This is a genomic window from Prevotella sp. HCN-7019 (assembly GCF_037890215.1).
GTDB lineage: Bacteria > Bacteroidota > Bacteroidia > Bacteroidales > Bacteroidaceae > Prevotella.
In genome coordinates this window covers 1-230,686 of sequence record NZ_JBBKBO010000002.1, presented here as the reverse complement: position 1 = coordinate 230,686, position 230,686 = coordinate 1, and the positions used below count along the sequence as shown (strand labels likewise).

Annotated in this window: 199 protein-coding genes, 2 tRNA genes and 6 pseudogenes; 117 read left to right on the top strand and 90 right to left on the bottom strand. The window is 45.1% G+C overall.

All coding sequences use genetic code 11. From position 1 onward, the window contains the following. Nucleotides 1-34: 34 nt before the first annotated feature. Nucleotides 35-844: a hypothetical protein gene (locus WKT13_RS03975; RefSeq protein WP_340322925.1), complete on the top strand. Its 810-nt coding sequence runs from the start codon at nucleotides 35-37 to the stop codon at nucleotides 842-844. A 245-nt stretch (nucleotides 845-1,089) separates the two neighbouring features. Continuing rightward, on the top strand, nucleotides 1,090-4,233 hold the full coding sequence (locus WKT13_RS03970; RefSeq protein WP_340322924.1) for a DUF3427 domain-containing protein: 3,144 nt from the start codon (nucleotides 1,090-1,092) through the stop codon (nucleotides 4,231-4,233). A 169-nt stretch (nucleotides 4,234-4,402) separates the two neighbouring features. Here the strand turns inward: WKT13_RS03970 and WKT13_RS03965 are convergent, their stop codons facing one another. From WKT13_RS03965 to WKT13_RS03950, 4 genes are all read right to left on the bottom strand, one after another. Continuing rightward, complete coding sequence (locus WKT13_RS03965; protein ID WP_340322923.1) at nucleotides 4,403-5,998, bottom strand: hypothetical protein; 1,596 nt, start codon at nucleotides 5,996-5,998, stop codon at nucleotides 4,403-4,405. A gap of 5 nt (nucleotides 5,999-6,003) precedes the next feature. Beyond that, nucleotides 6,004-7,038, bottom strand: coding sequence for an HlyD family secretion protein (locus WKT13_RS03960; RefSeq protein WP_340322922.1), 1,035 nt, complete (start codon nucleotides 7,036-7,038; stop codon nucleotides 6,004-6,006). 7 nt (nucleotides 7,039-7,045) lie between these two features. Continuing rightward, complete coding sequence (locus WKT13_RS03955) at nucleotides 7,046-8,377, bottom strand: TolC family protein (protein WP_340322921.1); 1,332 nt, start codon at nucleotides 8,375-8,377, stop codon at nucleotides 7,046-7,048. A gap of 62 nt (nucleotides 8,378-8,439) precedes the next feature. Beyond that, nucleotides 8,440-8,871, bottom strand: coding sequence for a MarR family winged helix-turn-helix transcriptional regulator (locus WKT13_RS03950; protein WP_298618760.1), 432 nt, complete (start codon nucleotides 8,869-8,871; stop codon nucleotides 8,440-8,442). A 753-nt stretch (nucleotides 8,872-9,624) separates the two neighbouring features. Between WKT13_RS03950 and WKT13_RS03945 the strand changes: the two genes are divergently transcribed. Continuing rightward, entirely contained in the window at nucleotides 9,625-11,424 is a 1,800-nt protein-coding gene (locus WKT13_RS03945) for a hypothetical protein (protein WP_340322920.1), read from the top strand. Between the two features lie 1,123 nt (nucleotides 11,425-12,547). Here the strand turns inward: WKT13_RS03945 and WKT13_RS03940 are convergent. From WKT13_RS03940 to WKT13_RS03915, 6 genes are all read right to left on the bottom strand, one after another. Continuing rightward, nucleotides 12,548-17,440, bottom strand: a complete 4,893-nt coding sequence (locus WKT13_RS03940; protein ID WP_340322919.1) for an NACHT domain-containing protein — start codon at nucleotides 17,438-17,440, stop codon at nucleotides 12,548-12,550. Then, nucleotides 17,415-18,380 (bottom strand): ComEC/Rec2 family competence protein, encoded by a 966-nt coding sequence (locus WKT13_RS03935; protein WP_340322918.1) that lies wholly within the window; start codon nucleotides 18,378-18,380, stop codon nucleotides 17,415-17,417. Before WKT13_RS03935 ends, WKT13_RS03940 begins: the two co-directional genes overlap by 26 nt. A gap of 279 nt (nucleotides 18,381-18,659) precedes the next feature. Then, a complete protein-coding gene (locus tag WKT13_RS03930; RefSeq protein ID WP_340322917.1) occupies nucleotides 18,660-19,772 on the bottom strand; it encodes a HigA family addiction module antitoxin in 1,113 nt (370 codons plus the stop codon). Continuing rightward, nucleotides 19,756-20,085 (bottom strand): hypothetical protein, encoded by a 330-nt coding sequence (locus tag WKT13_RS03925; RefSeq protein ID WP_307759607.1) that lies wholly within the window; start codon nucleotides 20,083-20,085, stop codon nucleotides 19,756-19,758. The genes WKT13_RS03930 and WKT13_RS03925 overlap by 17 nt, the downstream gene beginning before the upstream one ends. 795 nt (nucleotides 20,086-20,880) lie before the next feature. Then, complete coding sequence (locus WKT13_RS03920) at nucleotides 20,881-21,819, bottom strand: hypothetical protein (RefSeq protein ID WP_307759606.1); 939 nt, start codon at nucleotides 21,817-21,819, stop codon at nucleotides 20,881-20,883. 29 nt (nucleotides 21,820-21,848) lie between these two features. Next, entirely contained in the window at nucleotides 21,849-21,986 is a 138-nt protein-coding gene (locus WKT13_RS03915) for a hypothetical protein (RefSeq protein WP_340322916.1), read from the bottom strand. 1,413 nt (nucleotides 21,987-23,399) lie between these two features. On the opposite strand from WKT13_RS03915, the gene WKT13_RS03910 reads away from it, so the two are divergent. Together WKT13_RS03910 and WKT13_RS03905 are read left to right on the top strand one after the other, a co-directional pair. Next, nucleotides 23,400-23,633 (top strand): hypothetical protein, encoded by a 234-nt coding sequence (locus tag WKT13_RS03910; RefSeq protein WP_307759605.1) that lies wholly within the window; start codon nucleotides 23,400-23,402, stop codon nucleotides 23,631-23,633. Further along, on the top strand, nucleotides 23,630-24,046 hold the full coding sequence (locus tag WKT13_RS03905; RefSeq protein ID WP_340323109.1) for an AAA family ATPase: 417 nt from the start codon (nucleotides 23,630-23,632) through the stop codon (nucleotides 24,044-24,046). Before WKT13_RS03910 ends, WKT13_RS03905 begins: the two co-directional genes overlap by 4 nt. 720 nt (nucleotides 24,047-24,766) lie before the next feature. On the opposite strand, the gene dnaK is transcribed toward WKT13_RS03905, so the two are convergent. Then, nucleotides 24,767-26,668 carry a molecular chaperone DnaK gene (gene dnaK / locus WKT13_RS03900; RefSeq protein WP_340322915.1) on the bottom strand — a complete coding sequence of 634 codons (1,902 nt, stop codon included), beginning with the start codon at nucleotides 26,666-26,668 and terminating at the stop codon, nucleotides 24,767-24,769. Between the two features lie 573 nt (nucleotides 26,669-27,241). Here dnaK and WKT13_RS03895 point away from each other — a divergent pair. The 3 genes from WKT13_RS03895 to WKT13_RS03885 are packed head-to-tail and all read left to right on the top strand — an operon-like array spanning nucleotide 27,242 to nucleotide 29,431. Then, nucleotides 27,242-27,754, top strand: a complete 513-nt coding sequence (locus WKT13_RS03895) for an RNA polymerase sigma factor (protein WP_298618723.1) — start codon at nucleotides 27,242-27,244, stop codon at nucleotides 27,752-27,754. After that, nucleotides 27,751-28,437: a hypothetical protein gene (locus WKT13_RS03890; protein WP_340322914.1), complete on the top strand. Its 687-nt coding sequence runs from the start codon at nucleotides 27,751-27,753 to the stop codon at nucleotides 28,435-28,437. Before WKT13_RS03895 ends, WKT13_RS03890 begins: the two co-directional genes overlap by 4 nt. A gap of 52 nt (nucleotides 28,438-28,489) precedes the next feature. Next, on the top strand, nucleotides 28,490-29,431 hold the full coding sequence (locus WKT13_RS03885; RefSeq protein ID WP_298618719.1) for a hypothetical protein: 942 nt from the start codon (nucleotides 28,490-28,492) through the stop codon (nucleotides 29,429-29,431). Between the two features lie 1,050 nt (nucleotides 29,432-30,481). Here the strand turns inward: WKT13_RS03885 and WKT13_RS03880 are convergent. Together WKT13_RS03880 and WKT13_RS03875 are read right to left on the bottom strand one after the other, a co-directional pair. Continuing rightward, nucleotides 30,482-31,360: a BACON domain-containing protein gene (locus WKT13_RS03880; RefSeq protein ID WP_340322913.1), complete on the bottom strand. Its 879-nt coding sequence runs from the start codon at nucleotides 31,358-31,360 to the stop codon at nucleotides 30,482-30,484. A 24-nt stretch (nucleotides 31,361-31,384) separates the two neighbouring features. Beyond that, nucleotides 31,385-32,548, bottom strand: coding sequence for a PrsW family glutamic-type intramembrane protease (locus tag WKT13_RS03875; RefSeq protein ID WP_340322912.1), 1,164 nt, complete (start codon nucleotides 32,546-32,548; stop codon nucleotides 31,385-31,387). A 615-nt stretch (nucleotides 32,549-33,163) separates the two neighbouring features. Here WKT13_RS03875 and WKT13_RS03870 point away from each other — a divergent pair. From WKT13_RS03870 to recA, 3 genes are all read left to right on the top strand, one after another. Continuing rightward, a complete protein-coding gene (locus WKT13_RS03870) occupies nucleotides 33,164-33,763 on the top strand; it encodes a DUF6621 family protein (RefSeq protein ID WP_445323566.1) in 600 nt (199 codons plus the stop codon). 105 nt (nucleotides 33,764-33,868) lie between these two features. Beyond that, entirely contained in the window at nucleotides 33,869-35,062 is a 1,194-nt protein-coding gene (locus tag WKT13_RS03865) for a saccharopine dehydrogenase family protein (protein WP_298618711.1), read from the top strand. Between the two features lie 129 nt (nucleotides 35,063-35,191). Further along, nucleotides 35,192-36,220, top strand: a complete 1,029-nt coding sequence (recA, locus tag WKT13_RS03860) for a recombinase RecA (RefSeq protein ID WP_298618709.1) — start codon at nucleotides 35,192-35,194, stop codon at nucleotides 36,218-36,220. Nucleotides 36,221-36,394: 174 nt separating this feature from the next. On the opposite strand, the gene WKT13_RS03855 is transcribed toward recA, so the two are convergent. Continuing rightward, nucleotides 36,395-37,918 (bottom strand): hypothetical protein, encoded by a 1,524-nt coding sequence (locus WKT13_RS03855; protein ID WP_340322911.1) that lies wholly within the window; start codon nucleotides 37,916-37,918, stop codon nucleotides 36,395-36,397. Between the two features lie 82 nt (nucleotides 37,919-38,000). Beyond that, nucleotides 38,001-40,805: a TonB-dependent receptor gene (locus WKT13_RS03850; RefSeq protein ID WP_340322910.1), complete on the bottom strand. Its 2,805-nt coding sequence runs from the start codon at nucleotides 40,803-40,805 to the stop codon at nucleotides 38,001-38,003. 1,032 nt (nucleotides 40,806-41,837) lie between these two features. On the opposite strand from WKT13_RS03850, the gene WKT13_RS03845 reads away from it, so the two are divergent. From WKT13_RS03845 to WKT13_RS03835, 3 genes are all read left to right on the top strand, one after another. Further along, on the top strand, nucleotides 41,838-42,284 hold the full coding sequence (locus WKT13_RS03845; RefSeq protein ID WP_340322909.1) for a hypothetical protein: 447 nt from the start codon (nucleotides 41,838-41,840) through the stop codon (nucleotides 42,282-42,284). Between the two features lie 225 nt (nucleotides 42,285-42,509). Then, nucleotides 42,510-43,853, top strand: a complete 1,344-nt coding sequence (gene nhaD / locus WKT13_RS03840) for a sodium:proton antiporter NhaD (RefSeq protein WP_340322908.1) — start codon at nucleotides 42,510-42,512, stop codon at nucleotides 43,851-43,853. Nucleotides 43,854-43,882: 29 nt separating this feature from the next. Next, complete coding sequence (locus WKT13_RS03835) at nucleotides 43,883-46,444, top strand: hypothetical protein (protein WP_340322907.1); 2,562 nt, start codon at nucleotides 43,883-43,885, stop codon at nucleotides 46,442-46,444. Here WKT13_RS03835 and WKT13_RS03830 read toward each other — a convergent pair. Further along, a complete protein-coding gene (locus WKT13_RS03830; RefSeq protein ID WP_298618697.1) occupies nucleotides 46,429-47,001 on the bottom strand; it encodes a GNAT family N-acetyltransferase in 573 nt (190 codons plus the stop codon). The genes WKT13_RS03835 and WKT13_RS03830 overlap by 16 nt on opposite strands. Nucleotides 47,002-47,080: 79 nt before the next feature. On the opposite strand from WKT13_RS03830, the gene WKT13_RS03825 reads away from it, so the two are divergent. Together WKT13_RS03825 and WKT13_RS03820 are read left to right on the top strand one after the other, a co-directional pair. Next, nucleotides 47,081-47,377, top strand: coding sequence for a hypothetical protein (locus tag WKT13_RS03825; RefSeq protein WP_340322906.1), 297 nt, complete (start codon nucleotides 47,081-47,083; stop codon nucleotides 47,375-47,377). Between the two features lie 85 nt (nucleotides 47,378-47,462). Continuing rightward, nucleotides 47,463-48,863, top strand: a complete 1,401-nt coding sequence (locus WKT13_RS03820; RefSeq protein WP_340322905.1) for a TIGR00341 family protein — start codon at nucleotides 47,463-47,465, stop codon at nucleotides 48,861-48,863. Nucleotides 48,864-49,005: 142 nt separating this feature from the next. On the opposite strand, the gene WKT13_RS03815 is transcribed toward WKT13_RS03820, so the two are convergent. The 4 genes from WKT13_RS03815 to WKT13_RS03800 form a co-directional block, all read right to left on the bottom strand. Beyond that, entirely contained in the window at nucleotides 49,006-50,436 is a 1,431-nt protein-coding gene (locus WKT13_RS03815) for a sensor histidine kinase (protein WP_298618691.1), read from the bottom strand. Between the two features lie 19 nt (nucleotides 50,437-50,455). Then, nucleotides 50,456-51,145: a response regulator transcription factor gene (locus WKT13_RS03810; protein WP_298618689.1), complete on the bottom strand. Its 690-nt coding sequence runs from the start codon at nucleotides 51,143-51,145 to the stop codon at nucleotides 50,456-50,458. Nucleotides 51,146-51,275: 130 nt separating this feature from the next. Next, the gene (locus WKT13_RS03805) at nucleotides 51,276-51,677 is read right to left on the bottom strand and encodes an FMN-binding protein (RefSeq protein WP_340322904.1); all 402 of its coding nucleotides are present in this window, start codon (nucleotides 51,675-51,677) and stop codon (nucleotides 51,276-51,278) included. A 137-nt stretch (nucleotides 51,678-51,814) separates the two neighbouring features. Further along, nucleotides 51,815-52,714 carry a diaminopimelate dehydrogenase gene (locus WKT13_RS03800; protein WP_340322903.1) on the bottom strand — a complete coding sequence of 300 codons (900 nt, stop codon included), beginning with the start codon at nucleotides 52,712-52,714 and terminating at the stop codon, nucleotides 51,815-51,817. A 719-nt stretch (nucleotides 52,715-53,433) separates the two neighbouring features. Between WKT13_RS03800 and WKT13_RS03795 the strand changes: the two genes are divergently transcribed. From WKT13_RS03795 to sov, 3 genes are all read left to right on the top strand, one after another. Next, a complete protein-coding gene (locus WKT13_RS03795; RefSeq protein WP_340322902.1) occupies nucleotides 53,434-55,866 on the top strand; it encodes an FAD-dependent oxidoreductase in 2,433 nt (810 codons plus the stop codon). Nucleotides 55,867-56,819: 953 nt separating this feature from the next. Continuing rightward, complete coding sequence (ruvA, locus tag WKT13_RS03790; protein WP_298618681.1) at nucleotides 56,820-57,431, top strand: Holliday junction branch migration protein RuvA; 612 nt, start codon at nucleotides 56,820-56,822, stop codon at nucleotides 57,429-57,431. Nucleotides 57,432-57,601: 170 nt separating this feature from the next. Then, nucleotides 57,602-65,035 (top strand): T9SS outer membrane translocon Sov/SprA, encoded by a 7,434-nt coding sequence (gene sov, locus WKT13_RS03785; protein WP_445323578.1) that lies wholly within the window; start codon nucleotides 57,602-57,604, stop codon nucleotides 65,033-65,035. Between the two features lie 151 nt (nucleotides 65,036-65,186). On the opposite strand, the gene nadB is transcribed toward sov, so the two are convergent. Further along, complete coding sequence (gene nadB, locus WKT13_RS03780; RefSeq protein ID WP_298618677.1) at nucleotides 65,187-66,776, bottom strand: L-aspartate oxidase; 1,590 nt, start codon at nucleotides 66,774-66,776, stop codon at nucleotides 65,187-65,189. Nucleotides 66,777-67,692: 916 nt separating this feature from the next. On the opposite strand from nadB, the gene WKT13_RS03775 reads away from it, so the two are divergent. From WKT13_RS03775 to WKT13_RS03765, 3 genes are all read left to right on the top strand, one after another. After that, entirely contained in the window at nucleotides 67,693-68,121 is a 429-nt protein-coding gene (locus WKT13_RS03775; protein ID WP_340322900.1) for a PH domain-containing protein, read from the top strand. A gap of 90 nt (nucleotides 68,122-68,211) precedes the next feature. Then, nucleotides 68,212-69,468: a D-alanyl-D-alanine carboxypeptidase/D-alanyl-D-alanine endopeptidase gene (dacB, locus tag WKT13_RS03770; RefSeq protein ID WP_298618673.1), complete on the top strand. Its 1,257-nt coding sequence runs from the start codon at nucleotides 68,212-68,214 to the stop codon at nucleotides 69,466-69,468. A gap of 24 nt (nucleotides 69,469-69,492) precedes the next feature. Beyond that, complete coding sequence (locus WKT13_RS03765) at nucleotides 69,493-70,650, top strand: mechanosensitive ion channel family protein (protein WP_340322899.1); 1,158 nt, start codon at nucleotides 69,493-69,495, stop codon at nucleotides 70,648-70,650. Between the two features lie 904 nt (nucleotides 70,651-71,554). Here the strand turns inward: WKT13_RS03765 and WKT13_RS03760 are convergent. Together WKT13_RS03760 and WKT13_RS03755 are read right to left on the bottom strand one after the other, a co-directional pair. Continuing rightward, entirely contained in the window at nucleotides 71,555-72,142 is a 588-nt protein-coding gene (locus tag WKT13_RS03760; protein WP_340322898.1) for a hypothetical protein, read from the bottom strand. A gap of 12 nt (nucleotides 72,143-72,154) precedes the next feature. After that, the gene (locus WKT13_RS03755) at nucleotides 72,155-72,634 is read right to left on the bottom strand and encodes an RNA polymerase sigma factor (RefSeq protein WP_340322897.1); all 480 of its coding nucleotides are present in this window, start codon (nucleotides 72,632-72,634) and stop codon (nucleotides 72,155-72,157) included. Between the two features lie 249 nt (nucleotides 72,635-72,883). On the opposite strand from WKT13_RS03755, the gene WKT13_RS03750 reads away from it, so the two are divergent. Next, nucleotides 72,884-74,278 (top strand): NAD(P)/FAD-dependent oxidoreductase, encoded by a 1,395-nt coding sequence (locus WKT13_RS03750; RefSeq protein WP_298618665.1) that lies wholly within the window; start codon nucleotides 72,884-72,886, stop codon nucleotides 74,276-74,278. A 298-nt stretch (nucleotides 74,279-74,576) separates the two neighbouring features. On the opposite strand, the gene WKT13_RS03745 is transcribed toward WKT13_RS03750, so the two are convergent. From WKT13_RS03745 to WKT13_RS03735, 3 genes are all read right to left on the bottom strand, one after another. Beyond that, a complete protein-coding gene (locus WKT13_RS03745; RefSeq protein WP_298618663.1) occupies nucleotides 74,577-76,310 on the bottom strand; it encodes an acyl-CoA dehydrogenase family protein in 1,734 nt (577 codons plus the stop codon). Nucleotides 76,311-76,315: 5 nt separating this feature from the next. Beyond that, a complete protein-coding gene (locus WKT13_RS03740; protein WP_340322896.1) occupies nucleotides 76,316-77,356 on the bottom strand; it encodes an electron transfer flavoprotein subunit alpha/FixB family protein in 1,041 nt (346 codons plus the stop codon). 92 nt (nucleotides 77,357-77,448) lie between these two features. Next, the gene (locus WKT13_RS03735) at nucleotides 77,449-78,318 is read right to left on the bottom strand and encodes an electron transfer flavoprotein subunit beta/FixA family protein (RefSeq protein WP_340322895.1); all 870 of its coding nucleotides are present in this window, start codon (nucleotides 78,316-78,318) and stop codon (nucleotides 77,449-77,451) included. A 457-nt stretch (nucleotides 78,319-78,775) separates the two neighbouring features. Between WKT13_RS03735 and WKT13_RS03730 the strand changes: the two genes are divergently transcribed. The 4 genes from WKT13_RS03730 to WKT13_RS03715 all read left to right on the top strand — a co-directional run bounded on the left by WKT13_RS03730 (nucleotide 78,776) and on the right by WKT13_RS03715 (nucleotide 83,320). Beyond that, nucleotides 78,776-80,638 (top strand): glycosyltransferase family 2 protein, encoded by a 1,863-nt coding sequence (locus WKT13_RS03730; protein WP_340322894.1) that lies wholly within the window; start codon nucleotides 78,776-78,778, stop codon nucleotides 80,636-80,638. Between the two features lies 1 nt (nucleotide 80,639). Beyond that, the gene (locus tag WKT13_RS03725) at nucleotides 80,640-81,608 is read left to right on the top strand and encodes a hypothetical protein (RefSeq protein WP_340322893.1); all 969 of its coding nucleotides are present in this window, start codon (nucleotides 80,640-80,642) and stop codon (nucleotides 81,606-81,608) included. A 69-nt stretch (nucleotides 81,609-81,677) separates the two neighbouring features. Further along, on the top strand, nucleotides 81,678-82,649 hold the full coding sequence (locus tag WKT13_RS03720; RefSeq protein WP_340322892.1) for a hypothetical protein: 972 nt from the start codon (nucleotides 81,678-81,680) through the stop codon (nucleotides 82,647-82,649). Further along, on the top strand, nucleotides 82,646-83,320 hold the full coding sequence (locus WKT13_RS03715; RefSeq protein ID WP_340322891.1) for a hypothetical protein: 675 nt from the start codon (nucleotides 82,646-82,648) through the stop codon (nucleotides 83,318-83,320). Before WKT13_RS03720 ends, WKT13_RS03715 begins: the two co-directional genes overlap by 4 nt. A gap of 178 nt (nucleotides 83,321-83,498) precedes the next feature. Here WKT13_RS03715 and WKT13_RS03710 read toward each other — a convergent pair whose 3' ends face one another. From WKT13_RS03710 to WKT13_RS03695, 4 genes are all read right to left on the bottom strand, one after another. Further along, nucleotides 83,499-84,146: a SprT-like domain-containing protein gene (locus tag WKT13_RS03710; RefSeq protein WP_340322890.1), complete on the bottom strand. Its 648-nt coding sequence runs from the start codon at nucleotides 84,144-84,146 to the stop codon at nucleotides 83,499-83,501. A 9-nt stretch (nucleotides 84,147-84,155) separates the two neighbouring features. After that, nucleotides 84,156-84,707 (bottom strand): peroxiredoxin family protein, encoded by a 552-nt coding sequence (locus WKT13_RS03705; RefSeq protein ID WP_340322889.1) that lies wholly within the window; start codon nucleotides 84,705-84,707, stop codon nucleotides 84,156-84,158. A gap of 663 nt (nucleotides 84,708-85,370) precedes the next feature. Further along, nucleotides 85,371-86,843, bottom strand: a complete 1,473-nt coding sequence (locus WKT13_RS03700) for an energy transducer TonB (protein WP_340322888.1) — start codon at nucleotides 86,841-86,843, stop codon at nucleotides 85,371-85,373. A 258-nt stretch (nucleotides 86,844-87,101) separates the two neighbouring features. Further along, entirely contained in the window at nucleotides 87,102-87,449 is a 348-nt protein-coding gene (locus WKT13_RS03695) for a MerR family transcriptional regulator (RefSeq protein WP_298618649.1), read from the bottom strand. A 113-nt stretch (nucleotides 87,450-87,562) separates the two neighbouring features. Between WKT13_RS03695 and alaS the strand changes: the two genes are divergently transcribed. The 6 genes from alaS to cls all read left to right on the top strand — a co-directional run bounded on the left by alaS (nucleotide 87,563) and on the right by cls (nucleotide 96,185). Beyond that, on the top strand, nucleotides 87,563-90,184 hold the full coding sequence (alaS, locus tag WKT13_RS03690) for an alanine--tRNA ligase (protein ID WP_340322887.1): 2,622 nt from the start codon (nucleotides 87,563-87,565) through the stop codon (nucleotides 90,182-90,184). A 256-nt stretch (nucleotides 90,185-90,440) separates the two neighbouring features. Then, complete coding sequence (locus tag WKT13_RS03685; protein WP_340322886.1) at nucleotides 90,441-91,685, top strand: MFS transporter; 1,245 nt, start codon at nucleotides 90,441-90,443, stop codon at nucleotides 91,683-91,685. Nucleotides 91,686-91,857: 172 nt separating this feature from the next. Next, nucleotides 91,858-93,828 (top strand): DNA primase, encoded by a 1,971-nt coding sequence (gene dnaG, locus WKT13_RS03680; RefSeq protein WP_340322885.1) that lies wholly within the window; start codon nucleotides 91,858-91,860, stop codon nucleotides 93,826-93,828. 36 nt (nucleotides 93,829-93,864) lie between these two features. Then, complete coding sequence (locus WKT13_RS03675; RefSeq protein WP_298618640.1) at nucleotides 93,865-94,197, top strand: 6-carboxytetrahydropterin synthase; 333 nt, start codon at nucleotides 93,865-93,867, stop codon at nucleotides 94,195-94,197. Nucleotides 94,198-94,200: 3 nt separating this feature from the next. Then, entirely contained in the window at nucleotides 94,201-94,761 is a 561-nt protein-coding gene (locus tag WKT13_RS03670; protein ID WP_340322884.1) for a 7-carboxy-7-deazaguanine synthase QueE, read from the top strand. Then, a complete protein-coding gene (cls, locus tag WKT13_RS03665) occupies nucleotides 94,758-96,185 on the top strand; it encodes a cardiolipin synthase (RefSeq protein ID WP_340322883.1) in 1,428 nt (475 codons plus the stop codon). The genes WKT13_RS03670 and cls overlap by 4 nt, the downstream gene beginning before the upstream one ends. A 186-nt stretch (nucleotides 96,186-96,371) precedes the next feature. Here the strand turns inward: cls and rsmD are convergent, their stop codons facing one another. Genes rsmD through WKT13_RS03650 form a run of 3 tightly spaced genes read right to left on the bottom strand, consistent with a single transcriptional unit; the run spans nucleotide 96,372 to nucleotide 98,180 of the window. Further along, nucleotides 96,372-96,902 (bottom strand): 16S rRNA (guanine(966)-N(2))-methyltransferase RsmD, encoded by a 531-nt coding sequence (gene rsmD, locus WKT13_RS03660; RefSeq protein WP_298618634.1) that lies wholly within the window; start codon nucleotides 96,900-96,902, stop codon nucleotides 96,372-96,374. Continuing rightward, on the bottom strand, nucleotides 96,899-97,687 hold the full coding sequence (locus WKT13_RS03655; RefSeq protein WP_340322882.1) for a DUF3822 family protein: 789 nt from the start codon (nucleotides 97,685-97,687) through the stop codon (nucleotides 96,899-96,901). The genes rsmD and WKT13_RS03655 overlap by 4 nt, the downstream gene beginning before the upstream one ends. Nucleotides 97,688-97,694: 7 nt before the next feature. Continuing rightward, nucleotides 97,695-98,180, bottom strand: coding sequence for a hypothetical protein (locus tag WKT13_RS03650; protein ID WP_340322881.1), 486 nt, complete (start codon nucleotides 98,178-98,180; stop codon nucleotides 97,695-97,697). A gap of 249 nt (nucleotides 98,181-98,429) precedes the next feature. On the opposite strand from WKT13_RS03650, the gene WKT13_RS03645 reads away from it, so the two are divergent. Continuing rightward, nucleotides 98,430-99,926 (top strand): ATP-dependent DNA helicase, encoded by a 1,497-nt coding sequence (locus tag WKT13_RS03645; protein WP_340323107.1) that lies wholly within the window; start codon nucleotides 98,430-98,432, stop codon nucleotides 99,924-99,926. 828 nt (nucleotides 99,927-100,754) lie between these two features. On the opposite strand, the gene WKT13_RS03640 is transcribed toward WKT13_RS03645, so the two are convergent. The 15 genes from WKT13_RS03640 to WKT13_RS03570 form a co-directional block, all read right to left on the bottom strand. Next, entirely contained in the window at nucleotides 100,755-101,045 is a 291-nt protein-coding gene (locus WKT13_RS03640) for a RyR domain-containing protein (protein ID WP_340322880.1), read from the bottom strand. Between the two features lie 75 nt (nucleotides 101,046-101,120). Then, nucleotides 101,121-101,834 (bottom strand): PrsW family intramembrane metalloprotease, encoded by a 714-nt coding sequence (locus tag WKT13_RS03635; RefSeq protein WP_340322879.1) that lies wholly within the window; start codon nucleotides 101,832-101,834, stop codon nucleotides 101,121-101,123. 5 nt (nucleotides 101,835-101,839) lie between these two features. Then, nucleotides 101,840-102,997, bottom strand: a complete 1,158-nt coding sequence (locus WKT13_RS03630; protein ID WP_340322878.1) for a toll/interleukin-1 receptor domain-containing protein — start codon at nucleotides 102,995-102,997, stop codon at nucleotides 101,840-101,842. Beyond that, nucleotides 102,987-105,587, bottom strand: coding sequence for a DUF2225 domain-containing protein (locus WKT13_RS03625; RefSeq protein WP_340322877.1), 2,601 nt, complete (start codon nucleotides 105,585-105,587; stop codon nucleotides 102,987-102,989). The genes WKT13_RS03630 and WKT13_RS03625 overlap by 11 nt, the downstream gene beginning before the upstream one ends. Before the next feature lie 100 nt (nucleotides 105,588-105,687). Next, entirely contained in the window at nucleotides 105,688-106,833 is a 1,146-nt protein-coding gene (locus tag WKT13_RS03620; RefSeq protein ID WP_340322876.1) for a toll/interleukin-1 receptor domain-containing protein, read from the bottom strand. Nucleotides 106,834-106,889: 56 nt separating this feature from the next. After that, on the bottom strand, nucleotides 106,890-107,981 hold the full coding sequence (locus WKT13_RS03615; protein WP_340322875.1) for a macro domain-containing protein: 1,092 nt from the start codon (nucleotides 107,979-107,981) through the stop codon (nucleotides 106,890-106,892). 24 nt (nucleotides 107,982-108,005) lie between these two features. Further along, nucleotides 108,006-108,956 carry a RyR domain-containing protein gene (locus WKT13_RS03610; RefSeq protein ID WP_340322874.1) on the bottom strand — a complete coding sequence of 317 codons (951 nt, stop codon included), beginning with the start codon at nucleotides 108,954-108,956 and terminating at the stop codon, nucleotides 108,006-108,008. Next, nucleotides 108,946-109,497, bottom strand: coding sequence for a DUF1492 domain-containing protein (locus tag WKT13_RS03605; protein ID WP_340322873.1), 552 nt, complete (start codon nucleotides 109,495-109,497; stop codon nucleotides 108,946-108,948). Before WKT13_RS03605 ends, WKT13_RS03610 begins: the two co-directional genes overlap by 11 nt. Further along, on the bottom strand, nucleotides 109,490-111,478 hold the full coding sequence (locus tag WKT13_RS03600; RefSeq protein WP_340322872.1) for a hypothetical protein: 1,989 nt from the start codon (nucleotides 111,476-111,478) through the stop codon (nucleotides 109,490-109,492). Before WKT13_RS03600 ends, WKT13_RS03605 begins: the two co-directional genes overlap by 8 nt. Nucleotides 111,479-111,739: 261 nt before the next feature. After that, nucleotides 111,740-111,868: a zinc-ribbon domain-containing protein gene (locus WKT13_RS03595; protein WP_340323106.1), complete on the bottom strand. Its 129-nt coding sequence runs from the start codon at nucleotides 111,866-111,868 to the stop codon at nucleotides 111,740-111,742. Nucleotides 111,869-111,876: 8 nt separating this feature from the next. Continuing rightward, nucleotides 111,877-112,245, bottom strand: coding sequence for a zinc ribbon domain-containing protein (locus WKT13_RS03590; protein WP_340322871.1), 369 nt, complete (start codon nucleotides 112,243-112,245; stop codon nucleotides 111,877-111,879). Between the two features lie 2 nt (nucleotides 112,246-112,247). Continuing rightward, complete coding sequence (locus WKT13_RS03585) at nucleotides 112,248-112,511, bottom strand: hypothetical protein (RefSeq protein ID WP_340322870.1); 264 nt, start codon at nucleotides 112,509-112,511, stop codon at nucleotides 112,248-112,250. Between the two features lie 20 nt (nucleotides 112,512-112,531). After that, entirely contained in the window at nucleotides 112,532-113,170 is a 639-nt protein-coding gene (locus tag WKT13_RS03580) for a M48 family metallopeptidase (protein ID WP_340322869.1), read from the bottom strand. Further along, nucleotides 113,136-113,432, bottom strand: a complete 297-nt coding sequence (locus WKT13_RS03575; protein WP_340322868.1) for a hypothetical protein — start codon at nucleotides 113,430-113,432, stop codon at nucleotides 113,136-113,138. The genes WKT13_RS03580 and WKT13_RS03575 overlap by 35 nt, the downstream gene beginning before the upstream one ends. Nucleotides 113,433-113,457: 25 nt before the next feature. Further along, a complete protein-coding gene (locus tag WKT13_RS03570; protein ID WP_340322867.1) occupies nucleotides 113,458-116,085 on the bottom strand; it encodes a hypothetical protein in 2,628 nt (875 codons plus the stop codon). A 1,017-nt stretch (nucleotides 116,086-117,102) separates the two neighbouring features. Here WKT13_RS03570 and WKT13_RS03565 point away from each other — a divergent pair. The 3 genes from WKT13_RS03565 (at nucleotide 117,103) to WKT13_RS03555 (ending at nucleotide 119,697) form a co-directional block, all read left to right on the top strand. Then, on the top strand, nucleotides 117,103-118,014 hold the full coding sequence (locus WKT13_RS03565; protein ID WP_340322866.1) for a hypothetical protein: 912 nt from the start codon (nucleotides 117,103-117,105) through the stop codon (nucleotides 118,012-118,014). A gap of 183 nt (nucleotides 118,015-118,197) precedes the next feature. Further along, a complete protein-coding gene (locus tag WKT13_RS03560; RefSeq protein WP_340322865.1) occupies nucleotides 118,198-118,923 on the top strand; it encodes a hypothetical protein in 726 nt (241 codons plus the stop codon). A 36-nt stretch (nucleotides 118,924-118,959) separates the two neighbouring features. Beyond that, on the top strand, nucleotides 118,960-119,697 hold the full coding sequence (locus tag WKT13_RS03555) for a hypothetical protein (RefSeq protein WP_340322864.1): 738 nt from the start codon (nucleotides 118,960-118,962) through the stop codon (nucleotides 119,695-119,697). Nucleotides 119,698-119,830: 133 nt separating this feature from the next. Here WKT13_RS03555 and WKT13_RS03550 read toward each other — a convergent pair whose 3' ends face one another. The 5 genes from WKT13_RS03550 to WKT13_RS03530 form a co-directional block, all read right to left on the bottom strand. After that, a complete protein-coding gene (locus WKT13_RS03550; protein WP_298618623.1) occupies nucleotides 119,831-122,089 on the bottom strand; it encodes a RelA/SpoT family protein in 2,259 nt (752 codons plus the stop codon). Nucleotides 122,090-122,124: 35 nt separating this feature from the next. After that, nucleotides 122,125-123,426: a lytic transglycosylase domain-containing protein gene (locus tag WKT13_RS03545; protein WP_340322863.1), complete on the bottom strand. Its 1,302-nt coding sequence runs from the start codon at nucleotides 123,424-123,426 to the stop codon at nucleotides 122,125-122,127. 65 nt (nucleotides 123,427-123,491) lie between these two features. Further along, nucleotides 123,492-124,238 (bottom strand): DUF5683 domain-containing protein, encoded by a 747-nt coding sequence (locus tag WKT13_RS03540; RefSeq protein ID WP_340322862.1) that lies wholly within the window; start codon nucleotides 124,236-124,238, stop codon nucleotides 123,492-123,494. Nucleotides 124,239-124,240: 2 nt separating this feature from the next. Beyond that, nucleotides 124,241-125,167, bottom strand: a complete 927-nt coding sequence (locus tag WKT13_RS03535) for a ParB/RepB/Spo0J family partition protein (RefSeq protein ID WP_340322861.1) — start codon at nucleotides 125,165-125,167, stop codon at nucleotides 124,241-124,243. A 139-nt stretch (nucleotides 125,168-125,306) separates the two neighbouring features. Beyond that, complete coding sequence (locus WKT13_RS03530) at nucleotides 125,307-126,071, bottom strand: ParA family protein (protein WP_021993192.1); 765 nt, start codon at nucleotides 126,069-126,071, stop codon at nucleotides 125,307-125,309. Between the two features lie 172 nt (nucleotides 126,072-126,243). On the opposite strand from WKT13_RS03530, the gene surE reads away from it, so the two are divergent. Next, complete coding sequence (surE, locus tag WKT13_RS03525) at nucleotides 126,244-127,014, top strand: 5'/3'-nucleotidase SurE (RefSeq protein ID WP_340322860.1); 771 nt, start codon at nucleotides 126,244-126,246, stop codon at nucleotides 127,012-127,014. A gap of 14 nt (nucleotides 127,015-127,028) precedes the next feature. Further along, complete coding sequence (gene lpxB / locus WKT13_RS03520; RefSeq protein ID WP_340322859.1) at nucleotides 127,029-128,198, top strand: lipid-A-disaccharide synthase; 1,170 nt, start codon at nucleotides 127,029-127,031, stop codon at nucleotides 128,196-128,198. Between the two features lie 309 nt (nucleotides 128,199-128,507). Here the strand turns inward: lpxB and WKT13_RS03515 are convergent, their stop codons facing one another. The 4 genes from WKT13_RS03515 to rsfS all read right to left on the bottom strand — a co-directional run bounded on the left by WKT13_RS03515 (nucleotide 128,508) and on the right by rsfS (nucleotide 133,418). Next, nucleotides 128,508-129,869: a Gfo/Idh/MocA family protein gene (locus tag WKT13_RS03515; RefSeq protein ID WP_340323105.1), complete on the bottom strand. Its 1,362-nt coding sequence runs from the start codon at nucleotides 129,867-129,869 to the stop codon at nucleotides 128,508-128,510. A 146-nt stretch (nucleotides 129,870-130,015) separates the two neighbouring features. After that, entirely contained in the window at nucleotides 130,016-130,885 is an 870-nt protein-coding gene (locus tag WKT13_RS03510) for a phosphatidate cytidylyltransferase (RefSeq protein ID WP_298618612.1), read from the bottom strand. A gap of 20 nt (nucleotides 130,886-130,905) precedes the next feature. After that, nucleotides 130,906-132,987: an ATP-dependent zinc metalloprotease FtsH gene (gene ftsH / locus WKT13_RS03505; RefSeq protein ID WP_298618610.1), complete on the bottom strand. Its 2,082-nt coding sequence runs from the start codon at nucleotides 132,985-132,987 to the stop codon at nucleotides 130,906-130,908. A 71-nt stretch (nucleotides 132,988-133,058) separates the two neighbouring features. Continuing rightward, entirely contained in the window at nucleotides 133,059-133,418 is a 360-nt protein-coding gene (rsfS, locus tag WKT13_RS03500) for a ribosome silencing factor (protein WP_340322858.1), read from the bottom strand. A gap of 261 nt (nucleotides 133,419-133,679) precedes the next feature. Between rsfS and WKT13_RS03495 the strand changes: the two genes are divergently transcribed. The 4 genes from WKT13_RS03495 (at nucleotide 133,680) to rsmA (ending at nucleotide 138,894) form a co-directional block, all read left to right on the top strand. Continuing rightward, nucleotides 133,680-133,750: transfer RNA gene (locus WKT13_RS03495), tRNA-Gln, on the top strand. Nucleotides 133,751-135,306: 1,556 nt separating this feature from the next. Beyond that, nucleotides 135,307-136,350, top strand: coding sequence for a lysylphosphatidylglycerol synthase transmembrane domain-containing protein (locus WKT13_RS03490; protein WP_340322857.1), 1,044 nt, complete (start codon nucleotides 135,307-135,309; stop codon nucleotides 136,348-136,350). Nucleotides 136,351-136,357: 7 nt separating this feature from the next. After that, complete coding sequence (locus WKT13_RS03485) at nucleotides 136,358-137,815, top strand: aminoacyl-histidine dipeptidase (protein ID WP_340322856.1); 1,458 nt, start codon at nucleotides 136,358-136,360, stop codon at nucleotides 137,813-137,815. 278 nt (nucleotides 137,816-138,093) lie between these two features. Then, on the top strand, nucleotides 138,094-138,894 hold the full coding sequence (rsmA, locus tag WKT13_RS03480; protein ID WP_340322855.1) for a 16S rRNA (adenine(1518)-N(6)/adenine(1519)-N(6))-dimethyltransferase RsmA: 801 nt from the start codon (nucleotides 138,094-138,096) through the stop codon (nucleotides 138,892-138,894). Nucleotides 138,895-138,910: 16 nt separating this feature from the next. Here the strand turns inward: rsmA and WKT13_RS03475 are convergent, their stop codons facing one another. The 8 genes from WKT13_RS03475 to aroB all read right to left on the bottom strand — a co-directional run bounded on the left by WKT13_RS03475 (nucleotide 138,911) and on the right by aroB (nucleotide 148,118). Beyond that, on the bottom strand, nucleotides 138,911-139,891 hold the full coding sequence (locus tag WKT13_RS03475) for an AMP-binding protein (protein ID WP_340322854.1): 981 nt from the start codon (nucleotides 139,889-139,891) through the stop codon (nucleotides 138,911-138,913). Nucleotides 139,892-140,194: 303 nt separating this feature from the next. Further along, on the bottom strand, nucleotides 140,195-141,223 hold the full coding sequence (locus tag WKT13_RS03470; protein ID WP_340322853.1) for an o-succinylbenzoate synthase: 1,029 nt from the start codon (nucleotides 141,221-141,223) through the stop codon (nucleotides 140,195-140,197). 63 nt (nucleotides 141,224-141,286) lie between these two features. Then, on the bottom strand, nucleotides 141,287-142,114 hold the full coding sequence (menB, locus tag WKT13_RS03465) for a 1,4-dihydroxy-2-naphthoyl-CoA synthase (RefSeq protein WP_298618599.1): 828 nt from the start codon (nucleotides 142,112-142,114) through the stop codon (nucleotides 141,287-141,289). Nucleotides 142,115-142,395: 281 nt separating this feature from the next. Next, nucleotides 142,396-143,586 (bottom strand): hypothetical protein, encoded by a 1,191-nt coding sequence (locus tag WKT13_RS03460; protein ID WP_340322852.1) that lies wholly within the window; start codon nucleotides 143,584-143,586, stop codon nucleotides 142,396-142,398. 266 nt (nucleotides 143,587-143,852) lie between these two features. Beyond that, nucleotides 143,853-145,556, bottom strand: a complete 1,704-nt coding sequence (menD, locus tag WKT13_RS03455; protein ID WP_340322850.1) for a 2-succinyl-5-enolpyruvyl-6-hydroxy-3-cyclohexene-1-carboxylic-acid synthase — start codon at nucleotides 145,554-145,556, stop codon at nucleotides 143,853-143,855. Nucleotide 145,557: 1 nt separating this feature from the next. Beyond that, nucleotides 145,558-146,628: an isochorismate synthase gene (locus tag WKT13_RS03450; protein WP_340322849.1), complete on the bottom strand. Its 1,071-nt coding sequence runs from the start codon at nucleotides 146,626-146,628 to the stop codon at nucleotides 145,558-145,560. Further along, on the bottom strand, nucleotides 146,625-147,041 hold the full coding sequence (locus tag WKT13_RS03445) for a PaaI family thioesterase (RefSeq protein WP_298618590.1): 417 nt from the start codon (nucleotides 147,039-147,041) through the stop codon (nucleotides 146,625-146,627). Before WKT13_RS03445 ends, WKT13_RS03450 begins: the two co-directional genes overlap by 4 nt. Nucleotides 147,042-147,065: 24 nt before the next feature. Then, nucleotides 147,066-148,118 carry a 3-dehydroquinate synthase gene (gene aroB, locus WKT13_RS03440; RefSeq protein ID WP_340322848.1) on the bottom strand — a complete coding sequence of 351 codons (1,053 nt, stop codon included), beginning with the start codon at nucleotides 148,116-148,118 and terminating at the stop codon, nucleotides 147,066-147,068. Between the two features lie 778 nt (nucleotides 148,119-148,896). On the opposite strand from aroB, the gene WKT13_RS03435 reads away from it, so the two are divergent. Together WKT13_RS03435 and WKT13_RS03430 are read left to right on the top strand one after the other, a co-directional pair. Then, nucleotides 148,897-151,863, top strand: a complete 2,967-nt coding sequence (locus WKT13_RS03435) for a TonB-dependent receptor (RefSeq protein WP_340322847.1) — start codon at nucleotides 148,897-148,899, stop codon at nucleotides 151,861-151,863. Nucleotides 151,864-151,974: 111 nt separating this feature from the next. Further along, a complete protein-coding gene (locus WKT13_RS03430; RefSeq protein ID WP_340322846.1) occupies nucleotides 151,975-154,806 on the top strand; it encodes an outer membrane beta-barrel protein in 2,832 nt (943 codons plus the stop codon). Nucleotides 154,807-154,812: 6 nt separating this feature from the next. Here the strand turns inward: WKT13_RS03430 and purN are convergent, their stop codons facing one another. From purN to WKT13_RS03410, 4 genes are all read right to left on the bottom strand, one after another. Continuing rightward, entirely contained in the window at nucleotides 154,813-155,382 is a 570-nt protein-coding gene (gene purN, locus WKT13_RS03425) for a phosphoribosylglycinamide formyltransferase (RefSeq protein ID WP_340322845.1), read from the bottom strand. A 13-nt stretch (nucleotides 155,383-155,395) separates the two neighbouring features. After that, a complete protein-coding gene (locus WKT13_RS03420) occupies nucleotides 155,396-155,815 on the bottom strand; it encodes an RNA-binding S4 domain-containing protein (RefSeq protein ID WP_340322844.1) in 420 nt (139 codons plus the stop codon). After that, nucleotides 155,815-156,387, bottom strand: coding sequence for an aminoacyl-tRNA hydrolase (gene pth, locus WKT13_RS03415; RefSeq protein ID WP_340322843.1), 573 nt, complete (start codon nucleotides 156,385-156,387; stop codon nucleotides 155,815-155,817). Before pth ends, WKT13_RS03420 begins: the two co-directional genes overlap by 1 nt. Nucleotides 156,388-156,479: 92 nt before the next feature. Continuing rightward, nucleotides 156,480-157,076, bottom strand: coding sequence for a 50S ribosomal protein L25/general stress protein Ctc (locus WKT13_RS03410; RefSeq protein ID WP_298618575.1), 597 nt, complete (start codon nucleotides 157,074-157,076; stop codon nucleotides 156,480-156,482). Between the two features lie 227 nt (nucleotides 157,077-157,303). Between WKT13_RS03410 and nusB the strand changes: the two genes are divergently transcribed. The 8 genes from nusB to WKT13_RS03370 all read left to right on the top strand — a co-directional run bounded on the left by nusB (nucleotide 157,304) and on the right by WKT13_RS03370 (nucleotide 163,655). Then, entirely contained in the window at nucleotides 157,304-158,323 is a 1,020-nt protein-coding gene (nusB, locus tag WKT13_RS03405) for a transcription antitermination factor NusB (protein WP_340322842.1), read from the top strand. 41 nt (nucleotides 158,324-158,364) lie between these two features. Further along, nucleotides 158,365-158,688, top strand: coding sequence for a preprotein translocase subunit YajC (yajC, locus tag WKT13_RS03400; RefSeq protein WP_298618573.1), 324 nt, complete (start codon nucleotides 158,365-158,367; stop codon nucleotides 158,686-158,688). Nucleotides 158,689-158,733: 45 nt separating this feature from the next. Then, nucleotides 158,734-159,714, top strand: coding sequence for a YbbR-like domain-containing protein (locus tag WKT13_RS03395; protein ID WP_340322841.1), 981 nt, complete (start codon nucleotides 158,734-158,736; stop codon nucleotides 159,712-159,714). 117 nt (nucleotides 159,715-159,831) lie between these two features. Beyond that, entirely contained in the window at nucleotides 159,832-160,401 is a 570-nt protein-coding gene (coaE, locus tag WKT13_RS03390) for a dephospho-CoA kinase (RefSeq protein WP_298618570.1), read from the top strand. Nucleotides 160,402-160,403: 2 nt separating this feature from the next. Continuing rightward, nucleotides 160,404-160,844 carry a DUF5606 family protein gene (locus tag WKT13_RS03385; RefSeq protein ID WP_298618569.1) on the top strand — a complete coding sequence of 147 codons (441 nt, stop codon included), beginning with the start codon at nucleotides 160,404-160,406 and terminating at the stop codon, nucleotides 160,842-160,844. 233 nt (nucleotides 160,845-161,077) lie between these two features. Then, nucleotides 161,078-162,145, top strand: coding sequence for a glycerate kinase (locus tag WKT13_RS03380; protein WP_340322840.1), 1,068 nt, complete (start codon nucleotides 161,078-161,080; stop codon nucleotides 162,143-162,145). Continuing rightward, nucleotides 162,142-163,092 carry an alpha/beta hydrolase gene (locus WKT13_RS03375; RefSeq protein ID WP_340322839.1) on the top strand — a complete coding sequence of 317 codons (951 nt, stop codon included), beginning with the start codon at nucleotides 162,142-162,144 and terminating at the stop codon, nucleotides 163,090-163,092. The genes WKT13_RS03380 and WKT13_RS03375 overlap by 4 nt, the downstream gene beginning before the upstream one ends. Before the next feature lie 146 nt (nucleotides 163,093-163,238). Next, nucleotides 163,239-163,655, top strand: coding sequence for an Hsp20/alpha crystallin family protein (locus WKT13_RS03370; protein ID WP_298618565.1), 417 nt, complete (start codon nucleotides 163,239-163,241; stop codon nucleotides 163,653-163,655). Between the two features lie 788 nt (nucleotides 163,656-164,443). Here the strand turns inward: WKT13_RS03370 and WKT13_RS03365 are convergent. After that, a complete protein-coding gene (locus WKT13_RS03365) occupies nucleotides 164,444-165,571 on the bottom strand; it encodes a TlpA disulfide reductase family protein (RefSeq protein ID WP_340322838.1) in 1,128 nt (375 codons plus the stop codon). A gap of 259 nt (nucleotides 165,572-165,830) precedes the next feature. Next, nucleotides 165,831-166,940, bottom strand: coding sequence for a TlpA disulfide reductase family protein (locus tag WKT13_RS03360; RefSeq protein WP_340322837.1), 1,110 nt, complete (start codon nucleotides 166,938-166,940; stop codon nucleotides 165,831-165,833). Nucleotides 166,941-167,089: 149 nt separating this feature from the next. Here WKT13_RS03360 and WKT13_RS03355 point away from each other — a divergent pair, with 149 nt between their 5' ends. The 6 genes from WKT13_RS03355 to WKT13_RS03330 all read left to right on the top strand — a co-directional run bounded on the left by WKT13_RS03355 (nucleotide 167,090) and on the right by WKT13_RS03330 (nucleotide 175,744). Further along, entirely contained in the window at nucleotides 167,090-167,779 is a 690-nt protein-coding gene (locus WKT13_RS03355) for a queuosine precursor transporter (protein ID WP_340322836.1), read from the top strand. Next, nucleotides 167,776-168,255: a preQ(1) synthase gene (gene queF, locus WKT13_RS03350; protein WP_340322835.1), complete on the top strand. Its 480-nt coding sequence runs from the start codon at nucleotides 167,776-167,778 to the stop codon at nucleotides 168,253-168,255. Before WKT13_RS03355 ends, queF begins: the two co-directional genes overlap by 4 nt. Nucleotides 168,256-168,302: 47 nt before the next feature. Next, nucleotides 168,303-170,354 carry a patatin-like phospholipase family protein gene (locus WKT13_RS03345; protein WP_340322834.1) on the top strand — a complete coding sequence of 684 codons (2,052 nt, stop codon included), beginning with the start codon at nucleotides 168,303-168,305 and terminating at the stop codon, nucleotides 170,352-170,354. Nucleotides 170,355-170,527: 173 nt separating this feature from the next. Then, nucleotides 170,528-172,303, top strand: coding sequence for an oxaloacetate decarboxylase (locus WKT13_RS03340; RefSeq protein ID WP_298618555.1), 1,776 nt, complete (start codon nucleotides 170,528-170,530; stop codon nucleotides 172,301-172,303). Nucleotides 172,304-172,313: 10 nt separating this feature from the next. Then, entirely contained in the window at nucleotides 172,314-172,850 is a 537-nt protein-coding gene (locus tag WKT13_RS03335; protein WP_340322833.1) for an HDIG domain-containing metalloprotein, read from the top strand. Between the two features lie 59 nt (nucleotides 172,851-172,909). After that, the gene (locus WKT13_RS03330; protein ID WP_340322832.1) at nucleotides 172,910-175,744 is read left to right on the top strand and encodes a putative LPS assembly protein LptD; all 2,835 of its coding nucleotides are present in this window, start codon (nucleotides 172,910-172,912) and stop codon (nucleotides 175,742-175,744) included. Nucleotides 175,745-176,881: 1,137 nt separating this feature from the next. Here the strand turns inward: WKT13_RS03330 and WKT13_RS03325 are convergent. The 4 genes from WKT13_RS03325 to WKT13_RS03310 all read right to left on the bottom strand — a co-directional run bounded on the left by WKT13_RS03325 (nucleotide 176,882) and on the right by WKT13_RS03310 (nucleotide 183,938). Next, nucleotides 176,882-178,348 carry a potassium/proton antiporter gene (locus tag WKT13_RS03325; RefSeq protein ID WP_340322831.1) on the bottom strand — a complete coding sequence of 489 codons (1,467 nt, stop codon included), beginning with the start codon at nucleotides 178,346-178,348 and terminating at the stop codon, nucleotides 176,882-176,884. Nucleotides 178,349-178,727: 379 nt separating this feature from the next. Then, a complete protein-coding gene (locus WKT13_RS03320) occupies nucleotides 178,728-180,989 on the bottom strand; it encodes a cation:proton antiporter (protein ID WP_340322830.1) in 2,262 nt (753 codons plus the stop codon). Between the two features lie 201 nt (nucleotides 180,990-181,190). Further along, nucleotides 181,191-182,414, bottom strand: coding sequence for a peptidase T (pepT, locus tag WKT13_RS03315; RefSeq protein WP_340322829.1), 1,224 nt, complete (start codon nucleotides 182,412-182,414; stop codon nucleotides 181,191-181,193). A gap of 738 nt (nucleotides 182,415-183,152) precedes the next feature. Continuing rightward, a complete protein-coding gene (locus tag WKT13_RS03310; RefSeq protein WP_340322828.1) occupies nucleotides 183,153-183,938 on the bottom strand; it encodes a Cof-type HAD-IIB family hydrolase in 786 nt (261 codons plus the stop codon). A 157-nt stretch (nucleotides 183,939-184,095) separates the two neighbouring features. Between WKT13_RS03310 and WKT13_RS03305 the strand changes: the two genes are divergently transcribed. Continuing rightward, complete coding sequence (locus WKT13_RS03305) at nucleotides 184,096-186,309, top strand: HRDC domain-containing protein (RefSeq protein WP_340322827.1); 2,214 nt, start codon at nucleotides 184,096-184,098, stop codon at nucleotides 186,307-186,309. A gap of 72 nt (nucleotides 186,310-186,381) precedes the next feature. On the opposite strand, the gene WKT13_RS03300 is transcribed toward WKT13_RS03305, so the two are convergent. From WKT13_RS03300 to WKT13_RS03280, 5 genes are all read right to left on the bottom strand, one after another. Beyond that, entirely contained in the window at nucleotides 186,382-186,717 is a 336-nt protein-coding gene (locus WKT13_RS03300; protein WP_340322826.1) for a hypothetical protein, read from the bottom strand. 246 nt (nucleotides 186,718-186,963) lie between these two features. Beyond that, nucleotides 186,964-188,202 (bottom strand): J domain-containing protein, encoded by a 1,239-nt coding sequence (locus tag WKT13_RS03295; RefSeq protein WP_340322825.1) that lies wholly within the window; start codon nucleotides 188,200-188,202, stop codon nucleotides 186,964-186,966. Nucleotides 188,203-188,483: 281 nt separating this feature from the next. Beyond that, the gene (locus WKT13_RS03290) at nucleotides 188,484-188,921 is read right to left on the bottom strand and encodes a hypothetical protein (protein ID WP_340322824.1); all 438 of its coding nucleotides are present in this window, start codon (nucleotides 188,919-188,921) and stop codon (nucleotides 188,484-188,486) included. Nucleotides 188,922-189,214: 293 nt separating this feature from the next. Beyond that, nucleotides 189,215-189,562 carry a hypothetical protein gene (locus WKT13_RS03285; RefSeq protein WP_340322823.1) on the bottom strand — a complete coding sequence of 116 codons (348 nt, stop codon included), beginning with the start codon at nucleotides 189,560-189,562 and terminating at the stop codon, nucleotides 189,215-189,217. Nucleotides 189,563-189,582: 20 nt separating this feature from the next. Continuing rightward, nucleotides 189,583-190,239 carry a LexA family transcriptional regulator gene (locus tag WKT13_RS03280; protein WP_340322822.1) on the bottom strand — a complete coding sequence of 219 codons (657 nt, stop codon included), beginning with the start codon at nucleotides 190,237-190,239 and terminating at the stop codon, nucleotides 189,583-189,585. Between the two features lie 193 nt (nucleotides 190,240-190,432). Between WKT13_RS03280 and WKT13_RS03275 the strand changes: the two genes are divergently transcribed. From WKT13_RS03275 to WKT13_RS03205, 15 genes are all read left to right on the top strand, one after another. Then, nucleotides 190,433-190,567 carry a hypothetical protein gene (locus tag WKT13_RS03275; RefSeq protein ID WP_340322821.1) on the top strand — a complete coding sequence of 45 codons (135 nt, stop codon included), beginning with the start codon at nucleotides 190,433-190,435 and terminating at the stop codon, nucleotides 190,565-190,567. A gap of 22 nt (nucleotides 190,568-190,589) precedes the next feature. Further along, nucleotides 190,590-190,916, top strand: coding sequence for an SH3 beta-barrel fold-containing protein (locus WKT13_RS03270; protein ID WP_340322820.1), 327 nt, complete (start codon nucleotides 190,590-190,592; stop codon nucleotides 190,914-190,916). Nucleotides 190,917-190,934: 18 nt separating this feature from the next. After that, nucleotides 190,935-191,237: a hypothetical protein gene (locus WKT13_RS03265; RefSeq protein WP_340322819.1), complete on the top strand. Its 303-nt coding sequence runs from the start codon at nucleotides 190,935-190,937 to the stop codon at nucleotides 191,235-191,237. 425 nt (nucleotides 191,238-191,662) lie between these two features. After that, on the top strand, nucleotides 191,663-191,815 hold the full coding sequence (locus tag WKT13_RS03260; protein ID WP_340322818.1) for a hypothetical protein: 153 nt from the start codon (nucleotides 191,663-191,665) through the stop codon (nucleotides 191,813-191,815). Then, complete coding sequence (locus tag WKT13_RS03255; RefSeq protein ID WP_340322817.1) at nucleotides 191,812-192,114, top strand: hypothetical protein; 303 nt, start codon at nucleotides 191,812-191,814, stop codon at nucleotides 192,112-192,114. The genes WKT13_RS03260 and WKT13_RS03255 overlap by 4 nt, the downstream gene beginning before the upstream one ends. An 11-nt stretch (nucleotides 192,115-192,125) precedes the next feature. Further along, the gene (locus WKT13_RS03250; RefSeq protein WP_340322816.1) at nucleotides 192,126-193,037 is read left to right on the top strand and encodes an AAA family ATPase; all 912 of its coding nucleotides are present in this window, start codon (nucleotides 192,126-192,128) and stop codon (nucleotides 193,035-193,037) included. A 13-nt stretch (nucleotides 193,038-193,050) separates the two neighbouring features. Then, nucleotides 193,051-193,767 carry a PD-(D/E)XK nuclease family protein gene (locus WKT13_RS03245; protein ID WP_340322815.1) on the top strand — a complete coding sequence of 239 codons (717 nt, stop codon included), beginning with the start codon at nucleotides 193,051-193,053 and terminating at the stop codon, nucleotides 193,765-193,767. 2 nt (nucleotides 193,768-193,769) lie between these two features. Continuing rightward, on the top strand, nucleotides 193,770-194,213 hold the full coding sequence (locus WKT13_RS03240; protein ID WP_340322814.1) for a DUF3127 domain-containing protein: 444 nt from the start codon (nucleotides 193,770-193,772) through the stop codon (nucleotides 194,211-194,213). Nucleotides 194,214-194,215: 2 nt separating this feature from the next. Further along, the gene (locus WKT13_RS03235; protein WP_340322813.1) at nucleotides 194,216-194,656 is read left to right on the top strand and encodes a hypothetical protein; all 441 of its coding nucleotides are present in this window, start codon (nucleotides 194,216-194,218) and stop codon (nucleotides 194,654-194,656) included. Between the two features lie 2 nt (nucleotides 194,657-194,658). Next, on the top strand, nucleotides 194,659-195,090 hold the full coding sequence (locus tag WKT13_RS03230; RefSeq protein ID WP_340322812.1) for a hypothetical protein: 432 nt from the start codon (nucleotides 194,659-194,661) through the stop codon (nucleotides 195,088-195,090). 2 nt (nucleotides 195,091-195,092) lie between these two features. After that, complete coding sequence (locus WKT13_RS03225) at nucleotides 195,093-195,830, top strand: hypothetical protein (RefSeq protein WP_340322811.1); 738 nt, start codon at nucleotides 195,093-195,095, stop codon at nucleotides 195,828-195,830. Nucleotides 195,831-196,013: 183 nt separating this feature from the next. After that, nucleotides 196,014-196,472 (top strand): hypothetical protein, encoded by a 459-nt coding sequence (locus WKT13_RS03220; protein WP_340322810.1) that lies wholly within the window; start codon nucleotides 196,014-196,016, stop codon nucleotides 196,470-196,472. Continuing rightward, complete coding sequence (locus WKT13_RS03215; protein WP_340322809.1) at nucleotides 196,472-196,948, top strand: recombination protein NinG; 477 nt, start codon at nucleotides 196,472-196,474, stop codon at nucleotides 196,946-196,948. The genes WKT13_RS03220 and WKT13_RS03215 overlap by 1 nt, the downstream gene beginning before the upstream one ends. 156 nt (nucleotides 196,949-197,104) lie before the next feature. Continuing rightward, nucleotides 197,105-197,584: a Panacea domain-containing protein gene (locus WKT13_RS03210; RefSeq protein ID WP_340322808.1), complete on the top strand. Its 480-nt coding sequence runs from the start codon at nucleotides 197,105-197,107 to the stop codon at nucleotides 197,582-197,584. Further along, on the top strand, nucleotides 197,560-198,102 hold the full coding sequence (locus WKT13_RS03205) for a hypothetical protein (RefSeq protein WP_340322807.1): 543 nt from the start codon (nucleotides 197,560-197,562) through the stop codon (nucleotides 198,100-198,102). Before WKT13_RS03210 ends, WKT13_RS03205 begins: the two co-directional genes overlap by 25 nt. Nucleotides 198,103-198,314: 212 nt before the next feature. Here the strand turns inward: WKT13_RS03205 and WKT13_RS03200 are convergent, their stop codons facing one another. Next, complete coding sequence (locus tag WKT13_RS03200; RefSeq protein ID WP_340322806.1) at nucleotides 198,315-198,572, bottom strand: helix-turn-helix domain-containing protein; 258 nt, start codon at nucleotides 198,570-198,572, stop codon at nucleotides 198,315-198,317. A 182-nt stretch (nucleotides 198,573-198,754) separates the two neighbouring features. On the opposite strand from WKT13_RS03200, the gene WKT13_RS03195 reads away from it, so the two are divergent. The 13 genes and pseudogenes from WKT13_RS03195 (at nucleotide 198,755) to WKT13_RS03135 (ending at nucleotide 206,707) form a co-directional block, all read left to right on the top strand. Then, entirely contained in the window at nucleotides 198,755-199,081 is a 327-nt protein-coding gene (locus WKT13_RS03195) for an SH3 beta-barrel fold-containing protein (protein ID WP_340322805.1), read from the top strand. Nucleotides 199,082-199,083: 2 nt separating this feature from the next. Beyond that, nucleotides 199,084-199,329 carry a hypothetical protein gene (locus WKT13_RS03190; protein WP_340322804.1) on the top strand — a complete coding sequence of 82 codons (246 nt, stop codon included), beginning with the start codon at nucleotides 199,084-199,086 and terminating at the stop codon, nucleotides 199,327-199,329. 67 nt (nucleotides 199,330-199,396) lie between these two features. Next, complete coding sequence (locus tag WKT13_RS03185; RefSeq protein ID WP_340322803.1) at nucleotides 199,397-199,957, top strand: NUMOD4 domain-containing protein; 561 nt, start codon at nucleotides 199,397-199,399, stop codon at nucleotides 199,955-199,957. Nucleotides 199,958-199,964: 7 nt separating this feature from the next. Then, nucleotides 199,965-200,090: pseudogene (locus tag WKT13_RS03180) on the top strand (DEAD/DEAH box helicase); the annotation flags it as partial. 4 nt (nucleotides 200,091-200,094) lie between these two features. Next, complete coding sequence (locus WKT13_RS03175; protein ID WP_340322802.1) at nucleotides 200,095-200,940, top strand: hypothetical protein; 846 nt, start codon at nucleotides 200,095-200,097, stop codon at nucleotides 200,938-200,940. 1 nt (nucleotide 200,941) lies between these two features. Beyond that, nucleotides 200,942-201,526, top strand: a complete 585-nt coding sequence (locus tag WKT13_RS03170; protein ID WP_340322801.1) for an nSTAND3 domain-containing NTPase — start codon at nucleotides 200,942-200,944, stop codon at nucleotides 201,524-201,526. Between the two features lie 282 nt (nucleotides 201,527-201,808). Then, nucleotides 201,809-202,264: a PcfK-like family protein gene (locus WKT13_RS03165; RefSeq protein WP_340322800.1), complete on the top strand. Its 456-nt coding sequence runs from the start codon at nucleotides 201,809-201,811 to the stop codon at nucleotides 202,262-202,264. A gap of 4 nt (nucleotides 202,265-202,268) precedes the next feature. Beyond that, nucleotides 202,269-203,540 carry a PcfJ domain-containing protein gene (locus tag WKT13_RS03160; RefSeq protein ID WP_340322799.1) on the top strand — a complete coding sequence of 424 codons (1,272 nt, stop codon included), beginning with the start codon at nucleotides 202,269-202,271 and terminating at the stop codon, nucleotides 203,538-203,540. 5 nt (nucleotides 203,541-203,545) lie between these two features. Further along, nucleotides 203,546-203,752: a hypothetical protein gene (locus tag WKT13_RS03155; RefSeq protein WP_340322798.1), complete on the top strand. Its 207-nt coding sequence runs from the start codon at nucleotides 203,546-203,548 to the stop codon at nucleotides 203,750-203,752. Between the two features lie 124 nt (nucleotides 203,753-203,876). Beyond that, nucleotides 203,877-204,590, top strand: a complete 714-nt coding sequence (locus WKT13_RS03150; protein WP_340322797.1) for a hypothetical protein — start codon at nucleotides 203,877-203,879, stop codon at nucleotides 204,588-204,590. A gap of 103 nt (nucleotides 204,591-204,693) precedes the next feature. Further along, on the top strand, nucleotides 204,694-204,930 hold the full coding sequence (locus tag WKT13_RS03145) for a hypothetical protein (protein WP_340322796.1): 237 nt from the start codon (nucleotides 204,694-204,696) through the stop codon (nucleotides 204,928-204,930). Nucleotides 204,931-205,124: 194 nt separating this feature from the next. Continuing rightward, on the top strand, nucleotides 205,125-206,048 hold the full coding sequence (locus WKT13_RS03140; RefSeq protein ID WP_340322795.1) for a hypothetical protein: 924 nt from the start codon (nucleotides 205,125-205,127) through the stop codon (nucleotides 206,046-206,048). 107 nt (nucleotides 206,049-206,155) lie between these two features. Further along, the gene (locus WKT13_RS03135) at nucleotides 206,156-206,707 is read left to right on the top strand and encodes a hypothetical protein (protein ID WP_445323556.1); all 552 of its coding nucleotides are present in this window, start codon (nucleotides 206,156-206,158) and stop codon (nucleotides 206,705-206,707) included. Between the two features lie 31 nt (nucleotides 206,708-206,738). Here WKT13_RS03135 and WKT13_RS03130 read toward each other — a convergent pair whose 3' ends face one another. Continuing rightward, nucleotides 206,739-206,939, bottom strand: coding sequence for a hypothetical protein (locus WKT13_RS03130; protein ID WP_340322793.1), 201 nt, complete (start codon nucleotides 206,937-206,939; stop codon nucleotides 206,739-206,741). Between the two features lie 153 nt (nucleotides 206,940-207,092). Between WKT13_RS03130 and WKT13_RS03125 the strand changes: the two genes are divergently transcribed. The 4 genes and pseudogenes from WKT13_RS03125 to WKT13_RS03110 form a co-directional block, all read left to right on the top strand. Then, entirely contained in the window at nucleotides 207,093-207,530 is a 438-nt protein-coding gene (locus WKT13_RS03125; protein ID WP_340323104.1) for a hypothetical protein, read from the top strand. A gap of 166 nt (nucleotides 207,531-207,696) precedes the next feature. Continuing rightward, a pseudogene (locus WKT13_RS03120) lies at nucleotides 207,697-208,055 on the top strand (antirestriction protein ArdA). A gap of 282 nt (nucleotides 208,056-208,337) precedes the next feature. Beyond that, nucleotides 208,338-208,558, top strand: a pseudogene (locus WKT13_RS03115) (DUF3873 family protein). Between the two features lie 10 nt (nucleotides 208,559-208,568). After that, nucleotides 208,569-208,853 (top strand): annotated as a pseudogene (locus WKT13_RS03110) (DUF7258 domain-containing protein); the annotation flags it as partial. A 140-nt stretch (nucleotides 208,854-208,993) separates the two neighbouring features. Here the strand turns inward: WKT13_RS03110 and WKT13_RS03105 are convergent. The 8 genes and pseudogenes from WKT13_RS03105 to WKT13_RS03070 form a co-directional block, all read right to left on the bottom strand. Beyond that, nucleotides 208,994-209,977: a response regulator gene (locus tag WKT13_RS03105; RefSeq protein WP_340322792.1), complete on the bottom strand. Its 984-nt coding sequence runs from the start codon at nucleotides 209,975-209,977 to the stop codon at nucleotides 208,994-208,996. Continuing rightward, nucleotides 209,974-211,383 (bottom strand): GHKL domain-containing protein, encoded by a 1,410-nt coding sequence (locus WKT13_RS03100; protein ID WP_340322791.1) that lies wholly within the window; start codon nucleotides 211,381-211,383, stop codon nucleotides 209,974-209,976. Before WKT13_RS03100 ends, WKT13_RS03105 begins: the two co-directional genes overlap by 4 nt. Nucleotides 211,384-211,511: 128 nt before the next feature. Next, nucleotides 211,512-211,750 (bottom strand): annotated as a pseudogene (locus WKT13_RS03095) (TraQ conjugal transfer family protein); the annotation flags it as partial. A 159-nt stretch (nucleotides 211,751-211,909) separates the two neighbouring features. Continuing rightward, complete coding sequence (locus tag WKT13_RS03090) at nucleotides 211,910-212,347, bottom strand: hypothetical protein (protein ID WP_340322790.1); 438 nt, start codon at nucleotides 212,345-212,347, stop codon at nucleotides 211,910-211,912. Between the two features lie 195 nt (nucleotides 212,348-212,542). Further along, nucleotides 212,543-214,684 (bottom strand): putative phage abortive infection protein, encoded by a 2,142-nt coding sequence (locus WKT13_RS03085; RefSeq protein ID WP_340322789.1) that lies wholly within the window; start codon nucleotides 214,682-214,684, stop codon nucleotides 212,543-212,545. Between the two features lie 31 nt (nucleotides 214,685-214,715). Continuing rightward, nucleotides 214,716-215,084 carry a hypothetical protein gene (locus WKT13_RS03080; protein WP_340322788.1) on the bottom strand — a complete coding sequence of 123 codons (369 nt, stop codon included), beginning with the start codon at nucleotides 215,082-215,084 and terminating at the stop codon, nucleotides 214,716-214,718. Between the two features lie 38 nt (nucleotides 215,085-215,122). Next, nucleotides 215,123-215,863 carry a TRADD-N-associated membrane domain-containing protein gene (locus tag WKT13_RS03075; protein ID WP_340322787.1) on the bottom strand — a complete coding sequence of 247 codons (741 nt, stop codon included), beginning with the start codon at nucleotides 215,861-215,863 and terminating at the stop codon, nucleotides 215,123-215,125. Between the two features lie 16 nt (nucleotides 215,864-215,879). Next, on the bottom strand, nucleotides 215,880-216,185 hold the full coding sequence (locus WKT13_RS03070) for a helix-turn-helix domain-containing protein (RefSeq protein ID WP_340322786.1): 306 nt from the start codon (nucleotides 216,183-216,185) through the stop codon (nucleotides 215,880-215,882). A 174-nt stretch (nucleotides 216,186-216,359) separates the two neighbouring features. On the opposite strand from WKT13_RS03070, the gene WKT13_RS03065 reads away from it, so the two are divergent. From WKT13_RS03065 to WKT13_RS13350, 25 genes and pseudogenes are all read left to right on the top strand, one after another. Next, a complete protein-coding gene (locus tag WKT13_RS03065; RefSeq protein WP_340322785.1) occupies nucleotides 216,360-216,647 on the top strand; it encodes a hypothetical protein in 288 nt (95 codons plus the stop codon). A 33-nt stretch (nucleotides 216,648-216,680) separates the two neighbouring features. Then, nucleotides 216,681-217,547, top strand: a complete 867-nt coding sequence (locus WKT13_RS03060) for an amidoligase family protein (protein WP_340322784.1) — start codon at nucleotides 216,681-216,683, stop codon at nucleotides 217,545-217,547. Nucleotides 217,548-217,640: 93 nt separating this feature from the next. Beyond that, a complete protein-coding gene (locus WKT13_RS03055) occupies nucleotides 217,641-218,078 on the top strand; it encodes a class II glutamine amidotransferase (protein ID WP_340322783.1) in 438 nt (145 codons plus the stop codon). Beyond that, a complete protein-coding gene (locus tag WKT13_RS03050; RefSeq protein WP_340322782.1) occupies nucleotides 218,075-218,233 on the top strand; it encodes a hypothetical protein in 159 nt (52 codons plus the stop codon). The genes WKT13_RS03055 and WKT13_RS03050 overlap by 4 nt, the downstream gene beginning before the upstream one ends. 110 nt (nucleotides 218,234-218,343) lie before the next feature. Next, a tRNA-Val gene (locus tag WKT13_RS03045) sits at nucleotides 218,344-218,416 on the top strand. 20 nt (nucleotides 218,417-218,436) lie between these two features. Beyond that, nucleotides 218,437-218,796: an ASCH domain-containing protein gene (locus WKT13_RS03040; RefSeq protein WP_340322781.1), complete on the top strand. Its 360-nt coding sequence runs from the start codon at nucleotides 218,437-218,439 to the stop codon at nucleotides 218,794-218,796. 176 nt (nucleotides 218,797-218,972) lie between these two features. Then, nucleotides 218,973-219,644: a phosphoadenosine phosphosulfate reductase domain-containing protein gene (locus WKT13_RS03035; protein ID WP_340322780.1), complete on the top strand. Its 672-nt coding sequence runs from the start codon at nucleotides 218,973-218,975 to the stop codon at nucleotides 219,642-219,644. Nucleotides 219,645-219,646: 2 nt separating this feature from the next. Continuing rightward, a pseudogene (locus WKT13_RS03030) lies at nucleotides 219,647-220,024 on the top strand (HNH endonuclease signature motif containing protein); the annotation flags it as partial. A 214-nt stretch (nucleotides 220,025-220,238) separates the two neighbouring features. Next, nucleotides 220,239-220,976: a ParB/RepB/Spo0J family partition protein gene (locus WKT13_RS03025; RefSeq protein ID WP_340322779.1), complete on the top strand. Its 738-nt coding sequence runs from the start codon at nucleotides 220,239-220,241 to the stop codon at nucleotides 220,974-220,976. Between the two features lie 2 nt (nucleotides 220,977-220,978). Beyond that, the gene (locus tag WKT13_RS03020) at nucleotides 220,979-221,491 is read left to right on the top strand and encodes a hypothetical protein (protein WP_340322778.1); all 513 of its coding nucleotides are present in this window, start codon (nucleotides 220,979-220,981) and stop codon (nucleotides 221,489-221,491) included. Continuing rightward, complete coding sequence (locus WKT13_RS03015; protein ID WP_340322777.1) at nucleotides 221,488-222,753, top strand: PBSX family phage terminase large subunit; 1,266 nt, start codon at nucleotides 221,488-221,490, stop codon at nucleotides 222,751-222,753. Before WKT13_RS03020 ends, WKT13_RS03015 begins: the two co-directional genes overlap by 4 nt. A gap of 10 nt (nucleotides 222,754-222,763) precedes the next feature. Beyond that, entirely contained in the window at nucleotides 222,764-224,239 is a 1,476-nt protein-coding gene (locus WKT13_RS03010; protein ID WP_340322776.1) for a phage portal protein, read from the top strand. A 128-nt stretch (nucleotides 224,240-224,367) separates the two neighbouring features. Further along, complete coding sequence (locus WKT13_RS03005; RefSeq protein WP_340322775.1) at nucleotides 224,368-224,649, top strand: hypothetical protein; 282 nt, start codon at nucleotides 224,368-224,370, stop codon at nucleotides 224,647-224,649. Nucleotides 224,650-224,729: 80 nt separating this feature from the next. Further along, on the top strand, nucleotides 224,730-224,918 hold the full coding sequence (locus WKT13_RS03000; RefSeq protein WP_340322774.1) for a type II toxin-antitoxin system HicA family toxin: 189 nt from the start codon (nucleotides 224,730-224,732) through the stop codon (nucleotides 224,916-224,918). Nucleotides 224,919-224,956: 38 nt separating this feature from the next. Then, nucleotides 224,957-225,361 (top strand): antitoxin HicB, encoded by a 405-nt coding sequence (locus WKT13_RS02995; protein WP_340322773.1) that lies wholly within the window; start codon nucleotides 224,957-224,959, stop codon nucleotides 225,359-225,361. 2 nt (nucleotides 225,362-225,363) lie between these two features. Continuing rightward, entirely contained in the window at nucleotides 225,364-225,813 is a 450-nt protein-coding gene (locus WKT13_RS02990; protein WP_340322772.1) for a hypothetical protein, read from the top strand. A 154-nt stretch (nucleotides 225,814-225,967) separates the two neighbouring features. Then, a complete protein-coding gene (locus tag WKT13_RS02985; protein ID WP_340322771.1) occupies nucleotides 225,968-226,612 on the top strand; it encodes a hypothetical protein in 645 nt (214 codons plus the stop codon). Between the two features lie 3 nt (nucleotides 226,613-226,615). Further along, nucleotides 226,616-227,473 carry a head fiber protein gene (locus WKT13_RS02980; RefSeq protein WP_340322770.1) on the top strand — a complete coding sequence of 286 codons (858 nt, stop codon included), beginning with the start codon at nucleotides 226,616-226,618 and terminating at the stop codon, nucleotides 227,471-227,473. A gap of 18 nt (nucleotides 227,474-227,491) precedes the next feature. After that, entirely contained in the window at nucleotides 227,492-228,574 is a 1,083-nt protein-coding gene (locus tag WKT13_RS02975; RefSeq protein WP_340322769.1) for a hypothetical protein, read from the top strand. After that, on the top strand, nucleotides 228,571-228,885 hold the full coding sequence (locus tag WKT13_RS02970) for a DUF6706 family protein (protein ID WP_340322768.1): 315 nt from the start codon (nucleotides 228,571-228,573) through the stop codon (nucleotides 228,883-228,885). Before WKT13_RS02975 ends, WKT13_RS02970 begins: the two co-directional genes overlap by 4 nt. After that, nucleotides 228,882-229,205 carry a hypothetical protein gene (locus WKT13_RS02965; RefSeq protein WP_340322767.1) on the top strand — a complete coding sequence of 108 codons (324 nt, stop codon included), beginning with the start codon at nucleotides 228,882-228,884 and terminating at the stop codon, nucleotides 229,203-229,205. Before WKT13_RS02970 ends, WKT13_RS02965 begins: the two co-directional genes overlap by 4 nt. Continuing rightward, nucleotides 229,196-229,492 (top strand): hypothetical protein, encoded by a 297-nt coding sequence (locus WKT13_RS02960; protein ID WP_340322766.1) that lies wholly within the window; start codon nucleotides 229,196-229,198, stop codon nucleotides 229,490-229,492. The genes WKT13_RS02965 and WKT13_RS02960 overlap by 10 nt, the downstream gene beginning before the upstream one ends. Beyond that, on the top strand, nucleotides 229,489-229,881 hold the full coding sequence (locus tag WKT13_RS02955) for a hypothetical protein (RefSeq protein ID WP_340322765.1): 393 nt from the start codon (nucleotides 229,489-229,491) through the stop codon (nucleotides 229,879-229,881). Before WKT13_RS02960 ends, WKT13_RS02955 begins: the two co-directional genes overlap by 4 nt. 1 nt (nucleotide 229,882) lies before the next feature. Continuing rightward, complete coding sequence (locus WKT13_RS02950; protein ID WP_340322764.1) at nucleotides 229,883-230,431, top strand: hypothetical protein; 549 nt, start codon at nucleotides 229,883-229,885, stop codon at nucleotides 230,429-230,431. A 15-nt stretch (nucleotides 230,432-230,446) separates the two neighbouring features. Beyond that, nucleotides 230,447-230,647: a hypothetical protein gene (locus tag WKT13_RS13350; RefSeq protein ID WP_445323577.1), complete on the top strand. Its 201-nt coding sequence runs from the start codon at nucleotides 230,447-230,449 to the stop codon at nucleotides 230,645-230,647. Nucleotides 230,648-230,686 lie beyond the last annotated feature (39 nt).

Sequence of the window (230,686 nt, the reverse complement as noted above, 5' to 3'; positions counted from 1 at the left end):
ATAATTGAACTGTTTTTAGTTATTAAGGATTGTTATGAGAGAATTATCATCAGTAGATAAACAAATAATTGGTCGTATTATAAAAGCATCGGAAAGTTATGATTTGAAAGAACTTCAGGTTGCAAAATTATTACGAGAAGAACTTCGTGTTTTTGCTTTAGAGTGGGACGCATCTTTAAATAAGATATCTATTTATGCACCAAGAATAGAAGATAAACCGGACTTTGAATATATTAATAAAAATTATTTTGATATTTCATATTTTCTTTATTTGATAGAAGCTTTGGAAGAAGAGGGATATATAAAACTTCAATCGATTTTATCAGACTCAAAAGATATTCATCAAAGAAATTTATATGATAGAGAAAATTATAGAAAACAAGGAAATAATTATATAGAAATATCAGGGAAAGGTATTTTATATTATATTGCAGTAGATTATAGTGAATTCAATTTAGATATTGTAAAATTGCTTGACAAATATGCTGATAAAATTATTTTTCCACTTCCAAATCTAAAAGAATACGTAGATAGAGGATATATCACAGAAGATCAGAAGTTTAGAAGAGATGAGATAGAATCATTAGTAAATTCTGTAAATTATGCAAAAAAGGCAGTTTGGATAACTGCAATCAGTGCATTCTTTACTGCAATATCTACTGTAAAATCATGTTTTGATAAAGATGAATTGAATATAAAAAAATCAGATATAGATAGAATCGAAAAAATTATTACTACTCCAAATCGTATTATTATAGATGGAGTTGATTCATTAAATAGCAGAACACTATATATGAAATTGGTAAAAAATGAAAAAATAAAATTCAAGTCTAAGGAAAAATGAATTATGAATCATAATATTCTAATATTTTTATTATCTATAAATGTGTAAAAAACTATTATTTTAATGGATTCTTCTATTATATTTAATGCATATTTATATTTTTATGATATGACGTTTGGAAGTAAAGATGTTATTAAAAAACATAGTATAAATTAATATAAATAAAAGATAAAAGAGACGCATGAAAATTATGAATACGTTTGTTTTATGATTACTTTTGTAATATTGATGTGACCTAAACAGATATGACAGGTATATACGAACAGATAATAAATCAGCTTTTCAGATATAAGCTGGACAGTTATGACAGGAAAATCTATCATATAGGAACGAAGGAGATAGGCAAAGAAGAAGCTATAGCCTATTTGTCTCATTATCTGTATGTGATTATCCAGAAGCTCGTGACAGACCTTGTCGATACTGAGGATGGGGTGGAAAGAAGCATCCGGCTTGTCAATGTAATTATAAAAAAGCTGGGTATGGAATTTCAGATGGAGCATTATGAGGACGACCTGATTGATGCGAGTCATTCCATATTGACCTGCATAATAGACAAGACGGCATGTGACTATCCGGACCTTCAGAAATACATCAAACAGATAACTCCTATCACAACACTCACGCAAAGTTCGCTTTTCACGGGTTCAAACTATTCGGTAAATATGATGAGCGAACTTAAGAAGGAAATTCTGTCGTCCAGCGAAGTGAGGATCCTCGTCTCGTTTATCCGTCAAAGCGGAGTGAATCTGCTGTTGCCTGAACTGAGAAAGCTCACTGAAACGGGTCGGAAACTGAAGATAATCACTTCTACTTATATGGCAGCCACCGAGTACAGAGCCATAAGGACTCTTGCGGAGTTGCCGAATACGGAAATAAAGATATCTTACAGCGGTGATGTTGACCGCCTTCATGCAAAGGCGTATATATTTTTGCGCGATACAAAATTTCACACGGCATATATCGGTTCGTCGAATATCTCGAAAGCAGCATTGACCGACGGACTTGAATGGAATATCAAGGTGACGCAGGTGGAGCTTCCGCACATAATGTCGATGGTGAACAATACGTTTGAGACTTATTGGGAAAACTCAGCCTTTGAGACATTCTGTCCGGGACGTGACGACGAGAAACTGAAAACGGCATTGGGGATGTCGGAGAATCAGGGTGAGGGAATAGACTATTCGGTGCTCGACCTGATGCAGGCAAAAGAATATCAGAACGATGTCTTGGACAAGCTGGAGAAGGAGAGAATGTATAACAACAACTGGAGCAATCTGGTTGTGGCTGCTACCGGAACAGGTAAAACCGTGATAGCGGCGTTCGACTATAAGCGGTTCAGGGAGAAGAACAAGCGTGCAAACTTCCTGTTTGTGGTGCATAGGGAGGAAATCATCCGACAGGCGTGTGCTACTTTCAGGACTGTTCTGAACGATCCTAACTTTGGCGATATGTGGTATGGCGGGCATGAGGCTGCGTCTTACAGTCATCTGTTCGCATCGAAAGATTTGTTGAACAATCGCATAGACCAGTTGTCGCTTCCCGAAGATTACTACGACTATATTGTGTTTGATGAGGCTCATCATATTGTGGCTGACAGTTATCAGAAGATTCTACGGAAATTCAAGCCAAAGGTTCTTCTTGGACTTACGGCCACTCCTGAACGAATGGACGCAAGGGATATCACTGTGTATTTCGGCCGACATATATCGGCGGAAATACGTCTCGATACAGCGTTGAACAACAGATTGCTGTCGCCATTCCATTATTATGGCATTACCGATGCGGTGGATTTGTCGGAAGTGCGTTGGGAACGTGGACATTATGTTCCGGCAGAACTGTCAAAGGTATATACGGCGAACGATCAGCGCACTGGTGTTATCTTCAGAAAGATAGAAGAATATCTGCCTAATTATCGCGACGTGCGCGCTCTGTGTTTCTGCGTTGACCGTGAGCATGCCAAGTACATGAACGCTAAGTTTACGCTTGCCGGATTGAAGTCGGATTATCTTGTTACGGATAACGCGCAGGACAGACATGTCAAGGTGAAGAGCCTTGTGCAGAAGAAAATCAATTATCTTTTTGTAGTCGATATGTTTAATGAAGGTGTCGATATACCGGAGATAGACACAATTTTGTTTCTTCGTCCTACAGAAAGTTTGACTATATTCCTGCAACAGTTCGGTCGTGGACTGCGTAAAGTCAAGGGTAAGACACATCTTACTGTGCTTGATTTTGTAGGCCACTCCAGGGCTGAGTTTAATTATGCCGACCGTTTCAGGGCGTTGACCGGCCGCACGTCGATGAGTATCAGGGAAGAAGTGGAACGTGATTTTCCTCATCTTCCGTTGAACTGTCACATACAGTTGGAGGAGAAAGCCAAGGCTTATGTTCTGGAAAATATAAAAGGATATATCAATGGTTTCCGTAAGAATCGCATAATAAGTACGATACAGCATTTTTCGAAAGACTATAGCGAGCCATTGTCTTTGTCTTCTTTTCTCCGCCTGACGCATGTTCCCATAGAGAAACTGTATAATGGTACGACGTGGAATGAGTTGCTTTACCTTGCCGGAGTGGAAAAATCAATGTCCGGGATGAACGTGGAGCTGTCACGTGCGGTGAATAAGAAATGGCTGTCAACGGATTCTCATTCCTATTTTTCGTTCATACACAGGCTTGCATCCTGTAAGTTCCGCATACGCGAATCTATGCTTACGGATAAGGAAAAGAAAATGGCGCTGATGCTGTATTATGATTTGTATGATGTAGCCGGTGTGTATGGCAGTCTGCAAGATATGTTTGACAGACTGTCGGAGGATAGAATGTTTGTAGATGAAGTGTGTGAGGTCACTGCATATCTGATGGATCATTGCGATGCGCTTGAGAAGGATGACAATTCCTCATTAAGCGCTGTACTACCATTGAAACTGCACGGAGTATATACAAAATCGCAGATACAAGTGGCAATAGGCACCTCAACCATAACAAAGAAATCATCAAACCGAGAAGGATGTGAGCGCAATGTGTTGAACGGTAGACCGCTGGAAGCAATGTTCGTGGACATCATAAAAGACCGCGAAATCGGTTCAAACACCAATTATAACGACTTTGCACAAAGCAGCGGAAAATTCCATTGGGAGACGCAAAACAAGGTGAGTCCGGAATCTCCTACAGGTAAGAAATACATAAGACAGACACAAACGATGCTCCTCTTTGTCCGTAAACAGGCTAGGGCTGCTGATAATCCTGCCAGAACAATGGGATATGTGTATCTGGGAGAAGTGAAGTTGGAAAGTTATAGTGGCAGCCGGCCAATGCAGATAGTCTGGCGGTTGAAAGACCCAATGCCTGGAGAGGTTTATGAATATGCAGTGAAGTATGTAGTGTAAAGGTTTGTTCCGGGTAAAATATTTTTAAGACATTATTTTCATCATCAAAAAACTGCTGTAACAACAACGTGTTGCAGCAGTTTCTACGCGTATGAGAAAATTACTTTTATGTAGTTATTATATTAAAAAAGAGAGATGACTGTATGTGTATGGGCGTGTATGTCTGTTGTTATCTGGCTTTGCTGTGCACATGTTTCCATATCTGTGACAGGCGGAGCATCTGACTGGCTCTTGCGCCCAGGTGGTATCTGTAGTCGGATAGCAGTATGGCGATCAGAATGATTATGGCGATGATAACGGCCCATCCATATACCTCTTTTATACTTACCATCAGTACTTGCCGTTGGAATTCGCTGTATAGTGTCTGGAATGAGCCGGCATAGTGGTACATTGGGTCGATGTAACTGCCGAGGTCGGCTGTGTTTGCCTGTCTGACGTTGTTGAATATACGTGTCATGATGGCTGAGCTGAGCGGACCGCCGAAGCTTGTTCGTATGAAACCAATGACGCACATGGCTTCGAAGTAATATTCGAACGTGACGCAGCCGGCGAGGGCGTAGGTGAGCGAAGTGTACACAATGCTCACACCGGCACCCTTGAGAAGCATCGGCAGATAGAACATGTATTTCTCGGCGGAGGCGTCGATGAGAAAATAGAGCATGACCTGATAGAGCAGGAAGGATACAAAGCCGGTGAGAACGATGTCCTTGATGCGCCATTTCCATCTGGTGAGGGCAAGGAAGAATATGCCCGTACCGACAGCAATGCCGGCGGTAATGCCCCAGTTGAGGTCGGCGTTGTGGCGGGCGTCGTAGCCGAGGATGGAACTTGTGAAGATGTTCTGTGTCGATGTGACTGTGGCCGACATAAGGGTCATGCATCCGAAGAGAAGGAAGATGTAGAGCATGTTGTGCTGCGAGAAGGTCTTTATGTTGATGTAGGGATGCCTTATGGTGGCGGCACGCTGCAGACACATGGCGAGCAGTATGACGGCAAAGACGATGGCGGTGCGTATCTGTTCGCCGTCGAGCCAGTCGTAGTGTTCGCCGTAAACGCAGATGAAGATGATGCAGAACAGCCAGAGCGTCCAGAGTATGCCGCCGAGATAGTCGATGCCTTTGAAGGGAATGTACGGACCCTGGCGGAAGTTGTGGCGCATGCAGAAATATACAAGGCCGAATATGAGGATGAACGCTCCTATGGTGATGCGGTGCATTGCCTGCCAGTCGAAGGCGTATATGCTGTAGCCGGTGGCTATGTTGACGAGTTGCACGCTACCGAGAACAAACGTGAAGAGGAACGGGAAAAACACTGCAAAATCTCTTTTGGGTGTTATCTTGAGCTGAATGTTGCTCCAGCATACGAATGTTCCGACAATCTTGAAGAAGCCGCTGGCAAAGGAGAGTAGCACGACGAGTGGCAGGAAGTCGCACACCATGCAGATGTAGTCGCACACGATGAACAGGCCTGCCGAGAACAGGAGCAGTTCGCGTGTGGGGAAGCGGAACAGGATTCTGAAAAGCAACGGGAATGCCATTGTAAGGCCGGTCATTGATGCGTATCCGGCCATCATGACATCTTCGTTTATCCACGCCCACGTTCCGGTCATCTCGGCGACGGCTGACATATACACGCCGCCTGAGAACATGTAGACGACAATGATGAGAATGATAAGCGGAAAGCGCAGTGGCTGGGGGACGAAATCCTTCCATACCATTATGCGTCTTGCGGCTGCTACTTCTTCGGGTGATGGTGTTGCTGGCATAGGCTTCAGTATTTTATCTCGCACTCCACGTTCATTCCTGAACGCAGGCGGTTGATGTCCTTCTTGTTGTTCTTATCCGTGAATATTATTTTTACAGGTACGCGCTGTTCTATCTTCACGAAGTTTCCGGCGGAGTTGTCCTGTGGTATGACGGAGTATTGTGCTCCGGTGGCATGGGACAGTTTGTCCACCCTGCCGTGGTATTCAACTCCCGGCACAGCATCCACCGTTATGCTGACGGGCATTCCTTCGCGTATGTTGGCGGTCTGTGTCTCCTTGTAGTTGGCCATTATCCACACGTTGTCGTATTCGACAAGCGAGAGCAGAGTCTGTCCGGGCTGTATGAACTGTCCTTCCTGCAGTGCTTTTCTTGAGGTCACGCCGTCGCACGGAGCAACAATGACTGTATATGAGAGATTGAGCTCGGCAAGATTCTTTGCGGCTTTGGCTACGTCGATGTTTGTCTGGTTCTGCTCGAGACGCTGTGTCTGTTCGTCTTTTACAAGAGAGGTGCTGCGTTTCTGTCTTACGAGCATGTCGTACTTGGCTTTTGTGGCTTCATAGTCGGCCTTGGCATTGTCGTACTGTTGACGGGTCACTGCTTTCTGTGTGTACAGCTGACTGTAGCGGTGAAAGTCGGTCTCGGCCTGTTTCATTCGTATCGCCAGTTCTTCTATGTTGGCGTCGGACACGCTGAGGTTGTTGGCCGTTGTGGATATGACGGTCTGCATGGCAGTGTTCTCCATAAGGGCTTTCTGGTAGCCGGCCTTGGCTTGCTCTACTTTCAGTTTGTATTCTGAATTTTCTATGATTACGAGTGTGTCGCCTTTGTGTACGTACTGGAAGTCGTCGAAGCAGACTTTCTGTATGAATCCCTGCACTCTGGAGTTTATTGGGATGATGTTACGTCTTATCTGTGCGTTGTCGGTATATTCCACACTGCCGAAGTGCAGGAACTTGGAGCAGACCCAGAGAAGACCGCTCAGAATGATTGCGATGACGATAATGTTGCGCAATATCTTTTTGTTTTTCTTGTTCATATCTGTATCAGTTGTTTGTCGTATTCAGATTTCCTGTTGTGTATATAAGTTTATAATAGTTGTATATAATGTTTATGCGTGCGTTGACGTATTGCACTTCGGCAGACAGCCTGAGGTTGTCTGCATCGACAAGGTCGGTTACGAGCACAAGGTCATTGGCGTAGCGGTTGGCTATGACATCGTAGTTTTCGCATGCAAGTTGCAGGCTTTTCTCTTGTGTCTTGAGCAGTTCGAAGGAATCGAGATAGCGTATGTAGGCCGACCTGACGTTGAGTGTTACGTTCTCCTGTGAGGTGGTAAGGGCCGATTGTGACTGTGCTATGGAACTTTTCAGACGTGATATTTTTTTTGGTGTCTTGTACAGATTCCCCAGATTGTATTTCAGGCCCACGCCTACATACCATACGTTTATGTTGTTGTCGATGACAGGAATTTCGTATGTTATCGGGCCGTTGAGGTTGTCACCTGCAATGATGCTTATCTGTGGCATGTATCCGGCTGTTGTTACTTTCTTCTGTCTGTCGAGCATGTCGAGGGTAAGTCTGTTCTTGTTGAGGAGCGGTGAACTGTTGAAAGCCATGTTCTGGAATACGCTTTCATTTGGTTTCGGCATCTTGTCTGAAAGTAGAGTTGTATCTGGATATATTTCCGTATCGGTCGGAAGATTGAGCATGGTCACAAGTTTGTTGTTGTATATTTCGATTGAACTGAGAAGTTCGGTACGTTTATATTGCAGGTTCTGGTATTGCACCTCATAACGTGTTATATCGTTGTTCAGAGCCACACCGGCCTTCTCTCTTGCATGCATGTCTTTTATCACTTGCTTGGTTTGTTCCATGTTTCTGTCGTATACGGTCAGGAGATTTCTGTACTTGTATAAGTCGAGATAATATCCGGTTAGGAGAAAGTAAACGTCCTGACGGTGTTCGGTAAGGTCCCATTCTGCTATTTTCTTCTTTATTTCGAGTGCTTTGATGTTGTTATGTATCGCTCCACCGGCAAAAACCACCTGCGATGCTTCCAGAGAGAAGCTGTTGCCGAAATGTGGCGACGTGTAAGTCTGACCATTGGAGAAGTCACGGTCGGACACCCATGCGTTACCGTTGTATGTGGCAGATGCCGAAAACTCGATGTTGGGGAGTAGGGCCGTCTTTGCGACAGATATGTCTTTGTCGGCTCCTGTTACTGCCGATTCATAGATTTTGATGCTTTTGCTTTGTGAGTCAGCAAGCGTAAAAAGTTCGTTCAGAGTCATTGTGCGGTCTGACGACTGAGCTGATGCGGATATGGCACAAAGCAGAAGACAGTACACAAAAATACTTCTTGTGATATGTTTCATATATTATAATTAGTTTGATACATAGATAGTTTACAATAGCAACTATTGTTTTAAAAAAAGGATCATAAAGAGTTGGTCCTTTTTGAAATGAGGTCAATCACCTCGAAGAATGTATTCACTTTCTCTTCCGGGATTCCTTCCAGAAGTTCGTATGAAAGTTTCTTTTCTATATCATGATATTGAGCCACAACATTGTTGCCTTTGTCTGTGATGCTCAGAAGGTTTTCACGGCGGTCTTCTGGATTTACCGTGCGTTTTACCAGTTCCTTGTTTTCCAGCGAGTCTATCATTCTCATCACTACAGATTTGTTCTTGCCTGTTGCGATTGCGATGTTCTGTAGTATTTGATCGGTCTTCGCTTTTATCATGGTGAGGAGTATGAATTCCTCAACTGTCATTTTGATGTCAGCTTCAGAAGCATATCTCTGCTTCATGAGTCTGTGAAGTTTATTGCGCAGTTTGCCGACGGTAGTTCCTAAAAGTTCTTTTGTCATGTCGATTAAATTTTCCGCAAAGATAATATTATATTTTGAAATAGTTGCTAATGCATACTATTTTATTATGTTAAATAATGGTTTTCTATAATAGAATGGGATATTATATAGTAATTCACAGACATACTGTACTGCATATTATGAACCTGATAATAGAGCGCAGAAATATCGTTTGTGTATGATGAAAGAAATGTATACTTTCAATTAAAGTCAGATGTCTGTTTTTATTGATGTGTGCGAAATAACATGAAATATAAAAGAAATGGAGGAATGTGACATGTTTCTTTTGTTTAATGATTATCTTTGTATATCTCTACCTAGACAATGAATGAAATCATGCATCTAATTTGTTGACAGACTTTCTTTATGGATATGTGTGGAAAATATGATTACAAATATTAATCATTATAGTATGATGATATATGTTTCATAGACTGCGATATAAATGAGTGTGTGATGAATTCCGGTGTGGAGATATATAATATTAATTGTATAATACGTGTTATCATTATGAGATTTCTTTTTTCTTGCATTTTGTCTTTGATGTTTCTTTGTGCTTATCCTTCTCAGATGACATTGGGAGAGGGAAACAGACCTTGTTTCGGAATAAACGGAAAAAATCTTGTGTATGCTCCGCAATAAGGTTTATGGTCGGTTGCTACAGGTTGGGCGAACGACTGGCCATGTTCGTGGAAACACGCAAATCCTCAGTCTGTAACTGAAAGTGGTGATTGGAAAATTCTTTCGGGTGAAATGGTTTTTCCGGAAGGTAAACTGCTTTTGCGCGACAGTTACAGGACACTTGACAATGGATTGATACAATGTAAGAGACGTTATGAATGGCAGGGTAAGGAGACTTTGTATCATGTTACGTTGGCAATCCGTCTGCAGGTATGCGGTCATGAGTTGTATCCTTTCCTGCCTGGCATATTGTATTACGGCAACCAGATGGGTGCTCGGATCAATCCTGATATCATACCGGTATATGATGTGAAGAAAGAGAATGAGTTTGCCGTATTCGAAGAACACCGTTATCCAATGCCGTTCGCCATGTTGGAGGATACGGAGAACATGTGTGGAATAGCGTTGCATTCTACTCCAAGTCCGGTCCGTGGTGCGGTATTGCAGGACCAGTGGTGGTCTTTAGGAGTAGAAAACATAAACAAGGACACGACAGAACTTGTAATGTATTCGGGCCCGATAGGATATAACAGACTGCATGGCGTTGCGAAAGCCCGTCAGTTTCAACCGATGAAATATACTGATACGTATTTGAATCTGGAACCGGGACGCATTATTGAAAAGGAGTTTTTCATCGATATGTATGGCATTTCGGAGCATGGAACAGCCTTCCAGCATCCTATTTACACCTCATTGGATTTGCACAGACCTTACAATGCAGATCTCTTTCCTACGATGAAATCCATAATCAAGGACAAGTATGAATTTGCCAAGAAACGTTGGATAGAGAATGAGCATGCATGTGGTTTCGACATGTATGAGAAGAATTATTCTGAAGACATTGTGATGGGATGGGCCGGACAGTCTGACGCGCCGGGCTACGCATTGCAGGTGCTCGAACCGATACTTGACGATCCGGACGTAAAGTCTATGGTACAGCGTTCCATGGATTTTCTATCGTCAACACATATAGACTCAGTGACAGGCATTTTTCCAGTAGGTTACAGTTTCAAGGAAAACAAGTATTATGGTGGCGATCATGTATCGTGTGGTCAGGCCATGTACTGTTTTGCCAAGGCGATAGGGCAGGCACAGAAAAATCATGACTATAAGTATAAGAAGTGGAAAGAATTTCTGCGCAAGGCATGTGATGCTCAGACAAGAAGAATCCTGAGTAAGGAATGGGTGTCAAAGTCCACATCTGAGTGTTTTTATATTGCACCTCTGGCACTGGCATCAAAATTATTCAAGGAGAAATCGTACGCAAAAGCTGCTGAGAAGATAGCGGAGGACTGCTATCAGAAGTATTACGATCTTACAAAGGGATGTTACTGGGGAGGAACCCTCGACGCTACATGTGAGGACAAGGAAGGTGCATGGGCTGCTTTTCAAGGATATCTCTCATTGTATGAACTTACGCGAAAACCTGATTATTTGCAAAGAGCCAAGCATGCGATGGACGTATGTCTTTCTTATGTTGTGGTGTGGCGTATTCCGCTTCCGGCCGGTAGACTGGCCGATTTCAACTTCAAGACAGAAGGTTGGACTGTGGTTTCGCCACAGAATCAGCATCTGGATGTCTACGGTGTGGTGTTTGCCCCGGAAATATTCAAGATGGGAGTTTACTTGAAGGACGAACGTCTTAAGAAGCTTTCAGAAGTCATGTTCCGTTCATGCTACCAGTTGGTGGACGAATATGGCAGTCAGGGCGAACAGGTTACTCATACAAATTTTGCCCAGCATGGTGATATGAGTAATGTATTCAAGCTTCGTGGTGGCTATTCAGAGCGATGGACAGTGTTCTGGATAACAGCCCATTTCCTCACTGGTGCAGCGAAGTTTGCTGAGATGAATGTGAATTTCATGCAGTGAGCTGTTGCTTTCTCAGACTTTACGTCGTTATGTCTGTGGTAATCTGATTTAATAATAAAGGCGTAATTGACTGCCTGCCGCGGTTTTATACAAAAACCGCGGCAGGTAGGTTCATTTTTGATGTGATATCTGTTTTGCGTTACACAGCTTGTCATATTATGCATCCTGATTACTTTTCTGTGCGTATAGTAATTCCATAACTGTTCATTATACCATCTGGATATAAGTATTTAGACATACTGTACCTTGTATTAACACAAAAAAGCGTGCCGAGCATTTTGCCGGCACGCTTTCTATTTTATATCTTATTCTGATTTTATTTTACTTCCTCTAAAACAACTTCAACTGATTATCAGAAGGTTACAAACATCATGGTACAAATATGGTAATTTTATACCGTAAATATTCATATAAACAAAATTGGGAAATATTGATTTGTAAATAGCTGATTATTAGATATTAAGTGGATTATAAACTATTGTATTCTTTGTACTGATAATACAGATTATAACAATCCTGCTGACATCAGTTATCTCCATTGAGAAGTGTGAGGTGTTGTACATAAATCAGCTTGCCCTTCCATTGATTTTGGAAATCATGTATATATTGTTTTCACTGCATTGGTGTTAAATTGAATACTCTTATGGGAATAAAAATAAACGCATCCGATTTGAGCATTGTTGAGAGGCTTGGGAGTTCCGATGTCGCAAAAGTACATCAACTTTTCTATTCCGCCAAACTGCTGTGGATGTTTCTGCAGCAAGGTTTATCGTCATCAGTTTACGCAGGGGGCGGCTAATTCTCGCAACAATCTTATTTAGCAAATAAGAGTTACCATCAAACGGAAAAATAATATTTTACTCTTATACATTACCGACCGGGTAAGTCTTTATAGTAAAAAATAACTCCATGTGCGACCCTATATATTAATCAGTTTAATTTAGTATCTATATATAAAGGAAATAAACCAAACTAAACTGTTTTTAAGTTGCTAGAAAAGCGAAAACAAGATCTTGTCTCATTTATTAGATATACAGATATGCAAGTTTATTATTGATGTATTTTACTCTTTGCTGACACAGTTAAATTACATCCTCATATAGCAATTAATCTTAAGTTGTTGTCATTGTACAATCACAATCAACTTCCTATCTCTATTCAACACAATATCATGTCCATATTCATCAAGATGCTGATATTGATGTTCTCTCCAATCCTTTAGTTCTACCGATTTTACACCTGCTGATGAAAGAATTGAGTAGAAGCCTACTCTGATTCTTGGATCTTCAGTCTGCAGTAGTTCTTCATATAGTTTATCAGCCGTTGCTTTATCCCGTTGCAGCCTCACGGACAATGGTGCAACAATCATTCGATAAACAAAAGTATCTTGAAGTTGAGTCAAGTAGTATTTCAGTTTCTCCACAACTTTGTTTTTATCCATCATTGAGAATATGAAGTTGTATGAAGCATAATAGTAGGTTAATTCATATTTGTTATCCCTTGCTTCGTTATAAATCTCTTTTAACCTTTCTACGTTAGTGTTGAGTGAACAATTAATAGATATTCTATTAAAGGAATCATAATTCCATTTCCAGTCTTCCAACTTCAGAAGTTGCTTTATTTCTTCATCATTATTAAATTCAGTGACAATGATTTGAGCTAATGTCGCAGACATTTCGCTATTCTTAGTGTCTATATTGGCTATAGCCAATTCTTTTAATAATTGTTTTTGGTTTCCCACTTTCATTAAGAAAAGTAGAATATTTGCATCGTCAATTTTATCTTTATTTTCATTAAGATACTTCACTATGATTCGGGCAGCATCTGATGTAGGATTGATATATTTTGAGAAGAAAACAATATACAAATAGATACGCTTGTCTTCCTTGACAATTTTCTTTAAATTAGCCATATCATCAGCAAGTAAATAATCGGCTTCATCCACAATCGTTTTCTCAATATATGGACTATCATTGTAGAAAATATGCGTCTGGGCAAATTCATACTCCTTACTGCCAGTACTCAAATTTAACTGCACATATTCATCAAGTTTATGATACATTAGGTATATACAGAATCGTATTTTGTATGTGCATTCTGTTGTCAACTGAGCCGTATTGAATACTTCCTCAGCAACCTTGAATGCGTCAGAATCTCTCCCTGTCCTTTTCAAGTGACCAACTAGACATAAGACCATATCACAAAGAACATAAGCATTTCCTTCCTGTTTGAATAAGTGTAACACCCCTTCTAAATACTCGTCTATACTTGGCAGGTTAGAAATCTTATGTATCATCATGAGTCTTAAGCGTGTATCCATATGAAACCACTTCCTAAGCATTCGAGAGGCTAATTCTGAACTGTGATATTTTGCTATAATAAGCCCAGCAAATTTGTAGTCTTCAGAATAATAATTATTAAGAAACTCTTTAACGTCCTGACGTTCTGAATAGTTCTGTATGATGGCTTCCAGTATGCCCCATTTTGAACCGAGGATATGGTCACTCATTGGAATTTCACCGTTGAGTATCCTTGGTATGTATTTTTCTTCAAATTCCTCTTTGTAATGTTCTATATACACAGACACTGCAAGGTTTTTCATTATACCTTTATCTGCATCATTTATACATTTATCTAAATATGCCTTAATTCGTTCATCATTGCCTTGGTATATTTCATAAGTATATCCTGATATCCATGAAGATTGGTTTAACGGCATCTCATCTAGACATCGCTGAAGCTTTTCGATAACATCAGCATCTTGTATCCAGTTTTTGATGAGAGGATGGACAACAATATGCTGATAACTTTTCATTTCCTCTAATGCTTCAAGAAGTTTTGCTTTGATTCGGGAATCGTTAACAATAGTATTTATAATAAGAGACTCAGCGTCCCACTTAAAATGATCTTTGTCCCTATTGACAGCCCATTCTGTTATCGTTTGAAGCAAATCTGGAGATATTTTTTGTCTTTGAATAATTTTCCACAAATCATATTTATTTCCAATACTAAAAGGATATTTGTTATTAAGTTCTATCTTGATGGCCTTGATAACATTGGGATGATTTATCCAACATGTCAATAGGTATTTCCATGCAATATCCTTGCTGATACTGCTTCGTTCTCTGTATGGTGCGCTAACTGAGATTAAAGCCTTTTGCATGACTACATCGTCATCTGGAAAATATTGCTGTAATAATCTGTTAGCCTCCTCTTGAATTGAAAATGGGAGTTCTGAAACTAATTCAAGGATTTCATCTGGTGAAACAGACTCACCTTTAAATAAAGAAAACTCAATTTGATAAAAGTGAGTATAGATGTCACCTGTCACAACTTTTCGTACTAATTCGTTTTCTTTATCTACATCTATCCCATCAACAATCACACTTCTGATAAAGAAGGCTATCACTTCTGGCAATGTTGATGATGTTAAATATGAATTAATTATCTCCAGCAATTTTTCATCGTTAGTGATATGCTTCCTAATTACTTCAGATGCAAGTATTTTGTTATTAACATCACCATTTATAACAGTTAAAACAATAAACTGGCGTTCCTCTTCCGTCAAGTCAGTCACTTGCATCAAACCAGATAGTCTGGTGTCATGGTATATGTGAGCTGAAGGGATATATCTGGAAAGAAAGTTTTCAATACGATTCCGTAATAAGCTATTATACAAACCATCAAGCAGAATTTCCAGTAATTGGTGTTTGGTGTCATAATCGGAATCCCATTCAATCTTGTGTATGTATTCTTCTACTTCTTCTAGTAAGAAATATTTAGGTGCTTTCACAGATCTTACAAGAATCTCTAATTTTAATTTATACAAATAATAATCTCTATAATCGTTTGCTTTTATAGGTTTTAAGATATTATACAAACCTACAAAAGTTGATGCTGGTATCATTTCGAAAAGGAAGAGAATAACTTGGTGTAATCCGATATTCGAAACATTATCTTGAATGAATGCTTTTGCCCTATCTATATCTACCGAAAGGTATTTTGCAGCCATAAATTCCTGCAGTTGTCTATTGATGAAAGAAATGCGAGAACCTATTCTTTCCTCAATAATGCCAAGTTGATGAGTATCATGCCTGAATAAGTCATCAACAATATGAGCATTTTTCAATTCCTGTCCAGATGTCTGACTATTTAGATATTGGTTAAGCAGTATTTCTGCTTGGGTCTTATCCATGCAACCATCATTGTAGTAATCAAACATTTCTTTTGACAGAACTCCAAGCATCATTTTGTTGCTTGTGTAGTCAAATGACCCAGAATAGTCGTAAGCCTGATACTTGCGTGACTGCTGATGCTTGATAAACAATTGCTCCATTATGCAGTCCATAGCCGCAATATTGTTGTGAGGAAGTTCGTTACCTTGTAGATATTGTCCAATAAGGATGGTTAGCAACATGGGGTTTTCTTTCATACGATCAACGTCATGTAACAACCTCAACTTAGCAGATAGGAACTCTGCTGTCCTCTTTGTATTGCGAACCAGACCATTATAATGATTCACGCATTTCTTCACAAGTTCATCTTGCTGTAGTGCAGACAATGGTGCGATTGTATATGTGTCGCTTGTACTGAAGGGAGAATTGATATTCGCAATGCCATATTCCCTACTTGAAAAAATGGCTAGTAAATTACCAGCTTCTGTTTCCGCCTTAACTTTACGAATAATTCTATCTGCTTGTAAGGACTCATCACCCCATTCATCTATTCCATCAGCTATTAATAGTATCTTTTGTTGCTCAAATGCATATTCCACGTAATAGCTGTTTTTCTCCCATAACTTACTTTCCTGAAACCAATTCCGAATAATGCTCTTTATATCACTATCGCAATTCCTTGCCATATATGAAAATGGCATCCATACAGGTAAGTAGCCGTCATAGATATCCATTTTTCCTTTTAGCAGTTGTAAGGTAAGATACTTTAGTAAAGAAGACTTGCCTGAGCCGGGACCTCCTACAATGAGTAATATACTCCTGCTAGGATTCAATATAGTTGATGCAGAGATTCTAATTTCTCTATTGCTCGTTTTATTCAGTTGGCTATAGAATTCTTTAAGATATTGCTCACTATATTCTTGAATATCACTATATTTTTTATATATATTTGTAGGGTCATGCAGAATAGGCTTCTCCTCTGGTTTTATTTGATCATCAGAATATAAGTTTTGTACTTCATCAATAAAGTCAGGCATTACAAATCTTGCCTCAAGAGGGAACCTCGTATTATTACGGTTAACTAATATTGAATCATTGACATCACGGAACAAGCTATCGTAAACAACATTCATTGCTTGTTTACACTGTGTTATATTGATGAAATTAAGTGATTTCCATTTTCGATGCGTTAACTGTGATTTTATCTTTTCTTCTAATGTCTGTGTAATCTTTACATTGTGAAACTCACCCTCCGTCGCAGCATATTTCCATAGTACACCATACATCAATGGTTGGTTCTGGGCAAAGACACCACCACCAGACATTCCATGTAAACTGTCCATATTGTCAACATGCGAAGTGATATTAACCAAATCTACTTTGCTATCTACACATTTACAGTCCAGTCTGGTAATTATATCTTGTGCCTCACCTGAAACTCCGTACAGTTGCATGGATTTTTCTTCAATGAGGTCATCCGCCAACAAGAAAGGGGTAAAATACTTTTTGCTCTTATCAATCTTAATGATAAGAAAATCTTCACCAATAGGAAGCAAAGAATTTGAGATCGTGTCTTTTGTAATGGTTTTATAGGTTACAAAACGACCATCCTCAAATACTTCAATTTCGATTGATCCTATCTTATCAAGAACATCGTTTAACTTTTTCCTCCGAGTATCTTTAAAAATATGTTGAGCTGTGAAGATATAATCGTACTCTTCATCTCCACCTAATGGATATAGGACTCCACTTCCTCGAAACTGGAGTCCTCTTCCTTTGATGTCTGCCTTTATTTTAACACAATTGCTGCGAATATCAAATCCTGAATCCATTACAAACATTGAGATTAATATTATTTTTTTTCAATTCATCAGCTGTTATTCCAAGTATATCAAGAGATTCTTGATAGTTAAAATACACGTTGATTGCTTTATCTGCACTTTCTCTGTAACGAATAAGCTTGGCTATAGTCTCCTTATTGGGGAAATAATATTTATTATTCTTCTTAGTTGAAATAATGAAGTTTGAGCATTTTATCTCGTCAATGATGTTTTTAGTAACATTTCGCGTACTCCCATGATGGGGAAGTTTCATTAAATCCAATTCAAGAGGTGTACCGTTCGTCTTATTATAATACTGAAGCGCATCACATAGTACCTTAGGAGTACTATCACCTGGTAACAATATTTTTTTTCCTTCACATTCTGCTAGAATTATAATTGACTGGCTATTTGCACCACCTTCATCAAGATCGTCATCATCAACATTATCAATCAAGGTTCTTAAATCAATGTGCCAATCATCTGAACAAGCTCCAAGCTCATCAGGTTCTTTCGGTTTATATTCATATGCCACATCATGATCAGGTGCTAATACATGTAGTTTTATGTCGCCAACCTCTGTCGTAGAACCAAGTAACTCAGAAGTATTATTATTCCAACACAATCTGTCTATTTCAAGAAGAAGAGACGTTAACTCATTTCCTTCGGGCACAGAGTACTCATTTATATCTTCTTTCTTGGGGAAGTTAAACCAAATATGTTTCAACCTATGTGTTTCCCCTTTTTTTTTCATGTGTTTAATCAATGCTATGATACCAGCTATGTGATCTGAGTCAATATGAGTCACTACAAGGAGGTCAATAATCTCATCCTGTGGCATTTGGTCATACCGAGTCCTAATTGCAGTTGTAGATTTTCCGCCATCAATCACAATGTTTTTCTTATTGTGGCTAACCCAAATGCTATCGCCAGTACCTGCTTGAAGAATTTCTATGAACATCTTGTAATATATATAGACATGATTATAACAATAAGTCCTCCCGTTTTAATTTAATTCCGGATGAATTTTCTGAATCCGCTGCATTATATATTCGATAGTGTCCTGTTTGGATGCAATTATTAAAATCACAGATAAAATATGTAACTACTTCTCTACGATATATGAATCCATTTAATGACATCAAACCTTTACCTTTTTGATACTAGAAGCAGCAGTCCTTCCACTCGTGTAAATGAAACTACCAACTGTTTCGTACGAGTGGAAGAGACATTATGAATGTTAATCAAATATCTTAGGAGAACGATAAGCTGAGGTCTTGTACCAGTTGGTATCATGCTTATATCTTGAAACAGCAATAGATGGACTAATACCATATCGTTCAGCTTCAGTCGCTATAGTTTTTACAATTTTATGAGGAGAAAGACTATTACAACCCACTTTTAAGATTTCATTCCATATGGCTTCAGGGATGAGAGTATTTTTAGCAAATTCGTTCGCTTCTTTTTCTCTTGGATCTGAGGAATATTCGACCCCTTCAATCGCAATGAATGCCTTTTGGATATCAGATAAGTGTCGATCTATATGACATAATTCATGTAGAATATCAAAAGCTAACTTATCCATATCGTTATAACGGTAGGTCACAGTTATGATTGGATGTCCATTTACTATCGTAGAATAAGCATCAATCGGAGCCTTGTCTAATTTTTGAACCTCAGCCAAAGATATTCCATAGTTTTGTAAACATTTTTTAACATTATTCACGCTCATTTTTCTTTGATTTGCCATTGAAGCAATTTCTTCAGCAGCTTTAAGAGCATTACCTTGTTCATAGCTGTTTAAGTTTGAAATATGCGAAATCGTCAACCAATTAAGGACAAGCCATGTGAACATATTCTTCTCATCAATTTGTACTTTTTCACTATGTTTATAGAAACCAGCCACTTGCATCTTTTGTTCCTGTATAGTTAGCAGGTCAAATGGGAATAAGTCTTTTATCCATCTTACTTTATCAACGACAGATGTAAAAGGGCAATGAAGACATTTGTATAGATGTTTTAAATTTAGTATTTTAGAACATTCTTCCTCAAACGCAAAGGCTTCCTGTTCTTCAATACTACGTTTCTCTATGGCTATACAGTCATATGTATAACTGTTTTGGAGATTCATCCATACCTTAAAAGGTATGCCTAAATGCTGCTCCAGCTTCATTGCCAAATCTTCATTTAAGTTACGTTTGCCCTTAATAAATGCATTTAAGTGCGTGGGTTGCACACTTATTTGTTGGGCAAAATCTTTTTGCTTTATACCTCGTTCCTGCAATTCTTCACGCAAGATTTCTCCTGGGTGTATTGCTCTAACGGGAATTGGATTGTTACTTTTTGTTGCCATAATGTGTGCTATCTATTTCAATTAGTTCAACTTCAATACCGTCGTCAGTTTCCGTAAACAGGAGGCGTTCTACCATGCCATTGACAATCCGAACAGAGCTTCGTTGCTCTACTTGGTGCTTCAGTTTTTCATAATGCAAAAAACTAAATAGTTTTAACTCAGCAGTAGACTCTACATCATGCATCGTTTTCACTGCGCGTATATATCCATCTATAAATTTCTTGTTTTTGCAAAAGTTCTTGTACCTTTTATCTCTTGTCTTACCTGTTTCATACAATTCTAACAAAACTTCATCTTTGAATATTACTTTCATGCGGTGAAATGCTATTTGTTACAGCAAAGATATGCATAAATTACCAAATATGGTAATTTTTCAATAGGTATTTTTATTTATACTAGAATAAAGTTCCCAATACTACATCAAACGATATACTTTCTCCATCCATGACGAAAGTCTTACAAATTAATCAAGAATTTCCACAGATGGTAGAACTGTTATCTAAATACTTAGTTTATAAATGTGAAGATAAAACCAGATATTAAAGAGATATGTATATTATACATAGAAAGCATTGAATGATGGACAAATCTACCAGATGGATTAAGTGCTTTGGATGTATTTTTTGAAAGTTTTTTCTTAGGTAATATAAGAGAACTCAAAAATGGTTCAAGAATGTGGACTATAACCTATATAAATGAAGATAGTGAAGTTGAAGCATATTAAAATTATGGATTACTCTGTATCAAATTGTATGCTAAGACTATGATGATCAAGTAATCATAAATTCACCAGTTTAATCTATAGAATAATTTAACTTTATTTCGGCAATTCTTTGATGAGTAAATATAAAAAGCTTATAACTTACTGCTGCTTAGTAATTTACATAATTATTTATTTCGTGTTATCCACCAAATTTGTTGCGGAACAAGTAAGCCATAAAAAACAATAAACAAAGAAAGAAGACGCCAAATATAAAAAGCATAAAAGGTGTGAAAATCGCCTGATTTCCGCACCTTTCCTTATGGATTTTTATCGCCACTTACTTGACTTTTAGAAAATATAGAAAATCAAGGGACTGAAAAACATTACATTCATTCTCTAAAAAAATTATACATTGGTTTGCAACCATAATTTAAACAGCGGGTCTGTAATGGTATATATACCTCCCCGTTGGGTTTGAGATGTCCTATCTATAATTTTCCGGTCAGCCATCAGTTTGAGATATGGGGATATCTTCCCGTTATCTTGACCTGTCATCTGACGGATCTCCTGCAGATTGACTCCATTTTCAGGCCTTGCAATAGCCGATAAAATTCTTTGAATCTGCACTACATAACTATCATACTTTGCCTGATAATAGAAAGAGAAATAGTCTAAAAGAAGCATTATATCCATTTCGGGACTTGCAGAATCTTCAATAATCTTTGCGGCAATCTGCACAGAACGGGGTGTCTTAGGCAAGTAAGACATCAGGTTTTCCAAACGTGTCATATCCGCCTCACACCCTACGAACATACTATAATCAGTGACGACAAGAGGCCGTATATAAGAGATCTTAAATCCTTCGAAGAAAGCAGACTCATAACGGGTGAATGCCGGCAGCACCTTGTCGGCTGTCGCTATAAGAATAGGTGCACCGGCTTTATTGAGCTTTCCCCTCAAATTATACTGCTCAGTATTATCAGTCCTCTCGAAATAGTACTGGACATTGTCAATCAACAAGACAGTCCTGCAAGAATCATCCTGCAATGAATGAAACTTCCATATATCATCAGTTGAGAAAAGGCTTTTTCCATCTATGAATATCGGCTTAAGCCATTTGGCACTGTTCTCTATACTGAAATACATCCTTTTGAGCAATGAGGTCTTTCCACTCCCTTTTTCACCAATAATCAAATTGGACTGTGCGACCTTATCCCTGTCCTCCTTTAACAAATAGTTGAAGATGGACGTAAAAATATCATTGTTTATGACAACAGCCTCTTCCTTTATCCCATTGCCAAGAGATAAAGGAGGCTGATGTAATATGCTGGTACTTGTATTCATCTATTTAATCACTAAACAAACCTGACAAATCAATAATCTCTCAAAAGCGGTGAGCGGAACATACGCAAAGAGTCTTTCTTCATAATGTATTCAAGAACCTTGCTTAAAGTATAATCAACAGCCTCAATCTTTGAAGCATCCTGACCTGTCATCAAATTGTTGAGCATACCATTCCGTAGAATGGCAAGTAGTTTCAGAATCTACCGGGCAGGAAGCTCGTATTCACCATATTCGACTAGTCTCTCAGACCTGGTACTCAAATAATTCTCTGAATATAACTTACGATAAACTGTGTCTATATCTTCCCAAGTCATCTTATCCTCATAGTCTTCTACCTATTTTGAGAAATAGAATAAGGGATCTTCCAATACAACTTGTTCAGCAAATACTCAACAAACTTATCGCTCATTTCAATATATTCAGACCTACAAAACCGCAGAACAGTCAACAGACTTTCGTTTTGCTAATCCGTAGCAGGCTTCTAAGCCAGTTGAGGATAAAGTCCACTTTTTCAGTTCTGTCTTCACCCATGCTGAGAATCACCAGGAAAAGAGTCTATTCATCAACGACAATAAATGTGTCTTCATCGTGCATGATTAGCTCCTTCAAGAAATCTTCCAGATCTTCTTTTTCCCAAAAATCAAATTAAACAGGACTGAGAGAAATCTTCTCTATTCTTTCCTGTACTGAAGCCAACCCTTTTTGGACATTCCTTAGCTACCTGTTTCCAAATATCATTTTTGCAGAAGGTTTCAATTACAAGGTTAAGAAAACCATCTTCTGTGATTGTTTCATCCTGGTCGATATAAACACATTTCCACCTCTGATTCTTTTTCTTTTCTATCAGATATTTCGCCAATATAGAGTTGCTAATGCGGCGGGGTACAGACAGTCAAAAGAATGGCTACTATCAAGCAGTCTGTTTACCTTGCGGATTTCCTTTTCTCTTCCGAAGAAGTCACCATATTCTGCCAATGGACCAATCTTATCTGATCTATACATAGTTTTTCAGATTTATCTGCAAAGATACATATCTAATTAATAAAAAAACATTTTTATAGAAGATTATTTTTATAAGTTTATAGCCATGTCCGTTCATTTGTCCGGACGTATTCATAAAATATGAACACAGGTGAAATGATGAAACTATAAGTATAGTCATAAAAAGTGAAAAGGAATTGGGCGGATACAAAGAATTTCTTAAGTTTACAAATTGTATCCCACAAGGATTAATCTGCAGTAATCATGATTAAAAGTTTATATCTAAATAGCTTTACATGCTTTTAAGAATGCAATCTTGCTTTCTGTAAAGGTATCAATGTCTTTATTGGCCGCAACGGCACAGGGAAAACCCATATAATGAAATTCTTGCAGCCTCGATGAAAGCTAACTCGCTTTTTGCACGGTCAATCTCCAAGACAAAGGATAAATTTGGAGATTTGTTCACGGAAAAACTGCTTTGATATTTTAAGCCGGACACACTATGTCATCTAGTATACAAATATGGATCTGGATCCGCATCCGTTAAAATAGCACTGGAATCAGGTGAACTTGCCTGTACTTTCGGTGAAAAGGCATCGTTGGCAAAATCTGACAACAATACTTATATAGATCAGCCGCATTTCATTTACATTCCTCCAAGAGAAATGTTTTCGCTATTTGAGGGTTTCATTAGCTTATATGAAAAAAGAGAAATTTCGTTCGATGAAACCTATCTTGATCTTGCAAAAGCTATGGATGTAGCACCTTTAAAGAATGATGCTCTAAAAGAAGTACAGGACATACTTGCACCAGTACTAAAAAGTGTAATATAAGTATAATAAGAAAGGGAAATCGCTTTTATATAATTGATGATGGCAAGGAATACGAAGCACATCTGGTGGCAGAAGGGCTACAAAAGATGGCTACCATATTGTATCTATGTATCAATGGAGAGTTTAAGCCGGAAAGTATCTTGTTTTGGGATGAACCAGAATCAAACATGAATCCTACCTTGATTTCAATCATTGTAGATCTCATTGTGGAACTCGCCAAAAAATATAAAGTGCAGGTATTTGTATCCACACATGATTATCTGTTGTCACACAAGCTATCAATGATTGCAGAATATACTCCTGAGGAAAGTCCTGAAATGCGATTCTTCAGCCTTTACAAAAATGGCCATAAAGTTGAAACAGAGGTAGCAGACAAGTTAATTGATGTAAATTATAACCCGATATTGGAATAATACTCTGCTTTTCTTGATTTGGAAAACAAATATATGAACAAACACAATAATGAAAGAAAACAGATTTCGGATTACTCATAATACTATAATGTTACTTCTATACTATTTCATATAAAAAGATTATAATTCCGCTGCGTAAAAATACTTAGTGCACTGCGTAAAATGCAAAGATATACAATAACTTATTGAATATTAAATCATTACAGATAAAAATCAAGAAACAACAAAGACTGATCAGATGCATATATGAAGCTATTAAGCAAAAAAATGAGTAATATTTGATTATAATTTAGAGAACAATCTGATTTTATTTCAGCAATTCTTTGAAGAGAAAATATGAAAACTTATAACTTGCTGTTATTTATGTATTTATATATTCATTTGTTGCACATTATCTACTAATTTGTTGCGGTACAAATATGGTACAAATAAGTGAATTACATATATTTTAGGAACAATGAATCAAAAATGTATCCCAATATTCGTTTTCAATATTGATAAAGGAAAAACCACTTGTGTATATTCTTGATTTTCAGACTATATATTTTTTTAAGTGTCACATTATCTACCATTAAGTTACGGTACAAATATGGTACATTTATACCATAAAAAACAATAAACATAGATAGAAAAACACCAAATATAAAAACAAAAAAAGGTGTGGAATCGTCTGATTTCCACACCTTTTCTTATGGATGTTTATTGTTTATTTATCGTTACTTACTTGACTTCCTCAAAATCGGCGTCCTGGATATTGTCGTCAGCCTTTGCGCCGTTGTTCTGAGCCTGCTGGCCTGCCTGTGCGTCAGCACCCGGCTGTGCGCCTTGATACATCTGTGCGCTTGCGCCCTGCATTACGGTGTTCAGATTGTTGATGGCGTTGTCGATTGCTGCCACGTCGCCGCTCTTGTGAGCGTCCTTCAGCTGCTGGAGTGCAGACTCGATTGCCGGTTTCTTGTCTGCCGGAATCTTGTCGCCGTTGTCCTTCAGGAAGTTCTCTGTGGTGAATATCATAGAGTCTGCCTGGTTCATCTTGTCCACGCGCTCACGCTCTTTCTTGTCGGCCTCGGCGTTCTGCTCAGCCTCTGCCTTCATGCGGTCGATTTCTTCCTTGCTCAGACCAGATGAAGCCTCGATGCGGATTGCCTGCTCCTTGCCTGTAGCCTTATCCTTGGCGCTTACGTTCAGGATACCGTTGGCGTCGATATCGAATGTCACCTCAATCTGCGGAACACCGCGGCGTGCCGGAGCTATGCCTTCAAGGTTGAACTGACCGATGCTCTTGTTCTGTGCGGCCATCGGACGCTCACCCTGCAGCACGTGGATAGTTACGGCTGTCTGGTTGTCCACAGCGGTAGAGAATGTCTCGCTCTTCTTGCAAGGTATAGTGGTGTTGGCCTCGATAAGTTTTGTCATAACGCCACCCATTGTCTCGATACCGAGTGTCAGAGGAGTTACGTCGAGCAGCACGATGTCGCCTACGCCGCCTTCCTTGTTGAGGATGGCACCCTGTATTGATGCACCTACTGCTACAACCTCATCCGGGTTAACGCCTTTTGAAGGTTCCTTGCCGAAGTAGTTCTTAACGAGAGTCTGAACGGCCGGTATACGGCTTGAACCACCCACGAGGATTACTTCGTCTATCTGCGATGTAGAGAGTTTAGCGTCTCTCATTGCGTTCTGGCACGGAACGAGGCATGCCTGTATCAGGTCGTGAGCCAACTGTTCGAACTGTGAACGTGTCAGAGTCTTAACGAGGTGCTTTGGCACACCGCCTTCAGCCGAGATGTACGGCAGGTTGATCTCTGTAGATGTTGTGCTTGACAGTTCTATCTTAGCTTTCTCTGCTGCCTCTTTCAGACGCTGCATAGCCATTGGGTCCTTGCTCAGGTCGATGCCTTCGTCAGCCTTGAAGCTGTTTACGAGCCAGTCTATAATAACCTGGTCGAAGTCGTCACCACCTAGGTGAGTGTCACCGTTGGTAGAAAGAACCTCGAACACACCGCCACCGAACTCAAGGATTGAGATATCGAATGTACCTCCACCAAGGTCGAATACGGCAATTTTCATGTCCTTATTGGCTTTGTCAACACCGTAAGCCAGGGCTGCTGCTGTAGGCTCGTTCACGATACGGCGAACGTTGAGGCCTGCAATCTGTCCGGCTTCCTTTGTTGCCTGACGCTGAGAGTCTGAGAAGTATGCCGGCACTGTGATTACGGCGTCCGTAACTTCCTGGCCCAGATAGTCCTCTGCGGTCTTCTTCATTTTCTGAAGCACCATGGCTGAGATTTCCTGCGGAGTGTACTTGCGGCCGTCGATGTCAACACGCGGATAACCGCCTTCGTTCACAACGCTGAACGGAACGCGCTCTGCCTCTTTCTGGCTCTGTGCGTAGGTCTCACCCATGAAACGCTTTATAGAGTAAACGGTGTTCTTCGGATTGGTGATGGCCTGACGTTTTGCAGGGTCGCCCACCTTGCGCTCACCGTCTTTTACGAATCCTACAACTGAAGGAGTGGTGCGCTTGCCTTCGCTGTTTGTGATTACTACCGGTTCGTTGCCTTCAAATACGGCAACGCAAGAGTTTGTAGTACCTAAGTCGATTCCAATAATCTTTCCCATAATGTTTATCTTTTTTTTGTTATTATTCTAATTTAATGTTATCTTTGAACATGCGTTCGCTATCATAATAACAAATGGTATGCCAAACGCAGGGCGGACAGCAGAGGCTGACAGCCTGTGTGACAAAATGGCACGTTCGTGGGCAGAGTCTGACGCATTGCGGCGGGCGTGACATTATATAATATATGCGCGACAGTATGGGTTTTATCGCCGGTATGTGGCGGATGCTCAATTAGCTGAGAATCTTTCTGCACATCTGATGTATTTTAGAGCGTATTCGTTTTCTGTTTCGCGATTTTCTGTTGTCAAGATTCTTACCGTCCGGAGAATTTCCGCAGTTATTCAGAGTGTGTCGTTTTCCGTTTGCAAAGAGTGGGGAAGAGGATGCGGAAGGAGATTAGTGTTAATGTGTGTTAATCGTGTTTAGAAATCGCACCTTCGTTCGTCTGATATAATGAAAGCCTGAGGCAGAAAGCCATTGACCAGTGAGCATGATGCCGCGGCGACTCTTTCCCGGATTGATGATATGATGGGAGGAGAAGAACGAGAAAGAAGAAACATAACCGAATCAGAGTGGAGCAGAACGAGTTTGAAAATATTGCCGTCGGCATAAGGACGAAGGTGCTTGGCGTGGCTCGCCATTACGGGCTTTCGCCCGAGGAAGCCGAAGACACAGCGCAGGACACCATGCTGAAGCTATGGGCCATGCGCGACGAACTCGACCGTTACCGCTCGGTTGACGCTCTGGCAAAGTGCATCGCCGTTCATCTCAGTGTGACTACGCTGCGACGCCGGCGCACAGTTCCGATAGACGTTCGGCCTGCAATGACCGACACCTCTCCGGGCCCCGACACACAGCTTGAGATGATGGAGAACGAACAGTGGCTGAGCCGCAGGCTCGCACGCTTGCCGTCATCAGAATATCAGGTGCTGCACCTGCGTCAGGTGGAACGCAAGACCAACAGCGAGATTGCTGCCATAATGGGAATTGAGACAACGTCTGTGGCTACACTGCTCTCACGGGCACGCCAAAGACTCATGCAGGACATCAGAAAAAGAAAACAACAAAACGAACTACTCTTATGACAAACGAATTTGACGACATAAAAAAGCTCACCCAACGCTTCATGGACGGACTGACCACCATTGAGGAGGAAGACCGTCTGGCCGCTTACTACCGCACACACGACGTGCCGGAGGAATGGCGTGAGTATAAGGAGATGTTCGCTTACTTCGACGCCGGCATGCCGCAGGGTGGGGATGAAGTTGCCGCCCGACCCGTGCGCCGTGTCCGCCGTCTGTGGCTTGGTGTGGCGGCAGCTGCGGCCGTGGCTGTGCTGATGGTCATGGTGTGGCCGCGCGGTGAGGAGCTCGCGCCCTCAGTCCAGCCTCCCACAGCCATGAGTGACGCCAAAACGCAGCCCGACAGTGCCGCATCGGCCGAAGCCGACACCGTGAACTTCCGCCCCGAGCGTCCGGCTCCCAAACCTGTACGCCGCCGCATCGACCGCTATCGCTACAAGCCCGCTCCGCCAAAGGTTTATCTGGCAAAGACTGAAAACATGGAGTGCACCGTGCCGGCAGACTCTATTGCCGCCGCCGATAGGCTTCTGGCTGAGAAGATGCACGAGATAGAGGCTGTGAGCGAGGCGCTGCTCCGTAACATCGAAACCATCAACGAGGTGAAGACACTGGAGTTGGCCGGAATGGATTATGGAGATGAAACGGATGGTAGCGACGGTGCGTCTGAAGACGATCTGATGTACTGATGTTGTTGATAAAATGAATACGATATTGTTGAAAAACAAAAACAATAAATATATGAACACCATATACCGATTATTTACCGCGTTGACGATAATGTCAGTGACGTTGTCTGTATCAGCTCAACGACGCATAGACAAGGCCATAAACGAATTTCTGTTAGACAAGAAAAGCTCCGAGTATGTCATTTCGAATACGAAAGAACAGGAGTTCGTGACAGCAGACGGCAAGAATACTTTGTATAACGAGATTGGTTTCAGAATCAAACATTCAGACGCTGACATTCTTGAGAAATTGCGTAAGGCCTTTCTTTCTGAAAGCGCCAATGCTTATAATATGATGATGAGAAATGCCAACAGTGGTAGTAACGAACAGATGAAAATTGCATACGGGGCTGATCTTAGTAAAACTTTTACCTTCGGAACACGCAGCGATCGCAATTATATTGTGCTTAATATAAAAGAGCCCGGTGACAGCACATGGCGGTGGTGTTACGCTTTGGTGTGGTATGAGAGCAAAGATAGAATCAGCCGTTCGAAAGACACTTATATATCAGGTTCCATTTCCATCATATATAGCCGTGACCCGAAGGTGAAACGCAGTACGAGTGAGAATGTGTCTGTGCGTACCACGATATTGCCGGACGGAACAGTTGTAACTTATAACAGCGACAATGATACGAAAACAGTTGTCTATAAGAACGGAAACGTTGTTGGGAACAGTTCGGCAGAATATAGTGATGTGGATAGTTCGTCGAGATTTCTCGTGATATTTGGCAATCTGCGCTCGGTGTTCCTTGATGCCAAACGCGAAAAGTCCGGACTTGCCATGCAGACTACTATTGCCAATCGCATGCTCGACCTGTGCAAGAACAAAGGCAGTCTGTTGTCGAAGGACGAACGGTCATTGTGTCGCACCACGCTTATTGACATGAGCCAGGGATTGAATGACAAATATGTAATAGGTATTCTGAAAATGGCAGCAGACGCGCTGAAATAATCAATATTTTCATAAGAATGTTTCTTCATTAAAGGAAAGGGGCGGCCGTGAGGTCAGCCCCTTTTGTCGTTATGTGCGGTGTGCCGTGCCACCGCAGGCGGATGTCGTATGTCAGACCGTACATCCTGCACAATACGCTAAGTCTTTCCGTCATGCCGTCCGTGCATATGCTGTTGTATATACGTGCCCGGTGGAAATACTGTGGGGAATGGCTTGAATAAAAAGACTGCTGTTGTCTGTCCAAAATCATCGTTTCCACCTTCGCTTGGACAGGACATCCGAAAAGGTATTCCCGCACCCCTTGCATCCTGCGATTTTCTGTCTGAGTTTTCTGTTCTACCCCGTTTATTTTTCGCGGATTTGCGGGCGGACTCTCCTTCGGCTGCAAATTCGCGAAAAATCAGGACCTTGCGCAAAACGTTGAAAATCAATAATTTATAATTACGACGACTTTTTCGTCATGCAATAAGCACCGTTTTAGAGTCTGATTATGCCCGTTTCAGGGCATGATACGGGCGATATCAGCCCCTGAAACAGAGTTTATCAGCCCCTCAAATGGGCTTAATGAGAGTGACGGACAGAATCTCCGGCGTGACCATACAGGGTAGGGGATGGCAGGCATCGGATGTAAAGAGCCTTGAATGTGGTGTGTTTAACATTGATTAACATCTCTTTTGCGAAAATTTTTTGTCAAAAAAAAGTCAAGAAATCGGGTGAGTCTTTCTCTTGAGTTTTCTGAATCCTCTCCCTGTTTTTCATGAGAAATCCATGCACGGGTGCATGAGTGGAAAAGCTGTATTTAGGTGTGCTGTCTTATGTGGACAACTCACGGTCTATGGCAATGCCTGTCTGTTCTTACATGAATAAATGTGCTGCCACTGTTATGCCGCTCCGTATTGTCAGAGTGTTTATGGACTTTCATCGTGTTTTATGAATTAGAATGAATCCCGGCATTATTTCTACAGAGTCAGAATATATCATGCATCAGACAATTCCATACAGAAAGCGCGGAGTGCATCAGTCTGTGCCGATAACGCCCCGCGCCATTTTCTATTCGTCTCTTTTGCCTGTTCCGTTGCATGTGCTGCACTCCAGTTTTCCTTTTCCGCCGCACCACATACATGTCGTACTGTACCATCCGAACCCTGAGCTGCCCGTTCCCAGACAATAGCTGCATGTCTTATCGCCCTCGCCGTGGCAAACATTGCAGGTTCCTCCCTGCACTACAAATACAGACTGCGACACGTTGTCCTCGCTGAGAACTATTGTTCCTGTGCGGTATTCGTCGTCGTTCTCGTCACATTTTATGCTCAATGTGCCGTCCTTCTCTTCGTCCACGCTTATCCAGTCGGGGCAATCCTTCTGCAGTGCACATCCGTCTGTGTCCAGTTTGAGCTTCTGGCTGCCTCCCGACGATGAGAAGTTCAGACTGTATTCGTCTGTTTTCAGCCTTGTGGCATATCCCAGCTGGCCTATCGCCACCTGCGCCAGCCGTTTGCCGCTCTGCACGGTTATCGTGCCCTGTCGGTCCTGTCCGGTGGTGTTTGGCATGACGGTTATGTTGAAGTATTCGTCCCTCTCGTCTATGTTCACCCAGTCCGGCTTATGGTTTATTGTCCACACGTAGCCATCGTAGTCAACGTCCACCTTACATTCGCCGCCTGCCTTGACAACCTTTATCATGTTAGGTTCCACCCGCAGATAGGTCGCGGCGTTCATTATATAGTTGTAGAAGGCCACAAGAGCTATTATCAGCAAAACCACGCTCACTACTATTTTCTTCAGACATCCGCCCTTCTGCTTAGGTCTTAGGGGCGGATTGTTTTCCGCAACAGTCGCGTTGCCCGGTTTTATAAGCCGGCATCCGTCTTTCGTGCAGAAACTCATTGTGTCATCATACTGTGTATGACACTTCGGACATTCTTTCATTTCTTCCTTTTATTTTTTGTTATACTATCTTCTTCTGCTCACTTCCGCCAGTCCCATGTTTATCAGAATCATCACGACAACCCATACTACGACAATCAGGGCTATATATCCTCCGAACGGGAAAATTTCGTTTATCCACATGGCCAGAGGCGAATCCCACAGGCAATGCAGCACAACCGGTATGGCAAACAGTTTCAGAAATATCGAGTTGGAGAACACTGACGTGTCGATTACACCCGTGGCTTTGGCCGTGATGACAAACGCCGCGCCTGATATCGCAGCCCATGCCACGTGGCCGCCCGGAGCAAGCACGGCACGCAGGAATATAGTGTTGTTTATGGCGTCCATCATTTCCTGGCCGTCAATGTTCTGTCCGTAAGCGGCCGCATAGCCCGTTATCTGCTGCAACTGTATGAAAGGCTGCAACGCATATCCGGCCGACTCGAATGCCGCGAAGCCCGCTCCTACGGATGCTCCGATGAGAAGGCCCGTGAGAATGGACAGCTTTCCGAGTTTCCTCAGTATGGCGAAGACTATCACGGCCTTGCCTATCTCCTCAATAAGACCAACCATGAACGCACCGAAAAAGTCCATCTCTTCCACCGCATAGAAGGAGAACAGCAGCAGTGTGGCCACCAGCGAGGCGCATCCTCCGATGAAGAATGTTTTCAGTACGGTGTACATGCTGACGTTGCGCCATACGTTTGCCTCCATAAACAGAATCATGGTGGACAGCGGTACGGCAAAAGAGCCTATCACAATCATTCCCGGAAAGGCGTTGAGATTGCCGAAGGCATTCACGCATATCCACAGAAGCACGAAGGTGATGACAAACATCAGCAGCACTCTGCTGTACAGCCACGGACGTGGCCATCCCTTAGATATGCTGGCGGCATCAGGAGTCGTTATCTTCGTACCGCAGATGAATATCTCCTCGGCCTCCTCTGTCGTGTGCGGTTTGAACACGTCTGAGAAAAGCACTTTCCAGTTAATGTCGGCCGGTCTGTCGTTTCCCACATAGTCGTTTATGGAATCTATCCATGAACTGCCGCTCCCGCTGTGCGTCTTTTTCTGCGAATTGTTGTTTGAGTAATTGTTCGCTGTATTAGTGTTTAACGGTTTTCCGCAATGCCCGCAAAACCTGTCGCCCTCATGGTTAGGGCAACCGCAATAGTTACAATATATCATAATAAAGTGAGTTTGCTATAAGGAAAGATTTCAGATTCAGTAATCTTGTAGTTGGTTTGTTTTTTTCCATAGTTGTAAATCAGCTATTTGCAAATAATAATAGCGGTGAATTAACGAAACAAAATTACTGCTTTTTTTCAATATAACAGATGTGTTTGGTGGAAATTTTTATGCCAGGTGCTGTGAGAACTGCCATTTCTTAGACCGTCACCCCGTAAAGGCGTTATGTTAATGGGAATGACATGCTTTATTGTGTTGGCGGTAGTGGCTTGTTTGTATGCACGGTTTCCGTACTTTTTCTTCGCTGCATACAACTTCGTCCGAAGGGTAGGGGCGCTTTATGATTGCAGTTCCCACATTATATGATATGATTTTCTGTCGGACGGAAACATCAGAACGAATATTTGTTCAGCCCTCGATTTGCATTATCTCTTGATAGGATAAGCTTTATCCCGGCACGAAAAATAAATAAAACTATTTCTTTTATTTATTTTGTTCTGCTCTCGATTTGCATTATCTTTTAATAAGATAAGCTTCATCTCGGCATAAAAAATAAATAAAACTATTTCTTTTATTTATTTTGTTCTGCTCTCGATTTGCATTATCTTTGCATATATGAACGATATGACAGACAAAAGCGTGAAGTGGAGCGAGAATGTGATTATAGCCGACGCAGGATATATAGACCGCGTGGCTTTCAATCTCATAGTGAACTTCGAACGCATGATAGGCCGCCGCATACCTAAGGCCGACATGGCGCGGTGGATAGACTGTGTGGCTCTCGACGGCGGAGTGCGCGAGGGAGACAATGATGTGCAGGTGGTGCTTATACACGACCGCGGACGCAGTGAGCTGGAGAACTTTGCGCCGGGCAATCTCGCCGACGAACTCAACGGCAAGGCTTTCAAGGACAATCTTGGAGAGTTCACCATCTCGGCATTGCCGGTTGAGGACATCGTAAGCCGCGACGACTTCTTCGCTGATGTGGTGGAGGCGGCTTGTGCCGGCAAAGAGACAAAGCGCATCATGATTGTACCCGATACCGAGCGCGCCGGACTCTATGACAGTCTGTGCCATATCCTGCGCCGTGTTGACGACGAGAAGCGTGTCACCATGTTTGCCATGCAGCCCATGACCGGCGGCAACTTCCGTCAGGAAATACTCGGCTACTCGCTCATGAGTGCGCTGGGCATAAGGTCGGACGAACTGAAATGACATGCCGCACGGCCTGTTCGCCGTTTCATGTGACGGTTTCGGACGCTGTGGCATACACATACATTATATATAATATACTTGAAAACAACTAATATCTGAGAAAATATGGGAAAAGTGTTAATGATTGGCGCGGGAGGCGTTGCCACCGTCGCTGCGTTCAAGATAGCGCAGAACGCTGATGTGTTTACCGATTTCATGATTGCAAGCCGCACAAAGTCTAAGTGCGACAAGATTGTCGAGGCAATAGGCAATCCTAACATCAAGACAGCCCAGGTGGATGCTGACGACGTCGAACAGCTCAAGGCGCTCATGAATGACTATAAGCCGGAGCTGGTCATAAACCTCGCACTGCCTTATCAGGACCTCACCATCATGGAGGCATGTCTTGCCTGCGGATGCAGCTACCTGGACACCGCGAACTACGAACCGAAGGATGAGGCTCACTTCGAATATTCTTGGCAGTGGGCTTACAAGAAACGTTTTGAGGACGCCGGACTCACAGCCATTCTGGGATGTGGATTTGATCCGGGTGTGACAAGCATCTTTACAGCCTATGCCGCCAAGCATCATTTTGACGAGATACAGTATCTCGACATCGTTGACTGCAACGCCGGTGACCATCACAAGGCTTTCGCTACAAACTTCAATCCTGAGATCAACATACGCGAGATAACCCAGAAAGGTCTTTACTGGGAAGATGGCAAATGGGTGGAGACCGAACCGCTTGAGATACACAAGCCGCTCACATATCCGGAAATCGGACCGAAGGAAAGTTATCTGCTTCATCATGAGGAGATAGAAAGCCTCGTGAAGAACTATCCAACAATACGTCGCGCACGTTTTTGGATGACTTTCGGACAGGAGTATCTCACTCATCTGCGTGTCATTCAGAACATAGGTATGGCAAGCATCGTGCCTATCGACTACGAGGGCAAGAAGATTGTACCGCTCCAGTTCCTCAAGGCTGTGCTGCCTAACCCGCAGGACCTCGGCCAGAACTACGAAGGTCAGACAAGTATAGGATGCCGCATCCGTGGACTGAAAGACGGCAAGGAACTCACCTATTATGTATATAACAACTGCTCACATCAGGCTGCCTTCAACGAGACTGGTATGCAGGGCGTAAGCTATACGACGGGTGTGCCGGCTATGATCGGTGCAATGATGTTCTTCAAAGGCCTGTGGCGCCGTCCCGGTGTGTGGAATGTCGAGGAATTCGATCCGGATCCTTTCATGGAACAACTCAACAAACAGGGACTGCCGTGGCATGAGATCTTCAACGGAGATCTCGAACTCTGATGCCTTTCCGGCAGCATTTCTTATCGCTTAAGACATCACGCGCCTGTCGTGAACAGCCTGTCCTGATATGGAACAGAGGCTGTGTCATGACAGGCGTGACATTCATTCATAATTGAAAACAGAACAGAAATGGCAAAGGAAAAAGAAAATACAGGCGCTGCCGCACTGAACGAAGGCAAGCTGAAAGCACTTCAGGCGGCAATGTCGAAGATAGAGAAAGACTTCGGCAAGGGGTCTATAATGAAACTTGGTGACGAACATATCGAGAATGTCGAGGTAATACCGACCGGCAGTATCGCTCTTGATGCCGCTCTCGGAGTGGGAGGTTATCCGCGCGGACGTATCATAGAGATATACGGTCCGGAGAGTTCGGGTAAGACAACACTCGCCATCCACGCCATAGCCGAGGCGCAGAAGGCAGGCGGTATAGCCGCTTTCATCGATGCGGAACATGCTTTCGACCGCTTCTATGCAGCCAAACTCGGTGTCGATGTGGACAATCTCTGGATTTCACAGCCAGACAACGGTGAGCAGGCTCTCGAAATAGCCGACCAGCTCATACGCTCTTCGGCCATCGACATTATCGTTGTCGACTCTGTTGCTGCCTTGACTCCGAAGAAGGAGATAGAGGGCGACATGGGCGACAACAACGTGGGATTGCAGGCCCGTCTGATGAGTCAGGCGCTGCGAAAACTCACGTCAACCATCAGCAAGACCAACACAACGTGTATCTTCATCAACCAGTTGCGTGAGAAGATCGGTGTGATGTTCGGCAATCCGGAGACAACAACGGGTGGTAACGCGCTGAAGTTCTATGCCAGTGTACGTCTCGACATACGCAAGGTGACGAGTCTTAAGGACGGCGATCAGGTGGTCGGTAACCTCGTGCGTGTGAAGGTTGTGAAGAACAAGGTGGCACCTCCATTCCGTAAGGCAGAGTTTGAGATACTCTTCGGAGAAGGTATCTCGAAGATAGGAGAGATTGTTGATCTCGGCGTTGAGTGCGGTATCATCCAGAAGAGTGGTTCATGGTATTCATACGGAAGTTCCAAACTGGGACAGGGACGCGACGCTACAAAGGCGTTGCTTAAGGACAATCCTGAACTCTGCGAGGAACTCGAGGCTCAGATTATGCAGGTTCTTGCCGACAAACAGTAATCCGGCGGCAGAGCATAAAACATAAAACAAGCGGCAGACAAAGTTCAAACCATAGTGTTGAACGTGTCTGCCGCTTTTATTATATTAGGTTAACAAAGGAAAGAACCGGTACTTACAGAAATTGCTGACTCATGTTCCGGTACCGGTTCTTCAAGTTTTTTTGAGTGTCAGAAATCAATAGTCTGCGTTCTGCGGATCGAAGTTGGTCCATCCGTCAAGCCAGTTGTCGCCGGCTGCGAAAGCTCCGATGTAGTCCACTGCAGTGCATCCGTTGAGCAGAGCGTCTGTGAATGAAGCTGCACCGATGAGCGGACTGCCTGCTGCAGGAATGTATCCTGTTGCGTCGAACCATCCGTTTGCAGATTCGAAATACTTGTTATTGTTGTCAGCCAGTTCGAAGAATGTGTGAGAGAATGAATTCTTCGTTTTGTCAACTGTGCCGGTCTCATAGTCATAAAGTCCGTCTTCGTATATCTTGTTGAAGTCTGTTCCAAGTACGTCCATGTTGGCGAACCAGATGTTTCTGAGTTTCAGTGCGCCTGAAGTTGCGGCACCCTGAGTGTCACCTTTCTCGTTGTCGAGAATCAGACCTACAGGCCATCCCACAGCAACAGAGTTGAAACAGTTGAGGTGAGAGTCGCGGCGTATGTGCATTGCTGCCTGGAAACGTCCCAGACCAGAGCCGTTGTTGGGGAAGTACTCACCACCGGTGATGTAGTCAACATTGTTCTGGAAAGAAGCGTCAACAGCTTTCGGGCCGATGAATGTGATGTTAGAGAATACTGCAGAAGTGTGAGGTTCGCCGTTTGATCCGTTGGCGTTGTTGTCGCTTTCGAAGCTGTTGCTCTGTGACTTGTCTGCAATCTTTGAGTCGCGTACGGCCAGACCGAACTGCACGTTTCCGCTGAATCCGTTGTCTGTATCGAAGTCGTCGTCCCATCCTTTGTATGCAACGAGATACTTGCAGTCAACAGTTCCGCCGAACCACTCGTAAGAGTCGTCGTTAGAATAAGACACCTGTACGTGGTCGATCTTTGTGCCGGAACCTACAGCACCGAGTGTGAGACCGTTGATCTCCTGGTCGGTCTGGAATGGATATCCTGCGAACTCGATGCGCACATACTTCAGAACACCAGAGTTGTCGGCATCGTCGTTGCCACCGAATTTGGTACGCGGACCACCTTCTATCTGCTTCTCACCTTCGTTGGTCACAGCTTTTCCGCAGAGGATGATTCCACCCCAGTCGCCCGGACGGCGGTTGCCTTTAGCCTCTTCAGATGTGAACACGATAGGAGCGTCAGCTCTTCCTTCGGCGATGAGTTTTCCGCCACGTTCTGCTATGAGTGCTGCCTTTGTCTGCTTGTCACCCTTTATCACGGTTCCCGGCTCAATAGTGAGTTCTGCACCGTTTGCTATGTAAACCCAGCCTTTCAGGATGTAGGTGCCTTTCTTCAGTGTCTGCTTTCCTGTGAATACGAATTCCTGGTCACCGTTACCAATCTGTTTTCCTTCGTCGCTTACGTTTTCTTTTCCGTCAGCGGTGAAGAGAATGTGGTTGCAGGCATTCAGTCCGCCATCCAGTGTCCATGTCACGTCAGTAGAACCACCGGGATTTTCATTGTCATCGTTACTGCACGAGCTCAGTGTGAGCGACAGTGCGAGGATGCCCATGCATCCGTAGAATTTGAATTTTTCCATCTTTTTTGTTTTGTTAAACATCCGATTATATCTTAAATAATAACTCTTCATATTTTGAATGATAATTCCTTATGTTCTGTTTTCAGAATTTGTAGGTGGCTGTAAGGCCGAAGTTGCGTCCCGGCTTGAAGGCGCGTGTCACCTGTTCAACCTCCTTGCGGCTTCCGTCGGCATAGTGAACATCGGCAAACTGCTTGTAGTAAACCTTCTGTGCGAGCAGGTCGCGTATGTTGAGTTTCACCTCCCAGTGCTTTCCGAAGCGCTTTGATGCGGAGAGATCTATCACGTCGCGCGGCATCTCATAGCTGTCCGGCACGCGCAGTGATTCGTTTCCGCTTGTGGTGCCTTCGCTGCGTCCCACACCGATGATGCGTTTTCCGATGCGGTTGTAGAGCACTGCCACGTCGAGCTGTATCTTCTCATTGTTGTAGAACAGGCCGGTGTTGATCAGATAAGGTGACTGTCCCTGCATCGGGCGATCCTCTTCCTTGGCACCCTTCTCAAACTTAACCTTACTCTTTATGAGCGCTCCGTTGAACGACCAGCTGAAGTCTTTCAGGCCGAGGAAGGCCAGATTCTTGCGTATGTCGAGTTCGATACCGTAGGTGTTGGCGCACTGTGCGTTCTTGTAAGAGTAGAGAAGGTTGGTTCCTCCTGTCACGATGTATGTCCATTCTATCGGTGAATCGAAGTATTTGTAGAATGCTGCGATAGATATAACCTCACCTTTCGAAGGATAGAACTCGTAGCGCAGATCCACGTTCTGTATGTAGCAAGGTTTCAGGTCGGTGTTTCCCTGTACGCTCGATGCAAGGTCGAAGTCGTAGAATACCGACGGTGACATCTCGCGGAATTCGGGGCGGTTGACTGTCTTGCCGTATGATAGGCGCAGCTGGTGCTCGTCGTTGAACTTATAGGTTGTGTTTATCGAGGGGAAGATGTCGTTGTATTCGTAGTTGTGACTGAACGGACTCTCCTCGTAGTCGCGTGTGTTTGATATGAGTTCCATGTGGTCATACTCGTAGCGCAGACCTGCATACACGTTGAGTCTTCCGAACGGGAGCATTGCTGCAATGTAGCCAGCACCCAGATAGTTGTTACCTTTGTAGTTGTTGCGCATGTGCGGTTCCTCGAGCAGATAGAGGCGGTCGGCTCCGAAGTATTCCTGATTTGAGAGCAGAGTAGGGATGTCCATCTTGCGGAAACCGTCGGGCAGGGTGTTGTCGGCAGCATTCCAGTTGTAGATGAGGTCGCGCGTTGTGTATTTGCGTGTGCGGTACTCGCCGTAGGCTCCGAACTTCAGATAAGGATTCCAGTCGTTGAACTTGAAGTCGTGTTTGTCGTTCACGGCGGCCGAAACTATGTGTTCGTCCAGCTTGGTCCACTCGCGTGAGATGTCGTTTGGAGTTGAGAGCTGCAGCTCGCCTTTCTCCAGTGCGTCGTTGATGAGATAGCGGCGGCGGTCAGGTATGTTGCGGTTGGCGTATGAATAGCTTGCGCTCCAGTCCAGATTGTCGGCTGCGAAGGTATGCTTTCCGGTTATCTGTCCGTTGTATGTTGTGCGGCTGCGGTAGTAATACTCGGCCGAGTGTTCCGTGTCAGACTGCGCGCTCACGCCCTCACGCCATGTGTAACGGTCGTTGCCCAGCTGGTTGAAGATGTTCTTGAACTGATATTTGCTGTTGCCGTCGGCCGAGAGAAGGGTGAAGTTTGCCATTGCTCCGAGGCGCACGTTGTGGTTGTACTGGTCGTCCACCGAATAGCGCAGATAGTTCGACTTGTCCTTCACTGCGTCGTATACACCGAAGAGGTTGTTGTCCATGTCCTCATACTTGCGATACTCGTTGGTGTAGTTGAGTGCGGCAATCATTCCCACCTGGCGGTCGCCTATCTTCCATCGGCGTCCTATCGAGGCCGAGAACTTAAGGTCGCCGGCAGGATTCATGTTTCTGATGCGCCAGTCGTTGTTGAATCCGTTGCCCATGAGGTCGACGCCGTTGCCGGCTATGCTCTTCAGAGTTCCGTCCATGCCGCACGACAGGCTGCGCATGCCGCTGTCGAATCCGAGGAAGTCGGTGCCGGAGCCTTTGGCATACTTGAAGTTGGAGAAGGCCGTAGCGTCGTTCCAGTTGCCTCCTATCATTATGTCGGCTGTGTTCTCCGACGGTATGTCCTTTGTGTTGATGGTGATGAATCCTCCGCTGTAGTCGGCCGGATATTCGGGCGACGGAGTCTTCACTATCTGCATGTTGTCAATCTGAGAGCTCGGTATGATGTCGAAGGAGAAAGCCCTCGAGTCGGCCTCGCTGCTCGGTACGGCACCGCCGTTTATCCATACATTATTATATCTCTGCGACAGTCCGCGAACCATTACGAACTTGTCCTCTATGATGCTCACGCCCGGCACGCGTCTCACCACCTCTCCGGCGTTGGAGTCCTGTGTGCGTTTTATCTCCTGGGCTGACACGTTGCTCACCACCATCTGGCTGTTGCGTGCCACCTGAAGCATCGCCACGTCGGTGTTCTGTTTCATTATTCCCACCACCGAAACTTCGCCGAGTGTCTGCTGGTCTGTTTCCATTTCTATGGTGATGGTGTTTTCCTCAGCGTCTTTCAGTGCCTCTATGTTGTTGAGGGTTTTGGTCTTGTATGATATGTAGTTTACGGTGATGCTGTACTTTCCTGCCTTCAGTCCGTTTATCTTGAACTTTCCGTCGATATCGGTTATGACCTTTATGTCGGTTCCGGCCACCTGTATCGTCGCTCCGATGAGCGGCTGACGGTCGCTCTTGTCGAGCACAACACCTGTTATTCCTTCTGCGTAGGCTGCGATAGTCGAGATGAGCAGCAATGCCGTGATGGCAACAAATCTTTTCACTTTAATCATTTTGAAATACATTATACCTTATTGTCCGGGTGCAAAATTAAAGGTGTGATGTTGCGCCTGCGTTGCCCGACGGTTATAAATGTTTTACAATGATATTTCGTTGGTGTTTCTTCGAAAACATGACTCCCAATATATAATAATGTGGAACTAAGGCCGCCTGCGGAGGTCATCGTAAATGTGCGGATGCGTTGTCGGCATGATGGCGGAAACACATGATTGCCGTGGTACAAGGATGAGGCTTGATGTGCCTTATGTCATACCACCTGGGCCGCGCAGGTTTTTGCAAATTTTCTTTAACATCTGTTTGCATACGGCACACGCCATTTAACATTTCATTTTTTACATTCCAGAGAAATGTCGCCCCGAAAATGCTTCCCTAAAAGCCTGTTCCGCATGAAGCGCAGACCGGACACATGCCGACGGTCTTGCGAAACGGCCTTTATTGCACCCTGAAATCAACTGTTTTAGGGCGTGATATGGGCTATATGACCGCTCAATATGGCCCATATCAGAGGTCGAAAGAGGCTCTTTTGCAGGCACACAGAGAATATATCGAAACTCAACGGTGTTCAAAACGCTGTGCGTCAGAGGTTTATGTAAATATAGGGATTTCGCGATATTCCGCACAAAAATGTTGTCTGCCGGATATTACGAGAATTTCGCGCTGTTTTCAAGATGAATATTTAACTTATCCGTCTCTGTTTTCTGTTTTTTTATATATTCAGACGTCATGCCAAGCCATACTCTCCTTTGTGTCGTTGCTGCTGCACAGGCCTTTGTACGGACAATCCTTATGGGGCAGTGCAAACAATTATGATAGATGCTGAAAAAAACAAAAAATAAGAACGGCGGGCATGGACCTATGGGCTTATATTCGTACATTTGAGATTGAAAACCGGAAGACTATGAGAGTGGGGCCGGACTGTATGATGTATCGTAGTCGGACGTATGTAGTCGGACGGCACGCACACCGGCCTGATCTGAACAATGTTTACGAAAATGCCTGTAATCCTGTTTATAATCATATTGGTTATGACTGCGTCGCGTTCGATGGCGCAGTCGGGCGGGTTGGTGGCCGACATGTCGTCGCGCAAGCCTCTGCGCGACGCCGTGATAATGACCGACGGCGGAGAGCGCGTCACCACCGACTATCGCGGACAGTTCGTTCTTAGCGGCAAGTTCCGCGGAGCCACCATATTGTGCAAGGGCTACATAAAGCGCAACATGACGGCCGAGGAGATGCAGCGCGACACCATATTCCTCATTCCCAACATCAACACGCTCAAGGGTGTGGAGATTATAGCGCCCAACGACGGTATGGGGGCGCTCAAACGGAGCATGGATTCGGAGGCCAAGGCCATACCCATCAAGCCCAAGACAGGATTCAGTTTCGACTTCTTCAGCCTGTTCGACCGCAGCAAGCGTCGCGTGTCGAAAAAGGAACGCGAGCGTCAGAAACGCATACTCGACAACTACTGATCCGGTTTTTGCCGCATTATTTTAATGTTAAAACATGAGGCCATGGTTGTTTTCCATTTTATTTATTATCTTTGTTCACATCTTAGACCGTACTATTCAGACACAGCGGCCGGTGGCGCATGCCTTTCGACGGTGGCGTTGCGGTGTCGTGCATGCCTTGATAACGGCAATGGCAGAGTGTATTTGAAACAAAAAACATAAACAGTCAATTATTTTTTACAGACAATGACAACATTAACGTTGACGATAGTCCTTATTTTCGTGGCCGGCTATGTGTGCATAGCGGCCGAGAGTTTCACCAAGGTGAACAAGGCAGCCGTGGCGCTGCTCATGTGTGTTTTGTGCTGGACGGTCTATATGATAGACCCCGGCCAGTATGTTTCCGCCGCAGTAGGCGATGCCGCAACAGGCGTGCAGTCGCTGGCTGTGCAGGTGGGTGAGTCGTTGAAGATGCACCTCGGCGACACGGCTGAGACTCTTTTCTTCCTTATGGGAGCCATGACCATTGTCGAGATTGTCGATACTTACGGCGGTTTCAACTTCGTGCGCGACATCATGAAGACCCGCAGCAAGCGCAAACTGCTGTGGCGTATAGCCTTCATGACGTTCTTCCTGTCGGCCATTCTCGATAACCTCACAACGTCCATAGTGATGATAATGGTGCTGCGCAAGCTCATACGCGACAACAAGGAGCGCATGATCTTCGCATCGATTGTGATAATTGCGGCCAACTCGGGAGGCGCTTTCTCGCCCATCGGCGACGTTACTACCATCATGCTTTGGATCAAGGGTATGATAAGCACCGGCGGTGTGCTGGGCGAACTGTTCCTGCCGTCGCTTGTGTCGATGGTTGTGCCTGTGCTCATACTGCAGTTCGGACTGAAGGGTAAGCTCGACTGCGCGCAGAATCTGCCTAAGGACAACGTGAGCACATTCACCCGCCGCCAGCGCCACACGGTGTTCTTCCTTGGTGTGGGCGGACTCATCTTTGTGCCGATTTTCCGCTATATGACCGATCTGCCGCCGTTCATGGGCATTCTGCTTGTGCTCGGTCTGCTCTGGACCGTCACCGAGTTCTTCTACCGTTCAACCTCTGAGGACGACACTATGGCCCGCCGCGTCAGCCAGTTGCTGTCACGCATTGACATGTCCACCATCCTTTTCTTCCTCGGAATACTCATGGCCGTTTCATGTCTGTCGGAGATAGGCGTGCTCACGGCGCTCGGAGCTACGCTCAACGACGTATCGGGCGGCAACCACTATCTTGTCACCGGAGCCATCGGTGTCATCTCGAGCATTGTCGACAATGTGCCGCTCGTGGCAGGATGTATGGGTATGTATCCCATCGCTCCGACCGGCGACATGGCTGTCGACGGACTGTTCTGGCTGCTGCTGGCCTACTGTGCCGGTGTGGGCGGCTCCATGCTCATCATCGGTTCGGCGGCCGGTGTAGTTGTTATGGGACTGGAGAAGATAACCTTCGGCTGGTATCTGAAGCACGTTTCTTGGGTTGCCCTTGTGGGATATCTGGCCGGAATGGTGGCCTACTGGCTTGTACAGATTATTTGAAAAGTTGAAATAAAAGTTTAGTATAGCTTATGAGAAAATGTTTGCTGATGTTTGTCCTGATCGTGGCGTGCCGGCTTGCGGCCTTCGCACAGACGCCTTCGGTCTTCGACACCTATTTCGCCCAGGCGCAGTCGTATGCCCAGGCGTTTCCGAGAGAGAAAGTATATCTGCACTTCGACAACACGAGTTACTATCAGGGAGACACCATTTGGTTTAAGGCCTACGTGCTCACTGCTGCCGACAACATGCCGAGCAAGATAAGCAAACCGCTGTATGTGGAGTTTGTCGACCAGCTCGGCAATGTGATGGACCGCCAGATTGTGAAACTCGAAAACGGCGAGGGGCACGGACAGATATCGCTGGCAAACACTTTCTTCACAGGATATTACGAAGTGAGGGCATACACAAAGTGGATGCTCGCCTTCGGTGACGACCCGCAATATTTCTCGCGCACGCTTCCCATCTACCGCAAGCGCATAAACAACGACGAACAGAGCCGTAGCATCGCTACCTACAATATGGACAAGAGCATGAAGCAAAGGCCGAAGGAAAATCTGAAGGAACTCAACGTGAGATTCTTCCCCGAAGGCGGACAGCTGGTGCAGGGCATGCCTGCAGTGGTTGGATTTGAGACGCTGAGCGAGGACAGCGGATGGGTGAATGTGAGCGGATATCTGTTGTCGGAGAGCGGCGAGAAGATTCTGCCCATTGCCACAATACACGACGGAATGGGCAGCTTCACCTACACTCCGGGCGAGAAACCTGCTTCGGTGGAGCTGATATACAACGGCAAGACACGCAAGTTCAAGCTGCCGGATGCACAGCCTGCGGGCTACGGCATCATGGTGAACGTGCGCGAGGAGTCGCTCGACGTCACGGTGTCGCGTTCTGCCGGAATGGCCGGGGGCGATGTGGCGCTGTTCCTTTTCTCCGGTCTTACGCCGTGCACCTATGTGCCTGTCGATTTCGGCGAGGCCTCCAGCAAGCGTATAAGGATTCTCACTTCCGACCTTCCAGGAGGAGTGGTGCGTCTGTCGCTTGTCAACTCGTCGGGCGCTTCGCTGCTCGATCGTTTCTGTTATGTCTATCCCAAGGATACACTCAGCCTGAGCGCATCGGCCGACAACGACCTTTACGCACCGTTCAAGAAGGCCGTGTGCCGCTTGAAACTCACCGATGCGTCCAACGCTCCTGTGAGCAACGCACGCATATCTGTTGCTGTGAGGGACGGATTAGACATGGACTACATACAGTATGACAACAATATCTTCACAGATCTTCTGCTCACTTCCGAGCTGAAAGGCTATATACGGCAGCCGGGATTCTATTTTGTCGACAGGTCGGTGGCACGCCGCAAGATGCTCGACAACCTTCTGCTCATACGCGGATGGCGCCGTTATGATGTGCAGGAGAGTTTCGGCCTGAAGCAGGTGGAACCGAAATATCTGCCGGAACCCAATCTCAACCTTTACGGACACATCGACTCTTGGTACGGAAAGGCCCAGGCCAACATCGGCATAACGGTCATGGCGCATAATGACTCGGTGGCCATCATGGGCTCTACACGTGCCGACTCGCTCGGCAATTTCACCATTCCACTTGATGATTTCTACGGAAAGATGGAGGCACTCATACAGACCAAGCGCGACGGAAAGAAATACAACCGCAACGCTCTCGTGAGTCTGTTCCGCAACTTTGAGCCCCCGCTCCGTCAGCTCGACTATTCTGAGCTCAATCCGATGTGGAGTACTCCTGTCGATACGACCAGACTGGATGCTGACATCAGCGTTTTCGAGGACTCGCTCGTGGGAGATGAGAAGATACTGAAGCTCGGTGAGGTTGTTGTAAAGGGAAAATACAAGAACAAACGGCTCTTGCAGGACACTGAGACATTTGAGCGCGACATCCTGGGATTCTACAATATAAGACAGTATGTGGACAGACTACGCGACAACGGAAAACTTGTTGTCGACGACATTGGTTATCTGATGCATACTCTCAACGACAGAATAAACCGCGAGGGAACGCTTTATGGAGTGAACGAGATGAAGTATAGTGCCAACGGAAAGGACATTGATCAGGTGCATCTTGTGGGTTGCATCGACATGATAGAGACAGCCATGCTCTATATGGACCATACGGGCATGATGTCATATAAGTTCAACGACAAGGACTTCAGGGTGGATGTGGACGAGCTTCGCGACATTTATACAGGTCAGTTCAAGATGGACACCGTCAGTCAGACCGGTTTACGGCAGATCTTTGTAAGGTGTGCCTTCCAGATGCAGGAGCGTTGGAATGCCGGCAAGAGCTACAAACCGACTCATGGTATAAGAAAGACCGAGATACAGGGATACAGCATTCCGGCCGAGTTCTATTCCCCGCAATACAGTGAAACGATGTTTAATGAAGGAATAGACGACCGTCGCCGCACTCTGTACTGGAACCCGGAGGTTGTCACAGACGAGAACGGCGAGGCGGTGATAGAGTGTTTCAACAGCAGGAACACCACTTATATGAATGTCAGTGCGGAAACCGTTGCCGGCGGAAGGCCGGCTTCGGTCAACTTCAATACTTATTCGGGGCAGTAGCAGCGCATGTGTTTCATCTCATGCCCGCCCCACATTTTATCGTTTACATATCTGAATCCCAGTGCCGTGTACAATCGTTCGGCATTGGGATTCAGCTTGTCTACGAGCAGGCCGGCAGGCAGCCCGTTTTCGTGGGCACGCTTTATGGCTGCGCGTAGCAGTGATGATGCAATGCCCATACGCCTAAATTCAGGATATACGGCAATGCTGTCTATGTAGTATTCGCCGGCTTCCGTCTCGTCGGGAATGTTGTCGAGGTCGCGTGCCAATTGCTCTTTTGCTGCGTGCAGGAATGCCTTGCGCAGAGTGTGGAGGTCCTCGCCGCGGTATGCCACTACGGCTCCTGCCACGCGATTGTCATCGTTCAGTGCGACGAGCGTATTGAGATAACTGTACTGTGAGCATTCTGATGCTGCAAGATCTGTCATTACCTGTTCGAAGTCGGCCAGCGTCTTGCCCGGTCCGACAAGGTTCATGCAGCATTCATCCGACATTGCCTGCATGATGAGCAGTGCTATGTCGTGTGCATGTTCCTTCTTAGCCTGTTCTATTTTCATAATTTCCTTGTTTGTTATATGGGCATTGCCGTGTTGTATTTGTTTTCGTTCTGTTCTTAAGAAATGTAATGGCATGCTTATGGCAAAGATAATACAAATTTGCAAGAAGACAAAATCCGTGTGGACGTACGGTGCAGATTACATCATGACAAGGTTTGTCCACACTGTCGGCGGAGTGTCAGGCGTGACATGGAAAAGCCTGTTCCGCCATGCCGGCGGCATAGTGCATCATGATGAAAACAATGTCGCGAAATTGTTGCGGCGAATTAATAAAATTACTATTTTTGTAGAGTATAGGGCTTGGCTCGACAATATTCAATCACTAAAAACTCCGTTTTTTCTGTTTGTTGTCGTTCTTGGCCTTCGTCATATTTGAACTTGTTGTACGTTAAATCATAAATATCGGTTTCTGTCCTTGATATTCCTGATATTAAAGAGGAAACACATAAAAAACAAACAATATGGAAGAAAAAGATCAGAAGATTGTCGGTGACGGCTTCAAAGGCACAGTCCTGCGCCTGACCGGTTCGTTGAAGAAGTATTTCAACGTATCCACCGACAGAGAGAAAGAGGAAGACACTATTGCCGCTATCCGCAACGGTGTGTCGTTTCATGGTTCAAATCTTTGGATACTTGTGTTCGCGATATTCATCGCTTCGCTTGGTCTGAATGTCAATTCTACGGCTGTCATCATCGGCGCGATGCTTATATCACCGCTCATGGGACCTATCATCGGCATGGGATTGGCCGTGGGCATCAACGACTTCGAACTGTTGAAACGGTCGGTTAAGAACTATCTTATCGCCACACTCATAAGTGTTGTCACAGCGACAATATACTTTTTGCTGACTCCTCTCAACGAAGCGCAGTCGGAACTTCTTGCCCGTACGTCGCCGACGCTCTACGATGTGTTCATCGCTCTATGTGGAGGTGCGGCCGGAATTGTGGCCCTCAGCTGTAAGGGCAAGGGCAACGTATTCCCCGGAGTAGCCATTGCCACGGCACTCATGCCGCCGCTTTGTACTGCCGGATTCGGCATAGCGACAGGCAATATCTACTATTTCTTCGGTGCGTTCTATCTGTTTTTCATCAACACGGTGTTCATCAGCCTTGCCACTTATCTGGGTGTGAGGATGATGAAGTTCAAGGAAAAGCAGTTCCTTGACCAGGGACATTATGCCCGGGTGAAACGTTATATCATAATAGCAGTTGTTGTCACGATGGTGCCGGCGGCATTCATGACCTATGGCATTGTGCGTTCGAGCATATTCAAAACCAACGTCAGCCGTTTCGTGAAGGATCGCTTGGAAAGCAACGGTACGCGTATCATATCATACGATGTAAATAAAGACAGTCTCACCCTGCGTGTTGTGGCTGTGGGACGTGAGATTTCGGACAGCATGATAAAGCGTGCGGAGAACAGTATGTCAGACTACAAGATGGCCCATTACACGCTTCAGGTGATACAGGGTTCGCAGTCTGATTCCGTGATGTTGCTCAATAACCGCCTTTCCAGCGTGCGTACAACGAGCAACAATTATGCTGCCATGTTGCGCGAAGAGGCTCTCAAGGCTTCCGCTTTGCAGAACCGACTGAACGAATATACGCGTTATGACGACCTCGCTCCGGCCGTTGCCGCCGAGTTGAAGACGTTGTTCCCCGGTGTGCGCGACGTAAGTCTGTCGCTTTCGGCCACAGTTCTGGCTGACTCCACATCCGCTGTGCGTCGTCCGGTTGCCATAGTCGGTCTTGGTGCAGGTGCGAGGTTGAGCACTGCCGAGCACGAGAAGATGAAGAAATGGCTTGCCACACGTGTCGGTGCGGACAATATACAGCTCGTCACCCACACATCGGGAAGATGATGTAAGACTTATGAACAGGAAATGCGGGGCAGGACATCTTTAAATGATGTTCTGCCCCGCATCTTTTTATAATCAATCCGTAATGTCGCGGAACGGTGCTTTCGGTTTGCCTAAGTGGTTTCTGGTGTTTTATGGAAGAGATCTATCTGTGTTTCCTTAGTGAAAATTCGAAGCAAAGCCCTCCGCTCAGCAGGTTGTGTGCTCTGACTGTTCCGCCATGCATCAGTATGGCGTTCTTTACAATGGCGAGTCCCAGTCCTGTGCCACCCATTTTTCGACTGCGTCCTTTGTCTACGCGGTAGAAGCGTTCGAAGAGCCGTGGCAGATGCTCGACCGGCACTCCAACACCATTGTCGCTGAACGAGAAAGCCCAACAGTCATCCTTTTCTTCGGCGTTCACTGTTATCGTAGTGTGTTCTCCGGCGTAGGCTATTGCGTTGTCGGTAAGGTTTCTGAAGATGCTGTAAACCAAACTGTAGTTGCCTTCTATTATGATGTCCGGCTTCACGTTGTTCACGAATGTCATGCCTTTTTCCGAAAGCTGCATTGAAGTATCCCTTTCTATGTCGGCTATGATGTTCGACACGTTCACTTCGGAGAAGTCTATCAGCTCCTGTGCATCGTCCATTCTGTTGAGTGTCGAGATGTCGTGCAGCAGCGATGTGAGCCTTCTGCTCTGCGCGTAGCTACGCTCCATGAACTGCTGTTTCACCTTGACGTCCATGTCAGGATTGCTGAGTATTGTCTCCAGATAGCCCTGTATGCTTGCCACTGGTGTCTTCAGTTCGTGTGCTATGTTCTGTGTGAGCTGGCGTTTCAGAATGTTCTGTTCCTCGCGTGTGCTCTGCAGACGTTTGTATATCTTTATTATACGTTCGGCAATCTCGCCCAATTCATCGTCCGGGAAGTCTGCCAGATCCTCCGTGTCGAGCGATTCGTTGTTGTCGGCACGGCTTGCGAATATTTTCAGTTTGGTGATGTTGGCACCCAGTCTGCTTATGAAATGATAGAGAATGAGCGTGAGCAGAACCATGGCCGTAATTGCAAACCAGATGTAATGCTGGTCGGCCTGCAGCGATTTAGACAGATTGTCGTCATAGGGCAGGGCGCTGCGTATGATGATTCCCTTGTCCTTAAAGTATGTGGCAGAGTAGAAGAAGTTGCCCTCCACGGTCTTGCTGCTTCTGTCTATTGTGGAACCGTGTCCTCTTCTCAATGCGTCTATCACCTCTGGGCGGTCGGAATGGTTTATTACGTTGGTGTAACTGCTCAGGTTGCTGTCGTAAACCACCTTACCGTTTTTCTCTATCAGAGTCACTCTGAGGCCTGTGAACCCATGACTCCGGACATAAATGTTGAGGGTGTGTTCGTTGATACTGTCGGTGTAGTTCATCCATTCGTTCATTCGCTCGTTGTAGTCCTGCAGCCTCATGTCTAGCGTTTCTATCTTATACTGATTCTCTCGCACCTGCTGGAATACGATGAACGCAATGGCGAAAAGCAGGAATACGGACAGCACGCTGAAGTAAATCCTGTTGCCAACGCTAATGTTCCTGATACACCGTGATATCATTATGTTCTGGTTTAATGGTCTAAGCATCGAAATAATAGCCGAATCCGAGTCGGGTGACAATACATTTTGAGAATCTGCCTATCTTTTTGCGCAGTCGTGTTATGTTTACATCGACGGTACGGTCGAGCACGAGCACGTCCTTAGGCCATATGCGATCGATAAGTTCCTGGCGTGAGAATACGCGTCCGCGCTCCTCAAGCAGCAGATGCAGCAGTTCGAATTCGGTCTTTGTGAACGGTATCTCCTCTCCGTCGATGCTTACAGTTTTCTTGCCAAGATTCATCTCGATGCCCTGATAGTGTATCACTTGTGGCGCCTGCTGTTCGGAAGGTGAGGCTGTGCGTCTGAGCACGGCACGTACCCGTACGAGCACTTCACGGATGGAGAATGGTTTTGATATGTAGTCGTCAGCACCGAGATTGAATCCCGTGACGGTGTCGTTCTCCGTGTCACGAGCTGTGAGGAAGATTATTGGTATGTGTGCTGTGGCCGGGTCGGTCTTCAGTCTTTTTGCCATTGCGAAGCCCGACATGCCACCCATCATCACGTCGAGCAGCAGCAGGTCGAAGCTGCACACGTTGAGCGTCAGCGCTTCTTCGGCCGAGCATGCGGTAGATACCTCATATCCTTCAGTCTCAAGATTGAATTTCAGAATTTCGAGCAGGTCCTGCTCGTCGTCCACAACAAGAATTCTGTTTTTATGTTCCATTTTGGCTTTTTGTTTTCTGCAAAATTATGCATAAGACTGTTCACATCTGTTGCAATGGCGTTACAATTATGTTACATGTACGGCGTGCTGCCATAGAGGTTGCGGATGCAGAGTGCGTTCCTCTGGCAGTCTATTTGGCTGAATTGTAGTATTCCAGTCCCTTTTTCATATTGCCGATGAGCGCATCCGATGAATATGTGGCTCCACTCACGGCGTCCACCTTCATCTTTGCTGCGGTTTTCGGGTCTTTGCCTATGTATGCCGACAGCAGTTTTTTCGCTCTTGCGAAAAAGCCCGGCGCCTCGTTGTTTGCCAGCGTCTCTATTTTTGTTATCTTGTTGTTGCTGATGTATATTTTCAGCGGTGTTGTTCCGCCGTATCCTTTTACGCTTTTGGCTATGGATGTGGTGTTCACCACGGTGGTGCTGCCCTTCTTGCTTATGGCCCCTTTGTTTTGTGTGGCCGAAGCAAAGGTCAGGGCCATTGCCGTGCAGAGCAGTGTGGCAGCTATTGTGTTTGTTGTCTTCTTCATCTTCTGCTGATGGTATTGTGTTTGCGTATGTTGCCTGCGGATTGTTTGTTAGTATGGTTCCCCAATAAAAAATGAACCGGCAGGCGGCAGCAACATGACTGTCCGCCTGCCGGCTTTCACATCTTAGTTGTGTGGCATTATACAAGATGTGATATGAGTTCTTCGCGGTCGCCTTCGAGCATGTCTATCACCGGAATCTCAATCATGGTGTAGCATCCCGGCTGCTGGCGCATAGAGGCGCGTGCAACGTTCACGAGCACCTGGCCTGTGAGTGCCGGATTGTTGATGCTCATGTTGAATTCCATACGCTGGTTCTGTGTCTTTCCGCTCACACCCTTGCGTACGAGGTTCACGCCGTGGCCCATGTCGCGCACGTCGTCAACTGACGGAACTGCGAACACGTGTGTCTCATCGCTTGCGAAGTATGGGTCTGCCTTTATGACCTTTGTCACTTCCTCGAGGCTTGCACCTTCCTCAAGCTCTACGTACACCATGCGGCGGTGCAGTCCTTCGCCCTTCGGAATGGTCATAGACAGAGCGTTCTTCACGCCCTCCTTACCTCTAACGCATACGCTGTGTCCCATAGACATACCCGGTCCGAAGTTGGTGTAGCTCAGTCCTTTCGGTGCGAGGCTCTGCATCAGAGTGCGCACGATAGAGTCCGAACCCGGATCCCAGCCGGCTGCAATAACAGCCACTGTGCCGTGCTCCTTGCATATAGGCATGAGCGCGTTGCGGTAGTCGAGAATGGAAGTATGTATGTCGAAGCTGTCCACAGTGTTGATACCCATGGCCAGTATTTTCTTTGCGTATTCCTCACAGCTGCGTGTCGGTGTGGCAAGAATGGCCACGTCTACGTCTTTCAGTTCGGTAATGTCCTTCACCACATCGTATGCGGCGAGCTCTGCCGGTTTGTTTTCTGCGCCGTTGCGGCGTACTATTCCTGCTATTTCGAAGTCTGAGGAAGCCTCAAGTGCCTGTACTGTGTAGTGTCCGATGTTGCCGTATCCCACTACGGCTGCTCTGATCTTTTTCATCTTTTCTTGTGTTTATAAATTGTGTTTGTATCCTGTTTCCGCACTTCCTTTGCTGGCATTGCCTGTGTTTCATGCCGCGGACAGTGCATATTTATCTCACGCAAAGTTACAAAAATATTGAAAAAGCCGCATCTGAGAAAATATTTTTTTAGTTTGTTTATGTCTTCTTTATCACATGTCAATTTTTCTGCCATATATTGTGCACGTCCGTAAGACCACGTATATAAGGCACAAAGGCCGGATGCCATGCAGTTGCATAAATATACACATCCTGTGTTCCGCCTCTGCATATTTATGCAACGTCAGCCCCGTGATAATGCGCTTTTTGCGTTGACAGTGGCATGTGACCGCAAATTTGTGAGCTTTGAGGAATGAATGTAATGCGTTGCCACACAATGTTTTTATTGTTTTATCGATTCGTCGGTGCCTTTCTTGCGCTTCGGAAAAGCTTTTTCCGCATTACCGTAAAGCCCTTTTGATGTGTCGGCGGGGCATCAGACGTGTTGTGTAGTTTATTTTTATGCATTCTTACAGGTCTGTGTATGGCATTATGAGACATGTTTGTATATATGTCGCATATACTATAAAAGCTCAGCCGGAATACGATAAGGGGCAGAAATCATGTCGGACAGGCAACTGCCGGGATGTAGAATTTGTGTGGCGGTTTATTGTTTTTATGGAATAATATATTATCTTTACGGCGCTAATTTTTCAAAACTATGAAACATGTAATCATTGGCGGAGTCGCCGGCGGAGCCACCGCGGCGGCACGCATAAGACGAGCTGACGAGAACGCTGAGATAGTTCTCATCGACAAAGGTAAATATATATCGTATGCAAACTGTGGTCTTCCTTATTATATAGGTGGTGTCATAAAGAGCCGCGACAAGTTGTTCGTGCAGACGCCGGAGGCCTTCTCCCGCCGTTTCAACATAGACGTGCGCACGCAGAACGAGGCATTGGCCATCGACACTGCCAGGCATGAGGTGAGCATAAGACGCGCCGACGGCACCACATACACCGAGACCTACGACCGTCTGCTGCTCTCGCCGGGCGCCGATCCTGTGCGTCCGCCACTCGAGGGCATCGACACCGAAGGCATATTCACCCTGCGCAACGTGGATGATACCGACCGCATACATCAGTATCTCACCACTCATCGTGTGAACCACGCCGTAGTTGTAGGCGGTGGTTTCATAGGTCTGGAGATGGCAGAAAACCTTCATCATGCCGGCGCTGCGGTGTCTATAGTCGAGATGGCCGACCAGGTGATGGCTCCTGTCGATTTCTCCATTGCCTCACACGTGCACCGTCATCTCATGGACAAAGGCGTAGGACTGCTGCTGGGGAAGGGTGTTGAGAAGTTCGCGCAGGAAGAAGGCCGCATCAAAGTGTTCCTCAACACTGGCGAGACGCTCACAGCCGACCTCGTGCTGCTGTCCATCGGCGTGCGTCCTTCTACCTCGCTGGCCAAGGAAGCTGGCATAGAGCTGGGAGCGCGCGGCATAAAGGTGAACAAATATCTGCAGACATCATCACCCGACGTTTACGCCGTGGGCGACGCAATAGAGTACGAACATCCCATAGCTGGTGGTCCGTGGCTCAACTATCTGGCCGGTCCTGCCAACCGTCAGGCGCGCATAGCAGCCGACAATATGGTGTTCGGCAACCGCGAGGAGTATGAGGGCGCCATCGGAACGTCCATTGCCAAGGTGTTCGACATAACGGTAGGCGCCACCGGACTGGCTGCCAAGCACCTCAAACGCATGGGTGTACCATATCTGACATCGGTCACCACATCTTCGTCGCATGCCGGTTATTATCCCGGAGCGTTCAATATCACACTGAAACTCACCTTTGCCCCCGACACCGGACGCATCTACGGAGCGCAGTGTGTGGGCGTGGAAGGTGTGGACAAACGCATTGACGAGATAGCCATGCTCATAAAGCAGGGCGGCACCGTGCGCGATCTCGTGAAGACCGAACAGGCCTACGCGCCGCCGTTTGCCTCGGCCAAGGACCCTGTTGCCATTGCCGGCTATGTGGCATGCAATACGTTGGACAAGGTGATGCCCATTATTACATGGCGCGAGCTTGCTGCTGCCGATACATCGGCCGTGCGACTGGTGGACGTGCGTACGCCGGAGGAGTATGCCCTCGGTACGATAGACGGAGCGGTGAACATACCGCTCGACGACCTGCGCGGACGTCTCGGAGAGCTCGGAAAGGAAGACGACATCGTGGTGTTCTGTGCAGTCGGACTGCGTGGATATCTGGCGCAGCAGATTCTTCTCGGCCGCGGCTACAAGCAGGTGAGAAATCTCTCGGGTGGATACAAGACCTATGCGCTTGCCACACAGAAGGTGGAGTCGGTGGCAGAACAGCCGTGCACGTGTGACACAAACCGTCCGGAAAGCTGCGGCAACATGGTTCAGCTCGACGCATGTGGCCTGCAGTGTCCCGGTCCGATAATGCGTCTGAAACAGACAATGGACGGTATGGCTGCCGGACAGATGGTGGAGGTGAAGGCCACCGACCCGGGATTCGCACGCGATGCCGAATCATGGTGCCGCTCTACGGGCAACAGATTCGTTTCGAAAGAGTCGGCCAACGGTTATCATACAGTCGTGATACAGAAGCAGGAGGCATGCTCTGCGCCTGAGACACCGGCACAGGGCGCACGCCGCGACAAGACACTCATCATGTTCAGCGACAATCTCGACCGCGCGCTTGCCACATTCGTGCTGGCCAACGGAGCGGCTGCAACGGGTGGCAAGGTGACGATATTCTTCACCTTCTGGGGCCTGAACGTCATAAAGAAACGCAACAAACCGAGTGTTGCCAAGGACTTCTTCTCGCGTATGTTTGCGTGGATGCTGCCGTCAGACTCAACAAAACTGCATCTCTCCAAACTGAGCATGTTTGGCATGGGCGACCTTCTGATGCGCCACATCATGCGCAAGAAGAACATATCGCAGCTCGAAGAGCTCATGCAGCAGGCCATGGACAACGGTGTGGAACTGATAGCCTGCCAGATGACCATGGACATGATGGGCATCAGCCGTGAGGAACTCATCGACGGAGTGACCGTAGGCGGTGTGGCCACATACATGGACCGTGCCGACAATGCAGGTGTAAATCTCTTTATCTGACAATCAGTTGAAGGTATCGCGCTACGTCTGATGAAAGGTCAGCCGTACGTTGCCGGACCTCATACATTATTATATATCCGTCCCGACTACGATTACGTGTGTCGGGACGGATATGTTTTTGCTGTGTTTTCTTAAGTGAGTCGCTACGTCGTCTTCAGCTCAATAGAAATAATGTGGTAATTGGTTTGAATAAAAAATGCGCCTCCAACCTTGAATCAGCATTGTTTTCTTCTGTTGAGATGATGGTAATATGGGCTACTTACAGATTTTCATTATTCTGCGATTTTTCCGTCCGAGTTTTCAGTTCTACCCCGAAAAATAAGCGAGTATTTGCGGGCTGAAGCTCCTTCGGACGCAAATTCGCGAAAAATAAGAGGCTTATGCAATTTGTTGAGTGTCAGTGGCTTATGTTTGAAGATAATTCTTTCGTCCTGCGATAAGCACCATATTGGCACGTGATACGGTCCATTTCAGGGCCTGATATGCACCATAACACACCCTGAAACAGGTATAACCAGACCCTAAAACGGGCTTAATCGGAATACAAGATGAATCATACGGCATTCCACTACGGGGTATACCATAAGGCGGTACGGCCCGAACCGGCCTTTTTTATACGTGATTTAACATTCCTTTACATCTCTTTTGCGAAAAAATTTTGTCAAGAAAAAGTCAAGAAAAACTGTAAGTCCGCCTGCTGAGTTTTCTTTAAAAGCATGGAGATTTGGTGTGATGATAAACACGGGAAGGGTGTGCTGGCTTTGTGGTGTGCGGCGGACGGCAATATGTTAAAACTGCATTTTATGCACAGCTGTAACAATAAAACGCCGCTGCATACGTTAATATATTTGAATTAATGTGTTTTTCTGTCCGCACCGCGCGGCATTTTCCGCGTACAGGGCACATCACTCCGGATGCCGGACACGAATCAGGCATAACATAAGTAAAAGACAATGATAGAATACATAAAAGGCGAACTGACCGATCTGACACCCGCTCTGGCGGTGGTGGAGGCGGCCGGTGTGGGCTATGCTCTCAACATTTCGCTCAACACATACACAGCCATACAAGGCAAAAAGGAAGTGAAACTCTATGTGCACGAGGCTCTCGTGGCCGGCGGACGCGACGATTCGTTCACGCTCTACGGATTCGTATCGAAGCAGGAACGTGAGGTCTACCGGTTGCTCATCACCGTGTCGGGCGTAGGAGCCAACACCGCGCGCATGATACTTTCCACCATGTCGCCAGCTGAACTGAGCTCGGCCATATCCACAGGCAACGAAAGACTCATCAAAAGCGTGAAGGGCATCGGTCTGAAAACGGCACAGAGAATAATAGTGGACCTTCGCGACAAGATGCTGTCGCTGGGAATTGCGACGGAGGAGAAGTGCGATGCGGCGAGCGCTGTTGTCAACGTAGAGGTGAGAGACGAGGCCGTATCGGCACTCACCATGCTCGGATTCTCGCCCGCACCGTCGGCCAAGGTGGTTGTAGCCATACTGGAGGAAAATCCCGACATGCCTGTTGAACAAGTCGTTAAGTTGGCCTTGAAGCAGATAAAGTGAAAATAAGAAAAATCATATACGGACTGTTTCTTTCATTGTTTGCCGTAAGTCTGGCAAGCTATGCCCTCTCCGTACCTTATTATCAGGACCAGAACCCGCGGAGGAGAAACAACAACCAGCCCGCGCAACAGACCGAGAAGAAGGATACTCTGGCCATAAAGGCACAGCCGATAATAGACAACGAGGATTCCATTCCCGATTCGTTGCTCAACGCCAGATGGAAGATTCAGCGCACATTGCCCATCACCATCGATGACCTTGACCAGAATGCGGCCGACCTGAAACGTCCCGACAATCTGAAACAGGAGGTGGAATACAACGATTCGCTCGATCTTTACGTCATCGGTTCGAAGATGAGCGACTCCTACATCAACACGCCCATATACATGACGCCGGCCGAATATCGCAAGTGGAGCGAGAAAAAGGCCATGCAAAGATATTTCCGCGAGAAGAACGACGAGATATATCAGGCTAAGGGAAAGGAGAAGTTTGATTTCACGGACATGCACTTCGAACTCGGACCGGCCGAAAAGATATTCGGCCCGGGAGGCGTGCGCATCAAGACGCAGGGTACGGCCGAGCTTAAGTTCGGTGCCACGCTGAAGAGCATAGACAACCCTTCGCTGCCTATACGCAACCGTAAGACCACGACCATCGACTTCGATGAGAAGATAAACCTCAACGTGAACGGTAAGGTGGGCGATAAGGTCAACATGAACCTTAACTATAATACCGACGCCACATTCGACTTCGACTCGCAGAACCTCAAGCTCAAATACGACGGCAAGGAAGACGAGATTATAAAACTCGTTGAGGCCGGTAACATATCGTTTCCGTCCAATTCGTCGCTCGTGAAGGGCGCTTCGTCGCTCTTCGGTATACGCACCGACCTGCAGTTCGGCAAACTCAAGCTGCAGCTCGTGGGCTCGCAGAAGAAGTCGTCCACCACAAGTGTGTCGTCGAAGGGCGGCGCGCAGCTCACACCTTTCGAGATAGACGTGGCCAATTATGAGGAAAACCGCCACTTCTTCCTTTCTCAGTATTTCCGCGACAAGTATGATGCCGGCATGCAGACACTGCCTACCGTGGCTACGGGTATCAACATCAACCGTGTGGAAATATGGGTTACCAACAAGACGGGAACCACAACCAACACCCGAAACATCATCGCTTTGACCGACCTCGGTGAGAATGCAAAGATATCCAATCCGCTGTGGGCGCCGATGGGACAGAACGTTCCGTCGAACAATGCCAACTCGGAGTATTCGTCGATGGTCAATCAGTATGCTGCGGCACGCGACATTGATCAGACCTCTACGGTGCTCGACGGTATATCGGGATTTGTAGGTGGCGTCGATTATGAGAAACTCGAGAGTGCAAGACTGCTCAATTCGTCTGAATATACAGTCAATTCCGCACTCGGATACATCTCGCTCAAAACCACCATTCAGACCGACCAGGTGCTCGCCGTGGCCTATGAGTACACTTATGGTGGCGTGACCTATCAGGTGGGTGAGTTTGCGTCGGACATCACCGACGTCAATCAGGCACTCTTCGTGAAGTCGTTGAAGAACACGAGCAACAATCCGCAGCAGGGCAACTGGGATTTGATGATGAAGAACGTTTACTATCTTGCTTCGTCTGTGGAGAAGGACAAGTTCCGTCTCGATGTCAAGTTCCAGAGCGATACTACGGGAGTTTATCTGACTTATATACCCGAACCGCAGGTCAAGGACCAGACCATCATAAAAGTGCTCGGTGCCGACCGCCTCGACAACAACATGAAGACAAACCCTAACGGTTACTTCGACTATGTGGACGGATACACCGTGAGCGACGGCCGCGTGTTCTTCCCGAAGGCCGAACCGTTCGGAAGCTACATGTACAATTATCTTGTCGGCAAGGGCGTGGCAGCTGCACAGGCTTCCAAGTATGCCTTTACCGAACTGTACGACTCGACAAAGACTGTCGCCAAACAGATAGCCGAGAAGAACAAGTACATGCTTATGGGACAGTTCCGCGGTACGCTTGCCAATGTCATATCGCTCGGAGCGGTGAACATTCCGCAGGGGTCTGTCGTCGTGACGGCCGGTGGAGTGGTGCTGACCGAAGGCTCCGACTATACCGTGGATTACAATCTCGGTGAGGTGACCATTCTCAATCAGAGCATTATCGACGCCGGAACATCTGTCAATGTTTCGCTTGAGAGCAACACGGAATATGCACAGCAGCGCAAGACAATGTTCGGTGTGAACTGGGAGTACGACTTTTCAAAGGACTTCCAGATAAGTGGTACGCTCCAGCATCTGTCCGAACAGGCGCTCACAACGAAGGTGGCGATGGGATCGGAACCGCTCAACAACACCATATGGGGACTCAACCTGAACTGGAAAAAGGAAAGTCAGTGGCTGACAAACCTGCTTGACAAGATACCGTTCCTGCAACTCACGCAGCCTTCAAACATATCTTTCACGGGTGAATTTGCGCAACTCATTGCCGGACAAAGCCGTGGTACGCAGGACAACGCGTCCTATCTCGATGACTTCGAGAATACCAAGAGTGCCATAGACGTGAGCACTCCGACATCGTGGCTCATATCGAGTGTGCCGACAATGTTCCCGGAATACAGTGACAAAACAACTCTCCGAAGCGGTTATAACCGTTCGCTTCTGGCATGGTACACCATTGACCCGCTGTTCACTAGGCGCAGTTCGTCGCTCACACCGGGCCATATCAAGGGCGACCTGGAGCAGTTGTCCAACCATTATGTGCGCGAAGTGCCGGTGAGAGAGCTTTATCCAAACCGCGACCAGAGCTCATACAGTGGAGCTACTTCCACACTGAGTATTCTCAACCTGGCATATTATCCTAACGAACGTGGTCCTTACAACTTCAGCACCGACCTTGCCTATGACGGAACATTGAACAATCCGACAAAGCATTGGGGCGGTATGATGCGTAAACTCGATACAAATGACTTCGAGACTGCCAATGTTGAATATATTGAATTCTGGATGCTCGATCCGTTCATTTATACTTCGCGCGACGGTACGGCGTCTGATTATGGCGGCGATTTCTACATCAACCTCGGCGAAGTGAGTGAGGATATCCTCCGCGACGGCAAGAAATTCTACGAAAGCGGAATGCCTGTTGACGGTTCAAACAGCTTCATCACCACTCAGTGGGGAAAGGTTCCGACGCAGGCTACAGTGACTTATGCCTTTGCGACAACTTCGGGTGCACGTGCGCTTCAGGATGTCGGATTCAATGGTCTTAACGATGAGGAGGAGCGCAACTTTGAAGCTTATCAGGAGTTCCTCACTTCTATACAGGGTAAGGTCAATCCTGTTGTGTTCGATTCTATATGGAACGACCCGGCCAATGACAACTACCATTACTTCCGCGGCCGCGATTACGACCAGATGGAAGCATCTATCCTGCGCCGCTACAAATATATAAACAATCCGCAGGGCAACTCTCCCGACAGTGAGTCGCGCGACGAAAGCTACGATACGTCATACAAGACGATGCCTGATGTGGAGGACATCAACCAGGACTATACGCTCAACGAATATGAGAAATACTTCCAGTATCGCGTCTCTATAAGGCCGGAAGATCTTGTTGTCGGCCGTAACTTCATTGTGGACAAGCGCATCGCGTCTCCCAAACTGCGCAACGGCAAGACGGAGGATGTGACGTGGTATCTGTTCCGCATACCTCTGACAGACTATGAGGAGCGTGTCGGTTCGATATCAGATTTCACGAGCATACGTTTCATGCGTATGTTCATGACAGGTTTCAAGCATCCTATTATTCTGCGATTCGGTTCTCTCGACCTTGTGCGTGGCGAATGGAGAGTTTACGACCAGAACCTCGACAACTCGGCATCGCAGCAGGGTAAGATTTCCGTGAGTGCCGTTAACATCGAGGAGAACAATGACAAGACACCGGTGAACTATGTGCTTCCGCCGGGCATAACACGTGGTCAGGACCCGACACAGCCACAGCTTGTGGAAGACAACGAGCAGTCGCTCGCACTCACTGTGACCGATCTGGGCAGTGGCGAATCGAAGGCCGTGTATAAGAATACAACATTGGATCTGCGCCAATACAAGCGTCTGCAGATGTTTGTGCACGCCAATATGATGGAACCCAACGTTACTAACCTTAAGGACGACCAGCTGGCTGTGTTCATTCGCCTCGGAAGCGATTATAAGAGCAATTATTACGAATACGAGATACCGTTGAAACTTACGCCTAACGGCAATAATTACGACAAGTATTCGCGTGCCGATTGCGAAGCCGTATGGCCCGAAGAGAATATGCTTGACATTCCGCTCAACGTGTTCACCGCCTTGAAAAAGGAACGCAATAAGGCCAAGTCGGAAGGACGGGCATCGTACAGTCGTGTGTTCAGTGCATACGATGAGGATAAGCCTGCAAACAAGATCAGCGTCATGGGTAATCCTACTTTGGGTGAGGTTAAGACCATGATAATCGGTGTGCGCAATAATTCCGGCGAGATAAAGAGCGGTGAAATATGGGTCAACGAACTTCGTCTGAGAGAATATAACAACGAAGGCGGATGGGCTGCACAGGGCAATCTGAATGTGCAGTTGTCCGATCTTGGTTCGGTGAACGTTCAGGGACGCTATATCAGTGATGGTTTCGGAGGACTTGAGGACGGTGTGGCACAGCGCTCAACCGATGATTACAAGACCTACAGCATCACTGCTAACATTGAGCTTGGTAAGTTCTTCCCGGAGAAAGCAAAGGTAAGTGCGCCGTTGTATTATTCTATAACGAAAGAGTTTACACGTCCGAGATACAATCCGCTTGATACGGATATGGAACTTGACGATGCGCTTGAAGCACTAAACAAGCACGAGCGCGACTCGGTGGAAAGCATCGCTGTGACAAAGACAACGAGCACCAACTTCTCTCTTTCCAACGTAAGAGTGGGCATACAGAACAAACGTCACCCAATGCCTTACGATCCGGCGAACTTCTCTTTGACCTATAGCCACAGCCACAACTTCTCGAGTGGTGAGACAACGGTTTACGAAAAAGAAGACAACTGGCGCGGAGCCATGAACTATTCGTGGACACCTGTGTACAAGCCTTTCGAACCTTTCAAGAAGATGAAGAACAAGAGCAAGTGGCTGGATATTCTCCGTCGCTTCGGGTTGAACTGGTTGCCGCAGAACGTCGGATTCAATACTGAGATAACGCGCAGCTACTACGAGTTGCAGGAACGCGACATGGAGAGCATGGGCGACTCCGAACTTCCGCTCACGTTCAGCCAGCAATTCCTCTGGAACCGAGACTTCACGCTGCGCTGGGACCTTACGAAGAACCTGCACATGAACTTCCAGAGTGCGACGCACGCCGAGATAGAAGAACCTTATACACCGGTTAACAAGGAATTGTATCCAGACCGTTATTCGGCGTGGAAAGACTCCGTGTGGACGAGTATCAAGAATCTTGGAACACCGTTGGACTACAACCAGTCGTTCGCCTTGTCCTACCAGTTGCCGCTCAACCTCATTCCGGCTTTCGACTGGGTGAATTCTGACGCCAGCTACAACGCGACATACAACTGGGTAAGAGGTACTGAGCTTGAGGACGGAACATCGCTCGGCAACACTATTTCGAACAACAGAACGCTCAATCTCAACGGAACGTTCAATATGGAGAAACTCTACAACCATATACCTTTCCTGAAGAAAGCCAACGAAAGGTTCAATAAGGAACCGGCGCGTACGGCAAACAACACCCGCAACAAGAACAAGAAAAAGGACGACGACAAGTCGAAGAAAGACGCAGACGGCAAGACCGCCGATGGAAAGGACGACAAGGCAGCCCAGCTCAAGAAGCAGTTGCCTAAGAACAAACGCAGTTTCGAGAGTGAGGTGGTGCTGCGTCCCGACAGCGTGATGAAACTCACGCACGGCAAGAAGACCAAGCGCATCATTGTGTCTGCAAAGACAGCCGACGGTAAAGTGTTCGATCTGAAGTACAAACGCATCGACGAGAACAGCATAAAGATAACAAGTAAGGTTGACTCGCTCACCAAAGTGAAAGTCACCGTTACGCCGAAGGAACCGCTTGAGGACAAAGGTTGGTACCGCACCATGCAGAGTGTGGCACGCGTTATGATGATGGTGCGCAGTGTGGGTATATCCTACCGCAACCAGTACTCGATGTCGCTGCCGGGTTTTATGCCTATGATTGGCGACGCGTTCGGCCAGACACGTCGTGTGGGAGCCATGTCTCCGGGTCTCGATTTTGCGTTCGGTGTTATCGACGACTCATACATCGACAAGGCCCGCGACAAAGGATGGCTGCTCATGAACGACTCCGTGGCCACACCAGCCACCACTAACAAGACCGAAGACCTGCAGTTGCGCGCTACGCTCGAACCGATAAAGAATTTGAAGATAGACCTCAATGCCAACCGCACCATGACAACTGCCAAGAGCATACAATATATGTATGAGGGCAATCCGACCACACAGAGCGGAACCTTCTCGATGACAACCCTGTCGCTGGGAAGTGCGTTCGAAGGTTCTGGCAATGCAAACAACGGCTATCATTCTTCCACTTTCGAGAAGTTCTGCAAGTCACTCGACGGTTTCCGTCAGCGGGTTGAGGCACGCTATGCCAACGCCGTTTATCCGGACGGAACACCGCTTGCCGGCCAGAAATTCGATCCGGCGAACGGCGGAGTGAACAAGTATAGCTCCGATGTGATGATTCCTGCCTTCCTCTCGGCATACACCAGCATGGGCGGTTCATCGCTCGACATATTCCCGTCGCTTGCCCGTCTGTTGCCCAACTGGTCGGTACGCTACAGCGGACTAACGCGTCTGCCGTGGTTCCGCGACGTATTCAAGAGCGTCAACATCAACCATGCATACAAGAGTATCTACGCCGTCGGTTCATACAGTTCGTACAGCACCTTCATGGAATATATGAACGGACTGGGCTTCGTGACCGATGCCACCACAGGAAACCCGATTCCGAGCTCTATGTACAACGTGTCAACGGTGAGCATCAACGAGTCGTTCTCACCGCTGCTTGGTATAGATGTTACGTTTGAGAACAATCTTACGGCAAAGCTTGAATACCGTACCACCCGTGTGCTCAGTCTCAGTATGACGAGTGTACAGATAAACGAGGCCACCAGTAACGACTGGGTGCTCGGTATGGGATATACCATCAACAACTTCAATCTATTCGGAGGACGCAACCACCGGCTTGTGAAGAACAAGGGAAAGAAGTCCGACGATGATCAGAAGACAACCACCCAAGCCACCGCCCGTACCACTTCGGGTACCAACAATGACTTGCGTCTGCGTCTCGATCTGAGCTATCGCAAGCAGGCATCCATAAGCCGCGACATCGCATCCATGACCAGTGCGGCAAGCAGTGGTAACAATGCCTTCAAACTGTCGTTCTCTGCCGAGTACACGTTGTCGAAGCTCATATCCATGAGTTTCTACTATGATTGCCAGACAAACACTCCTCTGCTCGCCAGCAGCAGCTATCCTACGACCACACAGGACTTCGGCCTGAGCCTGAAATTCTCGCTCACCCGATAGGTCGTGAACTGATATTTGGTCTGTACGATACGCGCTGAGGCATTTTGTTGGAGGTGTTATCTCCGGCCGGAATATATGAAAAAATAAAACCGGACACGTTTCTGAGAGCGTGTCCGGTTTTCCTTTTTATGTGTGTTAGAGTGTTTCCTGTTTATTTCTTGTCGTAGGCATGGAGCGGATAGTCGGTTGTGAAGTGTAGTCCGCGGCACTCCTTGCGCTCTATGGCCTGGCGTGTTATGAGGTAGCCCACGTTTATCATGTTGCGCAGTTCGCATATGTCGCGGCTCGCTTTCACACGTTTGAACAAAGCCTCAGTCTCTTCGTAGAGCAGGTCCAGACGGTCCCACGCTCTCTTGAGTCGCAGGTCGCTGCGCACGATGCCTACGTAATTGCTCATTATCTCGCCCACTTCCTTCACGCTCTGTGTTATGAGTACCTTCTCCTCGTTGGTCATTGTGCCCTCGTCGTTCCACTCCGGCACCTTGTCGTTGAAGTCATATTCATCCACATGAGCCAGCGAGTGGCGTGCCGCAGCGTCGGCATATACCACGGCTTCTATGAGCGAGTTGCTCGCCAGACGGTTTCCTCCGTGCAGTCCTGTGCACGAACATTCGCCTATGGCATACAGTCTGTCAATGCTCGACTGTCCGTTCAGGTCAACCTTTATGCCTCCGCACATGTAGTGGGCTGCCGGTCGCACGGGTATGTAGTCGGTGGTTATGTCGATGCCTATCGACTTACATTTCATGTAGATGTTTGGGAAGTGACGTTTAGTCTCCTCCGCGTTCTTGTGCGTCACGTCCAGACACACATGGTCCAGACCGTGTATCTTCATCTCCTTGTCGATGGCTCTGGCCACGATATCGCGTGGAGCCAGCGAGAGACGTTTGTCATATTTCTCCATGAACGACGAACCGTCAGGCAGGCGCAATATGCCGCCGTATCCGCGCATGGCCTCGGTTATGAGGAATGCCGGATGCGTTTCGCCCGGATGATAAAGTGCTGTTGGGTGGAACTGTACGAACTCCATGTCCTTCACAGTGCCTTTGGCTCTGTACACCATTGCCTCACCGTCGCCCGTGGCTATTATCGGGTTGGTGGTTGTCTGGTACACAGCGCCGCATCCGCCGGTGCACATCACGGTCACCTTACTCAGATATGTGTCCACCTTCTGTGTGTCGGGGTTAAGCACGTAGGCACCGTAGCAGTTGATGTATGGTGTGCGGCGTGTCACGCGTGCACCCAGATGGTGCTGTGTGATTATCTCTACCGCAAAATGGTTTTCCTTTATCTCTATGTCGGGATTGGCTCTCACTGCGGCCATCAGTCCACGTTGTATCTCGGCTCCTGTGTCGTCGGAGTGGTGCAGTATTCTGAACTCCGAGTGTCCGCCTTCGCGGTGCAGATCGAATGTTCCGTCGTCCCCGCGGTCGAAGTTCACACCCCAGCTCACGAGTTCTTTTATCTGCGCAGGCGCATTTCTCACCACCTGCTCCACAGCCGCGCGGTCGCTTATGTAGTCGCCGGCAATCATTGTGTCCTCTATGTGTTTTTCGAAGTTGTCCACTTCAAGGTTGGTGACAGAGGCCACTCCTCCCTGTGCGAACGAAGTGTTGGCTTCGTCGAGCGTGGTCTTGCATATCATGCACACCTTGCCCTTCTTGGCTCGGGCCACTTTCAGGGCGTAGCTCATACCGGCCACTCCCGAACCGATAATCAGAAAATCGTATTTGAAAACCATGTTCTTTTGTTTTGAATGTTATGCAAAAATACATAAAATAATCGAAGTGTGTCCACTTCGCAGGGCATAAATTGACATATTGTCACTTACAAATTGACACATGTTCAGAGCGCTGTGTCGGAAGCGTCGGGAGACGTGTATGTGACTGTGTTAACAAAGTTTATACTATGCTTCGTCGGGCTTTAACACTTGCGGTATTGTGAGACAGTTTTCCGACGAAGCTCTGCACCGCCCGGAACGGCCCCGGAGCGTCCTCCGTAGTATCGTTTTCCTGCCGATGGACTGCGGTAAAGCCTGTTCCGTATATTGATAAAGCTTATTTCATGCCTCAATAAAGCCTATTCCGTGCCTCGATTATGCCTTTTTCATGTCCTAATAAAGCCTTTTTCGGGGCATGAAACGTACCGTTCCGCAACGCGATATTGGCTGTTTTGCAGACTGACGTGCGGGAGTGTATGAAATGATGTGTGTACAACAGTTTTACAAAAAGTGTTTTTTGGTGATATGTCTGAAACTTCTGAATCTCGAGTAAAATAAAAGAACGGTGTACAAGACTTTAAAAACAGCATCTTATTTCATGACGGTTTTAACATTTTCAATCCGTTTTTCTGCTAATAAAGTATAAAATAACGCCGTCCGTCGGACTCATTTACGTTTTATGGCATTTTGTTGTTGCAGAGGGGCTTGTGGCTTTTCGTCTGTCTGAATAATTATTTATAACTTTGCATCCGGAAAAGTTGTACCCGCGTGTGTGGGGACGGCCGCCGTCTTTCCGTGCGTTTTCCGCAGTGTGCGGTGCGTGCGGTTGTGGTGTTGTGTGCCGGGTGCGCCGTTGCCGTTTCCCCAATCCTATCGTGCCGGGTGAGCTTGCGGCATGTCCGCCCGATGCGGCGTGTCTGTGACTATTGATAATTTTATGGACAGGATATTTCACAAACGTGTCGGTGTCCGCGACTTTGTCGTGGTGGCGGTGTTTGCCATTGTCGGACTCTGGGCGCTCATGCACCGCAATGTTCAGTCGGGCCTTGTAGGTCTGGCTATGATGATGCTGGCCGCGCTCACGGTGGAGCGTGCCGTTCACACCATCTATACGCTCACCTCAGACGGCCGTCTGCTGATAGACTGCGGACGTTTTGCACGCCGCCGCGAGGTGTCTCTGACCGACATACGCAGCGTGTATCGTGTGGAGGGACGTCTGTTGCTCAGGTCGTATGTTGCAGTGGAGTGTGTCTCGGGAAGCGTGATTGCAGTGCAGCCCGGCAATGAAGAAGGATTTGTGAAAGAACTGCGCCGCCGCATGGAATCCGCACGGCAGTCCTCCGTCCAAGATGCCGCTTTGGACTGACTACGCTGCGTGGAAGACGCGATGGACGTAATGCCGGTTGTGCAGGACGTGCCTGTCATGATACATAAAAGACCTTACCTAAAAAAGAAAATGAAACGACTGTTATATCTGCTTCTCATTCCGGTGTTGTTTCTCACACCGGCTCATGCTCAGGAAATAGTAGACGACGATGACGAGTACGCGTCAGGCGCCGCCGACACCATACGCACCGACACCGCGTCGGCCGTCATACCGTCGCTGCCCTGGCCGCAGTCGGTGCAGCAATCGCTGACATCGCTGCTCGACGCACGTATGTTCGAGACCTCTCAGGTGGGCATTATGGTGTATGATCTCGATGACGATTCGGTCATATTCCGTCACAACGAACATCAGCGTCTGCGCCCCGCATCGACCATGAAGCTCATCACTGCCATCACCGCCATCGACAAGCTGGGCGGCAGCTATCAGTTCAAGACCGAGCTGTGCTATACAGGTCAGGTGGCCGACGGTGTGCTGCGCGGCAATGTATATTGTGTGGGCGGATTCGATCCGCGGTTCAATTCCGACGACCTCCGCGCCTTTGTGGAGAGCATCCACAAAATGGGCGTTGACACCATACGCGGCAATCTCTATGCCGACAAGACCATGAAGGACACCGCACGCCTTGGAAAGGGCTGGTGCTGGGACGACGACAATCCCGTGCTCTCGCCGTTACTCATAAGCCGCAAGGACAACTTCATGACGCGTTTTGCCGAGGAACTGCGCGAGTATGGCATCGTGGTGGAGGGCACAGTGTCGGAGGCCATGAAGCCGGGCGACGCTTTCTGCATCTGCCGGCGCTTCCATACAATGGACCAGATACTCATGAACATGATGAAGGAGAGCGACAATCTGTATGCCGAATCGATGTTCTATCAGCTCGCGGCCAGCACCGGCAACCATCCGGCCACGGCCCGCAGTGCACGCATGGTGATAAACAGGCTCATAGAGAAAGTTGGTCTTGACGCCTCGCAGTATTCCATTGCCGACGGCTCGGGGCTGTCGCTCTACAATTATGTGACGGCCGAGCTGGAGATAAAACTGCTGCGCTACGCATTCAAGAACAATAACATATATCTGCACTTGCATCCTTCGCTGCCGCAGGCAGGCGTTGACGGCACGCTCAAGAACCGCATGCACGGACCGTTCACACGTGGCAACGTGTATGCAAAGACCGGTTCTCTGACGGGTGTGAGCAGCCTTGCCGGCTACTGCACGGCGCCCAACGGCCACCGTCTGGCCTTTGCCATAATAAATCAGGGAGTGAGACACAGCCGCGATGCGCGCGCTTTTCAGGACCGTGTGTGCCAGACGTTGTGCCAGCCCTGACGACATAACATCCAGTAAAGAACTATGTACGACATTGTCATTCAGACCGAACATCTTTTCGCACAGACCGGATTGTCCGGCGAGATGCTCACGTTCGTAAGCCGCATGGCCCTGGCCCTGCTTGTGCTTGGAGCCGCGTGTGTCATCTATCTTCTGTGTCACAGATTCATAGTGCCGCTCATGGTGCGCATAGCGGAGAAGACCGTGGTGGAGTGGGACGACATTCTGCTCAACGAAGCAACGCTCCGTGCCGCCTCACATATAATTCCCGGACTGTTCGTGTGGATGTTTCTGCCCGATGTGTTTGCCGTCTACCGTTCCGTGCCGGAGATTCTTTCGCGCGCCACAGCCTTCTATGTGGTGCTCATGTCGATGCGTCTCGGCATAGCCTTCATCGATTCGTTCAAGGGTTTCGAGGGCGAGCGGCGCACAGCCCTGCAACAGTATTTCCATACCTTCTGCGGTGTGCTGAAGATAGGAGTTATCTTCATTTCGGTCATAGTGATGCTGGCCGTGGCTATAGGACGCAGTCCGCTGACGCTCCTTGCCGGTCTCGGTGCCACGTCGGCCATACTCATGCTCGTGTTCAAGGACACCATAACGGGCCTTGTGGCGGGCGTGCGCCTCACGAGCAACGACATGTTGCACAAGGGCGACTGGATAACAGTGCCCAAGACTGAGGTTAACGGCATAGTGGAAGACATAACGCTCACAACGGTGAAGGTGCGCAACTTCGACAACACCATACTCACCGTCTCGCCGCTGACGCTTGTAGACGGTTCGTTCCAGAACTGGATGTCGATGCGCAACGGAGGCGGACGAAGGGTGAAACGCATGGTGTATTTCGACTTCCGCAGCGTACGCCTGGCCGACGACCATATGAAACAGAGGCTGGCGCATAAGTACGGCATGAGGGAGACGGAGATGAAGGGCGAAGTTGTCAACATGACGCTCTTCCGCCGATATGTGGAACGCTGGATAGCCGGGCGCGACGATGTGAACAGCGATATGATGTTCTTCGTGCGCCAGCTCGAGGCCACAAGCACCGGTCTGCCCATGGAGTTCTACTTCTTTCTGAAGCAGAAGGACTGGAAACCTTATGAGCACCATCTCGCCGAAATAATGGAATACATCTACGCCATTGTGGACGATTTCGGCCTGAAGATATATCAGCGCCTCTGAGCCGCGGCTCCAATCACGGACGGGCAGGGGGTCGGCGTAAATTCAACGGAGACAGTTCGCAATAGAAAACAGCGGTATCAATACCTTATAGGCTGTGTTGCCCTCTGTTGAAGGAAAACAATATGGGCCGCTTTCAGATTTTCAGTATCCTGCGGTTTTTCCGTCTGAGTTTTCAGTTCTACCCCAAAAATCCAGCGAGTATTTGCGCGCAGACTTTCCTTCGGACGCAAATACGCGAGAAATGAGAGCCGTGTACAAACTGTTGTATTCCAATGACTTACATTCGGGATTGATTTTTCCGTCACACGAAATGCACCGTTTCAGCATGTGATATGGCCCGTTTCATGGCCTCAAACGCACCATAACACACCCTAAAACAGGCAAAACCAGACCCTGAAACGGGCATAATCGGAATGTCGGATTAATGATTCCGGATTACACTTCAGGATATATGGTAATGCGGTACGGCCTGAACCGGCCTTTATAAGCCGTGATTTAACATTTCTTTACATCTCTTTCGCGAATTTATTTTGTCAAAAAAAAGTCAAGAAAATCTGTAAGTACGCCGCCCGGGTTTTCTTGAAAAATGCCTGCATTATGCGTGAACAGACACGCGGGAGATATGTGCACTTCTTGTGGTGTGTATTTACCGGCGGTGGCAGCGTCTGTTTGTTGTTATCTCAGCAGACGTTCCGCCACTGCTCATAACCCCCTGCGTTGTCCGGAACTTTTGCTTAATTCCGTGTTTATTCATGAATAAAACCGGTCTCAACGGAATTTCAGCAGAATCTGTGATATAGTTCCACGACGTACAGGCTACAATAAAACACCGGCCCGCAGCGACGTTGGTGTAGTGCTGCGGGCCGGTGGTGTCTTGTCTCTTGCTACATTGTGGTAGTTGCTGTCAGTCGAGTTTCTCACCTGTCAGGTCTTCTATCTGCCGAATACATTCCTTCAGCTCGCGCCGTCTTTTCATGTATATGATCGCTGCTATGACTCCTCCAAAGACTGCGCCAAAGCCGCACCCACGATAGAATGGAATGCTGTAGGGTAATTCGGGAGTCACTTCGAGATACATCCATGTAAGAAGTATCACCGAGATAGGGATGCTTATGCGAAGCCATCTGGCTTGAAGGCGTTTCAGACGTATCAGTCTGCGGCCCGTATCCACAAGCCTGTCGGTGCCTACAGTCTTGTTGTTCAGTCCGCGTTCCGCATATAATGTGTATGCCATCGCCGCAATCATATACAGTCCGAAAACAAAAGCGAAGACCATCGACATGCTAAATTCTGTTACGAGCACATATATAAGGAATGGTATGAAAATCAGAGTGAAAACCAATGACAACATACGTTCACGTGTCAGTTTTCTGACAGTCTTCTTTATTATGGAGCGCAGCAGCTTCTCGCTCACTATCTGCTCCTTGTCGAGCTTCTCCTTGAGCAGCGCCACCTGTGCGCGCATCATTTCCAGTTCGTTGTTGTTTTCCATCTTCTTGCAGTTTTAGTTGTTGGACATTTGTTTTAGTTCCTGGCGTATGCGGAACAGTCTCACCGACACATTCTTGGCCGTGATGCCCACTATGTCGCCTATTTCCTCGTAGCTGATATTCTCGAGCCACAGCAGCACTATGGCGCGGTCGAATGGTTTGAGGCGATGGATGCGGTCGCGCAGCATGCGTATCTGCCGCGTGTCGTCGTCGTTGTCCTCATACAGGTTGGCCTCCATTGCCAGCCTCACAGTGGGTTTCCGCTTGCGTTTCCTGTCGTTGCTTATGCACGTGTTCAGGCTCACACGCCATATCCATGTGGACATATCGCTCGACTGTCTGAACTGTCCGAGTCCGTTCCATACGTTCAGCAGCACTTCCTGAAACATGTCGTCGGCGTCTTCGGCGTTGTCGGCGAACATGTAGCACACGGTGTATATGGTGCTTTTGTGCTGCCTGACTATACGTTCGAATTCTTTTTCTGATACTTCCATTTGGTTATATTTGAACATTACTGCAAGTTAGACGCAAAGGTAACACAAAAAACTACATCGATTGAGAATTATTTTCAGTATTGTCGCAAAGTTTCTGTTTCTGACGGCACATTGTCATGTCGCAGGGCCGTTTTTTTGTCGCGGGGCTGGGAGAAACCATATTTTATCCGTATCTTTGCACCATCGAAACATAGAAAATACAGTCCGGCCGTGTGTGTCGGGATGGAAAAACTTTAAACGTCAAGTGTTATGAGTGTCAATATTCAGAGAAACGAGAAAAAACGTATTGTGATTGTCGGAGGAGGATTCGGAGGACTGCGCCTCGCCATGGAGCTGCGCAACTCTGGCCTGCAGGTGGTTCTGGTGGACAGGAACAACTATCATCAGTTCCCGCCACTGATATATCAGGTGGCCTCGGCCGGCATCGAACCCGGACACATATCGTTCCCCTTCAGAAAGATATTCCGCGGTAAGGACGACTTCTATTTCCGTATGGCAGAGGTGCGTGCCGTCTTTCCGGAGAAGAAAATCATCCAGACTTCTATCGGAAAGATGGAGTATGACTATCTTGTATTTGCTGCCGGTACTACAAGCAACTTCTTCGGAAACAGCAATATAGCCGATGAGGCAATGCCTATGAAGACCGTGGCGGAAGCCATGGGACTGCGCAACGCGCTGCTGAGCAATCTGGAGCGTGCGCTGACGTGTGCCACAGAGGAGGAGCGTCAGGAGCTGCTCAATGTGGTGATTGTAGGTGGTGGTGCCACCGGTGTGGAGATTGCGGGTGCTCTCTCGCAGATGAAGCGCTACGTGTTGCCTTACGACTATCCTGACATGGACGCTTCGCTGATGCACATCTATCTCATCGAGGCCGGCGACCGTCTGCTTGCCGGCATGTCGCAGGACTCGTCGCAGAAGGCAAAGGAATTCCTCGAGGGCATGGGCGTGGAGGTTTGTCTTGGCAAGATGGTGACCGACTATCGCGACCGTAAGGTTGTGATGAAAGACGGAATGGAGATTCCTACACGTACGTTCATATGGGTTTCGGGTGTCAGAGCCAACACCGTTACCGGTATAGACGGCGATCATCTCGGACGCGGACAGCGCATCATTGTGGATGAGTACAACCGTGTGAAGGGCATGGACGGTGTGTTTGCCATCGGCGACCAGTGTCTGCAGACAACAGATCCGGCCTATCCCGGCGGTCATCCGCAGCTCGCGCAGGTGGCAATACAGCAGGCAAGAAATCTTGCACGTAACATAAAGAAGATAGCGGCAGGCGAAGAGAATACTCTCGTACCGTTCAGATACAACAACCTCGGATCCATGGCTACAGTGGGACGTAATAAGGCTGTGGCTGAGATAGGTAAGTTCCACTCGCAGGGTTTCTTTGCATGGGTGCTGTGGCTTGTGGTTCATCTGCGTTCCATCCTTGGCATACGCAACAAGCTCATGGTGCTTCTCAACTGGTTGTGGAACTATGTCACCTACGACGAGTCGATAAGAATGATTGTCTATGCCACCAAACCGAAAGAGGTGAGAGAGCGTATGGAGCGTGAGCGCGTGACTCACCTTGGCACGGATATGCTGGCCGAAGCCGAGATGTTGAGAAAACAGAAGGCTGAGGAAGAGAAACAGTCATAAGGCCTGATGATGCCCGGCGTTGTGGCGCGGGCGTCTTTTCATGTAATCATAGTGCGCGTTTGGCTTCACATATTCATGTTATGTGTGAGCCGGTATGCATAAAACAGCCGGACTGCTGCATTAAAGCAGCTGAGCGCTTATATGATAATGATAGAACCGCTATATATAAATGATTGCGCCGGTACGTGAAAACAGCCGGGCAATCATATAAAAATAAGAAAACTGTTATACACAAATAAAATAGCCGCTTTCCTCATTCGGATGGGAAAGCGGCTATTTCTTGTATTGTTGTCCGGGCTTATGCTTCAGCCTCTGCCTCTTTTTCTGCCTGACGATAATATTCTACGTCTTCTACGCGCAGGTTCTTTATGAACGAGTGGTGAGCGTTTACCTCAGCCTCTGCATAGCGTACATACACGTTGGCGCTCTTCTCGAAGAGTTCCGGAGAACGTGTAGCGTCGTCGAGGATGAGCAGCGACATGATGGTGTCGGCTGTCATTTCGTACAGACGGCGTGCCACGAAGTCCTGCAGTTCCTGGCTTCCGGCTTCCTTCACGGCGTTCACTGCGTCTTCCAGTTTCTCAGCCATGAGAGCCACGCGCACCTTGAGTGCCTTCATGCTGTCGGCAACCTCGTGCTCCAGCATATCCTTTATCATGCCCATGTATGTGCCGTTGGTGATGTAGCGTATTGCGGCAACCACCTGGAGCTGTGTTGTTCCTTCATAGATGGAGAAGATGCGTGCGTCGCGGTAAAGACGCTGACACTTGTACTCCATGATGAATCCTGAACCGCCGTGAACCTGTATTGCGTCGTATGCGTTCTGGTTGGCGTACTCGGAGTTCATACCTTTTGCCAGCGGAGTGAAGGCGTCGGCGAGGCGTGCGTACTTCTTCTGCTCCTGACGCTCTTCGGCTGTGAGCTTGCGCTCGCGTGCTATGTCGTCGAGAGCTTTGTATATGTCGACGTATCTTGCTGTCTGATACAGTATGCTGCGACCTGCGTCGAGCTTTGCCTTCATGCGTGAGAGCATGTCGTAAACAGCCGGGAACTTAATGATGGCAGTGTCGAACTGCTTACGGTCCTTAGCGTATGAGAGAGCCTCGTTGTAGGCAGCCTGGCTCACACCTACCGACTGAGCGGCGATGCCCAGACGTGCTCCGTTCATCAGAGCCATCACATATTTGATAAGACCCATACGTGTGCTTCCGCACAATTCTGCCTTTGCGTTTTTGTAAACAAGCTCACATGTCGGTGAACCGTGGATTCCCAGCTTGTGCTCTATGTGGCGTACTGTCACGCCGCCCTGGTTCTTGTCGTAGATAAACATTGAAAGTCCGCGGCCGTCGTGTGTGCCTTCCTCAGAACGTGCGAGCACAAGGTGTATGTCAGAGTCGCCGTTGGTGATGAATCGTTTTACACCGTTGAGCAGCCAGCAGCCGTCTTTCTCGCTGTATGTAGCCTTGAGCATTACGCGCTGCAGGTCGGAACCGGCGTCCGGTTCGGTGAGGTCCATACTCATGGTCTCGCCTGCACAAACGCGCGGAATGTATTTCTGGCGCTGCTCTTCGCTGCCGAACTCATAGAGAGTCTCGATACAATCCTGCAGTGACCAGATGTTTTGGAAACCGGCATCTGCGGCAGAGATAATCTCCGAAGCCATAGAGTAGGGAGTGATCGGCATGTTAAGACCGCCGTAACGGCGCGGCATTGAGATGCCCCACAGTCCTGCCTTGCGTGTGGCGTCGAGGTTCTCGTATGTCTTTGATGCGTAGTGCATGCGTCCGTCCACGAGGTGCGGTCCTTCGAGGTCTACGTCCTCACTGTTGGGTTCGATAATGTTTGCTGCGATGTCGCCTGTTATCTCGAGCACGTTTTTGTAGTTCTCGATGGCGTCGTCGTGGTCAACTGGCGCGTCCTCATACTTGTCCTTGTCTTCGAAGTTGCGCTCCTTGAGCTCGACAACACGCTTCATCTCAGGATGATTGAGATAGAAGTCGAACTCCGGATGATCTGTATAATAATTAGCCATTTTGTTTACTTGCTGTTCTGTTTGTAATATTTGATTAATTTAGGAACGACTTCCTCAACGGTACCATTGATCACGTAGTCGGCAATCTTGTTGATAGGAGCGTCAGGATCGCTGTTGATAGAGATAATGATGCCTGAGTCCTGCATGCCGGCGATGTGCTGAATCTGTCCTGAGATACCGCATGCGATGTACACTTTCGGATGTACTGTCACACCGGTCTGACCGATCTGACGGTCGTGGTCGATCCATCCTGCGTCCACAGCGGCACGGCTTGCGCCAACCTCACCGTGGAGTTCCTTTGCCAGTTTGAAGAGCATGTCGAAGTTCTCTTTGCTTCCTACGCCATAGCCTCCGGCCACAACGATTGGTGCACCTTTGAGGTTGTGCTTTGCTGCTTCCACGTGGCGGTCGAGCACTTTCACTACGAAAGCCTCCGGAGAAACATATTTTGCCACTTCCGGATAAACCACTTCCTCTTTTGCCTTGCCCTCGTAGAGAGCTTTCTGCATCACTCCGCTGCGCACGGTAGCCATCTGTGGGCGGTGGTCAGGGTTGACAATGGTTGCCACGATGTTGCCTCCGAATGCCGGACGGATCTGATAGAGCAGGTTGTCATAGTGCTTGCTTACCATCTCACCGTTCACTTTCACCTTGGCGTCATAGTCGCCTATCTCGAGCTGTGTGCAGTCTGCGGTCAGTCCGCTTGTCAGAGATGAGGAAACTCTCGGGCCGAGGTCGCGGCCTATTACGGTTGCGCCCATGAGCGCTATTTGCGGTTGCTCTTCCTTGAAGAGGTTCACCAGAATGTCTGTATGAGGTGCTGATGTGTACGGGAACAGACCTTCGGCGTCGAAAACAAAGAGTTTGTCAACACCGTAGGGCAGAATCTGCTGCTCCACCTCGCCCTTGATTCCTGTGCCAGCAACTACGGCATGGAGTTCCACACCGAGTTTGTCGGCCAGCTTGCGGCCTTTGGTGAGCAATTCCTGAGATACTTCGGCTACTGTTGTGCCTTCTATCTCGCAATATACAAATACGTTGTTCATATATTCTTGTTTGTCTTTTGAGCTGCGCATCCGGCGTCTTCCGTATTGCCGTATGCCGTGCAGCTTTTATTTTTTACTGCTTCGGATGAATATTATCCTATAATTTTCTCTTCCAGCAGTTCCTTCACCAGTCCTTCGATGTCGGTGTCGCTGCTGCTCAGTGTTTTGCTTTCCTTAGCCTGGAACACAATGTTCTTCACGGCCTTCACCTTTGTAGGCGAGCCGCTGAGTCCACATTGAGCCGGATCACCGTCAACGTCGGCCACCGACCATTGGTTCAGAGTGAGATAAGGCCGCTCCTCATACAGATAGTTGTATTTGTTGTCGGCGGTACGTTCCATCGGCGCTGTGGCGCGCTTGTATTTCATCATCAGTTTTGCGTTGCACGGACGGCACGGGTCTGCGCTTCCCGTTACTGTCACGACGAGAGGCATCGGTGCCTCGACAGTCTCCACGCCTCCGTCGATGTGGCGGCGTATTGTGAGCTTACCGTCTTCGCATTTCAGTATTTCCTCTGCGTATGTTACCTGTGAGAGACCCAGCTTCTGTGCCACCTGCGGACCAACCTGTGCGGTGTCGCCGTCGATAGCCTGGCGGCCTCCGATAACGATGTCAACATCGCCAATTTTCTTTATGGCCGTTGCAAGGGCATAAGATGTGGCGAGTGTGTCAGCTCCGGCAAAAAGACGGTCGGTCAGCAGCCATCCTGTATCAGCTCCGCGATAGAGTCCCTGACGTATGATTTCAGCAGCGCGGGGAGGGCCCATGGTCAGTATTCCTACGGTAGAACCCGGGTTCTGCTCTTTCAGACGCAGAGCCTGCTCAAGTGCATTCAGGTCCTCCGGATTGAAGATTGCAGGCAGCGCCGCACGGTTGACTGTTCCTTCGGCAGTCATGGCATCCTTGCCCACGTTTCTCGTGTCGGGTACTTGTTTGGCAAGTACAACAATTTTCAAGCTCATAATATAGTATTAATAAATTGTTAATTCGATGTGTCGGGAGAGGTTTATGTCACGGCAGCGTGAATGTATTTTTCAGAACATATTATGATAGTCTTGCTGAATAACGATTTGCTGTCGGCAAAACTGATTTAGTCCAAGGTCGTCGTGGTCTAAACTGTCTCTTGACAGGTGTGTATGGTCAGCAGGCGCATAACACCTTCAGGCATCGTAGCGACGCCTCAAACAGCTGCAAAAGTAATAAGTTTTTGATAATCATCAAAATTAAAGGCTTTAAAAAAGTGCAAAACGCCACCGTGGATGCGCATTTATGATGTTTTGTGCAGTTATTTTCTGTCTTTTCCGAATGGGTTAGCATAATGTGTTAAATCCTGTATTTATAAAATTTTATTACACGGCTTTGTGTGTTTTCTTTTTCTTTTTTGTAAATTTGTTGCAGACTTAAACCTTATGATTTTGTATGAAAAGTAAATATAATGATACATATGCGTTTTCTGTAATTATGCCAACCTATAATCAAGCAGCGTTTATACGCAGAGCAATTGCAAGCCTTCTAAAACAGACTTGTAATAGATGGGAATTGATAATTATTAATGATGGTAGTACGGATAATACAGAAGAATTTGTGAAATCATATTTATCTGATGTTAGGATAACGTATATTCATAATAAAATTAATAGAGGATTAGGGTTTGCTTTGAATCAGGGACTAAATGTAGCGAGATATAATTATGTGGCATATTTGCCTTCAGACGATTTTTTTGACGTGGAACATTTAGAGAGTTTAGGAAAAAAACTTTGGACGGACGAGCGGGTTGTGTTGGCTTTTTCTGGTATAAGGTTTGATGCGTCCGCAGAAGCTGGAGTGATTTCATTACGAAGTTGTAAGGGAGCAATACCTGGTTATTGCTTACAATTGGCTCAAGTGGGACATCGAAAAACTGTTGAACGGTGGATTGAACGTGAAGAATGTGTATCTGAAGATTTATTTTATCTGTTTTGGCGAAAACTTATGTGTCGTGGAACATTTATTCCGACAGGCAAGGTTACATGTGAATGGACGAACCATCCATTGCAACATCATAAAATATGCGGTGAGAAGTTTGGAGGAGGATTGAATAAATATAGAGCATATTATAATATTTCAGTACCCTTGCGTTACCGTTCCTCAAATTATAAAATAATAGATGAGGTCTTGGAATATGAGAAATACCGTAAACCTCCAAAAGTATCCCCCGAAGGACTTAAAATACTTATTGTAGGTGAACTTGCTTATAATCCTGAAAGAATAATGGCATTTGAGGAAGCTGGGCATAGATTGTATGGATTGTGGGCGAAACCACGTTTTTGCTACTCTACGGTAGGACCTTTGCCTTTTGGACACATTGAGGATATTCCACGTGATAGATGGTATGAGTGTATTAGTGAAATATGTCCTGATATTATATATGCCCAACTGAGTACATCTGCAATAGAACTTGCGCACGAGGTCCTTATGGCAAAAACAGGAATTCCTTTTATATGGCATTTCAAGGAAGGACCTCACGAGGCGATGAAATCCGGTCTGTGGAGCAAGTTAATAGATCTGTACAATTATGCAGATGGCCGTATTTATATAAATGATGAAATAAGACGATGGTTTGGGTTATTTATGCCTGAACCAAAAGATGAATTCGAGTTGGTCTTGGATGGTGATCTGCCAAAAGCGGAGTGTTTTGAAGGAGTATTATCTTCAAAGTTATCAGAATCTGATGGGGCTATCCATACTGTTGTATCAGGCCGGATTATAGGTTTGTCTCCCAATGATATAAAAATGCTTGCAGCTTCAGATATTCATCTTCATGTATATAGTGAGAATATGGTGTCAGAAAAATATGCGATTGAGCCGTTTCGGTGTGTAGCACCCAATCATTTTCATGTGCATCGGCATTGCCCGCAATCGAAATGGGTTGAAGAATTTTCGCAATATGATGCAGGTTGGTTACATTGTGTGGACAGTTTCAACGGAGGTACTCTACTACGAGCAACTTGGGCTGATTTGAATCTTCCTGCACGCATAAGTACTATGGTTGCAGCTGGGTTGCCAATGATACAGAAACGAAACGAAGGACATATTTTCGCCCAGCGTAGTTACGTGGAACATTATGGAATGGGATTGTTTTATGACACGATAGATGAGTTAATCAGTCTATTAAAGAACAGGCATATTCTTGAAAATATTCATTATAACATCATTCGACACCGTAAGAAATTTACTTTTGATGAACACATTGATGAATTAGAGAACTTTTTTAGAAAAGTGATAGGATATAAACGTAAATGAAATGAAGCATAATGTAATCATGAATAATATAAAAGAAATATTACAGATTATAGCCAATATGTTTGTTGTATACGGATATCACGTGGAAAATAATGGCTTAGTAAATGGTAAGGCAGGGATAATGTTATATTTATATAGATATGCACAATATGCCGAAAACGAGCATTATCAGGATTATGCCAATGATATGCTTGACGGAATGATGCGCATTGCACCTTCTTTACCGTTTGATTTTGAGAATGGACTTGCTGGGGTCGGTTGGATGGTTGGAAGGTTGCTGAATGACGATTTGTTAGAAGGAGAACCTGACGTGGTATTACCAAGTATTGATAAAATAGTTTTTAATCATATGGAATGCAACCCTGCTATTTCATTGTTAGGCTCGTCATTGTATTTTGTTGAGAGATTTAAACATAACAGTCAGTCATCATATATGGTTGATTGTATCAATAAAATTTTTTTATTCATTACAAAAGGAATTGAAAATTATAAAGGAACTTTCTCACTCTATCATATAAATTCAATATTATACTTCCTTGGAATGGTTTGTGGACAGTTTGTTTCACATAAAAATATATGTAGAATTTTACAGCTGATAACCTCTTTGTTGAAGCGTATTTTTGATGAACGGGTATATGATGTTACCGATGTTATCATTTATCATCAAGTTGTTGATGTACTTAAACGAAAAATGTCAGATTATGTGAATCTATTAGATTATTTGCCTATGGAAGACTATCTTGAAACAAAACTTGAGGTTAGTCAGTTTATTCGAATTGCTTGCCAGCAGCTTTTATATTTTGATAAGATTACGATACCTTTCCCCTCGGATTATTCCATTTATAATTTTGTTGATGATAAACAGCAAAATATACAAATGTCAGATTTTGTTATAAATGGCGGATTGGCAGGTCTTGGGTTATCTTTGTTGGAAAAAATGAAATGTGATGAAATAGAAAAAACTCGATAATTGATATAGGTGTGAGGTAGTGTGAAAGGAGAGAATATTAAATATGTCATATTTAAAAACATTAAGATTATGAAAAAGAAATTATCAGAAAAGAGTTTTGCTTCTTTAGATATATTGGAGCAGAATATTGCAAAAGTAAATGATGGAGATTATCTGTCTACTCATGGAGTTGGATATTATTCTTCTGACGGGAATTATTATTGGGTAAGAACCGTTAATAAAACAACCAGTTCAGAATATCAGGAAAACTATTGGGATTCCACGATAAATGTGAGTGAATTCATACAGGAATATAACGCAAATTCAGAAAACGGATATGGTAAGGCTGTTAATCCTATTACGATTGCCGATTACAATCAATTTGTTAAATGGGGAGTATGGCATGGCGGTTATGTAAAGGATTTTGGTTATATAGACGTAGCGGCGTCATCGCTTTATGGTAATTCTATATGGGCAAATTCATGGTATGCTTATGGAACTAAAGAACATCCTGTCTCCGTGGAAGATTTTTATCTTATATCACAAAAAAATCAATGGAAAGGAGGCTATGTGGATGGATGGGATTATGTATCTGACGGTCATAAGATATTAGGCTGTTCGTCTAATATTTCTCCTGTATCGGTAGAAGACGGCATGTGTACAGTAGGCTCTATTGTAAATGCCTCATACATGCTTAATGAAAACAGAAGTGTTGAGAGCGTGTTCAATGACTTGAAAAAGTATTGGTCGCCAGAATTGAAACGTTTTATTTATGATGAAAGTGTTCTGTCGTCTATCTTAAATAAATATTTCAAAGCTACTCAGATTTCAACTTATTTACAGTTGAACAACGCATTGGCGATGCAAAAAGTTGTATTTTGTCATTATCTTAGTCACGAAGATGAACTTTCCGACCAATATCATGATACAATAATAGTAAGTGGTAGTCATGTCAAGAATGGTTATAATACGTTGGAGCCCAGCGGAGGTCTTGGTCTTATAAAGATGGGTGAAGCGTTTAAAAATGGTAAATGTAAATATTTCATATTGGAAAAATTATGAGTAAAAGTGTAGTATTTGCCGTTTTTACCGTATTAATCGGTTTCGGATGTCCTACTGATTGTTTCTGCTCAGGCTCTGGAAGTTCGCAATACGTCAGCAAATACTTGTACAACCTGTATAAGAAAATACCGGTGGTGTGCTGGCATAAGGAGTGGGACGAACGCTTCGAACTGGAGATTGAGGCTTCATTTATCTCGCCGGCTGAGACAATGAATATTTATACCTCAAAAGCAGGAATATCTGGAAATGATACTCTTTTTACGTATGCAGATATCCGTGGAAAGGAATATCCGCTTATACATTATAGTTATGGCTTGGATTATTCGCTGGATAATGCAGCTAAGAGGGATAGTATGAACAGAAGGACCAGTGAAGTGCGGAAGCTGATGCTTAATACCGACAGCATCTTCATTGTAAGGATCATGGACGATGAAGGTATTTACGATACGGTTTATCAGTACTTCGGTGTTAAGCGTAACGGGCATTATGAATATGGACGTACAGATTTCGGGCCTGACACGTGGACGTTTCCCGAGATGATAGAGAAGGCGTTCGGGTCAATGGAGAATTTCAGAAAGCAGTATTTGGAGTATGTGGAGCGGGTGCTGTACGGACGTCCCAAGCCTGTGCCGGAAGTGCCTGATGACGGAAAACTGCATCTTTCGGATTGACGGTAAGTCCGAAGTTGAAGATGTGTTCGTTGTATAGCATAATGTGCAGTCGGAAATAACGTTTTTTATTCCGGCTGCACATTATTGTTTTTGATAGAATATTGGAGCACCGGATTATTATTACACCTGTATGACAATTATGTCATTGATTTGAGAATAAAATAATGATGGCTGCTGTTTATACTGCAATCGCTTTACCGCCTGCTATCTTTTCCTCGAATATGGTGCGCGTTACTCGGCGTGCCCTCAGCGAGCGTACGGTGGTGAAATCGGCGAAGAACGGGTCGGTGCTTACAAACCAGGCGCGCGGTTTTACGTCGATGGCGCGCCCGAGTTGCGCTTTCAGTTTTACGGCATGGCGCGGATTGACCACCGACAGAAAACATTCGCCGCGGCTGTTCTCCAATGCGAGAACGAGTCGCGGACGGTTGTCGTTGCGTGGCACGGTGGTCTGCCGGCCGCGCATGGATGTCGATACTGTGATGTTCCAGCCGTGGCGCGTGTTCAGCTCGTTCATCATACGGAGGAACACACGTCCGTGTGGCGCGTCGTCGCGTATGCCTTTCCACGCTATGTACAGATGTATCATCTCGTGCAGGAGCACAGTCTGCAATTCGCGTTCGGTGCAGTCGTAGTATGTGCTCAGACGTATGGCGAATCCGGTGGTATTCCATCCCAGGAGCGTACGTCTGCGTTTGCACGACATAGAGCCGAGCCTTGTGCGCGAATGTCCAAGCGACAGTCGTGGGCGGGGCAAGCTGTCGGCGAAGTAGTCACGGTTGAACGTGTCGAACCACGTGGTAATCTGTTCTGTTGTAGGCGTCATCCGTTGGCGTTATTCGCATACGGGCGACAACTGTCCGAGCGCCTTCTCTATTTTCTCAGACATCACTGTGCCCAACACCACCTTGCCTTCTTTGTCGATGAGATAGAGTGTCGGTATCCAGTTTATTTTGTAAGCCTTCGACACTTCGGTGGTCTTCCACTTCTTCAGTTCGCTCACCTGTGTGTACTTTATGCCCTGCTTCTTTATCATGGCGGTCCAGTTGTCCTTGTTGTCGTCGAACGATACGCCCAGGAATACAATGCCGCGGTCCTTGTAGGTCTCGTACATACGCTTCATGTTCGGTATGTCCTTTATGCAGTCGGGGCACCATGAAGCCCAGAAGTCGAGCACGACGTAATGGCCGCGGAAGTCGCTCAGGCTCACCGTCTTGCCCTCCGGAGTCTTCAGACTGAATTCGGGCGCCTTGGTGCCTGTCTCGAGCAGTTCGGTGGCATACTTGGCATCGTCGTCCTGAGTGGCGAGGTTCTGTGCGCATGTTGTGCTGAAAGGCATTGCCGCCATAGTTGCGGCGAAGGCCAAAGTTATAAACAGCTTTTTCATTTTTTCTTGTTTTTGTGATTTGATAATCAGTATGCACTATGCGTCCGGCTGTAAGGATAATGCCGACGGAAGCGACTGTGGCCTGTTCTTATCATGCCTGACGCAGCATATCATTTGCAAAGATACGACATAGGATTTATTCTTCAAAGGAATAATATTTAAAAGATATAAAGCCCGTATTGTGTTGCATAAATATTCATTCTCGGTTATATATTTATGCAACGGGCCGAGGCTCAACTCTTCGAGAGTGCCGATGAAATCAATCAAAAGATTTTTTCGTACAAATACGCGAGTTTTGAGGAGGTATGCATAACTTTCTGACAATCTGTAGGTTACGCTGTTTTGTGACGTGGAATGGTGATTTTTGGCTTGCAATAACGGCTGTTTCAGACCCTGAAACAGGCTTTTTCACACTCCGAAATGGTCTTTATCAGGGCATGAAATGAAGCTAACGACAGTGCGAAACAGACCGTTTCGCACTGTCATGAGAATTTTAATGTCAGAAGAAGTGGATATTTATGCAATATAATTTCATTTCTAACGATTTCCGATTTCTATTTTGCAAAAATTTTTTGTCAAAATATTTTACTGTCAGAACCGTATATTTATTCATTTCTACCCATGTATACGGTGTTTCCGTGCAGGCTTCGGCTTGCGGCCATATCAGTAGCCTGTGTCGCTGAACAGCCAGTCGAGCGGATATATGCCGCGCATGGTGTCGCGGTGGTTGTAGAATTCGGATGCCGCGCGCTTGTTCTCCTTGCTGCTGAGCGACGGGTCTTTCAGCGGCGCCATACAGGCTATGCTGTGCACCGTCTTGCGCCTTTCCGCCTCGCTTTCGGGCAACCGTGCCATGTCCGTCATTATTTTTCCGGCCATCCGTTGCAGATGACTGCTGCCTCCGGCAGACAGTTTTGTGAGATAGTCGGTCTGTGCCTGCCGCCCATCGCGCAGACCAATGGCCATGGCTTTCAGCGCGTATAGATTGAGTGTGTCCGACTTGTTGAGCCGCCCCATGGCTATCTCGCGCCTCAGTTCCTTTATTTTGCTGTGTGTGCCCAGCACCCGCGCGCTTATTATCACGCCTTTGGCTATGAGGTAGTCCATGGCTTTGTTCACGTCGTCATACCTCACGGAGTTTCTAAGCGGTTTCCAGTCGTCGTATGAGAGTCGTCTCACCTGTTCCTCGTCTTCTGCCAGTTCCTTCAGCTGACGGTATGTCAGCCGCTTGATAAGTTCCTCTATCTGATATTCCTTATTGGTGCCGATGAGTGGCACGGCTATGTCTTTCGTCCTTATTTTCTCGTCAAGCAGGTCTATCAGTCCCGTGTATGCCGAGCGCGCCATGCCCGGTAGGCCGGCCTCGTCGAAGGCCAGCGCCTTCTGCAGTGCGAGTGCTATCTCGTTCTTTCCGTTATATCCCGGCCGCGCATAGTCATGTTCCGACTTCCGGTCGTCGTGCTTGTACAGGTTCAGTTTTCCGTATTCCGTCAGCGCAGTCTTGGCGAGTATGGTGGCCTGATGATAGTTCTTGTCGGTCAGCCACAGCCGTGTCATTACCAGTGTGCTTGGTGCGTGCAGCGGTGTTATCGACGTTATCTGTTCCATTTCGTCTATGGCTTCGCGCAGTTTGCTCTCTTTCATGCCCGAGGAATATTTCAGGGTGAAGTCGGAATATTCCCTCATCTTGTCGATGAGTGGCACGATGTGGTAGGGCAGATTGAGATAAGGGTCGATGAGTTGCAGGGTATATCTGAACTCGGTGTTGGCCGGCTTGTTGTTCAGATAGGCCGGATACCAGCGTGGCATGTTGAGGATGAGACGCTCAATCTCCTTTGCCAGCAGCGGATGCACGTCCTGTAGTATCTTCACGTTGCTTGTAGTGCCGTCGGCACGTATCACGAAACTCACGGGCACTGACGGCACGAATGCCGTACGCCATGCGGCTGTAGGGTAGTGGAAGTTCTTTGCCACATACTCCGGCAGGGCTTCATCAACGCTTCCCGGGAACACCGGTGCTATGTCCACGTGGCTGTATATGTCGGCCGGTGCCACGTCGTCGGTGCCGCTTTGTGCTGATGCGTATGTGCAGAAGAAAGACATCAGCGTCAGGATGGACAGTATGTGTTTCTTCATATGGCGTTGTTTTTGATTGTCATATTCTGTTGTTCACGTTACGAAATTACGAATATTTGTCTGTATGCGAAAGGGAAAATCCCTATCATCGGTTAGGATTTTCCCTATTTGTTGTGTGTCGCCGCCTTGCGTGTCGCGCATTCGGGGTGTTAAGGCGCGGCGGTGTGGCTCTGTGATGTGATGCGGAGCGGTAAGGTAAAACAAAAAGGCGGCAGAACGTTCTGTCGCCTTTTGAAAAATTGTATATGTTGTTTTGCTTCACACAAGTCCGTCTATCTGTTTCTTCAGTTCCATGAGCTGGTCGCGCACGGAGATGAGTGTGTCGAGCACGTCGGCACTCTTGTCGGCTCCGCTGCGGTTCTGGTTCATCATTTTCCGCGCTGCGGCAATCTTGAATCCACGCACCTTCACGAGGTTGTATATCAGTTTTATCTGCTCTATGTCCTTCTCTGTGTACTGCCTCACTTTCTGTCCTGTGGTCTTGGGTTTGAGATGCGGAAATTCCGTCTCCCAGTAGCGCAGGGTACATTCGCGTACGCCTATCATCTGGGCCACCTCTTTTATTGAATAATACAACTTCAGATTCTTGTTTGGATTTAATACCATGGACAGTGTATTTTTATTAAACAATGATTAATTTATTTGCAAAAATAATCAAAAGGAAGTATCTTTGCAAAACTTTTTGTAAGGAATTGGAAAATTAAAATAAAAAACATAACATGATGACAGCTAACGAAATCCGCGACTCGTACAAAAAGTTTTTCGAGTCGAAAGGACATGCCATCGTGCCGTCGGCACCGATGGTGATAAAAGACGACCCAACGCTGATGTTTACCAACGCCGGAATGAACCAATGGAAGGATATCATTCTCGGTACGCGCGACCCCGAACCGCGCCGCCGCGCCGACTCGCAGAAGTGTCTGCGCGTGAGCGGAAAGCACAACGACCTTGAGGAAGTGGGACACGACACATACCATCACACAATGTTCGAGATGCTCGGCAACTGGAGCTTCGGCGACTACTTCAAGGAAGAAGCCATCGATTACGCGTGGGAATATCTCGTTGATGTGCTGCATCTTGCGCCCGAAGATCTTTACGTGACAGTGTTCGAAGGCTCGCCGGAGGAAGGTATTGCACGCGACGAGGAGGCTGCACGCTTCTGGGCAAAGCACGTGCCGGCCGACCACATTATCAATGGCAATAAGCACGACAACTTCTGGGAGATGGGCGATACGGGTCCTTGCGGTCCGTGCTCCGAAATCCACCTCGACTCGCGTACGCCGGAGGAGAAGGCCAAAGTGCCTGGACGCGAGCTCGTGAACAAGGACGATCCTCAGGTGATTGAGATATGGAATATCGTCTTCATGCAGTTCAACCGCAAGGCCGACGGCTCGCTCGAACCGCTGCCTATGCACGTCATCGATACCGGTATGGGCTTCGAGCGACTCGTGCGCGCACTGCAGGGCAAGCATTCCAACTACGACACTGACGTGTTCCAGCCTATAATAAAAGAGATAGAACACATCACCGGACTGAAATACGGTGAGAAAGAGGAGACCGACGTGGCCATGCGTGTATGTGCCGACCACTTGCGCGCCGTTGCGTTCTCTATAGCCGACGGTCAGCTGCCGAGCAATGCCAAGGCCGGATATGTCATCCGCCGCATCCTGCGCCGTGCCGTTCGCTATGCTTACACGTTCCTCGGACAGAAGGAAGCGTTCCTCTACAAGCTCATGCCTGTATTTATCAACGAGATGGGAGCAGCCTATCCGGAGCTTCCCGCACAGCGTGAGCTCATCGGACGCGTGATGAAGGAGGAGGAAGACTCGTTCCTGCGCACACTTGAGAAAGGTATCAGCATGCTCAACAGTGCCATGGACGAACTGAAGGCTCAGGGCAAGACACAGCTCGATGGAGTTCAGGCTTTCCGCCTGTTCGATACTTACGGATTCCCGCTCGACCTGACAGAGCTCATCTGTCGTGAGAACGGTTACACCGTGGACGAACAGCAGTTTGACGAGGAAATGCAGAAACAAAAGGCCCGCGCCCGCAACGCCGCCGCAGTGGAGAACAGCGACTGGGTTGTGCTTGGCGAAGGCGAACAGCAGTTCGTGGGCTATGACTATACTGAATATGAATGTCACATCCTGCGCTACCGCAAGGTGACACAGAAGAAGAACACCTTCTTCGAACTCGTCTTCGACAACACTCCGTTCTACGGAGAGATGGGTGGACAGGTAGGCGACAAGGGTGTCATCGTGAGCGAAAGCGAAACTGTGGAAATAATCGACACCAAGCGCGAGAACGGACAGAGCATTCACATTGTGAAGGAACTGCCGAAAGATGTCAATGCCGACTTCATGGCATGTGTCGATACAGACAAACGTGCTGCCAGTGCAGCCAACCACACCGCTACACACTTGCTCGACTATGCTCTCAAGCAGGTGCTGGGCGACCACGTGGAGCAGAAGGGTTCGTATGTATCGGACACAACTCTGCGTTTCGACTTCTCTCATTTTCAGAAGGTGACTGATGAGGAACTGCGTCAGGTTGAGCAGATTGTGAACGACATGATACGTCAGGACATTCCGCTCGACGAGCACCGTGACACTCCGTTTGAGGAGGCTAAGAAACTCGGAGCCATCGCTCTGTTCGGCGAAAAATACGGTGACAAGGTGCGCGTGGTGCGTTTCGGACCGAGCTGCGAGTTCTGTGGAGGTATCCATGCTTCATCTACCGGCCGCATAGGTATGTTCAAGATAATAAGCGAGAGCAGCGTGGCTGCCGGCATACGCCGTGTCGAGGCAAAGACGGGAATAGAGTGTGAGAAGCTGATGTACGCTATGGAGGACAGCGTAAGGGCCATCCGTGCGCTGTTCAACAATGCTAAAGATCTGAAGGGTGTCATTGAGAAATACATCGAGGAGCACGATTCCATGAAGAAGGACATAGAACATTTCAGAGCCGAAGCCGTAGAACGCACTAAAGACAAGCTCGTCAGCGATGCACGTCTGATAGGTGGCGTGACAGTCGTAAGCTCTGTATTGCCGATGAAAGCATCTGATGCCAAGGACCTGGTGTTCAAGATCCGTCAGGAAATTCCGCAGAATCTGCTGTGTGTTATCGGTTCTGTTGACGACGGCAAACCTATGCTCAGCGTCATAATGAGCGACGACATGGTGAGCGAGCATAAGCTCAACGCAGGACAGATGGTACGCGAGGCTGCCAAACTCATCAGCGGTGGCGGTGGTGGACAGCCTCATTTCGCTACAGCGGGTGGTAAGAATGCCGATACGCTTTCTGCTGCGGTGGACAAGGTGATAGAACTTGCAAATCTCTGATAAGAAATATTTTAAGGATCTGTAAATCCTGAACTGATATTCCTGCGGGGCGTTTTCATCATGGATGAATGCGCCTCGTATCTTTTCATAATATACCGGTCTTTTTTTCTCCGGTTGTATTTTTTGCTTAACTTTGCATCCTGATAACACACAGGTCCGGCTTCGCACGCATCTGGTCCGCGTGCCTTGTCTTTCTTATGCCGGCGATGTTATATTGTTCATAAGGTTTCGGGCCACGTAAAAAAATGAAAAGATTATGGCAAAAGACAAATTGTTCACACGAAGTTATATTTGTATTCTGGCTGCCAATTTCCTTCTGTTCTTCGGCTTCTGGCTGCTAGTGCCGGTGTTGCCTTTCTATCTCAAAGAGACATACAACTGTCAGGAAATGATTATCGGCGCAGTTCTGAGCTGTTACACAGTAAGCTGTCTTTGTGTCAGGCCGTTCTCCGGATTTCTCATGGACCGCTTTCCGCGTAAGCCCATATACATTCTCTGCTACTTCATATGTGTGCTGATGTTTCCTGCTTACACCGCGGCCACGGCCATATCGTGGTTCATCGCCCTCAGGGCTTTGCACGGAGTGGCGTTTGGCGGAGTGACAGTCGGCGGAAACACTCTGTGTGTCGATATCATGCCGAGCAGTCGTCGTGGTGAAGGTTTGGGCTATTATGGATTGACAAACAACATAGCTATGGCACTCGGACCTATGACCGGACTGTTCATGCACGACCATTTCACTTACGTGCAGATATTTATCAGCGGTATGCTTGTAAGTGTCACCGGACTTGTCTGTGCCATTGCCGTGAAGGCGCGTACGCCGGAGTCGCTCCGTATCCGCCGTCAGATGGAGGCTATGGGAGAGAAACCTGCCGAACCGGCACCACACAAATTGTCGCTCGACCGTTTCATTTTGCTTAAAGGTATTCCCGTAAGCATTTCATTGTTTCTTCTTTCCATACCTTACGGGGCAACAACAAACTTTGTCGCAATGTATGCCCGCGAGATTGATATCACTGCTCCTGCCGGACTGTTTTTCACGTTCATGGCTCTTGGTATGGGCGCATCACGCATCGTGGCGGGCAAGAAGGTCGACCAAGGATATATCACCCAGTGCATACACGTGGGCTATTATCCTGTCATCGCAGCCTTTTTCATGCTCAGTATGTGTCGTTTCGTTGCGCCTGTCAATATGACTGCGGCCACAGCCATGTTCTATCTTGTTCCGCTGCTGCTGGGTGCGGGCTTCGGGGTAATGTTCCCGGCGATGAATTCTCTGTACATCAATCTCGCACCGAACAATCAGCGTGCCACGGCCACAAGCACTTATCTGACAGCCTGGGATGTCGGTATAGGTATTGGAATTGTAAGCAGCGGTGTGATAGCACAGCACTTCACGTTCTATATGGTTTATCTCATCGGCTCGGTGCTTTGCCTTGTTTCGCTGCTGTTCTTCACAATGCGTGTCACTCCTCACTATAACCGCAACAAACTGAGATAATTCTTTTACTTATCTTCCTGCTGCATACATTGTTATGTAAGTTGCGGAAAACAACAGACGGCGCGGCCGTACGGTTTTGCAGAAAGAACCGTACGGCCGTGTGTGCTATGTCTGTTTTTTTATTTGTGGCAATTGTTGGATAATGAAAAAAAATATGTAACTTCGCATCATAATGATAGACAGGGCTACAGTCGAAAGGATTATGGAAGCCGCGAACATTGTGGACGTGGTTTCCGAGTTTGTCACATTGCGCAAGAGCGGAGCCAATTACAAGGGGCTCTGTCCGTTTCATGATGAGAAGACGCCGTCTTTTCACGTCTCTCCAGCACGCGGAATATGCCACTGCTTCGGATGTGGAAAAGGTGGAAATGCGGTTGGCTTTATCATGGAACATGAGCAGATGACCTATCCCGAAGCGCTGAGATGGCTCGCCGCAAAATATCATATCGAGATACAGGAACGCGAGCTCAGCGACGAGGAGAAGAAGGAACAGAGCGAGCGCGAGAGCATGTTCATTGTCAATGAATGGGCTTCCGGCCATTTCGAGGACATTCTTCACAACAATGTGGATGGCGTTGCCATAGGCATGCAGTATTTCCGTAGCCGCGGATTCAGGGACGACATAATAAAAAAGTTCCGCCTTGGCTTTGACCTTACAGACCGTTCTGCCCTTGCGTCGGCGGCAATAGCGAAAGGCTACAATCCGGAATTTCTTCTCAAGACAGGTCTTTGCTACAAGACCGACCGCGGCGATCTGATAGACCGTTTTGCCGGACGTGTTATATTTCCGTGGGTGGGCATAAGTGGAAAGACTGTCGGTTTTGGCGGCCGTCTGCTCGACTCACGTACCAAGGGAGTCAATCAGAAATATGTGAATTCGCCAGATAGCGAGATATATCATAAGGATCGGGAGCTTTATGGCATCTATCAGGCAAAGAAAGCGATAGCAAAGGAAGACCGCGTATATATGGTGGAGGGTTATACTGACGTCATTTCCATGCACCAGTGCGGCATAGAGAACGTCGTGGCAAACTCCGGAACGGCGCTCAGCACGCACCAGATACACATGCTCCACCGATTCACTTCAAACATCACATTGCTCTACGACGGTGATGAGGCCGGTATACACGCCGCGTTGCGTGGTACGGACATGCTCCTTTCAGAGGGCATGAATCTTAAGGTTCTGCTTCTTCCAGACGGTGACGATCCTGACAGTTTCGCACGCAAGCACACCGCTTCAGATTTCAGAAAATATATAGAGGATCATCAGACAGACTTCATCCAGTTTAAGACAAGTCTTATGCTCGACGGTCAGACAGATCCTCTGAAGCGTTCGGAAGCCATCAACTCTGTGGTGAAAAGCATATCGCTCGTGCCCAACCAGATACTCCGCGACACTTATATACACGACTGTTCGGTGAAGCTTGGCATCAACGAGACGACGCTCATCAACACGATGAACAAGTTTATAAGAAGCGGACGCGAGGACAAACCGGCTCTTCTGCGCGATGAAAGCCTGTCGGGTGCGGTGGAGAAACAGCAGAGAGTGAGCATTACAGCACAGCAGGTGTCTGGTGTGGAGCAGTTGCTTATCGGTGCTGTCATACGTCATGGACAAGAGGTTATATACGACAATATTGAGAGTGAGGACGGTTCGGTCATCAGCCTTAATGTTGCCCAGTATGTGGACTACAATCTCAGTGTGGACGGACTCGGCTTCAGCAATCCGCTTTATGCGCGTATTCTTTCTGAGGCGGTGGAACATTCTGGCGACAGTGGTTTCGTTGCCGAACAGTATTTCATACATCACGACGATATTGAAATAAGCAAGATAGCCACGAGTCTGAGCATAGACGAACTGCAGTTTCTTGCCAAGGGAAACACCGACGAAGAACCGAAGTCGGAGAAAGAACTCCAGGTGGAAGAGGAAGAACGCATCGCTCGTCTGCGCGGTCAGGTGGAACACCTGCTCAACGATTTCCGCATGGACTATCTGGACAAGCGTCTGCGACAGTTACAGACCGACATCACGGCTGCCGTAAACGACGCCGACCGCATGCGCGAACTGATGGAAGAATACAAGAATGTACACAAACTGCGCGGTCAGCTTGCCAAGGTTCTCGGCAAGAACATTGTAATGTGACACAGCAAAAATACGAAACTGAAAAAACAGAATATAATGTATTACATAGAAAAATCATTCGAAATATCGGCCAGTCACCATCTTACGCTTTCGTATGAGAGCAAATGCACGGCTACACACGGTCACAACTGGAAGATAACGGTGATGTGCAAGTCGCGCGAACTCAATGCCGACGGTATGGTGGTTGACTTCACCGAAGTGAAAAACAAGATAATGAACCTTCTCGACCATAAGGATCTGAACAGTGTGTTGCCATTCAATCCGACTGCCGAGAACATCGCTTTCTGGATTGTCTCGCAGATACCCACATGCTACAAGGCAGTGGTGCAGGAGAGTGAAGGCAATGTAGCAATATACGAAAAAGACTGACCAATGAAACGAGTCAACGACATTTTCTACTCCATTCAGGGTGAGGGACGCAATGCCGGACGCGCAGCTGTGTTCGTGAGATTCTCCGGATGCAACCTGAAGTGCTCGTTCTGCGATACCGATTTTGCTGATTTCCGCCTCATGAGTGATGAGGATATCATCGCAGAGATAAGTCAATGGCCGGCACGTCTGGTGATTCTTACCGGAGGAGAACCTACGCTTCAGACCGACGCACCGTTTATAGACAAGCTGCACGATGCCGGGTTTGAAGTGGCGATGGAGACAAACGGCACCAACATACCGCCCGACAACATAGACTGGATAACCTGTTCGCCGAAGACGGGAGTGAGACTGCGCCGGTGTAACGAACTGAAATGTCTGTTTGACGAGAACGGCCGCGCTGACGACTTCGGCATAGAGGCTGACTACTATTACGTCCAACCATGCGACACCGGCGACGAAGAGTGCAACCGTCGCATAACCTCTGCCTGCACAGAATACGTGAAAGAACATCCGGAATGGCGCCTTTCGCTCCAGATACATAAACTCGCCGGTTTCAAATGATATACATCCACTGGATTCCGATGTTGCTTTACATCCTCCTGGTTGTGGCAACGATAGTCACTGTTTTACTTGACAACCGTCAGCCGGTGAAGACAGTGACGTGGATTCTCGTGCTTATCTTCATTCCTTTCATAGGCGTCCTGCTTTATTTCTTTTTCGGTCAGAACACGCGCAAGATGCGTTTCATCAGCCAGCGCAGTCTCGACCAGCTCACCAAACGTTCGATGTTCGAGTTTGCCGAGCAGAAAGATCTGCAGCTGCCCGACCGCTACAAGACACTCATACAACTCTTCAAGAACCAGAGCCTTTCGTTTCCGTTCAAGGACAACGAGGTGGAATTCTATACCGACGGCCACAGTTATTTCCTCTCACTGTTGCGCGAGATAGGCCGCGCGCGCAAACATATACACATTGATGTCTATATTATCGACGACGATCCGTTGGGCCGTCTCGTCTCCGACGCACTCATAGATAAAGCCCGTCAGGGCGTAGAGGTGCGTCTGATATACGACGATGTGGGCTGCTGGCACGTGCCAAATACCTTCTTCGAACGTATGCGTGACGCGGGAATAGACGTACATGCGTTTATGCCGGTGAAGTTTCCGGCGTTCACAAGCAAGATAAATTACCGTAACCACCGCAAACTTTGTGTCATCGATGGTGAGGTGGCGTTTCTCGGAGGAATGAATATCGCCCGGCGGTATGTCAGCGGCACCGATGCCGGACAACCATGGCGCGACACCCATCTGCGTGTGCGTGGCGGCGCGGTGTATGCCGTGCAGTGTGCTTTTCTGATAGACTGGTATTTCGTCGACCGCACTCTCATCTCGAACCGTAAGTATTATCCTGCACTGCACAATGCCGTTACGGGCGGCAGTCTGGCGCAGGTGGTGACGAGCAGTCCCATTGCTCCGTGGCCCGACATCATGCAGGGCTACGTGCGTATATTGCTTGAGGCGAAGCATTACGTTTACATGGAGACTCCTTATTTCCTTCCTACAGAACCCATACTGTTCGCTATGCGCACGGCAGCGCTCTCGGGTGTTGACGTGAGACTGATGGTGCCGATGCACGGCGACTCACGTCTGTTGGAGTGGGCGAGCATGACCTATGTGTTCAACACTGTGAAGGCCGGTGTGAAAGTATATCTTTATACTTCAGGCTTCAATCACAGCAAGCTGCTCGTGAGCGACGACTATCTGTGCACCTGCGGCTCCACGAATATTGATTTCCGCAGTTTTGAGAACAATTTCGAAGCCAACATATTTCTCTATGGTGAGGAGACGGCCATGCGCGTGAAGCAGATATTCCTGACCGATCAGGAACAGTGCGTCACCTTCGAGTCGGCCATCAGAAAGAAGAAACGTCCTTTTCTCCGCCGCCTTGGCGAATCGTTGGTGAGACTTCTGTCACCGTTGTTGTGACGTATTTGTTTATTTCCTTATTCTTTGTTTTTCATGTCGGTATGCGCTATTGTTGTGTGCATGCGTGTGTTTTGATGTTTTTCTGGTTTTGTGATGAGGCCGGAGCATGGCGTATGTTAAGTGCCGGGGTGTCGGAACAGCCGATGGCACGGGTGCGAAAAGATCATTCCGTGCCGAGGCCGTGCATTATTTGAACAGCGAGAAGTTCACGCTACCATAGCTGCGGTGTTCCACAAAGTGTTCGTGAGCGGAGAAGTCGTTATCCTTTCCGTGTTCGAACACCAGCAGTCCGCCGTCCTTCAGCAGGCCATACTGGAATATGAGCGACGGTATCTCGGGCAGCTGTTTCAGTGCGTAAGGCGGATCGGCGAAGATGAAGTCGAACTGCTGCTTGCAGCTTTTCATGAATCTGAACACGTCGCCGCGGATTAGCAGACAGTCGTCCGTGCCTATCTTTGTCATGCACTGGCGTATGAAGGCCGCGTGGTCGCGGTCGGCTTCCACGCTCACCACGTGGCTGCATCCACGCGAGAGCAGTTCGAGCGATATGCTTCCCGTACCGGCGAAAAGGTCGAGAGCCACGGTACCGTCGAGATCCATGTATCCGTTCACCACGTTGAATATGTTTTCCTTTGCAAAGTCGGTGGTTGGCCGGGCTTTGAACGAGCGCGGAACGTCGAAGTGACGTCCTTTATATAATCCTGTGATAATTCTCATCTTCCTTTGGCGTAATACACCTGCAGGTCGAACGGCAGCCCCTTCATCTCGGCTGCAGCGGGGAATCCGAAGTCGGCCGCAGGATTTATCATGTAAACATTTGCTATGTACTGTCTGAGCAGTTCGGTCAGTTTGTCACGGTCGATCATGTCGCCGGCCATGTGCAGTTCGGCGTCGGTGGTGTCGAGTCCGAGCTGTTTCCACACATACATTATGTAGTACAGCACGTCGTTGGCGTGTGCGGCCTCAAACGAGTTGCAGTATATGAAGCGGTTCTGTCTGAAGCTCATCAGCTCCACGCGCTTGTCGTGGAAGTAGGCAAAGAGCTTGCGGTGGGCGCCTGTGAAGCTGCGTCTGTGCATGTAGTTCCACACGGGCTGCATCAAAGGCATGATGGTGGAGACGGGAAAATTGTCGTCAACCACCAGCTTCAGGTCGCTGTTCATGGTGAAGGCAGCCACGGCGTTCTGTCCCGGCAGCACAGCCGTGAGAATCTGTTCGCTCTTGTTTGTCGTGAACATGTGCGAATAGAGCAGCTCGGTGTTGTTGTCCTCAAACTCCTCTATGGGTATCATGAGCACCGGTGTGTCCATCATCACCGTGACCGAGGCATACTTGCGCCTGAGCAGTCTGCTCTCGGCAAAAGCCAGTCTGAGGTTGGCTGCCATTGACATTCCGGGGTTCACGTCGTAAGGTTCGTAGTCTATGCCTCCCCCTTCGGCCCTTTTGTCGGTGGCGAACGATAGCGCGTTGTTGCTCACTCTTATGGTGAGTTTTCTGTTCAAAGAGTTTCTATTCCCAGTTTCCGTCATTGTCGTTTGGTGTTGTGAGGTCTCCTATTTTCAGCCCCGGGTATCTTCCTTCGGCCTCGGCGTCTTCGGTCAGACGTCTGGTCAAGCCGGAGTTGAGTCCCCGCAGATAGGTCTTGTATTCGGCCCCGCACTCCATGAGCGGTATGGTGCGGCCGCTTCTGGTGGTCTGCATGGTGGCAGAGAGTCTGAAACGCTGCCCTTCGGCATACGGCACATACTGAAGCGAGTCGGCAAGAAAACCTCTGTCTATGAGCTGTGCGAAGCTGCCTGCATATGAGCCGGTGGCCTTGCGGTAGCGCTCCTGTGCAGTTCTTATCTTCACGAGCCGTTCCTTCACGGCCGTCTCACGCTGTGCCCGCTGCCTGTCGAAGTTCACCGGCGAGCAGATGCTCATGGCACACACCGCGGTCATTGCCGCGACGCACACCAGCAGTATGAGGTTTATGGTTCTCGTGGATAACTGCATACGGATGGGGTTTTTGCCGTTGTCGTTCATTAATGAATATGCAAACTTACTAAGAATTTTCGTAAATACGGCAGTGCATGGCCCATTTTCGCCTAATTTAATAGGCCGGCGCGGCCTTATGTCGGGCAAAAAGACTAATTTTGCATGCGCCGTAATGGCACAGACACCATTGACAGTGGGGCACGCAGAAGCGCGCTGCCGTCTGCCGGAACTTGCGGCACGCACACGGAAAGAGGAGGAATAAGAAGAATGATAGCTGACGAACTGACATACATGATAGCCGAAAATCTCGGCTTTGAGCCTACGGCAGAGCAGCTGGCGGCCATGCGTACGTTTGCCGCTTTCATGACCGACCGCTCCGACCGCGTGCTGATGATAATGCGCGGATCGGCCGGAACGGGTAAGACTTCGGTGGCTGGAGCCATGGTGCGCACCATGAAGCAGCTGGGCTGCAAGGTGGTGCTGATGGCGCCCACGGGCCGTGCTGCCAAGGTGTTCGCGCTCAATGCCGGACACGCCGCCTGCACCATACACCGCCGCATATACCGGCAGAGGTCGCTGGGCGGAGGATTCAGTCTTGCGCCAAACATGCTGTCGGACACTCTCTTCATGATAGACGAGGCATCGATGATAGCCAACGCCGGTTCCATAGACTCGCTTTTCGCGGGCGGACGGTTGCTCGACGACCTCACGTCGTTTGTCTATGGTGGGCGCAACTGCCGCATGATACTCATCGGCGACCGCGCACAGCTGCCTCCGGTGGGCGAGGCCGAGTCGCCGGCACTCAGCGGTCTGTTCATGGAAGGCTACGGACTGAGGGTGTATGAGAGCGACCTCAACGAGGTGGTGCGCCAGGACAGCATGTCGGGCATACTCTTCAACGCCACCGCCATACGCCGTATGATAACGCACGACCGCCTCACGCTCATGCCCAAGGTGAGATTCGGCGGATTTGCCGATGTGGTGATGGTGAACGGCAGCGAGCTCATCGAGTCGCTCGTGTCGAGCTATTCGGCCGTGGGAATGGACGAGACGATGGTAGTGACACGCTCGAACAAGCGCGCCAACATCTACAACCAGGGCATACGCAACACGGTACTCGGGCGCGAGGAGATGCTCACTACGGGCGACCTGATAATGGTGGTGCGCAACAACTACTACTGGGCCGGCAAGGACGCACCCACCGATGCGGGCATAAAAAAGGACGCTGCGAAGAAGGCCGACCGCGGAGAGACGGACACAACGGACGCCGCAGCGACGGGCATATCATTCCTTGCCAACGGCGACAGGGCCGTGGTGCAGCGTGTGAGAAACGTGCGCGAGTTGTACGGATTCCGCTTTGCCGACCTGTGGCTGCAACTGCCCGACTACGACAACTACGAGTTGCAGGCCACCGTCATCACCGACAGCCTGACAACGGAAGCACCGGCACTGACGCGCGAACAGAACAATCTGCTGTTTGAAAATGTAATGGAGGACTACGCCGACATACGACTGAAAGCGGACCGGATAAAGAAAATAAAGGAAGACCCTTACTTCAACGCGTTGCAGATAAAGTTTGCCTACGCCGTGACGTGCCACAAGGCGCAGGGCGGACAGTGGGCGCACGTTTATCTGGATCAGGGATACATGACCGACGACATGCTCACACCCGAATACATCCACTGGCTCTATACGGCCTTCACACGTGCAACCGAGAAACTGTTTCTCGTCAACTGGCCGAAGACGCAGACCGCCGACAGCTGATGTGCACGGCTCCGCCACGACAGTGTCCCGGTACTTCCGCTTTTCATGCCATGAGTTTCCGTTTTTCGTTATCTTGTGTTTTGTTCTTTACACACAAGTCGTCTGTATCAGCAAAGCGTATCCCAATTCAGTCCGTCTGTTGCCGTTCCAATATATTTTACAACATCCGTATTTGGTAAAAAATCTTTACACTACCCCCGTTTAAAATTTAAATATTTTCCATCGCAGTCACTTCTGCTCCGAAATACGCGATTTTCGCGAAGTTAACTTATGTTGCTGAATATCAGTGTGTTATGTGTTTTGAGACCTGTTTTGCCCGTCGTTGCGTCTCCGCCACCTTGCCACTGCGTCCTGATAATGCCTTTATCGGCATGCGATACAGTCTTTCTCAGCTCATGATATGGCCTTTTCGGGCATGTGATATAGTATTTATCAGCACCTGATACGGCCTTTATCATCACCTGATACAGCCTCTTTTGACACCTGTTAATGTCTTTTCGGGAACTCCTCGTCACCCGACATTCAGCGAAAAAAGATGCACGCGGCAGCGTATCGCGGTGGCTTTTGCGGCATTTTAGGAATAAGACGGCGCAAAGAATGGGCTTTTCCGGCTGTACGTCTGACGTAGCGGAGTGCCGCGACTTTTCCTCTTCCGTCCTGCAAGCACCATTTCGCGACTCCCGATTTTCTATTTTGTCAAAAATCGAGGAACTTTTTTTGGTAAAAAAATTTTACAATTTGTTTTGGATATTGCTTGATGTTTTAGTGTTTCTGAATCATTTTCTCAATGACCGAAATAGTAGTTATGAACCACCGATGTACTGAATTTCAGATTTTGGAAATTCTGAAATTCAGTTTTGTTATCAGTCTGAGCGTTTCCAACGCTGTGTTGCGGTCGTAGTTCTTTTCTTCTTCGGAAAGTTCCTCGTAAGGTATGAGACAAGGGTGAGTTTTAAGTCTGTCATCGCGTAGTTCTCCATATCTCCATCCTTCATTCATACGGTTTTTCGCCCATACCTCATGCACGTTTCTGGCTATTTGCTCAATCAGCGTATCCAATTCCTTTGGCAATTCAACGTTTGAAGTATCGATTGGCTCCGGTACATATTCCTTTCTCATATTGTGTTATATTTTATATTTTGTCATAAAGAGTTTGAAACAAGGTAAAACCTATCATCCGGATGTTGTTTATTTTTATGAAGCACTGTTCTTGGTGTCACGATTTATGAGTTCCGTTATCTTTATCCGGCATGCCTTGTGCATTTTTATACACAGAAGAATCAGTACGATGAAACATATTATGCTGACCTCAGGATCTATGTTGGCGGCAAATGCCAGGGTGTCGTAACATCCGTGTGCAATCACCGGAACGAGCAATATGTTTGCCCGGTTGCGCAGTGAACGCCTTACCAAACGGTGGATAGAATAAAAGTATCCCATAAGCACCGCAAAGGCATAATGCCCCGGAACCGACAGCAGCGCACGGCTTATGGCTACTGTGTGCCAGTTGTCGGGGTTGGACGAGACATAAAGGATGTTCTCCAAGGCAGCGAATCCCAATCCCACGCACACTGCATACATGATGCCGTCATAGTGTTCGTCGAAATAAGGATTGTGACGCAGTATCATCCACAACGCCAACAGCTTGAAACATTCTTCCGGTATCGCGGCCACCAGGAATGCGTCTGCAAGAACATATTCTAAGGAGGCGGTATCTGTAATCAGTGTATTCACGATATGATTGATGCCAAACTCAACGGCAACAATGGGAAAACAAATCAGCACACCGTATGCCAATGACTTTGCAAGCAGTGATGCCGGTTCCGGCCGTGGATCTTTTCTGTAGGTGTATATCAGCAGTATGGCTACCGGAAGAAGTGCGGCAGCAAGCAGGATGAGGTAGTTCATATCAATCATTTGTTATTTTTGGTAAGTATTACATCGTCAGCTCCACAGGGCATATAGAGCAGGCTGTCTTCCAACGGAACAGCGGCCGACACTTTGTAAACCGGTTGTTGAAGCGATAACGGAACGAAGAGTGACACACGACCTTCAGAGTCGGAAACTGTTTTTTGCCCCTGTATTTCTACCTGGCAATCACTTACTGTCTTTTCAGTATATGGATTCCATAGTCTGAAGTTTATGTTGCCATAGACAGAAACGTCACGACGAATCGGTATGGTCATGCTTTCTTGTAAAGTCACAACCGTATCAACATTGAGAAAATCCTTACATCTCAATGATATGTGTGCGTCTTTTCCGATAAATCGCTGGGGTATGTTTACAAACGCGCCTTTGTCTCTTAACGAACTTATGGTGTCGGTCTTGGTCTCATTATCAACGGTGAGGGTGATGATCGCATCTTTCAATGGCGGCAACTTGCTGTTGTGTTCGCTAAGTTCATTCAAAGCAAACTCAATCTTAACAGGTCGGTTGGCTTGCCATGCTAAGCATAATGCAGCTATAACTGATGCTGTTCCCAGTGTCCATGCGGCAATCTTGGATTTTAGTCTGCGTTTGTGACGCTGCCAGATGGCGTCAAACTCAATGCCGAGCAGTTTGGTTATAAGCTGCACATAAGCACGTTCACGGTTAAGCCACGGCCAACGGTAAATGTTCTCATGTATGTTCGCACCAAGAATTTCGGGTATCTTCAGTTCGTCAACAACAGGATTGAAACACTCCGTAGCCTCGTCGCCACTGTGTGGCCTGCCTTCTACTATAAAGAAGTGGATGTTGTTCTGACGTCCCAGACTATGAAAGTATTCTATTTCCTTACCGACCCATTCCGATTGTGCTGAATGTGGCGAACAAACTACTATCAGATTTTTCGAAGCCCTAAGTCTGTTTTTCAATTCATCATCAAGTCCGCCGGGCTGTATGTCGGTGGGTGCAAAAAACACTGGGCGCATGGGCTTTCGTTCCCATCCATGTTTGCTGCACAATGTTGTCGGCAGACTGTATCCCTCCAGTTCCTTCTGAAGTCGTCTGCCCCAAGCCGTATCGTGCGAGCTATAGCTTATAAAGGCAAAATATCTGAACTTCAGTCCTTTATCCTTGTTATTTTTCATTTTTCTGTTCTTTCTTCCACTTATTATATGCTTCAGTTATTTTCTGCTTTTCTTCCTTGCTTACAAATTTAAGTCCGAGTTGCATTCCTATTTTGTTTTCAAAATGATGTTTTGTTATCACTCCGTCTTTCATCACGACGATGTCTTTGGACTTATCTTTAAGTTCATTATTCTTATCAAATAAATCGGTAGGGCTTTTATGATTCCAATCTGCAAATTCAAGAAGGTAATATTCTCCGCTCATTCCCTGTTGGTATGCAGGAGTTTCATCAGATACAACCATTGCAGTAAAAGCCTTGTCGGACGTGAAAGATGAATATTCATTGCTTTCCAAGGATGATGATTTTATCAGAGAACGATATAGAAATGATAACAATGTCTGTATATTAACATCATCGGCATTCAAAAACGTCTTTCCTATTTCAACGGCTTTAAGTAAATTTGTTTTTGCTTCAGAATATAATTCTTGCATATAATAAGTTATGCCAATATTACTATAACAGGTAAATACATCGAGATGATTTTCACCGAAAATTGACAAATATATTTCTAATGCCTTATCGTAATATTCCAATGCTTGGTCATAGTTCTTCAGATCACTATAAACACCGCCGATATTGTTATAGCTCATTGCCACATAAGAATGTCTGTCTCCGAAAATTGACAAATATATTTCCAACGCCTTATTGTAATATTCCAATGCTTGGTCATAGTTCCCCTTGTTATAGTAAACAGCACCGATGTTATAGCAGCTTCTCGCCACATCCGGATGTCTGTCTCTGAAAATTGACAAATATATTTCCAACGCCTTATTGTAGTATTCCAATGCTTGGGCATAGTTTCCCTGACTAAAGTAAACAGCACCGATGTTATTGTAGTTTGTTGCCACATTCGGATGTCTGTCTCCGAATACCGATAAATATATTTCCAACGCCTTATTGTAGTATTCCAATGCTTGGGCATAGTTTCCCTGACTAAAGTAAACAGCAGCGATGTTATTATAGCTTGTTGCCACATTCGGATGTCTGTCTCCGAATATTGACAAAAGTATTTTCAACGCCTTATTGTAGTATTCTAATGCTTTGGCATAGTTTCCTCGGTAAATACCGCCGATATTGTTGTAGCATGTCGCTATATCTGGATGTCTGTCTCCGAATACCGACAAACGTATTTCCAGTGCCTTATTGTAGTACTCCAATGCTTTGGCATAGTTCCCTTGGCTATCGTAAACACTGCCGATATTGTTGTAATTTGTTGCCACGCTGGGATGTCTGTCTCCGAATACTGACAAACGTATTTCCAGTGCTTTATTGTAGTACTCCAATGCTTTGGCATAGTTCCCTTGGCTATCGTAAACACCGCCGATATTGTTGTAATTTGTTGCCACGCTGGGATGTCTGTCTCCGAATACCGATAAATATAATTCCAACGCCTTATTGTAGTATTCCAATGCTTGGGCATAGTTTCCCTGACTAAAGTAAACAGCAGCGATGTTATTGTAGCTTGTTGCCACATTCGGATGTTTGTCTCCGAATACCGACAAGTATATTTCCAATGCCTTGTTGTAGCTCTCCAATGCCTTGACATAGTTTCCCTGATCATTGTAAACCAAGCCGATGTTGTTGTAGCTTGTCGCCACATCAGGATGTTTGTCACCGAGTTGCTTAACTGCAGAATATAATGCACGCTTATATAATACCATTGCCTTTTCGTAATCAGCAAGGTAATCAGCAATGAATAGTCCCGCTTCCAACTGCCAGTTCATATTTGTAGTATCAAGTTCTGCTCGCATCTTTATGTAATAAGCAGCGGAATCTCTCTCTGCACGGGTCAGACAAATGCTGTACTTACTGTAAAGCAAATCGGCAAGACGGTTTTTATCATTTTTTATTGACGTAAGGTCGGCAGTGGCGTTCTCCATTATGTCACGTCCTATATTGAGGCGTTCATTTGCCTTCCTTTCCGCTTCCTTGTTCTCCTTAACCATCTTTTCCAAAGAGCCTGCGGTTGAGATAAGCGAGTCTGCCCGTTCCAGCTCTCCGTTCTCAATGGCAATGTTTATTGCTGCATTCAGAGAGTCGATTGTGGCATAGTCGGTAGAGGCATAGCGCTCAGCCATGCTGTTTATCAGACTTTCATATTTCTCAAACCATGTTTGCAGATCCTGAAGCTGTTCATGGTAAGAAGCTTCGCTTATCGTCTTCTCACTTAATTGTTTTTCAAGTTTGGATATGCGCTGTTTGTAAGTCTTCTCCGCACGACGGTAGGAATTGTCTGAAATGCGCCTGACATCCTCTTCCTTCTCCCTCGTGTTAATCATGACAATCTCTATCGGTACCTTTGACGAGTAAGTAAAGGCACGGCCGATGGTACGGTTGTCGGCAAGCTCGTAACCTGATTTCCTGACAGAACTTAGATAAAACGCGTCACCGGCCTTTGCCTTCGACGTGGTCATCTCAAACTTACCGCCGGCCCCGCTCAACACAGCTGTGTGACTGCCACGCTGGCGGATTGTCACGCCCGGCAAATAGACAATCTTCTTGTTAGGTCGCAAAGCCGTACGGACAATGCCTCGTTGTGTCTGTGACATAAGTACGACGGATTGTAATAGGAATATCAAAACAGTGACAAGTCTATAATTTCTGAAAAAAGAAATAATATTTCTATGCGACATATAGGAACTATTTATATTAGTATTCTTTTAATTTGGAGACAAGAGCGTCTTGCGAAAAATAAAAATTCACAAAGACAGAGTCTTTCTGTAATTTCTGTTTTGCTTCGGATACAAATGTATTCGCATATTCAAGAATCAGGTCATCAATATCAGCTTGCCGATAAGCTTCGTGTGATTTCTTGTGTTCGGCTACTTCAAGAAAAGAACTTGTGGTGGAAGCAAAGTCTAAAAATATATTGTTGTATCTGTTATCTTTGGTGCATATTGTTGTTACGGTGGATCCTCGTTTCATGGATGTAGGTAATCTTGAAAATTTAAGAGAATCAGCACCAAGCTGTTTTACCATGTCATAGCGTATGTCATCAATCCGTTTCTGGTGATTCAGTATTTCTTCTTGCTTTATAGGCATAAGAACATAAATCTTGAAGTTCTGATCTCTGTTTTTCATATATGATATGACCGGTTGCAGAAAGTTGTTGACATATCCAACCATAACAGAACGCGGGAAAACATCTTTCTCGAACTGTGCCAAGTCCTGTTGCTTTCTATATTGTGAGAAAAGACTCAATATTATTATAATAAGAGATAAAATAAGGAATCCAACATACATGTAATATTTCTTTTTCCTTTTTGCTGCATAATTTTCATATCTGTTGTACAAATATGAAAAATCAATTCCGAGAAGGTAGGCAGCGATTTGGTAAAAACAATAAGTATTTGCCTCGCTCTTTTCGCTCAATGTTGTGTTGTAAATAGGAAAATGGCGCTGCATGACACTTGATTTAGCTATGGAAGGTGGAATATTGTCATCCACATTGTCTATGAATATCGGAACTATCTTTGAATAGTCAAAGTTGTGAACCTCAAGAAAATATGTAACTTCCTTATTGACAAATTCAGAGCATACTGAATGTTTACTGCAAATAAGTATGAGAAAGCGAGAATCTCTTAGTGCAGTTTTTATTTTTTCATTGAAAGGATGTTCGTCCACAGACAAATCCTTTACATCTATAAATATAGGACGTAAATATTTTTTGTCTAGAGGACGGTTTTCGATACTTATGGAAACCTTGGGATAAGGATATTTTTCCAATTTAGAATGAAGCCAATGCGCAACGGACTTATCTTTGCGTGAATAAGAAATGAAGGCTAATGTTTTCATATTGAGATGGTCGCGTTTTACAGAATTTACCGTTTATAGGATATATTTTATGTATTCTATGTGTCTTGAACCGTTACTAATTTAGCTTGAATAGTTAGACGTAATTTATCTAAAACATTGTTATCTCTGTCCGAATAATCAATACTGTCAATACTGCTTAAATCATAATTTATCCTTGGTGCATAAGGTGTCTTATCTAATAAAATAGGTATAATTGTCTTTCCGAATTTGTCTGCCAAGCTTATTTCTTTAGCTACATTACTTGAAGCATTTGAGTTTTTAGATGATATGAATATAACTAATATTGCTTTTTTTATGGCATCGCATATGACATCTTTATAATTTTCTCCACTATATATACCATTAACATCAAGCCAATATTTTATGTTTAAATCATTGAGAATACTACAGATCGGTTTTATATTCTCAGTATCTTTACGCGAATAACTTATGAAGACCTGGTGATTCATATTAATTTTTTTAGCATTATCAACCATGTTGGCTTTAGAATAATCATTTGAAACATTTTTATTTTCTCTTTTTTCTATGTCAAGAGAATATTTTGAAGCATATGAGAAACATTCAAAGAAAGGTAAGAAATCCAACTCTGTCATTTTCTCAAAACGATCATAAAGATAGATTTCTACTTCATAATGTTTATTTGTTGCCAACAATACTTCTGAAATTGCTTCAGACATAAGCTGTGCAACTTTTTCATATGGAATTCCCGCAGCACCGGCTCCTATTGCAGGAAATGCAATAGAATGAATGTTATGTGCAGCTAAAAGTTTAAAACATTCTCTTATTGAGTGTTTTATAATAAATTGATAAACTTCATTATTTTGTTTTTGATTCAAAACATATTGACAAATTGAATATTTTTTATCAATCGTTATAGCATGAAAGACAAATTTTTGAGGTAGATTACCAGCTGTGGTTACAACAACATCTCCTAAAGAAGCAGGAACTTTCTTTTTTGTATCTTGTTGTAAGGATTCACCTGCTGCAATAGAAATACATTTGGAAATACCTCCACCTCTAGACAAAAGACAATCATCAGAACTAACAATAACTTCTGTTTTTGTTTTCAGAATATCGCCAAAGCATATTTTTATTTCTGAATTATTTATCTTATATTTTCTTTCCATAATTAATAGTTTTTAGATTCAAAGTCATTTCTTTACAATTTCAAAGCCCAACTTCTTTACAAGTTTTATCGTATTCATTGCCATCAGGCGGTCATATTCTTTTTCGCTGTCTGACAGTGCGGAATACGGAACTAGGTCAGGATGTTGTTTTTTAGCATCATCGCGCACCGGACCGTATGTCCAGCCTTCATTGATTCGTGCTAATGCCCATACGTCATGAGCATTTTCTGCTATTGCCTCGCGCAAATCCAATAGGTGGTCTGTAAGGTCTATATCATCAAGATTTATCGGACGTGGATTGTATTCATCAGGAGATTTAATTGTGCATACCATATAATTGCGGGATTCGCGCCAGGCATTCATGAAATTGGAAATACAGATTTGCTGCAATGACGAAACTGATTCTTGTGGATTGTAGATTGTCAAGTTCTGCCCATAGTTGTCAATAGCGGTGATAACAACCGCATGGTTGGGTAAATCGTCTGAATCCGGTAGAGTCGGATTGAGCTTGTCATTGTTGATAACTGCTATTATATTGTTGCCACGTTTAAGCGCTTCTGTTATATCAGTCAGATTTGCATTATAGGTCCGTGTTACCATTATGCCCTTTAATGATAAAAGCTGTCCCACTGCGTACAGCGGTGTGCCTTTATCTGTAAGCCAGTTGTTTTCGCGGGCGGTATTGATAAGCTCCGACTCACTGAATTCGATGTTATGTCGGTTAAGTATATATGTTTCGCAGTGTACACAGCAAAGATTTGCTCTGCTTTCTGCCGCCATTTGTGCCATTGGCAGGTCTTTATCCATTATTACGCGTTCTTCCTTCTCAAGATCTAAAGAAATTTCAAGAATTTCGCGTATAGAAGAATCAGTTTGCATAGCGTTCAATATTTGTGCTGTCTCGTCGTCGGAAATGTTGCCCTCAAGAAAGGCAGCAAGCAATTCGTCTGATATATTTTTATTATTATTTGCCATAATGCTTAATGTCTTTTAGAGCGGCTTCCGTCAGTGCGAACATTGCGCGCCGCTTGATGTTATACAGATTTGCTGTTGTCACTCCAAGTTCTTGAGCCAACTGTTCTGGTTTCATATCTTCTATTACAAGTTTCCTTATGACATAAACATAACGTTTATTTTGCATAAAGTTAAAAATACGTTCCAAATCAGATTTTGCCGATGAAACAGACTCCGTAGTTTCATTAATGTTCTTATTATAAGGAGACTCCTGCGTTGTGTCTTTTATCAGCAAATTCCTTTTTTTAACGAAATAATGGATTGCCAACACTTTAAGCCATTGCATCAGCGAACAGCGGTATTGGAATCCACGCAGCTTGGCAGCATCGTCTTCCATCAGGTATTGGTACAATTCATTGACGAACTCGTCGTAATCGACTTCATACAAAAAAACGTGGCGTATGATGCTGTAGAAAAGCGGACGGCACCTGACGAAGAAGAACTCCGTAGTCAGCTGATTATCTTTGGCAATTAATCTCTTTATTATTTCCTTATCAGTCATTCGTTTTGTCTTTTAAACCTCTAAGACTCAGTTCTACAATGCCTTTGTCATATCTCAATGTATCAGCCACGTAAGATTTGTCCGAGCGTATCAAATCATTACAACTTAAGAAACAATCATGCGTCTTATGTTTCATAGACTTATGTTCACCATAAACAAAACCTAAAAGCTCCATCTTTGCGTTCCATCGCAAATGCTCGCAATAAGCAAGATTGTTAAACAATGTCTTGTCTGTTTCAGATGTAAGTTCAGGATATTCATTACGCTCATTACGTGAAGTAACTGAAATGAGATGATTAAGTTTTTCTTGATTTTTATCTTTATCAGCAATACCGGCCAATATTAATTTCGTAGAAATATGATAAACATTAGAACGATTTTGCTCATGCTGGTAATAATCCTTAAAAGATTTACCAGCGGCGTCTAGTTTTTCTATTTCCGTATCTTGTTGTAATCCCTTGCTTATGGCATTATAAATAATGTCGTATTCATAATGGAAGTTTTCCACTTTATCTTCCGTGGACTCTTCTGAAAGGTTTTCATAAGCAAAAACCTTTTCTTCTATTCCAAACGCTTCAATTATTTTTATTTCTTTTCCGTCTGTTATTATCCTATATTTCTTTATCTGTTCAAGTAATTGTTTCCTGTTCTCGTCACGCATCCTGACATATATTTTAAATCTGTTAAGATTTTCGCGGTAACAATGTGCGAACTCAAAAATCTGAACGGCAATAAATGCGGCATCTTCGTCATTATCGACAGCTATGACAACGTAATTCAATTGGTTTATTATTTCTTTCATCTTGTCCCAGAACGGCATATCGTAGGTAGAAATATCATCCAACCACTGTATTGAATTGTTGTTTCTAAGAGCCGGAGCATTGACAAGGAACTTCGTTTTAAGCTCACCAAGATGTTTGTCAACTACATATATTTTCTTGTCTTGTTCTATAATATCATCCTTGCCGTCAGCACCTTTCTTGGTTTCTTTGACAAACGAACCAAATTCATAAAGAAACCTGAACACATCGCGACCTGTCTCGCCAAAACCGATAACCATAGCAGTAAACATTGATGACACCGTGCCCGTAACATTGTCGCATTCAACAAAATTGACAGGCTGGCTGTCAGCATTTTTCTTTATCTGCTGTACGGCAAGCATGGACGAATCTATCAAATAAGTATTTTTACAAGCTTTACATGTTTCAAGAAGACTCTTGTTTATCCTATTCTCACGTCCATGACAGTAAATTGATGAAATCTTATAATTATATCTATCCATTAAACTCATCATGGCACAAACGGTCTCTACGTTTCTATGTTCATCCTCAGACAGAACAAAGAATTCTGTTTTGTGACTTCTGCACATGCAACGCCTAAGATTCTTCAAGCCTATTTTCTCAAATATGTCGTAACCATCATAGTTTTTTACAAACTCCATATCTATTAAATTGTCGATAACGGTCAAGAATGTCTTTACATTGCCAGAATTGAGCAGCTCTATACGATCTACATATTCTTCGATGCCGTCGTCAATAGTATGGAAGAAATGACTGAACGTGAAACGCGACGAATGATGCTTGCTGCAATCGCCCATTCTTACGAAAACCAAATAAGCCTTTTTATCTCTATCAACAGACTTTGTATCATTTAATATGCTTTCGGCAACGGTCATTGCCTTCTTGTTAATTCCCCAAAACACATAAAGATTGTAGTCCTTACAGAACAGACTGCGCAACCACAGCCTGCACATTGACATCAACCTTAGCCCGAACAGCCTAAGAATGAAAATAGCGCTTACAAAGACAGCCATGAAATGTGTAATGGAGAACAAAATCATGTAGAGATGATTTCCTTTCAAAGATACACCAACCTCGATCAACTCAGATTCCGATACGAACATTTCCAAAGATGCGATACACGAACGCAAGAACAGCACAAGAAAATCGTTCTTACTGCCGTGCTCGTTGAATCCGATCATATAAACTAAGATTCCGACAATGAAAACACAGACTGCTATACACTTTAAATGTCGGAAGATCCATCTGCGCCAACTGTTACGCAAGAGGCATAATGCCAAAAATGCTAACAATACAACGAACGCAAGAAATGAATATCCGAAATTAAAATCAAAATTATGGTCTATTATGAACTTTTCTATCATTTCAATTATTGACATTATGTATCCTTTCTTTAATGTATGTTTATTTTACTTTACTTATATCCAGTTATCATCATTCAATTATAGCGGCCGGCCACATTCGCTACAGAATCTGGCATTATCGGGATTCTGATTACCACACGACGTACAAAATCTCTTTCCGCTATTTTGTTTTTTTTCATTTTGTCCTCCACTATTCAGAATTATCATATCTAGTGCTATCTCCAACGCTTTGTTATCAAGTTTCGACTGCTCAATAATTCCCCATATTTGTGTAATAAGAACAGGCCAAAAAAAAGCATGGAGATAACTGTCGGTATGGCCTGTTGTCCCCAAATGCCGACACCAGCTTCAAAAAGAATGTTCGCTCCTTGTGGCAACAGCGTTACTTTCAACGCTGTTTTCATACCTAACACGGCCTTAAACATTCCTCCTTTCGTAATTGATAAGTCATATCCACGACCGCTCAGGGGCTCTGCCTTAACTGTATATCCTTCATTTTGAAATTCTTCCTGAATACGTTCTGCTATTTGAGGTATCAACGATTGCGGACCATATAATGTCTTTTTAGTACTGAAAGTTCCCATTTTTATTTATTTAAGTTTAATGATTGGATTGAATAAAAATTATAAACAGCGTAAAGCACGCCAGACTCAACAAGCAACTCTTTAATTTCTACAAGCTGGGCTTCGCTATATTTTTTCTCCATGTCATGAAGCAGGGCAACAACCTTCTCCGATTGTGCCTTTATCTCTTCCTTAGTTACTATGCCGTCTTCCATTATTTTTTTGAAAGACTCGTTATTTACAATAAACTCGTCAATGTTGAGTATTCCTTTTTCATCGAAAAACATAATTGTATAGGTTTTATTGGTTAACGTAATTTATTTCCACAATATTTACAGAAGGTCCAATCTGGTGAGACACTTCTTCCACAGTTATTACATTTTTTGCCTGAAGTTTCTGATTTCAGGTTCTCTTTAAGATTCAAGTATTGTGCACTTTCTCCCCATTTCAGTATTTCCCGTACACGCACCGCATTAAACGGATGGTCCAAGCCCATCGTTACATACAACTGAAGAGTCTTATTCCATAATCCATCCGTACGTATTTCATCATACTTGTCGGCTTGTAAAGCCCATTCCTGCATGTTTATATCTTTTGTCAATTCTTTAGGACCTCCTGCAAGCCGTGCCATTGCGCGGCTTACGATTTCAGGGGATGTTATGATGCTACTGCATCTGTCACACGACAATTCACTTTTTCTATACCAATAAAGTATAGCGTATTGTATTGGAACAGCCAATGTGCCCAATACTCCCAACGAATCTGCACCGCTAAGTATGTATCTGGCAATACTATGATACAAAACGTGTCGGCAGATTATATGGCCGCATTCGTGTGCTATTATGGCGTCGAGTTCTTCATTGTCCATCATTTCAACCAAACCGGATGTTATTGTGATGTATATTCTGGTATCACCAAAAGTCCATGCGTTTGGTATCGGATTCATTATCAAGATAAAATTCAGGTTCGTCAATACCTAATTTGTCGCATATTGGAGGTAAATGGTTATAAATGTTGGGTAATTGTGTTGGTGAAAGTCTTATTGCAGAGGCCATGTTGACACCGTATTGCATTTGCTCCAATCCCAATGATAAAATCTTTTTAACCAGTGCCGGGAATCCTGGAATATTTTCCAATTGTCTAAGTGCAGCCGCGTCTTCTGGATGAATAAATTCCGAAGCGTTTACTTTGATATTAAGTTGTTTCATATACACGTTTCTGATTGATTTTACATTATTTCAATTTTATTTTTCCATAACCGTCAACCAAAAAGATTATTTCTGGAATGGCATTATTAAGATTAATGTCGAACGATTTTGCTTCAAAATCAACGTCGTCCAGATGGCTGTATTCGCAAATGTTTGGATGTATTCTGTTTTCACTTTCTTTAAGTTCGTCTTTCATTAATTTGAAATCACTTTTTGCTTTATCCATAGTTAGTTTCTTTTCAGAATAATTTGTTGATGGAGTCTTATCATATATTGTTGTCAGCAGATACATTTCTTTATATGTGTTATTCAATTTACAGCAGAGTTCATCATCTTCTTTTCTGCATGGGCAGAATTCCATTAATAATTGTTGTACATTCCATCTGTTGTGTTCACATTGTCCCAATATGTCCTCGTTGTCTTTAAGGGCTTTTCGCAGTCTTTTCTCTATATCTTTTATTGTTGTGTTTCCGAACAGTTTTAATTTGTATGCTCCTGCAACATTTTCACAATCAAACAATTCTGGTATAACACCACGTATCTTTTGGTAAATAGTATCTACAAAAAACTTATTGGACCATTTTTTTGCAATGGTCATTTCTTTCCATTTCATTCGTAAGTTTGTATATGTATCCTTGTTTCCAAAGTCTATTTTTTTTAAGCTATTGTCTATGTTATATGCTCCATTTGTCAAAAGCGACTTCAGATACAAAGAACGATCTCTCATGTATTCTCCATAGATCATGCCGAAAGGACGCAGTTTTTTATAACGCTTGTCTTTCTGTTCCGAGCTTCCAAGATTTGTCAGAATATCAGATGCCTCACGTTGATAAACCCATATTTCCTGTACTTTCTTATATATTTCAACGGGCATATACAAGCTTGCAGCTAAAGCCTGATGTGTCTGCGTGAGGCATACAGCTATAGTAAGTTTTGATTTATTGTTTTTAGTAATCCTCTGTAAGTATGTACGTACTCCGTTCGATTCAATTTCTCCTTTTATGAATTCTATTTCCAGGTCAATAAAATTCTTGCCGTCTTGACTCAGATGTGCCCATTGATAGTATTGCTGTTCGGCAGGATCAATCCATCCGAGGTCGGGATCCAACATTGTTGTTGGACAGTTATTCGCGTCAATATATTTATTTCTTGTGAGGCTGAAAAGGTTTGCATATTTTCCTTTAAAATATGCCATTTCCTTATCAGCGTTTGTATCAATAAATGTTATTCTTGATCTAGCCTTTCTGAAATTAAGATAATGAGCTTGAAACATTGCCTGCACGCCCATGGCTACACCTATCTTTGACATCCCGACAACTACGAAATGTACATACTCGTCAGAATCACATGATATGCCTTTCCCGTCCAGAGGGGTATATTCTATAAAATCGGGTCTGATACCGCTGTTGCTTGTTCTTGTCTCATCATTATTGCCTGAGCAGTCTTTATGCTCTCTATTGTCAAATACGCCTTCCACCATCACTCTCTGAGCCCATGTCTCGTAACAGTTGAATGGTATAAAGACGATATTATCGTTTACATTTTCCGGCATGTCTGAATATTGAAAAATTGAATATGTTGTTTGGTATTCAAACATTACTTTACATACTTTTTTGTGTATTTCGTTTTTATCTGTTCTGTTCTTATTGTTTATATGGTCCAGATAATCTGCTATCATATTGACACATTTCATATTCAATGCGTCATGGTATGTCTCACCTTGATCTTTCAGCGTCGATTCACCGAGTATGTATATTTCCGTAGCATTCTCTATGAACAGTTCTGCAAGTTCGGCTTTGGAATCGCGTTGAGCATTATATATAATAACACGTTTAAGATCTTCTTCTGTCAGATGCGATGATAGTTCTTCTCGTACATCCACAGCTTCCTTACAGGTTTGTAGAATTACATATTCATTGTTTCCTTCGCACTTGAAGTTGATTTCTCCGTCTGTTTTGTGCGAGAGCAGATTCTTTATGACAGACGACACAATCTCATTGGCTCCTATTACTATGGCAAATTTGTTTTTCTTTAAGAAAAAACGTGGATACCTGATTTCTCCGCGCAACCAATGCTCCCGTCTTTTGTCAAACCAGTTGGTAAGTATTGATATCAGAATACCGTTTAAGAATATCACTCCGGATATTGCGATTATGGCGACCCATCCACGACCGGCTGTTGATGCTGCCATGTGCTGGTTACCGGGATCCATAAAATGGCTATATACAATCCATAGCAAAGACGGACTATCTTGTTTGTTGCGTAAGTCTAATGGCAAGCTGTCATTTTTAGCATAAAGTGATTCTTCGTAAATAAGTTCTTTTTTTGAACTGATTGTGTTTAATTGAGTCTTTTTTCCTGCATATATTGAAGTTCCGATTATGAGAGTAAATGTAAAAGGCAGTAATACGATAATGCATATGATCCTTCTTAAAAAATGACCGTTCATTAATTTCCAGTCGAAATCAATCCGTTTGAAAAATAATAACACTATGGTATGAGTAATATAACATAGTCCCAGAATTCCTAAAACAGAGATTATTAAGACTTCCAGACAAATAGATAATGGGAAACTTATTATTGCCAGCAGTGTTATTATACCGATAATAATTAGTGGTGTGTCTAATTTTGATAATATATTGTTTGGTTTCATTGCTTAATTATGTTTTTGCATAGTTTGGTTTGGGGTATGCTGTATAATTGCAAAAATAGTAAATAAAGTTTAAAATAAACGGTAAAATGGTAAAAATATATGATGGAATAGAATAAAAATATATCCAATAAAAATTTGATATATAATTTATTTAAACGGAATATGTATTTGTAATAAATGTTGTGATTTTACGGTTGATGATATATTTTGTATGTGTTTTTATATAATTTATGTTTCTACCTGTCATTTTCAAATGATATTTATAACATATGGTTTCGCCTATGTGTGATATAAATTTTTTGATAAAAAATCTTTACACTACCCCCGTTTAAAATTTAAATATTTTCCACCGCAGTCACTTCTGCTCCGAAATACGTGATTCTCGCGAGGTTAACTTATATTGTTGAATATCAGTGCGTTATGTTGATTATTGTTCGTAAGGATTTTCTCCATGTTCTGAAAATGCCTTTATTGCATGCCGATAAAGTCTTTTTTATCGTGTAATACAGTTTGTTTCATGGTGTGATAATGCCTATATGGCAGTGTGATATGGCCTATATTGCGGACGGATATTGTTTTGGTGGCGTTTCGTAACAGATTTAAGTGCGGCTCAAATGTCGTATTTCATGTCTGTGGTTCTTTTTCCGCCGTCTGATATGCATGAGTTTACTATTTCCGGTTTTCTATTTTGTCATAATCAGTCGGACGTTTTTTTGGTAAATTTTTTTTACAATGTTGTGGCTGCGCAGATGTGTTGTTGTGTATCAACTGCGTGTGTGGCGTGGTGTGTATGTCGGGTGTTTATCATGATATATGATTTTTGCAGTATATCAAAACCGTTGCTCATATGGTACATATGATATTATTTTGTAACTTTGTTACTGGATGACTGCATCGTGCAGGATGTTCTTACAGGCGGCGTCCGGTTTATTACGGCAGTGCCGGCGGTAGGGTGTGCCGAATGCCGGTGGCTGTCAAGAAAGATGGAATATTAATGGAAAAACAAACGATAGTGATATGAAAGTAAAAACATGTGCGGAGACTGTGGATATACGCAATGGTGCGCGGTTTGTTGAGATGCGCATAGCCGGTGTGCCGTTTATGGGTATGAGTGTGATGGAAGCACTCTCTGAACCTGAAGTGGAGGTGAGGTCTGATGGCAGCAGGTATTATTCGTGGCAGGCAATAAATATGGAAACGGGTAATGTCGTGAATTATGGTGTGTGCGACGAAGCACTGGGATATGCGCCGAAACTGTACGACATATCGTCGCCACTTGTGGCTGCATGGCTGCGGAAGCGTGGTTACAGCTTTTCGGACGAAGAAGGAGAGATTCTGAGTACGGATGCCGGCAGGGAGGAGATAAGAACTGTGGAGACGGTTGTGTCGGCGGCGGAGGATGACATGTGTGGAAAAGATGCGGAGAGTGCGGCTGTGGAGAGTGTGCCGCAGAAGCAGGAAACGCAGCCCGGAGCAGATAAGGACGAATACAGAGACATCGGCTGTGGAGTGGTGTCTTTGCTTGGAGACGGTTCGTTCACGCTTTTGAATATGGCTACGGGGAAGCGCAGGATGTTTGTATCAGCGAGCGGAAGGGTGCTTGTGGACGACAGTGAGATAGATGTGGAGAGGATCCACCGCCGTTTCAAACATTGCGGTTGTGTGGACGACAGGTACGTGAGGTATTGGTTTGGAAGGTACAGCGACTTTAAGGAAGGTTTCTGCGCGTTGGCGTGGACCATTTATCCCGACGGACAGTATTTTGCCGATGAGGACGGATTCGGAGGTGAGGACAACGACGAGGAGCAGATATATTGTATCATAAACACCAATCTGGACATAGTGGTGCCGTTCCGTCCGATGGATGATGTGAAGGAGGAACTGAGACGTGTAGTCTTGCGTGCGAAACAGAACGAGGATGGATTCTGACCTTGGAGAATGTCGGCTGTAGGTTCATAAAAATGAAGGTGTGTATGGTATTATACAAGTGTTCGGACATTTTATGATTTTCTGTTGTCTTGCTTGCATTAAACAGGAAATAGTGTTACCTTTATAATGTTTTACTGAATCTTGCTAGAATTACTCTAAGTCCTAAATAGTTTATTATATATTATGCGACTATTAAGATTATTAATTACAGTGTTGTTCTCTCTCTGCTTTATTGCAGAGACTGATGCTCAGGTGTCAGATGACAGTGATGGTGTTATAACTGTGAAGATTGATTCTATCATCTATCCTCGCCAACAACTGAAAGAAGAGCGGAAACAAATATCAAGAAGTGATACTTTGTATGCTTACAAGTACAACATCTATTATCACTACTATAAGAATGGAGAAAAGACATGGTTGATAAATAATGTTTTAGGTAATGACGGAACCAGGGTTGATGAGATACAGTTCGACGTGGCAGACAGTGATTTCACAGGATATATGACGTTTGATGATGTAATGAGCGGATTGAGATATGTTGTGGCAGATGCCAATAAGCGATACGGTATAAGGAGCAGATTCCAAATATGGGTGAATACACTCGACTTCGGAGAGGAAAGCGTTGAACTCTGCCGTATATATGATAAGAAACGTCATAAGATAAGACATGACGTTTCTTTATTCAAAAGACTATTTATCGAGAGTGCGATATTCAGAAGCATAAATGATATGATGAAAGAGTACGGGATGGAGTTCGAGGATTGTGGATGTTCCGATTTTGCCCGATGGAATTATTTGGACGCTGATGCTTATATCAGGTCTTATGGTTATAACGGTGATAAGGGGACGCTTCCTGAGAAGATGATTTATGCATGGGACTATATAATAGAATTCGTAGACAGGAAATAGTTGCCGGTTTTTAATAGCTGTTTATTTATCGGCATCATGACAAATATAAAGACAAAATATATGCGACAGGTAAGATTTTTAATGATATTATTCTCCCTCTTCGTTGTTTCAAAGGCGAATGCCCAGACATCGGACGACAATATACAGATAATATCGGTGAAGATTGACTCAACGTATTATGAACCTATTTATAAAGATATATTAAATAAAATGACAGACTATTCCTATTATAAAAATGGGAAAAAGACAGGTAATACAGTTGAAGTACATATTGCAGATGACGGTCTGGTACGTTCTATAAAAATAGACTGTAAGGACGAGAATCTTGAGACCCTCGGCTGCTACATGTCTTTAGAGGACATGATGAACGGATTGAAGTGTGTCATGGATGACATCACAAAGAGGTATGGCATAGACAATGAATTAATAGTGAAGATAAACACGCTGGATTTCGGAGACGGGAGTGTGGACCTGTGCCGGCAATATGATAAGAAAGCGGGCAAAAAAGGAATTGGTATTCCTTCCGTATTCTCAAAAGTATGCCTTAAAAGCAAAATCGTCAGAAGCCTGAGAAAACTGATGGCGCAATACGGAAAAGAACATGCCTTAGAGCATCCTTTTGTCTCTGACGGTTTGTTATACAATATATTGGATTATGTGAGCCCAGAGATTTATGCCCACTTCTATAAATATGAAGGCAATAAGGATGAACTTCCTGAAAAAATGTTTTACTCCACCGATTTATTAATGGTATTCCGTGATAAGGAAAAGTAAGCTTTGATAATTATAAATCGAAATGCGGCAGCATCGTTGCGGGAATCTATCCGCTGGATACTGTCGCATTTACGTATGATTGATACACCGTAAGTGTATGGATCGGTGCTACGCATCCGGTGTATGATTATTCTTATTGTGTCTGGAGAACTTCCTGGAGTCCGCTTATTTTCTTAAGACTCTTCATTATTTCTTTCACCTCGCTGCGGTCGTGTACGCGCAATTCTATGAGTCCGTCAAAGATGCCTTCGTCGCTAGAGATCGTGACTTTGTGTATGTTGACGTTCATCTTGTCTGAGATGACGTCGGCCACATCGTGGAGCATGCCTTTGCGGTCGATACCGCGTATTTCGATTGTCGCGTCGAAGAACATCTGTTTGTGCATGTTCCATTTTGCATCGAGAATCTTGTTGCCGAAACTTGTTTTGAGTTTGTCGGCCACCTTACAGTCGCGCTTGTGTATCTCAATGCGGTTTTTGTTGTCAATATATCCCAGAATGTCGTCGCCTGGTATAGGATGGCAGCATCCCGGATAGATGAAGTTATCGATCGTCTCTTCGGAGATGATAATTGGTTTTTTCTTGTTGAAACCTTTCTCGACAATGAACAGGGCTTTCTTCTTTATATCTTTGTTTGAGTTGCCGAGGAATGGTACAAACTTGCGCCATGTCAGGGCGTTCTCTTTCTTCTTGTCGTTGAGTTCGTCCAGTTCCTTGTCGCCAAGTGTTATAGTTTTCTTGCCTATGTTGAGGAACAGGTCTTCTGGTTTCTGCAGGTCGTGGAGTGCGCACAGTTTATTAACGACACCCATGTTCATCTCCTTTTCGTTGGCTTTCAGCCATTCTGTCAGAATCTGCTCGCCTTCTTTCTGTTTCTCTCTGTTGTCACGGCGCAGGCTCACCTGTATTTTTCCGCGTGCCTTTGCGGTGGATACGAAATTGATCCATGACGGTTGTACGTGCTGCGACTTGGATGTGAGAATCTCCACTTGGTCGCCGCTTTGCAGCTTATGGCTCAGAGGCACCAGTTTGTGGTTGACTTTTGCTCCGATGCAGTGGGTTCCTAGGAATGTGTGTATCTGGAATGCGAAGTCGAGCACCGTACATCCGGCCGGCATGGTTTTGATTTCGCCTTTGGGAGTGAATACGAATATCTCGCTTGCAAAGAGGTTGAGCTTTATCGTATCGAGGAAGTCCATGGCGTCCGGTTGCGGATCGTCGAGTATTTCCTTGATGGTGCTCAGCCAGTTGTTAAGTTCGTTGTCGTCGTCCACAACGATATCGCCTTCCTTGTATTTCCAGTGTGCGGCAAATCCCTGTTCGGCCACTTCGTCCATCTTGTTGCTTCTTATCTGCACTTCGATCCATTGTCCCTGCTTGGACATCAGTGTGACGTGCAGTGCCTGATAGCCGTTGGCTTTAGGATGGTTCACCCAGTCGCGCAGGCGGTCGGGGTGTGATTTGTATATCTGGCTTATCGCAACATATATTCTGAAGCATTCGTTTATCTCTTCGCTACGTGCTTTCGGGGTGTATATGATGCGCACGGCCAGAATGTCGTATATTTCTTCGAAGGTGACATGCTTGTTCTGCATCTTGTTCCAAATGGAATAAGGGCTTTTCACTCTTGCCTTGATCTGATAGTTGATGCCCATTTTGTCGAGTGCCTCACGTATCGGAGTGGTGAAAAGTTTGAACAGTGTGTCGCGTGAAGCCTGGGTAGATGCGAGTTTCTCTTCAATGGAAGAGTATTCCTCCGGGTGCTCATATCTGAAACTCAGGTCTTCGAGTTCGGTTTTTATTTTGTTGAGTCCGAGACGGTTTGCCAGTGGTGCATATATGTAGAGAGTCTCTCCGGCAATTTTGTACTGTTTGTTTGCTGGCTGGCTTTCAAGTGTCCGCATGTTGTGCAGACGGTCGCATATTTTTATAAGAATCACCCTTATGTCGTTGCTCATCGTCAGAAGCAGCTTCTTGAAATTTTCAGCCTGTGCAGATGCCTGTTCGCCGAATATACCGCCGGATATCTTTGTCAGTCCGTCGACAATCTGTGCTATCTTGCTTCCGAAGATGTTCTCAATGTCCTCAACCGTATAGTCAGTGTCTTCTACAACGTCGTGGAGCAATGCCGAGCATATGCTCGTTGATCCGAGGCCCATTTCCTCGCATGCTATCTGTGCCACGGAGATGGGGTGTAGTATGTATGGCTCGCCGGACAAACGGCGCACACCCTTGTGTGCCTGTCTCGCAAAGTTGAACGCCTTTGTTATGATGTCAACCTTTTTGCGGTGACGTGTTGACAGATAGGTGTTGAGCAGATGCTGGAACGCATCGTCTATCATCTGAGCCTCAGAGGCTTCTTTCTGTTTGTCTTTAAGATCCAGGTCGTCCATGACTATAGTATTTTAAGGTGATTGTTTATGCGTGATTATCTCACTCTGAGCTTCTTGCCTGCGCGTATGTTTGTACCACTAATGTTGTTGAGTCGTTTAAGTTTGCTTACAGTAGTATTGTTGCGCTCGGCTATTTCAGACAAAGTGTCTCCCTTTCTGATGGTGACTGTCTTTGCTCTTGTGGTACGTTTACGTCTTGTACTCTTCTTGCGTGTTGAGGCTACCGGTGCAGCCTTGTTGATTTCAACCTCGGTGCGCTTGTTCAGAAGCTCCTCCGCATTGTGTGCATATATGCGTTCCTCGTTGTCGATGAAGCTGTTGATCTGTGTTGACGGCAGTCTTATTGCAGATGCCTGTGTGTTGCCGTTGACTATGTTGCGGCGGTATTGCGGGTTGAGTTCCTTTATCTGGTTAATATCCATGTTGAGCACACTGGCAATCTGTTCGAAGTGTACGTCGCGGTTCACCATTACCGTGTCGGTCTTAACAGGCAGGTCGGCTCTCATCGGGCAAATGTTATGGTCGCAGTAATATGTCATGATGTAGTTGGCTGCGATGAACGCCGGAACGTATCCTCTTGTTTCTTTCGGAAGGTAAGGATAAATCTGCCAATAGTCGGTTTCGCCTTTCGAACGGTGCATGGCTTTTGTTATGTTGTCCGGACCGCAGTTGTATGCTGCTATCACGAGGTTCCAGTCGCCGAATATTTTGTAAAGATCTTTCAGATAGTGTGCTGCCGCGTACGATGATTTAATCGGGTCGCGTCTTTCGTCAACGAGCGAATTTATCTGGAGACCGTATTGTTTTCCGGTTGTGATCATAAACTGCCAAAGACCTGTCGCGCCTACACGTGACACGGCGTTAGGATTGAGCGCAGACTCCACTACAGGCAGATATTTCAGTTCGAGCGGCAGTCCGTATGCCTCGAGTGCTTCTTCGAATATCGGCATATAGAAGTTCTGTATACCGAGCATCATGCTTACGGAATGACGTAGTTTGATGCTGTATCTGTCAATCATCTGCTGCACTGCGTCGTTGTACGGCATTTCGATGATTGTAGGCATTTTGCTCAGTCTTTCCTTATAAACCTCTTTGTCGTATACCGGATTTATGTCTGGCATGTTGCATGTAGTGTCCGGTTTCAGATAAGTTTTTATATGGTATTCGCTTAAAAGACTATCGAATTCGCATGTCATGCCTCCAGGGAGTTCGATGGTTTCTTTTTCTCCTTTTTCGTTTGTAACTGTTATTTCTGTGTCGTCATTTCCTGATTGTGCATTTACCGGACTGCAATATCCGATAACGAGGGCGGCTATGAATAAACTTATTTTCTTCATCAATTGTTGTTCTTATTTTTCTGATTGGTAATGTGATAATATAGTAGCAGTGGAGTGGCTGTATTTCAGAAATTCAGACTGCAACTCACTCCAATGGAGTTTGATTTCAGTGATATCCTGTTGTCGTTATAGTTGTTTATTATCGTTGGTTCAACGCTCATACTGAGATTCTTTGATATGTCAAATTCAGAAAGCGAAGCGTCAACATAAGCATCAATAACCGACAGGGCATACACACCGACGAGTACGAAGAAACTCATATCGCGCCACCGACGGTAACGGTCTTTACGGCTTTTAAACAGACTTTTGTACCTTTCGATGTTTGTTTCGTCTATCTTGTTGCCCAGATGCAGGAACTGGTTATAGCTTTGTGTGTTAGGATCGTCGTCCATTATGTCGAGATACGCCTGTGAGTAGTCACGGTACATCTGGTTGTTCCACTGCATGGCGTATATACATCCGACAAATCCTCCGTAAACTATTGGAATCTTCCAATATTTGCGGTTATATATCTGTCCGGCTCCCGGCAATACCAGTGCCAGCCATAATGCCCGCTTGGGGTTAGGCCTCCATGTGGCCCAGTCGCGCTTTGCCTTCTTTGCAACCGAGTCGGTTGTCGCAACGAGTTTCAGACTGTCATCGTGCGAAAGCATGCTTTCTGTACTTATAATGCTGTCTGACGGATTATGCTCGTTCCATGCGGCAGATACCGGCGTGGTGACAGTGTCTGTCTCACAAGTCGTGGCTTGTACGGCGACAGGCATGCATGCTATAAGGCATACCCGCAGTATGTCGGATAAATGAAATCTCACGTTTATTGTTCTTTCATTTTATCGAAGATGTTCATAATGCGCTCCAGTTCCTCTTCGTTGGCGAAGGGAATGGTTATCTTGCCTTTACCTTTAGGCGAACAGCTCATCTGAACCTTTGTATGCAGGAAGTCAGACAAGCGGCTTTTAAGCATATTGAATTCCTCCGGGAGTTTTGCCTTTGCTGCAATCTTCTTTTTGCCGCTTTCTATGTCCTCGCCGTTTTTCAGCTGTTGTGCCAGTTCCTCCACCTTGCGTACGGAGTAACCGTGCTTCTGTACTTCGTTGAACAGTTTTATCTGAAGCGACGGGCTGTCGATGGCAAGCAGTGCGCGGGCATGTCCCATGTCTATTTCTTTTTTCTGAAGAGCCATCTGCACTTGTGCCGGCAGACGCAACAGACGCAGATAGTTGGTTATTGCCGTGCGGCTTTTTCCCACACGTTCAGATACCTTTTCCTGAGTCATGCCGTCAGCTTCGAGCAGATGCTCGTAGGCAAGTGCAATTTCTATGGCGTTCAGGTCTTCGCGCTGTATGTTCTCCACAAGCGCCATCTCCATGACGTTCTCATCCTTTATGGTGCGTATATACGCAGGGATGGCTTCCAATCCGGCCAGTTGGGATGCACGCCAGCGGCGTTCTCCGGCAATGATCTGGAATCTGTGCTCGGCTGTCTGTCTGAGAGTTATCGGCTGTATTATGCCGATCTCGCGTATGCTGTTGGCCAGTTCCTGCAGCGCTTCTTCGTCAAAATCTCTTCGCGGTTGGCTGGGATTTGGCTCAATCTGGTCCAGTGGAATTTCGTTGATGGTTGATGTGCCCTGTGTACGCACGCCGTTTGTGTCGATGAGCGCATCAAGTCCTTTTCCTCTTTCTATATCGTCGAGTCCTCGTCCGAGAACGTTTTTGCTGAATTTCTTGTGTACTGCCATAGGGCGTTATTGTTATGTGTGTTGTCTGTTGTTTTGTTTTGGCTGAAAGTCCGTGCCGCAGACACGTCTTGTTCAAGTCTTGCAGATGCGTCTGTCGCATATCTTCAGCCTGCATTCTTTCTTTGGGGCGTCAGATTCTCTATCTGTTTTTGTTTATTATTTCCTTGGCCAGTGCAAGGTGGTTCTTACTTCCTGTTGAATCAGCATCATAGAGAATTACAGGCAGTCCGTGACTCGGGCTTTCGCTCAATTTTACGTTTCGCTGTATGACAGTCTTGAAAACGAGTTCCTGGAAATGGCGTTTCACCTCGTCATAAATCTGGTTTGCGAGTCTGAGACGGCTGTCATACATTGTCAGCAGGAATCCTTCTATTTCCAGTTTCTGGTTCAGTTTGCTTTTTATTATCTTTATTGTGTTCAGCAGTTTGCTGATACCTTCGAGTGCAAAGTATTCACACTGTACGGGAATAATCACCGAGTCGGCCGCCGTAAGCGCGTTTACTGTGATGAGTCCGAGAGACGGACTGCAGTCAATCAGAATATAGTCGTATTCGTCGCGTATGGAGTCGAGCAACCGTTTAATCATTTTCTCTCTGTCGTTGAGGTTGAGCATTTCTATCTCGGCACCCACCAGGTCGATGTGGCTCGGTATTATGTCGAGTCCGTTGATATCGGTTGTATAGATGGCGTCGCGCACGTCTGCGTGGTCAATAATACATTCATAGAGTGAGCAGTCAACTTCTTTAAGGTCGACTCCCAGTCCACTCGATGCGTTTGCTTGCGGATCGGCATCAACAACGAGTACTGATTTCTCCAAAGTAGCAAGCGAAGCAGCCAGATTTATGGTTGTTGTGGTTTTACCTACGCCGCCTTTCTGATTAGCTAATGCAATAATTTTTCCCATCTCAGTCTAATGCTTAGTTCGCCGCACGAAGGGTCGTGCACGCAGCAGAATATAACTTCAGGACGTGGTCCTGCATTTGATTAAAATTATTGGCAAAGATACATATTTTATGTGAGAAACGGATAGTTTAAACCTTTTTTCGTATTTTTGCATGCAAATTAAATGTAAATTTATGAAAGAAAAAAGGCCTTTGATACTCATTTCAAATGATGACGGATATCATGCCCGTGGCATAAACAGTCTTATAGATATGCTGTCGGATATGGCCGACCTGCTTGTGTGCGCTCCCGAGTCGGCGCGTTCGGGGTTCTCGTGCGCGTTTTCGGCCACCACACCGCTCCGCCTGAAGCTGCGCAGACACAGAGAAGGTGTAGATGTGTGGTCGTGCAACGGAACGCCTGTTGACTGCGTGAAACTCGCCCTCGACCGCTTTTGCGTCGACCGAAAACCAGATATGGTGATAGGCGGAATAAACCATGGTGACAATGCGAGCGTCAATACGCATTACAGCGGAACGATGGGCGTGGCCACCGAAGGCTGCATGAAATACATTCCATCTGTCGCTTTTTCGCTTTGCAATCATCGCGATGATGCTGATTTTGAACCGTTGCGCCCGTTGGTGAGAAGCATCACGGAAAGAGTGTTGCGTGAAGGTCTGCCCACAGGAGTGTGTCTGAACGTCAATTTCCCGCTTGTCGACGAGTTCCGTGGCGTGAAGATATGCCGCATGGCAAAGGGCACATGGGGCAATGAGTGCGTGTGCATGAAACACCCTCACGGTTATGAATACTTCTGGATGACAGGCGAATACACAAACGACGAGCCCGAGGCTGAAGACACAGACAACTGGGCTCTGACTCACGGATATGTGGCCATAACGCCTACCACAATAGACGTCACGGCCTATGACATGATTGACAAAATGAAGGACTGGACCTTCTGAAAGCATCAATACCGATGAAATATTATCTTATAGTGGGAGAGGCCAGTGGCGATCTGCATGCTTCGCGGCTTATGAACGCACTGAAGGAGAATGATGCTCAGGCTGAGTTCCGTTTCTTCGGGGGCGACCTTATGTCGGCTGTCGGCGGAACACGCGTGAAGCATTACAGCGAACTGGCATACATGGGCTTTGTCCCGGTGCTCACGCATCTGCATGTCATCATGCGCAACATGACACTGTGCAAGCACGACATAACGGAGTGGGGGCCTGATGTGGTCATTCTTGTCGATTATCCCGGCTTCAATCTCAATATAGCACGCTATGTTCATGCTTCCACCGACATCCCCGTCTATTATTACATTTCGCCAAAAATATGGGCGTGGAAAGAATGGCGCATAAAAGACATCAAGCGCGACGTGGACGAACTTTTCTCCATTCTTCCTTTCGAGATACCGTTTTTCGAGAAAAAACACGGCTATCCCATACATTATGTGGGCAATCCTACGGCCGGAGAAGTCGGTGCGTTTCTTGACGGATACAAGGAGACGAAGAGCGAGTTCTGCAACCGTGTCGGACTGGAAGAAGGCAAACCTGTTGTGGCGTTGCTGCCGGGCAGCCGCCGTCAGGAGATAAAGGACAATCTGCCCGCAATGCTTCTGGCTCTCCGTCGTTTCCCCGACTGCCAGCCGGTGCTGGCATGTTCGCCGGGCATACCTGATGAATATTATGATGCTTTTGCCCATGATGGCACATTGCGCTTTGTACATGGCGAGACTTACGCGCTGCTTGCCAATGCCGACGCGGCTGTTGTGACGAGCGGCACTGCCACACTTGAGACCGCGTTGTTCGGTGTTCCGCAGGTGGTATGTTACAAGACTCCGCTGCCGGGACTTATCTCATGGTTGCGACGAAAGCTCATACATGTCAGATATATATCGCTTGTCAATCTCATAGCCGATGCCGAAGTTGTAAAAGAACTTGTTGCCGACACCTTCAGTGTGGATAACATAGCTCACGAACTGTCGCTCATCCTTCCCGGTGGCGAGAGGCGTAAAGCCATGCTCGACGGATATGCTTCGGTGAGAGAACGCCTCGGTCATGAGGATGCTTCGCGGAATGCCGCAATGATAATATGCGATCTGCTGCGGTCGCGTTCTGCCGGACGACGTGCGAAAAAAGGCTGATTGGATAGCTGTTATAAAAACGCGAAACACTCTCTTTTTGTTCTATTAACGGGAATATCAGGTGTAACAGGTTGCGATATGGGCTTTCCGGGCTTACGGAACGGCCTGTTTTGAGGTGCGGAATAGACTGTTTTAGGCATCAGAACGGCCCGTTTCATGGCTCGATACGGGCTCTTTAAGAGTGCGGAACAGGCTTTGTCAGACGACGGTTGAAACCGCTTTATGTTAAAATACTTGTATATATAAAATATGCGCCCATGACATGGATGATGTCATGGGCGCAGTTTTTATTTTCTTTGATTTCATTCTTTATTCGGCGAATGCATGGCGATAGCCTTTTATTTTGTTCCATGCTCCGCGCGTGAAGTCGGGCACTGCCACAGGAACGCTGCCGTTCTCTATCGACAGGCGTGTCAGTTCGGCCATGCAACACCATTCTGCCAGGTCGTAAACGTCCATGTCGAGCGGCAGACCGTTGCGCAGACAGTAAACCAGACGATAGTCCATGATGAAATCCATTCCGCCGTGTCCGCCCACTTTCTTTGCTGTTTCCTCAAGCTCCTGATGTATCGGATGCTTGTATTTCTTCATAAGCATGTCCTTCACTTCCTGCGATACTGCCGAGTGCATGTCCAGCTTCTCGTGGTCGGGGATGCCTGTTGAACCCGACTTGTCGGGGCGCAGACAGTATTGTTCGATAGGATACTTGTTGGCAAATCCGTTTGTTCCGGTGAGCTGATACATACGGCTGTACGGACGCGGATTCATCACGTCGTGCTGTATGTGTATGGTCTTGCCGTTTTCGGTGCGTATGAATGTCATTGTGTGGTCACCGTTCTGGAAGTCGGAGCCGTCCTCTTTCTGTAGTTTCTTCACCAGTTCCGGACCTGTCACAGCCTTGGTGTCCATGGCCACAAGCGTCTTCATGCGGTCGCCACGGTGTATGTCGAGCAGCTGGCATGCCGGTCCCAGTCCGTGTGTGGCATAAACATCGCCGCGGTGTTTGCGGTTGTAGTCCAGACGCCAGTTGTTCCAGTAATACGGCCAGAAGTCCTCAAGGTTGTGTATGTACGAGCCTTCCACGTGCAGTATGTCGCCGAACACTCCGTGCTGCGCCATGTTGAGGGTTGTCAGTTCGAAGAAGTCGTACACGCAGTTCTCCAACTGTATGCAGTGCTTCCGCGTGCGTTCGGAAGTGTTTATGAGCGCCCATATCTCGTCGAGCGTCATTGCCGCCGGCACCTCAATGGCTGCATGCTTGCCGTGTTCCATGGCGTAGATACCCATTTCGGCATGGTGTTTCCAGTCGGTTGCTATGTATATGATGTCTATGTCGTCGCGTTCGCACATCTTCTTCCATGCGTCCTCGCTGCCGTAATACAGGTCGGGTGCGGGCATTCCTGCGTTTGTCACAATCTTCTGTGCGTTCTCCGCGCGTTCCTTTATGATGTCGCAGAGAGCCACTATTTTTGTTCCTGGAATGTGTGTCCAGCGTTCCACGGCTCCCGGACCGCGCATTCCGAGTCCGATGAATCCTACTCTGACTGTTTCGAGTTTGGGTGTAGTCAGTCCCACAACGTCTTTTTGTCCTTCAGGACGTTCGGGTACTTTTACTTCAATAGGGGAATACTTTGCCACGCTTTTCGGCGCACAACTCCAGCACAGCAGCATTACTGCTGCAGACAGTAAGCAAAAAATCAGATTTTTTTTCATAATAGAATGGTAAGGTTTGTTTTTGTTTTCAGGTTCAGGCCGATCCTTATGATTTATAGTCGGGTGCAGAACGGATCATGTCTGCACCCGACTTTATGTTGTTTTCAGAACAATGTCAGAGTGTAAAAGTACACCACAGCTGCGGGTATTGCCATGAGCGACGAGTCGAAACGGTCGAGCATTCCGCCGTGTCCCGGCAGTATTTTGCCGCTGTCCTTTATGCCCATGGTGCGTTTGAAGAGTGATTCAACGAGGTCGCCCCATGTTCCGAAGAACACAACGACAAGTCCGAGTCCCATCCACTGGGCCACCGACATTGTGTTGCCGTACATCAGTTCACCGGTATTGCTGTTCTCCACATATCCTATAATGGCTGCAACAGCCAGCACGAGCAGTCCGCCGCCTATGCTGCCTTCCCATGTCTTGCCCGGGCTTATTCTCGGAAACAGCTTGTGTTTGCCGAATAGCGATCCGAAGCAGTATGCTCCGGTGTCGTTGGCCCAGAGGAAGATGAATATGCTGAGCGGAGTGAGGTAGCTGAATACCACCTGTCCGCCGTAGTCTCTGAACGCCAGTATGTTTATGGTGGAGAGGGGCAGTGCCACGTACATCTGGGAAAGCATGGTGTACGCCCAGTTGTTTATGGCGTTCTTGCTTTCTGTGTACAGCTCGCTGATGAACAGATAGATGACACTCAGAAGATAAGGTATGAACACAGCCGAGGGTGTGATGCCGCTGCAGAATCCGGCAACGGCAAGAAAAAGATAGACACCTGCGGCGGTGGAAATGAATCGGTTCACGGCCACGCCGTCAATTGTGTTCACCAATCCTGTGTACTCCCAGACTGTCAGTCCGGTGATAAGTGCGAACACCATAATCATCCCTTCGGGACACATGAAACACACAACGATAATCGCGACAAAGAGTACGCCGGTTATTGAGCGTGTGATCAGGTTTTTCATTTTCTCACTCATGGGCTGTATTGCTTTAGTGTTTATTTGTCTTCCTTATTCTCTCCGTCGCCGTCGTTTGCCGGTGCGGTTGTGGTTTCCGGTTCCACATTTTTCTGTTCGAGAGATCTTTCGTGTTCGGCCTGTGCCTCCTTCACGATGTCGGGCATGTCTTCCAGTTTCGGAGTGTCGTCCTCCATTATCTCTTCCGAACGGCTTATCCACGGGCGTTTGCCGAATATCTTCTCCACGTCCTCGGCGAATATCACCTCACGTTTGAGCAGCAGCTCAGCCAGTTGCTGGTGGCCTTCCTTGTGTTCGGTCAGCAGATCCTTGGCACGTGCGTACTGGTCGTTGATCATCTTGAGTACTTCGTCGTCTATTATCTTGGCCGTTGTCTCCGAGTAAGGACGCTGGAACTGGTATTCCTGATTGTTGTAATAGCAGATGTTAGGCAGCTTTTCGCTCATTCCGGCGTAGGCCACCATGCCGTATGCGCTCTTTGTTGCGCGTTCCAGGTCGTTCATTGCTCCTGTGGATATCTGGCCGTTGCAGAGCTCTTCGGCAGCGCGTCCGCCGAGCAGCGCGCACATTTCGTCGAGCATCTGCTCCTTTGTTGTTATCTGGCGTTCCTCAGGCAGATACCATGCTGCACCAAGTGCACGTCCGCGCGGTACGATGCTCACCTTGACAAGCGGGTTGGCATACTCGCAGAACCACGACACTGTGGCGTGTCCTGCCTCGTGGAGAGCGATGGTGCGCTTCTCGTCGTAGGTCATAACTTTGGTCTTTTTCTCCAGACCTCCGATTATTCTGTCAACGGCATCGAGGAAGTCCTGCTTGCCCACAAACTTCTTGTTGTGGCGTGCTGCTATGAGCGCGGCCTCGTTGCATACGTTTGCTATGTCGGCACCCGAGAATCCCGGAGTCTGGCGAGAAAGGAAGTCTATGTCCACGGTCTCGTCGGTCTTCACCGGACGCAGGTGCACCTGGAATATCTCCTTGCGTTCGTTCAGGTCGGGCAGATCCACGTTTATCTGTCTGTCGAAGCGTCCTGCGCGGAGTAGCGCCTTGTCGAGCATGTCGGCACGGTTTGTTGCCGCCAGGATGATTACGCCGCTATTGGTTCCGAATCCGTCCATTTCTATAAGCAGTGCGTTAAGTGTATTCTCACGCTCGTCGTTTCCTCCCATGGCCGGGTTCTTGCTTCTGGCACGTCCAACGGCGTCTATCTCGTCGATGAATATGATGCACGGAGCTTTCTCCTTGGCCTGTCTGAAGAGGTCGCGCACGCGGCTTGCACCCACGCCGACGAACATCTCTACGAAGTCCGAACCGCTCATCGAGAAGAACGGCACGCCTGCCTCGCCTGCTACAGCCTTTGCAAGAAGGGTCTTTCCTGTTCCCGGAGGACCTACGAGCAGTGCGCCCTTAGGTATCTTTCCTCCCAGGTCTGTGTATTTCTGCGGTTCCTTGAGGAACTCCACAATCTCCTGTACCTCCTGCTTGGCGGCAGCCTGTCCGGCTACATCCTTGAAGGTTATGCCCAGGTCGTTGCCCTTTTCATACATGCGGGCCTTGCTCTTGCCCACGCTGAACACGCCTCCGCCCGAGTTGCCTCCGCCCATGCGGCGCATTAGCAGTATCCACAGTGCGATGCCAAGAATGAAGGGTGAGAGGTTTATGAGCAGATTCATGAACGAGTTGCCTTTCTCGTTCTCATAACTGAAGTCGCTCAGTTTTCCGGTTTTCTGCATCGAAGTGAGATACTTTTCAAGCTCGTCCACCGAGCCGAACTCCACGTTCACGGCAGGTTCCGGGCCCACCTGCTTCGCGCTCTTGCCGAACACGTCGCGTATGTTTTTCGACTTCACATACATGGTAAGCATGTTGCGGTCCTTGTTCACTACTACGTTCTTGGCGTAGCCTTTTTCAACATACTCCTTGAACTTTGTGTATGTGGCCTCCTGTTTTGCCGAACCTCCTACGGCGAGCGCGTCGCCCCCGCCGGTGATGAAGAGTATACCCAGAGATACCAGTATGACTGTGTAAATCCAGTTCATGTTGAACTTGGGCATTTTCGGCTGGTTATTGTCGTTCTGATGTTTTTTTTCGTTATTGTCCATAATTGTGAAATGCTACATTATGCCAATCATTTGTTATATACGATAATGTTGTCTGTCCTTGTGCGGTGCTTTCAGTCGAGGTCGGGGATGTGGGTCATGGGTGCGTCCTCCCACAGATTCTCGAGGTTGTAGAACTGACGTGTTTCCGGCAGGAACACGTGTACCATAGCGTCGATGTAGTCCATTGCCACCCACTGGCTGTTGCCGAGTCCGTTCACGTTGGAAGGTTTTTCACCGGTTGTCGTTCTCACCACTTCTTCGACAGAGTCTGTTATGGCTTCCACCTGCGACGGCGATCCGCCCTGACATATCACGAAATAGCTTGTTATTGCTCCGTCGATGCCTCTTAGGTCAACAATGGTTATATTCTGTCCTTTTTTTTCCTGAATTCCTTTTGTTATTGAGTCTACCAGTTTGTTTGTTGTTTCCATTTATGCGAATTTTGTTTTTTTTGATTCAGTCGGGGCTTCTGCCTCAATGCATTAGAAGCTCCTGAAGTGCTGATTTTTGCGTTTGTGTTACTTGATAATGTTTTTAATTAATAATGTACAAAGTTACATCTAATAATCTGAAAAACGAGGAAAATAGGCCGTTTATTTATTTTTTTTAGAAAAAAGTTGCGAAAAATGTTTGTAGTTAAAAAAAAATGTGTACCTTTGCAGTGCAATTCAGAAATGATGACGCAAACAAATTGGGATATGGTGTAATGGTAACACTACAGATTCTGGTCCTGTCATTCTTGGTTCGAGTCCGAGTATCCCAACACAAAGCCGGATGTATCGCAAAGATGCATCCGGTTTTTTTATTCCCTATGGTCGTGTCAGAGTGGCGCTTTACGGGTTCATTGGAATTTCTATGTAGATTGGTTTTAATACAAAAACAGTGGTTCCAATCCTGTATCGGCGTTGTTGGTTTCTGCTGAAAATAACAATATCGGGCCCGTTCCATATTCTTTGCATCCTGTGGTTTTTCGGTCTGAGTTTTCTGTTCTACCCCAAAAAATTAGCGAGTATTTGCGGGCAGACTTTCCTTCGGACGCAAATACGCGAAAAATGAGAGCTTTATACAAAGCGTTGAAAATCAGTTGTTTATATTTGATATTTGTTTTTCTGTCCTGCGAAAAGCACCGTTTTGGCATGTGATATTGCCCGTTTCATGGCTTGATATGCATAATATCACACCCTCAAATGGACGAAACCATGGGCTGAAACGGGCTTTATCGGAATGTCAGGCACGCCATTCCGCACTTCACTGCAGGGTATATAAAAAGTCTGTATGGTTGGAAATGGGCTTTATAGTGCCTGATTTAACATTTATTCACATCTCTTTTGCGATTTTCTTTTGTCAAAAAAAAGTCAAGAAAATCCGCGGATGCGTTGCTCGAGTTTTCTTTAAAAGTGCCGACATGAGGAGTGAGAAAGAATGCGGGATGTGTTCATGCCTTTTTCGGTGGGGATTTATCGGCTGTTGTGATGTGGGTCTGATATGAGGAAATGTGCTGTCACGCTTTATGTCATCAGTGCAATATAAGAAAGTTTTCCGCCGTTCCGTGCTGCTTCATTAATAAAAACATTCACTGCTGAATTCCTTTTTACAACTGACCTGTGCGCCGTTTCCGACTGTCTGTGGGGTTCAGGCCGGAGCTTATTGAGCGTGCGGTGAGAGGCTGCGGGGCGGATGTGTCACGTATGAAAAGATGCCGAAGGGGCTGTAAACGAAAAAACGGGCAACCGGCCTTTGCCGATTCCCCGCCTTTCTATATAAACGTTCAATAAATTCTTCTTAAAGAAGAAGACATCAGATTGACCTTATTTCTGAAGGTCGATCTTGTGTCCTAAGCTTACTGCCTTAGCAATCATGATTGCCACAACGGCAAATGCAAAAAATGTTACCATAGTCTTTTTACCTTTCTTTTAATTTTAATTTGTTATCCTTTTTGTCTTTTCGACGCTGCAAAGATAATACGAATAACGTACCGCGCAAGGGCTTTTTCATTAAAAGTATATGAATATGATGTTTTATTGACGTACGTCAATGAAAGCCAGAGAAATGTTACAAAAACTTTACAATATGTCATATATTTGTCATAAAATACGACTTTATGTCATAATATACGCCATTCTGGCACAGAGCGGGCTGTCGGCAGGCATGTCGTGCTGACTTGTTTGCGGAGCGCGGGAGGTGATGCGGTATGCTGTGAGGGTGGTTTGGGGTGTGAAGCTAAAAAATGTTTATTCATTTGGTTTAATTACATTATCCGACAGTTTTTTCGTACATTTGCATTATATATATGAACAATAAAGAACTCTAACAGAAACATTGGAACGCAGAAAAACATTCAACGATATACTGAAGGTCGTGTTTTCGCTATTGCTTGGCGGACTGATACTTTACTGGATGTATCGTGACTTCGATTTTAAAAATGTCAGTCGGGTGCTTCTCCACGAAATGGACTGGACTTGGATGTTGTTGTCTTTTCCTTTTGGCATACTGGCACAGATGTTCCGCGGCTGGCGATGGCAGATGAGTCTTGAACCTATTGGCGAACATGCGAGAGCATCGACAAGCATCAATTCCATATTCCTTTCTTATGCGGCCAGCCTTGTGGTGCCGCGCGTGGGCGAATTTGCGCGTTGCGGAGTGCTCAAGCGCTACGACGGAGTGTCGTTTACGAAGGCGTTGGGCACGGTGGTCACCGAGCGCATCATCGACTCGCTGCTCGTGCTTGCCATAACGTTGCTCACACTGTTTTTCCAGTTGCGCGTGTTTGACCGCTTCTTCAGCCGTACCGGAACCAACATAGAGATAATGTTCGACCGTTTCTCCACGGCTGGCTATGTAGTGACTGCCGTGTGTGCAATAGCCGCAGCCATACTGCTGTGGTATCTTCTGCGCAGGTTCTCTGTATATAATAAGGTGAAGTGTACCATAAGCGGAATAATGCAGGGTGTGTTCTCCCTGCGCGGTGTGAAGAACATGCCGCTCTATGTGTTGTTCACTCTTGGCATATGGGTGAGCTATTTTCTGCACTACTATCTTACGTTCTTCTGCTTCGAGGCCACCTCGGGGCTGGGCGTGGCCTGTGCGCTTGTGACATTCATCGTGGGAAGCATCGCCGTGATAGTGCCCACACCCAACGGAGCCGGACCGTGGCATTTCGCCGTGAAGACCATGCTCATACTCTACGGAGTGGGCGAGACCGATGCTCTCTACTTCGTGCTTATCGTCCATTCGGTGCAGACGCTGCTTGTCATTCTGCTGGGCGTCTATTCGTGGATAGCACTGTCGTTCACATCGGTGAGGACAAAAGTGGCCGCATGTACGGCCGGTAATGATGACCAACATACTATTAATAATAAATAGAAAAGCTATGACTGAAATCAAAAACCTGAAACCTGAGTGTGTGTGGAAGAATTTCCATGCGCTTACACAAGTACCGCGTCCGTCAGGACATCGTGAGAAAATACAGCAGTTTCTGCTCGATTTTGCAAAAAATGCCGGCGTTGAAGCGTTCAAGGATCCGGCCGGAAATATAGTGATGCGCAAGCCTGCTACTCCGGGAATGGAGAACCGCAAGGGCGTAATCATGCAGGCACACATGGACATGGTGCCGCAGAAAAGCAAGGAAAGCACCCATAACTTCGAAACAGATCCTATTGAGACTTGGATTGATGGCGAATGGGTGAAGGCACGCAACACCACTCTTGGTGCCGACAACGGCATAGGTGTGGCTGCCATAATGGCCGTTATGGAGGACAAGACTCTTGTGCACGGTCCGATAGAAGGACTCATCACAGCCGATGAGGAGACTGGTATGTTCGGCGCAAACGATCTGCCTGAAGGACAGTTGCACGGTGACATACTGCTCAATCTCGACTCGGAGAGCTGGGGACACTTCTGCATCGGTAGTGCCGGTGGTGTGGACGTAACAGCCACTTTGGAATATAAGGAAGTGGAGACTGACAGCACTGATGCGGCTGTACGCGTTGTGCTCAAAGGTCTTAAGGGCGGACACTCCGGTCTGGAAATTCATCTTGGACGCGGCAACGCCAACAAACTGATGGTACGTTTCGTACGCGACGCTGTGGCAGAGCTCGACGCACGTCTGGCTACATGGCATGGCGGCAACATGCGCAACGCCATTCCGTTCGAGTGTGAGACTGTGCTGACACTGCCGAAGGAGAACGTAGAGGAACTGAAGGCAATGGTGGAGGAATACCGTGTGCTGTTCAACAACGAGTTTGCTGGTATTGAGAACGACATCCACTTCTTCGTAGAGGACGTGGAAACACCGGCTATGGAAGTGCCGGAGGATATACAGGACAACCTCATCGACGCTATCTACGGATGCCACAACGGCGTGATGCGCATGATTCCGTCGTTCCCTTCAGTGGTTGAGACTTCTTCAAACCTCGCCATAATAGAGATTGGCGGCGGCAAGGCAAGCATAAAGATTCTTGCACGCGGTTCGCGCGAAAGCTACAAGGAGTTCATCGTCAACACACTGCAGAGCACATTCAACATGGCCGGCATGCGTGTGGAGACTTCCGGAGACTACTGTGGATGGGATCCTAACACTCAGAGCGAGATTCTCCATCTGCTCACCACAAAATACAAGGAGCTCTTCGGTGAGGAGGCACACGTGGTTGTCGATCACGCCGGACTGGAGTGCTCTATCATCCTGGGCAAGTATCCGCAGCTCGACGTCGTATCGTTCGGTCCGACAATCCGTTCGCCGCACACAACAGGCGAGCGCTGTCTCATACCGACAATAGAGCCGTTCTGGACTCTGCTCACAAAGACTCTTGAGAACATTCCCGAGAAATAAACGGTACATATAGCGGTCGGGGCTTTCCTTAGGATGGCCCGCCGCCCTGTGTGACACATACATTCTGCGGACGCAGTGGGCTACTGACGTATTGATGTCAGTAGCGCTGTGTCCGCTTTTTCTTTGTACTTACGCTTCGTGACAGGAGTGTTCTGCGACCAGCAATCATGCTTTGTATGCTCTTCTGTTGTGCTGTTCATTGTGGTGTGTGCAGTCAAATAATTCAAATTAATGCCATTTTATTTTGTCCGCCACCCAAGTTGCTGTATCTTTGCCGTATGAAAACTGTCAGACCAAAGAAAAATCTCGGTCAGCATTTCCTGACCGATCTTAACATTGCAAAGGCGATAGCAGACACAGTGGACGCGTGTCCGGACATCCCGGTACTTGAGATTGGACCGGGTATGGGCGTGCTCACGCAGTTTCTCATGGAGAAAGACCGTCTGCTGAAAGCTGTTGAGATAGACTCCGAATCAGTGGAATGGCTCAACAGTCATTACCCGGCGTTGCGCGAGAACATCATCGGCGACGACTTCCTGCGCATGGACCTGTCGAGTCTGTTCGACGGCCGGCAGTTTGTTTTGACTGGAAATTATCCTTACGATATATCGTCGCAGATATTCTTCAAGATGCTCGACAACAAGGAACTGATACCTTGCTGCACGGGAATGATACAGCGCGAGGTGGCGCAGCGCATTGCTTCGGCGCCGGGAAACAAGTCGTACGGTATATTGTCGGTGCTCATACAGGCGTGGTATGATGTGGAATATCTGTTCACGGTGAACGAAAACGTGTTCAATCCGCCGCCAAAAGTGAAGAGCGCCGTCATACGAATGACGCGCAACTCAACTGAAAAACTCGGTTGTGATGAGGCGTTGTTCAAACGCATTGTGAAGACCGTCTTCGGTCAGCGGCGCAAGATGCTGCGCGTGAGTTTGCGCCAGATAATGGGCGACAAGGCCGTCGCGCAGGAGTTCTGGCAGCACGAATGTATGACGCGCCGACCAGAACAACTGTCTGTCGCCGAGTTTGTGGAACTTACAAATCTTGTTGATGCTGAACTGAAAAGCGCTGTCTGACCGCGCTTTTCAGTCATTATTTGTCTATTGCCGCCTGCGCTGTCTTCATGGCTTCGGCCCGTGCCGGTTTGCCGGTGGCGGTCATTGGCAGTTCATTTACGCATATATAATGTTTCGGGCGGCTGTATTTCGGCAGATGCTCTTCGCATAGACGGCGCATCGTTTCGCTTTCGTCGCCTTCTATAAGCATTGCCACCGCCTCGCCCAGACGGTGGTCCTTCACCTTGGTTATCATGAACCGGCACGCCGCGTGCGGCTTCAGTTGCCGTTCCATTTCCTCAATCTGCATCTTTATTCCTCCGCTGCACACCACGTTGTCCTTGCGTCCGATGATGCGGAAACGTCGTCCGTCGGCGTCCAGCTCGGCTATGTCGTTGGTCTTCAACCGCTTTTCGCATACGGCAGGCGCGTCTATCATGAGGCAGCCGTCGGCGTCGGTGGCTATGCTTACGTTCTCAAACGGAGTGTACCATTCGCTTGCCTCAGGTCCGTTGAGCCGTCGCAGGGCTATGTGCGACAGCGTCTCGGTCATGCCGTATGTGCTCCACACGGCGTTGGGAAAGTCTTTCAGAGCGTCGCACAATGCATCGTCCACCGCTCCGCCGCCTATTATGAGCTGTCTGACGCCCATGAGCAGGCAGCGTTCCTCGGGGTCGCTGATGCTGTCGTAAACCTGAAGCGGTACCATCGCGGCGAACACGGGAGACCGGTCAAGGCCGCGCAACGGGTGGCCGCCCGGCTTCACGCTTATCAGTCTGAGGCCTGTGACAATCGACCTCACCACCACCATCTTGCCCGCAATGTAGTCGAGCGGCATGCACAGCAGAGCCGTATCGCCCTGCTTCAGACCGAGAAAACGGCAAGTGATGCGTGCGCTTGCCTCCATGCGGCGTTTTTCCACACGCATCGGTTTGGGCTTTCCTGTCGAGCCGCTGGTGTGTACCGTTATGCAGTCGTCGCCGTTGTTCCATTCTTCAAGAAATTCGTCGAGAGTCATATTTGCGTCTGTTTTTATTTTATGAGATAACGTGTGTTCTGTCTGTCAGGACGTACATGTAAAATGATAAAGCCCAAAACGCGTTGTCAAAGAGCCCGTATTGAGGCCTGATAAAGCCCATTTCAGGGCATGAAATGGCCTGTTTCGCGGCCTGAAATAGTGCGTTTTGCAGGCTCAAACAGCCTTTTTCGTGAGCGATGAAAGCTGATGGCGGTCTGAAACGTATGAACAACGGCATTCCGGTAACATTCAGAACTCACTACAGAAAGTGTCGTTCCGTTGTGGCGTATGGTGCTGTCGTGGTCAGCGTGTGCGCCACAACCGGTCTTTTCTTATTTCGAGCGGCATGGGCAGATTGTCCGTGAAAAGCTGTCCTGTGCCCAGTCCCTGCGGCATGCTTATGCCTGGTCCGTAGATGTGGGCGGCAAGCTGAGCTACTGCGTTCAGTCCCACGTTGCTTTCCAGTGCGCTTGTTATCCATGAGCCGATGCCTCTCTCACCGGCAAGCCTTATCCATTCCTCCGTGCCGTGCATTCCTCCGTGGAGCGACGGTTTGAGTATGATGTACTGCGGTTTTATAAAGTCGAGCAGCTGGGCTTTCATGTCCTTGGCGTTCACTCCTATGAGTTCCTCGTCGAGCGCGATGGGCAGCGGAGTCTCACGGCACAGCTTTGCCATCTCGTTCCACTGGCGTTGCTTTATCGGTTGTTCTATGGAGTGGATGTCATATTTTGCAAGCTGTTCGAGCCTTTCCGCCGCGTTGTCGGGAGTGAAACCGCCGTTGGCATCCACACGCAGCTCGATGCTGTCCTTGCCGAAGTGTTTTCTGATGTGCCTTATCAGCTCCAGTTCCTGATTGAAGTCTATTGCTCCTATCTTCAGCTTGACGCATGCGAATCCTGCTTGCATCTTTTCCTCCAGCCGGCCCATCATCTCTTCGAACGAACCCATCCACACCAGACCGTTTATCGGTATGCCTTCCTCGCCGCGTGTGAACGGAGTGTCGAATATGGTGGTGCCGCCGTTGTCGAAGCTTTTCTCGACTGTCTCCATGCCGAAGAGCATCGACGGGTACGGACGCATCAGGTCGTAGTCTATTGATTGTTTCGTCTCGTATATCCGACACAGGGCATTCAGCGTCTGCTCATATTCGGGAGACGCGTCGCAGCTAAGGTCGGGCAGGGGCGCACATTCGCCCAATCCTTCGCGTTGCGGTTCCTCGTCCGACGTCATTTTCAGAAACCACGATGTGCGTGTGGTGTATATCCCGCGTGACGTTCCGGCTGGTTGCTTGAAGTGGAGCGTACGTTTCGTTACAGTGAGCCTTCTCATTTACCTGTAGTGTTTGTTTCTTTATGTTGTGTGATGATGAGGCTTTGCGCCGTTCAGAATGACTTACGGGAGCTTAGGATATTTGCTGAAGTCGGGCTTGCGTTTCTCGAGAAACGCCTTGCCTCCCTCCTGAGCTTCGTCCAGGAAGTAGTAGAGCATGGTGGCGTCGCCGGCGAGTTCCTGTATGCCCGCCTGTCCGTCGAGTTCCGCGTTCAGGCCCGCCTTTATCATTCTCAGTGCGAGCGGACTGTGCTCCATCATCTTCTCGGCCCATTCCACGCATGTGTCCTCCAGCTGGTCGAAGGGCACCACCTTGTTCACCATGCCCATTCGCTCAGCCTCTTCGGCCGAATACTGACGGCAGAGGAACCATATCTCGCGTGCCTTCTTCTGTCCGACGATGCGTGCCAGATAGGATGCGCCGAAGCCGGCGTCGAACGATCCCACCTTCGGCCCGGTCTGTCCGAATATCGCGTTGTCGCTTGCTATGGTGAGGTCGCACATCAGGTGCAGCACGTGTCCGCCGCCTATGGCATATCCGTTGACCATTGCTATCACCGGTTTCGGCAGCGACCGTATCTGTTTCTGCACGTCCAGCACGTTGAGTCTCGGCACACCGTCCTCACCTACATATCCTCCGCGTCCTTTCACGTTCATGTCACCACCCGAACAGAAAGCCTTGTCGCCTGCACCGGTGAGTATCACCACGCCTATGCGTTGAGCTTCCCTGCACCATGCGAACGCCTTCGACATCTCCCACGTTGTGCGTGGTGTGAAGGCGTTGCGCCATCTCGGGCGGTTGATTGTTATGCGGGCGATGCCGTTATACTCGTCGAAAAGAATCTCCTTAAAGTCGAAACCTTCTATTGGTTTCCATTCTCTTGTGCTCATATCTTTTATGTTTTGTGTTGTCGTAAACTGTATTCAGTAGTGGCTTCTCCGGACTGTTGTCTCACAGTATTGAGCATGCTGTATGGCATAAAACGCTTTCCTGTTTCTCATGTCCTTTGCCGCCGTAGTGGCAAAGTTATCAAATTTTTGCCATAAGAGCAAGCATACGTACATATGACTTGGTGTTCCGCGTGTTTAAAAGAACGTACATATATAAAAACAGGCATGTCTTCAGAAAGACATGCCTGTCGGAAATTACATATAATAATATTATGTATTGCTTACTTTATAACCTTTACAGTCTTTGTAGTTCCGTCAGAGAACTTCATAACCTTTACGTTAATACCCTTCTGTGCGTTGCTGATGCGACGGCCAGAGAGGTCGAAGTATTCTGTTGAAACAACATCAGCATCATTGCCTTCAACCTTGTTGATACCAGTTGTTGTGGCTTTTATTCTGAGGTTTGTGTACTCTTCCGTAATATATGTACCATTTTGATATGTATACACGTCAGAAAGTCCATAATCATTCAATATGTAGCTGTCTGAAGGTGAGTCATATACGAAATTTTTTGTACCGAAATATAAATAATTACCTTGAGTGAACGCAGTCGTTAGATCTTCTTCTACATTCTGCGGTAAGGACAATTTAAGGGAGTCGTCTATGTTTTCGACGAGCATCCATGCATCCTCATACTTCTCCGGCATCAGACCTTTGATATAGCTTACTTCGCCAAGATTGATTACCTCTATAGTACTTTTTGCGTCTGTTTTTGTCACTTCCATATTGTTGCTGTCAAGTCCAGAATAGTCATAAATGTACTCATGTTGTTCTGCGGCAGGGAATAGATCCTCTGGATAGAATGTCAATGATGCGCAATAAGTATAAGTCGTAAGTGATGAATTGTATTCTATGTACAGGCATAGTATGTCTTCACTGTTTGAAATAATACCGGATTTTGGATCAATTGTAAGCTGATAATCGCTGTTTGTGTCGGGCGTTATATTGCCTGATTGATCCATGATTCCTTTGTACATAAAGACGTCGTAACCCTGAATATTGCCTACGGTCTGTCCTTTTGTCAGGGTGATGGTGTTTCCGTTGATGCTGCCTTCGAGGTATCCTCCGATAGAATTAGGACACATCATGTTTTTGATGTAAACCTTGTTGTTGTCACCGTATATAATATCGATGGCTTTGTGATACTCTGGTAATGCACTTATACCGAATATTGTTTCCATGCCATAGCAGGAATTGAGAAAGTCAAGATAGAATGTTTTAGGTGTTCCATCTGGTGCTTTGGTTTGTGCTTTGGCTGCTTTTCCCAAAAGTCCGGTATGCATGTTTTCCGTCGGGATGTTCATTTTCATGGCCTTTGTGGAAAAATCTAAATTTTTGAAGCTGTTTAACGGTTTCTGTGCCATGCTGCCCAAAGAGAACAGAACTGCTGCAATAAGTAAAATTTTTCTCATAACTACTATTTTTTAATTTGTTGTTAAAACTTTCTTCAAAAGTAGGTATTATTTTTTACAAATAACAAGAAAATGCCATTTTTTTTTGCATTATGAATTGATTTTTTATTTCTGTGCTTACTTAAAGACGTCAAAAAAAGGCTTTCACTATATTATAAAAAGATAATTTTTGTTTTACTGTCAGTTTATGGTGTGTGTCTTTTAGAGTAGGTTATTGCGGTAAAGGTATTTTTCTGTTTAAAGTGTTTGTTTTTGCGGCATACGCATCAGAGTTTGAGCGATTTGAAGTAATCGCCCATCACTCTGTTGTCTGTTGCCGCATCTGTCGTCACCTCGAGTAGCATAGGACGCTCAGAATGTCGTGTGAGCAGTGTGACAATGCCCAGTTGCATTTCTTCCATGTTGTGTGCAGCCATGTATCCGATGTCGTTTTGTGTGCATATGCCTTCGGCATTTGTTGTGTGACATGCAGTCACGAGCTTGTCGGCCGCCGCACTTTCGCTTAGTCCAGGGAGTCCGCGGAATATGCTTCCTCCGCTGTTGTTGAGCAGGATTATGCGCAGATTGCCTTTGAGCGAAGTGTTCCACAGTGCGTTCTGGTCGTAAAAGAAACTCAGGTCACCGATAATGCAGAACACCATGTCGGCCGTTGCCATGGAATGTCCCGCCGCTGTTGATAGACTGCCTTCAATGCCGTTCACACCACGGTTGCACTCCACATGATGTGTGGCGAATATGTTTGCGAGCCTTATGGCTGAACTGTTGGCATAATGTACGTGCCAGTCGTATTCCATGTCGGCAAGCTGTTGTTCAAAGTATTTCACCACAGCCATCGACGAATATGCTGGTTCGTATTCTTCGGAATGGCATTGTGCTGTGTTAAGTTCCTTGTTCCACATTTGCAGGAAACGTGTGCGTTCGACATCTATGTCGGCTGTCTTATCTGTCGATGGAACTGTGTCTGTGTTTTGGTCTGTACGTTTGAGCAGTTCCGGCAGACGTTTCAGTGCGTCAGGACTGTCGTATTGAGCGATGTGCGTGAGATGCATGAGCGGGTCGGTCACGGCAGAAGCGTCGGGTGTAAGCAGGCATGACGGTGCACCGGAACGCCGCAGAAAGCGTCGTGTGGCCTTGCTCACGACGGTGTCGCCTATATATAATATATAGTCAGGCATGTAGTTGGCGCCATTACCTACGGCGCGTATCACCTCATCAAAATGCACTGCGTCGGCTCCGAGAGGTTCGCACAGAGTGACAAACAAACGTGACAAGGCGCGCAATGTGTGGCTGTCTATAGCTCCGTACGGCATTTGTCCTATGACCACCATGGGCCGTCGGGCTGTAAACCATGCGTCGGGCAGCGTGTCGCACAGGTCTGTGCCGTTGCCACGATTGCATTGTACGATAGTGCGTTCGGTCGGCAGACATTGGCAGTCGAATGTGAATAGCGGCTCGGTTATGGGTACATTGATCTGTACCGGTGCGCCCGTGCGGCATGTGGACAGATAAAGTGCCTCGCACACAAGGCGGTTGCACATCCAGTGTTCCTCATCGTTATGAGGTTCGGGCAGTGTGACACACTTGCGCACCATTGTTCCGAAAGCGCCCGGCTGCGGCAGAGTCTGTCCGTCGAGCTGGCCTATCCATTGTGCGGGACGGTCGGCTGAGATGACGATGAGCGGTATGTGACGGTAGAAAGCTTCGGCCACGGGCGGTGCAAGATTGAGCAGAGCCGATCCCGACGTGACACATACGGCCACAGGTTTCATGCCTATGGCCAGACTTATGCCTATGGCGCAGAAGCCTGCCGAGCGCTCGTCGGTCACAGGATAGCATTTTATGGCCGGACACTCGTTAAGGTTGTGTACGATGGGAGCGTTGCGGCTGCCCGGACACACCACTGCATGGCGCACTCCGTAAGCGGCGAGAAGCGCCGTGAGTATGTTCACGTTTTCCTTGTTGCTGTACATTTCAGTCGTTGTTTATCACACACCGCATGGTGTCCATCTTACATTCTGTCTCTTCCCACTCATGCTGTTCGTCGCTCTCGCGCAGCAGTCCGCCGCCGGCATAGAGTCGGTAACCGTTGTCGCATATGCTCATGCAGCGCAACGATACGAACAGACGTGTGGCGCCATCGGGTTGTAACGGTCCGCTGAAACCGCTGTAATAGCCACGTCCCGCCGACTCATTGCTCATGATGAAGTCGCGTGCTTCGTCCTTGGGAATGCCGCACACGGCCGGAGTGGGGTGCAGGCTGTCGATGACGTCGCCAAGGATATTCATGTCGTCGAGTGTGAAGGTGAAGTCGGTACGTAGGTGTACCAGTCGTCCGGCGCGTGCCGTGTATGGTCCCTTGCTGCTTATGTTGTAGGCGAAGCGTCCTATGCGGTCGCGTATGTATGACGCTACGTAGGCCTGCTCGCGTGTGTTCTTGTCGTCCCATTCAATGGTGGTGTTGCACTGTGCGCTGCCCGGTGTGTCGAATCCGAGCTGACTGTCGTCAAGTCGCATTGTGCCTGCCAACGCCATGGTTGAGAATATCGGTGCGTCGCCACTGAGCAGAATCTCCGGTGTAGCCATGAGCCACGTGCCTCCCTGAGGTGTGGACACGAGTGCCACAAACATGCGCGGATAGAGCCGGCACGCCCTCATGAAGAGCTCTTCCGGTTGTGTCGTGGTAGTGCATTCCACGCGTGAGCTGCGCGCAAGTACCAGTTTTTCGAATTCGCTTTTCTGCAGCGACTCGTGGAAAGCAGCGAAGTCAGTGGCGTACATGTTCCTCTCGTCTTCATCTGTATGGCGTGGCGGAGCGTATGCAGCCTGTGTCTGTTGACAGTCGGGAGCCTCCATTGTCTCCGTGAGATCCGGTCGTATGAGCAGTACAGGGCATGATTCCGATATACAGAACGGAGCGAAAACGAATCCGCTCCGTCCGTTGAGTTCACGATATGAGTGCAGTTCTTCGGGTATTCCCGTGGTCTGCGTTATTTTCACTATATGTCTGCCGTGCGGCAGACGGTACATGGCATAGCTGCTCATTTTGTTCTCGGGCTGAGTATGAAGTTGGTTACCTCTACCGACGAAATGAGTTCGCCGGCGTTGTTTTTCAGTTCTATGTGCCACAGGTGCAGTGTGCGGCCCTTGTGTATGCATCGTCCGTAAGCTGTCACGGTGTCGCCTTCGAGCACCGCCTTCATGTGGTTGCCGGTCACATTGATGCCAAGACAAATCTTACCCGGGCACAATGCCATGGAGCCTATCCCTGCAAGGTTCTCTGCCAGTGCGAGTGATGCGCCGCCGCTGAGAAATCCGAACACCTGGCGGTTGTGTCGTCCCACCTTCATGCGTGCCATGCACGTGTCGGGTTCGGGTGTAGATATGAAATCCATACCGAGCGTTTTGGACAGTCCGTCCTGCTCAAGTCTTACTCTTTTGAGTTTTTCAATGTCCATTATCAGAAGTGTTATATAACTGTGTCAGAGCCCTTCGCGATAGAAGTCGAGGGCTTCGAATATTTCGTCTTTGGTTGCCGTGCGGTTTATGCGTATGTCGCCCACGTCGGCCAGAAGTGTGAAGTTGATGGTGCCCGCGGTGTTTTTCTTGTCGTGAGTCATCAGTCTGTAAAGCTCCGGATAGTCGTCGCATGTCACTTCGGGCAGTGAGTAGTTCTCGCGTATGAATGTTGCCGTCTGGCGCAGTTTCTCTATCGGGAAACCATCCTTAACGTGACTGAGATACAACTCGCACGCCAGTCCCCATGCCACAGCATAACCGTGGAGCACCGGATGGCCTTTCTGCATGGCCAGCGACTCGAAAGCATGGCCCACGGTGTGGCCCAGATTGAGGGCCTTGCGTATGTTCCGTTCCAGCGGGTCGGCCTTTACCACCTTTTCCTTTACCTTCACCGATTCGGCCACCATCTGCTGCAGACGCTTCAGGTCGGGGCTGTTGAGGTCGAATGTCAGCAGGTCGCTCCACATGCGGTCGTTGCTTAGCAGTCCGTGTTTGAGCATTTCGGCATATCCCGAGCAGATGTTTGCATGGTCGAGCGTACCGAGGAAGAGCGTGTCGAGGATGACAAAGCGGCTGTCGCAGAACACTCCAATCTCGTTTTTCAGTCCTCCGAAGTTCACACCCGTCTTTCCTCCGACAGATGCATCGACCATGGCGAGCAGTGTTGTCGGGATGTTGATGAAGTCGATGCCGCGTTTGAATGTCGATGCTACGAATCCGCCGAGGTCTGTCACCATGCCTCCTCCAAGGTTGATGAGGCATGAGTGGCGCGTCGCGCCTCCTTCCTGCAGACTGCGCCATACGCTGGTGGCAGAGTCGATGTCCTTATGTGTGTCGCCGGCCTTTATGGTGATGAGGGTTGCATTCTTGAGCGAGAGAAAATCCCTTAGTCTGGGCCAGCAAACGTCGCGTGTGGTTTCGTCGGTCAGTACAAACAGTCTGTCGTGTTCGCACTCGGATATCGCTTCGGTAATCTCGATCTCGATATCCTCAGATAAGATAATTCTCTGTTTCATAATATCTCCCTTTCTGTTTTTAATATGTGAACACCGTCAAGTGATGGCGCGGCATATATATTATGCAAAGATAGTGTAAACGGCCTGCAATACAAAATAAAAAACGGCATTTTTTGTATTGTGCCACCATGCCCTGTCGCTGTCAGAACATGTATATACTGTCATTGTTACGAAAGAGCCGGGATTGGATGAATAAATATGCAAAATGTTTCGGGGTGTGTATAAATATACAACGTCAACTTCACGAGAGTGTCGTCGGAAGTCAGAAAAAATTTTTTGCGTGCATATACGCGAGTTTTGAAGATATAAGCCAACGCTCTGTGCATCAGTCGCTTACACAAAAACGCTGTCTGATATGCTCCTGACGGCTGTCTGATAAAGCCTTTATCAGGGTGTGATAAAGCCCATTCCATCGCCTGATACAGACTGTATGACCACCCGAAATGCTGCATTCCACACCACGATAAAGTCTCTTTCGCGCAACACGCATCAGAAAGCGATAAGGAAATTGTATTTATATTCATCTTTTATACAGGTTTTACTGTTCTCGAATTTCTATTTTGAAAATTTTTATTGTCAAAATTTTTTACTTTGAGAATTGCATATTTATGCATTCCGGTGCATGCGCGACTGTAGTGTCACAAAGTGTGTTGTGGCATTATACTGATTGACAGAAAAAAATAAAAAAACGTGCTTTTATGAAAGAAAATTAAACCTTGAAAATAATGATTCGTCTAAAAAGGCGTGAACTCATTATAAAAACAATCAAACATACAAGATGAAAAAAACTGTTCTGATAATGCTGCTCTCTCTGGTGTGGACTGCCGTCTCCGCACAGAACCGCAGCATCACCGGTGTGCTGACAGACAGAGACACCAAGGAAGCCATGGCACAAGTGACGGTGCAGATGCTCAACAGCGACAGCACCTATGTTACGGGTGTCACGTCGGACGACAACGGCAAATTCACACTCAAAGCCCCGTCGGACGGAAAGTACATACTGAAATTCACGAGTGTGGGATACATCGTGAGTTTCAAGAATGTTGAAGTGAAGGACGAGGGCAATGTGGATCTGGGCGAAGTTGTGCTCGGAGCCGAAGCCACAATGCTCAAAGGAGCTACCGTTACGGGCCAGGCTGCCAGAGTGGTGGTGAAGGAAGACACGCTGATATACAACTCGTCGGCCTACCGCACGCCTGAAGGTTCTGCCATAGAGGAACTGATAAAACGTCTGCCGGGAGCCAAGGTGGACGACGACGGTAAGGTGACCATCAACGGACAGGAAGTGAAAAAGATAAAGATGGACGGTAAGGAATTCATGACCGGCGACACACAGACCGCGCTGAAAAACCTTCCTACATCCATCGTGGAGAAAGTGAAGGCATATAACGACAAGAGCGATCTTGCGAAAGTGACGGGTATCGATGACGGCAATGAGGAGATGGTGCTCGACTTCGGATTGAAGCGTGGCATGAACAAGGGAACATTCGGAAACATAGACGCAAGCTACGGAACTGAAGACCGCTATGCCGAGAAGCTCATGGGAGCATACTTTAACGACAAGTTCAGAGTGATGCTCATGGGTAATGCCAACAACGTGAACGACAAAGGATTCCCCGGTGGCGGTGGACGAGGCAACTTCGGACGCGGCCGCAACGGACTCACCACATCGAAGATGATAGGTGCTAACTTCAACTACGATGACGGCAAGAAACTGAAACTCGACGGAAGTGTACGCTGGAACCATACCAACAATAACGCACGCACAAAGAGCTCGTCGGAGAACTTCGTGAGCACCGTTGGTTCGTTCTCCAACAGTTTGAACCAGAGCTATTCGCGCGGCGACAGATGGAACGCGCAGATGCGACTGGAGTGGAAGCCTGACACCATGACCAACATCATGTTCAGACCTTCTGTCAGCTATTCGGCCGACGACAGCCGTTCCATAAACCGCTCGGCATCATACAACGCCGATCCGTACAACTACGTGACCAATCCACTCGACGAGGAGTCGATAGCAGAGCTGGACAAGGAAGATGTGATGGTGAACAGCAACAACGGAACGTCCATAGGCTACAGTGAGTCGAAGCAGTTCGGCGGTTCGCTCCAGTACAACCGTCGTCTTGGCAACAACGGTCGCAACTTCACCGTTCGTGCCGAGGGCCGCTACAGCGAGGGTAACAGCAACAACCTGTCGCTCACCAACGTGCATCTGTATCAGATACTCAACCAGGCAGGGCTCGACTCTACATATCAGACCAACCGCTATCGCGTCACTCCGACACGCAACTACAACTACACTGTGCAGGCAACATACAGCGAACCACTTTGGAAAGCCACATTCCTGCAGTTGAGCTATAAGTTCAATTACTCTTACAGCAAGAGCGACCAGAACACTTACGACTTCAGTAATCTGGGTGAGGACTACTTCTCCGGACTCACACCTGCATACCGCGGATGGGGCGAATACTTGGCACGTCTGGAAAATCCATTCGAAACCTACTTCGACAAGAGTCTGAGCCGTTACTCGGAATACAGAAACTATACGCACGACATTGAGGTGATGTTCCGTATGATACGCGAGAAGTACAACTTCAATGTGGGTGTTCTCTTCCAGCCGCAGCGCTCCAACTACAAGCAGGATTACCAGGGTGTTTACAAAGACACTGTGCGCACGGTGATGAATATCACTCCGACGCTCGACTTCCATTATCGTTTCAGCAAGCTGAGCAGCCTGCGTATAAACTACCGCGGATACACTTCGCAGCCGAGTATAAGTTCTTTGCTTGATATCACCGACGACAGCGACCCGCTGAACATATCGATGGGTAATCCGGGGCTTAAGCCATCGTTCACCAACAATCTGAGAGTTTTCTACAACAACTTCATCGAAAGCCACACTCAGGCCATATCCGGACACCTCAATTTCAGTACCACGCGCAACAGCATAAGTACGAAGGTGACATACGACGAACAGACCGGTGGACGTATAACGCGCCCGGAGAACATAAACGGAAACTGGAACCTGAACGGTGCGTTCATGTATAACGTAGCCATCGACTCTACGGGATACTGGAACGTGAGCACCACAACAGACTTCAGTTATAACAACTATGTGAGCTATCTGAGCCTTGACCGCACCTCCGATTCGCAGAAGAACATCACGCGTTCAATGACGCTCGGCGAACGTCTGGCGGGCAGCTACCGCAACGAGTGGCTGGAGCTTGAGCTTGATGGTTCGTTCCAGTACAACCATGTGCGCAACAAATTGCAGGCACAGAGCAATCTGGACACATGGCAGTTCTCATATGGAGGAACAATGTACATTAACTGTCCGTGGGGCACAAGTCTGTCGACTGATATTCATCAGAACAGCCGTCGCGGATACAACGACAATTCGTTCAACACCAACGAGCTGGTATGGAATGCACAGATATCGCAGAGTTTCCTGAAGGGAAAACCGCTGTCGGTTATGATTCAGTTCTACGACATACTGCGCAACCAGAGCAACTTCAGCCGTACTATCAACGCCATGCAGCGCAGCGACGTTGAGTACAACTCCATCAACAGCTATGCTATGCTTCATGTGGTCTATCGTTTCAATCTCTTCGGTAATAAGGCCGCACGTAAGGAAATGCGCCGCGGCCCCGGTATGCCAGGAGGACCTGATGGTCCTGGCAGGGACCGTGGAGGCAGACATGGTGGCAGACCTGTCAGAGCAATGCCTATGATGCCTATGATGTAACGTGAAAATATATCCTGTGGCCGGTTGTAAATAAAATACAGCCGGCTTTTTTCTTTTTGTATTAAACCTTATATTATTATATGCGTCATATAAATAAAACCTACTATTATTATGAATCTTCGACACATTGCGATATATTTTCTATTGATGTTTTCGTGTGTATGCGCCTATGCCCAGAAATCGTCAATCAGTGGAAACGTTGTTGATGCGGCAAACGACAGCGTGCTGTTCAGAGCCACTGTGCAGCTGCTGAAGACTGACACCACGTTTGTGGGAGGTGTGCTGACCGACGACATGGGCCGGTTTGAGATAAAGGTGGACGCCCCTGGAAAATATATACTGAAAGTGTCTAACATGGGATATCTTGAGAGAATGCACGATGTTGTGGTGTCTGCAGGACGGAAGACAGATGCCGGAAGCATAAAGCTCGAACAGAGTGTGACGCTGCTCGGTGAGGCTGTGGTTACGGCCAATGTTCCGAAGGTGGTGGTGCAGGAGGACACATTTGTCTATAACGCTGCTGCATACAGAGTAGCTGAGGGTTCGGCGATAGAGGAACTTGTGAAAAAACTGCCCGGTGCCAGGATTGAGGAAGACGGAACTGTGACCATAAACGGCAAACAGGTGAAGAAGTTCATGCTCGACGGACGAGAGTTTATGGGCGGCGATGTGCAGAACGGACTGAAGAATCTGCCTGCCGATATAGTGGACAAAATAAAGTCGTATGACGAAAAGAGTGATCTGGCCAAGCTTACTGGAATAGACGACGGCAACGAAGTGACGGTGCTTGACTTCACTGTGAAGAAGGAAATGAAGAAGGGTTTTAATGTGAATACCAATGTGGGTTACGGTACGCATGACAGATATGCCGGTCGCTTTATGGGCGCACGCTTTTATGGCGACCTGCGCTATACGCTCATAAGTAATATGAACAACACCGGCAACGGTGGAAAGCGACGCTCGAAGATGACTGGTCTGAATATAAACTATGAGAAACGCGACAAACTGAAAATAGACGGTGGAATAAGATGGAACCATTCCGACAACGACAATTGGTCGAGAAGTTCGGTGGAAAGTTTTGTCAACCAGACGGGTGCTTTCTCAAACAGCGAGAACCAGAACTATTCGCGTAGCGACGGATGGAACGCCAATATGAAACTGGAATGGAAACCGGACACCATGACAACCATAACATTCAGACCTTCATTCAATTATTCCATGAACGACGGACGCGGATTCTCTTCATCGGCGTCGTATAAGGAAGATCCTTACATCTATGTGGATGATCCGTTGAGCGAGGAGGGAATCGGTGTGATGGATGACAACGGACTGATGGTGAACCGCAGGCGTAACAAGTCGTTGAGCAACGGAAGCAACTGGTCGACTGGTGCTTCGCTTCAGTTCTTTCGCAAGCTTAACAGCAAGGGACGTAACATCGCGCTGAACGGAAACATCAATTATGGAAAAGGCAACAATAAGAGTCTGTCTGCATCAAACGTCCATTTTTATCTGGTGCAGGACATGTTCGGTAACGACTCAACGTATCAGACAAACCGCTATAATGTGTCGCCGTCGGACAATGTAAGCTACAGTCTGAGGGCCACATACACCGAACCACTGCTTAAGAATGTCTTTCTGCAGATGAGTTATCAATACCAGTACAGTCACAGCATGAGCGATCGAAAGACTTATAATTTCGAGCGTATAGCCGAAGAGGCATGGAATGATATAATGAACGGTTATCGTGACTGGAACAGCATGTTCGAGCTTTTCGAACAGCCTTTGGAATATTATCTTGACGAAGACCTGAGCCGCTATGCCGAGCATAACAATTATAATCACAATATCAATGTGCAGTTGAGAGTGGTGGACGAGAAATACAACCTGAATGCCGGTATAGTGGTGCGTCCGCAGCGCTCGCATCTCATACAGGATTATTGGGGAATGCTTGTCGATACGGTGCGTACGGTGACCAATATTTCACCGACTGTTAATTTCAGATACCGTTTCTCTAAGTTCAGCGACATAAAGTTCACCTATCGTGGCTCGACTTCGCAGCCGAGCATAACAAGCATGCTTGACATCACGGACGACAGCAATCCGCTCTATATAAGCAAGGGTAACCCGGGGCTGAAGCCTTCGTTCACAAGCAACATAAATCTGAATTTCAAGTCGCATGCCATGAAACACCAGCGTAATATAACGGCCGGAGCAAGGTTCAGCACAACACGCAACAGCATAAGCAACATGGTGACGTATGACGAGAAGACGGGAGGACGTACTACACAACCGCAGAACATAAACGGCAATTGGAACGGATCGCTGAATTTCTCGTTCAATACATCGATAGATACGTCAGGTGTTTGGACTGTGGGAACTGACAGCCGGGTGAACTATGATCATTATGTCAGCTACATAAATCTCAATAACGACGCCTCGTCGGAGAAGAATGTGACTCATTCAACATCGTTCAGAGAGAATATATGGGGAAACTTCAGAAACGACTGGCTGGACGTTGGAGTGCATGCATCTGTGAACTATAACATGACAAGAAACATGTTGCAGTCTAACAACAACATGGATACGTGGAGATATTCGTATGGAATGGATGTCGACATAAAGGCTCCGTGGGGCATGTCTTTCTGGACATCTATCAATCAGAGCAGCCGTCGCGGATATAACGAAAAGTCGATGAATACGGACGAGCTGATATGGAATATGCAGATAAGTCAGAGTTTCCTCAAGAAAAAGGCTCTTAAACTGATGCTTGAGTTTAAGGATATACTGCGCGAACAGAGCAATTTCTCACGCTCCATAAATGCCAACAGTAGAAACGATACGGAGTATAACACCATAAACAGTTACGTTATGCTGAAGGTGCAATACAAAATGAATGTGTTTGGAGGAAAGAAAGCAAGGCGCGAGGCACGCAGCGAAGGATGACCTGAATCATAGAGAGGAGATCGCCTTCTCTATGGTTTTGGGATAATGGAGCATTTCCAGGTCGTGAACTTTAGCTGCGATGTCGTCCACGCTATCGCTTTCGGTCAGTGGTGTGGAGTGTTGTGCGATGATTTCACCGCCGTCGCATACGTTGCTTACCCAGTGTATTGTTATTCCGCTTTCTTTCTCACCCGCAGCCTTTACGGCTTCATGTACATGACGGCCATACATGCCTTTGCCTCCGAATTTAGGAAGTAGTGCCGGATGGATGTTCACCATGCGGTGGTCATATGCCTTTACAAGAAAATCGGGAATCATGAGAAGAAAGCCTGCAAGTACGATGAAGTCGATGTCGTAGCGGTGCAGTGTTTCCATCAGAATGGCTTCATCGTTGAATTCGCTTTTAGGTATCACCACTGTTGGAATATTGTATCGGGCGGCACGGATGAGGGCATAAGAGTCTGCACGGTTTGAGACGACAAGCGCGACAGATGCTTCTGTCGAGCCGGAAAAGTGTTTTATTATGTTCTCACAGTTGGTTCCGTTGCCGGAAACGAATATTGCAATATTCTTCATAAGTGGTTGTTTGTTATTCTATGTCATCATCAAAGTCGTCATCGAATCCGAACATTGCCGGATCAATGAAAGCATCGAGAGCTCTGCGTTCCTTCTTGGTAGGACGGCCGGTTCCGCGTGCTCTGTCGACAAATCCGCTTATGCGGCTCATCTCCAGCAATTCGTATTGTTTTGGATCGGTGACGTTTTCGTAAATCTCAGGAATAAGTTTTGCGCCTACACGCTGCTCTATGGTTTTCAGAATGCGGAATGAATAGGTGATAGGAGGCTTCTTAACACTTACCACCTCGCCGGCTTTCACCATACGGCTTGGCTTTACGCATACGTTGTTCATCATCACACGGCCGTTCTTGCATGCGTCGGCTGCGATGGAACGTGTCTTGAATATGCGTGCGGCCCACAGCCATTTGTCTATTCTTGCTTCCTCTGCCATTATTTCTTTCCTAATTTGTTGTAGGCGTTCATTGTGTTGTCGATACCGGCCAACACGAAACTCTTTATTATGTCAACGGCGCAGTCGATGGACGGCTGCAGCACTTTCATGTCTTCTTCGCTGTATTTTCCCAACACCCAGTCTACCTGTGCACCACGTGGAAAATCGTTTCCGATGCCCATACGGAGTCGCGCGTATTGTTGTCCGATAAGCTGCTGTATGTTGCCAAGACCGTTATGACCGCCGTTGTTGCCTGATCCTTTCAGACGGAAAGCACCGAGTGGCAGTGAGAGGTCGTCCACAATGACGAGCAGACGCGACTGGTCTATATTCTCCTTGTTGAGCCAATAGCGCACGGCATTGCCGCTGAGATTCATGTATGTGGTGGGTTTGAGCAGAAACAATTTGCGTCCTTTGAGGCTTGTTTCGGCCACAAAGCCGTAACGCTTGTCCTCAAAAACAATATTGGACGCTTTTGCAAAAGCGTCCAATATCATAAATCCAGTATTGTGGCGGGTTCCGGCATATTCGTCACCGGGATTGCCCAACCCTACAATTAAATATTTATCCATCTACTATAATGTTGCGGACAGGAACTTCATAAATCCTTTTTCATGATGCTGAAGTGCCACTGTCCGGCATCAGATTGTCTATTGGAAACTTATTACTCTGCTGCGTTGGCGGCTGCTGCAGACATTGCGGCACGTGTCATCTTCACAGAGCATACGATAACTTCCTTGCTTGTTGCGATCTCAAGACCTTCGAAGCTGAGATCACCAACCTTGATGCTCTTACCGATCTTCAGTGATGTAACGTCGATGTCAAGGTGCTCCGGTATGATAGTGTAAGGAGCTGTAACGTCGATCTTGCGGATAGAGAGGTTCATCTTACCACCATCGCGTACACCCTGTGCCAAACCAACGAGTTTTACAGGGATACCGATTGTAACCGGTTTGTTCTCGTTCACCTCGAGGAAGTCTACATGCAGCAGTGCGTCTGTTACCGGATGGAACTGCAGTTCCTTCATGATTGCTGTGTGAGACTCGCCGTCGATTACGAGGTTGATCATGTAGATATGCGGAGTGTAGACAACCTTACGCAGTTCGCTCATAGGAACAGCGAATGCCATTGCTACCGGTTTGCCGTCCTGTGTTGCCTCACCGTAGAGGTTGCAGGGTACCAAACCTTCTTTTCTCAATTCTTTAGAAGCTTTTTTTCCAAGGGCAGTGCGCTTCTGACCTGTTACGTTAATTTCTTTCATAATAAAATGTGTTACTCTAAATTAAGTTTGATGATAGTCATGCCTTAATTCGCCATCACACGAGAAATGTGTTTCTGTATCGATGTACTCATAAAAGCGGTGCAAAGTTACTCTTTTTCTTTGGATTGCCCAAAGCATATCAAAAAAAAACATTAAACGTCTGTATTTTTTTGGCGGTTACTGTATTTTTCTCTATTTTTGCAAAGAATTTTATTGAAGGATGGATAATGATTAATCGTGAGCTAATAAGAATAAAGATAGTCCAGTTAACCTATTCTTACTATCAGAATGGCAACAAAAATATGGATAACGCTGAGAAGGAACTCTTGTTCAGCCTTTCTAAAGCATATGATTTATACAATTATCTGCTTGAACTTATCGTAGCCATTACACGGGAGGAAAGACATCGTGTCGAGATACTCTCCCAAAGGGCACAGCGTGAAGGTAAGGAGTTACCGTCGTCAAAGTTTGCTTATAACAAGTTTGCTGTGCAGCTCGAGGAAAACAAAATGCTCTGCGAGTTTGCCGAGACTCAGAAACAGTCATGGGAGGAAGACCTGGAGTTTGTGAGAAAACTGTGCAATCAGATAGAACAGAGCGAGGCATACGCCAACTACATGCAGTCGGAGGACGACTCATATGAGGCTGACCGTGAACTGTGGCGCAAGCTTTACAAGCAGCTCATTCAGGAAAATGCAGACCTTGACGCTATTCTTGAAGAAAAGAGTCTTTATTGGAATGACGACAAGGAAAAAGTAGATACATTCGTATTGAAAACCATCAAACGCTTCGATCCGAAAAACAAGCAGAAGCAGGAACTCCTGCCTGAATACAAGGATGAGGAAGACAGAAACTTTGCGCGTAAGCTTTTCAGAACAACAATATTGAATGCCGAGCAATACCAGCGCTACATGAGCGAGACATCGCGCAACTGGGACTTCTCCCGTCTGGCGTATATGGACATCGTGATAATGCAGATCGCTATTGCCGAGATGATGACTTTCCCGAACATTCCGGTAAGTGTCACCATCAACGAATATGTAGAGCTTGCCAAGCTTTATTCCACACCGAAGAGTGGAGGATACATCAACGGTATGCTCGACGCCATTGCACGCTTCCTTATCAGTACAGGTAAGATGTTCAAGTCGATGGACGAACCGCGCTCAAAGAAGTCTCAGGCCGCTGCCGAAACCAAGAAGAACGGCGGTGAAGAGCCTGCGGAGACAAAGGAAGACAATGCGGTATAATAATTGAAGAAATATAAACAAAATAACTAAGACTATAAAAGATGAGTACATTGGTATTGGCTGCTCAGGCAGCAGGAGCTCAGGGCGGAGGCTTGGGCATGTTGGTAATGATGGTGGCAATCTTCGTTATCATGTGGCTTTTCATGATACGCCCACAGCAGAAGAAACAGAAGGAAATACGCAAGTTCCAGAATTCTCTCACAGAAGGAGCAAAGGTTGTTACCGGTGGTGGAATATATGGAACTGTAAAACGTGTTGATCTTACCACCAATACAATTGAAGTGGAGATAGCACGCGGTGTGGTTATTGTCGTTGACAAGAGCTACGTTTTCGCTGATCCGTCTTCACAAATGCCGAATGCCTGATGTCACGCATTCGGTGTAACAGGTGATACCTAGAACGTCGAAGGAATGGAGCGATTGACGCATGATTATAAAAACATCAGGAACTTCTTGTTCGGATTCTTGAACAAGGAGTTTCTGATTTTTTTGTTTTTTCTGGCTCTAAGCAGTATCTTCTGGCTTATGATGGCTCTTAATGAGACATACGAGCGTGAAATAACAGTGCCGATGTCGCTTACCAATGTCCCAAAGAATGTGGTACTTACCACAGAGATGGACTCCACAGTGAAGGTGACTGTGCGTGATAAAGGTTTTACGCTTGTCACTTACATTTACAGCAGACGTATGCAACCGATAAAGATAAATTTCGGAGCATACGCCAACAAACAGACAGGATACGGACTTGTGCCGTCTGCCGATATACAGAAGTTTGTCTATCAGCAGCTTATGGGTTCGTCGAAGATAGTGTCTGTCAATCCCGACAAACTTGATTTTTACTTCAATTACGGCGCTTCCAAGACGGTGCCGGTGCGTATGGACGGGTCGGTTGTACCGGGCCGGTCTTATTATCTTGCGTCTACACGCTTCTGGCCGGAGAAAGTCACAGTGTACGCGAGCAGGAAAATGCTCGACAGCATACGCTACGTGAAGACGGAACCGATACGCATTGTCAATTTCGAGGACACCGTAATAAAGGAAGTTCCGATAGCAAAGATACACGGAGTGAAATGCGTTCCGTCCACAGTCCGCATCGGACTGTATCCTGACATCCTCACAGAGGAGAGCGTATCCGTGCCTATCAAGGCCATCAATCTGCCCGATGGAAAGGTGCTGCGCACATTTCCGTCGCATGTCAATGTAAGATTCACAGTCGGAGCAAGTATGTTCCGTACGGTGAAGGCAGATCAGTTTGTCGTTGTGGTGGACTATAACGAAGTGATGGGACATGCTTCCGACAAGTGCGATCTTCACTTGGTGAAGAGTCCTTACATGGTGCGCAATGCGCAGCTTGAGATAAATCAGGTGGATTATTTGGTGGAACAGCAGTAAGGGTATGTGTCCGCACGGCAGGCGATGCCCGGTCCGACAGACAGCCGCAAGGCTGCCTGACAAGTCTGACACTGCGTTTGCAACACCGGAGCGACACCGATAACAGACAACAGAAAAATGAAAATTGCGATAACAGGAGGCATTGGTGCCGGCAAGTCATTTGTGTGCAAGTCGCTCAACCGACGCGGCATTGAGGTTTACGACTGCGATGCGGCCGCCAAAAGACTTATGCGCACATCACCCGCACTGCGCGATGCGCTCCGCCGTCTTGTAGGCGACAGCGTGTACAAAGGAGACGTGTTGCAGAAACAGGTGCTTGCCGCGTTTCTCCTTGCGAGCGACGCCAACAACAGCGCTGTGGCCGATATTGTTCATCCGGCAGTAGCCGCCGACTACATGTCTTCCGACATCGAGTGGCTCGAAAGCGCCATTCTCTTCGACAGCGGTTTCGACAAACGTGTGCCTTTCGACTTTGTTGTCTGCGTTACGGCGCCCGTCGAACTGCGCATAAAGCGCATAATGGCGCGCGACAACATCACACGAGAGCAGGCGCTGGAGTGGATAGACCGTCAGCTGCCACAGCAGGAAGTGGTGGCGCGCAGCGATTTCGAGATTGTGAACGACGGCCTTCATGACATAGATTTACAGATTAACAACATTTTAAACAAAATAAACAACAGATTATAAAAATGGAAACAATTCTTTCAATAGCAGGCAAACCGGGCCTTTACCGTCTGGTTTCGCGTGGAAAAATGAATCTTATTGTTGAATCACTTGATGAGGCTCACCGCCGCATACCGGCATTTGCGTCCGACCGTGTGACAAGCCTCGCCGACATAGCAATGTACACTGACAGCGAAGACGTGCCTCTGTGGCAGGTGCTCCAGAACCTTGGCGAAAAGGAAGACAAGAAAGAATGCTCGCTCAATTACAAGAAATGCTCTAAGGAAGAGCTGCACGCTTTCTTCGCAGAGGTTCTGCCCAGCTACGACCGTGAGCGCGTTCACGACAGCGACATCAAGAAACTTATACAGTGGTACAACCTTCTCGTGAAGAACGGCATAACCGACTTCAAGGAAGTTCTGATGCCTACTGAGGGTGACAATATCGACGACCGTACAGAGGAATAATCCTTTTCACGGCGTGTCATGGACGGTGTCTTCGGATGCCGCCGCCCACAACGACATAAGGGATGCATGCGTTCTGAAGGCATGCATCCCTTTATTTTTCTGCCATGATTGCACTATTTTCCTATGGACAGCTCTTTTTTATGTCTTTTTCACACCGTAAGTCACAATCAATACGTATCTTTGTCAATGGCTTGTTTTATTAGCCTTAATTCAAAAGACACAACAATCACGATATGAAATATATTCTTGCAATCGACTCTTTCAAGGGATGCCTGTCTTCGGCCGGTGCCGAGGAGGCTGTGGAAAAAGCCATACATGATGCTGAGCCCGGTGCCGAAGTGTTCCGGTTGCCCGTGTCCGACGGCGGCGAGGGTATGCTCGACGCTTTCATGAGTCTGTCGGACGGCACCCGTCATAAGCTACTTGTGCGCGACGCCATGATGCGTCATGTCGAGGCCGAGTACGGAATAAGTGCCGACGGTACGGCTTTCATCGAGTCTGCTGCCTCGTGCGGACTCACGCTTATCGAACCCGAGCTGCGCAGTCCGGTGCGTGCCACCTCCTACGGAGTGGGCGAACTTGTGGCCGATGCCGTGAGGCGCGGATGCCGCAACTTCATTATCGGACTGGGTGGCAGCGCCGTGAGCGATGCCGGAATAGGCATGCTGCGTGCTCTCACCGATGCCTTTGCCGATGGTGGAACGATGGACGATGCTCTCCGCGGCGTGCTCGGGCTGTGCCGGTTCACTCTGGCCAGCGATGTGCGCAATCCGCTTTACGGTCCTGATGGCGCAGCCTGTGTCTACGGTCCTCAGAAAGGAGCGTCGCCGGCCGATGTAGTCATGCTCGACAACCGTGCCCGTCGCTTCGCCGACTTCTCCGCCCGCCACTTCGGATACGACCGTTCCTCCGAACCCGGTGCAGGCGCTGCGGGCGGTCTTGGCTATGCCTTCATGCAGTATCTTGGTGCCACGGTGCACAGCGGAGCCGACCTTCTGCTCGACATGGCCGGCTTCGACGCCATGCTCGGCGATGCCTCGTGTGTCATAACAGGTGAGGGACGGGCCGACCGTCAGACACTCATGGGCAAACTGCCCGGCCGTGTTCTGTCGCGTGCACGTGCAGCCGGAGTTCCCGTATGGCTCATCGCCGGCAGTGTGGCCGATGTTCCCGAACTGCTCGAGGCCGGTTTTTCGCGTGTGGAGGCCGTCACTCCCGCATCGATGGACACGGCAGAGGCCCTGCGTCCCGACACAGCCCGTGCCAACATAAGTGAAACAATCAAACGACTGATGATATGAAAAAGAAAATGTTATGGTCGGCTGCTATAATGGCTGTAACGCTGTTGGCAGTCCTCATCGGTTCGGGCTTCTACATGCTCGACTATGCCCTGTCCAACGCAGACAGGTCGAAAAAGACAAGCTACGCATATGTAATGAAGAACTATCCGGAGACACGTCCCTGGCTCGACAGTCTGCAACGTAACGGCATTCTGCGCGATACGTTCATCGTAATGCCCGACGGCGAGCGCTCGCACGCCATCTTTGCACGCTCCGACAGTGCCCGCGGACGCACCGCCATTGTGGTTCACGGCTACAAGGACCGTTCCACCGGCATGCTCCACATAGCTTATATATATAATAAGGTGATGGGCTACAACATTCTGTTGCCCGACCTTCACGGTCACGGGCTGAGCGATGGCGACGACATACAGATGGGTTGGAAAGACCGTCTCGACGTGATGCACTGGATGGATGTGGCCGAACGCATGTTCCGCCAGAATGGTTGCGAGTCGCGCATGGTGGTGCACGGAGTGTCGATGGGAGCTGCCACTACGATGAATATCTCCGGAGAGAAGACGCCCGACTACGTGAAATGCTTTGTGGAGGACTGCGGTTACACCAGCGCGTGGGACGAGTTCGCACACGAGATGAAGAAGCGTTTCGACCTTCCGGAGTTTCCTCTGCTTCATGTATCAAGTGTGCTGTGCAAGCTGAAGTACGGCTGGAGCTTCGGCGAGGCGTCGCCCGTGAAGCAGCTGAAGGCAAGTCATAAGCCGATGTTCTTCATACATGGAGGCAAGGACGACTTTGTGCCTACGGCAATGGTTCATCCCTGCTACGAGGCAAAACCGCAACCCAAGGCTCTGTGGATAGCTCCCGGCAGCGCACATGCCGTGTCCTACCGCGACCACAAGCAGGAGTACACCGACCGTGTGAAAGCCTTTGTGGAGAAGTGGAACAGATGATACGGTCGTGACAAAATGGCGCAGTCATGCGACAATATGGCATAAAACTCCTGTTGGTACGTTAGTTGTATATATAAGAGTGAAGCCTTTAAAGAAAGGCATAACAAGAAAACAAACAACTAAAAAATAATCAGGAGGTATTAATTATGATGCCAGTTTACAGAAATTCATGGTTACCAGAAGTGTTCAACGACTTGTTTGTCAACTCACCGAAGACCAACGCAACGGCCCCGGCCATCAATGTCAAGGAGACACAGGACAGCTACATAGTAGAGCTTGCAGCTCCGGGAATGCGCAAGGAGGACTTCATGGTTCACATCAACGACGACGGTGACCTCACCATAAAGATGGAGAACAAACGCGAGGAGCGCGAGGAAGACAAGAAAGCACACTATCTGCGCCGCGAGTTCGCCTACTCAAAGTTCGAACAGACTCTTATTCTTCCGGACGATGTAGACAAGGAGAAGATCAAGGCCGGAGTGGCCGACGGAGTGCTCACAGTAGAACTTCCCAAGATAAAGAAGGAAGAGCACAAGGTCAGCAGACAGATCACTGTAGAGTAATCTTTTAAGAGTTATTTTCTCACGGTTGGCAAATTTTAGAATGGTTATACATTAAACACTGTCCCCGGACTCAACGTCCGGGGATTTTTTGTCCGTATGTGCAGAACGCTATGGTCTGGCGGCGACGCTTATTCATGGCTGCTGTAAGGAGCGCAGGAGGCAATTCTGTATAAATATACACTTTTTTCAGTAAAAAAATTTGACAAAATAAAATCGCAAAATAGATGACAGCTACCCTCGTTACTACTGCCGGCAGATGCCTGTTTCTGTTGTTTCATGTCTCGACAATCGGTTGCTGACAGTACGATGTGGCTGTCATTGCTGTGCAATACAGGCTTTGTTGTGGTGCGAAACAGACTATATCAGGGTGCGATATGGTCTGTATCATGCCATGATAGAGCCCATATCAGGGTGCAAAAAGCACTCTTTCGTAAGCCGGAAAATTATCTTTTTTGTAAGGAAAAAATAATGTGCTGATAACCAGTGGTTTATGTTATGTCTCTGAGAATTGAATATTTGCGTGCGACAGATCTTTTGTCTGCAAATAATCGATTCTCAGAGAGTTGACGGTCCGCGCACTGTATATTTATACAACAGTTTGTGTATAAATATACATTTGCCGTTGCCGCCTGTTTTGTTCCGTCTGATGATGTTCCGGAGCGGCGACGTGCTGTATGTGATATGAAGGTGATGGTGGTTTCGGGGCGTTATGAATATTACTGAAAACGCCCTGCCTGATGCCGTGACAGCATCGGGCAGGGCGCGTGCTTTGGTTTATGGTCGGGTTTTTAGAAACCGTATATCTCCTTCAGTTTGCTGCCCAGCTGGTCGCCTCTGAGGTCGAGTGCGACAATCTTGCCCTGCGGATCTACGAGCAGGCTCGACGGTATGGCGCGGATTCCGTAAGTCGTTGCTGCGACGGATTTCCATCCCTGAAGGTCGGAGAGGTTGGGCCACGGCATGCCGAGGTCGGCTATTCCTTTCTTCCATGCGTCCTCCTTGTTGTCGAATGAGAGGCCGACGATTTCGAATCCTTTGGCGTGATACTTCTCGTAGTTGGCCTTCACGTTAGGAATCTCGGCGCGGCACGGTCCGCACCAGCTTGCCCAGAAGTCGATGAGCACGTAGTTTCCCTTGCCGCAATATTCGCTCAGCTTGTGCATCTTTCCGTCGGTTCCCTTCATCTCCACGTCCTTGAACTGTGAGCCCATGATGGCCTCTTTGCGCTCAATCTCGGCCAGGCGCGCTCTCGAACGTGCCAGTCGCGGGTGGCTGGCGTAGGCATATTTAGGGTTGAGCAGTTCGCGCAGCTCGTCGGTCGTGTACTTGTCGGCTATGTTGTCTCCGAATATTGCCGGTATGAGGTTGTCGCGGTTTTCCTCTACAGCCTTCCTCACCACAGCCTCCATCTTGGCATTTATGGGATCGATGTGGTTTTTCTGCAGATTCTCGGCCAGCGCCTTCAGCTCGTCCTGCGACTTTCCGCTCATGCTTGCTTCGGCATACTGTTGCATGTATTTGTTCATTTCGCCGTACAGACCGTCAATCTGCCGGTCTATGCTGTTCACCCGGTTGTTCAGTTCAGAGCCGATCAGCTTCATTGTGCTGAGGTCGACCGTCACGGGCTTTCCGTCGTTTATGAACACACACATCTGTGCATTCTCACCCAGAATACCGAGTATGGCGTCCTTCTTGCAGCTGCCCTTCATCTCGAACTTGCCGTTTACGGTCTCTGCGCTGTCAATCTTTATGACGTCGGAAATGAATCTCACAGTGTTGGCATCGAGCAGATAAACCTTCTTGAGTGTAGGCTGGCATGTGCCTTTGATCTCGTATTGGGTGTCTGTGCCTGTGGTCTGCGCCATGAAAGGCAGGCTAAACATCGCAAGGATAGCGGTAATAATGGATTTTCTCATGTTGTCTGTTGTGTTTTTGTTTGTTATTAGCAACCTGATTACAAATATATGAATTTTATTTTATACGATAGTAGTCATGAGGTGATAAATACGTTCTCATTCCATATAGTTGCGGTCACGGGCGTATTGCTTTATTTATGGATGCATGCCGGCATGTATGAAAGAAGACAGGACGGCCTCCCGACAGTAACTGAAAACGCCCTGCCTGATGCCGTGACAGCATCGGGTAGGGCGTGTGCCTTTGGTTTATGGTCGGGTTTTAGAAACCGTAGATTTCTTTCAGTTTGTTGCCCAGCTGGTCGCCTCTGAGGTCGAGTCCTACAATCTTGCCCTGCGGATCAACGAGCAGGCTCGACGGTATGGAGCGGATATTGTAAGTAGCTGCTGCGATGGATTTCCATCCCTGAAGGTCGGAGAGGTTCGGCCACTGCATGCCGAGGTCGGCAATGCCTTTCTTCCATGCGTCTTCCTTGTTGTCGAATGACAGGCCGACGATTTCGAATCCTTTGGCGTGATACTTCTCGTAGTTGGCCTTCACGTTAGGCATCTCTGCGCGGCATGGTCCGCACCAGCTTGCCCAGAAGTCGATGAGCACGTAGTTTCCCTTGCCGCAGTATTCGCTGAGCTTGTGCATCTTTCCGTCGGTTCCCTGCATCTCCAGGTCCTTGAACTGAGTGCCGATGATGGCCATCTTCTTCTCGAGATCGGCCATGTAAGCCTTTGCACGTGCAGCCATCGGGTGGCTGGTGTAGGCATATTTCGGGTCGAGCAGTTCTTTCAGCTCGTCGAGTTCACAGTCGTACATGATGTTGTTGATGAACGCTGCCGGTATGATGTTGTCTTTGTTGTCGCGGATAATCTGTTTTGTGAGCTCTGTGCTCTTGGCTGCAATGGGCTCTATGTATTTGCTGTTCAGTTCCTCGGCCAGAGCTTTCAGTTCGGCTTCTGATTTGCCGCTCTTCTGTGCCTCGTTGTACTGTTCGATGTATTTTCTTACTTCACCGTTTATTGCATCGAGCTGACGGTCGTAGCCGTTGAGCTTGTTGTTCAGTTCAGAACCTTTGAGCGTCATGGTGGCAAGGTCGGTGCTTACCGGTGTTCCGTCGTTTATGAATACGATGTAGCTGGAACTTCCTTTAGCTGCAATGCCGAGGAAAGCGTCCTTCTTGTTGCTTCCCTTTATCTCGAATGTTCCGTTCTTTGTCTCTGTACTGTCTGCCACGCCCTTCATCAAGTCGATGACATACACCTTCGCGATGTCTGTCGGGCATGTGCCTTTAACCTCATAGGCTGTGTCGCCGTTGCCTGTCTGTGCCATAAGCGGCATGCAGCAGAACGCAAGGGCAGCTGTGATAATTGAATTCTTCATAATCATATATAATTAAAATGGTTTATGTTTGTGGGGCACAAAATTATATATTTTATTCCGTTCGGCGGTTATTAATCAATTAAAAATGTGTAACTTTGCCGCCGAATTTGTATTCAGAGTGCTTGGTAAACCTCTTAAAAAACAAGGAAATGGACATAAACAGGAAGACTGTGAGCGTGCTGTTCATGCTTTTCAGCATGCTCTTCTGCGTTTGCCTTATTACGGCAAACGTGCTTGAAACAAAGCAGATATCGTTCGGACCGATAAACATTACTGGCGGATTGCTCGTATTCCCCGTGTCGTACATCATCAACGACTGTGTGTGCGAGGTGTGGGGATATGCCAAGGCGCGGCTGCTCATCTGGCTGGGCTTTGCCATGAACTTCATATTCGTGATGTTCGGAGCGCTTGCCGACGCCATTCCCGGCGCGCCTTATTGGGACAACGACGCCGGATTCCATGCCGTGTTCGGTCTTGCACCGCGCATAGCTGCCGCGTCGTTCGTGGCTTTTCTTGTCGGATCGTTCATTAATGCCTATGTCATGAGCCGCATGAAGGTGGCTCACGGAGGCCGTCATTTCTCGCTGCGTGCGGTGCTCAGCACGGTGTTCGGTGAGACTGCCGACTCGCTGATATTCTTTCCGCTCGCCCTCTCGGGGGTGGTGCCGTTGTCGGAAATGCCGTCGCTCATCATCTCGCAGGTGGTGCTGAAGACGCTTTACGAGATATTGGTGCTGCCGGTGACGGTGCGTGTGGTGCGTATGACAAAGGCACACGAGCACACCGATGTTTATGACGAAGGAATAAATTACAGTGTTTGGAAAATATTCAATATATGAGCAACAACAGTGAAAACAGAAAGGACGAGGGACTGAAGGCCCTCGGAGCGAAGACAAAATATGCCGACGACTATGCGCCGGAAGTACTTGAGACGTTTGTAAACAAACATCCGGACAACGATTATTGGGTGAGATTCAACTGCCCGGAGTTCACGTCGCTGTGTCCCATCACCGGTCAGCCGGACTTCGCAGAGATACGCATCGCCTACATACCTGATGTTAAGATGGTGGAGAGCAAGAGCCTGAAGCTCTATCTTTTCAGCTTCCGCAATCACGGTGATTTCCATGAGGACTGTGTGAACATCATCATGAAGGACCTTATAAAACTGATGGATCCGAAATATATCGAGGTGACAGGACTGTTCACTCCGCGCGGTGGCATAAGCATATATCCTTATGCTAACTATGGAAGACCGGGCACAAAGTATGAGAAACTGGCCGAACAGCGTTTTATCACACACGACATGAACGGATAGCGGACCGCAGGTGACGCTGTCGGTGGTATATAACAATAGCTAAACATATGAGGAAAAGGTTTTTTGCAGTGCTTGGCGTTCTGATGGTGGTGGCTTCACTGCTGTCTTCGGTCAGTGTGCACGCTTCCGACGGCAAAGGCCGTAAGAAGGTGGCTGTGGTATTGTCGGGAGGCGGTGCCAAGGGTATGGCGCATATCGGGGCACTGCGCGTGATAGAGAAAGCCGGAATACCGATCGACATCATCACCGGAACGTCGATGGGTTCTATTGTAGGCGGACTCTACGCAATCGGCTACGACGCCCACCGACTCGACTCTATGGTGAGGGTGCAGGACTGGTCGTTTCTGCTCACTGACAAGCTTGAGGCACACAGTCCGCTGCTCGACAACCGCGAGAGACAGAATACTTATTTCCTCACAAAGACACTCACGCTCAGCAAGAACAAGATAACCAACAAGCCGGGAGGAATGATAGAGGGCCGCAACCTCGACAAACTGTTCAACAGACTTACGGCCGGCTATCGTGATTCTATTGACTTCAACAGTCTGCCTATACCCTTTGCGTGTGTGGCCACCAATATTGTGGACAACTCGGAGTATGTCATGCACAGTGGCTTTCTTTCCGAAGCCATGCGTTCGAGTATGGCCATACCGGGTGTGTTCTCGCCGGTGAGAAAGGACAGTATGGTGCTTGTGGATGGCGGACTGCGCAACAATTTCCCTGTTGACATAGCACGGCAGATGGGCGCCGACGTGGTGATTGGCGTGACGGTTCAGGAAGATTTGAAGGAAGCCTACGAACTGAAGAGTACGTCGGATGTGCTCATGCAGATTGTCAACATCAACTGTAAGAATAAGTATGATGAGAATCTGGCCATGACGGATGTGCCCATTTGTGTCAACACTTCGGGTTATTCTTCTGCCAGTTTTACTGCTTCGGCCATAGACACGCTGATGAAACGAGGCGAGGACGCGGCAGTGGAGCAGTGGGACAAACTCATGGAACTGAAGAGGATAATCGGTATTGACAGCACTTTTGTGCCTGACAGACCGCACCTTCATGCTGAGGCCATGCTGCCCGACACGCTGGTTGAGGATGCAAGAAAGAAACGTGTGGGGATGCTGTCGGCCGGACTGGGTGTGAGGTTTGACACCGAAGAGATTGTGGCGTTGCAGATAAACGGCTCTTTCACGCCTGCCGCATCGCCCTTGACAACCGAACTTACGCTTCGTCTTGGCAAGCGTATAATGGGCCGCGCCGATTTCATATACGACCCGATAAAAGCCGGCCGTATGCGACTTTCATATATTTTCCGTCATAATGATTTGAATCTTTACTATGAAGGCAATCGCGACTTCAATATGACTTACAACCAGCACACGGCTATTCTGTCGCCTTTGAACTTCAACATACGCAATTTCAGTCTTGACATAGGTGTGCGTTGGGATTATTATGCTTACAACAGCATGCTTTCAAATGTAGAGAATGAGAATCTTGAAACAGTCGTCGATGGTGGCCATTACATAGCTTATTACGCAGGAGTGAGATACAACTCGGAGAACAACTGGTATTTCCCGACGCGCGGATCGCGCTTCAATGCGTCTTACAGTTACAACACAGACAACTTTGTAGGCTACGACGGCGACCGCGGATACAGCATCATAAGTGCTTCGTGGCGCACTGCTCTGCCTCTTTCGAGACGCTTCACTCTACAGCCGATGCTCTATGGACGTATGCTATTCGGTGGCACCATTCCGCTTTGCAGTGCCAATATCATCGGCGGCGACAGGTTCGGCAGTTATGTAGAACAGCAGATGCCGTTTGCCGGAGTTGGCTATGCTGAGCATATAGACAATCAGTTTGTCGCAATGCAGTTGGCGGCATACCAGCGCATCGCAGCCAATAACTATGTTCAGCTCAAGTTTGCCGCTGCGTGCATGTCGCACAAGGCGGGCGACCTGTTGCGCGAACCGCTGATGGTAGGAACGCAGATGGCTTATTATTACGACAGTATGTTCGGACCGCTCGGAGCTTCTTTGGGGTGGTCGAATCGTACGGGCAGCGTTTATTTCTACATCAATCTGGGCTTTGACTTCTGATGTCCGGTCGTAGCGTATGCCGTGAGTCGGAATGTGTGGAATGTGGCCTGTGCGCATCATGCAGTAGTCAAAATAACTAAAAAAAGCCTATATGCTCGCTTATTTGGAATTTTTTGTCTATTTTTGCATGTTTGAAAGAATGAACGAAATTAAAAATCAGAAACATACAAGATATGAAAAAGAAAATCCAGTTCAGTCTCTTATATCGGGACATGTGGCAGTCTTCAGGAAAATTCCAGCCGCGTAAAGACCAGTTGGAGCGCATTGCTCCGGTAATCATCGATATGGGATGCTTTGCCCGTGTCGAGACAAACGGTGGTGCCTTCGAGCAGGTTAATCTTCTTGCAGGCGAGAATCCAAACGATGCCGTAAGAGCTTTCTGTAAGCCGTTCAACGAAGCAGGCATCAAGACTCATATGCTTGATCGTGGTCTTAACGCACTCCGTATGTACACAGTGCCAGACGATGTACGTCAGCTGATGTACAAGGTGAAGCATGCACAGGGTGTTGATATTCCCCGTATATTCTGCGGTCTGAACGACGTTAGAAACATTATCCCGAGCATTAAGTGGGCTGCAGAGGCAGGCATGACGCCGCAGGCTACTCTCTGTATCACCAATTCACCGGTTCATACCGTTGAATATTACTGTGACATAGCAGACAAGGTGATCGCTGCCGGTGCAAAGGAACTGTGTCTGAAGGATATGGCAGGAATCGGCCAGCCGGCTATGCTCGGTCAGCTGACAAAGGCTATCAAGGACAAATATCCTGATATCATCATCGAATATCACGGCCATTCTGGTCCTGGACTTTCTATGGCTTCTATTCTGGAAGTATGTAAGAATGGTGCCGACATCATCGATACAGCGATGGAACCGCTGTCTTGGGGTAAGGTTCATCCGGACATCATTTCTGTTCAGAGCATGTTGAAGAACGAGGGATTCGATGTTCCTGAAATCAATATGAACGCTTACATGAAGGCCCGTTCGCTCACTCAGGAGTTCATTGATGAGTGGCTTGGCTATTTCATCAACCCACAGAACAAGGTTATGTCTTCACTTTTGCTCGGATGCGGTCTGCCCGGCGGTATGATGGGAAGCATGATGGCCGATCTTGGCGGTATACGTTCTACAATCAACAATATACGTAAGAAGAAAGGCGAAGAAGAACTTTCTATGGACGACATGCTCGTGAAACTGTTCGACGAAGTGGCTTATGTATGGCCGCGCGTGGGTTACCCACCACTCGTAACACCGTTCTCTCAGTATGTGAAGAACATAGCTCTCATGAACCTTCTTACTCTTGAGCAGGGCAAGGGACGCTTTGTCATGATGGACGATGCTATGTGGGGCATGATACTCGGTAAGAGTGGAAAGATTCCTGGAACCATCGATCCGGAACTGGTTGAACTTGCAAAGGCACAGGGACGCGAGTTTACAGATGCCGATCCGCACACTCTCATTCCTAACAATCTTGATGAATTCAGAAAGGAAATGGACGAGAACGGATGGGATTACGGTAAGGACGACGAGGAACTGTTCGAACTTGCTATGCATCCGGAGCAGTACCGCAACTACAAGAGCGGCCAGGCAAAGAAGAATTTCCTTGCAGATCTGCAGAAGGCAAAGGATGCAAAACTCGGCAGCCAGCTCACACCGGAGCAGCTCTCTGCATTCAAGCATGCAAAGGCCGACGCTATCGTGGCTCCTGTAAGAGGCCAGGTGTTCTGGGAGTTCAACGGAGAAGGCGAGTGCGCACCGTCTGTAGAGCCTTACATCGGTAAGGAATATAAGGAAGGTGATGTGTTCTGCTACATCCAGGCTCCGTGGGGCGAGTTTGTTGAAGTGCCTGCCGCTATGGGTGGAAAACTCGTTGAGATCGGAGCAAAACAGGGCTCTAAGATCAACAAGGGCGATGTTGTTGCCTATGTTGAGCGTGCTCATGAGTAAATGACATTTCATGGATTGGAAAATCATAATAGACAAGTATTATCCTAAGGAGAGCAAACTCAGGGATATACTTATAACACATAGTCAATCTGTAACGCGTCGAGCGTTACAGATTGTTTCTTTACATCCGGAACTGCAACTCGACCGTGACTTCATAGCCGAGGCTGCAATGTTGCATGATATAGGCATAATACGCTGTGATGCGCCTGATATCTGCTGTTTCGGAGACGAACCTTATATACGTCACGGCATTCTTGGCGCGGCCATGCTCCGTGCCGAAGGTTTCCCCAGACATGCACGTGTTTGCGAACGCCACACCGGTGCCGGTCTGTCGCTTGACGATATATGCGGGCGCAATCTGCCGCTTCCGCATTCGGACTTTCTGCCCGAAACTCTTGAGGAACAGGTGATATGCTATGCCGATAAATTCTATTCCAAGTCGCATCTCGAACGCGAAAAGACAATCGAACAGGCCGAGAAGAGTATTTCCAAATACGGAGAAGCCGGTCTGATGCGTTTTCGTCGTTGGGTGGAGATGTTCGAATAATGTTAAAGTAACGAAATCACTCGCCCGTTCTTTATATATTAAGTAACTTTGCAAGTTGAATGAGGACAAAGTCAATTATAGCCCTTCTGCTTTTCGCCATCATGTTTGTGATGGCTGATACCAATATACCATTCTTTCAGAAAAAGAAGGAAAAGACTCAGATGGTAACTGATTCGGTGATGCAAAGCGATTCTATCATGGGTGATTCGCTGGGCAACATTGTTGTTGATACCACCAAAATGGACTCGCTCGAACTTGCCATCTATCATCACAACAAAGCGATTGACGATTCCATAAGGCTAGATTCGCTCAACCGACAGAAGTCGGAGGGCATCAATTCGCCTGTACAATACAGCGCCAACGATTCGCTCGTGTATGACGCGAGCAGCAAAACAGCGCATCTGTATGGCAGTTCCAACGTCAAATACGAGAACATGGATCTTGCCAGCGAAAAGATTTACATGAGTCTTGACAGCAGTCTTGTGCATGCCACCGGTATTCGTGATACAGCTGATACCACAGGTCTGAAACTCACGGGAACGCCTGTCTTCACAATGGGTGCCGATTCGTATGAGAGCGATACGATGGCTTTCAACTTCAAGACAAAGAAAGGTCTTATAAGCAACGTATATACTGCGCAGCAGGACGGATTCCTCCGCAGTGAACTGTCAAAGCGCTCTGCCAGCGGTGATGTCTATCTTCAGCACGGTCGTTACACCACGTGTGACGCTCCGCATCCCGATTTCTACATCGCGCTCTCGCGTGCCAAGGTGCGCCCCGGCAAGGATGTGACGTTCGGTCCGGCCTATCTTGTCGTGGCAGACGTTCCACTTCCGCTCGCCATACCATACGGATTCTTTCCTTTCACCAAAAGTTATTCTAGCGGATTCATAATGCCTACTTACGGTGATGAGAGCGACCGGGGCTTCTATCTGCGTGACGGAGGATACTATTTCGCCATGGGCGACAAGTGGGATCTGAAGCTTTTGGGTGAGATCTACACCAAAGGCTCATGGGGAGTTTCGGCAGCCAGCAACTACAACAAGCGTTACAAGTACAGCGGAAGTTTCCTTTTCAGCTATCAGGACACACGTACCGGAGAGAAGGGAATGCCCGATTACGGACGTCAGGAGAGCTTCAAGATACAGTGGAGCCACCGTCAGGACCCCAAGTCAAATCCTTTCAGCACACTGTCGGCAAGCGTCAACTTCGCCACATCGAGCTATGAGCGCAACAATCTCAACAGTCTTTACAATCCGCAAACGCTCACTCAGTCGACCAGAACCTCTTCTGTGAGTTGGAGTACCACTTTCTCAAGCATCGGACTCTCGCTCAGTTCTACGGCCAACCTGTCGCAGAACATGGTCGATTCAACCATCGCCATGACGTTGCCCGACCTCAATATCTCCATAAGTCGATTCTATCCGTTCAAGCGTAAGAACGCCGTGGGCAAGGAACGTTGGTACGAAAAGATTTCGATGAGCTATACCGGACAGCTCTCCAACTCCATCAACACGAAGGAAGACATGCTTATGAAGTCGAACCTTATAAAAGACTGGCGCAACGGATTCAACCATTCCATACCTATCAATGGTAACTTCACGCTGTTCAACTATATCAATATCACGCCGTCGTTCAGCTTTACCGACCGCATGTATACCAACAAGGTGATGCGTTCGTGGGACGAAGAACGTCAGACGGAAGTGGCCGACACGACATACGGATTCTACAACGTATATAACTGGAATCTCAGTGTTGGTATGTCAACAAAGCTTTACGGTTTCTGGATTCCGAACCGCAAGATATTCGGAGACAAGATACAGGCCATACGCCATGTCTTCACTCCGTCGGTAAGTTTCAGCTATGCGCCGGACTTCGGAGCCTCACGTTACGGTTATTGGGAAACATACCAGAAGACTGACGCCGACGGCAATGTGTCGCTGGTTGAGTATTCTCCGTTCACCAATGCGCTTTATGGAGTGCCTGGAAAGGGAAAGACCGGTAGTATCTCGTTTGATGTTTCAAACAACATCGAGATGAAAATAAAGTCGGACAAGGACTCCACCGGTATGAAGAAGATAAGCATTATCGACGAACTCGGTGCCAACCTGCGCTACAACATGGCGGCGAAGGTACAGCCGTGGAGCGACCTTACCATGCGAATAAGGCTTAAATGGTGGAAGAACTATACCTTCAACATGACTGCTGTATTCGCTACATATGCATATGAACTCGACGCCAACGGCAGACCATACGTAGGAAACCATACCGAGTGGAGCAAAGGACGCTTCGGCCGTTTCCGCGGAACATCACAGAACATATCGTTCACTCTCACCCCGGAGAAGCTTAAGAAGTGGTTCGGCGGAGGCGATGACGAGGAAGACGAGAAGAAAGAAGACGAAGAAGGAATAGACACCGGCATTGAAAGTAATGTGGATGACGACATGATAGAAGGCCAGCGCGGAGCCAAGAAGAAGTCGGGAGGCGGAAAGGCGCTCACTGATGCTGACGGTTACATGAAGTTCTCCATGCCGTGGTCGCTCACGTTCGGTTACGGTATAACAATGAGTGAGAACACCTCCGGAAAGTTCAATACAAAGAGCATGCGCTATCCGTACAAGTTCACACAGACGCTCAACTGCAGCGGTAACATACGTATCAGCGACGGATGGAACATCAGTTTCTCCAGCGGTTACGACTTCGAGCGCAAGGATATATCCATGACAACGGCGTCGCTCCAGCGCGACCTCCACTGTTTCAACATGAGCTGCTCGGTCGTTCTCGCGCCTTATACTAGCTACAACTTCACGTTCCGCTGCAACGCCGCGACGCTTACCGATGCCCTCAAGTACGACAAACGAAGCGGCTACAGCAACGCTGTGCAATGGTATTAAGCCACACCTTATTATATGATATACGTAAAAGCCCCACCGTTTCCAGGTGAGGCTTTTATTTTATACAGGCTTCTGTTAAGGCCGCCCGTTGTTTCTTCGGCATGTAGGATAGGACAGTGCGGAAAGTAGAAAGCATATCTCTGTATTGTGGATAAATACGATATCCCTGTCTTTGGCAGACTCTATACGACTCAGTATAAAGTCTTTTGTGAATGCCTTTTCGTATAAAGTACTATTGAATATCGGAAGACTTACAGACACGCTGGTGGTGTAAACCATGATGGTACGGGTATTGCGTAATAATAAATTCAAATTACCACCACTTATAAATCATCGCCGCAAGAGTCGGCGCGCACTTTTTCCGCGCTTTTCCTACGCCTGATATCAGTGTCTTTAAAGAAAACCCGGACGGTGAACTTACAGATTTTCTTGACTTTATTTTGACAAAATAAAGTCGGAAAATAGGTGTGAAGGAATGTTAAATCATGCCTTGTAAAGGCTATTTCGGTATGTTCCGTATTTTAATATACCTTATACCATAGTTTGAATAAATTGATGTTGTGCTCTGATAATGCCCGTTTGAGCCTATGGTTTCGCCCGTTTCAGGGTGCGATATTGTGCATTTCAGAGCCTGAAATGGGCAATATTACGTGCTAAAACAGTGCTTATTGCAGGACGGAAAAATGGTTCTTGAATATAAGTTATTGGTGTTCAATAACTTGCGTAACACTTTTATTTCTCGCGTATTTGCGTCCGAAGGATTGTTTGCCCGCAAATACGCGCTGATTTTTTGGGGTAGAACAGAAAACTCAGATGAAAAATCACAGTATGTAAAAGGTATTGAAAAACTCCAGTCTGGAGTCCTTTCGACAGAAACCGTATAGACTGTTTCGTGATAAAAACGCGTTTCTGTTGAGACCAATCCCCTTTGAATTTATACTGAACACATAAAGAGGCCGTCTTAAAATGAACTTTATACGGTCTATGTCGTTCCATTTCATATTGAAGTCATTCGGATTTTCTCAGAAAGGAATTTATAAGTTCCCTTTTTGACGGTTTCGTCCTATCAAACCTTTTTCGTTACCAGAAGTCTCCGGTCATGTGTAGAAGATAATCAATATCATTTTGAGACAGCTTCTATATTTGTCGGGTTAGTGGGACTTGTTTGTTTTCCGAGATAATGAGAAGTTTATCCCCTGTATGCAGTTCGGCTTGTCCGTTGGGAATCAGAAATTCGTATCCCCGCTTGATAAGTATCACTAAGGTACCTTGTGGAAGGTGCATGTCGGCCAGTCGGTTGCCCGCTTTCAGCATCTCGGGTGTCAATGTAATCTCATGAAGTTCGGAATCTATTTCGTCTGGTAACTCAATTCCGAATTCATTGCCTTCTTTTTTCTGAGGCAGGTCCAGTTTCAACCACTTGGCTACTTTGGCAATGCTCATCCCCTGTATGACAAGGGACAGCAGGGTGATAAAGAATACTATGTTGAACAGTTGGTTGGAACCGGGTATCTGGGCAATGACCGGATAGGTGGCAAAGATGATGGGAACTGCTCCGCGCAGGCCGACCCATGAGACAAACAGACGGGCCTTGTTACTGATGTGTCTGAAGGGAAGCAGACAGGCAAAAATGCTGATCGGGCGTGCTGCTACGATCATAAATAGACCGATGAGTAAGGCCACAGCAGCGACATCGAGCAGTTCGTGCGGGTTGACCAGCAGACCTAAGGTGAGGAACATGATAATCTGGAAAAGCCATGTCAGTCCGTCCATAAAGGTATTGATATCTTTACGGAAGGCAAGTTTGGCGTTTCCTACCACTACTCCCAGTATGTAGACGGCCAGATAACCGTTTCCCTTTACAAAATCGGTCAGAGTGAATGTGATGAAGATGAGGCTTAACAGTAGGATGGGGTACAGGGAACTGTTCGACAGGTTGATTTTATTGATAAGCCAGATGGCAAAGCGTCCGAAGGCATAGCCGATGATACCTCCGAATACAAATTGGGTAAACAGACCTTGCGTTATGTGCCAGACATTCAGTCCGCTTCCGCTGCTGATGACTTCGATGAGTACGATAGTGAGCATGTAGGCCATCGGGTCATTACTTCCACTTTCCAGTTCCAGCATTGGGCGAAGGTTCTCTTTCAGATTCATCTGTTGCGAACGGAGCAGATTGAATACAGATGCTGAGTCTGTGGACGACATTGTGGCGGCAAGAAGCAGGGAAACCATGAAGGTGAGTTGGATGTTGGTTTGGTTCCACTCGGAGATGTAGAAGATAAAAGCTCCGGTGAGTAAGGTGGTAAGCAGCACACCAACCGTAGATAGCAGAATCCCTTGTACCATTACAGGACGCACTTCATGTAGCTTGGTGTCCATCCCTCCGGTAAAGAGTATGATGCTTAATGCCATCATGCCCACGAACTGAGCATCGGAAGCACTGTGGAATTGGATACCCAGTCCGTCGCTGCCAAAAAACATGCCGACAAGCAGGAAGAGCAACAAGGTGGGGATTCCGAAACGGTAACCGGTCTTGCTGATAAGAATACTGCAAAAGATAAGAATGGAGCCAATCAGTAAAATGTTTTCTGCTGTTATCATAGTGGATGGTTTGTGTTTTGACAAAAAAATAAATAGCGTTGACAAATAAAGAATATAACTTATTCATATTGCAGGCTTCCTGCCATTGTATACCGCTGTTGCAAACTGTATTCGGATAATTTATTGTATGTATATGTTCTGACGTATCACTGGTAATTTCAAGGAAGTACTGTCGTTTTTCCGTGTGAGGAGTAGTACTTACAAGTAATGAGTGAGAAACAACTCGTGATGAAGTTATCTTAAATCAGAATTTGACAATTATTTTATGATTCTCCGCCATGCTCAGAATGACATTCCTTTTGATCTTGATTTTTATTATGGGGACAGCTTCTTTTTGTGGAATATGGTCAGTAAGCGTCATACAAGACGCTTACTGTTGTTATCCGGCGTGGTTGCTTTTTGCCACAGCTTCGAGGTCGACTGTCTCGCCTACAAGCCATACAATGTCGTCGGGACGGAATCTGTATGATGCATCCACGGCCGAGAGGTTCTCCTTGCCTTCCTCTATTCCCACCACCATACAGTTGTATTCGTCTCTTATTCCGCTTTCGCCGAGCGTCTTGCCAGTGAATTTTCCGTCCTTGTCTATCACAATCTGCTTGAGGTGCATCTCCCTCTGTTCCAGGTCGGGATCATCCTCCACCACATTGCTGTTCACGGCCTCGCTGAATGTAGTCAGCTGTTCGTCGCTTCCTATCACCTGCAGCCGGTCGCCGGGAAAGAGAGTGTCGTCGCCGCCCGGTATGTTTATGCGTCTGTGTCCGCGCAGAATACTGCTCACGTGCACTCCATAGCGGTTGCTCAGTCCGAGCTCGCGCAGCGATTTTCCTGCCCATACCGAGTCGGCCGGCACGTCTATGTCGCTTATGTGTACATCTCTGTCGAGCAGGTGGCCTTCATACAGTGGCTTTCTCATTCCGAGCACCTGCGCCTCTATCTCACGCGATCTGAGGTTCTGCACGAAAATCTTCTCCATTCTTATGCTGCGCTTCTTCAGTCGTCTCGACACCACCATGAGCATCACCAGAGCCGTGGCTATGCTTATCATCAGCGCGTTGGTGAAGCGCGACAGATAGTTGCATATATAGAAAATGAAGGCAATGGCTATGATAGCCCGCACGATAATGGTGAATATGAGCGGGAATCGGTTCATCCAGTTCTCGTGCCACAGCGTCATGAACTCCTTGCTGTGGTTCTTCTTCATTATCATGGCGCGTAGGAACGGCGATATGATGAACACCGTGAGCAGGCCGCATATGCCGTTTGCCCACCAGTGCATGCCGGGCATGACTTTTCTTATGAACGGCAGGAAGAACATGAACATCAGCACTATGCACGCCGTAGACAATATGGAGTAGACCAGAGTGTTGAGCGCCATCTGCGTGATGAGTCTTTTCCAGTTGCTCTGTTGTGCGGGCGCATTGTTCATGGATATGTTGTTGAGCGTGTTTATCCAGCTTTTTGGCAGATGGCGTTCCACGTAGCCGTAGCATGGCACCGACAGTTTTATCATGTAAGGTGTGAGGAACGTAGTTATCACCGATACGGCCACAACAACGGGATAGAGGAAGTGGCCCGTCACTCCGAGCGACAGTCCCAGCGAGGCAATGATGAACGAGAACTCACCTATCTGAGCCATGGAGAATCCGCATCGCATGGCCGACTTGAGCGACTGTCCGCCGAGCATGAAGCCTATTGTGCCGAACACAGCCTGTCCTACGAGTATCGTTATGACGAGCGCCACTATCGGGAGAGCGTATTCCACGAGTATCTCCGGATCGACAAGCATGCCCACCGACACGAAGAATATCGCGCCGAAGAGGTCTTTCACCGGCGACACGAGCTTCTCTATCTTGTCCGCCTCGATGGTCTCAGACATGATGGAACCCATGACAAACGCTCCGAAAGCGCTGCTGAAGCCCACCTTTGTCGACAGCACCGCCATCAGACAGCACAGTCCGAGCGACACGATGAGCAGCGTTTCGTTGTTGATGAGCTTGCGCATCGACCTCAGGAACAGCGGCACCACGGCTATGCCCACCACAAACCAGAGAATGAGGAAGAACACAATCTTCACGATGCTGCCTATCATCTGCCCGCCGTCGGCGCCGTTGCCCACGGCTATGGCCGAGAGCATCACCATCATGACAATGGCCAGTATGTCCTCCAGTATGAGCACACTCATCACCGGTCCGGTGAATTTCTGCTGCCTGAGCCCCATGTCGTTGAACGCCTTATAGATGATGGTGGTGGAGCTCATGGCCAGCATACCGCCCAGGAATATGCAGTCCATGCGTTTCCAGCCGAAGGAGTGGCCCACGATGATGCCCAGCGTCATCATGCAGAAGATGATGGTGCATGTGGATATGACAGGCGATGCGCCCATCTTCATTATCTTCTTGAACGAGAAATCGAGACCGAGCGAGAAGAGCAGGAACATCACTCCTATGTCGGCCCACGTCTGAATGCTCGACTGATCAATCACCGACATGGTGTACGGCATGTGCGGACTGACGATGAATCCTGCCACAACATAGCCGAGCACAAGCGGCTGTTTCAGTTTCTTGAACAGTATTGTGACCACGCCTGCCACTATCAGTATCAGTGCGAGGTCGGATATGAAATTCGGTGTTTCTGCCATTGTTGTTCTTTCTGTTTTGTCGTTTCGTGCCGTATGCGGTTTGTCTCGCGGTGCGATATTCCCACGCAACCGTGTCCAGACTGCGCGGTCTTCGCTCCGTCGGGACGTATAGTGCCGTACGGTCTGTTCATAAATGCACCGGCGCATGAACAGTCGTTGTGAATGTCCATGCGCCGTGCCGCTTTATCTTTATGCTGAGGCTCAGTCGTTATACTGTGCCGTCAGCTCGCATATTCTCACAATCACTTGCATGGCCTTCTCCATTACCTGTATGCTTACAAACTCATACGGGCCGTGGAAGTTCACTCCACCTGCGAAGATGTTGGGGCAGGGCAGACCCTTGAACGAAAGCTGTGCGCCGTCCGTGCCGCCACGTATCGGTTCCACTTTCGGTGGTACACCGCAATCCTGCATGGCCTTCAGCACGATGTCTATGACGTGCATGTTCGGGTCTATCTTTTCCTTCATGTTGTAGTACTGGTCCTTCAGGTCGGCTGTCACCGTTCCTTCGCCGTACTTCTCGTTCATGCGCTTCACGCAGTCTTCAATGAAGTCCTTGCGGTCTTCGAAACGGCTGCGGTCATGGTCGCGTATAATGTAGTGCAGTGTTGCGTTTTCTATGTTGGCCTGCATGCCCAGCAGGTGATAGAAACCCTCATATCCCTCTGTGGTTTCCGGTGTCTCGTCCTCCGGCAGCATCATTGCGAACTCGGCAGCCAGACGGTTGGCGTTCACCATCTTGTCCTTGGCATATCCCGGGTGTACACTTATGCCCTTGATGTGTATCTTGGCCGATGCAGCGTTGAAGTTCTCATATTCCAGATTTCCCAGGTCGCCGCCGTCCATGGTGTATGCCCATTCGCATCCGAACTTCTCAACATCGAAGTGGTGGGCGCCCATGCCTATTTCCTCGTCAGGGTTGAATCCCACTCTGATGTCGCCATGTTCTATCTCGTCATGGTCGCGCAGCCAGCACATGGCCTGCACTATCTCGGCTATGCCGGCCTTGTCGTCGGCGCCCAGCAGAGTGTGACCGTCAGTCACGATGATGTCCTCGCCCTTGTGGAATTTCAGTTCCGGGAATTTCTCCGGTGATGATATGATGCCTTCGGACAGCACGATGTCGCCTCCGTCGTAGTTTCTTATGATGCGTGGGTTGACGTTGGCGCCGCTGCAGTCAGGGCTTGTGTCGTAATGGGAAATGAATCCTATTGTCGGTATGTTCTTCTTTGAGTTCGATTTCAGTGTAGCGTAGATGTAGCCTTTGTCGTCCATCTCCACGTCGCTGAAGCCCTCGTCCTCGAGTTCTTTTTTCAGATATTCGGCAAAAACAAGTTGTTTTGACGTACTAGGCACGCTGTCCGATTCCTCGCTCGACTGCGTGTCGAATTTGGTGTAATTTAAAAATCGTTCGGTAATGTCCATTTTGAGTTATTATGTAAAATATGTTTCTTTGTTGTTTCGGATTCTTCGGCGTAAGGATTCCGCCCCTGTGCGGGCGGTCCGCACCGATGAGTATTGTATTTGCAAACTTACTAATAATCATCGTAAAAAACGAATAAAATGATAAAAAATAAAGCCCGGCGGCTTCTCTTTGTCAGCCCGTCGGGCGATGGCGTGTGTGCGGTGTACGTGTGGTGTGGATGTGTTGTGGGGTAGGCAGGCGCTAACTTTTGCTGTGCCAGATGTTATGATGTAAACAATTATTAACGAAAACTCAACCGGATTTTAACACTTCTCCCGCGCTCCTTCCAGCTTTCCGAAGAAGAATCTACCCGCTTTTTTATGCATGCAAATGCCTTTATGCCGGTTGCCTTGTGCGTTGTTGTCGGGGCGTTTTCGCTTCACAGATTTCCATTAAAGCCCGTTTTGCACTGCGATAGACATTGTTTCACCACCCGATATGGACGGAATCAGGGCATGAAAGAGCCCATTCGGAGGTGCCGAATGGGCTCTTTCGCGCCGCCGTTTTTTCATAACGGTGTGGCGGCTTGGCGTATATCGTTGAATGTCAACACCTTGTACAATTTGCCGAAAATTCCCGTTTTTCGCGTCAAAATATCTCTTATAGAAAACTTTATGAATTTTGAGCCATTTTCGGACGTTGTTTTTTAACATTTTAGGGACTCCGTTTTCCCCTTGTCCGGCGATGTTCCTATGGCGTCAGTCGATTACTCCGAAGTGCTCTAATGCCTTGGCCACGCCGTCATTGTCTATATGGTCGGTCACGTAATCGGCTGCTGCCTTCACGTCGTCGAGTGCATTACCCATGGCCACACCCGTGCCCGCACGTTTTATTATAGGTATGTCGTTGCCGCCGTCACCGAATGCCATTGTCTCTTCTATGGCTATGCCGGCAGCTTTGGCCACGGCTTCCAGTCCGCGACCCTTGTCGGCCTGATTGGATGTTATGTCGCAGAATGCCGGATACCAGCGTGTGGCCGTGCATGCCTTGAGGTAGGGCATGAGCGTGTCTTCCTGCTGTTGGGTGAAGAACGGCGTTATCTGCAGCACCGGTTTTTTCAGCAGTTCGTCTATCGGCACCGACATTACGCCACGCTCTACGTCGAGTATATCGTATAGCACATGGTCTGTCTCTTCGGTGCTGTAGAGCATTGATGTACCCTCGTTACCCATCACCAGACATCCGGCTTTTTCTTTTTTGACATACTCCAGCAGTGTGTCCACATCGCTGCGCTCTATCGGTGTCAGTCTTACGTTTTGGTCACCTATGGTGCAGCATGCGCCGTTGGTTGTGATGTATCCGTCTATCAGGTGGCTTATGGCGCCGAGATTGTTGATGAGCGGCATGGGTCTGCCTGTGGAAATGAATATCTTTACCCCTTTCTCCTTGGCGCGTGTGAGAGCTTTCACCGTCGACTGTGGTATGGCGTGCGTGTTGAAACTCACAAGTGTGCCGTCTATATCGAAAAACAGTGCTTTTATCATGACTTTATATGTTGTTGTGTATCATTAAGCGGATGCAAAATTACTTATTTTCCGTGGCACGGCCGAGAGTGGCGCGTTATTTTTTGTTAGCGTGGCATTGACGCGCTTTCAGCTATTTTGCGTAACTTTGCGTCTGTCTTTAAAAACACCGCACATCATGAACGAGGAAGCACAGCTGGCGTGGCAGATTATCGAAACCACCGACACAAGTCTTTTTCTCACCGGTAGGGCCGGAACGGGAAAGACTACCTTTCTGCGCAATCTGAAGGAATGCACGTCGAAGTGTGCCGTCGTGGTGGCGCCCACGGGCATAGCTGCTCTCAATGCCGGCGGTGTGACGATGCATTCGTTCTTCCAGCTGCCTTTCGCGCCTTACGTGCCCGGTACCAGGTTCGGCTCGCAGGGTTCGCAGGTGCGCATGAGCAAGGAGAAGAAGAGAGTGATATGCGCCATCGACCTGCTCGTGATAGACGAGATAAGTATGGTGCGTGCCGATGTGCTCGATTCGGTAGACTATGTGTTGCGTCTCTGCCGGCGCAACAGCAGGCCGTTCGGCGGTGTTCAGCTGCTCATGATAGGCGATCTCGGACAGCTTGCGCCTGTAGTTAAGGACGAGGAGTGGCAGATTCTGCGGCAGTATTATTCCACACCATATTTCTTCAGCAGCAGCGCTCTGGCCAGAACAGAGTATGCTGTGGTGGAACTGAACAAGGTGTACAGGCAGGCCGATCCTCAGTTTGTCGAACTGCTCAACCGTGTGCGCGACAACATGGCCGACCAGAGCGTGCTCAATACACTTAACAGCCGCTACATTCCCGGTTTCAAGGCCGACGCCGTGGAGGGCTGCATACGTCTGACCACACACAACGCACAGGCTCAACGTGTGAACAGTGCAAGGCTCGATGCCCTGCCGGGAAAGGCATACACTTATGAGGCTGAGATAACAGGTCACTTCCCTGATTATATGTATCCGGCTGATGAACGCCTTACGCTTAAGGAGGATGCGCAGGTGATGTTCGTGAAGAACGACTCGTCACCAGAGAAACGCTACTACAACGGCATGATAGGTACAGTGTGTTCGATAGGCAGCCGAGGTTTCAGAGTCAGGCCGAAGGATGGTGGTGACGAGATAGAGGTGGAGCCGGAGACATGGGAGAACACTCGCTACGAACTCAATGAGGAGACGAAGGAGATAACGGAAGTGGTTGACGGAGAGTTCCGGCAGTTCCCTGTCAAGACTGCGTGGGCCATCACTATACACAAGAGTCAGGGACTGACGTTCGACCATGCTGTGATAGATGCTTCGATGTCGTTTGCACATGGGCAGACTTATGTGGCGCTCAGTCGTTGCCGTACGCTCGAGGGCATGGTGCTGAGTGCTCCACTCACACGCTCGGCCATCATACGCGACGGTGCTGTGGATGGATTTGTGAGCGATGCGCGCCGCCATATTCCCGACGGCAGTATGCTGGCCGGGATGCAGCGCCGTTACTTTGTGGCGATGCTTGACGAGCTGTTCGACTTTTCGGGCATTACCGAACCGTTTTACTCAATGATGCGCGTCATGACCGAACACATGTCGCGTCGCTATTCGCGAACGACCACAGAGTTCAAGGCACGCAATGCCCGGCTCGTGTCGGAGGTGACGTCTGTGGCCGATAAGTTCCATCAGCAGTACGGCCGTATGGTTGCGGCCGCTGCCGATTATGCCACCGATGCGGCATTGGCCGAGAGAGTTAACAAGGGTGCTTCGTATTTTCTGAAACAGTTGTCGGATGTTGATATGTTTGTGAAAAAGCTCGACATAACAACCGAAAACAAGGAGCTGTCGCGACGTGTGGACGAATACATATCTATGTTGAAGACATCGTTGGCTGACAAACTTCATCTGCTTAGATTCGTTATAGACAATGGTTTTGAGGCCAACAAGTACATGCGTGAGAAGACAAAGATAGCAGTGGAAGGCGTAGAGGACGACAACCGTAAGGGAGGACAGGCCGCGGGACGCAAGAGCCGGCGCCGTAAGACTCAGACAGGGATGGCCGGCGATGAGACAGAACCTGCCGCATCAGCAGCTTCAAATGCCACGGCCGACGGACAGAAACGCCGGAAGGGCAACGCCAAAGTGCTCGAAGCTCTCATGGCCTGGCGCAGGGATAAGGCGCTGCAGACAAAGATGCCGGCCTACTGCATAATGAAGACTGAGTCGCTGGAAGCCATCGCCGACACTATGCCTAAGTCATCCGACGAACTGGTGGGGCTGTCGTCGATAGGTCAGAGAAGAGCAGAGAAATACGGAAAGGAAATAATTGATATTTTGGATTCACTGCGAAGTGAGGATGACGGCAGGAATGTAAGCGAGGATGAATAGGGGAGTGAATATATAAATGCAATTATGTTTTACTGCTTATGTTAATGGTTGTATCCAAATTTGTTAATATCTTTATTTATAGATAATAGTTCCTTTTATAATAATATAAGAATTGCAGTGAAATTTATTTATACGTTCACCGTCTTCCCAGCCGTCACAATATTTATCAAGTGAAAATGTCCCGCTTCCATTAATAGTATGTTCTATTGCGTTCTTTAATTCGTAATCATAAAATATTATTACGCTTTTTGTACAGCTTCCATTAGGACATGGCAGTATAAGTTGAAGTTCGTCATCTGGAAAAATATTTATTATCTTCTCGTATGGAATGCTAAACTCAGATCTTGGTGCTGCATTTATATGCAGCTCAATTCTTTTGATGTCAGTAAATAAATCTTTTAATAACATATTAAATATACTTTAATAACAATATCCACATTTATGTCTGCCCATTGATATAGCTTTATTTTTCTGTATCTTTTTAATTTCCATGCTACAATTATTGAGCCCAGTACAATGTCTTGTTTTATGATAAGCAGTAGAATATGGTCCTGTACATATATAAACTTTATCAGGATTAGAATTGCATGAACAAAAAATTATAGTTATATATGAGATAATTAATAATGTCATTTTCATATTAGTATAATTTGTTTATGAAAAGAAATCTTCTTCTGATATATATTCTGATTTTAGATTTCCGTTAATAACTTTGTGAAGAGTAACTGTATATGTTGGATATTTATATGAATTTGCTGTTTTTTCTGGAATAAAAGAAAAAACGTCAGACCACTTTGTTTTAGAAAAAGATACATCTTCCATAAATCCCCCTTTAAAAGAGTTTTGATTGTTGACTTTATTTTTGTTCCAGCCATGACCATACATGACTTTTATTATACATTCAACATTTGGGATATGTTTCATTTTATACGTGTCACCAGATTTTATAAAGACGTTTCGAATTACATTATTTCCTCTGCTACATAATAGTACTACAGCATCTCTTTCAGATTTATTAATAAGTGTTAATTCACTTAATGAATTTCTGTTAAATTTACCTTTACCATAATATGTTTTATAAGGGCAGTCACCCGTATGAAATATTGTTTCTTCGTATTGTTCTATTTCATTTATTTGTTCTATTTCTTCTGATAGTTTTGCTTGATTTTCCTGCCAAGAATCTTCTTCGTCTTTTAGAGTGTTATCTTGCGCCATAGTTTTATTTTCACAGTTCCATTCTGGTGCAGTGTTCTCAGAAACGATGGATGTGTTGTTTGTGTTTGATATCTTCCCTGTGGAATTTTTGTTTCCTAATCCAAATAAAAATATTAGTCCCACTATCCATGCTATGATGCAGCATAATGGAATTATTATATATTTATTATTGTTGTTTTTATTGTTAACCTTGGTTTTAGGTTCAGCTTGGATAATAATCTTATTGCAAATGGAATCAAGCTCAAGACATTGCAAATTAAGATTTGGATGGGTATTGCGTATTGATTGCAAGCATTTTTTTATTATTTCAGCAGCTATAATCTTTGATGGTGTATTGTTTAAATATTGATATACAAAAGAGTTGTTTTCACTTTTTAAGAATGTAATTATTATAAGAATTAGATTTTCATTTTTGCACACATTAGTTAAAAATGATTGTATAAAAAATAACCATTTGTCTCTATTGATATCAAGTTCTTTCTTCTTAATCCACTTATCATATTTGGTGCGCATATCTGGATTTGATAGGATCTCATAGGCTTTTCTTACATTCATAAAATCTATGGTATTACCACCTTTGTCAGGATGTACTTCAATCACTTTCTTTCTGTATGCTTCCAGAATTTCTTCATGAGTGGCGTCCTTATTAATACTCAAAATATCATAAAATGTGCGCATATTGTTTATTATTATTTATGAAAATGAAATTTTAGGTAACTTGTGTAATATAAAAAATATCTATCATTTATAATATGTGCGGTATCTGTAAAGTTCATTCCTAATATTTATATGTGTTCATTTATATTTTTCTAAAAATCATATCGATACACTATTCAAATCTTTAATATAATGTTGTTTAACCAACCTGTGATATAGGTAATAATATAATTGAATTAATAATTATGAATATAACGATAAAAGTACTATATTTAACGTGAATTCGTATAACTCACGTTAAATTATTTTTCTTTCAATATATTATTAATGCTTTTGTATTGTGATTGCTGAAACTTATGCCATTCATTTGGATATTTTATTTGTTTAAAAGAAGATGAAAAATAATCATTAGCTTCTTTTGATTCAATACCGTAATGTAGCATTAAACGTTGATGTTCATCATACAATTCTTTATATTTGCGGTATCTGTTAATTGGAATTCCTAAATTGGAAGCTGTTTGAATGTCTGGGTCTTTTTTCGCTTTTATTATATTTGTGATTATAGTGATCAATGTTATAACGACAATAAATACAATACCTCCGAGAATATATTTCCAAGGTTTATTAAAATCATTAAACCATGTTTTAATTACAAAGTTTGTAATAGCCATTGTAATAGCATACCACAATAATTGTATTATGATATTTACTATTACAATCATATTTTTCTTATTCTTCATTTTATAATTTTGTCGCCGATATTTAAAAGGTGTTTTATAAGTATTTACTTCACAAATTCTTCATATATCTAATTACAACGTGATGTCTGCCTCTGTTACTTATACGTTTGTGAAATTAGAATATGTATATTATTAATTAAGAGGTGAATCAATCAATTCACCTCTTTTCTATTATGTGATCCCGTTGGGATTCAAACCCAAGACCTTCAGAACCGGAATCTAAGCATTTTTCCTTTATTTATGGGCATTTTATTATATCTTGCTAAAACATTGCTAAAACAATTTGAGGTTTTCTAATTTTTATAGGCTCTTCCGATACGTTTGCCTGTTACCCATCCGTCACCAATTTGACAGTCCTTTACATCTACAATATAGACTCCTTTTATATTGAGTCCCGCTCGTAATGCATCATCAAGGTATGTTTCTGCATATGTGTCAAAGTTAGCTCCTGGATAAGCATCTACGGCAAGTATGAGAAAGTTTGCATCAGTAAGTTCTCCGTCATGTATATTAATTTTTGCGTCCATAAGACGTTGGATATATCTTTCGGCTTTATCTTTTTGTTCTGCTGAAGGTTTGCTGTTCCCGCAAGCAAATATTAATGTTGTAGAAAGTAATAATAGTAAGCATTTAATTTTCATAGTTTGTCTCCTTTTCTAAATTACAGCTTTTTCATACATCCAAGAACCTGGAAAATATGCTCTATCATATCTTTGGGAAGTTCCTGAATGCCGTATTCGGGTGATTTATTTGTCGGTACGAGAGTATAGCACTCCGGGTTCTGTGAGGGACCCAGGCGCTTGATTGTACGCATTCCATTAGTTGTTACTATGGCATAGACCTCGCCGAGTGGGAGGAATGAGAAGTCTTCAATCTTTTTTAGGGCGATGATATCTCCATTGTTTATCTCCGGCTCCATCGAGTGTCCAGATACGTTACACCAGCAAGTCGCCTCGTTGTACTTTTTGAAGTCAATCAAATATTCAGGTGTGATTGTCTGATCATTAAGTACAATATCAAAACCTCCAATAAAATCTACATTATAATATGGTACACCTGTTTGGTAATTAATCAGAGGTCCTGAATCTTTCTTACTGGAATTAAGCATCTCGCCTTCGCCCGTGAGCAGCCATATGCGATTAATTTCAGGGTAACAAGATGATATCTTGTCTATCATTGACGAAGAAAGTGTTTTTGTTCTTCCTTTTAAGATGTCGTATATTGCTTGATTGGTTTTTACTCCAATTTTAAACGCAAACTCAGACGCATTTATCCCTAAGTATTCCAGTATTTTATTTAATTTTTCATCAGGTTTCATAGGCTAAATGTTAAATATTATTTATAACAAGATAAAATCTTAATATCATCTTGTTTATATCAAGATATTATCTTATATTTGCATCAGAATTAACAAAGATGCAGCATTTATATAGCGTTTATCTGCAAATATACACAAATAAAATATAACAGCAATGACACAGAGAAAAAAAATAAAACTAAGACGTGGGTGTATGAACAAGTTGGTAGCTGATTGTAAAGTCGCACCAAACACTGTAAGGTTTGCATTATCCTATATCACAGATACAGATCTTGCAGAACGCATACGCAAGACAGCCTACGAAAAGGGGTATGTAAGAGAATTTTAAACTACTTAAAAAACGCACGATTATGAAAAGAAATGTATTACATGATATTATGACACTCGCCTGGCAGTTTGTGAAGCGAAATGGGTTTACTATGAGTGAGGCGTTGAAGGCAGCTTGGGCTAATATTAAGTTGAAAGCTGCGATGAAGAACCGAATAGTAAAGTTCTACTTCCAGAAAGTTGACGGTAGCGTCAGAGAGGCTTATGGCACACTGAAAGACAACCTGATACCTGCTATTGCCGGTACTGACAACAGAAAGAGAAATGACACCGTTCAGGTGTTCTACGACACTGAAAAACAAGAATGGCGGTGCTTTAAGAAGGCTAACCTGATATCTATTTGTATGTAATTGGCTATGAAAATAACAATGGAATTTAGCGAACTGAATGATACGCTTCAAAGGTTTGTGCAAGTGGGTTTCATGGAGGCTGTAAGGGCTTATGAACCGGCACAGGACATGCTCAAGCAGAAGGATGTGAAAGGATGGCTGAAGATGATGCACATCGACGAGGGTACATTTAAAACTCTCGTAAAGAATAAATCTGTTCGGGCGAGGCGAAAGGGTACGGCGGTGAACTCACCACTGTACTATTCAAAAAGAGAAATCAAACAGGCTTTGGCGACCGTCGGATTGCTGAAAGTAATCAACAAGTATGATGACATATCATGATGTGCAATAAAATGTGTCGGGAAAGCTAAAGACTTGCAACACGCAGCGAGAGCGGCGACACAACAAATCAAATGAAGTTCCGAAACGCAAGGTGCAGATGCACACAGTAAGCCGTAAGGGTAGACTTCAGTTGTAGATCTTTGACATATTGAAAAAACGAAAGCGAAGCCGTCGGCGAGACTGACAATCCATGACCTGACGGCGAGGACGCGAGTAGGGCAGATATATTTGACGTTTTATCTTTATCCCGTGCTGTCCTTTGAGGCTGCGGTTGAACCGGGCACGGGAACACTACTAATAAAATCTTATACAGGCCGATATGATTGTATCGGCTTGGTATATATACAATCAGGTGTAGTCCTGCGAGTGCTTGCAGGATACAGATTCATTCAATAGATAACAATCAAAAAATATCATACAAAGACATGAAATTTCTAATGATTGTCGCCAATGTGGCGGCGTTCGCGTACACCTGTGTGACGGGTGACGCTACGATACTTGCCATTACGATAGCGTGGCTGTGGTCAGTGTATGGGAAAAGTATTTACAAAGCCTGGTATAAATTCACAAGGATATGAAATTAACCGACAAGGATTATGAGAACATGGCGGTGGCGTGCACAGAATGCGTCAATGCCGGTATATCCCGGGTGTCTGTAGATAAGGGTGACTTAGCCGTAATACTCACAGTCGATGTGGAAGTGGATGGATACAGGGAAGACGATTACTACGACGGCACAGGATACTTTATCCCGACTGCCGCTGTATGCAGAGTGATAGATGTCGAGTATGATACATGCGATGACAATCTCGGACTGCCTGTCGTGGATAAGTCGCGTATAGAAGAACTCGCGTATGACATGTTAATGCAATTTTAAAACTAAATATTATGCCAATTATCAGAAAGAACGACGTTGCCCCGGAACGTCCTATAATCATCGTGCTTTACGGCACGCCGGGAACAGGTAAGACTTCAGTTGCCACCACAGCAGACAATCCTCTTTTGATAGATACAGATAGAGGATATGACCGTGCCGTACAGCGTATAGACACGTTGGAGGCATCCAAATGGCAGGATATAGCGTCTGAATACGCTACCTTCAAAGGTTATAAGACAATAATCGTCGATACCGCCAAGGCTCTTCTCGATGATTACCTATCTGTATTCGCTGTCGAGCAGAACTACAAGCTCGCATCGAATTCGCTCAAGCGTTTCGGTAAGATGGCGGATGACTTCAAGATGTTTGTAAATACATTGCGCTCTAATGGCTCTGATCTTATTTTCATCTGTCACGACAAGGAAACGGCAGACGGGGACATCATCAAACATGCACCCGACTGTACTGGACAGAGTAAAGATTTGCTCATTCGTATTGCAGACCAGGTTGGATATATCTGCAAGGAGAATGGGAAGCGCACCATACGATTTGAGCCTATGGATAACTTTGTAGGAAAAAATGTCGCAGGTCTCGGCTCTCTGGTAATACCTGATAATACGGATCCGGATTTCAGTACGTTCATGGCTGGAATAATAAAGAATGTGAAGTTATCCATACAGAACCGAAGTGAGGCGCAGCGCAAAGCCAATGATACTCTCAAGAATTTACGTGAACAGCTCACCAATGTGGCTACAGAGGAAGAAGCTGCCGCACTGCTTGATGTGTCGCAGAGTCTGCCGCAGATTTTCAAAAAGCCTTTCTTTGAAGAGATAAAAAAAGTCCTTTCTGACAAAGGGTTTGTATATGATGGCAAGACAAAGAGATTCCATTTGAAAGAAGAGAAGAATGATACAGCAGCATAAACCTCTTATCCGTGTGACTCAGATTGAAACATTCAGACGTTGGTTCAGACAATCAGAGTTTGACTACGAGATACCCGAACAGTCCGTTATTGACTGCATAACGCAGAAATTCGTTGGCAATGATTACACACGTATCGGTACTGCCTTTCATTCTATAGTGGAGACAGGCCAGCCTTATTGTGTTAAAGTCCCTGCCGGTATCCGCACATTCATGTTTCGCGGTAAGCCTGTTGAGGAACAAGTGCCATGTGGACGCAAGTTTGATATTGAAGGTCATGAAGTCACACTGGATGTACCGCAGTGTAAGGTCGCACTGGAATATCGTGCTGAACATCCGCAGGCGTTTCACGAGATACGTGAGTACATGGATTTCGGGGATGCAGTAGTTACGGGATGTGCTGATATGATTGATGGTCTGGAAATCAGAGATATAAAGACGAAATACAGCGTCCCGAACGATAAGGATTACGCGGACTCTTGCCAATGGCGTTTCTATATGCAGCTCTTCGGAGCTGATGTTTTTCACTTCGATTTGTTCATCTTTGACGGATACAATCCTGATAAGCATGGTGGCGATGTGAGAGGTATTCCTCTCACACGCCGTGAACCTATAACTGTTTACCGCTACCCAGGATTGGAACAGGACAATCTAAATCTGTTGCATGAATTTCTGCAGTGGGCCGAGGACAGAGATCTTGTAAAATATCTTACAAATAAATCAATCAGTTGATTATGGCAAATACAATTACAGGGCGTATCTATAGGATCACGCCAACAGAAAGCATAGCCACAAAGAAGGGTACGACTTTCATGAAACGTCAATTAATAATTGATGCATCGAGATACGACCCATATACTGGCGAGAAAAAGTTTGACAATTTCCCTGCCTTTGAGGTTGGAGGCGAGGAGTTGTGCAGACTGCTTGAGGGGTATCGTACTGATGAGCTGGTAACTGTGTCTTTTGATCTTAATGGTCGCGAGTTTTTAGACGAACAGTCACAGCAGACAAAGTATTTCACCACGGTGCGAGCATATAAGGTTGAGCGCGTACAGCGCGGTCCGGTAAGCCAACAACAGAGAACGCAACAAACGGCATCTGTGCCCAAACTTGATTATGGGCATTCTGCACCTACGATGGAAGCAGGCTTTAAACAAAATGATGATCTGCCGTTTTAATTATGAGTATTTTCAATTTACAAAACGAGTATGAGATACCTAAGTTCAAAGCATACGTAAACAAGTTGTTCCAAGAACGTGCGATTGTGGAGGTAAAAAAGAAACTTCCGAATCGTACACTTGCACAGAACAGCTATTTGCATCTGCTTTTAGGGTATTTCGGTAGTGAATACGGTTGCAGTCTTGAAGAGGCTAAAATTGACTTTTACAAAAGGACCTGCAACCGTGATTTGTTTGAGAGAAAGACTGTCAACAAAAAGGGTAAGGAAGTAACCTATCTGAGAAGTTCTGCTGAGTTGACAACAGGTGAGATGATTTTGAGTATTGATCGTTTCCGTAATTGGAGCGCATCCGTCGCAGGAATATACTTGCCTGCTGCCAACGAACAACAGATGCTAATTTTTGCACAACAAGAAATCGAACGCAATAAAGACTTTATTTGATTATGGACAAATTTTTAGGACAAGACATTCCAGAGAAGGAACGATGGCAGTTTCTTCAAGATAATGCAGACGCGATAGAGAGAATCGGATATACGCATCGATTCACGCCAGATGAACTTGCACAAAAGAAAGAAGTGCTTGCAGAAGTCTCTATCTCCATCAATGATATTGAAGTGGAGAAAAAGGAAGCTATGCAAGAGTTCAAAGAACGCCTAAAACCATTAAACGAAGAAAAACAAGAACTTTTAGACCACATCAAAAGGGGAACTGAGTTCGTTGACAATGAAGAATGCGCCAAGATTCTCTATCATGACGAAAAAATGGCTGGCTTCTATAACAGACTGGGCGAATTGGTATATAGCCGCCCTATCATGCCACAAGAAATGCAGAAGACAGTATTTAGTATTAACCGTAAAACAGGAACAGACAATTAATTATGAGTGAGAACAAAATCAACTTGATTGTACCGAAAGACTATAATGGTACGCCTATCGAAGTAGTATTAAGAGAAGGACAAGCTGCAAAACCGCTTGATCCGAAAGAGCCTAAAAAAGTTTCAATTGCCGGAACCATTGAAGCACCATTCAAATGGCTGGAAAAGCGTATTGTATTAATTAATCAGAAAGCATCAAATATCATTGTCAATCGTGATAAGATGGGATTGGCTTTGACCATTGATGAGACCAACTACTATCAAACTGAAGTCTGTGGCTTTCTGATAACCTCAAAAGAAATGCAGGAGTTCGGCATCAACACCGAGAAGAAATGGGAACCGATCAAGCTGTCTCAGTTTTTTAAGATGCATCGTGCCTTCTTCAAGGATAAGTCTGAGAACATGATGCTTGTGTCCACTTTGAAGAACTTCAAGGCAAAGGTTAATCAGGATATAGAGCGCAGCAAGGAAGAAAATGGAAGCAAGACAGACAATTATTCACAGGTTGTAGATTCCAATCTTCCTAAATCGTTCAAGCTCAATATTCCTCTTTTCAAGGGCTTTGCCTGTGAAGAAATAGAAGTTGAGATTTATGCAGACGTTGATGGCCGAGATGTTTCTCTGTCCTTGGTCTCTGCAGGTGCAAATGAGACTATTGAAGAATACAAGAACAAAGTGATCGACGAACAGATTGAAGCGATCAAAGGTGTTGCCCCTGATATCGTAATCATCGAAGTATAATTGACAGCCCGGAAAGACGGGCATACGGGCGCAAGCACAGGACGTGCTTTAGAGTGGAGTAATTGCGCAATATCTTCATGAACTTGCTTCATTGAATTAGCTAATATATGGGGCAAGTAAAACCATGATGGTTGGGCGGGTTCGATTCCCGCTGCGTCCACAAATAATCTCAAAATAAAGAATATGGAAACGAAAAAAATAACTAAGACTGTTTACATCGCTAATGATGGAAAAGAGTTTTTGACGAAAGAAGATTGCGAAAAACATGAGACTTTTGTTGAAAAAATACTTTCACGTATTAAGTATTTCTGTATCAGATGCCATCCTGATTTAACAGAAACAGGATATTTCCAGCATAAAATATATGTGGCTGTGTTTTCTAAAAATGGAATATTCAGTAAAGAAATCGCATTTCAATGGGCTTTAAAGAAGTTTGGTACTTACTTAGGGGAAAGCGTAATGGGATATGGTTTTCAACCCCATTTTAATGTAAGTGATGTTTCTAAAGAAGAATATGAAGAATGCTCCCCAACAGTATGGGGAGGCACACCATTGAAAAGCGAAAAAATATTCCTCAGCCCTGAACCAATACAGGGTTTTCCTGATAATATTAATTATATAAAAGAATGGGGATTTAAATAATGCCGTACTATATCAAGAAGCCTAAAAAGAAGAAAGAAAAACCATTGCCGTTATTTGATAGGGCAGGGATTAAGATCAAAAAGAAGCCGGATTTAAAGGCGAAGCTCGACAAAGAGTTCTCCCTTTTTATCCGGCTTCGCGATTGTATGCCAAACGGCTTTTTCCGCTGTATTTCATGCGGACAAATAAAGCCGTTTGAGCAGGCTGACTGTGGACACTATTTCAGTAGGACACATCTTGCCACAAGGTATGACGAGAAGAATTGTAATGCTGAATGTCGGCACTGCAACAGATTCAAGGCGGATCATCTGGAAGGATATCGTGTGAATCTGATTGCCAAAATCGGACAGCAGGCTTTTGATATGCTCAAACTGAAAGCAGCCCGCACATCAAAAATGAGCGACTTTGAATACGAGCAGCTTATCAAATACTATAAAGCTATAAACAGAAAACTAAAAAGAGAGAAGGGATTATGAGTTATGTTTTACGAGATTACCAGCAGAAGGCAACGTATAAATAACTAAATGTTAAACTTTGTGGTGCAAACATAAAATTGACTTATATCAATGTCTTATATGGCAAATATTATGTAACTTTGCAAATGGAAAAGAGCTATATGCCAAAATCCGACAATGAAACTTACGAGTATTAATTACGCTAGGCTGATAGCGTGGCTTGCATTTAATAAGCACCGCATCACATTGAACAGGACACAATTGCAGAAAATCCTGTTTGCTTGTTATGGTTTATATTTGGCAGAACATAAAGATAAGTATCTTTTCAGTGACGATAAGCCACAGGCCTGGCCGTTTGGTCCAGTGTTCCCACGTTCATACAATAGATATAATAGCATTATTGGCTGTGAATTGACAACGGAAGAGAAAGAGGAATTTCTAAAAGATACAGACACACTCAAAAGTATTGTTGCAATAACAGACGAATTATGTTATTACACTGCTAAAAGCCTTACAGCTTGGTCTCATCAACCTGACACTCCTTGGTCAAAAGTAGTTATTAAGGATGGTAAGGTTCGTTGGAGGACAGAACTTGATGATAATGACATTAAAGAATATTTTGGTAGCGGTGCATGGAAACAGGGCCTAAAGAATTGAAAAATACTGATGGAATTTTTGATGAACAAGTAGGTATTGGAGCATCAAAAGAATGCAAATGGAAATATGGTGGTTACTATATAGCCATAGCCATAAAAGAGTTCTTTTTCGGTAAGACAAAACCAAAACCCAAACAAGGACATGACACGTTTACCAGTGTTGCAGAGACAATAGTAGCTAATTTTAATGACAGTGATAGAATACAAGAAAGTTTGTTAAAATCGACGAAGGAACTTCTACATCAACAACGTATGCTTGAAGACACTCACGCACGTCGTAGACTGGAAAGATGGGCTACAAGGGTAATTGCATGGTATCTCATAATAGTCTTGATAGTTGTAGTTCTTAATAGCATAATTTCTGCTATTGCCAACATAGAAGGGGGCTTTATAAGTGGAGGTATCATGGCCGCTATACTTACGACAACAACAGTTAACATCATAGGTCTTGGTTTAATTGTTTTGAAAGGACATTTTCCTAATAATCAGAAAAAAGACATAGAAGAAAATGATAAATAACAAATATTTTCAGTTTACACAAGGCGGTCTGCTTCACTGCGGTTCGCCTTTTTTGTTACAGTGACGTTTCATACGCTGTGTCTTGTCTTATAATTTGATTTTATTCAAATATACGCTCTTTTATTTTGGGCTATATATAAACATTGCAATAGATTTTAATGATATATTTTATGTGTTTTGGATTGGGGGCGTTGTGAAACGCTCTCTTTCTTTTATTCTTTGATTTTTAACTCAAGTGGTGTACCACATTTAGGGCAAACTAAAGAATTTCCTGTATGCTGAATTTCTTCAGGTGAAGCAAAGAGTTGCCACATTGGTACATTTAGGGCTTTTGCTATTCTCTCAAGAGTTTCTTGTGATGGATTGCCTGCTAATGTTTTTACTATAGATATTCTTGTGACACCCAATTTGTCGGCTAACTCTTGTTGAGTTATACCTTTCTCTTTCAAAATCTCTTTTATTCTATTCATAATCATGTGCTTAAATTATTACAAATATACCCTTTTATAATGATATGTATAGTTATGTTTATACTAATTAGTGTTAAAAGGATAATTGAATATACACTTTTTCTTTGAAATGAATAATTAAAATTATACATTTGCACTATCAAAGTAAACGAACTAAGTATAACACATAAAATATAAGTAGTATGAGCACAAAATTTAGAAGTCAGATGAAAGAGGTTATGCAAATGGCATGGTCATTTGTACGCAAGAACGGTTATTCAATGAGTGAAGCGTTGAAATGTGCATGGACTAATATCAAACTTCGTGCATTGCTTCATAAGAAAGTGGTTGAGTTCTATTTCAAGAAAACAGACGGCACGCTGCGCCAGGCTTTCGGTACTTTAATGAGTGGCAGAATACCTGAAACAAAGGGTACGAAGAAAACGGCAGATAACTGTCAGGTGTACTTCGATACAGAAAAGAACGAATATAGATGTTTTAAGAAGTGTAACCTTATCAAAATTGCATAACTATGAAAAAGAAAAGTAGGGCAACCATTGAATTAGAATGTTCAAATCCGTATTCGATACCTGTATTTGAAGATTTTGTAAATGAGATACAAAAGCGTTTTGATGTTGAGAAGAATGCCAAGAACGAAGCGTATTCTTTCATTATACAAATGGGGCTTATGGACCAGTTCAGGGATTTTGTAAGGCATTATAAAGGTATAGATCATCATGAGGCCTGTGTGGGCATGTTGGCTACACAAATATTATAATTTTCTCACATGATTATAGGGCGGTCGGTATAGACCGCCTTTAATTCACTTTTAAACAATAATAATTATGGACGAAATTTGGAAAGATATTGAAGGGTACGAAGGTTTGTACCAAGTATCAAATTTAGGCAGAATACAATCTTTGCCAAGAGTAAACTTATGCGTAAATAGAACATACCTTAGAAAAGGTAAGGTTCTAAAAGGCTCATCTGATAAAGATGGTTATTTATGTGTGCATCTTAGCAAAAATGGTGTTGAGCATAAGTTTCTTGTGCATAGGCTTGTCGCTAAACATTTCATACTTAACCCGAATAATTATCAGCAAGTAAATCATAAAAATGAGATTGTAAATGATAATAGAGTTGTAAATCTTGAATGGTGTGATTGTGCATATAATATTCGGTATGGAACAGGTATAAAACGCAGGGCTAAATTGCAAACGAATAAGCATGGTGCAAAAGCAGTCTTGCAATATACATTGGATGGTGAATTTGTCAGAGAGTTTCCATCCACAATGGAAATAGTTAGAACTTATGGATTTAGGCAGTCGCATATAAATGAGTGCTGTCTTGGAAAAGCAAAATCATCTTATGGATATGTATGGAAATATAAAAAAGATGGGACGTGACAAATGCGTCCCAGACCTCTGTGGTAACATCAAACGCTTTGGTGAAGTAAAGGATCTTCGTCTTGTAGACGGTGGTAATGGAAAATGGGCCGTGTATTCAAAGGGACGACAATTAACCAATGTGAGATTCTAATATTATGGAAGGATATATAAAACTAAGCCGCAAGTTCTTCTCGAATGATATGTGGAATGAAGCCCGGACTTTTAGCAGTTGCGAAGCGTGGCTTGACTTGATTCAGTCAGCACGATTTGAGGCAACGCCCCGTATGGAGAGTATCGGAGGTCGAGAAGTCTCTTATACAAGAGGACAATATCCTGCATCTATAAGATTTTTATCAAGACGTTGGCACTGGACAGAAAGAAAGGTAAGGACTTTTCTTGCTTTCTTGAGAAGAGAAAATATGATAACACTCTCTCAGGAACAAGGTATGAACATAATAACCTTGGTTAAATACAATGAGTACAACGGCACTCCTTCTGACACAAGTGGTGACACAGCAAATGACACAGGCTGTGACACAACTATTGTGCAAGAAATCAGCAAGTTACGTTTGCAAGTGACACAACTAACGACACAGCTATTGACACAACCGGTGACACACCTACAAAATGAGACAGAAGAGCGACACACGGGTGACACAAAGCAAATAAAAGGAAAGAATAATATTAAAGAAAACTCTACTAACGTAGAGCCAAAGAAGGCCGCGGCTAAAGCCGCTACTCTCTCAAGAAAAAATGTTTTTTATCAGTCATTGGTTTCTTTTGTTGGACAATATCCGAAAGAAATGATCAGAGCTTTCTTTGATTATTGGAGTGAGTTAAACAAATCAGAAACGAAGATGCGCTATGAATTGGAAAAAACATGGGAACTGTCAAGAAGGTTATCTGCATGGGCAAATCGGGAACGTATGTATACAAAAACCGATACTGGTGTGACCTTAAAAGATAATTCAATTGAAAAATATAAAGATAAAGGTTGGTAATATGCAACAGATTGATTTTCAACAGACAATAGATCGCTTGAAAGATACGGGCTTCTTCTCTATTCCTAATACCGTACAGGTATCTATTACTGATGCTAAAGAAGTTCTCTGGGCAGGTATCAAATATTTCACCAGGGAAAATGCCAAATGGCTTCCTGAGTACGATGAAGTGGTTAGATGGTTGACAGACAATAATGGCCGTGGCCTTCTGTGTTTCGGAAACTGCGGTCGAGGAAAGACCCTTATCTGCGGCAAGATTCTTCCTCTACTCCTGAACCATTATTGCGGAAAGGTGGTAAACTGCTATGATGCCCAGCAAATGAACGCCGATTTGGACGCTGTGAAGCAAAAACACATCATCTACATAGACGATATCGGGACGGAATGTTTAAGCGTAAAATACGGCGAAAAAAGACTTGCTTTTGCAGAGTTGACTGATGAGGCTGAAAAGAAAGGCAAACTTCTTATTCTGACTACAAATTTATCTATAAACGAGTTACGGGAAAAATATGGGGAACGAACTGTCGATCGGTTGAAAGCGATAACTAAAACTGTCCTTTTCAGTGGTATAAGCCTTAGAAAATGAAAAGCATGATTATGAATACAGATTTTATTTTTTTAGAATATGTAGACAGCTTTGAATTCTGTACTGTAGAAGAAAAGAAACAGCTGTATTATATGATCCTCGAAGCATTTAAATGGGGACAAAGAGTATGAAGATAACTATTTGAAAGTATTGTAATAATTTATTATGCGATGCTTATCCTATATAGGTTATTTGTGATATGTTAAACGGTAAATAGAGGAAATTTAGGAAAGATTTCCTCTATTTAGTTTTTGCTTATAATGTAATCATTAAACTATTATTATGAACAAAGAACAAAATACTGTCAGGGATGTAATTAAGGCATATCTTGATGAACGGGCAAAAAACGATGAACTTTTCGCGCAAAATTATGCGAAGAAGAACAAGAATATAGACGAGTGTTTAGAGTATGTCATTGGAGAAGCCAAGAAAAAAGGGAATGCAGTTTATATGACCGATGCTGAAGTGTTCGGGCTGGCGGTCCACTATTATGACGAGGATGATATTAAGATAAACAGACTGCCGGAAGAAACTAAGGTGAGTGCATCGGTTCCGGCTGTTGAACTTTCTGAGGAAGATAAGGCGAAAGCCTATGAGCAGGCTGTTAATGAATACCGCCAGCTGTGTATTGGCCGGATGAAAGCTGCAGAACAGGAAAAAGCAAGGAAACTTGCTGAACGCCGAAAAGCCGAGAGAGAAAAAAGCCATACTTTGCAGCCGTCATTATTTGAAATTTAAAACTATGAGGCCAAGAAATAAACGTGAAAAGTTGGTGGCCGAATTAAGCAGCAGGCTGCCGGCTATAACAGAAGCTCAAATACGATGGGGAAAGAAACACTGCTTCCCACATAATGCTTACCGTTGTAAGGATGAAATGTGGTGTAGTGAATGTGGAAGAATATGGATCGATTTAACCGGACAGAAAGATGGTTATATACGGTGTCCTTACTGTGGTGAACGTATTGCTATTAAGTCCAGCAGAAAGAAAAGGTTTTGTCAGTATGAATACATGACAATCGTCACAGTTGTAAATGAATTCCAGATCCTTCGACATGTGGAAATAAGTAAGTATAGAAATATAAAGACGGAAGAAATGTTTTATCATACGGAGGAAGTCTGTCAGCAGTGGATAACTGAAGACTTGAAAGAAACCGTGATGGCCAAGCCGATGAATATGGGAGGAAACGCATGGATATATACACAACCAATAAGCATCAAAAATAATTATGACTATTATGGGTATAAATGTTATGATTTGCATGGAAAGATATATCCGAAAGTAAATTTGCTTCCTATACTTCGAAGAAATGGACTTCGCACGTCTTTCCATAATATTACTCCAGCCGTGTTGATACGTTCACTTCTTGGGAAAAGTGAATATGCAGAAATGTTGTTGAAAACACATCAGTATAAAATGCTGGAGTTCTATTTGCATCGAGGTAAACTTTCTCATCCGTGGGCTGTCAATATCTGCAATCGTAACGGATATACCATTAAGGATGGTTCTATGTATGATGATTATCTACATTTACTTGATTATTTTCACCTTGATACACATAATGCTAAATACGTGTGCCCAAAGAGTTTGAAAAAAGAACATGACCGGCTCATGAAAAAGAAAAGTATCAGGGAGGAAAAAATCCAGGAGAAAAAACGTATCGAGGAAGCTCGGAAATGGGAAGATACCTACATGGAACAGAAAGGACGTTTTTTCGGAATCTGCTTCGGTAACGATAATATTGTGATATCGGTCATCAGTTCCGTTGCCGAAATGGCCGAAGAGGGTGAAAAGATGCACCATTGTGTATATTCTTGCGGCTATTACAAGAAGAAAGAAAGCCTTATACTATCCGCAAAGGATAAGTCCGGGAATCGCATTGAAACCATAGAATTAAGCCTAAAAACATTCAAGATCGTACAGAGTCGTGGAGTATGTAACACTAACACGCCGATGCACGATGAAATAATAGATTTGGTAAACAAGAACATCAACCTAATAAAAAAAGTAGCATAGATAATATGGAAGCAAATGAAAATATAGAAATTAATTGGGAGCAGCGGCGTTATGAGATAGCAAAAGAAATGCTTGCTGCAATATACCTCGATGACGGAAACGCAGAAAGAGCAGATGATTCTGAATTAGGATTTGAATTTAAGTCACTACAAGGTTCTGCAAGGGAAGCTGTAAGATTTGCTGATGCACTTATTGAGGAGTTAAAGAAATGAATATATGGGTGCAGAAAAAATTCTGCAAATAGTGAAATTCCCGCGGAATTCCGCAACAATTCTGCGGAATAATTTCAACATAAAAGTACGTAATAGATATTAACAATGAAAATAAACATATAATATGCAAATAATAAATAATACAAAACATACACAGATATTAGTTGAAAAAAGTCGGCAGGAATATGCTGCAACTTTGTACGCTGCTGCTGCACTTGCACATATTGCAATTATTGTGGCTGGTGACGCAGTAGATGAATTGCAGGAAAATTGTGCATCGCTCGTAAGACATCAGGTTCGTAGATCTGTATGTTTGATACCTAAAGAAATATCCAAACTGAATAAAGCAATAAATGCACAGATGAAAGGAGACAAAGAAAGTATATGGATGTGTGATTTCGGTAACGCTGCATACAGTATAATAGAACCACATTGCAAGAAATTACATGTGGCAATATCGAATTTCCTTGGCAAATATCCCAAAGTTGTGGACCGGCAGACCTTTGCCTCTGTTATTATTGCGCAGTCGTTAGCAGGTGAAGCTAAGACGTATGTTGATAATGTCAGTAAGAAGTTTGTGGAATATAATGTTATCGGCAAGGATGGATATAAGTACAGTGCACAGGCTGTTGTTCAAAGTTTGTCGTGTGCAGCTCTCCGGCATCATCTTACGGTCATTGCAGATGGCTTGTTGACTCCATGTTTGCCAAAAGACACAAATATATTGTCTGATCCGGCTATATATTGCGGATGTAAGGCTATTATTAATTGCCTTATAAATCCAAAGACATGGGCTGAGGCTCGCGAGAAAGCAGAAAAATTCAACAATTTAAATTAAAGACAAAGTAATTATGGATTTAAATAATCTTAGAAGCTGAGCCTATAAAACTCGTAACGATTGTGGGTGCTGTTATTGTCTAAATCATAATTAATATTTTGTCATGAACGAAGTATTTATAGCATGTACAATAATTTGGCTTCCTTTTATAGTGTTAGGCATCTGTGCTTTTGTGAAATATCTCCATTGGAAACCTGAGTCAGGTAAAAAGGAAGTGATTAATCCTTTTGAGGAATCTGACAAGCTTATAGAACATGCGAAGGAATCATACTTTGATATGATGGAGGAAAAGGAGCGTATTGGTAGAGAAAGAGCTAACTCTTCAGAGTCTAATTGGTAATATTTAAATGAAAGCTATATCCATCAAACAGCCGTGGGCGAGATTTATAGCTCATTAATAGTGCTTTAGTTGAATTTTTCATACTAACTCTATGATTTTCTAAAATATTTTTGTATTTATGCAATAATTACGTATTTTAGTAACAATCGTAAGATAGAGTTAATTTATGGTTTATTATATCAACTATTATTACAATGGAAAACAAGAAAGGACAATGTTTTATTATTACTCCTATAGGAGATAATGGAACTGAAACAAGAATGAAGGCTGATGGTGTAATTGAAGCTGTTATAAGGCCTGTCTTAGAGGAGTTAAAATTTGATGTAATATCTCCAAAAGAACTAAGTAATCCTGGCTCTATTACAGATACAATTTTTAATTATATTACTAATTGTGAATTGGTTATAGCGAATATGACAGGGCTAAATCCTAATGTTATGTACGAATTGGCGATTAGACATGCAGTTGGTAAACCTGTTGTATGCATTATTGAAAAGAATGAAAAGCTTCCATTTGATATACAAGGAGATAGATTGATTCCTTATACTGATAATATGTTCGGTGTTAATAAACTAAAGGAAGAACTTTTAAAGCATATTAATGAAGCAATTAATGATCCAAAGATTAATAATCCTTTTTTTAGGGCGTTAAATCATAATGTGGATATTTCAGAACTGATAGCTGAAAGTCAAAGGAGTAATAAAGATAAAGGGGATTTGAAATTGATGTTAGATCGAATCATTAATATTGAATCTATATTATCAATCAACGGAAGGAAAAATAATTGGGAACAACCTATTGAATATAGAACCTCAATAGATGTATTGCTAGGTGAAAAAAAACAAACTATTATAGTTAGTTTTACAGAAGATGATTCTGTACAGGATGTCCTTAATAAAATTTATTTTAAGATAGATAAATATGTAGATGCTTTTAAATACATGCAAACTTGGATTTTAAGGGAAAAAGTTCTAGGAACTTACATGGTTATGTATGAGATTACTAATCTTGTGCCTGCTAAATTTATATTTTCTCCTTCTCAAAGTTGGGAAGTTGTAAGCTGTGATTGTCCATATAACCCTGCCGAATCTAAATTTTTGGGGGGATTACATCATTAGAATGGTAATCTTACTGACAGCCCTTGTCAGTGCTTTGTGAATACCCGGTAACTGCTTTGTGGCAGTTATCGGGTATTTTATTTTCAACCAATTAAAACCAACCAATTATGAACCTGAACGTATTAAGAGATAAAGCCTACCGTAACGCAGTTGTCCACGGATGGCACGAAGAAAACCTGAGTAATGAACATTTCCTTTGCCTGGTCATATCCGAACTGATGGAAGCGGTGGAAGCAGACCGGAAAGGAAGACATGCCGATAGAGAATCTTTCATAAAACATTATGAAGATGAAGAACCGCATGACAGTGCAAATTTTATGTACAGTTTTACTCGGTTTATCAAAGGAACTGTCGAGGAAGAACTTGCCGATGCCTGCATCCGGCTACTGGATTTTGCAGGATTGAGAGAATATGATTTAGATAGTTTCGACTATGAAGGAAGCGATACAGAAGATTTCTCCGAAATGAGTCTTACGGAATCAATGTATAGAATCTGTGTATATGCCACGGACAGATCATACGGCAAAGATATTTGTATCCTTTTGAATGAGATATTCGCATTCTGTCGCAGCAGGAACATTGCTATATTTTGGTATATAGAACAGAAGATGAAGTATAATGAATTGCGTCCATATAAACACGGAAACAAAAAATATTAATTAGAGTATTATTTTCTTGGATATATTTTATTTATTTGAATAGAGAGATAATTGATACAACCAACGCTAAAAATGCAATAATTGTATTAAGAATAATAAGTCTTTTTGATAGTTTTGCATCTCTTATTTGTCCTTCTATAAAACGACGTTGATTTTTTTTGTCTATTATATCTCTAGCAGATCCCCAAAATTCAAGATCATTGAAATTATTTTTTTGATTATTATTTCTCATAAATCTTAATTTTTGATTTTGTATTCGCAAAAATTATACCAAAAATTAATGATGATTATTTAGATAAAAAAAGGAGCCAGCCCCATGATAGAAGACCAACTCCACGCACGATTATGTCACAAAAATAATATTTATTTTTTAAATAACCATATCATGACAAAAGAATTTTCATCAATCATGGAGTTGAAGGCTATTCGTGAGCAGAAATCAAGATTATCAGAACGTGAACAGGAATTATCATTACCGATATTGACCGATCTGTCGCTCATCCAGGAGCTTTATCAATGGTTTAAAGAAATCCTTTCAGGAATGGATTGTCCGCCAAACCCAGATAGCGTTACTCAGCGTAAGAAGTTTCTTTTTATAATTCTGTTCCTGTTCGCTCCTAGTGTGTTGGCTGGTGGACGGTTGCCGAATGGTATCCGAGCCGAGATAGCCCATGTATTCCCAGATGTTTCACCCTGTGTTATATCAAATAATATCGCTGATGTTTCATTTATTTACCAGCAGTATAAGGATTTCCGGCAAGATATAGAATTTATTTACAATCAGGTCTTAGAACGGTTGAAGATAACAGGAGTGATAAAGTAAAGAGACAGGAGTATCCACTTCCTGCTTTTTTTGAAGCACTCGAAACGAAAACGACCTAAGCGACAGAAAGACATATTAAAAAATGTCGGATAAACGGGGGCTTATAAGGTTGGAAAAACATCTTCCTCAACTCTTGAATCCGCGTAAAACTTAAAATTTATAGGAAATGGAAACGGAAACATTATCGGAAGCAAGAGTTTAGGTAGGCGCTTATGGCAAATACAACAACGGTTCATTGTTCGGAGGTGGCTTGACATGTCGGACTATTCGGACAAGTAAGATTTTTACGAATTCTACCGGGAGTTTCTCAATGACAAGGAGGATGCGGACGACTTTGTACGGGATTTTCAAGACGAATATCAGGGACAATATGATGACGAAGAAGATTTCGCCTATCAAATCGTGGAAGAATGTTACGACCTGCCGGAGTTCGCAAAAACCTATTTCGACTGCAAACCGTTTGCCCGTGATATGTTCATGTGTGACTATTGGTTTGATGACGGGTTTGTATTCCGAACGGCTTAAACGACCATTCGGGCGGGGTTAAAAGTCCTGCCCGAATAAACAGAGAAACGATGAAACGGAAAAGCATTTATAAAATCATCCTGCGGATGTTATTGTTCTGCCTTGTGTGGCGGCTCGCCTGCACTGCCAGAGCAATCACGGTGGTAACGGCATACCCTGTACTTCGTGCCGTATGTTTTCTGCTCCGGGTTTGCCTGTCTGCGTTTTATGCGTTGTGCGTGACTCTTTTTTCCTACTGTTGCTTTCCCTATTGAGTATATAACGAATAAAAAACAGAACATCATGCAATCATTGAACAGAAACGGGGTGAGCATCACCCAAGTACCGGGAGAGGAAAAGTTTGTAAAATACCGTCCGGTCGCATTTAAGGGACGGATATTTTACCTGTACGACTATTGCCACACGGACAGGGATCTTTTTCCACAGTGACTAAAACACTGGCTGAGTGCCGCCACAAGCGGGATAAGTGGATAGAGAAGAAAGAACAGGGTAATAACAGATAAAATTAAGGGTATGAAAACGACAGAAGTAAACAAGAACCTAATAGGCAGACGTTACGAGTGTATTTCTACGAGAATGATGGTAACGGGCGTTATCGAGGACATCGAGGAAAACAATTATTCTGTAAATGTGAAAGTGCGTTTCGATGAGGCGAAGCAGTGGGGCGATGATTTGTACACGGAAGATTGGGCATGGGGACGCAAGACGGCCGAGTTCGGCACGCTATACCATTTGCGACTGTTGGCAGACGAACCGGACTTTCAGACAATGACATTAGTTTTCGGTGAGCCTATCAGCTAGATATACCGCAATGTTTTTGAAGATGTTTCCACGTGGGGCGTTTTTCTCTACAAAGTTAATAAACACAAACTACAAAAGTGTAAGTTTTCCTAATTAAAATAATCGGTGTTTTTATCACCGATTATTTTAATGCAATATTATATAGCTATTTTTTCAGTATTAATTTCTCGTTTGCTACCATCTGAGTAATATATTCTTACTCTAGTAGCAACATAAGGAACTCGTTTATAAACTTCCATTGGGACAATTTCAATATGATTACAAATTCTACAAGTTTTACGAAGAAGTATTCGGAATTGGATATATATAGGAGTATATTCAAAAATTTTTTTTACAGCACTTTTCCCTTCTTCTACACCGTCTTGAAGTTTATATATTCTTTTGTTTCTTTCTGTTTTTTTTGAACGTCTTTTATTTGTAACAGTTTGCTGATTAGATAAAATCGAATTTATTTCAGTTTTCAATGTTGGTAAAACTTTAGAAGTAAAAGAATGAAGATTATTTGTTTTTATTTCAAAGCTATCTTGTATGATAAGTTCATCTTCATATTCATAAGAGTCCTCTACTTCTTCTTCAGATGCAGATAGTTCAAATTTCAGTTTCCATTTTTGGTCGAAAATATAATTCTCACAAAGTTTTTCTACAGAAATTATTTCATAGATTTTTGAAAATAAACGATTTTTGTAAATATTCCAACGGTATAAAGGTATTGGTGTATTTTGATTTTTAGCTAATCCAACCTCATACGCAGCCAAAGCAGAAATGACTTTATTGGGAAGTATTTGGATGTCATTCTTTTCTACACAATCAAAATATCCTAAAGTTGACATTGCATATCTAACTTCTTTTCTATCGGCCTCTCCAGTAAGCATTAGCGCAACAATATACGGATTGATTTTCTTAATTTCTTTATAAAGTTCTGTCCCATTCATTGCAGGCATTCGTTGATCAAGAACTACAATTTTTATTGATTCTTGACGGATAATTTGCAATACAGTGCTAGGATTTGACTCTGAAATCACTGGTATTTTTAATTTAGTTTCAATTAGTTCTGCAAAAGTTTTTGCAGCATCTTCATCGTCATCTACTACTATAATTTGAAAATTTCTATTTTGAGTCATGATTCTTTTGTAATTATAGGAATTTCAAAAAATATTTTATTATCTTTTTTATAAAAAACTAGTTTTCCTGCCTTTCTTGATGCTAAAAGATGCCTTACTGTAAATAATCCCATCCCTCTATGATTTTCTTTAGTAGAAAATCCTTCTTTCTCTAAATTAGAGATTTCAATATTCTCTGAATATGTATTACTTATTTTAATAATACCTTCCGATTCAATAACTTCTATTACATTGTTTTCTTTGGAAGCTCTTACTGCATTAGCTAAAATTGGCAAAATGGTGGATAGTATGTAATAATTACTTACTCCATCATATTTATCTTGAACATCAATATGGATAGATACATTTTTACCTCCCCGATATACTTCAAATGATTCTTTAATTAAATCCCTTAACAAAGAATTATCAGACGATATCGAACAAAGAAATATTTCACGATAAGTTTGCAAAATTCCTTTACATATATTTACAGAAGACTTTATTCTAATAATGTATTGATTAATTTTATCTCTATTGTTGTTTTTTGGTGTTAGAAGACCTTGTATAAGGTCACATGTTGTTTCTATAGTAGCTAAAGGTGTTGCAATAAAATGTGTTAACTCTCTTACTAATATTTGATTGGTAACAGTCATTGGCTTTATATCTATAGTTTCAAATTTTGCAGATAACATTGCTATGTTAGTTTCAAGTTTTCCTATCATTTCCACTATTATTTTATCTGTTACAGAAACTTTACCATTGCTGTTGAACACATTATGAAATTTTAATCTAGCAAAATCTTTTGATAAACTTTGAATACTTAGTACTACATCATTATGTTGCTGAGCCATATTTTGAGAAAGTTCCTCTATGGAACGACGCATTAATGCATTTTCCATTGAAGATGTAACAGTAGTTCTGTTTGCTGTTTTTTCATTGGTTGGCACATTTATATAATGAACTTCTTTACGTCGTAAAAGCAAGGCTGTAATAATAAAAATAGCAGCTAATGGAATCCAAAAAGTAAATAGAACCGTTGGTATATCTACGTTTAATTTTGGAAATAAATCAACTTTACTTACCGTAACTTCATTTCTATAAAAGAAAAATAAAATAGCTAATAAACTGCTCAAAAAGGAACTTAATATATAGTGAATATTTTTTCTAATATTATATAATGATATTAGGACATGTATTAAAAATAGTACACCAAGTATAATATGCCAACTATATATCAGAGAATCTCCATCTATAATATTTATTCCAACGATAGGAATAAAACCTGATAATAAAATTGAAAGAGTAAATAAATAACTAGTATTTCCTTCTTTCGAATTATCAGAAAGATTTATAATGGCTATAATAAAAGGCACCAGTATGAGTAAGCATATTATTACAAATAATATCCAAATATAAACATTCATCATAATACAATAACCAATTGATTAATACAATAACACTTTGTTTTCTTGCAAAGTTACAGAATAAATTGTGACTATAAACAAGATATGTACTTTTTTATTGAAAACGAGGGGGCATATCTTGAATATTGTTATTAGGATTTTTCTTTATCATTATTGAACGAGAATGAAGCATGCAGCATCAGCCCGAAGCTGTCGATGATATAGATGTCAATCGTCTGCTGGTCGGTCGATGCCGATGTGTAGTAGATCCGGAATGTTTCTTTCTCCAGCGGATAAAGTTCATTGGCTAGAACACCGTACTGTTATCCATTTCCTGCTTTCCTTTGCCGTCAGGTTGGAAATAGTGTATCTGGTAGGTCGTAGGCGTAAATACCAATTGGAAAACATATCATCGGCTGACTGAAAAGTGTACCATTAAATAAAAAGATGTCCCCAAAAATAAGAAATGCTTTATGAGGAGTCAGTCAACCATGGTAGTAACCAGACCTATTGTAGAAATAGAATAACTATATTTATTTAAAGCGGAGCGTTATGCTTCCGGCTTTATTTCATCTAAATATGTTTTAATTGCACAAAAGAACTCTATTATAAACTTATAGTCTACGTGTAAATTTAACATCTCATAATAATATCTCCATTTGATAAAATTATTTTTGCTTTCTAATAATGCTTTATGGAAATTCTCTGTTTTGTAAGAAGTGCATTGTATTATGGCTTCTTGCATTTGAGGACTTAATTTACCAAATAATATATGCAAGTCATGTCCATATGAAGGCTTTTTTTCATAAGCAAGTATGGCTTTTAACCCTACTTCACAAGCAATAGAAGATAAAATTATACATCCAATATAAAAATTTGCATTAGGTGTTATTGGGGCTCCTTTCCCGTGGCTTTTAATCATATCACAATATACATAAAAAGCTTGCCTTATATTTTTAAATGGGATTATTTCATTTTGTTTTTTCATATTTTTATCAAATGGAGGAAAATACTTAAACTGATTCTTCAATACATTATATAAAATCTTCTTTCTGAACAAGATTTCATAAGGGAAGATATAAATATTGTATTAATCCGGATATAGCACCAAATGGAATGATTGTAATCCCAAATTAATAATGTGACTCTATTAATGTATTAGTTAGATGTTCTTTCATGTTTTTTATTTCAATTCAAAAAACTTAATATTATGTTTATTATAAAGTTCAATTTCATCCTTGTAAACTTCTTCAGGAGTAATACCAATGAATTTATATGAAGGAGGCACATTTTTAATAAGTCTAAATCTAGGTATGAGTGCCATGCTTTCAATCCAAGAATATTCTTTATTTGAAGATGATTGCGTTTGATTTGGTTTATTCCATTTCTTTCCTACATTAGTCAAGCTGTTGTAATACAATAATACTTGTTCATAGTCTGAAAGTTGTGTCCGCAGTATTTTTACATATTCGTATTTTTCTTTTTCGTCTATTATGAGTTGTGATGTCGCAACCATTTTTACTATATGATATAATTGTCGAAAATACAATCCTAATGTCAGATTATGCCCTTTTAATAAATCAGACGGATAACATAATTTTCCATTATCAGGAAGCCCATCATGTTCTCTATTACGTGAAAAATATATATTAGGTGCATCATTAATATCATTACATAACAAGAAGATTTCTTGCTCACTCATTTCTTTCTTAAATGAGCAAACTTCATGGATCAACTCAAAGACTTTCTTATACAAATTTAATTCTTCATCCTTTAATCTATTGGTTACTTCTTCTCCATAAAAAAAAATATTATATGAAATGTCTATAAATAAATATCTTTCATCTTTATATTTTTCCACTATGTTTTTGTAGTTGTCCAATACTTTTATATCTGAAGCATAATATCTAAAGAAAAAACCATCAATTAATGAATAAAGAATAGAAACATAATTACAAAACTGTATCATAACTTGCCTTCCTTTTTTTCCATCACTTTCTAATTCTAGAAGATTCTCTTTATGTAAATGTAATAATTCGTAGAATTTACTTTCAAATCGTTCTTTTGCAATATCTTTCCTTTGTTGCTCATTAGCTTTAAACTGTACCCAGAACGCAAGAAAAGTAAGTATTGCTGCAGCTATCGCTACAAATGGCCCCATTATACCTCCTATGGTATCACCAATTTCTCCAGTATTACTAAAGTCCAGCCTTCCTGGCTGTGTAAATAATGCAGGGAAACAACATATAATGAAAATAAAAGTAATGAAGATGGATAAATACCACCAAAAATCCCGTGTAAAGGTTTTATTCTTTTTACTATTTTCTTTATCTTTCATATTCTGTATTTTTATGTATTTTTCTTCTCCATCAAGCATTTTATATAGTGTCTGATATATGTACCCGGAAAAAAATGTGATAATAATTGCTTGTAGTAAAAATATTAAACGGATAAATATATGAGTCTTATTCCCTGTGATATTTGAATTGAATATGTTATATATGATAAAATCTCCAAATGAAATAGTTAATTCATTTTCCAATATTGTATTATATTCATTTATTACATTCTGATATTTTTCTATTTTTTGATGAACTAATAAACGAAAGTCATTTCCATTAATACTATCGTTCTTTTGTATTGATTTCAATATAACCTTACTCGTTGGATGTGATATATTGTATGATTCGTTTTTTAGCAATATTCCAATATCCTCAGCATTATTTATCCCTTTAATGTAAACACCATTAGTTCCTGTGCCAGGAAAAGGCTTCTTTTCGTTTACTTTAATGTCTATGGTATCGCCATTTATAACAGTAAAATACAAATCATCAGTATTTGTATAGCCTAAATATTCTTTGTTTTTTAATTCTTCATATATACGATTATATTTTTCAACATATTTCTTGTAACATTTTATTTCCTTTGTTATATTAAGCATCTTATCTCTTGTCGAAGTTGTGACATAGTTATTTTCTATGTTGAATTTATCTTTATCATTAATGTAGATTAGATATTCTATAGATGATAAAATGAGAAATGACAATAATAAAAACGATAAACTATATAGAATTTTTCTGTGATTTGAAAGAGTACTCAAAGATTTGTTTTTCCAACTCTTTATTATTATGATTAATCCTAACGTAGATGCAATTAAAATAGAATATGCAATTATACTAATATACAATAAACTATACTTAAATACAGGGTAGGTGCTATCATATAGGAACAAGAATAAAATAAATACTCCCACAAAGCATAGAAGTATAAACCATAATCCTATACGATTCATTTTATAATATAATTTCCAATTAGGACGTTTCATTTATTATCTTTATTGTGCAGCAGCCGGAGCATTATGCTTCTGGCTGTTCTAAATCAATAACTTCAACGTTATCCTCTGTAGTTATATTGAGTGCATCAATCATCCACTGATATAACCTTGGGTTTTTACTTTTAGATCTTATTGCTGTATAAATAATGTGTGCTGGATATTTATTAATAATTTCTCCAAATCCATTAATGATTTCATGGCTATCTGATCCTGAATTAAGAATAATAATTTCATTTGAGTTGTTTTCCAAAATATAAATAACAGTGTTCCAATCATTTTTATTGATGATGTCTATAATAGTATGATTAGTCTTTAATTCATTGAATTTTTCATTAATATAATTTGATTTTCCTGCATTTTTACGTCCTTGAATTAAAATTATTTTTCTCATAATTCCTCCTATTTAAAAAAGTATTGTTTATATCATTTTTAATCTGTTTCATTGGTTTGTTTATCGCATATTTCTTTTGATATACTGGAATATGTTGAGTCTTTAAGCTCACGATTTTCTATTTTTGCAGCAATAACATTACCCATCAATATTTTGTGAGTATCAACTAATCTTGAATGAAATTCTTTTAGATTATCTGAAACAGTTGCATTTATTTTTAGATATAGAGCAGCAATATAATTAATCATTATTGCACTAATTCCACCTAATACTCCGGTTATTATTTTACTTGTATCATCTTTAGTATATTCTGTGATAAAATAAAATGTAGCTATTATTACGCCAAACCCCAATAATATGCAACAAATACCTAAGATAAAAATCCAAGAATTTTGTCTAAGATTCAGATCGTAATATTTCTTCAACTGATTATTGTGAAGTCTTAAAGTCTTCTCTGCATAACTAATTTCTGTTCCAATTTTAAACTTCTCAATATCAATACTAAGCTCAATCTCTTGTAGTCTATTTTCATATTGTTTGATTCTCTGATAATAGCCTGGTAAGATAGCGAAAGGCATTAATGCATATAATATGAATATATAATATGTTTGTCTATTTTCTAAGAAGTAAATAGCAATTGGTACTCCTATTGTTAAAAATATAGACATAAACCACATTAAACTATTGAGCCTTTTTAGTTTATCAAGTCTACTTTGTATAAATCTTTTTTGTTGTTGAAGTATTTCTAAAGATTCATTTTTTACATTATGTTCTTCCATAAACTTTCTCTTTAAATTAAACATCCAATTCCAATAACTTTTCCAAATCCTCGAATGAGTGTACCTCATATAGAGTTCCTTTCACTTTCACATAACCGTTAACGTCAGATTCGCATGTTGTGTTGGCACTGGTGATTTCTTCTCTAGACGCCAACAACTCCCAAACAGGTACATTCAACACAGAGGCGAATTTTTCCAGGGTCTCCACTAATAATTTCCCTGACAACTGTCTGCTGATCGCCTGGCGAGATACCCCCACCATATCTGCAAATTCATTTATAGATATGTTCTTTTCTTTCAGTACATCTTTTATTCTGTTCATAGGCATTATTTTCTGTTTACAAAGATACATATAATAAGATGTGTGTAAATAGTATTATTGCTTAAATAATATTAAGGCAATAAATATATTTACAAATTTCTTGTATATGTAAATAAAACTATTTACCTTTGCGCTATCAAACAATAAGTAATAACAATTTAAACACATACGATTATGAAGACAATAGAGAGAATGCTTGCAGATGAAATCTTAAAGAGTATTGACTATAATGAAGGGACATTCTTTGTCGATGCAGAAGATGATAAAAATCTGATAGAAGTTAATGGTCGCTATAAAGTAAAAGGATATTTCGAAAATACTGGGTTTTGCCATGAGATATGGATTACTACTGATGCTTCGGTGACTATTGATAAGGTAAGATCTTATGATAAGAATGATAATGAGGTAGAAGTAGAATGCGACATTGATGCTATTAAAGAATACGTAGAAAGTAATTTGTAACATTTTAACAACAATAATTAAACACGCACGATTATGAAGACATTGAATGAACAAGTAGACGAGATTAAGAACATGAAAGGTTCTAAGGCAACAAAGAAAGCTGCTTTCATCAAACTGGGATTGAGAAAGTATGAGATTGAGCTTCTTCTTTCAGAACTGCCTAAACCTGTAAGAGAAAGATATAAGTTTACGTTTGGTGTTGAGATAGAATGTCTTGTAGCTGCAAGTATTATGCGTGAATGTGCAACAAGAAATGCAATGCCATTTCAGTATGAGGGCTACAACCACACAGATAATAGTCATTACTATAAGTTTGTTTCTGATTCATCAATTAGAGGTGAAAATCCGATTGAATGTGTATCGCCAGTGCTTACAGGCAAGGCTGGTATAAAAAGCCTAGAAACTTGCTGTAAGGCTTTGAATGAAGCCGGTGCACAAGTTAACAGGTCGACAGGTTTGCATGTCCATATCGGTGCACAGAATTTGTCTGATGAGGCTTATATAAATGTCTTTAAGAACTATCAGAAGTTAGAGAGAGTTATTGATACGTTTATGGCAAATTCAAGACGTGCCAACAACAGTCAGTGGTGCAGAACTTTGCAAGGTAAGGACTTTACACAGTGTACTACAAAACATGATGTCTTAAGCATTATGAACGGTAACAGATACTATAAAGTGAATGCCTGTTCTTATGTACGTCATCAAACAATAGAGTTCAGACAGCATCAAGGTTCAACAGACTTTGAGAAAATATCCAACTGGGTTAATTTTTGTGCGAAGTTAGTTGCATGGTCTAAAAAGAACGTACTGAGTTTAGAGGTTACTTCGATTGATGAAATACCTTTCTTGACTGCAAAAGAAAAATCATTCTTCAAATCACGTGCTGAGGTTCTTGCATGAACCTCACACGATTAAAACAAATTCAATATGTGTTGTATTATATACAAGCCGAAGGGTGTACAAATGCCCAATTTGGACACTCTTGCTAAAATCATGAAATTAAACCATAATGGCTATGGGTTTGTTTCAACAGATCATTTTCATAAGGGTTTGGATTATCGTACATTCTTGTGTCACCTTTCAGAGGTTGGAGCTGATGAAGACTGCATTATACATTTCAGACTTGCTACTCATGGATCTATATGTCGGGCCAACTGTCATCCATTTGTTGAGAATAGCGTTTATTTCGCTCACAATGGGACTTTAAACGTATGTCCTGTTGGTGATATGACAGACAGCGAAATTGTCTTCAGAATGAAAATTTATCCAGAAATACAGCGCTTAGGATATGGAACAACGCAGGCAGACTGGGCTATAAAGCAGATTTGCGGTTATTCAAGGTTTGCTATGATGTACCAGGGCGAAGTTAGATTATTTGGTGATTATAAAATACTGAATGGCATATATTACTCAAATTTAAGATGGTTATGAAAAATATATTGCAGTCTTTGAAAGAAAAGGTGTCATGTGGTGATATCACGATAACAGAGGCAGCTATAATGCTACATGATGCAGGATGGACAAACTTCATTGATGTTGAGAAAACAAAGTATTTGTTAGGTCTGAAAACACAGCAGACTAAATAAAATAATATGCTTGTGAGTTAATAACAAACATTTGGCGTATTGTTTCGTATGTGTAGAATTGTTATTCAAAATTGTCTTCATAATTAGGTATCTTTGTGAAAAGGTACCATCGCGGATTAGAGCAGTGGTCAGCTCGCTACTTTGACTTGGTAGAGGTCGCCGGTTCGAGTCCGGCATCCGCAACAAAAATATATCACACGATTATGGAAATACTTACTCTTATCATCAAACAGAAATTTTTTGACGAAATTTTGGCAGGCAAGAAACGTCAAGAATACAGAGAGATCAGGCCCAACTCTCAGAAAAAATACTGCCAGCTTGACGCTGACGGTTATTGCATAGAGGTTAATGGTGAACTGCAAGCAAGAAACTATGATGCAATCCGGTTCTTTGTAGGTTACAAGAAAGACAGAGCAAGCGCACTGGTAGAGGTCACAGATGCAAAGATCGAGTTGATTGAAGACGAGAACCACAATTTGATAGAATATACTCATCAAGGTGAGATTTATTTGGCCGCACAGGTAGTTTATGACCTTGGCAGAGTGATAGAAAAACATGTTTAATTTTAAATTTTACGCTGAGTCAGAGTAAACAGAAGTACATTTTCAACAGGCGGTTATCGTGGGGGCCGTAGAGGGCTAACTACAGAAAATGGAGGTTTGTCACAGGGTGGCAGATTCATCAACCGCAGACAGCAGTATTATAATGTCCGCACAGGACTTGGTTTGAGTGGCGGATAATGACACTGCAAGAAAGCACAAATAAGAGTATTGACGCTATCCGAGCAAAATCGGATTGTGCAATGCTCTTTTTGTCATTGGGTAAGGATTCTTTAGTTCTGCTGGATATGATCTATCCGAAGTTCGAGCGGATTGTCTGTGTGTTCATGTATTTTATCAAAGGACTTGAGCATATCGAAAGATGGGTAGGTTGGGTGAAGGCCAGATATCCTAAGATAGAGTTCGTACAGGTGCCGCACTGGAATCTTACATATATTCTTCGTGGGGGTATGTACTGTGTACCCAATACGAGAGTAAAGCTTCTGAAACTAGCAGATGTTGTGAAGGCCATGCAGCTTAAATATGGTCTTTATTACACTTTCTTGGGCATGAAAAAGGCCGACGGTATGAATCGCCGTCTGATGCTGAAGGGTTATGAGGCAAACGGTTATGAGAATAACGGCATGTGTTATCCTTTGGCAGACTGGACTCAGAAGGATATTCTTGCCTATATGAAGCAGAATGGGCTTCCTGGACCGGTGAGATATTCACTCAAAGCTAGTTCTGGGGTAGGTTTTAACTTGGATTGTATGTTGTGGCTGGAGAAAAACTACCCGCAGGATTTGTTGAAAATTTACAAAGTGTTCCCTATGGCTGAGAGAATCCTTTGGGAACATAAACAAAAGCAATAGGTATGGAATTGAGCAAGTACATAAAGAGTGAATCGATGGAACTTAACCGTTCCGCCATTCATTTTGCAGATTATAAGCCTATTGATGGGTATAATGTTAAGTATATTATTTCCACAAGTGGAGATATTATAAGACTTCCGTATTCATCTAACAGTAAATATATCCAATGGAGAAACAATAAAATGTTTCACGTAAAGAGTCGAACAGACAGGAATGGATATGTAACTGTTAGATTGAATATAAACGGTGTAGAAAAGTTTAAGCAAGTACACAGACTTGTTGCTGAGGCATTTCTACCTAAAATAGATGGGAATTTTGTAAATCACAAAGACGGGGATAAATCTAATAATGATGTTTCTAACTTGGAATGGTGTACAAAATCAGAAAACACTTACCATGCTTATAAAACCGGATTAAAAAAGGCTCGAATAGGAGAAAATGTATATAACTCCTCTTTGACAAATGAACAGGCTAAAGAAATACGAGAAAGGGCATTACATGGTGAAAGTTGTAAGTCTTTATCCGAAGAGTTTAAAGTTCCTGTTTATACAATAAGTAAAATTAAAACAGAAGTAGCTTATAAAAACATTTAGTATGGAGAATAGATATTTTACAAGTGAGTCTATTGAATTGATGCGTTCGCAAATACACCCATCGCCATATAACCCCCGGAAACTCTCCGAGGAATCACGGAAGACATTGAAACGTGGTATTAAGAAGTTCGGATTAGTAGGTGGAATCGTAGTCAACAAACGGACCGGCTTTACTGTTGTATCCGGGCATCAGCGTCTGACAGTCATGGATGAGCTTCAGAAGTTTCCTGAGAATAACTACAGAATCCGTGTTGATGTCATTGACGTGGATGAGAAGCAGGAAAAGGAACTGAATATACTCCTTAACAACCCGAACGCACAAGGAACTTGGGATTTCAGTGCTTTGGCTCGATTGGTTCCTGATATTGACTACCAGGATGCCGGTCTGACTGCAGCCGACCTGAATATGATTGGCTGTGATTTTCTTCTACAGACGGAAGAAGAGAATTCCATTGCAAACGCACTGGAAGATATGATGGCACCAGTAACAGAACAGAAAGAAGCCGAGAAAGCTGCGAAGCAGATGGAAAGAGCTGAGAAGATTGCCCACATGAAGGAAGTCAAACAGCAAGTAAAGGATGCAGCCCAGAAACAGGCTCAGGATATGGATGCTTACTTAATGCTTTCCTTTGATACGTTTGAAGCTAAAGCAGCTTTCTGTGAAAGATTCGGTTACGATCCTTACGCCAAATTTATCAAGGGCGAAGTATTCGATGAACAGATAGAAAGAATTGAATAGTTATGAAAAGTGAATCTCAACATAAGAAACATACAGGAGGAAGAAAACCTAAATTTGACTATAAGAGTGAGGAATTTCTTTCACAGGTGGAAATGTATGCCAAGAAGGGGTTCACGGACAAGGAAATCGCCTTTGCACTAGGACTTGGACCACAAACATTCTGCGAGAAAAAAGGTAAATACAAAGAATTGTCGGAAGTATTAGCGCGCGGGCGTGCGACAATAACTGCTGCAGTACGTGCCAAGTTCCTTGCTATGGCCTTGGGTGGTATTAAGACGAAGAGTACCGTAGTGAGGAAGTTGAAGGACCAGGACGGAAATCTGACAGGTGAGGAAGAGCTACAGGTAAGTGAAAGTGAGCAGGCTCCTAACCTTCAGGCAATGTCAGTCTGGCTGTACCACCATGATGAAGAATGGAGAAAGGTTGAACGCCGGCAGGACGAGGACGCCGATATTCCAAAGGATATTGACCACGGCATTTCTATTGACTCATGGATTAAAGACAAGTTGAAATGATTGTTCCCCAGACGATATATCATCCGTTATACACCGACAGGGAGAAGTTCATCATTCTCATCACCGGTGGCCGTGGATCGGGAAAGAGTTTCAACGCTTCCACCTTCATCGAACGACTGACCTTTGAGCAGACGGTGGAGAAGATTGTCCACCAGATCCTTTATACCCGTTACACGATGGTTTCGGCTGGAATGTCTATTATTCCGGAAATGATGGAAAAGATTGAACTGGACGGAACTACAAAATATTTCAATACTACCAAGACGGATATTGTGAACCGTATGACCGGAAGTCGAATCATGTTCCGAGGTATTAAGACTTCTTCCGGAAACCAGACAGCCAAGCTGAAATCCATTCAAGGTATTACAACCTTTGTCTGTGATGAGGCTGAGGAGTGGACCTGCGAGGAAGAGTTTGATAAAATCATGCTCTCCATCCGTAAGAAGGGAATACAGAATAGGATAATCATCATTATGAATCCGTGTGATTCCAATCATTTCATCTATAAGAAGTACATTGAGAACACACATCGCCTGGTGGAGATAGACGGCGTTCAGGTACAAATTTCCACTCATCCAAATGTTCTGCATATCCATACGACTTACTTTGACAATATAGAGAATTTGTCTCCTGAGTTCTTGAGAGAGGTTGAAGAAATGAAAGAGAAGAATCCGGAGAAATATGCTCATGTCGTTATCGGCCGGTGGGCTGACGTGGCCGAAGGTGCTGTGTTTAAGAAATGGGGCATCGTTGACGAATTCCCGATGTGGTGTAAGAAAGTTGGAATTGGATTGGATTTTGGTTATACCAATGATCCTACAGCAGCTATCCGGTGTGGAATTATCGACAATGCTCTTTACCTGGATGAAGTGGATTATAGAACCGGATTGCTATCTGGGGATATAATTAAGACACTCCGCCCCTGGAACCTGAAAGTGATAGCTGACAGTGCGGATCCGCGACTCATTCAGGAAATCAGTAATGGTGGAATTAAAATCTATCCTGTTGAGAAGGGACCAGGATCTATCAATGCCGGACTAGACAAGATGCTGGGTATGGAAGTTTACATCACCAGACGCTCCTATAACCTGCAGAGAGAGTATAGAAATTATGTATGGGCAAAAGATAAGGATGGACACTATATCAATGAGCCGGAAGACCACGATAATCACGGTATTGACGCTGCGCGCTACTACGTATTAGGAGAACTGCTCGGCAGGATTATGAAACCGAAAGATATTTCAGGAGTATTTGGACATTAAATTTTAGTATATGAGAACTTTAGAAGAAATTTTAGCTATACCAGAGATAGAGAGAAAGATCTACTATCTGAAGAAAGGGCGAAAGACTGAGATACCAAATGCTCACGCTCTTTACAATGACTGGAATCCGAACAAGCACGAGATAGTGATAGATGAAGAGAAATACCCAAAAATCAAAATCACGACCCTGCCTGAAAAACGGATTACAGACCCTACAACAGGTAAAGAGTATGTCGAGCCGGCAGTGAAAAAAGAAGTTGACCCGAACCGAATTTCACTTCCTATAGAGCAGGACATCGTAAACCTTCAGACTGCATTCACAGTCGGAACAGAACCTGTACTTGATTGCCAGCCGGACAAATCTGAGGAAGGTTTACTTTCCGCATTGAAGCAGGTGTTCAAGAAGAACAAACTGAAATATCAGAACAAGAAGGTTGTCCGAGCATGGTTGGCAGAGCAGGAAGTGGCTGAATACTGGTATGTAGTGAAAGATGATGGTTTCTGGGCCAAGCTTAAACGTAAGATTTCTGGAATCTTCGGTAAGTCAAAGCCAGAGTATCGTCTGAAGAGTGCCATCTGGTCTCCGTTCCGGGGAGACAAGCTCTATCCATTTTTCAATGACCAGGGTGATTTGGTTGCCCTCTCTCGTGAATACAAAAAGAAAAACTTGGACGACGTAGAGATTACCTGCTTTATGACCATTACTAAAGATATGGTTTATCAATGGGAGCTGACAAACAACTGGACTGACAAAGGTTCATTTGTTCATGGTTTCAAGAAGATACCGGTGATTTATATGTACCGTCCGGAGGCGTACTGCGAGAAGATTAAGAGCCTTCGTGTGAGACTGGAGAAACTTCTTTCCAATTATGCAGACTGTATCGACTATCATTTCTTTCCGATCCTCATGCTGTTCGGTGATGTACAGAATTTCTCCGGTGAGTTCAAGAATAGGGTCGTAGAACTTACCGGTCAGGGAGCTAATGCCCAATATCTGACATGGAGTCAGGTTCCGGATACTGTTAAATTCGAGGTGGAAACATTGCTCAGTCAAATATACGGACTGACAAATACACCACGTATCTCCTTTGACTCGTTAAAAGGAACTGGTAATGCTGTTTCCGGTGTAACTTTCGACTATGTTTTCATGTCTACCCACTTGAATGTGGAAAACCTGAACGAAACTGTTGGAGAGTTTATGCAGCGGCGTGTTAACTTCCTTGTTTCTGCATTAGGTTCAGTGAACACGACACTTGAGGAGGCTTCAGAGACTATCGACGTTGACGTGCAAATGCAGCCCTACAGATTGGAGGACATAAAGGATAAAATAGACACAGCCATCAAAGCTAAAGATGGTGAAATTTGGTCGCAGGAACGAGCCATTACCTTTGTAGGGAATGTGGATGCTGTTTTAGATGAGATTGAAACCATAAAAGAGGAACAGGCAGAGAAGCAGAAGAATGACGTCAAAAAGAACGCAGCATAAGAACATGGGAGTTCTGTCAGAATAGCGGTATCTTTTGAGGTATCGCTATTTTTTTATGATTTATTTTTAGATTAATATTAATAATCTTATATATTTGTGTTTATGTTATAACTTATAAATTGATAATAATGGGCAAATCAATTAAAATGGGAAATGATGAGTTTATTCTCTATGTAAGAAAGCATAATGGAAAAAGTAAGTATGATACGAAAAAATTAGGAGAGTTGATTTGTAAATGGCTAAAAGAGAACGCTGGACTTAAAGAAAAGGACATTGAGTATGATGTTGAATGCTTGTGGGGTGAAGAGGCAAACAATGTTTCTCCGGATAAACTCCCTAAAACTGCGAGTCAATTTGTTTTTGACAGAGGCTACCTTCCTGCATTATATAATTATCTCGATACATTGTAAATATAGTAAAAATATGAACATTTATTTTGTATTTATTCATATTTTTACTATATTTGCATCGTAATTAAGTCGTAAACGCTATGAGCTACAAATCAGTTAAAGACGTTGTAACGCTGCTTACTGAAAATGGCTTTTGGTTCGTGAGACAAAAGGGCAGCCACATGGTCTACACTGACGGTGTTCATGTAGTGGTTGTACCCGACCACGGCAAAAAAGGCGTTGAGAAAGGCACTTATTACAACATTCTGAGGCAAGCGGGGCTAAAATAGCCCCCGCCTCTTTTGTTTAACGATAAAAAGGAGTTCATATGAAAACCGTAGAAGTGATTGTAGAACATGCAGGGAATAACCTTAGTGCCTACATTGAAGGTGCTCCGGTGATGACTGTCGGAAACGATGTGAAGGAAATCGAGAAAAACATTAAGGAGGCTGTTGAACTTTATCTGGAGTCATGCAAGGAAATGAACATTACTCCGGTAGAAGTATTGCAAGGAGATTTTACATTAAAGTTCAAGATAGATGCTGCTACCTTTATCAACTATTACAGCAGTATCTTCACAAAGGCTGCTTTGAGTCGGATAACTGGAATCAATGAGCGCCAGTTGTGGCATTATGCGGCTGGAGTGCACAAGCCACGCAAACAGCAGTTGGAGAAGATTCAGAAAGGTATTAATGCGCTGACAGAGGAACTGGCAGCTATAAATTTATTGTGATTATGAAAAATACTGATGATATAAGAATTGACAATTATGTAATAGCAAGGAATCCAAATTATGAATATCCGGAACTAAAAAAAGTATTTAGAGTTCAACAGAAAGATAATAAGAATATTTCAGCTTCACTTGAGGGGTTGGGACTATATATAGATAATGACGGATTTTTAAAGGAAAACATTATAAAGCCACATCCTATTCCAATCTTTCCTACCAATCCTTACGATATTGCATTAATTAATCCTATTCCGTTAACAAATGAAGTTTTATCATGTTGTAATTTTGATGATAATCAAATAAAATGTATTAGCTATACAGATGGATGTGTGAAAATTATAGATAAATATGGTGAGTTGATTGAAATTCAGGCGAAATACCTTCATCAATTACAAAACTCTTATCAAGACCGAATAGGAAAATCTTTAAATGTGGATTTATCTGTAAAAGAATAATTTTGCAGCGTGACTACTGGAGTAATCACGCTTTCTTTTTACTTAAAAACGAACATTCCCCTAATTGTTTCGTATCGTTAGTTTTAAAATTTCGCCTTCCTTTTTTCTATAAGTAAATTTACCGTATGAAATTTATCAATCAAACTCATACGGTATGACAATCTTTGAACAAATCTTGGCAGGACTTCAACAGAAATTCACTGGGGTGGATACTGCCACACTCACCCGTATTGCCACAAAGAAGGCAGAGGGTGTAACGGACGAAACGAAGGTAAACTCCATTGTTGAGGGTATCTCTTTTCAGGACGTAATGCAAAACTATGGTGATTTCCGTGCAGGACAAGCACAGACTTCCGCTGTTTCCAATTACGAGAAGAAGCATGGACTGAAAGACGGAAAACCTGTTAAGGAACCGGAAGAAAAGAAAGACGAAAAGAAGGATGAGAAAAAAGACGAAGTTCCTTCATGGGCTCAGGCGTTGATTGATTCCAACAAAAGTCTTTCTGAAAAACTGTCTGCATACGAAGCGGAGAAAGCGCAGGCGCAACGCTATTCTCAGATCTCGGAGGTAGCAAAGAAGTACGGTATTCCCGAATTTATGTTGAAAGACCGCAATATTCCTGATAACATGGACTTGGACACTTATTTCAAGGACATGAAGCAGGAAATGTCTAACAGCGGATTCCAGTTCGCTAAGGCTCCAGAAACTGCAGAACAGAAGCAGGAGAAGGAAGCAGGCGAGTTCGCCAAAATGATTGAGGCGGACACAAAATCTATTGTCGAACAACAAAACAAGTAATTTATGTCAGCAGGATTTAAGTACAACATTGAACCTGAACCGTCCATCGAGGAACGCTATGACGTTTCTACCGGTGTAAGACGCAGAGGTCCTTACAAGCTGGACACGACCAACCTTGTAGTTGGTTCATTCCTCCCGTCCTTCACACCTATCGCCGCCGACCTGGTAAAGAAGACCGCTCAGGTAGCTATCCGTGTGGAAGTTTACGAGAAATACACAACCGGTTCCAATACCACGTTGAAGATCAAGAAAAATTCATTGGCTTATGCCGGCATGCACATTGGAAATGGAGCACATGGCGCAACCATCAGTTCTATCGATAAAACAGATAAGGTTTTCGATAAGCTTACATTGGGAGCTGACTTTGGGGTGACGCTGGAAGCTGGAACTATTCTTTATGAAGCGACGGCTACAGATGGAACAACTCCAAAAGTTATAGCTAATTCAGCTCTGTACGAAAGGAAACAGGTAGAAAATGGTATCGTCCTGGTCGCATTGCTTATGCGTGCGTTTGAAATTGAACCAACCAAGCTAGCTATGCCTTTCTCTGACATCGACAAGGCCAACATGCCGCATTTTCAGTTCAATGCTCTGGATGCTACTCAGGTAGGGCAAACTTTATCAGTAGCCAAAGCTTCTTCCAGTCAAGATGGTTTGATGAGTAAAGAGGACAAAGCAAAATTGGATGGTATCGCATCCCAAGCCAACAAGTTTACTTTATCAGCAGCAACGTCTTCCGCTCTCGGAGGCGTAAAGCAGGGGGGTAAGGTGGATGATGCTACAGGACAGGAAGATGCGCATACAAAATTGAATGCCCTTTTGGCTTCTTTGAGAACAGCTGGTGTAATTGCAAGTAAATAAAGAAAGGAGGACTAAGATATGATGCTAACTATTTATACCCTGTTTAACGACCCGAACATCGTTAACGCCGTTATCCAGCGCGTCCTTCAGACCCGTAAGGATACAATCTACTGGCAGCAGTATCTGGACTTCCGCAGAACTACTACCCGTGTATTCAAGGACTACATCGGTCAGGTTACGGGTGTGATGGCTGGTTCCATTAACTCCCGTTACGGTGAGAAGCCTATTCGTGAACGTCGAAACATCGGTTCAGGATATGGTGAAATCGCTTATCTGGGTGATGCTTACCAGATTTCCATTGACCGATTGTCAGAACTTCAGGACTTGATTGACAAGTTTAACGCAGCAAAACCTGCTGACCAGGTAGCAGCCATGCAGGAAATAGTGAACTTCATCTACGACGATTACCGTCAGGTACTCTTGGCTGCTCATAAACGTATGGATATTATCGTAGGTTCACTTTTGATGACCGGAGAAGGAACAGTCAAGAACAAGGACGACAATGCCGGAGGTGTTGACCTTCTTAACATCGAATTGCCGTTCAAGTTCATCAAGCCTGATACTGGTGCGAAAACGAACTTCATCACCTATTTGCAGCAGCAGATTAATGCACTGAAAGCTGATTATGGAAACTTCCAGAAGATGATTATGTCACGTGGCACTTTCGTGAAGAATATCATCGGATCGGCTGAGTTTGGTGACAAGTTCAAGATGCAGCTTACAGGAAATGAGATGTATCTTTCAACTGGTTTGATTACATCTCAACTGGCTTCCCAAGTATTCACTGGCATCGGACTTCCGGCCATTGAAATCAAGGAAGATTACGTAAAAGACCAGACCGGAAAGAACGTACAGATTTACGCCGACGACCGTATCACCTTGCTTCCGCAGGATAAGGTCGGTTATATGCGTTTCCACACTCCGTACGAAGCTGTGGATGGCGTGCCTGGACGTAACTACACCCAAGCCGACGGTGATATGCTTATTTCCGGTTACAAGGATAAGAACGGTCGTTATTTGGAATACACCGCTGAGTGGATTCCTCAGATTATGAACCCGAACCTGATTGTGAACTTTGATTTGTCAACCATGAACGCATGACAGTAAACGACTACATATCACAGAAGTTTCAGACCTTCGGCATCAACTTGTCGGAGGCTGACCTTTTGGAGATAAGTCTGTCTTCGGGGATAAGCGGAGAGGATGAGATGGACCAGTCAAACATCGGACTTGTATCGGTGGCTATGGCGAAGTTCATCCCCTCTCTATTGCTTCGTGCCACTTCCGTCAGCGAGAACGGCTTTTCTATGTCCTGGAATACTCAGGGCTTGAAAGAATACTACTCTTTCTTATGTAAGAAGTACGGCCTTGAAGACACGTTGTCAGATAAACCTAAAGTCAGATTCCTATGATATTTGCGCCACATACATTACAGGTTAAGGTCTTTACTCCGATAGAAACAGACGAGTTCGGCCGGCCCATTCCCGGTACCGGTGGAGAAAGCTGGCTGGACGTATGCAAGTGCCGCTGTGACGATAACTCCACCAAGGAGTTTACTTCGGAAAACGGCGAGGTGTACCGACCGAACTATCATGTAGTCTGTGAGAAAAAAATCTCCCTGAAAGCTGGTGATGAAGTCAGATGTATGGACGGTGAGAATATCCGGGGAACTGGTAAGGTTTACATGGTTAAGAATACAAATTATTTTGGTTACTCAGAGATATGGATGTAAAGTTTGACTTTTCGGATGTGGATAGTTTTTTCGACCAAGGCTATGCCGAGGTAAAAGCTGTTGAAGATAAAGTCGGCAAGGATGCTGTCGATTATGCAGTGGAACATGGCAGTTATCAGAACCGGACAGGTATGCTCCGTAAGTCAAACAAGTATTCTGTTCAGGATGACGGCTTGGAGTTAAGGAATGAAGCCGAATACGCTTCTTTCGTGGAATCCAAAGGCTATGAAGTCTTGACTGGTGCAGCCCTATTTGCTGAGAAACGATTGAAGGAGGAAATAAAATGATAGTAACTACCGACATTGCGAACATACTTTACCGTGATTGCCAGCCTTTCGGAATTGACATCGTTCCTCACGGAAAGAAGCTGACTGGCGAATTGAAGTCTGAAAGGATCGTCATTCACGCTAAAAAGCAGCAGCCGGAGACGTATTGGAAGAAGTCTTTTTGCGAGGTGAACTTTTGCGTTCCTGACTTGAAGGAAGGCGAAGCCAATACCATCCGGCTAAACGAACTGGAGAAGCAGGCGCAAGAAATGTTTGACGGTGTGACCGGACGCTATGACGGTACAACCTATTATTATTCCATCGACACAATCGGAACAGAGGAGGACACAGCCTTAAAGTGTCATTATGTAAATGTAAGAATTTTATTTGAAGTTTTAAATGTAAAATAATATGGCAGAAGCGAAGAAAATTACAGCCGCTAATATCAAGAAACTTTGGTATGGCGAGACAAGTGCTATCACAGAAGATTTAACAGGACAAGCCTTGCATACTCTTTTGCAGGGTGAAACCTTGAAAGAAGTGAAGAATATCCATCAGGACACATGGACTATTGAAGAAGCGGAGGCCAGCCGTACAAACTACAAGAACCAGCTCACGGGTCAGGTTTACCGAAGCGACAAAGAAATGGGTGATGTAATCGTAAACTTCACAATTGAAGAATATGACTATCCATCCAAAAAAGACCTTATGGGTGGTGATGTTATTAATACCGATAAGGGATGGAAACGAGCAAGAGGTAAGGTGAATATTGAGAAATTGCTTGTTGCTTTGACTGATGATGACCAGTATTGCGTCATTCCCCGCGCTGATATTGGCGCCCGTGAAGCAACAACAGACAAGGCGATTGGCATTCCTGTAAGCGCAGTTGAACTAGAACCGAAAAATTCAGCTGTTGCTCCGGAATACTGGTTCGATTCAGAAGAGGTAAAGGAAGCATGAACAGATGTTGCGGTAATAGCAACACCTTCAGATGCAACAGTTAAGCTGGACGGGCAGGCGGTTAAGACCAAGAGGGTGAAATCTGGGACTTCCGTCTCCTATGAGGTATCGAAGGAAGGCTATACCACACAGTCGGGAAGCATACCTACCTCCCTGTCTGATGCTTTCAAGACTGTAGAGAAAAAAATAACTCTCGTCCAAGAAGGTGCAGGTTAGTTTTCAGAATTGTTTAACGGGTGGGGCTATATCAAGCTT

Bases quoted from the DNA above. Each gene is read 5' to 3' on its own strand.
- WKT13_RS03730 (WP_340322894.1), top strand. From the start codon at position 78,776: ATGAAAAGTAAATATAATGATACATATGCGTTTTCTGTAATTATGCCA.
- WKT13_RS03430 (WP_340322846.1), top strand. From the start codon at position 151,975: ATGAATCTTCGACACATTGCGATATATTTTCTATTGATGTTTTCGTGT.
- WKT13_RS03040 (WP_340322781.1), top strand. From the start codon at position 218,437: ATGGAAATACTTACTCTTATCATCAAACAGAAATTTTTTGACGAAATT.
- WKT13_RS03945 (WP_340322920.1), top strand. From the start codon at position 9,625: ATGGTTTTTCCGGAAGGTAAACTGCTTTTGCGCGACAGTTACAGGACA.
- aroB (WP_340322848.1), bottom strand. From the start codon at position 148,118: ATGAAACAGAGAATTATCTTATCTGAGGATATCGAGATCGAGATTACC.
- rsmD (WP_298618634.1), bottom strand. From the start codon at position 96,902: ATGAGAATTATCACAGGATTATATAAAGGACGTCACTTCGACGTTCCG.
- WKT13_RS03920 (WP_307759606.1), bottom strand. From the start codon at position 21,819: ATGAATACAAGTACCAGCATATTACATCAGCCTCCTTTATCTCTTGGC.
- WKT13_RS03965 (WP_340322923.1), bottom strand. From the start codon at position 5,998: ATGCCAGCAACACCATCACCCGAAGAAGTAGCAGCCGCAAGACGCATA.
- yajC (WP_298618573.1), top strand. From the start codon at position 158,365: ATGAGTACATTGGTATTGGCTGCTCAGGCAGCAGGAGCTCAGGGCGGA.
- WKT13_RS03940 (WP_340322919.1), bottom strand. From the start codon at position 17,440: ATGTTTGTAATGGATTCAGGATTTGATATTCGCAGCAATTGTGTTAAA.
- WKT13_RS03125 (WP_340323104.1), top strand. From the start codon at position 207,093: ATGACAAAAGAATTTTCATCAATCATGGAGTTGAAGGCTATTCGTGAG.
- WKT13_RS03385 (WP_298618569.1), top strand. From the start codon at position 160,404: ATGGAAACAATTCTTTCAATAGCAGGCAAACCGGGCCTTTACCGTCTG.
- WKT13_RS03000 (WP_340322774.1), top strand. From the start codon at position 224,730: ATGAGCTACAAATCAGTTAAAGACGTTGTAACGCTGCTTACTGAAAAT.
- WKT13_RS03060 (WP_340322784.1), top strand. From the start codon at position 216,681: ATGAAGACATTGAATGAACAAGTAGACGAGATTAAGAACATGAAAGGT.
- WKT13_RS03605 (WP_340322873.1), bottom strand. From the start codon at position 109,497: ATGACTGATAAGGAAATAATAAAGAGATTAATTGCCAAAGATAATCAG.
- WKT13_RS03410 (WP_298618575.1), bottom strand. From the start codon at position 157,076: ATGAAAGAAATTAACGTAACAGGTCAGAAGCGCACTGCCCTTGGAAAA.
- dacB (WP_298618673.1), top strand. From the start codon at position 68,212: ATGAAACGACTGTTATATCTGCTTCTCATTCCGGTGTTGTTTCTCACA.
- WKT13_RS03090 (WP_340322790.1), bottom strand. From the start codon at position 212,347: ATGAAAAAACAAAATGAAATAATCCCATTTAAAAATATAAGGCAAGCT.
- WKT13_RS03375 (WP_340322839.1), top strand. From the start codon at position 162,142: ATGAAAAAGAAAATGTTATGGTCGGCTGCTATAATGGCTGTAACGCTG.
- WKT13_RS03705 (WP_340322889.1), bottom strand. From the start codon at position 84,707: ATGAAAAAGCTGTTTATAACTTTGGCCTTCGCCGCAACTATGGCGGCA.
- WKT13_RS03715 (WP_340322891.1), top strand. From the start codon at position 82,646: ATGAGTAAAAGTGTAGTATTTGCCGTTTTTACCGTATTAATCGGTTTC.
- WKT13_RS03190 (WP_340322804.1), top strand. From the start codon at position 199,084: ATGAAAAAGAAAAGTAGGGCAACCATTGAATTAGAATGTTCAAATCCG.
- WKT13_RS02960 (WP_340322766.1), top strand. From the start codon at position 229,196: ATGGATGTAAAGTTTGACTTTTCGGATGTGGATAGTTTTTTCGACCAA.
- WKT13_RS03130 (WP_340322793.1), bottom strand. From the start codon at position 206,939: ATGAGAAATAATAATCAAAAAAATAATTTCAATGATCTTGAATTTTGG.
- WKT13_RS03820 (WP_340322905.1), top strand. From the start codon at position 47,463: ATGGAAGAAAAAGATCAGAAGATTGTCGGTGACGGCTTCAAAGGCACA.
- WKT13_RS03865 (WP_298618711.1), top strand. From the start codon at position 33,869: ATGGGAAAAGTGTTAATGATTGGCGCGGGAGGCGTTGCCACCGTCGCT.
- WKT13_RS03435 (WP_340322847.1), top strand. From the start codon at position 148,897: ATGAAAAAAACTGTTCTGATAATGCTGCTCTCTCTGGTGTGGACTGCC.
- WKT13_RS03195 (WP_340322805.1), top strand. From the start codon at position 198,755: ATGAGCACAAAATTTAGAAGTCAGATGAAAGAGGTTATGCAAATGGCA.
- WKT13_RS03545 (WP_340322863.1), bottom strand. From the start codon at position 123,426: ATGAAGAAAATAAGTTTATTCATAGCCGCCCTCGTTATCGGATATTGC.
- WKT13_RS03515 (WP_340323105.1), bottom strand. From the start codon at position 129,869: ATGCTGCTGTGCTGGAGTTGTGCGCCGAAAAGCGTGGCAAAGTATTCC.
- WKT13_RS03800 (WP_340322903.1), bottom strand. From the start codon at position 52,714: ATGAAAAAGATCAGAGCAGCCGTAGTGGGATACGGCAACATCGGACAC.
- WKT13_RS03960 (WP_340322922.1), bottom strand. From the start codon at position 7,038: ATGAACAAGAAAAACAAAAAGATATTGCGCAACATTATCGTCATCGCA.
- WKT13_RS03470 (WP_340322853.1), bottom strand. From the start codon at position 141,223: ATGAGAAGGCTCACTGTAACGAAACGTACGCTCCACTTCAAGCAACCA.
- WKT13_RS03300 (WP_340322826.1), bottom strand. From the start codon at position 186,717: ATGTTATTAAAAGATTTATTTACTGACATCAAAAGAATTGAGCTGCAT.
- WKT13_RS03285 (WP_340322823.1), bottom strand. From the start codon at position 189,562: ATGAAAATTAAATGCTTACTATTATTACTTTCTACAACATTAATATTT.
- WKT13_RS03830 (WP_298618697.1), bottom strand. From the start codon at position 47,001: ATGAAAATAGAACAGGCTAAGAAGGAACATGCACACGACATAGCACTG.
- WKT13_RS03275 (WP_340322821.1), top strand. From the start codon at position 190,433: ATGAACAAGTTGGTAGCTGATTGTAAAGTCGCACCAAACACTGTAAGG.
- WKT13_RS03175 (WP_340322802.1), top strand. From the start codon at position 200,095: ATGGAAGGATATATAAAACTAAGCCGCAAGTTCTTCTCGAATGATATG.
- WKT13_RS03050 (WP_340322782.1), top strand. From the start codon at position 218,075: ATGAAAAATATATTGCAGTCTTTGAAAGAAAAGGTGTCATGTGGTGAT.
- WKT13_RS03445 (WP_298618590.1), bottom strand. From the start codon at position 147,041: ATGGACATTGAAAAACTCAAAAGAGTAAGACTTGAGCAGGACGGACTG.
- WKT13_RS03100 (WP_340322791.1), bottom strand. From the start codon at position 211,383: ATGATGAATGTTTATATTTGGATATTATTTGTAATAATATGCTTACTC.
- WKT13_RS03230 (WP_340322812.1), top strand. From the start codon at position 194,659: ATGGACAAATTTTTAGGACAAGACATTCCAGAGAAGGAACGATGGCAG.
- WKT13_RS03165 (WP_340322800.1), top strand. From the start codon at position 201,809: ATGAACAAAGAACAAAATACTGTCAGGGATGTAATTAAGGCATATCTT.
- WKT13_RS03160 (WP_340322799.1), top strand. From the start codon at position 202,269: ATGAGGCCAAGAAATAAACGTGAAAAGTTGGTGGCCGAATTAAGCAGC.
- WKT13_RS03200 (WP_340322806.1), bottom strand. From the start codon at position 198,572: ATGAATAGAATAAAAGAGATTTTGAAAGAGAAAGGTATAACTCAACAA.
- WKT13_RS02980 (WP_340322770.1), top strand. From the start codon at position 226,616: ATGTCAGCAGGATTTAAGTACAACATTGAACCTGAACCGTCCATCGAG.
- alaS (WP_340322887.1), top strand. From the start codon at position 87,563: ATGATGACAGCTAACGAAATCCGCGACTCGTACAAAAAGTTTTTCGAG.
- WKT13_RS03565 (WP_340322866.1), top strand. From the start codon at position 117,103: ATGAAAGTAAAAACATGTGCGGAGACTGTGGATATACGCAATGGTGCG.
- WKT13_RS03070 (WP_340322786.1), bottom strand. From the start codon at position 216,185: ATGAACAGAATAAAAGATGTACTGAAAGAAAAGAACATATCTATAAAT.
- WKT13_RS03220 (WP_340322810.1), top strand. From the start codon at position 196,014: ATGGAAACGAAAAAAATAACTAAGACTGTTTACATCGCTAATGATGGA.
- menB (WP_298618599.1), bottom strand. From the start codon at position 142,114: ATGAGCACAAGAGAATGGAAACCAATAGAAGGTTTCGACTTTAAGGAG.
- WKT13_RS03635 (WP_340322879.1), bottom strand. From the start codon at position 101,834: ATGAACTACCTCATCCTGCTTGCTGCCGCACTTCTTCCGGTAGCCATA.
- WKT13_RS03460 (WP_340322852.1), bottom strand. From the start codon at position 143,586: ATGAGAAAAATTTTACTTATTGCAGCAGTTCTGTTCTCTTTGGGCAGC.
- WKT13_RS03235 (WP_340322813.1), top strand. From the start codon at position 194,216: ATGAGTATTTTCAATTTACAAAACGAGTATGAGATACCTAAGTTCAAA.
- WKT13_RS03595 (WP_340323106.1), bottom strand. From the start codon at position 111,868: ATGATAATTCTGAATAGTGGAGGACAAAATGAAAAAAAACAAAATAGC.
- WKT13_RS03155 (WP_340322798.1), top strand. From the start codon at position 203,546: ATGGAAGCAAATGAAAATATAGAAATTAATTGGGAGCAGCGGCGTTAT.
- WKT13_RS02995 (WP_340322773.1), top strand. From the start codon at position 224,957: ATGAAAACCGTAGAAGTGATTGTAGAACATGCAGGGAATAACCTTAGT.
- WKT13_RS03025 (WP_340322779.1), top strand. From the start codon at position 220,239: ATGGAGAATAGATATTTTACAAGTGAGTCTATTGAATTGATGCGTTCG.
- WKT13_RS03580 (WP_340322869.1), bottom strand. From the start codon at position 113,170: ATGAATCCGATACCAAACGCATGGACTTTTGGTGATACCAGAATATAC.
- WKT13_RS03825 (WP_340322906.1), top strand. From the start codon at position 47,081: ATGGCAAAGATAATACAAATTTGCAAGAAGACAAAATCCGTGTGGACG.
- WKT13_RS03305 (WP_340322827.1), top strand. From the start codon at position 184,096: ATGAACGAGGAAGCACAGCTGGCGTGGCAGATTATCGAAACCACCGAC.
- nusB (WP_340322842.1), top strand. From the start codon at position 157,304: ATGATTAATCGTGAGCTAATAAGAATAAAGATAGTCCAGTTAACCTAT.
- WKT13_RS03640 (WP_340322880.1), bottom strand. From the start codon at position 101,045: ATGAGAAAGGAATATGTACCGGAGCCAATCGATACTTCAAACGTTGAA.
- WKT13_RS03950 (WP_298618760.1), bottom strand. From the start codon at position 8,871: ATGACAAAAGAACTTTTAGGAACTACCGTCGGCAAACTGCGCAATAAA.
- WKT13_RS03630 (WP_340322878.1), bottom strand. From the start codon at position 102,997: ATGAAAAATAACAAGGATAAAGGACTGAAGTTCAGATATTTTGCCTTT.
- WKT13_RS03870 (WP_445323566.1), top strand. From the start codon at position 33,164: ATGAACGATATGACAGACAAAAGCGTGAAGTGGAGCGAGAATGTGATT.
- WKT13_RS03795 (WP_340322902.1), top strand. From the start codon at position 53,434: ATGAAACATGTAATCATTGGCGGAGTCGCCGGCGGAGCCACCGCGGCG.
- WKT13_RS03055 (WP_340322783.1), top strand. From the start codon at position 217,641: ATGAAATTAAACCATAATGGCTATGGGTTTGTTTCAACAGATCATTTT.
- WKT13_RS03250 (WP_340322816.1), top strand. From the start codon at position 192,126: ATGCCAATTATCAGAAAGAACGACGTTGCCCCGGAACGTCCTATAATC.
- pepT (WP_340322829.1), bottom strand. From the start codon at position 182,414: ATGGACATTACCGAACGATTTTTAAATTACACCAAATTCGACACGCAG.
- WKT13_RS03610 (WP_340322874.1), bottom strand. From the start codon at position 108,956: ATGGCAAATAATAATAAAAATATATCAGACGAATTGCTTGCTGCCTTT.
- WKT13_RS03575 (WP_340322868.1), bottom strand. From the start codon at position 113,432: ATGAAACAACTTAATATCAAAGTAAACGCTTCGGAATTTATTCATCCA.
- WKT13_RS03020 (WP_340322778.1), top strand. From the start codon at position 220,979: ATGAAAAGTGAATCTCAACATAAGAAACATACAGGAGGAAGAAAACCT.
- WKT13_RS03855 (WP_340322911.1), bottom strand. From the start codon at position 37,918: ATGGAAAAATTCAAATTCTACGGATGCATGGGCATCCTCGCACTGTCG.
- WKT13_RS03775 (WP_340322900.1), top strand. From the start codon at position 67,693: ATGGACAGGATATTTCACAAACGTGTCGGTGTCCGCGACTTTGTCGTG.
- WKT13_RS03035 (WP_340322780.1), top strand. From the start codon at position 218,973: ATGACACTGCAAGAAAGCACAAATAAGAGTATTGACGCTATCCGAGCA.
- menD (WP_340322850.1), bottom strand. From the start codon at position 145,556: ATGTACAGCAACAAGGAAAACGTGAACATACTCACGGCGCTTCTCGCC.
- WKT13_RS02955 (WP_340322765.1), top strand. From the start codon at position 229,489: ATGATAGTAACTACCGACATTGCGAACATACTTTACCGTGATTGCCAG.
- nhaD (WP_340322908.1), top strand. From the start codon at position 42,510: ATGACAACATTAACGTTGACGATAGTCCTTATTTTCGTGGCCGGCTAT.
- WKT13_RS03005 (WP_340322775.1), top strand. From the start codon at position 224,368: ATGGGCAAATCAATTAAAATGGGAAATGATGAGTTTATTCTCTATGTA.
- WKT13_RS03935 (WP_340322918.1), bottom strand. From the start codon at position 18,380: ATGTTCATAGAAATTCTTCAAGCAGGTACTGGCGATAGCATTTGGGTT.
- WKT13_RS03555 (WP_340322864.1), top strand. From the start codon at position 118,960: ATGACAAATATAAAGACAAAATATATGCGACAGGTAAGATTTTTAATG.
- WKT13_RS03065 (WP_340322785.1), top strand. From the start codon at position 216,360: ATGAAGACAATAGAGAGAATGCTTGCAGATGAAATCTTAAAGAGTATT.
- WKT13_RS03340 (WP_298618555.1), top strand. From the start codon at position 170,528: ATGAAAAAGAAAATCCAGTTCAGTCTCTTATATCGGGACATGTGGCAG.
- WKT13_RS02950 (WP_340322764.1), top strand. From the start codon at position 229,883: ATGGCAGAAGCGAAGAAAATTACAGCCGCTAATATCAAGAAACTTTGG.
- WKT13_RS03810 (WP_298618689.1), bottom strand. From the start codon at position 51,145: ATGGAACATAAAAACAGAATTCTTGTTGTGGACGACGAGCAGGACCTG.
- WKT13_RS03320 (WP_340322830.1), bottom strand. From the start codon at position 180,989: ATGGCAGAAACACCGAATTTCATATCCGACCTCGCACTGATACTGATA.
- WKT13_RS03105 (WP_340322792.1), bottom strand. From the start codon at position 209,977: ATGACTCAAAATAGAAATTTTCAAATTATAGTAGTAGATGACGATGAA.
- WKT13_RS03150 (WP_340322797.1), top strand. From the start codon at position 203,877: ATGCAAATAATAAATAATACAAAACATACACAGATATTAGTTGAAAAA.
- WKT13_RS03360 (WP_340322837.1), bottom strand. From the start codon at position 166,940: ATGAAGAATTCAATTATCACAGCTGCCCTTGCGTTCTGCTGCATGCCG.
- WKT13_RS03740 (WP_340322896.1), bottom strand. From the start codon at position 77,356: ATGAACAACGTATTTGTATATTGCGAGATAGAAGGCACAACAGTAGCC.
- WKT13_RS03325 (WP_340322831.1), bottom strand. From the start codon at position 178,348: ATGATAACAGCAGAAAACATTTTACTGATTGGCTCCATTCTTATCTTT.
- WKT13_RS03080 (WP_340322788.1), bottom strand. From the start codon at position 215,084: ATGAGAAAAATAATTTTAATTCAAGGACGTAAAAATGCAGGAAAATCA.
- WKT13_RS03420 (WP_340322844.1), bottom strand. From the start codon at position 155,815: ATGGCAGAGGAAGCAAGAATAGACAAATGGCTGTGGGCCGCACGCATA.
- WKT13_RS03450 (WP_340322849.1), bottom strand. From the start codon at position 146,628: ATGAGCAGCTATGCCATGTACCGTCTGCCGCACGGCAGACATATAGTG.
- cls (WP_340322883.1), top strand. From the start codon at position 94,758: ATGATATACATCCACTGGATTCCGATGTTGCTTTACATCCTCCTGGTT.
- purN (WP_340322845.1), bottom strand. From the start codon at position 155,382: ATGAAGAATATTGCAATATTCGTTTCCGGCAACGGAACCAACTGTGAG.
- rsfS (WP_340322858.1), bottom strand. From the start codon at position 133,418: ATGGAAACAACAAACAAACTGGTAGACTCAATAACAAAAGGAATTCAG.
- WKT13_RS03615 (WP_340322875.1), bottom strand. From the start codon at position 107,981: ATGGAAAGAAAATATAAGATAAATAATTCAGAAATAAAAATATGCTTT.
- WKT13_RS03695 (WP_298618649.1), bottom strand. From the start codon at position 87,449: ATGGTATTAAATCCAAACAAGAATCTGAAGTTGTATTATTCAATAAAA.
- WKT13_RS03270 (WP_340322820.1), top strand. From the start codon at position 190,590: ATGAAAAGAAATGTATTACATGATATTATGACACTCGCCTGGCAGTTT.
- WKT13_RS03925 (WP_307759607.1), bottom strand. From the start codon at position 20,085: ATGAAAGTAATATTCAAAGATGAAGTTTTGTTAGAATTGTATGAAACA.
- WKT13_RS03645 (WP_340323107.1), top strand. From the start codon at position 98,430: ATGATAGCTGACGAACTGACATACATGATAGCCGAAAATCTCGGCTTT.
- WKT13_RS03170 (WP_340322801.1), top strand. From the start codon at position 200,942: ATGCAACAGATTGATTTTCAACAGACAATAGATCGCTTGAAAGATACG.
- WKT13_RS03225 (WP_340322811.1), top strand. From the start codon at position 195,093: ATGAGTGAGAACAAAATCAACTTGATTGTACCGAAAGACTATAATGGT.
- rsmA (WP_340322855.1), top strand. From the start codon at position 138,094: ATGAAAACTGTCAGACCAAAGAAAAATCTCGGTCAGCATTTCCTGACC.
- WKT13_RS03835 (WP_340322907.1), top strand. From the start codon at position 43,883: ATGAGAAAATGTTTGCTGATGTTTGTCCTGATCGTGGCGTGCCGGCTT.
- WKT13_RS02985 (WP_340322771.1), top strand. From the start codon at position 225,968: ATGACAATCTTTGAACAAATCTTGGCAGGACTTCAACAGAAATTCACT.
- WKT13_RS03880 (WP_340322913.1), bottom strand. From the start codon at position 31,360: ATGAAAGAATGTCCGAAGTGTCATACACAGTATGATGACACAATGAGT.
- WKT13_RS03970 (WP_340322924.1), top strand. From the start codon at position 1,090: ATGACAGGTATATACGAACAGATAATAAATCAGCTTTTCAGATATAAG.
- dnaK (WP_340322915.1), bottom strand. From the start codon at position 26,668: ATGGGAAAGATTATTGGAATCGACTTAGGTACTACAAACTCTTGCGTT.
- WKT13_RS03805 (WP_340322904.1), bottom strand. From the start codon at position 51,677: ATGAAGAAGACAACAAACACAATAGCTGCCACACTGCTCTGCACGGCA.
- WKT13_RS03700 (WP_340322888.1), bottom strand. From the start codon at position 86,843: ATGAAGAAACACATACTGTCCATCCTGACGCTGATGTCTTTCTTCTGC.
- WKT13_RS03310 (WP_340322828.1), bottom strand. From the start codon at position 183,938: ATGATAAAAGCACTGTTTTTCGATATAGACGGCACACTTGTGAGTTTC.
- WKT13_RS03760 (WP_340322898.1), bottom strand. From the start codon at position 72,142: ATGGAAAACAACAACGAACTGGAAATGATGCGCGCACAGGTGGCGCTG.
- WKT13_RS03475 (WP_340322854.1), bottom strand. From the start codon at position 139,891: ATGACTCTCGACGAATTTCTTGAAGAATGGAACAACGGCGACGACTGC.
- WKT13_RS03380 (WP_340322840.1), top strand. From the start codon at position 161,078: ATGAAATATATTCTTGCAATCGACTCTTTCAAGGGATGCCTGTCTTCG.
- WKT13_RS03710 (WP_340322890.1), bottom strand. From the start codon at position 84,146: ATGACGCCTACAACAGAACAGATTACCACGTGGTTCGACACGTTCAAC.
- lpxB (WP_340322859.1), top strand. From the start codon at position 127,029: ATGAAATATTATCTTATAGTGGGAGAGGCCAGTGGCGATCTGCATGCT.
- WKT13_RS03725 (WP_340322893.1), top strand. From the start codon at position 80,640: ATGAAGCATAATGTAATCATGAATAATATAAAAGAAATATTACAGATT.
- WKT13_RS03685 (WP_340322886.1), top strand. From the start codon at position 90,441: ATGGCAAAAGACAAATTGTTCACACGAAGTTATATTTGTATTCTGGCT.
- WKT13_RS03395 (WP_340322841.1), top strand. From the start codon at position 158,734: ATGGAGCGATTGACGCATGATTATAAAAACATCAGGAACTTCTTGTTC.
- dnaG (WP_340322885.1), top strand. From the start codon at position 91,858: ATGATAGACAGGGCTACAGTCGAAAGGATTATGGAAGCCGCGAACATT.
- WKT13_RS03240 (WP_340322814.1), top strand. From the start codon at position 193,770: ATGGCAAATACAATTACAGGGCGTATCTATAGGATCACGCCAACAGAA.
- WKT13_RS03720 (WP_340322892.1), top strand. From the start codon at position 81,678: ATGAAAAAGAAATTATCAGAAAAGAGTTTTGCTTCTTTAGATATATTG.
- WKT13_RS02975 (WP_340322769.1), top strand. From the start codon at position 227,492: ATGATGCTAACTATTTATACCCTGTTTAACGACCCGAACATCGTTAAC.
- WKT13_RS02970 (WP_340322768.1), top strand. From the start codon at position 228,571: ATGACAGTAAACGACTACATATCACAGAAGTTTCAGACCTTCGGCATC.
- ruvA (WP_298618681.1), top strand. From the start codon at position 56,820: ATGATAGAATACATAAAAGGCGAACTGACCGATCTGACACCCGCTCTG.
- WKT13_RS03570 (WP_340322867.1), bottom strand. From the start codon at position 116,085: ATGAAACCAAACAATATATTATCAAAATTAGACACACCACTAATTATT.
- WKT13_RS03585 (WP_340322870.1), bottom strand. From the start codon at position 112,511: ATGTTTTTCGATGAAAAAGGAATACTCAACATTGACGAGTTTATTGTA.
- WKT13_RS03205 (WP_340322807.1), top strand. From the start codon at position 197,560: ATGGAAACAGGGCCTAAAGAATTGAAAAATACTGATGGAATTTTTGAT.
- WKT13_RS03955 (WP_340322921.1), bottom strand. From the start codon at position 8,377: ATGAAACATATCACAAGAAGTATTTTTGTGTACTGTCTTCTGCTTTGT.
- WKT13_RS03765 (WP_340322899.1), top strand. From the start codon at position 69,493: ATGTACGACATTGTCATTCAGACCGAACATCTTTTCGCACAGACCGGA.
- WKT13_RS03370 (WP_298618565.1), top strand. From the start codon at position 163,239: ATGATGCCAGTTTACAGAAATTCATGGTTACCAGAAGTGTTCAACGAC.
- WKT13_RS03215 (WP_340322809.1), top strand. From the start codon at position 196,472: ATGCCGTACTATATCAAGAAGCCTAAAAAGAAGAAAGAAAAACCATTG.
- WKT13_RS03510 (WP_298618612.1), bottom strand. From the start codon at position 130,885: ATGAGTGAGAAAATGAAAAACCTGATCACACGCTCAATAACCGGCGTA.
- WKT13_RS03815 (WP_298618691.1), bottom strand. From the start codon at position 50,436: ATGATATCACGGTGTATCAGGAACATTAGCGTTGGCAACAGGATTTAC.
- WKT13_RS03745 (WP_298618663.1), bottom strand. From the start codon at position 76,310: ATGGCTAATTATTATACAGATCATCCGGAGTTCGACTTCTATCTCAAT.
- WKT13_RS03850 (WP_340322910.1), bottom strand. From the start codon at position 40,805: ATGATTAAAGTGAAAAGATTTGTTGCCATCACGGCATTGCTGCTCATC.
- ftsH (WP_298618610.1), bottom strand. From the start codon at position 132,987: ATGGACAATAACGAAAAAAAACATCAGAACGACAATAACCAGCCGAAA.
- WKT13_RS03890 (WP_340322914.1), top strand. From the start codon at position 27,751: ATGACAAACGAATTTGACGACATAAAAAAGCTCACCCAACGCTTCATG.
- WKT13_RS03875 (WP_340322912.1), bottom strand. From the start codon at position 32,548: ATGATATATTGTAACTATTGCGGTTGCCCTAACCATGAGGGCGACAGG.
- WKT13_RS03355 (WP_340322836.1), top strand. From the start codon at position 167,090: ATGGACATAAACAGGAAGACTGTGAGCGTGCTGTTCATGCTTTTCAGC.
- WKT13_RS03975 (WP_340322925.1), top strand. From the start codon at position 35: ATGAGAGAATTATCATCAGTAGATAAACAAATAATTGGTCGTATTATA.
- WKT13_RS03885 (WP_298618719.1), top strand. From the start codon at position 28,490: ATGAACACCATATACCGATTATTTACCGCGTTGACGATAATGTCAGTG.
- WKT13_RS03675 (WP_298618640.1), top strand. From the start codon at position 93,865: ATGTATTACATAGAAAAATCATTCGAAATATCGGCCAGTCACCATCTT.
- WKT13_RS03590 (WP_340322871.1), bottom strand. From the start codon at position 112,245: ATGGGAACTTTCAGTACTAAAAAGACATTATATGGTCCGCAATCGTTG.
- WKT13_RS03550 (WP_298618623.1), bottom strand. From the start codon at position 122,089: ATGGACGACCTGGATCTTAAAGACAAACAGAAAGAAGCCTCTGAGGCT.
- WKT13_RS03335 (WP_340322833.1), top strand. From the start codon at position 172,314: ATGGATTGGAAAATCATAATAGACAAGTATTATCCTAAGGAGAGCAAA.
- WKT13_RS03135 (WP_445323556.1), top strand. From the start codon at position 206,156: ATGAACCTGAACGTATTAAGAGATAAAGCCTACCGTAACGCAGTTGTC.
- WKT13_RS03345 (WP_340322834.1), top strand. From the start codon at position 168,303: ATGAGGAAAAGGTTTTTTGCAGTGCTTGGCGTTCTGATGGTGGTGGCT.
- WKT13_RS03280 (WP_340322822.1), bottom strand. From the start codon at position 190,239: ATGAAACCTGATGAAAAATTAAATAAAATACTGGAATACTTAGGGATA.
- WKT13_RS03650 (WP_340322881.1), bottom strand. From the start codon at position 98,180: ATGCAGTTATCCACGAGAACCATAAACCTCATACTGCTGGTGTGCGTC.
- recA (WP_298618709.1), top strand. From the start codon at position 35,192: ATGGCAAAGGAAAAAGAAAATACAGGCGCTGCCGCACTGAACGAAGGC.
- WKT13_RS03915 (WP_340322916.1), bottom strand. From the start codon at position 21,986: ATGCTCAACAATTTGATGACAGGTCAGGATGCTTCAAAGATTGAGGCT.
- WKT13_RS03735 (WP_340322895.1), bottom strand. From the start codon at position 78,318: ATGAGCTTGAAAATTGTTGTACTTGCCAAACAAGTACCCGACACGAGA.
- WKT13_RS03485 (WP_340322856.1), top strand. From the start codon at position 136,358: ATGACTGAAATCAAAAACCTGAAACCTGAGTGTGTGTGGAAGAATTTC.
- WKT13_RS03535 (WP_340322861.1), bottom strand. From the start codon at position 125,167: ATGGCAGTACACAAGAAATTCAGCAAAAACGTTCTCGGACGAGGACTC.
- WKT13_RS03260 (WP_340322818.1), top strand. From the start codon at position 191,663: ATGAAATTTCTAATGATTGTCGCCAATGTGGCGGCGTTCGCGTACACC.
- WKT13_RS03295 (WP_340322825.1), bottom strand. From the start codon at position 188,202: ATGCGCACATTTTATGATATTTTGAGTATTAATAAGGACGCCACTCAT.
- WKT13_RS03670 (WP_340322884.1), top strand. From the start codon at position 94,201: ATGAAACGAGTCAACGACATTTTCTACTCCATTCAGGGTGAGGGACGC.
- WKT13_RS03015 (WP_340322777.1), top strand. From the start codon at position 221,488: ATGATTGTTCCCCAGACGATATATCATCCGTTATACACCGACAGGGAG.
- WKT13_RS03290 (WP_340322824.1), bottom strand. From the start codon at position 188,921: ATGAAGAATAAGAAAAATATGATTGTAATAGTAAATATCATAATACAA.
- pth (WP_340322843.1), bottom strand. From the start codon at position 156,387: ATGGATAAATATTTAATTGTAGGGTTGGGCAATCCCGGTGACGAATAT.
- WKT13_RS03010 (WP_340322776.1), top strand. From the start codon at position 222,764: ATGAGAACTTTAGAAGAAATTTTAGCTATACCAGAGATAGAGAGAAAG.
- WKT13_RS03755 (WP_340322897.1), bottom strand. From the start codon at position 72,634: ATGGAAGTATCAGAAAAAGAATTCGAACGTATAGTCAGGCAGCACAAA.
- WKT13_RS03145 (WP_340322796.1), top strand. From the start codon at position 204,694: ATGAACGAAGTATTTATAGCATGTACAATAATTTGGCTTCCTTTTATA.
- WKT13_RS03265 (WP_340322819.1), top strand. From the start codon at position 190,935: ATGGAATTTAGCGAACTGAATGATACGCTTCAAAGGTTTGTGCAAGTG.
- WKT13_RS03075 (WP_340322787.1), bottom strand. From the start codon at position 215,863: ATGGAAGAACATAATGTAAAAAATGAATCTTTAGAAATACTTCAACAA.
- WKT13_RS03625 (WP_340322877.1), bottom strand. From the start codon at position 105,587: ATGTCACAGACACAACGAGGCATTGTCCGTACGGCTTTGCGACCTAAC.
- surE (WP_340322860.1), top strand. From the start codon at position 126,244: ATGAAAGAAAAAAGGCCTTTGATACTCATTTCAAATGATGACGGATAT.
- WKT13_RS03620 (WP_340322876.1), bottom strand. From the start codon at position 106,833: ATGAAAACATTAGCCTTCATTTCTTATTCACGCAAAGATAAGTCCGTT.
- WKT13_RS02965 (WP_340322767.1), top strand. From the start codon at position 228,882: ATGATATTTGCGCCACATACATTACAGGTTAAGGTCTTTACTCCGATA.
- WKT13_RS02990 (WP_340322772.1), top strand. From the start codon at position 225,364: ATGAAAAATACTGATGATATAAGAATTGACAATTATGTAATAGCAAGG.
- WKT13_RS03600 (WP_340322872.1), bottom strand. From the start codon at position 111,478: ATGATCGGATTCAACGAGCACGGCAGTAAGAACGATTTTCTTGTGCTG.
- WKT13_RS03750 (WP_298618665.1), top strand. From the start codon at position 72,884: ATGAGTGTCAATATTCAGAGAAACGAGAAAAAACGTATTGTGATTGTC.
- nadB (WP_298618677.1), bottom strand. From the start codon at position 66,776: ATGGTTTTCAAATACGATTTTCTGATTATCGGTTCGGGAGTGGCCGGT.
- WKT13_RS03255 (WP_340322817.1), top strand. From the start codon at position 191,812: ATGAAATTAACCGACAAGGATTATGAGAACATGGCGGTGGCGTGCACA.
- WKT13_RS03930 (WP_340322917.1), bottom strand. From the start codon at position 19,772: ATGGCAACAAAAAGTAACAATCCAATTCCCGTTAGAGCAATACACCCA.
- WKT13_RS03365 (WP_340322838.1), bottom strand. From the start codon at position 165,571: ATGAGAAAATCCATTATTACCGCTATCCTTGCGATGTTTAGCCTGCCT.
- WKT13_RS03530 (WP_021993192.1), bottom strand. From the start codon at position 126,071: ATGGGAAAAATTATTGCATTAGCTAATCAGAAAGGCGGCGTAGGTAAA.
- WKT13_RS03845 (WP_340322909.1), top strand. From the start codon at position 41,838: ATGACTGCGTCGCGTTCGATGGCGCAGTCGGGCGGGTTGGTGGCCGAC.
- WKT13_RS03330 (WP_340322832.1), top strand. From the start codon at position 172,910: ATGAGGACAAAGTCAATTATAGCCCTTCTGCTTTTCGCCATCATGTTT.
- coaE (WP_298618570.1), top strand. From the start codon at position 159,832: ATGAAAATTGCGATAACAGGAGGCATTGGTGCCGGCAAGTCATTTGTG.
- WKT13_RS03185 (WP_340322803.1), top strand. From the start codon at position 199,397: ATGGACGAAATTTGGAAAGATATTGAAGGGTACGAAGGTTTGTACCAA.
- WKT13_RS03085 (WP_340322789.1), bottom strand. From the start codon at position 214,684: ATGAAACGTCCTAATTGGAAATTATATTATAAAATGAATCGTATAGGA.
- WKT13_RS03140 (WP_340322795.1), top strand. From the start codon at position 205,125: ATGGAAAACAAGAAAGGACAATGTTTTATTATTACTCCTATAGGAGAT.
- queF (WP_340322835.1), top strand. From the start codon at position 167,776: ATGAGCAACAACAGTGAAAACAGAAAGGACGAGGGACTGAAGGCCCTC.
- WKT13_RS03560 (WP_340322865.1), top strand. From the start codon at position 118,198: ATGCGACTATTAAGATTATTAATTACAGTGTTGTTCTCTCTCTGCTTT.
- WKT13_RS03210 (WP_340322808.1), top strand. From the start codon at position 197,105: ATGAAACTTACGAGTATTAATTACGCTAGGCTGATAGCGTGGCTTGCA.